Genomic DNA, 186,559 nt, shown 5'->3' with positions numbered 1-186,559 from the left:
AACCTGATGCCGATCACCGACAGTTGCCGCCACGGCGAACATGATGCCCGACCTGGCCATCTATCGGGCGAGAACCGAGAACTCGATTGGGAGACATGACCTAGGCAGGGTCCGGCGTCGGCGGGTAGGTGATCGTGGTGCCCGTGACGTGGGCGAAGCTGGTCATGGTGTGTTCCGGGGCGCGGGTGGGGGACATGATGTCGCGCACCTGTACGTCGCGGACCAGCAGCGCGTCGCCGACGAGGGAACGGTGGCAGCGCCACGGGACGGCTTCGGCGCACATGATCGCGGTGCGCCGCGCACCGGCCAGGTCGACGAGTTCGTCCATGCCCGCCGCGAATTCCGGGGTCTGCATGTAGTTGGCGTAGGAACGAAAGGAGGCATTGCGCCAACCGGCGTTCAGGTCACCGGCTTCGGTGTGGCGTAATCCGCCGAGTGCGGCGAGATATACGTAGTGGATGCCGGCCGCCGCCAAGGTTTCGGGGAGGGTTTCGCGACCGAACTGCGGATTGTGCCGGGATCGGGGGACGGTGCGGATGTCCACCAGTTGGGTCACGCCGTAATCGTGGAGCAGACCGACGAATTCGTCGGCGGTCCGCGTGGAGTGGCCGATGGTGTAGACAGTCAGCACGCCATGATCATAGGCGCATTGTTCACCGCTTCCGGTGTGGCTGTGCGGCGACCGATTTTGCTTGTGTGAGTATGTCTTCGATCATGGCCGGGGTGAGTCGTCCGGTGTAGGTGTTGTGCGGGCTCACGTGATAGCAGCCCAGTACTGTCACGGTGCGTCCGTCGGGGTGTGTGAGTATCACGTGGGCGCCGTGGGCGAAGCGGGGGCGTGGCCGTGGCACCGTCCAACCGCCTTCGGCGAGCACGCTGAACAGGGCCTGCCAGCCGAATGCGCCGAGGACCACGATCGCTTTCAGTGTGCCGGCGAGCAGTTCCATCTCCCGGCTGAGGAACGGCGCGCAGCGGTGCCGTTCTTCCTGGGTGGGTTTGTTCGCCGGTGGTGCGCAGTGCACCGGTGAGGTGAGCCGGGTGTTGACCAGTTCGATGCCGTCGTCGCGGCTCACCGGGTGCGTACCGGTCGAGAGGCCGACCGCGTGCAGGGCGGCGAAGAGTACGTTGCCGCTCGGATCGCCGGTGAACATGCGACCGGTGCGGTTTCCGCCGTTGGCGGCCGGTGCCAGGCCTACGACAAGGATCTGGGCGTCGTCGGGTCCGAAGCCGGGGACGGGCCGGCCCCAATACACTTCGTGCCGGAACGAGGCCCGCTTCACGAGGGCGACTTCTTCGCGCCACGCCACCAGGCGTGGGCAGGCCCGGCAGGTGGAGACGAGGAGATCCAGTTCGGGGACGGTGTGCGCGTTTCCCGCCGCCGCGGGCGCGTTTTCCGGGCCGTCGGGGTTGATCTCGGACGGTGAGGACGCCGGATCACTGGCCATCGGACCATTCTAGGTCGCGTCCCGGGCGGTGAAACTTCGCAACGCGAACCACCTGCGCGGTACCAGCGGTACCACGTACTGTGGGCAGATGATGCCCACCGAGATCGTGACCGCCGACGGAGTCGTGCGCGGTCGTGCGGGCCGTCGCGTACTCAGCTGGCGCGCTCTGCCCTACGCCGCCCCACCCACCGGAGAACTCAGGTTGCGGGCACCGCAACCGGTACACCCGTGGACGGGGGTGCGTGCGGCGACCGACTTCGGTTTCGCCGCCGTCCAGCACCCCAGCGGGTCGCGCATCGGGCCGCGCACCTGGCAACCCACCGACGAGGACTGCCTCACCCTCAACGTGACCGCCCCCGCGACACCGGCCCGGCAGCCGCGGCCGGTGCTGGTGTTCATCCACGGCGGCGGGTACCTCATCGGCACCTCGAGCATGTACTCCGGTGCGAGCCTGGCCGTACGCGGTGAGGTGGTCGTGGTGTCGGTGAACTACCGGCTCGGCGGGCTGGGCTATGTCGACTTCAGCGAGTTCGGCACCGCCGACAGACCGTTCGAGTCGAACCTGGGGTTGCGCGATCAGGTCGCGGCACTGGCCTGGGTGCGGCGCAATATCGCCGCCTTCGGCGGCGACCCGGACAACGTGACGATCTTCGGGGAATCGGCGGGCGCGCACGCGGTGGTCAGCCTGCTGGCCACACCCGCCGCGCACGGCCTGTTCCACCGCGCCATCGCCCAGAGCGCCCCCGCGGACTGGACCGCGACGTCCGAGCAGGCGCGCCGGTTCGCCCGTAGCTGCCTGGAGCGTCTCGGCGCCGACCCCGACGAAGCCGTGAACGCGCTGAGTACCGTGTCCGCGCGCGAGCTGTGCCGGGCGAGCGATCGCGCGCTGGGCCGGGCGCTGCGGGAGGAACCCGGCAGCTTCGCCTACGCGCCGGTCGCCGACGGCGATTTCCTGCCCGAGGCCCCGCTCGACGCGATCGTGGCGGGCCGGGCGGCACCGGTGCCGTTGATCATCGGCACCAACCGTGACGAGGCCACCCTGTTCCAGCGCTTCGCGAAGTCGGTGCCGCACACCGCCGCCCAACTCGCCACCACCTTCCAACGGTGCGAACCGGGCGCGTTGGAGCGGGTCACGCAGTGCTACCCGGGCTATCCGAGCGCCAAGACCGCGGTCCGCATCGGCGGTGACTTCATGTTCCTGCGTCCCACCCTGGCCGTGCTCGAGGGGCACAGCCGGTACGCGCCCACCTATTCCTACCGCTACGACTTCGCCCCGCGCGCGGTGCGGTTGGCCGGTTTCGGTGCCACCCACGCGCTCGAGCTGCTCCCGGTGTTCGGCTGGGTCGACAGCCCGCTGGGCCGGATGATGACGGCCGCGGGCGGGCGGCGCGCGTTCCTGGCCGTGCAGGACACGATGCAGGAGAACTGGCTCAGCTTCGCCCGCACCGGCACACCGCTGCCGAAATGGACGCCCTACACCCCGCAGCGGCGCGCCACCTACGCCATCGACCATCCCGCACGTCTGCTGATCGACCCCGAACCCGCGAAACGTGAAGCCTGGCACGGGGTTCGGGTTTCTGTGGCCGACGGGGCGGATCGGGGTCGCGACGCATGAAGCCGGACTCTGGGCGGCTCGCGCAGCGCATCAAGACCCTCTACGCCGAGGACCCGCAGATACGGGCGGCCCGGCCCGCCGAGGATGTCCACGCCGCGGTCACCACTGCCGGGCTGGGTTTGGCCCGCATCATCGAGACCGCGATGACCGGCTACGCCGAGCGACCAGCCCTCGGGATGCGGCGCACCGAACTCGTCGAGGACCCGTCGACCGGTCGCGCCACCCGCCGGCTGCTGCCCGAATTCGAGCTGCTCACCTACCGTGAGGTGTGGCAACGGGCCCGCGCGGTGGCCGCCGCCTGGCACGCCGAGGGCATCCGGGCGGGCGACTTCGTGGCGATGCTCGGGTTCACCGGCGCCGACTACACGGTGCTCGACCTGGCCGCCGTCCACCTCGGGGCGGTGGCGGTGCCACTGCAGTCCGGTGCCGGGCAGGCACAGCTGCGTTCGATCCTCGACGAAACCGCACCCCGGGTGCTCGCGGTCGACACCGCGCACCTGAGCCTGGCCGTCGAGGCCGTCCTCGCGGGCCCGGCACCGCAGTCGCTGCTGGTGTTCGACCATTTCGGCGACGACGACGAGCACCGCACCGCGCTCGGTGCTGCCGGGCAACGTCTGACCGGTTCGCCGATCCGATTACGCACCCTCGCCGACACCCTCGTTCGCGGCCGCACCGCCGCGCCCGCACCGCAGGCCGTGCCCGCCGACGGCGAAGACGCGCTCGCTCTGCTGATCTACACCTCGGGCAGCACCGGCACACCCAAGGGCGCGATGTACACCCAACGCCTGGTCGCGGTGGGTTGGCAGCCCGCGCGGGCGCAGACGGTGATCAACGTGAACTTTCTGCCGATGAGCCACATCGCGGCCAGACTCACCCTCAACGCCACCCTCGCGCGCGGCGGCACCGCGTACTTCGCCGCCGCACCGGATCTGTCGACCCTGTTCGAGGATTTCGCGTTGGTGCGGCCCACCGAGATCTTCCTCGTGCCCCGGGTGTGCGAGATGTTGCAGCAGCACTTCCGCCGGGAGCTGGACCGCCGCCGCGACACCGGAACCGACCCGGCTGCTCTGGCCGAGAACGTCGAAACCGCGCTGCGCGAAGAACTCCTGGGCGGACGGTTGATGACGGTGCTGTGCGGCAGCGCACCGATCGCCCCGGACCTGCGCGCGTTCGTCGAATCGGTGCTGCAACTGCGCCTGCACGATGGTTACGGTTCCACCGAGACCGGCGGCGGCGTCATCTTCGACACCCGGGTGATGCGTCCACCGGTGCTGGACTACAAACTCCTCGATGTACCCGAACTCGGCTATTTCGGCACCGACAAACCGTATCCGCGCGGTGAGTTGCTGCTCAAGACCACCACCATGATCGCCGGTTACTACCGGCGTCCGGCGGCCACCGCCGAAGTGTTCGACGCCGACGGTTTCTGCCGCACCGGCGATGTGGTCGCCGAGCTCGCACCCGACCGGCTGGTCTATGTCGACCGGCGCAACAACGTGATCAAACTGTCCCAGGGCGAATTCGTGACGGTGTCGCGGCTGGAAGCGGTGTTCGCCGCGGCGGAACTGGTGCATCAGGTGTACGTGTACGGCAGCGGCGAGCGGGCGTATCTGCTCGCGGTCGTGGTCCCGGCACCCGGCGCGCCCACCGACGGTCTGCGTGCGGCACTGCAGGATTCACTGCACCGCGTCGCCCGCGCCGCCGACCTCGAGCCGTATGAGATCCCGCGTGACTTCCTGATCGAACCCGAACCGTTCACCGTCGGCAACGGGTTGCTGTCCGGGGTGGGCAAACTGTTGCGGCCCAAACTGAAACAACGCTACGGCGAGCAGCTCGAGAAGCTCTACGACGCACTGGACCGCCGCCAACAGGACGAACTGCACCGGCTGCGCCTGGACGCACCGAAACTGCCGGTGTACGACACGGTCGCCCGGGCGGTGCGCGCGGTCCTCGGCTGTGCCACCGAAGACCTGCGGCCCGACGCGCGATTCGGCGAGCTGGGCGGTGACTCGCTGGCCGCACTGTCGTACTCGACGCTGCTGGGTGAACTCTTCGACGTCGAGGTGCCCGTGGGCGTGCTGCTCGGGCCCGACAGCGACCTGACCCACATCAGCGACTACATCCGGCGTGCCCGCGAAACCGGCGCCCACACCGTCGATGTCGCCGCGGTGCACGGTGTCGACGCCACCGAGATCCGGGCCGCCGACTTGTCCCTCGACAAGTTCCTCGACCCCGCGAGCATCACCGCGGCGGCCGATCTTCCGGCCGCGGCCACCCCGGCGCGTACGGTGCTGATCACCGGGGCGAACGGCTACCTGGGCCGGTTCCTGCTGCTCACCTGGTTGCAGCGCCTGGCCCCGGTTGGTGGCACCGTGATCTGTGTGGTCCGGGGCTCCGATGCCGCCGCGGCGCGGGCCCGCCTGGACGCGGCATTCGGCACCGCCGACGCCGCGCTGACCGAGCGCTACCGCGCCCTGGCCGAAGGCTGCCTGGAAGTGCTGCCCGGCGACATCGGCGAACCGGACCTGGGCTTGGCACCACAGCAATGGCAACGACTGGCCGGTGCGGTCGACCTGATCGTGCACTCGGCGGCACTGGTCAACCATGTGCTGCCCTACACGCAGCTGTTCGGGCCGAATGTGGTGGGCACCGCGCAGATCATCCGATTGGCCTCGACCACCACCCGCAAACCCGTGAACTATCTGTCGACGGTCGCCGTCGCCGCCCAGGGCGACTGTTTCGCCGAGGACGGTGACGTGCGGGAGATGAGCCCGGTGCGGCGCATCGACGGCACCTACGCCAACGGGTACGGCAACAGCAAATGGGCCGGGGAGGTGCTGCTGCGTGCGGCCTCGCAGCGGTTCGGGCTGCCGGTCGCGGTGTTCCGTTCCGACATGATCCTGGCCCACAGCGAGTTCTCCGGTCAGCTCAATGTGCCCGACGTGTTCACCCGTTTGCTGCTGAGCGTGCTCGTCACCGGCCTGGCACCGAAGTCGTTCTACCGCACCGACGCCCACGGGCACCGCCGCCGCGCACACTACGACGGCCTGCCCGCCGACTTCGTCGCCACCGCCGTCACCACACTCGGTGCCGCGGCCACCACCGGTTACCGCACCTACGACGTGGTCAATCCGCATGACGACGGCATCAGCCTCGATGTGTTCATCGACTGGCTCGTCGAGGCGGGCCACCACATCGACCGCATCGACGACTACGACGACTGGTTCGACCGTTTCGCCACCGCCCTGCGCGCCCTGCCCGAACCACAACGCAAGCACACCCTGCTGCCGTTGCTGCACGCCTACCGCCACCCCGGCCGTCCGCTGCCGGGATCGGCTCTGCCGGCCGACGGGTTCCGGGCGGCGGTGCGCGCGGCCCGCATCGGCCCCGCCGCCGACATCCCGCACCTGAACCGGGAGCTGATCGCGAAGTACGTTGGTGATCTGACCCGTCTGGGCCTCCTGGCGCCACCAGGGCCGGACTGAATCGTCTACGCGAAGGAGAACAACTGGTGTCGGACTTCATGGCTGCGCTCGGTGCCCGCGTGTTGCGCACTCGTGCCCTGGCGCGTGCCCCGATCCGGCTCTACCGGGCCGGGCTGGGTTTCGTGTTCGGCAGCCGGCTGCTGATGCTCGAGCACATCGGGCGGCGCAGCGGTGCACACCGGTTCGTCGTGCTGGAAGTCGTCGACCGCCCCACGCCCGACGAGTATGTGATCGTGTCCGGCTTCGGCCGCACGTCCCAGTGGTACCGCAACATCGTCGCCGACGCCCACGTGTGGGTCTCCTGTGGTTTCCGGCGCCGCACTCCCGCTCTCGCGACGCCGATGAGCGACGACGAATCGGCGCGTGCCCTGGATCGCTACATCGAGCGGCACCCGCGCGCGTGGAAGAAGCTGCGCGCCACCATCGAACACGCGACCGGCGCGCCGGTCGACACGCTGCCGATGGTGCGATTGCGGGCGGCTTAGCGTCGGGCGGCTCGGGCGAAGGTGGGGTCGGGGGCGAACGAGGTCAGGCCGACATCGCGGTAGCGGGTGACCAGACGTTGGTAGGCGCGGCGGTTGCGGGCCATCGGGGAGTCGGTCAGCGCTGCGGGCAGCCGGTCGAAGGCCACCCGCAAAACCTTCGTGAGAGCCCGGAACTCGGTGTCGTGGCGGCGAGTCCAGGTGTAGGGCATGCGATCGCGCACATCGGGGTGCATGATGCCGCAGCCGAGGACCATCACCACATGGCTGAGTGCGGGCGCGGCCAACCACCACAGTGGTGTCGCGACAGCGGGCAGGAAGTCCGGGCGTGGTGCGTGCCGGACCGAGGTGGTGGCCGCGGCCAGCGCCGGGGTCGACCGGAGGTCGTCGGCGGCCGTGCGGGTGTAGTGGGCGACCAGCTCGGTGTAGTCCTCGATCGGCTGTGACCGGCCCGGCAGGTGCAGGCCCTGTGTCTTGGTGCGGTAGTGATCCCAGATCGCCTGGTTCTGTGCGGCGCAGGGTTCGGTACGGGTGAGCGCCAGGTAGGCGCCGCGCTGGACGAAGAACGCCGAGTAGAGAATCCAGTTCCATGCGGTGGGCTCGAGCGCGGAATACCGTTGCCCGTCGGGTGCGACACCTTTGACGTCGCGGTGCAGCCGCATCAGGCGCTGGGCCTCGGCGGCCCGGTCGGCGTCCTCGCCGTGGTAGATCAGTTGATCCGCGGCCGCGGTGCGCACCGCGCGCGCCCATGGTTGATACCGCGACCGCCCGGTGGCCTCCAGTGCCGCCGACACCGCGGGCAGCATCGGCTGGTCGAACAGACCGACGGCGAACAAACCGAACAGCACCGATCCGCCCACCCGCTCGAAACGCTCGACGGTCGCCGACAGCGGGGTGTTCTCGCTGGTGGGCGGCTGATGCGACACGGGACACGTCATCGTGAACTCCTTTGTTCCGGCGCCCGGCGGTGTGGACCCACCCCGGCGCCAATCTGGTGTCGCATGACACCAGAACATCGTGTGGTGTCAGCGTGCACCACAATGCAGGGATGGTCAAGAGCACGCCCGAACCCGCCGACGCTGCGACCACGGCCCGCGCCTACGGGGGAGTGGCAGCCGAAGATCGCCGCTCCCGCCGCCGCGCCGCCCTGTTCGACGCCACCCTGGACCTGCTGGCCGCCGACGGCGCCGCCGCCGTCACCAAACGAGCGGTCTGTGCCAGGGCCCGCCTCAACGACCGCTACTTCTACGAACAGTTCAGCGACCGCGACGCCCTGCTCACCGCCCTGGCCGAGGAACTCACCGCCGAGGGCATCGCCACCGTCGTCACCGCCACCCACGCCGCCGCCCCCGACCTGCACAGCCAGGTACACGCGGCCGCCGACGCCGCACTGGGTTTCTTGCTCGCCGACCCCCGCCGCCACGCCCTGCTGCTACACGCCCACAGCACCGCCGCGCTGCAGACCGCCCGCCTGGCCACCCAGCACGCCATCGCCCGTGCCATGGCCACGGTGAGCCGCGATCTGCTGCCGAGCTCCCCGCCCGACCCCCTCGACACCGACATGGTCGCCTACACCGTGGTCAGCGGCACCCTCGAACTCGTCGCCGCCTGGTTGCGCGGCGAATTCACCACCACCCGAGCGCATCTCACCGACCTGATCGCCCGCCAACTGCTCCAGACCACCCGCGCCTCGAACCAACGGACCTGAGGGTCGCCACCGTCAGGGGCGCGACCCGGGTTCACCGGCGATGACCTCACGGTGGCTGCTCGCCGACCTGCCCGGTGTCCTACCGTGCGGATCGGCGACCCAGCGATGCCACGAACCGGCGAGAACCAGGTCGGCCAGTCGCTGATAACCGCCCGCACCCGGATGCGCGCCGTCCCCGTCAGACGCCTCGCGAACCCAGACCGTGTCACCGGCCAGTTCCGCAGTGACATCCACGAAAGGAACACCCTGCGCGCGGCACAACACCGACATCTCCTCCGCCAGCCGGAGCGCACGGCGCAGATGGACCGCACCGGCGCCGACCACCGGCGGCGGACCGACCACCAACGGCGCGACCCCACGCTCCCGGCTCTCCCCGAGCACAGTCGCCAGATTGTCCAGGCACCGCGCATGCGACACCCGAGGCGCCCCGTCCTCCTCGATCGCGTCGTTGGCACCGAAGGACACCACCAGCCGGTTGTCGGCCCCCGGCAGCATCCGCGGCTCGACCTCGGACCAACAGCGCCGCAGCACATCATCGGAAGTATCGCGCCGCACCCCGAGATTGAAGGCGGTGATCGCGGGCCCGGTAGCGGCCAGTACCCGCCCGACCCACCCCCGATACTGCGGATCCCCGACACCCTGCACGAACGAGTCGCCGATGAAACAGATACGCAGAGCTGTGGTCACCGGGCCACTGTAAACGCGCGGTTCCGAGGTCGATCGACCCCGACGGAGTTCAGGGGGTTTCGCCGCGTTCACGCCCGGTGACGATGCGTTGTGCCGCCAGGACGGTCGCCGCGCGTTGGGCTCGGATGTGTTCGGGGCCGAAGTGTTCGGCGGTGTGGCGGGCGTGGATGGCGGTGGTGCGGGCCAGGTCGGTGAGCATGCGCAGCAGCAGGGGGGCGGGGATGTCCGGGGTGAGCAGGCCGGCGCGTTGACCGCGGCGCAGTTCGGCGACCTTGGTGGCGATGGTGTCGCGCAGTACCTCGGCGATGTCGGTGTCGGACAGTTCCAGGTCGGCCCAGGCCTGCAGGCGCGCGTTGTCGGGGTGGGTGACGAAGTGGTCGAACAGGCGGCCTACGTAGCCGGGCAGGTCCTCGGCGGACAGGCCGGTCTCGGCGGCGATCTCGCGCGCCCAGCGCTCGGTGACCGCGGCATACAGTTCGGTTTTGCCGGGGAAGTAGGCGTAGAGGCGGTCCTTGCTGGCGTGGGCGGCGGCGGCGATCCGGTTGATCCGGGCCCCGGCGACCCCGAATTCGGCGAACTCCGCCTTCGCCGCGGCCAGGATGCGCTCCCTGGTCGCCTCACCTGCCGCTCGCATGAACCGGATCGTACCCCTTGCCGAACCAACTGGTTCGGAACTATGGTCGATTGCCGGACCACCTGGTTCGGGGATCGGTGAGACGAGGACACGATGGCGGACAAGCCACGCTGGCAACAACTGCGCGAACAGCCCGAAGGTGTCCGCACCGCCGACCTGGACGACCTGTGGGCTCGGCTGCGCCCCGCCCGCGCCGACGAGATCCTCGGCGCCTGGCGCGGTGAGGCGTTCCAGACCGGCCACCCGCTGTGTCACGCGCTGCCGGCCAACCGCTGGTACGGCAAGAACTTCCGCGCCGTCGACCACGCCGAACCGCTGATCTGCCGAAGCGAGGACGGCGCCCTGTTCTCGAATGTGGAACTCGGCCAGGGCGAAGCAACGCTGTGGAACATCGAGTTCCGTGGCGAGGTCACCGCGACGATGGTCTACGACGGCCGCGCGGTACTCGACCACTTCAAATGGCTCGACGACACCACCCTGATGGGCATCATGAACGGGCGCGCCGAACTGGTCCTCGCCGAGGGCGAGCACTTCTACTTCCTGCTCGAACGGGTCGGCTGATGCGCACCACAGCGCCATGGCGTGTCCGGTGCACCGGTAAGGTGACCGGACCGGTGCCCACATGGTGAACGTGCCGTCCCACGAGAACCAGGAAGCCGCATGACTCTGCTCCACAGCGACGACCTCGCCACGCCCCGGCCCGACACGACGGTCGAAACCGCCCGCGCCCAACGCCGCCAGGTGGTGCTCAACGCCGCGCGGGAGGTGTTCGTCGCCTACGGCTACCACGGTGCCAGCATGGAGGACATCGGTGTGCGCGCAGGCATGAGCAAACCCGTGCTGTACACGCACTATTCGAGCAAACTCGACCTCTATCTGGCCGTGCTTCAGGTCTATCTGGACCGGATGGTGGACGGGGTGCGCAACGCGCTGGCCGGCACCAAGGGCGAACAGAAGGTGCGCCGCGCGGTGGGGGCCTATTTCGACTTCGTCGACGAGGACGCGGGTGGGCACACCCTGGTCTTCGAGTCGCCGGTGCCGAGCGAACCGTGTGTGCGGTGGCGGGTGCGTGACGCGATGAGTACCTGCGCGGCGCTGGTCAGCACCGAACTGCGCGCGGCGGGCATGGACGATGTGCGCGCCTACACGTGCGCTTACGGCCTGGTCGGGGCCAGCCATCTGTCGGCACGCCAGTGGCTCGACGCGGGCCGCCCGATCCCGAAGAACGACGCGGTCGAGATCACCGTCGGGCTGTGCTGGAACGGGCTGTCCGCGACCGACGTCGCCGGCCGGGACTGACGATTCAGCGGGCCGGGGTGGTGCGCGGCAGCGGGCTGCCGTCGAGCAGTTCCTCGCTGGGCAACTGACCCACCAGCACCGCCAGCGCCCGCTTCCAGCGCCGCACCACGGCCTCGCGTTCGCCGAGGGTGCCGGTGAGCATCGCCGTCATCGACAACCCGGTGAGCAGGTCGATGGTGAATTCGACGAGCAACTGTGCGCGCGGGTCCGAGGCGTAGGGTTCGCCGAGCACTTCGACATAGAGCCCACGCATTTCGGTGAACACTCGCCGTTCCTCGTGTACGAGCCGTTCGCGCAGGTCGGCGTCGGTGCGGGCGGCCACCCACAGGTCCAGGGCGGTGAAGAAGGCCGGGCTGTTGAGATCGCGCCAGGCCAGGTCGACCACCGATTGCAGCCGGTCGCGACCGGGTGGCAGCAACTCGGCCGCGTGCCGGAACTGCTCGAGGCGCAGGTCGACGACCGCGGTGGTGGCGGCGATGAGCAGTTCGGCACGGGTGGGGAAGTGGTGCTGCACGGTGCCGCGGGCCAGTCCGGCGCGTTCCTGGACGGCACTGACCGTGGTGGCGGCATAGCCGCGTTCGAGCAGACACTCCGCGGTGCAGGCCAGGATCCGGGCCCTGGTCGAGGCCCGGCGTTCGGCTTGGGTGCGACGGGGTTGCGCGTTCACTCGTGAAATCGTACGCCGTGCCGAATACTGGCGCCCAGCTGTGACGTGCGTCGCTACCTGGGGCGTCGCGACCGCCTATTGACGTCGACGGGAGCAGCTGGTGCAATCAACAAACCGTACGCTGTAACTGTTACTGCACGAAGGGCTGCGATGACGCGGATTTCCCACAGTCGCCGGGGCACCGGCCCGCCGATCGTGCTGGTGCACGGTCTGGGCAGCCGCCATCAGCTCTTCGCCCCGGTCCAGGACCGGCTCGCCGCCGAACACGAGGTGATCGCACTGGACCTGCCCGGCTTCGGCGACTCACCGATGGATCCCGATGTCACACCCGGCCCGCGCGGATACGCCGACTGGCTCACCCGGTGGCTGGCCGACAACGACATCACCCGACCACACGTCGTTGGCAGTTCGATGGGCGGCGGTATCGCCCTGGAACTGGGCCGCGCGGGCGTGGCGGGCGCGGTCACCGCGTTCTCGCCGGTCGGCTTCTACGGCACCACCGGCCGCCGCTGGGTGCAGGGTTTGCTCACCGGCCTACGGGCGGCGACCCGCGGCGCGGGCCCCGTCCTGGACCGGGCGGTCGAACATCGGGCCGGGCGCGCGGTACTGCTGTCGGCCATGTTCGGCAGACCCGGCCGGGTCACCCCGCAGGCGGCACGCCTGGACATGGCCGGTCTCGCCGGTGCCCCCGCGTTCGCCGCGGCCCGCGACGACTTCGACAACTACGTCCTGGCTCCCGGCCACGACCCGGGCGCGCTCACGCGGATCCCGGTGACGATCGCCTGGGGCACCCGCGACATCGCTCTCGTGCACCGCACCCAGAGTGCCCGTGCCCGCGAGGTCTTCCCGTTCGCCCACCATGTCGACCTGCCCGGTTGCGGGCACCTGCCGTTCAGCGACGACCCGGATCTGTGCACGCGCACGATCCTCGACCACGAGGCGACCACATGACACCGTCCATCGCCGTCATCGGCAGCGGCTTCGGCGGCCTGGCCGCCGTGATCGAACTGAAGAAACAGGGCTTCGACGACATCGTCGTGTTCGAAAAGGCCGACGAGGTCGGCGGGGTGTGGCGGGAGAACACCTACCCCGGCGCCGCCTGTGACGTGCCCTCGCCGTTCTACTCGTACTCCTTCGAACCGAATCCGCGCTGGCCGCACCGGTTCTCGCGGCAGCCGGCGATCCTGGACTACATCAAGCACGTCGCCGCCAAATACGATGTGCGCCGCCACATCCGCTTCGGCACCGAAGTACGCGGCGCCGAGTTCGACGAGGCCGAGGGCAAGTGGACGGTGACCCTGGGCTCCGGCGACACAGTGGTCGTCGACGTGCTGGTCTCCGCGGTCGGGCAGCTGTCACGTCCGGCCCTGCCCGCCATCGCCGGCCGGGACACCTTCGCCGGCACCAGTTTCCACTCCGCGCAGTGGGACCACGAGGTGGACCTGACCGGCAAGCGGGTGGCGGTGATCGGCACCGGGGCCAGCGCGATCCAGTTCGTGCCCGAGATCCAGCCGGCCGTCGCGAAGCTGACGGTGTTCCAGCGCACCGCCCCCTACATCATCAGCCGCCCCGACCGGCAGTTCTCCCGCCGCCATCACCGGCTGTTCGAACAGGTGCCCGCGACGGAGCTGGCCGAACGCGGCACCTGGTACGGCGTGGTCGAAGGTCTCAGCTTCGCCTGGGTCTACGCCGCCCCGCTCGCCGCGGCGATCCGGGCCTGGTCGAAGTGGCACATGCGCAGGCAGGCGAAATCCGCGCCCGGCCTGTTCGAAAAGATCTGGCCCGCCTACCCCATCGGCTGCAAACGGATCCTGTTCTCCGACAACTACATTCCCGCGCTGACCCAGCCGAATGTGGAGCTGCGCACCGAGGCGATCGCCGAGATCACTCCCGCCGGAGTGCGCACCGTCGACGGTGTCGAGCACGACGTCGACGTGATCATCTGGGGGACCGGGTTCCGCACCACCGAGTTCCTGGCGCCCATGCAGATCACCGGAACCGGTGGGCTGGCGCTGGCCGAACAGTGGCGCGACGGTGCCCACGCCTACTACGGGATGACCGTGCCGCGGTTCCCGAATCTGTTCCTGATGTACGGGCCCAACACCAATACCGGTGGCGGGTCGATCATCTACTTCCTCGAGGCGCAGGCGAAGTACCTCGGCCGCTACGTGGCCCATCTCGCCACGACCGGCCGACCGCTGGCCGTGCGCCCCGAGGTGGAGAAATCCTATGACGCCCGGATCCAGGAACTGCTGGGCGGGAGTGTGTGGAGCCGGTGTTCGTCCTGGTACCGCCAGGCCGACGGCCGGATCACCACCAACTGGCCGCTGCTGGGCCGCCAGTACCGGAAACAGGCGCGGTTCGATCCCGCCGACTACGAGGTGATGACTCGATGAGCAGCTACGACTACGACGTGATCGTCGTCGGTTCCGGGTTCGGCGGCAGCGTGGCCGCCCTGCGCTTGACCGAAAAGGGGTATCGCGTCGGGGTTCTGGAATCCGGGCGACGCTGGAACGCCGAGGACTACCCGAAAACGAACTGGAACGTCCGCAACGCCATCTGGGCGCCGCGCCTGGGGCTCACCGGACCACAACGCATCAGCGTGCTGGGCAAATGCCTGGTGTTCAGTGGTTCCGGTGTGGGCGGCGGTTCGCTGATCTACGGCAACACCCTCTACGAACCGCTGCCCGAGTTCTACCGTGACCGCGCCTGGGCTCACATCACCGACTGGAAAACCGAACTCGCCCCCTATTACGACCAGGCCAAACGCATGCTCGGGGTGGTGGAGAACCCGCGGGTCGGACCCAAGGACGAAGTGCTGCTGCAGGTCGCGCGGGATCTGGGCGTAGCCGAGACCTTTCACCGCACCCATGTGGGTGTGTTCTTCAACGAGGGCCGCGAAGGAGTCGAGGTCGCCGACCCGTACTTCGGTGGCGCCGGACCGCGCCGCGCCGGCTGTATCCACTGCTCGGAATGCTTCACCGGCTGCAAACACAACGCCAAGAACACCACCACCCTGAACTACCTGCACCTGGCCGAGAGCAAAGGCGCCCAGGTGCATCCGTTGACGACGGTCACCTCGGTGGCACCCGACGGCCACGGCGGCTACCGGGTCGAGACCGTCCGATCCAACGGTGTGCTGCGCAAGGACCGGCGCACCTTCACCGCCGGACAGGTGGTGTTCGCCGCGGCCGCACTGGGCACCCAGAAACTGCTGCACACCCTGCGCGCGGACGGCACCCTGCCCGGACTGTCGGCCCGGGTCGGGGAGCTCACGCGCAGCAATTCCGAGGCGATCATCGGCGTCACCAGCAAGTCGCGGCGCGACTTCGCCCAGGGTGTGGCCATCACGTCCTCCATCCACCCCGAACCGCACACCCATGTCGAGGTGTGCACCTACGGCAAGGGCCAGAACGCGTTGTTCGTGCAGACCGTGCCGATGGTCGACGGCGGCGCGTTCCGGTTCCTGCGGCTGCTGCTGACGATCCTGCTGCACCCGATCCAGTTCCTGCGCTCGCAGAACGCACGCGGCGCCTCGGAGCGCTCGGTGATCCTGCTCGTCATGCAATCACTGGACAACTCGCTCACCTCGTACCTGAAACGACGCAGACTCGTCACCAAGCAGGGCAGCGGGCAACCCAATCCCGAGTGGATTCCACTGGCCCACGACATCGCCCGCAAGTACGCCGCCGAATCCGACGCGATCACCGGCAATATCGCCACCGACATCTTCAACATCCCCGCCACCGCGCACTACATCGGTGGCTGCACCATCGGCGACTCCGACGACACCGGCGTGATCGACCCGTATCAGCGCGTCTACGGTCACCCCGGTCTGCACATCGCCGACGGCAGCGCGATCACCGCCAACCTCGGGGTGAATCCGTCGCTCACCATCACCGCCCAAGCCGAGCGGGCGATGGCATTGTGGCCCAACAAGGGCGAACCCGACCCGCGCCCCGAACTCGGTGCCCCCTACCAGCGCATCAGCCCGGTGGCCCCCGCCGACCCGGCGGTACCCGCGGGCGCACCGGGTGCCCTGCGCCTACCCGCCTGACCCGAGAGAGGACACCGTGACCGACGCAGCAACTCGACTGGCCGCCCTGGAACCCGCCTGTGACCGCCAGGCCGCGCTGGCCCTGTTCGACACCCTCGACCCCGTGCACCCCGACGAGCTGACCGGGCGCTGGCACGGGCGTGAGCTCGCCACCGGGCATCGGCTCGACGGGTTGCTCGAGGCGTCGGGGTGGTACGGCAAACAGTTCGACGGCATCGACAGCGTGCACCCACTGCTGTTCGCCACTGCGGACGGCGACATCTTCGCCGTCGACCCGAAACGGGTGCCGCTGGCAGTCGCGGACAAGGTGCCCGCCGGGCTGGTACGGCGCGGACGTGACCTGCTCGGCGTGCTGCGCCCCGCGCTGAGAACCCGCAGGTACCGCGCGCGGCTGCGCGAAGTGCGCCACCGCGCCGTGGTGACCACGGCCATGGTCTACGACCATCTGCCGATCATCGACGTGTTCCGCCGCATCGACGACACCACCGTGCTGGGCCTGATGGACTTCCGGGACCTGCCCGAACCGTACTTCTTCATCCTGACCCGCGACTGAACTCAGCGGAGCCGACCGGTGTCGGCGCACCCGGCATCAGCCGGACCGAGATATCCGCCGAACCGATCGTGCCCGGCCTGCCGATGGCGGACCGGGCACGATCTTTCGTGGCAGCCGAGTCAGGAACGCGGTTCGATGCGCGCCCATGCCCGGTGTTCGCCCAGATCGGTGACCACCTGTCGCACGACCTCACCGGCCGCTGCCACGGTGACACCGGGTGCACCGGGATCGACGCCGTTGCGTTGCAACAGCGCGGTGGCGGGATCAACAGCGCCGATGGCCTTGCCGTGGCGCCACATCTCGCTGAGCAGCATGTCCACGCGGGGGTCGGTGGGTGCGGCGAGCGCTACGACGGCGTCGAATTCGATCGAGCGCATGGTGGTGAAGCTGCGCGCCACCGGCACCCCGGCGACGACGCCACCGTGCGGGGCCACCAGCATGGGGCGCACCTTGGCCTCCTCGAGTGTGGAGCACACCTGCTGCACCGTGTCGGCGGCGGTGCTGTCGTCCACGAGCACCGCGACGGTGCGGCCGTCGACGGGGAAGGCGCCCCGTTTCTGCGACAACGCCGGGCTCGGCGCCAACTCGACCGGGGTCGCCGTCGGAGCGGGCACGTCCAGTCCGAGCTGACCGGCCACATACCCGGCCAGTTGGTCGTCGACGTTCACCAGCATCTGCAGCGCGCGCTGCTGCACGACCTCCGACATGCACTTGCCGAGTTCGAAGGAGAACGCGTCACCGAGGCGGCGCTGTTCACCGTGGGACAGGCTGCGATAGAACATGCGCGGCTGTGAGAAATGGTCGGCGAACGACACCTGCGCCGCGCCTTGGGCCGAGGTGCGCAATTTCGCGGTGGGCACCGGAATCGGGGTCGGGGACTCCACATAGGCATCGTCGGCGATACCGGCCGCGTACGGGCAGCCGCCGCCCAGCGAATTCGGTTTGTACGGTGCTACACCGGTGTGTACCGCGGTCTGGTGCATACCGTCGCGGAACATGTCGTTGACGTCGGTGTGGGGCCGGTTGATCGGCAACTGCGCGAAATTCGGGCCGCCCAGGCGGCTGATCTGGGTATCGAGGTAGGAGAACAACCTGCCCTGCAGCAACGGGTCGTCGGTGACCTCGATACCGGGCACCAGGTGACTCGGGCAGAACGCCACCTGTTCGGTTTCGGCGAAGAAGTTCTCCGGATTCGCGGTGAGCCGCAGCGTGCCGATCACCTGCACCGGCACCAATTCCTCGGGAACGATCTTCGTCGGATCGAGCAGATCGATGTCTTCGAAAGTGTGGTCGGGGGTGTCGGGGAAAACCTGCACACCCAGATCCCATTCCGGGGGAAACCCGGCAGCGATGGCGTCGGCGAGGTCACGGCGGTGGAAGTCGGGATCGAAACCAGCGGTGAGCTGCGTTTCCTCCCACAGCATCGAATGCACGCCCAGCCGTGGCTTCCAATGGAACTTCACCAGCGTCGTGGAACCGTCCTCGGCGACCAACCGGAAGGTGTGGATGCCGAAACCCTCCATCATCCGCAGCGACCGCGGCAACGCCCGGTCCGACATGTTCCAGAACGTATGGGCGGTGGCCTCGGTGTGCAGGCTGACGAAATCCCAGAACGTGTCGTGCGCGGACTGCGCCTGCGGGATCTCACGATCCGGTTCCGGTTTGGCCGCGTGGATCACATCGGGGAACTTGATCGCTTCCTGGATGAAGAACACCGGAATGTTGTTACCGACCAGGTCGTAAACGCCTTCGTCGGTGTAGAACTTCACCGCGAAGCCGCGGGTGTCGCGCACGGTGTCGGCCGAACCGCGCGAACCCAGCACCGTGGAGAACCGGACGAACACCGGTGTGGTGGCGTCGGCGGCGAGGAACTTCGCGCGCGTGAGCGACGCGGCGGCACCGTTGGCGACGAACACTCCGTGCGCCGCCGAACCACGGGCGTGGACGGCGCGTTCCGGGATCCGCTCGTGGTCGAAGTGGGTGATCTTCTCGCGCAGGTGGATGTCCTGGAGCAGCACCGGACCCCGCGGGCCGGCCTTGAGCTGGTGATCGGTGTCAGCGGTTTTCAGACCCTGCGCGGTGGTCAGCGCACCGCCCTGTTGGGCCCGCAGGTTCGCCTCGCCGGGGACGGGGGCGCCGGTGGGACCGCGCAGCGCGGGACCTTCCTGATCGGGGGCAGGTCCGGCCGGAGTGCACTGGTCGCCGTCCTCGTCCGGTGGGACCGGCGGGCGCGTGAACTCCGGGGGAATGTTCTGCTCGGTCATATGCGCGCAACCCTTCCTGTCCTGGATCGAAATCCTGCCGTCGGGGGAGAACCCTCTGCTGGGACTACCGCATCGAGACGACTACAAACAGCGATCGGCACCCGAAACAGGGGTAGTTTCAGAGTAGGGCATCTCTACCGGAAGGACGGTCGGTCATGAATGCCACCAGCCCGCTCCATCAACACAAATTTCCCGACAACGAACGCACCACCCGCTCTCATGTCGGTGAGTCGATCGAAGACGCCCGCAACTGGCCCGGTCTGTTTCTCGTCGGCCTCGGTATCGTGCTGCTGGCACTCACCTTGACCGCGGCCGGTTACGGATTCGCCGGATGGGCAGTGATCACCGGTGTGCTGTGCGGTGTCTGCATGATCGCGGGGATTCTGATCGTGCTCGCCGAACACCGGCGGATCAAGGTCGGTGAAGGTCTGCACCTGACCGACCCCTGCGGGCACTGAGCCCCGCTGTTTGCCGCCCACACTTCGAGGTAGTCCCGTCGCAGAACCTTTCCCGGCGAGGAGGACTTCGATCATGGGATTTCCCGAACAGCAACAGCAGGTCCCCGGAATCCAGGCGCAGATGACCCCGGTGCCCGATTGCGGTGAGAACAGTTACCGCGGATCGGGCAAAATGACCGGTAAAGCGACGGTGATCACCGGTGCCGACAGCGGAATCGGGCGCGCGGTCGCCATCGCATTCGCCCGTGAGGGTGCCGATGTGCTCATTTCCTATCTCGACGAACACGAAGACGCCCAGCAGGTCGCCGATCTGGTGACCGAAGCCGGTCGCCGGCCGGTGCTGATGCCCGGCGACCTTTCCGACCCCGCGCATTGTCGTGCGGTGATCGCGCGGGCGGTGGAGGAATTCGGCACCGTCGACGTGCTGGTGAGCAATGCGGCGTTCCAGATGACCCACACCGACATCGAAGAGATCAGCGACGAGGAATTCGCCCATACCTTCGCGCTCAATGTCGGCGCCTACTTCCATCTGGTCAAGGCGGCGCTGCCGCACATGCGTCCCGGGTCCTCCATCATCGGCAGTTCCTCGGTGAATTCGGATATGCCCTCGCCGACGCTGGCACCCTATGCCGCCAGCAAGGCCGCGATCGCGAACTTGTCGGCCAGCCTCGCCCAGTTGCTGGGGGAGAAGGGCATCCGGGTCAACAGCGTGGCGCCCGGCCCGATCTGGACCCCGCTCATCCCGTCGACCATGCCGGTGGAGAAGGTCACCAAGTTCGGTGACGACACCCCGCTGGGCCGTGCCGGTCAGCCGGCTGAGCTCGCGTCGGCCTACGTGCTGCTCGCCGCCGACGACGGCAGCTACATCTCCGGTGCCCGCATCGCCGTCACCGGCGGCAGACCCATCCTCTGACCCGCCTGTCCGGCCTGCCGGGGCTCACCGATAGGCCGGATAGGGCTGTGCCCGCAACACCCGGGCCAGGTGCGCGGCGTTGCGAGCCATGGCCTGGGTGGTCTTGTGCACCGCGTCCGGAGTGTCGGACAGATCCTTGTAGTCGGTGCCGTGCATCGCCTCGCCGTTCCAATAGGTGCAGCCCTGGGCGGGGATGGTGAACCCGATGTCGTCGAGCGCCTGGAAGGTGTCGGCGACGATCTTGTGCGCCCCGTCCTCGTTGCCGACCACCGCGGCGATGCCCACCTTGCCGAGCATGGCCGGCCGACCCGCCTCATCGGTCTCGGACAGTTCGGCGTCGAGCCGTTCCAGCACCCGCTGCGCCACCGAGGACAGATGGCCCAGCCAGGTGGGGGTGGCCAGCAGCACCACATCGGCCTCGACCACGCGGCGCCGGATCTGCGGCCACTGGTCACCGTCGCCTTCATCGGTGCTGACACCGGGACGCACGTCGAAATCGGCGACCCGCACCGCCGAGCCCTCGACGCCGTGGCCGGCCAGCTCCGCGAGGACCTGATCGGCGATCAGCTGGCTGCTCGACTCGGCCGGTGACGGCTTCAATGTGCAGACCAGCGCGACAACGCGCAACTTCTCCTCGGCCATGAACGTTCCCTTCTCCTGCAGCGGTGGGGTTTGTCGCGGGAGTAGCCGATCGTTCGCAGTTCAATCGGTGCAACAGGTTTAGGCTGGGTGCGCGGATCGATTCCCACGGCCACAGGATGGTGAGCAGATGGACGAGCGGCGCGACATCGACTGCGGACACATCACCGTGCGACATTCGCATCTGTTTCCCGGAGTGAAACTGCACGCCGACGCCCATGCCGACCAATACGAGGTGCACTTCTCCGACGGCGCGCACACCGAGGCGGCGATCCTGCCCGACGACGGTCCCGGCGTCCTGGACGTGGTGGGTTACCACACAACAGCGGGAACGGTGCTGCCCGGACGTATCTGGACCATCCGCTCGATCGAGGAAACCGACTCCGGACTGCAGATCACCCTCGGCCCGGCCGTGCCCTGAGCCGCGTACGGAATGCCCGGCGGGTGTGTAGCCCATCGACGACGGGGTACCTGCCCGGCGACTCCGTTTCCGATACGCGAGGAGGCTGTGATGACCGGTTCGATGTCGACCAGCCCGCCGGTTCCCGACCCGTCGGACCCGATCCCCCCGGTACCCGACCCGGCACCGCCGCCCGACCCCGGCAGGCCACCGCCGTCGCCGGCACCGGGACGGCCGATCCCGGGTCCCGGCCCGAATCCGGGCGACCCACCTACACCGGGTCCCGGCCAACCGCCACCGGGTCCGGGCGAGCCCGATCCTTTCCCGCCGATCCCGACACCGGGCAGGCCCCTGCCCGACCCCGGTGCGGCCGACCCGGACCCGCCACGGTGCTGATGGCCGCCGCGCCGTGTCCTGGGCGGTATCGGCGCACTGATTCCTCGCGCGAACACCGCACAAGAGATACTTCCGGTATGAAGCACAGTCATGAACTCGCGAGGGGTACAGCGCATTCACTGGCCCGCGTGCTCGGCGAGGACACGGCACACCATGCCGGCGGATTCCGTTTCTGGTTCGCCGATCAGCGCTGGGAATGGTCCGACGAGGTAGCGCGCATCCACGGGTACGCCCCGGGCACGGTGGCCCCGGACACCGCACTGTTGCTCTCGCACAAACACCCCGACGACCGCGACCACGTCGCCACCATGATCGAACGCTCGGTGCGCAGCGGTGAACCGTTCTGCAGCACCCACCGCATCATCGACACCGCGGGGGAAGTGCACGTGGTGATCGTGGTCGGCGATCAGATGCTCGACGAGCAGGGCGCCGTCACCGGGACCACCGGCTACTACATCGATGTCACCGAAACACTGGAGCGGCGGCGCAAGGAGACCATCGACGACGAACTGCCCAGCCTCTACGCCGCGCGCGCGGCGATCGAGCAGGCCAAGGGTGCGGTGATGCTGGTGTACGGGATCACCGCTGAGCAGGCGTTCGACGTGCTGATCTGGCGCTCGCAGGACACCAATACGAAATTGCGCGACCTGGCCGCGCAACTGGTCACCGAACTGCGTTCGCTGACCGATGTACCAGGCACTTTACGCACCCGATTCGATCATCTACTGCTGACCGTGCACGAACGGGTCGAACCGGAGGGGTCCGGGTCCGCAAGTGGCGCAGCCGCTGTCGGGTAACCTGCGACCATCGAAAGGCAGTAACAGGGAGGCGGTATGCGCGCAGAAGACCGCGAGACCGCGCCCCGGTCGACGACAGTCGGGTTCCAGGTTCCAGCGGAACTCGAGCAATTGACGATGGTGCACGCACTCGCCGAGACCGTACTTCTCGTGGGCGGTTTCGCCCTCGACGAAGTCACCGATCTGCTGTTGGCCCTCGACGAGGTCGTCACCGCGCTGGTCTTGGCGGCAGTTCCGGACGCGCTCATCGATTGTTCGTTCACCGGCGGCGGCGGCGCGCTCGGCGCCCGTGTGAGCACAGTGGCAGCCAGTGAGTCCGCGATCGACGAGGACGCTTTCGGTTGGCACGTGGTGGCCACGCTCACCGACGCGTTGCGGGTGGAGGTTGCCGAGCAGGACTCGGCCCGCGGCGGTTATCCGACTACAGTGGAGTTCGGTTGGATCCGTCGTTCGCACTAGCCCGGTGGATCACGAGGACCGAGCTGGACGCGACGCGGCAGGCATAGATCGCGATCCCACCGGGTACACCTTGTGCAGCCGAGCCATCTGGAAACGGAGGCATATGTGATGACCGTGGAAGCAACAACAGCACTACACACAACCGGTCGGCGTTCCCACTCGCGCGGCGACAGTTACGACAACATCGAGCCCTGGTTCGAGAAGCTGCAAGCCCTCGCCGCGGACGACCCGCAGCGTGAGCCGCTGCGTGAAGAAGTGATCCGGCTGTGCCTGCCGCTGGCCGACCACATCGCCCGCAAGTTCTCCGGACGTGGCGAGCTGTTCGACGACCTGGAACAGACGGCCCGGGTCGGACTCGTGCTCGCGGTGGACCGCTATGACGTGAGCCGGGGCTCCTCGTTCCTGTCGTTCGCGATTCCGACGATCATGGGTGAGGTCCGCAGGCATTTCCGCGACCACACCTGGGCGGTGCGGGTGCCACGCCGGCTCAAGGAGATCCAGCTCAGGATCGGGCCGGCCACCGAAGAACTGTCGCAGCGGCTGGGCCGGGTGCCCAACGCGGCCGAACTCGCCGAAGAACTCGACGTCGACCTGGTCGAGGTCACCCGCGCACTGGTCGCGGGCAACGGCTATCAGACCAATTCGATCGACGGCGTCACCCAGGACGACCGTGACAACTCCTCGCAGCCGATCGCCGAGACCCTCGGCGCCGACGAACCCTGCTACCAGCTCACCGAGGACGCGATGGCGGTGCGCCCGCTGATCGCCGCGCTGCCCGACGAGGAGCGCCAGGTGCTGATCCTGCGGTTCTTCGAGGCCAAGACCCAGAACCAGATCGCCGAACAGCTCGGGGTCTCCCAGATGCAGGTCTCGCGGATTCTGTCGCGGACATTGCACGCGTTGCGCGAGCAGGCACTCACGGAGCAAACTTCGCGCTCGTGACAGCGCCGGGCATTCGTGCCAGAATTGTCTGAGGTTGAGACTTCCAGCCGGCCCCGGTTTTCTGCGCTGCACCCGGATCGTCGGTTGTGTGTCGGCTCGATCACCGGAATCCCTGTCGCTCAGGAGGTTCTATGTCTGTCGTCACGGATCGGCGACGTGCGAGCAGGCTTCGCTGGTACCGCGGATCCGCGGCATCGGCCCAAGCGCTGGCTCGTGTCGACTCCGGCAGGCACGGCTGCTGGGTGCTGCGAGCCGGAACCGAGCTGGATGCGGCACGTCAACCACAATTCTGTTCCCTGCTGGACCGATCGGTCCGCTCCGGTGCGCGAGTGGTGGTCCTCGACCTGCGCGGCACCGACTTCCTGAGTATCCGGCTGGCCGCCCTGCTCGGCCCCGCCAAGGCCCATGCGTGGCAGCACGGGGTCGAGTTGCGGCTGCTGGTCGGCAGCCCCGAAGTGGAGCGCGCGCTCGAACTGGCCGGCGTGCGCCCGTTGTTCCGGCATTTCAGTTGCGTGGACGAGGCGTCACTGACCGACACCGACCAGTGAGTGCACCCCAGGTTTGATCGGCTTCGGCGCGGGTAGGCGCAGGGGGACCCACCCGTAGCGGACGACATTCCGGGAGGAGGCACGTGGTGGCTTCGAGCGAGCGAATCGTCGCTGATTCAGCCCACGCGACCTCGATTCATCTGCGGATCGATGCCGACCTCGGCCAGCTCGTCATGCTACGCGCGGTCGCCGAAACAGCCGCCCTGCTCGCCGATTTCACCCTCGAAGAGGTGGCCGACATCCGCGTCGCCGTCGACGAGGCCGCGACCTCGCTGATCCTGGCCGCCGTGCCCGGCTCCCGGTTGTACTGCGATGTGAGCGCCGACGGATTCCGGATGCGGATCCGGGTCCAGGCCCTGTGTGTGGAACCCGATCCGATCGACGAGTCCGATTTCGGCTGGAACGTACTGCACTCGATCACCGATCACCTCGACACCGACCGCGACCTCGACACCCCCGAACTCGACGGTCACCCGGTCGGGATCACCTTCACCCGGCTACGGCGCCTACCGGCCGATCACTGAGGTCGAGCGGCCGCAACAGCGAGGTGCGCCCCGCCCCCCAGCTGTCGAGTACGTGCGCACCGAACCGGTCCTCGAGCAGATCGGTGGCCTGGATACCGAAAACGATGCCGGCGGCCGCCTCCGGTTCATCGGCCAGCATCTCGGCGAGCACGTCGCGGCGCATCACCTGTTCGTGCACCGCGTCAGCCTCGACGTGCTCAGTGTAGAAGCGCGCGCAGGCGGGATGGGGGAGCAGCTCGCGCGCCAGCTCGGCCAGTCGCCGCGACGCCGGGGACGAAGTGATCTCGTTGGCCGCGAAATGGCCCATCGTGGCCGCGCGCAACCCGCGGTGCAGGCCGAACAGCGACATCATGTCGACCAGTGCCAGCATCGGCGCCGGCACCACATCGAGGTAGTGCAGGTAACCGGGTTCCAGGCCCGCGCCCGCGAGCAGATCCGCGTACAACTGCGCGTGCACCCGATCGCCGTGACCGCCGCCGAACTCGTCGAACTCGACCGCGACCAGCGCCGCCTTGGCCTGCCCGCGCAGCCGGGGAATCACCCAGGCATAGGGGTCGGCCTCGATGTGGTGATAGATCGACCGGTGCACGAAGTACTCGCGCAACAACTGCGGGTCACCCTGCTCGGCGAGGTAACCGGCGACACCGCCACCGTCGGCGGCCGGTTCCAGTAGCCGGTCGAGTTCGGCGTCGACGTCGTCGCCGCCGGGCACGTCGGCGCGCAACGCCGCGAGCAGGCCCTGTTCGAGATCGCGGCGCAGGCGCAGCAGTCCCGGATCCCACTCCCAGTCGTCGTCGACACCGGCGAAACCCTGGTAGTGCAGTTCGTAGCAGGTGTGCAACGCGAGCAGCGAGTCTTCGCCGTAGGGGTCGGTGCCGGTGACCGCGGGGACCGCCGAACCCGGTGGGCGCGTCAATAATTCGTTGACCGCGGCGGACAGTTCGCCCCGCGGGGCCGGCAGTGATCGGTGTGGGGTGGTGCTTGGCATCAGTCGCTGCTCCCGGTATCGCGTCGGCGTCGGCGACGGTGGCTGGTATCGCACAGTGGGTAGGTGGAGGAACGTTTACACAGGCACAACGCCACCTGGAAACGGTCACAGTGCAGCACCCGCCCGTCGGCGGTCACGACGTCGACGGGTCCCTCGATCATGGCCGGGCCGTCGGTGAACACGACCCGCCTGCGTTCAGGCGGGTTCACCGACAGCGGGGCAGCTGGTTCGCTCGACACGGATCACCACCAGTTCTTCGTCTCGTTGTTCCGGCGCGATGAGCCCACGCGCAGCCAGCCGACGTGCCCGTGCCCGCAGCACCGGCCCGAACGGCACGGTGCCCGAAGCCACCACCCGCGCCGCCGCACCCCCTTCGCGCAACTGGGTCAGGCTGCGGTCGGGATCGCTGATCGCCGAGTGCACGATCAACCCCACACCGTTGTCGGTGAGCAGACCGGGCAGGCTCGCGCACAGCCGGTCGAGCACGCTGCGCCCGGTCGGCCCCGCGTCCCAGGCCCGGGCGGCACCGCGTCCGGTCTCGCGGGCCGCGGGCACATACGGCGGGTTGGCCAGCACCACGTCGAAGCGCGGCAGCTCGGCGGCGGTACTGAAGTCGCCGTGCAGCAACTCCACCGCCACCCCACGCAACCGGCAGTTCAGCCAGGTCGACAGCAGCGCGCGCCGCGACACGTCGACCGCGGTCACACTGCGCGCCCCCGCCCGGGCCGCGGCCAAGGTGACCACCCCGGTGCCCGCGCACACTTCCAGCACCCGCCCACCGCGCAACGCGGGCAGCTGCCGCAGCGCTTCGGCCAGCATCCACGTGTCGGCCTGTGGGCGGTACACCCCCGGCGCCCGCAGCACCATCACCGCTGGCGCGCCTTCACCCGGCGGTGCTGGACCACGACGAGGCCGATCCCGGCGAGCAGGCACACCGCGCAGGCCACGCCGGCGACGATCGCCCAGCCCTCGAAGCCGTAGCCGGCCGCGGTGAGGGTCAGCGCGAGCAGCACCAGTCCGACAGCGGCCAGGACCAGTCCCGGCCAGTTCCGGGCATCCTCGATCGACTCGCCCGCATGCGGTCGGATGGTGCGTGATTCGTCGGGAAATCCGTGGTCCGGCTGGTTCATCGAGCACATCCTTTCGGTGGGACAGCACAGTCCTACGGGCCGCAATGCCCCGTATCCGGCGAAACAATCAGCACCCGGTGGCCGGCCCCTGACACGAGGTGCTCTCGGCCCGGCGCTCGAGCAGAACGGTGTCACCGAATACGCCCCCGCGCAACGCGATGCGTTCGCGCACCCCCACCGTGCGGAACCCCGCGCTGTGATGGACGGCGATGCTGGCGCGGTTGTCCGGGAAGACCGAGGTCTGCAGGGTGCGCAGGCCCGCCGCGTCGGCGGCGAGCACCTGCGCGTGCAGCAGCGACTTGCCGACGCCGCGCTCGCGGGCGTCGCGGGCGACCAGAACCGAGCTGTCGGCCCCGCCCGGATAGGTGGCCGGGGCCAACGCGGCCCAGCCCACCACCTGAGCGTCGATCTCGGCGACCCAGCGGTGCGCGGGTAACCACCGGGCCTCGAGGTGTTCGCGGGTGGGCATCTCGGTGACGAACGGTTCCTCGCCGATGCCCTCGCCGTAGATGCGGAGCACCGCTTCCCAGTCGGATTCGGTCATCGCCCGCACCCGCACGTCAGCGGGCAGATCGGTGGGGCAGCAGGGGCGCGGGGCCAACACGCCCATCACCGCGTCGGCGGCGTGTGGCAGCCCCGTGCAGCAGGTGGGGTCGACCACGACCACGGTGGACGTGCCCGATTTGCGGGTGGCGACGAAGCCGACGTCGGCGAGTTTGCGGATGTGGTGCGAGACAGTGGGTTGCGAGATGCTCAGCGCTTCGGTGAGTTCGCGCACGGTGATCCCGCTGGGCCGGGTCGCCACCAGGTGCAGCAAACGCACCCGGGTGGGGTCGGCCAGGCAGGCGAACCACTCGGCGTAGACGGTGGCGTCCTCGACCGAGAGCGCATCCGCGCCGTGCTCACCGACGACGGGCATATCCAGGGACGTCATACCTCCATAGTATCGACGCGGATCAATGGATGTGGTCATCTCCGCTCACTGTTCCCGGCAGGCAGCGTCTGAGGATCTGCCGGATCTCCTGTTCGCCGGGAGGTGTCGTGGTGGCCATCCCGCGCAGGGTGATGCCTTGGGCGGTGTCGGTGAGCAAGGTCGCGGTGTCGGCGTCGGTGAAGTGGGCGTACATGGCGCGGGTCGCCTCGGTGAAACGGTCCGCGATCGGGCGCAGCGCGGGACGGCGGATCGCGGCGACATACAACTCGAGTTGCACACTGGTGATCGTGCGCTGCGGACCGAAGCAGTCCACGAGCGCGGCCGCGGTCCGATCGATGAGCGTCTCGATCGTCATGTCCGGGCCGGTGTGTGCGATATCCGCCATGGCGATGGCGTAGTCGGCGACACAGGTCTCGAGGGCGGCGGCCAGGAGGTCTTCCTTGTCCTTGAAGTGGTAGGTCGTGCCGGCGATCGGGACGTCCGCGGCTTCGGCGACCGCGCGATGAGTCAGCCCTTCCACACCGCGTTCACCGATCACATCGATCGCTGCCCGCGCGATGCGCTCGCGCCGGTTCGGATCGAATCGGCGCCGCCGTACGGGTTTGGCCGGATCGGTGGTCTCAGCGGACATTTGTGCCTCCCATGACGTTGTTCGCGCTCGTTACGACACTTCAGGGTACATATGTACCTAGTGCGACCCGTGCCACAGAGCTGCCACACCCGCGGATTCTTAAGGTACAAATGTACTTATCAAACCGCAAACGCGGAACATTCGATCTGAAGGAGAAGCCCATGCCGTTCGCACCCTGTCTCGGAGTCAAGGACACCGCCGTCAGTAAAGCGTTCTACGAGAAGCTCGGATTCATCGTCGACAGTCGCACCGCCACCGAGTCCGATGACATCCACATGGTCCTGTTCGACGGCGCGTTCTGCGGCATGCTCTACCGCCACAGCCAGCTCGAGAGCTGGCTACCTTCCTTGAAGGACAAGCCCGTCGGCTTCACCGGCATGTTCTATCTCGAGGTCGAGAACTTCCAGCACATGCTCGATACCGTCGCGGCGGTCACCGACATCGTGCGCGAGCCCTCGGCTGATCACACCGGCACCCGCGAGTTCTACTTCGCCGACCCCGACGGCTATCTCATCGGGATCAACGACGCCGCCTCGCGCCGCGACAGCGAACTGGTCGGCGGATTCGCCACCGAGTCCTGATGGATCGGCCCCTCGACCGGGCACCTCCCCGACCGTCCACAGTGGGGGAGCGGTCCGCCTCTCGGGGCTACCGAATCTGACTTCTGTCCACTAAAGTCTGCATCGCCAGGAACAAGTGGAAGGTGGCAACGATGACGGCGGCAGCAGCGGTCAAAAAGCAGGTGCTCGAACTCGGCGGGGCATTCATGTTCTCGCGCGAGGCGAAGCAATTCGGGGTCGATGTCGGGGTCCCCGGTTTCCACGGGCCGTACACGCGTGGGCGCGGCGGAGTGCTCGGGGAAGTGGACGCCGACGTCGTCACCGCCGCATTCGGGTTCTTCGCACCCGAATGCATCCGTGCCGCATGGACATCGGTGCAGTTACCCGCCGCCGAAGCGGCCACCGGCTATCTGGCCGCCTGCCACGGGTTCGGGCAGCGCACACTCGCCGACTTCGACCAGGCGGACCGGCTCAGCGAACTACTGCACCAGGTGGTCGCGGCAGCACCGTCGACCGCGGTGCCCTTGTTCGCCGGCTGGCGTGCGATGCCACTGCCCAGCGACAGCCGCGCGGCGGTGCTCCAACTCACCCATGTGCTGCGTGAACTGCGCGGCGGCCTGCACCTGCTCGCGGTGCTCACCCAGGGCCTGACCCCGCTGCAGGCCATCCTCATCGCCGGCTCACCCATCGCCGACGGCCCCACTCACGCCCGTCGGCTCGGCTGGAGCGAACCCTTCGAGGAGATCACCGACGACATGCGTAAACGTTGGACAGCGGCCGAGGAACTCACCGACGAGCTCATGGCGCCACACTTCGACGTCCTCGACGACACCGAGGCCGAGGAACTGGCCACCCTGATGGCCACCGCCCACCGAATCGCCTTGAGGCAGTAACTCGTGACAGCGGACCGCAGCCCGGTGGCCGCGGTCCGCGGTCCGCGCTCGGAACCCGTCGACGACCCAGGTACCGTTGGGCGGTGAACCCAGCAGATGCGCGATCCCTCACCGACGGTGATCTCGAGACCCGCGAGGAAAATCTCCGCCTGCTGCTCGGCCGTGCCGCCGACGGCGACGCCGACGCCGCGCAAGCACTGCGCACCCTCGTGCGCGACTACCCCGCCTACCACCGCTCGCTCTACAGCCGCGCACTCAATCACGTGGCGGTCTTCGGCGACGACACCCTGCGCGAACCGCTGCTCAGCGCACTGGCCGACACCCGATACAACTGCCAGGCGTGGGCCGCGATGGGTTGCGCGGCACTGGGCGTGCGCGAAGCGGTCCCCGGCCTGGTCGCGATGCTCGACCACCCCCAGCAGATGGCCCGCGAACAAGCGGTGATCGCCCTGGGCGCACTCGGCGACGAATCAGCTGTCGCACCGCTCATCCCCCTCCTGGGTGACCCGATCACCGGCATGCGCGAACGCGCGGCCGAAGCCCTCGCCATCATCGGCGGCGACGCGGCCCTGGCCGCACTCTGGGACGAATTCGAGCACCGCCGCTACTACCGCATCGGTTACATCGCCAGCGCCCTGTCCCAATTCGCCCCCGACATTCTCCCGAGACTGATCGAAGCCGCCACCAGCGCCGACCCCGACCAGCGCTACTGGGCCGCGGTCGCACTCGGCTCCACCGGCGACGACCGTGCCGTGCCCACCCTGGAACGACTGATGGCTCAGGACCGCGGGTCCACCGTTTTCGACGGCATGGTGAGCGTGGCCGCGAAGAAGGGCCTGCGCACCCTGCGCCGAATCCAAGCCGCCATCGCCGCCCGCTCCGAACCCAGCGACTCGTAGCCGACTCGAACCAGCAAGTCGTACGCGATGCCTGACCGGCGGCATTCACCCAGCTCGCCTGGTGGCCGGGTCACCTCCGCGTCCCTTGTCCGGATTGATGTAGAGCCGAACGCCGTTGTACACCACAGTGTTCGGCACCTCGTCGTCGTTGTCCGGATCACCGGAATCCGAAGGATCCGGCAGTTCCGCGATCTGCTCGACGACGATCTGTGCGCGCGCCGCGCCGGGATCGAACATCTCCTGAAACGGCCCGACGAACGACCCACCCAAGCCGCGGTGCTTCGCCCGCACAGCCGCCCACCCGAACAAGCCCAGCGGGCCGATGATAGCGATCAGCACCAGCAAGTCCCCGCCCATGCCCGCGAGCGTACCGATGAGATCCTTCGCCGCGCTCGCATCCGGTGCCGCTCACCACGGCGGGCTAGGGTCTGACCGTATGGCAGTGCTCTCCCGGCCCCTCGCAAGCCTGGCGACGGTTCTCGGTGTGGCCGTCGTGATTCCGATGATCGCGACCCTGGTCTTCGCGGCAGCCGACCACCCCGAATGCGCGATCAACGCCGCCGAGGTCGGCCCGTGTGGATACTGGCCCCGCGTGGCGGAATACGGCCCGCTGATCATGCTGGTGGGGACACCCTTCACCGCCGGGTTGGCGTCCGCGGTGTGGCTCACGGTCATCGCCGTTCTCGGTATCGTCGCGGCACTACGCCCGCCCCGGCCACAAAACCGATAGCAGGGGCCGTAGACCCCGCATTAGCATCGCGCGATGACGAAACAACACCGCCGACGCGTTCTTACGGTCGGTGAGCGGCAATACCTCTGGAAGACCTATCACCAGCACGCAGACGGATGCGAAGAAGTCCTGCGACTGCGGGAAACCGGGTCGGTGGCAGGGTTGACCCTGGCATTTCGCCCCGACAGCGAACGCCACGTCCCGGACGGCGGGATGTCCGCTGCCGGAGACATCTGGATCGGTGACCGTGTACTGAACCTGAACGAGCCCGGTGTGGTCCGCGCGTTTGTCGACGCGGCCGTCGAGGCGGGATGGATGGCCCAGACGCGCACCGCCGGCCGCCGCAACGGCTGGGACCTCTTCGATGATGCCTACGCCAGGATCGCCAACGGCTGATCTGCGCGTAGTGATGGCCGCCAGAGGCCGGTGTGGTCGAGTTCGGCCAGGCGGCGCTCGCCGACCTCGCCGAGGCACTCACTCGCAGACCCTATTGTTCGCTCAAGCGCGCGATCTCGTCCTCGAGTTCCTGGTTGCGTCGACGCAGCTGCTCGATCTCCTCGATCAGGGGTGCGCGGGCCAGTCGAAGCGATTCGGCCATTCGTTCGCTGCTGTATTTGACCGGGATGTTCTTGATGCAGTTGCGGTCCAGGGCTTCGACACGGATACGGAACGCCCGGTCACAGCGAGTGCGGACAAGCCCCTGCTCGGTAGTGAGCATGCGTTCGATGAACTCGGGGTCGTCGTCGCGTTCGATTACTTCGGCACGACCGAACACCTTGACCCGAGTGCGGGTGGGGTAGTCGATGAAGAACAGCGCGACCCGGTTGTCGTGATCGAGGTTGCCCAAGGTGACGAACTGCTGGTTGCCGGAGTAGTCGCCCAACGTGATCGTCGAGGAATCGAGGACATGGACGAATCCCGGCGGGCCACCGCGATGCTGGATGTATGGCCAACCAGCGGGCGTGACTGTCGAGATGAACAGCGAGTCCGTGGCCCGAATCAGCGCAACCGTCGGCCCGTCCAGTTCCTGCGGCTCGCCCGTGTGGTCACCAACGGACATCTGGTCCCCGTACCAGTTGATGCTGCCGGTGGCGCGTTGGCGTTGCGCGCTTGCCTCGGAGAACGCGATGGCCCCGTAGCGGGTGGGGGTGTTCATCCCTTGATTTCACCAGCCCGGCCGATGACGTGCTGCGCCGTCCCCAAGATTCGGCAGCCGCGTAGCCGGCCGGGACTGCCACCGGCTCGCGTTCGCGTGCAGGTGAAGACGGTTCGCCACCCCTTCATGGGTCGACAAGAGCGTGAAGGAACAGGTCCCGTCGTGCGGGTGGACAGACCGCTGAGCCCACCGCACAGTTTTCACCCTATTGCGTAGCAGTTAAGTAGCGTTAGTTGCAACGAAACGTTAACGGAATAAGCTCGCGGTCACGGGGAGCTACCGGCCACCCTGACCACCGATAATGTTCACTTATCGGCGGTCAGGATGGCGGCCTGCAAATTTCCGCCCGAAACCGGCGACACGGCTTTCGTTTGGTTCAATTCGTGACGAACAAACGAAACCAACGCTACGATTCTCCTGTGTCGAGCGTCTGCAACTACCCTGGCTGTTCCCGTCCGATCACTCGAGGCGGTGGCCCCGGTCGCCCCTCCGAATACTGTGATCACCCCGACCACACGCGATGGCGCGCATGGCGGGAGCGGCAACGGCAGCAGCAGGAGGTCGAGGGTGGCGGCGAAAATGTCACTGTGACGGCTCAGGGGCCGGTGACAGCGGCTCGACTGCGAGCCGACGAGTTGCTCGGGCAGTTCCAAGGACTGGCCGAACAGTTGGGGGCGACGCTGAATGCGGCGGTCACGGAGCTGTCCACCCTCGGTGATCCCTCAGTGGCTGAAGCGCAGGTCCAGGCGGTGCAGGCGGAGGCGGCACGCCGGATCGCCGACGCCGACGTGCGGGCGGTGGCCGCCGAACAGGCGCGGCGCGACGCCGAAGAAGCCAGGGCGCTCGCGGAATCGGCGGCCGAAGACGCGGCGGCAGTCGCTGAGGAAGCCGAGCAGTTGATCGCGGCCGCGCACAGTACGCGCGACGACGCACTGGCCGAGGTGGAACGGTCGACCAAACAGGCCGCCGACGAGGTGTTCGCCGCGCGCAGTGCCGCCGAGACGGAAGTGCGCGCAGCCAGGCGCGAGGCCACCGCAGAAATCGAACGGATCCGGCAGGAAGCCGCCGAAGAAGTGGCGCGCGCCGAACAACGCGCCGACACCGAAATCACTCACGTGCGCCGCGATGCCGAGGCACGAGTGAACGCGGCCCACGCCGAACGCGACCTGGCGGTGCAGCGGGCCGCCGACGCCGACCGCGCGACCGAACGCGCCGAACTGGCCGCCGCCGAACGCGTCGAGGCGGCGAACGAAGCACGGGCGGAATGGCGGCGAGCACGCGCCGAACTGGAAACCACCCGCACCGAACTCGACCACACCCGAAGCGAACTCACCGAGCTGCGCCGCACCACCACGGCCGAGACCGAGGCCAGGCGTACCGAGGCGGCCGCGGCATTGGACCAGTTCAGAGCCGAAACCGCGGAACGCCTCGCCACGCTCGACGACGCGCGACAGCAAACTCTGGCCCGCGCCGAACGCGCCGAACGGCAACTCGACGAACTGCTCGCCGGCACCCGTTCCGTGGAGATGAACGGGGTATCCGCAGCGGCGAGCAACGCACTCGACTAGCGTCAGCGCATATGACCGAGCAGCCCGGCCCCCTGGAAACCACCCGCGAGTTCGCGGCCGTCGATCTCGCCGACATGCTGAACGACGAACCGACCTACACCGGACCGTCGTCGCGAACCCGACTGGTCGCCATCCTCGTGGTGGCCGCCATGATCCTCAGCGTCGGCGCCACCGCGATCGTGCTGCTACTGGGCTGACCCCCGACGATCTCGACATAGAACTCGCCGCCGTCCGCGCTGTCGTCGAGTCCGTCGAGCACGCCCAGGCCAACGAACTGGTCACCGAATTCACCGCGCTCTTCCGCGCCGATGCGATCTGGAACACCGGCGATGGCCGCCGCCTCTTCGGCCGCCCGGCCATCGCCGAGTTCGCGTGCTGGTCGCCGACGGCCGCCGGGTGCTGCTCGGCGCCGCCGACACCTTCCGCGCCGCCGCCGACCAGCTCCAGACCTGGGGGAACGAGTCGGCGCCGACACCGTGCGCGGCAAGTAAGCCGCCGATTCGGCCGCGGTCGCCTTCGACGCCGTCGCCGCCGGTATCGATCGGGGTGTCACCGCCCAGATATTGCCCGGTGCCCCGTCAGCGAGACGATGGCCCGACCACTTCGACACAAGCCCTAGGCCGGGCGGTCGAACGGAGTGTCGGGTTCGCCCGAATGTCGCAGTGCGACAATCTTTCCCGGCACCCAGTAGATCCGCCCGAACTCGAACTCCTGGTACACACCATCGGCATGGGCGGTCTCGTCGGATGCCGGCCAACCGAGTTCACCGTTCTCGAAGCCGGATTCCGCCCAGCGTGCACCGATCGCCCCGTGCACGTGGAAGGCGGGGCCACCGGCTCGCCGGTAGATGGTGCCGCCCTGGAAAGCCTGTGCCAGCCCCGGGCCGGTGCCACGCGGATCGGGCAGTTCGGTGTGCTCGGCGATCGGGTAACCCAATCTGCCTGCCTCCCAGCCCAGTTCCGCGAACTTGGTCATGATGGGGGCCGGGATGGCATGGGCGTCGGTGGCCGGATGCCAGTAGACGTAGCCGTGTTCGAATTCGGCGAAGCGGCCGAGCCCGTCGGGGGTGGAGATCTCGCCATCGGTGCGCCGCACCCCGAGCCAGGGTGTGGCCGCGGCGCGCGCGTCGATGGCGTTGGGTCGGGGTCCGGCGAATTCGCCGACATGGGCGGCGAACACGTCCCAGGGGAAGTTCGGGCCCACGTCGGTGTGGGTGCCGATCCCCAACGCCTTGGTCACGTACTGGTGGTCGGTGATGCCGTCGGCCACGTGGTATTCGGGACCGATCACCTGGGTCGAATAGCTGTGCCGGTGGGCGCTGCGCACGGCCAGGTAGGCCGCGATCCGCAGGTCGCCGTCGATGGCCAGCCACTGCGCGCGCGACCACGCCGCCCGGCTGCCCGCGAAGCACAGGTTCACTGTGAACGGGTTCGCCGAGAGCACCGACCAGGACGCGAGCTCTTCGGGCACCACCCGCACCACCACGCCGTCGCGCAGCGTGTAGTGGTAGGACACGCCGTTGGACGGGTTGTTGAGGTAGGCGGCCAGGGTCTCGGCGGTGCCGTTGCCCTCCTGGGTGTGGAGCAGGAAGTTACGGATGCGGGCGCCGTTGCGTGGTGAGTGCGAGGGTCCGAGCCGGTCGATCTCGGTGAACGGGGGCATCGACACCGAACGGTCGAGGCTCCACTGTCCGAAGTCGGGGGCGAGAATGTCGTTGACGTCGACGCGGGTGCCGTCGATGAGGGGGCCGGGGTCGCTCGGGGTGTCGATCACCCGCTGGTACAGCACGGCCCGTGGTTCGCGTTCGGTGCCCGACCAGGCCCGGGTCTGCCACGCCCAGCTGAACTCACCACGGCTGCCGACCACGCCGTCCTCGATGGCCCACGCGCACACCCGCGAATGCCCGTAGATCCCGGTCCAGGCCACGTCGAGTACCGAGTTGACGCCGCGGAAGAACTCCACGGCGGTGCTGTTCCACTGGGCGAGGGTGATGTCCTCGTCGACGGCGAAGAAGATCGGTGCCTGCCGGGGTGCGCCCAGACTCAGGTGGGTGGCCAGTGCCTGTTCGCCCATGCGCCGCCCGCCGTCGAATCCGGTGGTCCAGTCCGACGGTGTGGCATCGCCCGGTTTGCCGTATTGCCAGATGGACACGATGTCCAGGCGGGCGGCGGCCAGAGCGCGCGCGTAATCGGCGGTGATCGGTTTGGCGCCGAAGTTCGCGCCGGGCCTGCTCGGTGAGACGTAGGCGAGGACGGCGGAATGCCCGGCCGCGGCGATCGCTGCCGGATCGATGAGCCGAGCCGCGAAATCGACAGCTGTGGACATGATGAAACCCCCTGCATGACTGCGTATCCGATGATATTTCCGAAACTGGTGGAACTACCGAGATGATTCACGCTGGTGCCGACAGACCGGCATGGGTGACCGAGGATCTCACCCTGCAATGATTCTAATCGAATGACTCACTGCGGCATCGGCATTCACCGATGACCGGGGAGTACCCAGCTGGGTCCACAGTAGACGCGTAGTTTCCCGCACCGGCCGTGAACCCCGGCCCGCTAGCCTTTCGCCAAGGTGGCGCAGCTGATCTGGGTGACTTCCACGCCCCGGTTCTTCGTCGCGCTGGGTGTGGCCGTCGCCGCGGTGTTGTTCGTGTGCGAATGCAGTGCCGCGATCGGCGCGTTCGCGGCGCAGGCGGTGAACGGCGTCGCGGAAGCGGCTGTGTACCGATGCCACCGGGACTGCGGACCCCACCGTTCCGGCAGTACCCTGCGATATGGCTGTCATCCATCACACGTCCTTGACACCGAGCAAGCTCGAGCTCGTCGAAGCGTGGTTGCCGAGCCGGCAGTGGTACCGGGGTAGTGCACCGCGCCTGAGCAGGGCCGGTGGATTCCGGCTCGATGACGCCGACGGTGCGGTGGGTATCGAATTCATGCTCCTGATCGACGACTCCGCACTCGGCCCGGTGCTGTATCACGTGCCGCTGACCTACCGCGACGCCCCGCTGCCCGGCGCCGACTCGGCGTTGCTCGGCACGGCCGAGCACGGCGTCCTCGGCCAACGCTGGGTCTACGACGGCACCCGGGATCCGGTCGCCGTCGCCGCGGTGGCCGACCTGCTGGCGGGAAAGGTCGCGGCGCAATCCCAGAGCCACAGCGACACCGATGACTCGACCGTGGTGGTGAACCACACCGACCTGCAATTCTCGAACACCGCACCGGGCGCGACCGTGGACGGCGACACCTGCACCGATCACACCGAGCTTTCGCCAGCGGTGATCCTGCGATTTCACCGGCTCCCGGTGGGCCCGCTGCCGGACGTGCGGGGTTCGGTCGCCGCGCCGTATGTGATCAACGGGCTGGAACGGTCGATTGTCGAGCTGGTCAGCGTGGTGTCGCGATAGCGCGCCGGGAAATTGCCTGTGAGAGAACGGGCGCGCATGGCAGGGTTCGGGCATGACTTCGGCGAAGAGCGTGCGGGTGCGGGCGGCCACTGAGGCGGACCGGGCGGCGATCGTGTTGTTGCGGGAGACCGGGTTCGGGATGCGCTACGGGCCGGTGGAGCTCGAAGAACAGGGGCGGTTGTTTCCGGTTGAACGGTCGTTGGTCGCGGTCGACGGCGATCAGGTGGTCGGCCACACCGTCGACATCACCATGAACGTGACCGTGCCGGGCCTGCAGACGGTGCGGGCGTGCGGAGTCGAAGGGGTGGCGGTCGCACCGACGCATCGGCGACGGGGGATTCTGCGGGCACTGTTCACCACTCAACACGCCCGGGCGGCAGCGGAGGGGCTGCCGTTGGCGATCCTCACCGCCAGCGAAGCCACGATCTACGGCCGGTTCGGTTACGAGACGACCATCCACGACACCGTGGTGCGCATCGATCGCCGGCGCGCCGAATTCCGGGCCACCACACCGGACCCGGGTGGCGTCACGATCAGCACCATGGAGGCCGCGAAATCCCACCTCCGGCAGGTCTATGCGCGGTGGCAGCAGCGCACGCCCGGCGCCCAGGAGCGCCCCGACGCGAAATGGGCACTGTTGTTCGCCGACCCCGACCGCAACCGTGACGGTGCCACATCGCTGTACGTCCTGCTCCACGCCGACGGGTACGCCCTGTATCGACGCCGCTACCTCGACGGTCGGCCCACGGTGGTGCTGTGGGAAATGCGCGCGATCACCACCGAGGCACACGCCGCACTGTGGCGGGTGCTGCTCGGCATGGATCTGGTCGACACCGTCGAAGCCACGCTGGCCGAAGATGATCCGCTGCCGTACCTGCTCACCGATCCGCGCGCGGTCACACTGACCCGGCGCGGGGACGCCTTGTGGGCGCGGGTGATGGACGTACCCGCCGCGCTGACCGCCCGCTCCTACCGGCACGACCTGGATGCGGTGGTGGCCGTGCACGACCCGTTCCGTGACGCCGGGGGCACCTTCGCGCTGCGCGTGCGCGACGGCATCGCCGCCTGCGCACCCACGTCGCGCACCCCCGACCTCACCTGCGACATCAACGTGCTGGGCGGACTGTATTTCGGTGCGCACCGGGCGCGTGACTACGCTCGCGCGCACCGCATCAGTGTCACGGGCCCGATGGTGCTCGATGACTTCGACGCCGCGTTCGCCACCGAACGCGCCCCCGAACTCGGCTGGTTCTTCTAGAACACCGAACCCGCGCACCGAGCGGGTAATCTCGGTAGCTGTGGATTCGCACGAGGTCGATCCTTCGGTTCGGGTGCGTGGTGCCCGCGTCCACAACCTGCGTGATGTGGACGCGGACATGCCGCGAAATGCCCTGGTCGCCTTCACCGGTGTGTCGGGTTCGGGCAAGTCGTCGCTGGCCTTCGGCACCCTCTACGCGGAGTCCCAGCGCCGCTACCTGGAGTCGGTGGCGCCGTATGCCCGCCGATTGCTGCACCAGATCGAAGCTCCCGATGTCGACGACGTCACGGGGCTGCCGCCGACAGTGGCGCTGGCCCAGCGTCGCTCCGCACCGTCGTCACGTTCCACGGTCGGCACGGTCACCGCCATCTCGAACACCCTGCGACTGCTGATGTCGCGCGAAGGTGATTATCCGGCCGGGCCCGCCAGAACCGGTCCTGGACACTATCCGGAAGGCACCAACCGGCTCTACTCGGACGCGTTCTCACCCAACACCGTCGAAGGCGCGTGCCCACGCTGCCACGGGCAGGGCGTCGTCCACGAAGCCACCGAGGCGTCGATGGTCCCCGACCCGTCGCTGAGCATCCGTGAAGGTGCGATCGCGTCGTGGCCGGGGGCGTGGCAGGGCAAGAACCTGCGCGATGTGCTGGCCGCGCTCGGCTACGACATCGACACACCGTGGCGCGAACTGTCACCGGCGGCGCGCGAATGGATTCTGTTCACCGACGAGAAACCGGTGGTGACCGTCGAACCCGAACGCGAAGCGCACCGCATCCATCGCCCCTACCAGGGCACCTACACCGGCGCCCAACGGTTGTTGCTGCGATCGCACGCCGAGTCCAAGAGCGAGGCGACCCGGGCCCGCGCCGCCGGGTACCTGCACACCGCCACCTGCCCGCGCTGCGCCGGACGCAAGCTCAAACCCGAATCGCTGGCGGTGACCTTCGCCGGACACAACATCACCGAACTCGCCGAACTCCCACTCGAAGAACTCGCCGAGGTACTGCGTCCCTACACCGTGGGCACCGGTGCGGCGGCGGTGCTCACCCAGGACCTCACCTCACGCATCGCGGTGCTGATCGAACTCGGCCTCGGCTATCTGAGTGTGGACCGGGAAAGCCCCACGCTGTCCGGCGGTGAACTGCAACGGCTGCGCCTGGCCGGGCAGCTGCGCTCCGGATTGTTCGGGGTGGTCTACATTCTCGACGAACCGTCGGCCGGTCTGCATCCCGCCGACACCGCCGCGCTGACCACGGTGCTCGGCCGGCTCAAACGGTCGGGCAACAGTGTGTTCCTCGTCGAACACGACCTCGACGTGGTGCGCCACGCGGATTGGCTGATCGATATCGGACCCGGCGCGGGGGTGCACGGCGGCCGGGTGCTCTACAGCGGCGAGGTGGAAGGTCTGCGCGCGGTGCCCGATTCGGTGACGCGCCCGTACCTGTTCGACGAGATCGAGCGCCCGTCACGGGCGGCCCGCACACCCCGCGGGTGCCTGGAGTTGCGGTCGGTGACCAGCCACAATCTGCGCGATCTCGACGTCGATATCGCGCTGGGGGTGTTCACCGCCATCACCGGGGTGTCCGGGTCGGGCAAATCGACACTGCTGCACGCGGTGTCGAGGGCCGCCGATGCCGATCCGAAGGTCGTGCGGGTCGTCGAGGTCGATCAGGCGCCGATCGGCCGGACACCGCGCTCGAACCTGGCCACCTACACCGGACTGTTCGACACTGTCCGCAAACTGTTCGCCGCCACCTCCGCGGCCCGGGCCCGTGGTTACGGCGTGGGCCGGTTCTCGTTCAACGTCGCCGAAGGACGGTGCCCGACCTGTCAGGGCGAGGGCTACATCACCGTCGAACTGCTGTTCCTGCCCAGCACCTACAGTCCGTGCCCGGACTGCCACGGTGCCCGGTACAACCCCGAAACCCTGGAGATCACCTACCGTGACACCACGATTGCCGAGGTACTGGACATGACCGTCGACGACGCGGGGGAGTTCCTCGCCGATGTCCGGGTCGTCGCGCGGGCGCTGCACACCCTCGCCGACGTCGGGCTCGGCTATCTCCGGCTCGGGCAACCGGCCACCGAGTTGTCCGGCGGTGAGGCGCAGCGGGTGAAGCTGGCCACCGAACTGCAACGCGCCCGCCGCGCCGACACCCTCTACCTGCTCGACGAGCCGACCACCGGCTTACACCCCGCCGACGTCGATGTGCTGCTGAGGCAGCTCAATTCGCTCGTCGACGCCGGTGCCGGGGTGGTGGTCGTCGAACACGACATGACCGTCGTCGCCCAGGCCGACCGGGTGATCGACATGGGTCCCGGGGGTGGGGCGCGCGGTGGGCGCATCGTCGTGCAGGGAACTCCGGAGCATGTTGCGGCCGACCCGGTCAGCCGGACCGCGCCGTACCTGCGCGAGCGGGTGTCATGACAGGCTCCGGCGCCGCACAGCAAGCCCCCGACATCCGGCACCGGGCCCGCCAGGCGATGCGGATCGCCGGCGGGTGTTCGCTGGTTCTCGCGGCGGCGACCCTGCTGTGGCCCGGCCGCACCGCATCGAGCCTGGCCATGATCTTCGGTGCCGCCCTGCTGCTCAGCGCGCTCGCGCAGGCGTTCCTGGCGTTGTGGGCGCACATCGCGATGGTGTTGCGTTTGCTGGCGCTGGCGACCGCGGTGCTCACGTTCGTGCTCGCGCTGCTGGCGTTCAACGGCGGCCACGTCGAACTGCTGGCGCTGTGGCTGGGTATCGGCTGGGCCATTCGCGGGATCGTGCAGGCGCTGACCGCGGCCTGGGACGACGGCATCGTCGCGGGATGGCCACACGAGGTGTGCGGGGTGGGGACATGCGCGATCGGGCTCACGGTGATCGCGATCAAGTTCGAGACCGTCACCGGTCTGGCGACGGTCGCCGGTGGTGGTCTGATCGTGATCGGCGCGCTGGAACTGCTCGCCGGAGGAATGCTGCGCCCGGCGTGGAGTACCGCAACGGCCGCGGCCGGGACCACGGTGGTTTCGGCGCACGCCACCGCCGAGTAGCCCCGAGCCAGAGCAGGTCGAACGCGAATTACCTACCCGCACTGGCGGTTTCGTGCGTTTGTGCGAACAATCGGACAACACGGCATTGCGGGCAGCGGAGCGGGCGTTGAATTCTGCGCGCCCGGCCCGTCACCGGTGGGGTAACTGTGCTGTGCGCCGGTAGCGTGGCCCGCGGCGTGCGCACGGGAGTTCCGGTCGGCGCGCCGCGTCCCCCAGCCCGAAGTGAGCCCAGGAGAACAGTGGTGTCGCGCGTAACCCCCGGCGTAGTTGCCGATGCCGTCGAGCGTGAAGAGCTGGCCATGCGGCGCATGACCGAAAGCTTGGTCGAAGATCTCGCCGAGGCGGTCCCCGTCGAACAGGTCACCTCGGCGGTGGGCGCCGCGCACAACCGCTTCGCGGGCAAACCGATCCGGGAGTTCGTGCCGATCCTGGTCGAGCGGATCGTACGCAGCGAACTGGCCGACCCGGACCCGACCGTGCGCGTTCCCGCGCCGAGCGCGCGAGTGAACGCGGTGGTCGCCGCCGACGCTGGCGAACCGGTCCAGCGGCGCGTGAGCAGGCGCGGGCTGGTGCCGTTGTCGGTGGGTGCGGCCGCGGTGGTGGCCGGAGTCGTCGCCGGGGTCGTGCTGCTGCCGGGTAATGCCGAGAGCCCGGCTGCCGCACCGGCGGTGACCGTGGTGCGTGGTGTCGTCGGGTCGGAGAAGATGTCGTACTTCACCGACGAGCGGGTGGTGCGGGTGCTGGCCGACCACGGCATCCGCGTCGACGTGGCACCGGCCGGGTCGCGCCAGATCGCCACCACCGTGGACCTGGACGGCTACGACTTCGCGTTCCCGTCCAGTCGACCGGCCGCCGAACGCATTCAACGCCAGCGCGAGGTCACCACCCGGTACACCCCGTTCTCCTCACCGATCGCGATCGCCACCTACCGGCCCATCGCCGAGTTGCTCACCGCCGCAGGCGTGCTCACGCCCGGCCCGGTCGCGACCTTCGACATGGACCGGTACCTGGACCTGGCCGCCCGTGGCGTGCAATGGGACGATCTGCCCGGCAACACCACCTACCCGGTGGCCAAGAACATCCTGGTCTCCACCACCGACCCACGCACCTCCAACTCCGCCGCGATGTATCTCTCGATCGCCGCCTACGTCGCCAACGACCACACCATCGTGCGCGGCGAGACCGCCGAACAGCACGTGCTGCCCGCGCTGACCAAACTGTTCCTCGCCCAGGGGTACACCGACAACAGCAGCGAAGGCCCCTTCAACCAGTACCTCACCAACGGGATGGGTCCCACACCGCTGGTGTGCATCTACGAAGCGCAGTTCGTCGAAGCCGCGGCAGCCGGGCGGATCACACCCGACATGGTGCTGGCGTACCCGACGCCGACCGTGCTGTCGAGCCACACCCTGGTCCCGTTGAGCGACACCGGTGACCGTGTCGGCCGGCTGCTCACCGAGAACTCCGAACTGCGCAGGCTCGCCGCCGAGCACGGGTTCCGCACCGGTGACAACACCCAGTTCAGCGCGGTCGCCGCCGAAAGTGCGGTGCCGGTGCCCACCGACCTCATCGATGTGGTCGACGTCCCCGCCTACGACACCCTGGAGAATCTGCTCAACGGTGTCGCACAGTCGTACAACTGAAGTCGAAGCCGCGCACCGATGAATTCTCCGGACGGACATCGTCTCTATGAGTGCTACCTGTAGCCGAGATCCGGGAGAGTTCCATGACCGCCAGCTCCGCCGTCACCACCGGCACCCTCGTTGTGCCCGATGCCCGCCTGTATTACGCGGTCCGCGGTGCGGGACCGCTCGTCGTCGTGGTCGGCGCGCCGATGAACGCCGCGGCGTTCGCGCCGCTGGCCGACCAATTGGCCACCACCAACACCGTGCTCACCACCGATCCGCGCGGGCATTTCGCCAGCCCACTGGACGATCCGGCGCAGGATTCCACGGTGCCGGCCCGCGCCGACGACCTGGCCCGCCTGATCACCCACCTCGATGCCGGGCCGGCTGTGGTGCTTGGTTCCAGTGGTGGCGCAGTGTCGGCGCTCGCACTGGCCCAGGCCGAACCCGATCTGGTCACCACCGTCGTCGCGCACGAACCGCCACTGCGCGAGCTGCTGCCCGACGCCGATGCCCAGCGCGCGGTCACCGAGGACATCATCGCCACCTACGCGACCGGTGACGTGGTCGGCGCCTGGGCGAAATTCTTCGCCCAGGCCGCCATCAGCATTCCCGAACCGGTGCTCGAGCAGATGTGCGGCGGCGAACGCGACCCTCAGCAAGTCGCAAGCGAGCGCTACTGGTTCGCCCACGAACTGCGCCACACCACCGCCTGGGTTCCCGACCCGGTGCGGCTGCGCTCGATCCCGACCCGCGTCATCGTCGGCATCGGCGCCGCGTCCACCGGTCAGTTGTGCGACCACACTTCGCGCGAACTGGCCGCGGCGCTGGGCGTCGATCCCGTGATCTTTCCCGGCGACCACACCGGATTCGTCGACGAACCCGCCGCTTTCGCCGCCTGCTTGCGCGAGGTCCTCGATACTCCATGATCTGAGGGTTGTGAGCCCGGACCTATTTCGCCTTGATCAAGCGCGGCGCTTCAGGCCAAGCTGGCACGCGGCGACTCGCCGGTCCCGGCTATACGGCGCAGGGCATCGGCGTCGGCGAGGGTGATGGTTCCGTGGCCGGCGCTGATGAGCTCGTCGCGTTCGAACTCCTTCAGAATCTTGTTCAGCGAGGGCCGCTGCACACCGAGCATGGCCGCGAGCGTGCGCTGGGGCAGCTGGACACACCCGCGGACGGCTTCGTCGAGCAGCAGTCGGGCCAGCTGAGTGGAGAGTGGCTGGCCGACAATGCGGACCAGTCGTGACTGGGTGGCCGAAACCCGTTCGATCACATTGGCGAGCCAGCGGCGCGCGAGGGTGGGGTGGCCGCCGAGTACCGCGTCGAAGTCGGCCGAGGACAGGAACAGGCATTCGGCGTCGCAGAGGGTGCGAGCGGTGTAGCTCGGCGCGAGGTCGAGCAGCAGCGCGATGTCACCGTCGGTGTCGCCGGGCCGCAGAATGTCCACGACCGCGGGCTCGGGCCCTGAACCCGCCGTCAGTTCGAGTTGTCCGTCGCGGACTGTCCACACTCCTTGCGCGGGCTCGCCCGCGGCGAACACCACCGAACCGGCGGGCAGGGTGGTGAGCTGGATCCGGTCGGCGATGGTGTCGAGGTCCTCGGGGCGCAGCGGGGCGGCGTCACCTCTACCGGCACAGCGCGCCGCCCAGGCCGCATGCCGTAGTTCGTCATCGCCGAACGACTCCTCGCCGAGCGCGTGGACCAGGCGAGAGAACTCCCGGTGGCTGTGCATCATCGCTGCCTCCTGGTGGTGCGAGCGTGTCATCCCCGGTGACGATTATCCTCGCTACGGCGACCGAAGGCGATGGTCGAAACGAACAGTCGTGCGTCAGACCACGGCGAGCCGGTCCACCAGCAGTTCCACCCGCTGCGCGGCATCCGCCGGTGGCAGTCGTCCCGCTCGGGTCAGAGTCGCCAGACCGTGCAGGGCCGCCCAGAACACCTCGGTGAACAGTTCCGGGTGGACCCCGTCTCCGGCGACCGCGGTGAGGGTCTCCAGGAGTGCGGCGAAAGCGTCCTTGAGCGGTGCGGGGGTGTGCTCGTCGGCGAAGGCCAAGCCGCCGTCGAGCTGGAACATGGCGTCGTAGACCGCGGGGTTGTGTGCGGCGAAGTCGAGGTAGGCGAGGGCGAGGGCGGTGACCCGCTCACGCGGACTGTTCGCACCGGCGGCCGCGGCCCGCGCCGCCACGGCCATCTCGGCGGCGCCTTCCAGGGCGACGGCACCGATGATCTCGCGCTTGCCGCGGAAGTGGCTGTAGAGGACGGGCTGGCTGTACTCGATGCGCTCGGCGAGCCGGCGGGTGGTGACCGCGTCCCAGCCCTGCTGCTCGGCGAGTTCGCGGGCCGTCGCCACGATGAGGCGTTCGCGGCCCGCCCGTTCACGCTCCTTGCGTTCCTGTACCGACATACCCAGAGCCTAGCAGTGCTAGACAGTCGAGCAATAGCAATGTTAGCGTCGGCACAACGGCTAGCGTTACTAGGTTTTATGGAAGGTCGTCATGCTCAACGCACTCGAGGTGTTCACCACCGTGGTCGTCGGATTGATGGTGGGGGTGGAGTTCTCCGTCGCCTTCGTCGTCAACCCGATCCTCAACGCCCTCCCCGACGACAGCAGTCAGCGCGGCCGAAGCCACGGCGGCCGGATGCTCGGCGCCGTCATGCCGGTCTGGTACATCGGCTCACTCGTCCTCGTCGCGGTCTGGGCCGTCGCCGGGTGGCACCACGACGGCACCGGTCTCGTCGTCATCGCCGGTGCGCTGCTGATCCTCAGCGTGGCCATGTCACTGCTGCTGCTCGTCCCGATCAACAACCGGGCCAAGGCATGGACCTCGCAGAACCGGCCCGCCGACTGGAAGGAGCAGATGAACCGCTGGGACCGCTTCCACTACGTCCGCGTCGCCGTTATCGTCGCCGCCTTCACCCTGCTGGTCGCCGCTCTCGCCTGAGTACAAGGACGACGCCGTTCTCGCCCGAAGGCGAGTGCGCCTGCGGCGTCGCCCACTTCAGCGGATGAACTCGGCGGCGCGTTCGGCGAGATCGAGGATCGGCTGAGGGAACACACCCAGGAGCACGGTGGCGCCGGTGGTGAAGGCGATGACCAGAGTGGTGGCGAAGGGGGCGGTGGTGACGGGAGCCTCGACCGGGGGGTCGGTGAAGAACATCAGCACGATCACCCGCAGGTAGAAGAACGCGGCGATCGCGCTGCAGACCACACCGACGACGACCAGCGAGGTGTAGCCGGCCCCGGCCGCGGCCGCGAAAACAGCGAACTTGCTGACGAAGCCGCCGGTCAGCGGGATACCGGCGAAGGAGAGCAGCAGCAGCGCGAACACCGACGCCAGCCACGGTGAGCGCCGGCCCAGCCCCGCCCACTGCGACAGCGCGGTCGCCTCGTCACCGGAACTGTCGCGTACCAGGGTGACCACCGCGAACGCGCCGACCGTGCCGAGACCGTAGGCCAGCAGGTAGAACAGCACCGCGGCGATCCCGGCGGAGTCGGTGGCGGTCAGGCCGACCAGCACGAAGCCCGCGTGAGCGATCGAGGAGTAGGCCAGCATCCGCTTCACATCGGTCTGGGTGATCGCCAGGATCGCACCGACCACCATCGTGGCCACCGCTACCGCCGCCAGCACCGGGCGCCAATCATCGCTGAGCGCACCGGTTCCCACCATCAGCACCCGCATGGTGGCACCGACGGCCGCGATCTTGGTGGCCGCGGCCATGAACGCGGTGATGGGGGTGGGCGCGCCCTGATACACATCGGGCACCCACGCCTGGAACGGCACCGCACCGATCTTGAACAGCAGACCCACGGCGAGCAAACCGATACCGAGCAGCGCCAGCGTCGCGTTCTCGGGCTGCTCGGCCAGTGCCGCACCGATCCCGGGCAGTGACACCGTGCCGGTCTGTCCGTAGAGCAGGGCGACACCGTAGAGGAAGAACGCGGAGGAGAACGCGCCGAGCAGGAAATACTTGAGCGAGGCTTCCTGGGACAACAGCCGCCTGCGCCGCGCCAGCCCACACAGCAGATACAGCGGCAGCGACAGCACTTCCAGGGCGACGAACATGGTGAGCAGGTCGTTCGAGGCGGGAAACAGCAGCAGACCGCCGACAGCGAGCAGGGTCAGCGGGAACACCTCGGTGGTCGAGACACCCGCGCGCACCGCGGCGAGTTCGTCGGCGCTACCCGGCACCGCCGAAGCCTGCGGGGTGAACGCGTCGACACCCCGGTCCAGCACGGCGGCTGCCCGGCTCCACGTCCCCGGTCCGCTGCGCACGCGTGGCACGGCACCGCGTTCGGCGATCAGCAGCAGCCCGAGCAGCGCGACCACCAGAATGCTGCCCTGCAGGAACAGCGTCACCCCGTCGACGGCCACCGCCCCGGCCACCGCGGTGGCCTCGGTACCGGCGAGCAGCACGACGGCGACCAGCGCGGCCAGCACACCACCGATGCCGAGCACCAGGTGTGTCGGGTAGCGGAAGGTCCGGGGCAGGAATGCTTCGACCAGCACCCCGATCACACCGACGCCGAACACGATCAGCATCGGCGCGAGCAGGTGGTATTCGATACTCGGTGCGGTCACGGGGGCCGCGAGCTCATTGATGGTCACGGAGTCCGTCCTCATTTGTGGCCGCCTGCGGGCGGGATGACCGCACCGGCTTCTGGGGCGGGGACCGTCGGCGCCGGATCGTGTTTACCGATCGTCGACAACGTCTGTCCCACCGCGGGATTCACCAGGTCCAGGATCGGTTTCGGATACAAACCGAGCACCAGCAGCGCCACGAGCAGTGGCACCACCACCGCGAGTTCACGGGGCACCAGGTCGCGCAGGTGTTCGTTGTCCTGGCGCAGCGGTCCGGTCATCAACCGCTGATACAGCCACAGCACATAGATCGCGGCCAGTACCAGCGCACCGGTGGCGAACACCGCGGCGACCTTGTACTTGCTGAACGTGCCGATCAACACCAGGAATTCGCTGATGAACGGCGCCAGCCCGGGCAGGGACAAGGTGGCCAGCCCGGCGATGAGGAAGGTGCCCGCCAGTACCGGGGCCACCTTCTGCACGCCGCCGAAGTCGGCGATCAACCGGCTGCCGCGCCGCGTCACCAGGAACCCGGCGATGAGGAACAGTGCGGCCGTGGACAACCCGTGGTTCACCATGTACAGGGCCGCACCGGACTGGGCTTGGCTGGTCATGACGAAGATGCCGAGGACGATGAACCCGAAATGTGAGATCGAGGTGTAGGCGATCAGGCGCATCACGTCGGTCTGCCCGATCGCGAGCAGCGCGCCGTAGAGGATGCCGATCACCGCCAAGGTGATCACCAACGGCGCGAACGTCTCCGAGGCCAGCGGGAACAGCAGCAGGCAGTAGCGCAGCATGCCGAAGGTGCCCACCTTGTCGACCACCGCCATCATCAGCACCGCGCTCGACGGGGTGGCCGAGACCGCCGCGTCGGGCAACCAGGTGTGCAGCGGCCACAGCGGCGCCTTCACCGCGAAGGCGAACATGAACCCGAGGAACAGGGCGTTGAGCAGGGCAGTGCTGCCACCGAGCTCACCGTTGTTCGCCGCCGCGACGACGATGCGCAGATCGAAGGTACCCGCCGACCCCTGCCCGAGCCCGGCCTGCGCGGTGAGCACGTAGAGCCCGATCACCGCGGCCAGCATGATCAACCCGCCGAACAGGTTGTACAGCAGGAACTTCACCGCGGCCCGGGTGCGCTGCGCGCGTACCGCGGGGTCGGTGGTGCGGGCGCCGAAACCACCGATGAGGAAGTACATCGGGATCAGCATCGCTTCGAAGAACACATAGAACAGCAGGATGTCGAGGGACAGGAACGAGATCAGCACCATCGACTCGACCAGCAGCATCAGCGCCATGTAGAGGTGGCTCGTCCGGCGGCCCGCACCGGTGTCGTCGTTCCAGCCGGCCAGGATCAGCAGCGGCACGAGCACCGCGGTGAGCAGCACGAGCGCGGTGGCGATGCCGTCCAACCCCAGCGTGTAGCCGACGCCGAACGCCGGGATCCATTCGTGGGACTCGACGAACTGGTACTGCTCACCGCCGGGCTGGAACCGCACGGTGAGCACCACCGCGAGGACGAGCACCGCGATCGAGACCGCGAACGCGAGCGCGCGGGCCAGGGTGCGCGCAGCGGCGGGTACCACGAGGACCGCGGCGGCCCCGATCGCGGGGGCGAGCCAAAGCGTCGTCAACCAGGGAAACGAGTTCACCAGAACCTCACCGCCAGCAGGGCAGCGGCCACCAGAGCCGCGCCGGTGAACATGGACAGGGCATAGGAGCGAACGAAACCGGTCTGTACGCGCCGGGTCCGGGCGGAGAGCCCGCCGAGCGCGGCGGCGGTGCCGTTGACGATGCCGTCGACCCCGCGTGCGTCGAGGAACACCAGCGTTCTGGTCAGGTGCCTGCCCGGTCGTTCGAACACGGCCTCGTTGACCGCGTCGCCGTAGAGGTCCTTGCGGGCGGCACCGGTGAGCACGCTCACCTTCTCCGGCGCGGTCTCGGGGACCGGGCTTTCGGCGTACTTGCGGTAGGCCACGGCCACACCGATCGCGACCACCGTCAACGCGAGCCCGGTGACCACCGCCGGGGGCACCACGGGTTCGCCGTGATGGGAACCGACAACGGGTTCGAGCCAGTTCACCAGCGACGCGCCCCAGACGAAAAGCCCACCGGCGAACACGGACCCGAAGGCGAGCAAAATCATCGGCCCGGTCATCACCGCCGCGGACTCGTGGGGGTGAGTGTCGGGCTTCCAGCGGCGTTCGCCGAAGAAGGTCATCAGCATCACCCTGGTCATGTAGAAGGCGGTGAGCCCGGCACCGGCGAGGGTGACCGCCCCGAGCAGCATTCCGGTGGTTCCGCCCTGGTCGAAGGCGGCTTCGATGATCTTGTCCTTGGAGAAGAAGCCCGACAGCGGTGGCACCCCGATGATGGCCAGGTAGCCCAGCCCGAAGGTGATGAACGTGATCGGCATCAGGGTGCGCAGTCCGCCGTAGCGGCGCATGTCGGTTTCGTCGTTCATCGCGTGCATCACCGAGCCGGCCCCGAGAAACAGCCCGGCTTTGAAGAAGCCGTGGGTTAGCAGGTGCATGATGGCGAAGGCGTATCCGGCCGGGCCCAGGCCGACGGCCAGGATCATGTACCCGATCTGGCTCATCGTGGACGCGGCCAGCGCCTTCTTGATGTCGTCCTTGGCGCAACCGATGATCGCGCCGAACAACAGCGTCACCGCGCCGACGACCAGCACCGCGGTGCGGGCGTTCGGCGCCAGGTCGAAGATGGGGTTGGCGCGGGCGATCAGGTAAACACCGGCGGTGACCATGGTCGCGGCGTGGATGAGTGCCGAGACCGGAGTGGGACCTTCCATGGCGTCGCCGAGCCAGGACTGCAACGGCACCTGCGCGGACTTGCCGCATGCGGCCAGCAACAACAGCAATCCGATGGCGGTGAGCGTGCCCTCGCTCGCCCCGGGTGTCGCGGCGAACACGGTGCGGAAGTCGAAGGAACCGAACGTCGAGAACATCACCATCATGGCGATGGCCAGGCCCATGTCGCCGACCCGGTTCACCACGAACGCCTTCTTGGCTGCCGTCGCGGCCGACGGCTTGGCGTACCAGAAACCGATCAGCAGGTAGGACGCCAGGCCGACGCCTTCCCAACCGAGATAGAGCACCAGGAAGTTGTCGGCCAGGACCAGCACCAGCATGGCCGCCAGGAACAGGTTGAGGTAGCCGAAGAAGCGGCGCCTGCCCGGGTCGTGGCCCATGTAGCCGATCGAATAGATGTGGATGAGCGTGCCGACACCGGTGATGAGCAGGGCGAAGCAGATCGAGAGCTGGTCGAGTTGGAGCCCGAGACCCACCTGGAGTTCGGCGACGGGCACCCAGGTGAACAGTTCGGTGTGTACGGCGCGGGCGGCGTCGCTGCGTCCGAGCATGGCGATGAACGCGACGACGGCCACGGCGAAGGAGGCCAGTGCGGCACCGGTGCCCAGATAGTGGCCCCAGCGGTCGGCACGGCGCCCGAGCAGCAACAGCACCAGTGCACCGAGCAGCGGGAAGGCGGGCAGCAGCCACAACGTTGCGGTACCCATGTCAGAACTTCAGCAGGTTGGCGGAGTCGACCGAGGTCGACCGGCGGGCACGGAAGATCGTCATGATGATCGCCAAGCCGACGACGACCTCGGCGGCGGCGACCACCATGGTGAAGAAGGCGATCACCTGCCCGTCGAGGTTGCTGTGCAGCCGGGCGAAGGTGACGAACGCGAGGTTCACCGCGTTGAGCATCAGCTCCACGCACATGAACACCACGATGGCGTTGCGGCGCAACAGCACTCCGGCCGCCCCGATGGTGAACAGCAGCGCAGACAGGAACAGGTAGTTCTGGGGGTTCACCGCTTGCCTTCCTCGTCGGCCGTCGAATCGTCCTCGCGCACCGTCGCGACCGAGAGCGCGGCGGCTTCGGTGTGGGCGCGGGTGCGGCGGTGGCGCAGGATGGTGCTCACCGACTGTTCGGCGAAGGAACCGTCGGGCAGCTGGGCCGGGCTGTCGACAGCGTTGTGCCTGGCGTAGACCCCGGGGGTCGGTTGGGGTGTGGCGCGTTCGCCCGGGGTACGGAACCGGTCGCGCGACATCTCGCGCTGCCCGCGCCGGGGCGTGAAGTGCTCGCGGTGGGCCAGCACCATGGCGCCGATGGTGGCGGTGATCAGCAGGGCGCCGGTCAGTTCGAAAGCCCACACGTAGCGCAGGAAGATCAGCTCGGCGAGTTCTGGAATCACATCGCGACCGCCGAAACCGAGCCCGGGGTAGCTGGTGGTGTTGTCGCGCAGCGCCGAGCCGATGCCGCCGATGAGCAGGAACCCGAAGCCGACACCGACGATCGCGGCGGCGATGCGCTGCCCGCGCAGGTTTTCGCGCAGGGATTCGGCCGAGTCGACACCGACGAGCATCAGCACGAACAGGAACAGCATCATCACCGCGCCGGTGTAGACCACGATCTGCACGACGCCGAGGAACAGCGCGCCCTCGGCGATGTAGAACACGGCCAGCGAGATCATGGTGGCGGCCAGGCACAGTGCCGAGTGCACGGCCTTGGCGGCGGTGACCATGCCGAGAGCGCCGAGGACCGCGATCGGTGCCAGTACCCAGAACAGCACGGCTTCACCGGTGGCGGTCGGGGCGATCTCGGCGGCCATCAGGTGTGCGCTCATCGCAGCACCTCCTCTTCCGACGGTGCCGCACCGACCCGGCCCAGGTAGTAGTCGGCCTCGTCGGTACCGGGGGCCATCGCGTGTGGCGGGGGCGCCATCCCCGGTTCCAGCGGCGCGAGCAACCGGTCCTTCTCGTAGATGAGGTCGGCGCGGTTGCCGTCGGTGAGCTCGTAGTCGTTGGTCATCGTCAGCGCCCGGGTGGGGCACGCCTCGATGCACAGGCCACAACCGATGCAGCGCAGGTAGTTGATCTGGTAGACGCGCCCGTACCGTTCGCCGGGGGAGTAACGCTCGTCTTCGGTGTTGTCGGCGCCTTCGACGAAGATGGCGTCGGCGGGGCAGGCCCAGGCGCACAGTTCGCAACCGATGCACTTCTCCAGCCCGTCGTCGTACCGGTTGAGCTGGTGGCGGCCGTGGTAGCGCGGCGCGGTCGGCACCTTCTGCTCGGGGTAGGACTCGGTGTTGGGTTTCTTGAACATGGTGGCGCCGGTGACCGCGAATCCGGCGAGGGGTTCGAACAACCCGATGCGCGGCTCGGCACCCGCGGGCCGCGGTGGCATCGGCGGCGTCGGGAAGCCGAGGAACACCGCCGACGTGGCGGGATCATCGGGTAGTGGGGCCAACCCCTTCGCCCGGCCGGCGCGCAGGAACGTCGCGATCAACGCGGCGGTGATCACGATGCCGACGCCGACCAGGATCGGGGTCGCACCGGTGATGTTCTCGACCTCGAGCACCCGGGCACCGGCCACGATCATCACCCACACCAGCGAGGTCGGGATGAGCAGCTTCCAGCCGAGGTTCATGAACTGGTCGTAGCGCAGGCGCGGCAGGGTGCCGCGCAACCAGACGAACACGAACAGGAACGTCCACACCTTGAGGGTGAACCACAGCAGCGGCCACCACCCGGAGTTGGCGCCCTCCCACAGGCTGATCGGGAACGGTGCCCGCCAGCCGCCGAGGAACAGGGTGGTCGCCAGCGCGGACACCGTGGCCATGTTGACGTACTCGGCGAGCATGAACATCGCGAACTTCAGCGAGGAGTACTCGGTGTGGAAACCACCGACGAGTTCGCCTTCGGCTTCGGGCAGATCGAACGGCGCCCGGTTGGTTTCGCCGACCATCGCCACGCAGTAGATGAGGAACGAGGGCAACAGCAGGAACACATACCAGGTGCCCTCCTGCGCGGTGATGATCCCGGAGGTCGCCATCGTGCCCGACAGCAGGAACACCGTGGCGAAGGTCAGTGCCATCGCGATCTCGTAGGAGATCACCTGCGCGGTGGAGCGCAGCCCACCGAGCAGCGGGTAGGTGGAGTTCGACGACCAGCCGGCGAGCACGATGCCGTACACGCCGATGGAGGTGATCGCCAGGATGTAGAGCACCGCCACGGGCATGTCGGTGAGCTGCAACGGAGTCCGGGTACCGAAGATCGATACTTCCGGTCCGAACGGGATCACCGCGAACGCCATGAACGCCGGGATCACCGAGATGATCGGGGCGAGCACGTAGATCGGTTTGTCGACCAGGGCCGGGATGATGTCTTCCTTGAGCGCCATCTTCACGCCGTCGGCGATCGACTGGAGCATGCCTTTGGGTCCGACCCGGTTGGGGCCCAGCCGCATCTGCATGCGGGCAACGACCTTGCGTTCGGCGTACACCGCGATCAGCGGCACCAGCATCAGGTAGACGAACACACCCAGGGCCTTGACGAGCACCAGCCACAGCGGATCGGTGCCGAAGACCGGTCCGGCTTCGGCTGCGAGGGGCAGCACACGATCACTCATGACGGTGTTCCTTCATCCTGTCGTCGGCGCGGCGCAGGCGCACCACGGCGCCGGGCGTCACCCCGAGGGTGGCGGCGACCGTCGAGCCGGGTGAGTGCAGCGGCAGCCACACGACCCGGTCGGGCAGGTCGGTGATCATCAGCGGCAACCCGATCTCGCCGCTGTCGGTGTAGACGATGATGTGATCGGCGTCGTCGGCTTCGATCTCGGCGGCGGTCGCGGCCGACAGGCGCGCCACCGGTGGGCGGGCCACCCCGGCCAGATTCGGTTCTCCGTCCTGCAGGCGGCCCGCGTCGAGCAGCATGCGCCAACCGGCCAAAACGGCGGTGCCCGGTCCGGGCCGGGGGTACGGCCGCGCGGGGGTGTGGGGTGCGGCGACGGGTTCACCGGTCCAGGGGCCGAGGGCGTCGAGTTCGGTACGGGCGGCGGCGGCATCGGGCAGGTCGATCGCGACGCCCATCTCGGCGGCGAGCGCGTGCAGCACCCGCAGATCCGACAGGGGCGCGGCGACGCGGCGGGTGGTGTCGAGCGGGGCGCCGGCGAACGGGCGTGGCCTGCCTTCCCAGGTTCGGAAGGTGCCCGACTTCTCCACGACCGTCGCGACGGGGAAGACCACGTCGGCGCGTTCGGTGACGGCGCTGTGGCGCTGTTCGAGGCTCACGACGAATCGCGCGGCGTCGATACCGGCCAGGGCGCCGGCGGGGTCGGGCAGGTCGGCCGGGTCGACTCCGCCGATGATGAGCGCGCCCAGCTGCGCGGCGCTCGCCAGGATCGCGGTGGTGTCGCGTCCTGGGGCGGCCGGCAGTTCCGCGGACTGCCAGCGATGGCGAACCTGTTGGCGTGCGACCGGGTCGGTCACCGGTCGGCCGCCGGGCAGCAGGTCCGGCAGCGCACCGGCTTCGAGCGCGCCGCGTTCACCGGCCCGCCGCGGCACCCAGGCGATCGCGGCACCGGTGTCCGCAGCCAACCGGACCACCGCCGAGAGCGCGCCGGGGCTGCCCGCCAGGCGTTCACCGGCCATGATGACCGCGCCGGGGCTGCGCAGCATCGTCATCAGTTCGGTGGCGTCGGGCGAGGTTTCGGCACGAACGGCGTCGAGCACGTCGGCTTCACCGCCGGGCGGGGTCTGGATGAGGGCACCGGCGAGACGTTCGAGCCCGCGGGAGGCGAACGGCGCCAGCGACACCACCCGCAAGGTCCGGGCGCGGGCGGCCTTGCGCAGCCGCAGGTACACGATGGGGGATTCTTCTTCCGGTTCGAATCCCACCAGCAGCACGGCCGGTGCCGCACTCAGCGCGGTGTAGTCGACCCCTACGCCACGGCCCGCGATGCGCGCGGCGAGGAACTGTTGTTCTTCGGCGGAGTGCACCCGGCTGCGGAAGTCGATGTCGTTGGTGGCCAGCACCATGCGGGCGAACTTGCTGTAGGCATAGGCCTCTTCCTCGGTGATGCGACCACCCACGAGCACACCCGCATTGCCGACTCCGGCGCTGAGCCCGGTCGCGGCGGCCGCCAGTGCCTGCGGCCAGGACGCGGGTGCGAGGACACCGTCCCAGCCGCGGACCAGCGGGATGGTCAGGCGGTCACGTTCGGTGGCGTAGGCGAAGGCCCAGCGGCCTTTGTCGCAGTTCCATTCTTCGTTGACCTGCGGGTCGTCGCCGGCCAAACGGCGCAACACTTTCCCGCGGCGATGATCGGTGCGTTGCGCGCAACCCGAGGCACAGTGCTCGCACACGCTCGGGGTGGACACCAGGTCGAACGGGCGGGCCCGGAACCGGTAGGAGGTGCCGGTGAGCGCGCCCACCGGGCAGATCTGCACGGTGTTACCGGAGAAGTACGAATCCAGCGGTTCGGCCTGCGCGATGCCGACCTGTTGCAGCGCACCACGATCCATCAGCTCGATGAACGGGTCACCGGCGATCTGCTGGGAGAACCGGGTGCAGCGCGCGCACAACACGCACCGCTCCCGGTCCAGCAGCACTGCCGTGGACAGCGGGATCGGCTTGGGGTAGGTGCGTTTCTCGCCCTCGAACCGGGACTCGGCGCTGCCGGTGGACATCGCCTGGTTCTGTAGCGGGCACTCGCCGCCCTTGTCGCAGACCGGGCAGTCGAGCGGGTGGTTGATGAGCAGTAGTTCCATCACTCCGCGCTGCGCCTTCTCCGCGACCGGGGAGCTGAGCTGGGTGCGCACGATCATTCCGTCGGTGACCGGAATGGTGCAGGAGGCGACCGGCTTGCGCTGGCCCTCCACCTCGACGATGCACTGCCTGCACGCACCGACCGGCTCGAGCAGGGGATGATCGCAGAAGCGGGGGATCTGCACACCGATGAGTTCGGCGGCACGGATCACCAGGGTGCCCGCGGGGACCTCGACGGTGGTGTCGTCGATGGTGACGCTCACCAGGTCGGTGGGCGCGGCGTCGTTCTTCTTCGCGGGCGCTGCGCCGGGTTCGCCCGCCGGTGCGGCGCCCTTGACCGGTCGGCTACGCGATGCGGGATTCATGCGTTCCCTTTCCCTGGGGCCCACACCGTGGCGCGAGCCGGATCGAACGGGCAACCGCCCCGGCGCTGATGCTCGAGGTACTCCTCGCGGAAGTACTTCAGCGAGGAGAAGATCGGGCTGGCCGCGCCGTCACCGAGTGCGCAGAAGGACTTGCCGTTGATGTTGTCGGCGATGTCGGCGAGCTTGTCGAGGTCGGCGTCGGTGCCCTGGCCTGCTTCGAGCCGGTCCAGCAGTTGCACCAGCCAGTAGGTGCCCTCGCGGCACGGTGTGCACTTGCCGCACGATTCGTGGGCGTAGAACTCGGTCCAGCGCAGCACCGCGCGCACCACGCAGGTGGTGTCGTCGAAGATCTGCAGCGCCTTGGTGCCCAACATGGACCCGGCCGCGGCGACACCTTCGTAGTCGAGGGCCACATCGAGGTGTTCGGCGGTGAACAGCGGTGTCGAGGAGCCACCCGGGGTCCAGAATTTCAGGGTGTGGCCGGCGCGCACGCCACCGGCGTGGCCGAGCAGTTCGCGCAGCGTGATCCCCAGCGGCGCCTCGTACTGACCGGGCCGGGCGACATGGCCCGAGAGCGAGTACAGGGTGAATCCGGGCGATTTCTCGCTGCCCATCGACCGGAACCAGTCGGTGCCGTTGCGCAGGATCTCCGGTACCGAGGCGATGGACTCCACATTGTTGACCACCGTCGGGCTGGCGTAGAGGCCGGCCACCGCGGGGAACGGGGGACGCAAGCGGGGTTGGCCGCGCCGGCCTTCGAGGGAGTCGAGCAGCGCGGTCTCCTCGCCGCAGATGTAGGCGCCGGCCCCGGCGTGCACGATCAGTTCCAGGTCGAACCCGGAGCCGAGGATGTTCTTGCCGAGGTAGCCCGCGGCATAGGCTTCGGCGACCGCGGCCTGTAGCCGGCGCAGCACCGGCACCACCTCACCGCGTACGTAGATGAACGCGGTCGCCGCCCGGATCGCGTAGGCCGCGATCACCACGCCTTCGATGAGGGTGTGCGGGGTGGCCAGCATCAGCGGGATGTCTTTGCAGGTGCCGGGTTCGGACTCGTCGGCGTTCACCACGAGGTAGTGCGGTTTGGTGGTGCCGTCCGGACCTGGCCCTTGCGGGATGAACGACCACTTCATGCCGGTGGGGAACCCGGCGCCGCCGCGGCCGCGCAGGCCCGCGTCCTTGACGGTCTGGATCACCTCGTCGGGGGCGGCACGCAGGGCGGCACGCAGACCGTCGTAACCGCCGGTGGCCCGGTAGGTGCCGAGGGTCCAGGACTGTGGTCGGTCCCAGTGCCTGCTCAGGACGGGGGTGAGTGCGGTCATCGCGGACCCTCCGCCGAACCGTCGGCTGTCGCGGCGTCCTCGGCGGCGCGCAGACCCGCCAGGGTGGGTGCGCCGGGCATGCCGTCGAGCACACCGGGACGTTCGTCGGGGAAACCGGCCAGGATGCGTGCGGTCTCCCGGAAGGTGCACAGGGGTGCGCCGCGTGTCGGGCGTACCGGCTCACCGGCGCGCAGGGCGTCGGTGACCGCGCGGGCCGACTCGGGAGTCTGGTTGTCGAAGAACTCCCAGTTCACCATCATCACCGGGGCGTAGTCGCAGGCGGCGTTGCACTCGATGTGTTCGAGGGTGATGGCGCCGTCGGGGGTCGTCTCGCCGTGCCGCACGCCCAGATGTTGTTGCAGCGTCTCGAAGATCGCGTCGCCACCGAGGACCGCGCACAGGGTGTTGGTGCACACGCCCACGTGGTAGTCGCCGGTCGGGGTGCGCCGGTACATCGAGTAGAAGGTGGCCACCGCGGTCACCTCGGCTCCGGTGAGGCCCAGGTGGTCGGCGCAGAAGTCGATGCCGGTGCCGGTGACGTACCCGTCCTCGGACTGCACCAGGTGCAGCAGCGGCAGCAGCGCCGAACGCGGGTGCGGGTAGCGGGCGATGATCTCTTTGGCGTCGAGTTCGAGCCGCTGGCGCACGTGCGGCGGGTACGGTTCGGGCCGCCTGGTGAGATTGAGCAGAATCGCTGGGCCCGCGGGTTGTTGGCTGGTCATCGGTCCACGCCTCCGGTGAGTTGGTCGGTGCGCGATGGCAAGTCGGTTCTCATCGGTCCACTCCGCCGGTGAGTTGGTCGGTGCGCGCGGGCAAGCCGGCTGTCATCGGTCGACTCCCCCCATCACGGGGTCGATGCTGGCGACCGAGGCGATGACGTCGGCGAGCATGCCGCCCTCGCACATCGCGGCCACCGCCTGCAAATTGGTGAACGAGGGGTCGCGGTAGTGCACCCGGAACGGGCGCGTACTGCCGTCGCTGACCATGTGCACGCCCAGTTCCCCGCGCGGGGACTCCACCGCCGTATACACCTGCCCGGCGGGCACTCTGATGCCTTCGGTGACGATCTTGAAGTGGTGGATCAGCGATTCCATCGAGGTACCCATGATCTTGCCGATGTGCTGCGGGGAGTTGCCCAGTCCGTCGGGGCCCACCTGCAGGTCGGCGGGCCAGGCGATCTTCTTGTCGTCGATCATCACCGGCCCGGGCCGCAACCGGTCCAGGCACTGTTCGACGATCTTGAGCGATTCCCGCATCTCGGCGACCCGGATCAGGTAGCGGCCGAAACAGTCGCAGCCCGTGGTGGTCGGGACGTCGAATTCGTAGTTCTCGTATCCGCAGTACGGCGCGGACTTGCGCAGGTCGTGCGGCAGACCGGTGGCCCGCAGCACCGGTCCGGTGATGCCCAGCGCCATGCACCCGGTCAGGTCGAGGTAGCCGATGTCCTGGGTGCGCTTCTTCCAGATCGGGTTGGCGCTGAGCAGGTGTTCCATGTCGCGCAGCCGCCCCGGCAGCACCTCGAGCAGTTCACGGACCTTGGTGATGCCGTCGTCGGGCAGGTCTTGGGCGAGGCCGCCGGGACGGATGTAGGCGTGGTTCATCCGCAGGCCGGTGATGGATTCGAAGACGTCGAGGATGAGTTCGCGTTCGCGGAAGCCGAACAGCATCGGGGTGAGCGCGCCCAATTCCATGCCACCGGTGGCCAGTGCCACCAGGTGCGAGGAGATGCGGTTGAGCTCCATCAGCAGTACCCGCACCACGGTGGCGCGTTCGGGGATCTGCTCGGTGATGTCGAGCAGCTTCTCCACGCCCAGGCAGTAGGCGGCTTCGTTGAAGAACGGCGACAGGTAGTCCATCCGGGTCACGAAGGTGACGCCCTGGATCCAGGGGCGGAATTCCAGGTTCTTCTCGATGCCGGTGTGCAGGTAGCCGATGCCGCAGCGGGCTTCGGTGACGGTCTCGCCCTCGATCTCGAGGATCAGGCGCAGCACTCCGTGGGTGGAGGGGTGCTGGGGACCCATGTTGACGACGATGCGCTCTTCGGCCGCACCCTCGACGGCCTCGGCGACCTGGTCCCAGTCCTGGCCGGCGACGGTGACGACCGGCGGTTCGTCGCGGCGGAAATCGGTATCGGTCATCAGCTGTAACTCCTGCGCTCGTCGGGCGGCGGTATCCGCGCGCCCTTGTACTCCACCGGGATCCCGCCGAGCGGGTAGTCCTTGCGCTGCGGGTGGCCCCGCCAGTCGTCGGGCATCAGGATGCGGGTGAGCGAGGGGTGCCCGTCGAAGACGATGCCGAAGAAGTCGTAGGTTTCGCGTTCGTGCCAGTCGTTGGTCGGATATACCGAGAACAGCGAGGGCAGGTGGGGGTCGGCGTCGGGTACCGACACCTCCACCCGCACCCGGCGGTTGTGGGTGATCGAGAGCAGGTGATAGACCGCGTGCAGCTCACGGCCCGCTTCGTCGGGGTAGTGCACGCCGCTGACGCCCAGGCACAACTCGAAACGCAGCGCGTTGTCGTCGCGCAGGGCGGAGGCGACCTCGAGCAGGTGTTCGCGGCGCACGTGCAGGGTCAGTTCGTCGCGGAAGACGACGACCTTCTCGATGACGGTGTCGAAGGCGATCACCCGCTGGGTGAGTGCGGCGCGCAGTGAACCGACGAACGCGTCGAACCAGCTGCCGTAGGGCGGTGGGGTGCCGCCGGGCAGCGCGACCGGTTCGACCAGTCCGCCGTAGCCGGAGGTGTCACCGGTGCCCTGGGCCCCGAACATGCCGCGGCGGGTGCCGATCACCTCGTCCTCGGCCGGCTCCGGCTCGGGGGGCGGCGGCGTGGCCGCGGTTTCCTCCGGGCCGTCGGGTCCGCCGGAGTTGTTGTTGTCCTCGGTGTTGTCGGGTGAGTCGAAGGTCATCGCAGCAGACCCTCCATCCGGATGGTGGGTGTGCTGGCGAGCGCGGCCTGTTCGGCGGCGCGCACGGCCTCTTCCCGGTTGACGCCCATCGGCATCTCGGCGATCTTGGCGTGCAGGGCGAGGATCGCGTTGAGCAGCATCTCCGGGCGCGGTGGGCAGCCGGGCAGATAGATGTCGACGGGGACCACGTGGTCGACGCCCTGTACGACCGCGTAGTTGTTGAACATTCCGCCCGAGGACGCGCAGACCCCCATGGCCAGCACCCATTTCGGTTCGGTCATCTGGTCGTAGACCTGGCGCAGCACCGGTGCCATCTTCTGGCTCACCCGGCCCGCGACGATCATCAGATCGGCTTGACGGGGGGAGGCGCGGAAGGCCTCCATCCCGAAGCGGGCGATGTCGAATCGTCCGGCGCCGGTGGCCATCATCTCGATCGCGCAGCACGCCAGCCCGAACGTGGCCGGCCACAGCGAGCCCTTGCGCAGGTAGCCGGCGAAGTCTTCGACGGTGCTCAGCAGGAACCCGCTGGGCAGTTTCTCTTCCAGACCCATTATTTCCCACTCATTCCCAGCTGAGGCCGCCGCGACGCCATTCGTAGGCGTAGGCGACCGACACATTGACGATGAACAGCGCCATCGCGGCGAACCCGAACAGCCCGAGCGCATCGAAATGCACGGCCCACGGGTAGAGGAACACGATCTCGATGTCGAAGATGATGAACAGCATCGCGGTGAGGTAGTACTTCACCGGGAAGCGTTGTCCGCCCGCGTTTCCGGGGCCGCCCGCGATGGCGTGCGGGGTGGGCTCGATGCCGCATTCGTAGGGTTCGAGCTTGGCCCGGTTGTATCGCTTGGGGCCGACCAGCGCCGCCATGATGACGGAGAACACCGCGAACGCCGCGGCGATGGCGCCGAGTACGAGTGCGGGTACCTCGATGTTCACGACTGCACTTCCCCTCCCTCGCTGGAGCCGACCGAGCCGTGTGGGCCCGGCCGCGGACGGCAGCTTTGCGCGAGACGGGGCCGACAACGTTGTCCGCCGAACCGGGGCTCGCGCAAGGCTGTGCAGCGATGGCGGAGCGTTATACAGGAGCCCGCGCTCGTGTGAGCTAGAGCACAGACTACCGCCGTTTCGGTGGTGCGCCGCGCGTTTCCGAGCTCAGGTTTGATCGATTTCAGTACAGGGATTCATGAGTGAAACGGGGGTAATCCGTCGTGTGCCCACGACCGATAACCACTGGGGTTACCAGTGGTTCCGGAAACAGGGAGGTGCCGTCGACTATCCGACGGATCGGGACACTGCGCGTCAGCGCGCGTGCAGGACCCCCGCGACCGCGCGGGTGAGCTGCATGGGGTCGATCGGGTGCGAAACAGAAGCCTCGGCCCGCGACCAGTTCGCCAGCCAGGCGTCATCGGGGCGGCCGGTGAGCACCACCACGGGCGGGCACTGCTCGATCTCGTCCTTGAGCTGCTTGGCGATCCCGAGCCCACCCGCCGGCGCGGACTCACCGTCGAGAATCGCCAGATCGATCCCACCGGCATCCATCTGCTCGATCACCACCGGCGCGGTGGCCACCTCGAGGTACTCGAGTTCCGGCAGATCCGCCCGTGGCTTACGCCCCAGTGCGAGGATCACCTGTTGACGGGTATCGGCATCGTTGCTGTAGACCAGCACACGCAGCGGGGTGGAACCATTCGATTCGGCCACTCCCGGATCCTACGTCGGCAGCGCGGAACTCCGTGGCGGCTTCGCCGGATCCGCCGCGGAGCCGGAGGATCGTGCGCGACACAGGGACTCAGGGTCCGGTGGCGGCATGGAAGGCGTCGTCGGGGCCGGTTTCGGTGGGGTCGATGAGGTGGGCCAGGAACAGCCGGGTGGTGAGGGTGGGGGTGGGGGTCGTGACGGCGTGCCAGGCGCGGTCGAGCGGGGTGCCGGGGACGTCGAGGGTGTGCAGGGCGCCGGTGCGCAGGTGCTCGCCGACGGCGTCGGAGTGGATCAGGGTGATGCCGAGCCCTTCGCGGGCGGCGGCGATGACGGCGCCGTGCGAGCCCAGAGTGAGGGTGGGCGGGTCGATCTGGAGGCGGTCGATCAGGGCGAGGGTGGCTTCGCGAGTGCCCGACCCGCTACCGCGCAGCAGCCAGGTGGTGTGGCGGGGATCCGGTGCGTCGGTGCCCACCACGACCAGGGTGCTGGGCCGGCGGGCCTGGATGACCAGATTCGCGTCGTGGGGCGGGCGTCCGGCGATCACGAGATCGGTTTCGTGGTGCTGTAACTCGGCGAACAGCACGTCGCGGGGCTGGATGGACAGGCTCAGTTCCACCCCGGGGTAGCGGCGGCGGAACGAGGCCAGCGGGCGCAGCACCACCGATTCGCCCGCGGTGGCGACCACCCCGATGCGCAACCGACCGGCGTCGGCTTGGCGCACGGCGGCGTGGGCTTCCTTCATCAGGCCCAGGATGCCGCGGCAGTACTCGGCATAGACCCGGCCCGCTTCGGTGAGGGCGATCCCGCGCCCCGAGCGCGCGATCAGTTTGGCGCCCAACTGCTTTTCGACATGGGTGACCGCGGCGGAGACGGCGGCTTCGGTGACGTGCAGTTCCGCGGCCGCGCGGCGGATCGAACCCAGGCGGGCGACGGCGAGAAATGTTTCCATGCGCCCCGCACTGACCCTGCCCATACCCGACGGTAGCAAACTCAACGTTTCGGTTGAGCGTTGTCGGAAACTTACTGATTGTTTCCGTCGGTCGCACCCCTCATCCTGGAATTCGCAACGGGCCCACCCGATTCCATGCAGGAGGAACCATGACGGATGAAACCGAACGGGATCGTTGGGATCCGGGTGTTCAGTCCTACGCTTCCATGGGTTATTACGCCCCGGACTATGTACCCGCCGATACCGACGTGCTGGCGGTGTTCCGGGTGACCCCGCAGCCCGGGGTGGACCCGATCGAAGCGGCCGCCGCGGTTGCCGGCGAATCGTCCACTGCCACTTGGACTGTCGTTTGGACCGATCGGCTCACCGCGCACTCGAAGTATCAGGCCAAGTGTTACCGGGTCGAGGAGGTGCCCGGCCGGGCCGGCGAGTACTTCGCCTATATCGCCTACGATCTGGATCTTTTCGAAGAAGGGTCGATCACCAACCTGACTTCCTCGATCATCGGTAATGTCTTCGGTTTCAAACCGTTGCTGGCACTGCGGCTCGAGGACATGCGTATTCCGGTGGCCTATGTCAAGACCTTCCAGGGTCCGCCGCACGGCACGGTGATGGAACGCGAATATCTCAACAAATACGGCAGGCCACTGCTGGGTGCCACGGTGAAACCGAAACTCGGTTTGTCGGCGCGCAATTACGGACGGGTGGTCTATGAGGCCTGCAAGGGCGGGCTGGACTTCACCAAGGACGACGAGAACATCAACTCCCAGCCGTTCATGCGCTGGCGCGACCGCTACCTGTTCGCGATGGAGGGGGTGAACCGGGCGATGGCCGAGACCGGCGAGATCAAGGGTCATTACCTCAACGTCACCGCCGCCGACATGGAGGACATGTACGAGCGGGCCGAGTTCGCCAAGGAAATCGGCAGCGTGGTGATCATGATGGACCTGACCGTCGGCTACAGCGCGATGCAGTCGATGTCGAAGTGGGCGCGGCGCAACGGTGTGCTGCTGCACCTGCACCGTGCGGGGCATTCGACGTTCACCCGGCAGAAGACGCACGGCGTGAGTTTCCGGGTGCTGGCCAAGTGGTGCCGGTTGATCGGGGTCGATCATCTGCACGCGGGGACCGTGGTGGGCAAATTGGAAGGCGATCCGGCGACCACCCGCGGTTTCTACGACACCTTGCGGGAGAACAGCATTCCGGCCAACCCGGGCAACGGCATCTTCTTCGATCAGGAGTGGGCGAGTCTGCCGGGGGTGATGCCGGTGGCTTCCGGCGGTATCCATGCCGGTCAGATGCATCAGTTGCTGGACCTGTTCAACGACGATGTGATCCTGCAGTTCGGTGGCGGCACGATCGGGCACCCGCTCGGGATCGCCGCGGGCGCCGAAGCCAACCGGGTGGCTCTGGAAGCGATGGTCAAGGCGCGCAACGAGGGCCGAGACCTGCTGAAGGAAGGCCCGGATGTGCTGCGCACGGCGGCCTCGACGTGCCGTTCCCTCGAGGTCGCGCTGGCGACCTGGGGTGATGTCACCTTCGATTACACCTCCACCGACGCACCCGACGCGGTGCCGACTCCGAGCCTGTAAGGGAGCCGATCATGTATCTGCGACACGGGACGTTCTCGTATCTGCCCGAACTCACCGACGACGAGATCGCCGCCCAGGTGCGGTACGCGTTGCTGAACAACTGGCCGGTGTCGATCGAGTACACCGACGATCCGCACCCGCGCAACACCTATTGGGAGATGTGGGGGTTGCCGCTGTTCGATCTGGACGAACCCGACGGGGTGCTGGCCGAGATCAACGCCTGCCGGGCGACGTTCCCGCGCCATTACGTGCGGGTCAACGCCTATGACGCCACCTACACCAAGCAGACCACCGCGCTGAGTTTCCTGGTGCAGCGCCCCGCCGAGGAGCCCGGTTTCGAACTGGTGCGCGCGGAGGCGGCCGATCGCCGTCAGGTCTACAGCGTGCGCTCCTATGCCACCGATCGTCCGCAGGGCCACCGGTATGGGGGCTGACGGGTCCGCCAACGGATTCCGGTTGCCGCGGCCGGGCGTCACCGACGTCCGGCCGTCGCCCCCGCCGGGCACCGCGGCCGAGGAACTGTTGAGCGAGGATGCGCTGCTGGATCTGTCGCTGGATCTGGCCGGCCACGATGTGGCCGACACGTTGGCGGCCCTGGACGGCGAGCTGATCGGGTTGGCGAAGGTGAAACAGCGGGTGCGCGAGATCGCGGCGCTGCTGCTGATCGATCGGGCCCGGCGGCGTTTCGGGTTGGAGGCGTCGCGCCCGACGATGCACATGAGTTTCACCGGTGGCCCCGGCACCGGGAAGACGACGGTCGCGCTGCGGATGGCGCAGATGCTGCACGCCCTGGGCTACATCCGTAAACCCAAGGTGCACACGGTGACCCGCGACGATCTGGTCGGGCAGTTCATCGGGCACACCGCGCCCAAGACCAAGGAGGCCATTGCCAAGGCCGCCGGCGGGGTGCTGTTCATCGACGAGGCCTATTACCTGTTCCGGCCGGAGAACGAACGCGATTACGGCCAGGAGGTGATCGAGATCCTGTTGCAGGAGATGGAGAACGAGCGGGCCAGTCTGGTGGTGATCTTCGCCGGTTACCCGGATCGGATGGACCGGTTCTTCTCGGCCAATCCGGGGTTGTCCTCGCGGGTGGCCCATCATCTGGAGTTCAGCGACTACACCCACGCCGAACTGCTCGGGATCGCGGAGTTGATGGTGGCCGAGCAGAACTTCCGCTTCGACGCCGCCGCGCACGCCGCGTTCGCGCAGTACCTGACGGTGCGGATGCGGCGCCCGCGGTTCTCCAACGCGCGCAGTGTGCGCAATGCGATCGATCGTTGCCGGTTGCGGCAGGCCGCACGGTTGGTGGCGGCCGCACGGCCCTTGTCCAGGGACGACCTGATCACCCTGTGCGATCGAGACGTGTTCGGCAGCAGCGTGTTCGCCGAACCGGAACCGGAGGTGCTCGCGTCGCCATGCCGAACGGATTGAAAACTCTCACCCGCTACACGATCGAGCAGGAACACCGTCATCCCGGTTCGTCGGGGGAGTTCTCCTCGCTGGTCAATGTGGTGGCCACCGCCACCAAGATCATCGCCAATCAGGTGACCCGCGGCGCGATCATCGGTACCGGTGGCGAGGAGGAGCCGCTGTCGGTGAGCAGACGCCTGGACGCGCTCACCGACGACATCATGGTGGCCCAGACCCAGTGGACCGGGCATCTGTCGGGTCTGCTGTCCGAGCGGCGCGCCACCGCGCCACCGGTGCCCGCCACACAGCGGCGCGGCAAGTATCTGCTGGCCTACGATGCCCTGGACGGGTCGAGCAATATCGACGTGAACCTGCCGGTCGGCTCGATATTCAGCATCCTGCGCACCCCGCAACCGGTGTTCGAGGGCACCGCTGCCCCGGCCGACGCGGACTTCCTGCAACCCGGCGTGGAGCAGGTGGGTGCCGGGTTCACCCTGTACGGGCCGGCCACGATGCTGGTACTCACCACCGGCAGCGGGGTCGACGGGTTCACTCTCGATCGGGAGATCGGGGCGTTCGTGCTGACCCACCCGGATATGCGCATCCCCGTCGACACCTCCGGTTTCGCGATCAACGCCGCCAACGAGCGGTTCTGGGAGCGGCCGGTGCGCCGGTATGTGCAGGAATGCCTGGAAGGGGTGGACGGTCCACGGGGTCGTGATTTCAACATGCGCTGGGTGGCGTCGCTGGTCGCCGACACCTTCCACATCCTGACCAGGGGCGGGCTGTACCTGTACCCGCGTGACACCCGCAATCCGGCTCGGCCCGGGCGGGTGTCGCTGCTCTACGGGGCCAACCCGATCGCGTTCATCGTCGAGCAGGCCGGTGGGGCGGCGACCACCGGCCACGATCGGGTGATGCTGGTGCCCCCGGCTCAGGTGCATCAGCGGGTGCCGTTCATCTTCGGTTCCCGCAACGAGGTGCTGCGCATCGAGCGCTATCACAGCGAACCGGACGCGGGCCCGAGTTTCGACAGTTCGCTGTTCGGCTCGCGGTCGCTGTTCCGCCCGGCCAAGCACGATCAGCGCACCTAGGAGTCGGCTATGTCGATCAAACATCCCGTTGTCGCGATCACCGGGTCCTCCGGTGCCGGGACGACCAGTGTCACCCGGACTTTCCAGGAGATCTTCCGGCGCGAGGAGATCAGCGCGGTGGTCGTGGAGGGCGATTCGTTCCACCGCTACGACCGTGCGGAGATGAAGCTGGCGATGGCCGAGGCCGAGCAGCACAGCAACACCCCGTTCTCCCATTTCGGGGAGGACGCGAATCTGCTGCCCGAACTCGAGGCGCTGTTTCGCGAGTACGGCGAATCCGGTGTCGGGCAGGTGCGCAAGTACCTGCACGACGACGAGGAGGCCAAACCCCACGGGCAGCCCGCGGGGACCTTCACCCCGTGGGAGGAACTGGCTCCCGGCACCGACCTGCTGTTCTACGAGGGTCTGCACGGCGCCGCGGTGACCGACACCGTCGACATCGCCCGGCACACCGATCTGCTGGTGGGCGTGGTGCCGATCATCAACCTGGAGTGGATCCAGAAGGTGTACCGCGACAAGAACCATCGCGGCTATTCCAGTGAGGCGGTGATCGACACGATCCTGCGCCGCATGCCCGACTACGTGAAGTACATCTGTCCGCAGTTCTCGCGCACCTACGTGAACTTTCAGCGGGTGCCGACGGTGGACACCTCCAATCCGTTCGTCGCGCGCAGCATTCCGACCGCTGACGAGAGTTTCGTGGTGATCCGGTTCGCGGACCCGAAGGTGATCGACTTCCCGTACCTGCTGTCGATGCTGCACGACTCGTTCATGTCGCGGACCAACTGCATCGTGGTGCCGGGCGGGAAGATGGAACTGGCGATGCAGTTGATCTTCACCCCGCTGATCTTGCGGTTGATGGACAAACGGCCCAAACGGTACCTGTGATCAGTCGGGCAGCAGCGGCACCGACAAGCCCTCACCGGTCTTCAGCAGCGCCGCACGGGTGACCGCGGTCGAGCCGAAGCGGCGGCGCAGATCGTCGAGGGTGGCGTCGAGGGTGTTCTCGGCGCGCGGCTCGAGCGGCAGCGTCAGTTGCCTGGGGCCGGCGTCGTCGAGGTTGGTCAGCGACAGTCCGATCAGGGTGAGGCCGCGTTCGGTGACGAGTGGCTGGGCGGTGTCGAGCAGTAGCCGGGCCGCGTGACGGATCGAGGCGGTGGCGTCGGTGGCCTCGAGCAGGGTGTGCGAGCGGGTGGCGCGGGAGAAGTCGTCGAACCGCAGGCGCAACACCACTGTTCGGCACGACCGGTCGGCGGCGCGCAGGCGGCGCCCGAGCCGGTCGGTGAGACCGTCGAGGTAGGCGGCGATCTCCTCGGGTGCCCGCCCGCGTCGGCCGAGGGCGCGCTGGGCGCCGATCGAGCGGCGGCGTCTGCCGGTTTCCACGCGTCGTGGGTCGCGGGCCCAGGCCAGGGCGAACAGGTGGCGGGCGGCGGCCGGCCCGAGGATGGCACGCAGATGGGGTTCGCCGAGTTCGGCGAGCTGACCGATGCGGGTGATGCCGTTGGCGTGCAGGGCGGCGGCGGTGACCTTGCCGACGCCCCACAACCGTTGCACCGGAAGCGGGTGCAGGAAGTCGAGTTCGCGGCCGGGTTCGACCAGGCGCAACCCGTCGGGTTTGGCGTCCGCCGATGCCACCTTGGCCAGGAACTTGGTTCCCGCGATGCCGACCGAGATGGGCAGCCCGACCTTCGTGGCGATCTCGGCGCGCAACCGGTGGGCGATCTCGACGGGTTCGCCGCTGATCCGCCGCAACCCACCCACGTCCAGGAACGCTTCGTCGATGGAGATGCCCTCCACCAGCGGGGTGGTGTCGTGAAACACCGCGAACACCGCCTCGCTCGCCGCCGCGTAGGCCGACATCCGCGGTGGCACGACCACCGCGTGCGGGCACAACCGCAGCGCCTGACCCACGTTCATCGGCGTGCGCACACCGAACGCTTTGGCCTCGTAACTGGCCGCCAGCACCACCCCGCCACCCACCAGCACCGGTTTGCCCCGCAACCACCGCTGATCGCGTTGTTCGACCGAGGCGTAGAACGAGTCGAGGTCGGCGTGCAGGATCGTCGCCTCGGCGCGGGACTGGATGCGCGGGCGGCGCACGGCGGCGGAATCGGACACGAACATATGTTCGCATCGATGTCCGACGAGAACGGTTACGTCGTGAGCTGGGTACGCAGGGTTTCGGCGAACTCGCGGGCCGCGGTGAGGTCGGTGGCGTCGGGGTGGCCCTTGCGGATGCCACCGACGAGGCGAAGCGGCAGCCAGGTGTCATAACCGCGGCAGCCGAAGCCGCCGACCACCTCGAAGCCCTTGTCTTCGAGGTCGCGGGTCAGGGTGCTGACATAGCGGCGAAACGGTGGCTCGGCGAATCCGCTGGTGCGGAACACGAATGCCCTGCCCCGCTGTCGTGGCGGCAGCGAGGCGATGAATCGGCGCAGTTCCGGGTGGAAATCCATGGTGAAGATGCCCGAACCGAAGCCGACGAGATCACAGTCGGCGAGCTCGGCCGCATCGATGGCGCCGGGGGCGACGACCCGGCCCCCGAGCACTTCGCTCATGGCCTCGGCGACCCGCTGGGTGTTGCCGTGCGACACCGACTCGCACACGAGGATGACCTTCATGGGATAGCCCTTTCGTTCCACTGCGTTGCTGGACACTCTTGGAGACACCGCTCAGTGGACCAGCGTGACACGCAGGTGCGGTGTCCTCCGTCACGGCGTGCGATCGACGGCAACCACGCGCCCAGCCGTACTTGTCGGAGGGATCTGATCTGATGAGCTCGTCCAACGGGTCGATGACAGGGGGCGGCGAGCATGCTGAGTGTCGGGTGGGAGCAGGTTTTCGCATGGCGGTTGGGTCGCCAGTTCGTCACCGAGCCGACCGAGAGGCCCGCCGAGGACGTCGCCGCACGACTGGGCGGGGTGCAGGCGCAGGTGGCCTCGGCGGCGGAAACAGCGGTCGCGGTGCGCAGTGCCCCACCGCGCCCGAACGCGGTCGCCGAAGCGCTGGCCGCGGGCACGCTGGTGAAGACGTGGGCGATGCGCGGCACCCTGCACGCGATGGCGCCCGAGCAGGCCGCGGCGGCGCTGTCGCTGATCGGGTCGGCTCGCACCTGGGAGAAACCGTCGTGGCAGAAGACGTTCGGTGCGACCCCCGAGCAGGTGGCGGCCCTGGTGGAGGTGGTCTCCGGTGTGCTCGCCGATCGGGTGCTGACCCGCGAGGAGCTCGTCGACGCGGTGCTCGCCGAACCCGGTTTCGCCCATCTGGGTGAGCAGTTGCGGTCCGGGTGGGGTGCGGTGCTCAAACCGCTGGCCTGGCAGGGCGCGCTGTGTCATGGGCCCGCGCGTGGTACCAAGGTCACTTTCACCGCCCCAGCGAATCTGGTGCCCGGCTGGGCCGGGGTACCCGAGCCGGAAGCGGCGGCGTCCACGTTGATCCGCGCCTATCTCGGGGCCTACGGCCCGGCGACACCGGAAGCCTTCGACGCCTGGCTCAGTCGCAACAGCCTGCGCAAGACCGTTGTCCGTGGGTGGTTCGCGGCGATGGGCGACGAGCTGACCGAAGTGCAGGTGCAGGGCCGGACGGGGTGGCTGCTCACCGAATTCGTCGACGATCTCACCGCGGCCGGTCCCGATGGCGCGATCCATCTGCTCGGTCCGTTCGACCAGTACGTTCTCGGACCGGGTACCGCCGATACGACGCTGCTACCGGCCGCGCATCGAGCGAAGGTGAGCAGGACGGCGGGGTGGATCTCACCGCTGGTACTGGTCGAGGGCCGTATCGCGGGGACCTGGGAGCTCGACGGCGAGCAGGTGGTGGTGTCGCTGTTCGAGGGGCGATTACCGAAGCGGGAGTTGAGCGCGGCGGTCGACCGGTTGGCGACTGCGATCGGGGCGGATGGGCTCACGGTGGGCCTCGGCTGACGGGAGACTGTTTCCCGGAACGCCCACCATCGAACCAAGCGCTTGCTACGGTGGCTGGATGATCCCCACGCTCGTCTGGGGCACCGGAAATGTCGGCCGCGCCGCAATTCGTTGTGTGGCCGCCCATCCGGCGCTGGAACTGTGCGCGGTCCTGGTGCACGATCCCGCCAAGGTCGGCCGCGACGCCGGCACGCTCGCCGGACTCGACACCGACCTCGGTGTGACCGCCACCGATGACATCGACGCGGCCCTGGCCGCCGGACCGCGCGCGGTGGTGTACGCGGCATCAGGTGACATCCGCCCCGACGACGCGCTCGCCGATATCGTGCGGGCGATCCGGGCCGGGGCCGTGGTCGTCACGCCCGCGCTGTACGCGCTCTATGATCCGCGCAATGCTGCGGCCGAGGTGCGCGACCCGGTGCTGGCGGCGATCGCCGACGGTGGCGGTTCGCTGTTCGTGTCCGGAGTCGACCCCGGCTGGGGCAACGATGTGCTGCCGCTGCTGATCAGCGGACTCGGCGGCACCGTCGACGTGGTGCGCTGCCAGGAGATCTTCGACTACTCCGCCTACGACCAACCCGACTCGGTGCGCTACCTGGTGGGCATGGGCCAGCCGATGGATTATTCGCCGCCGATGCTGGCGCCGTCGGTGCCGACGATGGTGTGGGGCGGCCAGATCCGGTTGATGGCCAGGGCCCTCGGCGTCGAACTCGACGAGATCCGCGAAACCCTGGACCGGCGGGCACTGGAGGCCACGGTGCACACCGAACGGATGGGGGAGTTCGTCGCGGGCGGTCAGGGTGCGGTGCGGTTCGAGGTCCAGGGCATCGTCGAGGGCGAAGCGCGCATCGTCATCGAGCATGTCACCCGCATCCATCCGAGCTGCGCAACCGATTGGCCGATGCCACCCGACGGTGACGGCGCGCACCGGGTGATCATCGAGGGCGACCCGCGCATCGAGATCACCGTCGCCGCGACCGACGTGCACGGTAACCGGGCCGCGGGCGGAAACGCCACCGCGGTGGGCAGATTGGTCAACGCGATCGACTGGTTGGCCGAGGCCGAACCCGGACTCTACGACGCGCTCGATGTGCCGCTGCGAGCCGCGGTCGGCAAACTCGGAAAGGTGCACCCATGATCATCGATGTCCCCGCGGGCAAGGACCCCATCGGCTATGTGTGGGGCGAGATGGTGCCCGGTATCGGAGTCGCGGCCGCCGCGTTCTCGCTGTCGGTGTACGAACACTCCACCCTCGGTCTGCGCGAGTTCGAAGCGGCCCGGCTGAGGATCGCCCAGATCAACGGGTGCCTGTTCTGTCAGGACTGGCGCACCGAACGCGACGGTGCGAAGGTCGAGCCCGAATTCGCCGACGCCGTCACCCACTGGCGTGACACCGAGCTGTTCGACACGCGAACCAGGCTCGCCGCCGAGTACGCCGAACGCTACGCCTTGGACCACCACGGCCTCGACGACGAGTTCTGGAACCGGATGCTGGCCGGCTACACCCAGGCCGAGGTGGTCGAACTCAGCATGAGCATCGGCTCCTGGCTGGCTTTCGGCCGCCTGAATCGCGTCCTGGGCCTGGACACGGCCTGCGTGCTGCCCGGCCATTGACCGCGCACGCGGACCCGGGCACCGTAGACCGCGCTAGGCTGCGGGCCGTGGACTCTCCGATTCGGCAGCTGATCGACACGGTGGCGTGGGTACTGATCGACAACGGACGCATCCTGTGCGCGCGGCCACGCGGCAAGGATGTCTTCTACATTCCGGGCGGTAAGCGCGAAGGCGCCGAAACCGATCTGCAGACGCTGGTGCGTGAAGTGGCCGAGGAACTCAGCGTGCGGCTCGACCCGGACACGGCGGTGCACGTGGGCACCTATGAGGCGGGCATCCCCACCGACGAACACACGGTGGTGCGCATGGCCTGCTACACCGCCGATTACACGGGTGTGCTCACCGCGAGCAGCGAAATCGAAGCACTGGCCTGGTTCGATCTGGGCGACCGGGAGCTGGTGCCGCCGGTGGACCAGTTGCTGTTCGACGAGCTCGCCGCGACCGGATCACTGCGGTGACCGAGCGGGCACTGCGATCGGCGGCGTTCGAACTGGCGGCCCTGCCACTGGCGTTCACACGGGTCCGTACCCGGTTGCGGACCGCGCGCCGGTTGCTGCGGGTACCCGTCGGCGCACAGAACGTTTCGCTCACGCGGTGCCTGCTACACGCGATGATCTCCGCCGGTGTCGGCCTGCTGGGCTGGTTCCTGGCGATGCTGGCCGTACTGGTGCTGGTACGCGGCCTGGCCTACCCGCTGGTGGCTGCCGACGGGTACGCCGATTCGTGGGGCGGCCCGACTCTGGCCGGTGCGTGGCTGGTGCACGCGGTGCTCGGTGTGCTCATCGCCCCGGCGCTGCTCGCGGTGATCGCCGTACTGGGCCGGTTGCAGTTGCGGCTGACCCGGTCGGTGCTGGGCCGGGCCCGGTCCTGGTGGCCGGTGCCCTGTGCGGTGGTGCTGGCGGCGGTGGGTGTCGTGTTCTTCGTGGCGTGGGTGCATCAGATCTGATCGGCTCCTCATCGCAGCACCGCGGCGATGGCGGCGAGGGCGTGTTCGTCGGTCATCCGCCAGTGCGTCGCGGCGACGGGATGGTTGTGCACCGGTCCGGTCACCGCACCGGCCCACGAGGACGCGCCGGTGGCACCGGTCGGGTCGTCGTGGGTGGCGGTGAAGTAGGTGACGGTGCCGTCGAAGGGCCGGGGGCGGTATTCGGCGTCGAGAGTGGCCGAGGTGATCACCGCATCGATGATCCGGTCGATTCGGGTGTCGTCCAACGTGATTCCGGGGGCGGTGTGCGCGGCCAGTGTGCGGGCGAGTTGCGGCCCGTCGAGGGGCGACTCGCCGGCCTGGTCGGTGGCGAATCCGCCGAGCAGGTCTGCGGCGGTGACCGTGCCTGCCGCCGCGGGGGAGGCGACGGTGAGGGTGCTGTCGAGCATGCCGAGCAGCGCGACCTGTTCGCCGTCTTCCTGTAGTTGCACCGCCATGGCGTGCGCGATCACCCCGCCCAGCGACCAGCCGAGCAGGTGGTACGGGCCCTCGGGTTGGACCGCGCGAATGTGCTCGAGGTAGAGCGAAGCCCATGCCTCGATCGAATCCGGTAGCGGTGCGGACGAACTCAGTGCCGGGGACTGCAAGCCGTAGAGGGGGCGGTCGAGGTGGGCGGCCAGACCGCTGAACGACCAGGCGATACCGCTGATGGGGTGGATACAGAACAGGGGTTCACCGGTGCCGGTGGTACGCAGCGGCAAGACGATGTCGAAGGCGCTGTCGGCCGAGTCGGAGCCCGCCGCGCCCAGTGCCGCGACGATCCCCGACGGTGTGGGGCTGGTGAAGATCCAGGTGACCGGGACTGTCGCGGCGACCGCGTCGCTGAGCCGGGTGGCCAAGCGGGTGGCGAGCAGCGAGGTGCCGCCGAGCTCGAAGAAGTGGTCGTCCATCCCGATCCGGTCCCGGTGCAGGACCTCGGCGAAGATGTCGCAGACCGCCCGCTCGCCGGCGGTGACCGGCGCCCGGAAGGTGCCGGCGGTGACCTCCGGTGCCGGGAGTGCGGTCCGGTCGAGCTTGCCGTGCGGGGTCAGCGGAAGCTGGTCGAGGACCATGATCGAGGTGGGCACCAGATGCGAGGGCAACTGCTGGACCGCCCACGCCCGCAGGGCACCCACCGTGATCCGATGACCCGGCGCGGCGACCGCATACGACACCAGCACGGTGGCACCGGCTTGGTTCTCCCGGCCGAGGGTGACCGCGGAACCGACATCGGGGTGGTCGGTCAGGACCGCGTCGATCTCCTGTGTTTCGATGCGGAAGCCGCGGATCTTCAGCTGGAAGTCGGTGCGGCCGCGGTACTCGAGTTCGCCGTCGACGGTCCAGGCAGCGAGATCGCCGGTGCGGTACAGGCGCGAACCCGGGGTGAAGGGGTCGGCCACGAAACGTTCGGCGGTGAGATCCGGGCGCGCGAGATAACCGGTCGCCAATTGTGTTCCCGCCAGGTACAACTCACCCGGCACACCCGCCGGAACCGGGCGCAGGCGAGCGTCGAGGACATAGACCCGACTGTTGTGGACGGGCTTGCCGATCGGGATCGTGGCGGTGTCGCCGGAATCCACGCGGTGGCTGGTGATCGAGACAGCCGCCTCGGTCGGGCCGTACAGGTTGTAGAGCTCGGTGTCCGGTGCGACCGTCTCGAAGCGGCGAGCCAACGTGACCGGCAGGGTCTCACCGATGGCGAGCACGCGTCGGAGCGTACGCGGCAGTCGCTCGGTGAGCAGGGCCTCGAGCATCGAGGGCACCGCGTGCAGTGTGGTGACCTCCTCCCGGCGCAGCAACTCGGCCAGATGAGCCGGGTCGCGGTGACCGTCCGGGGCGGCCAGCACCAGGCGCGCACCGCAGACGGCGGGCGTCCAGAACTCCCACACCGACAGATCGAAGGTGGCCGCGGTCTTCACCAGCACGGCGTCGGTGGTATCGAGACCGAATGCGCTGCTCTTCCAACGTAACTGGTTGACGATCGCGGCGTGCGACACCGCCACACCCTTCGGGCGCCCCGTCGAGCCCGACGTGAAGATCACGTAGGCGGTGTCGGCCGGGCGCAGCGGCGCGAGACGGTCGGCGTCGGTGACCGGGGCGTGACTGTAGGCGGTGAGGTCGAGTCGGTCGACCCGGATGACGGGAATCGCGCAGGCGCCGCTCCCGGCCTCGGCGGGCACCGCGTCGCCCGCGGTGAGGAGGAGCAGCGGTGCGGCGGTGTCGAGAATGTGGCGGGTGCGGGCGGTGGGCTGGTCGGGGTCGATCGGCACGTACGCACCACCTGCCGCGGTGACCGCGTACATCGCGATCACCAACTCGACCGAGCGGCGCATGGCCAGCACCACCCTGGTCTCGGGTCCGACGCCGGCCCCGATGAGGTGGCGGGCGAGCCGGTTCACCCGCGCGTCCACCTCGGCGAAGGTCCAGCGCTCACCGTCGGCGACGAGCGCTACCGCCTCCGGTACCCGGCGCACGGTGGCGTCTCGCAGGGTGGCGAGGGTGCCCCCGGGGTCGCGCCCACCCGAACCCGAGCAGGCCGCGGTGTTCGCAGAACCTTGCGTGCCTGAGTGATTCCAGGTCTCGAGGATGCGCACCCGTTCGTCCGGGGCGATCAGGTCGATGGTGTGCAGCGGGGCGCCAGGGTCGGTGAGGACCGTGGTGAGCAGGCGGATGAGCCGGTCGAGGAACCCTTGCACGGTGGCCGGGTCGAACAGGTCGGTGGCGTAGGTGCAGTAACCGCTGATGCCCGCGGGGGCACCGTCGGTGGTGTAGCGGTCGGCCACGATCAGGTGCAGGTCGAATTGGGACAGTGCGCGGTCCAGCTCGATCGAGGTGACGCTGACACCGGGCAGGTCCATGCGCATTTCGGTGAGGTTCTGGAACGACAGCCCGACCTGGAACAGCGGGTGGCGGGCGGTGGAGCGGGCCGGGTTGAGCACTTCCACCAGACGTTCGAACGGGATATCGGCGTGCGCGAACGCCTGTAGGTCGGTGTCGCGCTGGCGGGTGAGCAGCTCGGTGAAGCTCGCGTCGTGGTCGACCCGGGTGCGAAAGACCAGCGTGTTGACGAACATGCCGATCAGCTCGTCGAGGACCGCGTCGCCGCGACCGGCCACCGGCGTGCCGATGGCGATGTCGGTGGTCCCGGACAGCCCCGCCAGGACCACGGCCAGTGCGGTGTGCACCGTCATGAACAGCGTCGCACCGTGGGCGCGTGCGAGTTCGGCGAGCGCGACGTGGGCGGCGGTGTCGAGGACGAACGGCACCCGGCCGCCGCAGTAGGACTGGATCGCCGGGCGCGGGCGGTCACGGGGCAGGTCGAGCTGGTCGGGCAGCTCGGCCAGTTCCCGCTGCCAGTAGGCGATCTGGGTGGAGGCCGGCGAGGTGGGGTCGGTTTCGTCGCCGAGCAGGTTTTGCTGCCAGATCGCGTAGTCGGCGTACTGCACAGGTAGTGGCGCCCAGGTGGGGGCTCGGCCGCGGGTGCGGGCGCTGTAGGCGGTGACGAGGTCGCGGGTGAGGGGGCCGCCGGAGAAGCCGTCGCCGGCGATGTGGTGCACCGCCATACCGAGTACGTAGTCCCCGGGGCCGAGTGTGAACAGTGTGGCGCGCAACGGCACCTCGGCAGTGACGTCGAAGGCGCTCGAAACAAGTTGTGCGACTGCGGTTTCCACCTCATCGGGGTGCGCAGCGTTGCCGTCCCCGCCACCGGCGGGTGCCACCGGGGCGCCGACGACTTCGATCCGACCGTCCTGGTCTTCGCGTCCGGGGACGGTGGCGAGCGTCAACCGGGGCACGTCCGGGTGCTCCGGTGGCAGCACAACCTGTGCCGGCGCCCCGTCGACGACCGGATACACCGTGCGCAGGATCTCGTGGCGGGCGATCAGATCGGCGAACGCGGCCCGCACGGCCGTGGGGTCGAGCGCACCGGTCAGCCGCAGCACGACCGGGATGTTGTAGGCGGCGGTGGCGGTGTCGAACCGGTTGAGGAACCACATGCGCTGCTGGGCCGGTGAGAGCGGGACACGGTCGGGTCGTGGCTGGGCCCGCAGGGCGGGACGACCGGAGGCGCGCGTCAACCCGAGGACCGCACGCGCACAGTCGGCGACCGTGGGTGCGGCGAACAGCACCCGCACCGGCACCCGCAGATCGACGGCGGTGCTCAACCGGGCGGTCACGCGGGTGGCGAGCAACGAGTTCCCGCCCAGGTCGAAGAAGTTGTCCTCGGCACCGACCCGTTCGGCGCCGAGGACCTCGGCGAAGATGTCGGCGACCGTTTCCTCCAGCCCGGCCGCGGGCCTGCGGTAGGGGCGGGACACGAATTGCGGTGCGGGCAGCGCTTTCCGGTCGAGCTTGCCCGTGGCCGACAACGGCACCCGGTCCAGCACGACCACCGAGGCGGGCACCATGTGTGCGGGCAACATCGCCGCCGACCAGCGGGTGAGCGCACCGGGGTCGATGTCGCGGCCGGTCACATACGACACCAGCACGGTCTCCCCGCCCGGCTTCTCGGCACCCATGGTGAGCGCGAAACCCACCTGGGGGTGCCGCATCAGCACGGCGTCGATCTCCCCGGGTTCGATCCGGAAACCGCGGATCTTGATCTGGAAGTCGCTGCGACCCACATATTCGAGAGCGGGCGTGTCCGAACGCGCCCACCGGACCAGGTCGCCGGTGCGGTACATGCGTTCACCGGGCGCGCCCCACGGGCAGGCGACGAAACGGCCGGCGGTGGTGGCACCGCGTCCCTGGTACCCGCGTGCCAGCGCCGGACCGGCCAGATACAGCTCACCGGTGGCCCCCACCGGAACCGGGTGCAGCCGGACGTCGAGGACCACGGCCCGCACTCCGGGCACCGGGCGGCCGATGGTGACGTGGTCGCCCGCCTCGAGGGGCGCGTAGGTGGCACCGATCGTCGCTTCGGTGGGGCCGTACCCGTTGAGGAACCGGCGACCGGGCGCCCAGGCGTCGAGCAGCTCCGGTGTGGTGGCCTCACCGCCGGCGGAAACGCAGCGCAGCTCCGGCAGGTCGGCGGGGTCCAGGGTGCTCAGCAAGGCGGGGGTGATGATCGTGTGCGTCACCCGCTCGGCGCGCAGGAATTCAGCCAGCTCGGTGCCGCCGACGGTGTCGGGCGCCGCGACGACCAGGGTCGCACCGCAGAAGAAGGCGGTACCGATCTCCTCGATCGACTGGTCGAAGCTGGGCGAACACACGTGCAGCATGCGGTGGTCGTGGCGCAACCCCAACAGGGCGGCGGAGTGGACGAGCAACGCGGCGAGCCCGGTGTGGGTGACCGAAACACCTTTGGGTGTGCCGGTGGAGCCCGAGGTGTAGATGGTGTAGGCGGTGTTGTCGCGGCGCAGCGGGGCACGCCGGTGCCGGTCTCGCACCGGTGTCGCCGCGCACCCGGCGACACGGGCACGCACAGCGGGGTCGTCGAGCGCCAACCAGCGCACGGACCCGGGAAGATTCCTGGTGTGATCGGTGATGCCGACCTGTGCACCGGAGTCGGCCAGCATGTGCCGAACCCGGTCTTCGGGGTAGTTCGGGTCCACCGGCAGATACACCCCACCCGCCTTGGCCACCGCCCACAGGGACAGCACCGATTCGTAGGACCGGGCCACCGCCGAGGCGACCACGGTCTCCGGCCCGACACCCTCGGCGATCAGCACGCGCGCCAACCGTGAGGAGTCGGCGTCGAGCGTGCCGTAGGTGTAGGTCTTCCCGTTGTCGCGCACAGCGATTCGGTGTTGCCCGAACCCGGTGCCCCGCACCAGGAGCTGGGCGAGGGTGACCGTCGAGGGGTGCGGTTGCTCGAGGCCGATGCGGGTGAGTCGGGTGTACTCACCCGGTTCCCACCACGGCAGGTCACCCACGGCGGTGTGCGGGTGCCGGGCGATCGCGGAGAGCAGCTGGACCAGGCGCCGGCCGAACTCGACGGCCGACCGGTCATCGAGCAGTGCTGCGGCCCCGGACATCTCGATCGACATGCCCGCCCCGGATTCGGTCACCACCAGGGCGAGTTCGCCGCCGGATCCCGTCGAACCATCACTGCCGAACCCGGTCTTGCCGCTGTCGGGTAGCGGTGCCGGTGCACCGGTCATCCCGTCGTGTGACCGGATTTCGAGACAGACCTGTCCCAGGGAGCGGGCCTCGACCCCGAGGAGAGCGGCGAGTTCGGTGACCGGGATTCCGGCGTGTGCCCGGGCCCGGGTTTCGCTGTGGTGTGCTCGGCGTAGCAGGTCGGGCAGCGGTTCGGCGAGATCGATGCCGGTGCGCAGCACCAGGTCCGCGTCGACGGACCGGATCACGATGTCGGCAGTGGCGGTGAGTCGCGCGAGCAGGATCGAAACAGCGGCCCGCAGCAGGCTCGACCAGCTGACGCCGGTCGATTCGGCGAGTCGGCGCAGGTCGCCGTGCACTGGCGCCGGGACCGAGAAGTGCAGGGGTTCGAACAGGTGCGTTTCACCGTGATGCGGGCCGGTCCCGGCACCGGGCAGCGGCGCCCCCTGGACGCCGATACCGCCCGGCTGTTCGGCGATGCCGGTGGACACGGTATCGATGTGGCCGTTGACAGTTCTGACGCGCCCGAGCGCGACCTCGGAGACCAGCGGGAGACGACCCGGCAGGTCGGCGAGCGCGTGCCGCCAGAAACGTGAGCGCGTGATCGGATCAGTGGGGGCGCAGCCGAGGGTGTCGACGATGCGTGACGCGGGCGCGCACGGGTCCAGTACCTCGGCCAGGGCGGTGCGCAGCCGGTCGGTCACCGCCTGAGCCACCGCATCCGACACCAGGTCACACCGGTACTTCACCTGCACCTGGGTACGGGCACCGAGGAAGACCAGCACGGTGAGCGGGTAGTGGGTGTGGTCGGCGCCCTGTAGGTCGTCGATACGCAGATTCTCGAGCGCCCCACCGGCCTGCTGCAGGCCGTCGACGTCGACGGGGTAGGACTCGAAAGCCAGCATGGTGTCGAACAATTCGCCCCGGTCGGCGACTCGTTGAATCGCGCCGAGACCGAGGTGGTGGTGGTCGAGCAACGCAGCCTGTTCGGTCTGCACCGCACGCACCAGGTCGGTGGCGGTGCCGGCGACGCGCACGCGCACGGGTACGGCGTCGACGAACAAGCCGATCATGTCGCCGACACCGTCGAGCTGTGGGGGCCGCCCCGACACGGTGGCACCGAACACGATGTCGGCGCGCCCGGTGGTGGCGGCCACGACCAGCCCCCACGCCGCCTGGAACACGGTGTTCGCGGTGACTTCGGCGGCGGTGGCGAACGCGGTCAGCGCGGCGGTGTCCTCGGCGTCGAGGGTGAACTCGCACAGCCCGAAACCGGTGCCGGTGGCCGGTGGCCAGGTCAGCTCGGGGGCGAGCAGCGTCGGGGAGATCCCGCCCAGCAGCTGCGACCAGGCCTGTTCGGCGGCGGCACGGTCCTGGCGGGTGAGCCAGGCAAGGTAGTCGCGGTAGGGGCGCACCGCGGGCAAGTGGGTGGTGTCACCGTAGGTGGCGTAGAGAACGAGCAGTTCCTTCATCAACAACGGCATGGACCAGCCGTCGAGAAGGATGTGATGCCCGGTGAGCACCAGCCGGTTCTGCCCGGAACCGGTGCTGTAGACGGTGAAGCGCAGCAGCGGAGCCACGGCCGGATCGAACCCGGCCCGCTGATCGGCGGCGAGCAGCCCGGGCAGCGCCGCCTCGGTGGTGGGCACCACCCGCAGCGGTGCTTCGACGGCGTCGGCCACGAGCTGCACCGGTGTGCCGTCGGCGGCGGTCACGAAGGCCGAACGCAGGTTGGCGTGGCGTGCCAGGACGGTGGCCGCGGCGCCCCGCAACCGTTCGGTGTCGAGTTCCCCGGTCAACGCGACCATGAGCTGGATGACATAGGCGTGGACCGATTCGTCGAGCATGTCGCCCAGCGCCAGCAGCGAATGTTGCAGCGGCGACAGGGGCAGCACGTCCGAGAGCCCGGGGTGGGTGCGGCGCCAACAGTCCAGGTCGGACTGGCTGACCCGTACCAGCGCCACATCCGACGGGGTGAGCCCGCCCGCGTCCGGGCACCGGATGTGTTCGGCGAGTGCCGTGAGCCGACCGGTCCAGTCCTGGGCCAGTTCCCGCACCGCCGCCTCGTCCAGGATGCCGGTGGCGTAGCGGAAGTCCGCCTGCAGTCGCGGACCCGAATCGGTGGTGACGGCGATCGTGTTGATGTCGAGCACGGCGTTGGCCGGCAGGTTCGGGTCGTAGTCGATCTCGATGTCACCGAGCTCGGCGGTGGGCAGCCAGGCGGTGTCACCGGTGGGTTCGGCGCCGGTCGTCGCCCGGCCCAGGTAGTTGAAGCCGATCTGGCCGATGCTGCCGGACAGGTCCTCGCGGGCCGCCGGGTTCAGCTGCCGCAGCAGACCGAAACCGATGCCGTGGTCGGGTACCGCCAGCAGCTGTTCCTTGATGGTGCGCATCGTCGTCGCGAGCGCTTCGTCGTCGCCGCCGGTGATCCCGGTCAGGTCCAGGACCACGGGGTAGACGGTGGTGAACCAGCCGACGGTGCGCGTCAGGTCGGCGCCGGGCACGGCGTCTTCCTGGCGGCCGTGGCCTTCCAGGCGCAACCGCAGCGTGGCCGTGTCGACACCGCGCCGGGCCCGCCAGTCGCGCACGGCCAGCGCGAGCGCGGCGAGCAGTACGTGATCCGCGCCTGCCCGGTACCGGGCAGGCAGGGTGGTGAGCAGCGTGTCGGTGATGTCGGCGGGCAGGCGCACCGTGATCGACCGCATCGTCGATTCGGTGTCGAGGGTGCAATCGAGCGCGCGGTCACCGAGCAGCGGGTCGGGGGCGGCGAGGGTTCGCTGCCAGTAGGCGAGTTCGGCGGTGCGGTCGGTGCCGGCCAGCCCGTGGGCCCAGCGCCGCAACGACGTGCCGACCGCAGGCAGGGTGATCTGCCGGCCCGAGCTGTGCTGCGCCCACGCCAGGACCAGGTCGGGCAGCAGGATCCGCCAGGACACCCCGTCGATGGCGTAGTGGTGTGCGGCGACGGCGAGCACGTCACGGGCACCGTGCCTGCGCACCCAGGTGAACGCGATCATGCGCGCGTTCACCGGATCCAGGACCGACAGCGCCGAATTCATGGCGTCTGCGCCGATCCGCGACGGGACACTCTGCGCGGCAACGGCTTCCCCGCCACCCGGGGGATCGTGGAGTTCCGAGAGCAGCAAGTCCACGTCGACGGCGTCTGGCGCCAGCACCTCGAACCGCCACCGCTCACCGTCGCGGCGCAGACGTGACCGCAGCACGTCGTGGGTGCGCAGCACCGCGGCCAAGGTGGCCACCAGGCCCGCTCGATCGATGCCCTCGGGCAAGGCCAGGACCATCGTCTGGGCGAAACGGTCGCTCACACCGTGGGCCAGCGCCTCGGCCAGCACCGGGGTCAGCTCGACCTCGCCGACCCCGCCACCGGGCAGCTCCGCCAGAACCGGCGCCGACTGATCGTCGAGGACGGCGACCCCGGCCAGTCGCGCGACGGTGCGCTGCTCGAAAACATCACGGGTCGTGAAGACGATGCCCATGGCCCGCGCGAGCGACACCAACTGGATCGAGGCGATGCTGTCGCCGCCGATCGCGAAGAACGAGTCGTGCACCCCGACCGACGCCACACCCAGCACGCGGGCGAACAACTGCGCCAATCGGGTTTCCAGCGCACCCAGCGGTTCCCTGGTCGGCTCAGCGGCGACGACGGGTTCCGGCAGTGCGGTGCGGTCGAGCTTGCCGTTGGACGTCAACGGCAGCGCGTCGAGGACCACGATCGCCGAGGGCACCGCGTGCGACGGCAACCGCACCGCGGCGAACTCGGTCAGCGCGACCGGATCGGGAGTGCGCCCCGGTACCGCGACCACATACGACACCAGCACCGTCGACCCCGACGGCGCCTTCCGGCCGATCGTCACCGCACCGCCGACCTCGTCGTGACCGGCGAGAACGGCATCGACTTCACCCGGTTCGATCCGGAACCCACGCACCTTCAGCTGGGTGTCGACGCGGCCCCGATAGTCCAGGTCCCCGCCGGGTCGCCGGCGCACGAGGTCACCGGTGCGGTAGAGGCGAGCGCCCGGCGCGCCCCACGGGTCGGCGACGAACCGGGTCGCGGTCGTCACCGGCTGATTGCGGTAACCCCTGGCCAGTGCGGGCCCGGCCAGGTAGAGCTCACCGGTGACACCCGCCGGGACCGGCCGCAACCGGGCATCCAGGATCATCGCGTGCGTCCCCCACACCGGTACACCGATCGACACCGCTCGCCCGGCGGCGAGTTCGGCGTAGCAGGAGATGATGGTGGTCTCGGTGGGGCCGTAACCGTTGAGATAACGCCGGCCCGGCTGCCATTTCGCCAACAACTCCGGAGTGGTCACGTCACCACCGACCGACAGCACTTCCAGGTGGTCCAGGCCCGCCGGATCCAGGGTGCCGAGGACGGCGGGGGTGATGATCGCGTGCGTCACGGCCTCCACGGCCAGCAGGTCGGCGAGTTCGACGCCGCCGACGATGTCACGCTCGACGATGACCAGGGTGGCGCCGGTGGACAACGCGCACAGCCACTCGAGCACCGAAGGGTCGAACCACGGTGCGCAGATGTGCAGGAACCGGTGGTGCGGCTGGAGGCGGTAACGCTGCACCGCCTCCCCGGTCAATGCGCCCAGGCCGGAATGCGTCACTGTGACGCCCTTGGGTAGGCCGGTGGAGCCGGAGGTGTAGATGATGTAGGCGGGATGGTCCGCGCGTAGGGCAGTGCTGCGGTCCGCGTCGGTGAGCGGGGTGGGGGACTGCGCGGCGCAGGCACGTTCGAAACCGGGATCGTCGAGGGCCAGCCAGGTCAGCTCGCCGGGCAGGTCGTCACGGTGTGTGGCGGCGGTGAGCCCCAGTGTCGCACCGGAATCGGTGATCAGGTGCTGAAGGCGCCGGGTGGGGTTGGCCGGGTCCATCGGCACGTACACCCCGCCCGCTGCCGCTACCGCCAGTGCGGCGACGACCATGTCGAACGACCGCGCGAACGCCACCGCGACAGGAACTTCGGGTCCGACACCACGCGCGACCAGCTCACGCGCCAAACGGGAGGTCCGTTCGGTCAGCTCCCCGTAGCTGATGGAACGACCTCGGTAACGCACCGCGATCCGGTCGGCTCCCAGCGCGGCTCCGTGCGAGACCAGCTCGGGGAGCAGGGCGGCGCGAGTCACCGGAGCGCTCACCCTGGCGGTCAGTGCGGCCTGCTCCGCTGGGGCGAGGATGACGAGGTCGCCGACCGGGGTGGCCGGATGTCCGACCATCGCCGTCAGCAGGCGAACGAGGCGCTCAGCGAAGGTTGCCACCGTGTGCCGGTCGAACAGGGCACCGGCGAAACAGAACTCGGCGGTGATGTCACCCACCGGGTGCTCGGTGGCAGCGGCAGCATCACCCGAACGCTCTCGGGATTCGGAAGCACTGCCGAGTGCTCGGCCGTCGACCGACAGCGCAGGCACCGCCAAGACGAGATCGCACTCGGTCGTGTCAGCCGCAACCGCCTCGGCGGCGAGCATGATTCGGGCGAAGGTTTCTCGTGCGCTCGTCCGCGATTGTTCGACATCGTGGCTGGCGAAGGAGTCAGCCGGAACGCACAGTGCACTGAACTCAGCGGGGGACAGGCCCTTACGGGCGAACGCCTGACGAGCGGTCTCGGTCGCGACGGCCAGCAGCTCCTCGGCCGGGGTGGCGGCGGAGACCGGCAACCGGAGCACCAGCTGGGCGCGCCGAGACTGCGGGCAGGGGGTCGTGATCGCGATGTCTTCGGTACCCGACAACCGGGCGAGCAACGTCGCGAACGCTGTGTGCACGACGCTGAAGACCGTGGCGTCGTGACTGCGGGCGACACTCCGCATCCGCTGAAACAGGTCGGCGGGGATCGTGAAACCTACGCGCTCGTCTGCCATGACGGGATGCGCGGGGCGGGGGCGGTCGGCGGGCAGGTCCAACCGTGGGGGAAGTTCCGCGAGCACAGCCCGCCAGAACGTGGAGCGGGCGATCGAATCATCGGCCGAATTCTCGAGAACCTGGGCGGGGGTGTGATCCGGGGTGCGCACGAAAGCATCGAGAACAGTCCGCAATCGCTGAGCCAGCGCCTGCGCGATGCCCGCATCGATCACCTCGGTCCGGTACTGCACACCGACCCGGATACCCGCACCCACCTCGACGCCGACCGCCACCGGGTAATGGGTCGCATTGGCCGCCTGGATGTCGACGATCTCGAGGCCGTCGATCGACCCGTGCGCGCGCCGCATCCCCTCGGTGTCGACGGGATAGGACTCGTAGGCCATGAGCGTGTCGAACAGTTCTCCCGACCCGATGGCGCGCTGGATCTCGTTCAGCCCCAGATGATGGCCATCGAGCAGCGCGATCTGTTCGGACTGCAACCGCACCAGCAGCTTCCGCAACGACTCGGACTCGTCGTAGCGGACCCGTACCGGGATGGTGTTGGCGAACAGGCCGACCATGCCGTCGACACCGTCCAACTGCGGTGGCCGCCCCGACACCACCGCACCGAACACCACATCACCGCGCCCGACCGCGCTCGCCAGCACCAGCCCCCACGCCGCCTGGAACAGCGTGTTCACCGTGACATCGTGGGCCGCCGCGGACCCTGCGAGTACCTCGGCCTCGGCCACCGACAGTTCGACACTGCAGCTCGCGTGGCCCGCCACCTGCTCGAGCGGGACCGTCACCGCCGAGGTGAGCAGGGTCGGTTCGGGCCCGGACAGCGCCGCACACCACGTTTGCAGCGCCGCGGACCGGTCCTGGCCGGCGAGCCAGGCCAGGTAATCGCGGTAGGGCCGCACCCGTGGCAACCCGGCACCGGCGCCGTCGGCGGCATAACAGACGAGTAGTTCCCGCATCAGCAACGGCATCGACCAGCCGTCCACGAGCAGATGGTGCGCGGTCAACACCAGATGCAGTCCGCCCGCGGCCCGGCGGTACACGGTGAAACGCAGTAGCGGCGCGCTCGCCAGGTCGAACCCGATGCCCGCCTCGGCGGCCAAGAACTCCGCGGCATCCCCGTCATCGGTATCGACGATCCGCCACGGCACCGCCACTCTCTCGGCGACGAACCCCACCGGTGTGCCCGCCGCCGTGGCACCGAATGCCGTACGCAGGATCGCGTGCCGGTCGAGGACCGCCTGCGCGGCCCGCCGCAACCGGTCGGTGTCCACCGCGCCGGTCAGCTCGACCGCCAACTGGACCAGATACGGGTCGGCGGGCGAAACCTGAGCGAGGAACAACAACCCCAGCTGCAACGGCGCCAACGGCACCACATCACTGAGACCGGGCCGCTCGCGATGCCAGGCGTCGAGTTCGGTCTGGGTGACACGCACCAGCCCGACATCGGCGGGGGACAGGCCACCGGCCGCGGGATCGTCCAGATGTTGCGCGAGGACCGTCAACGCCGTGGTCCAGCAGTCGGCGAGGTCACGCACCGACGCCTCATCGATGACCTCGGCAGCGAAGGAGAACGACGCCTTCAACCGCAAGCCGTCCTCGGTTTCGGTGGCCAGGGCGTTGATGTCGACCACCGCGGCAGCGGGCAGCGCCGGATCCTGCCTCGCCTGCGGCTCACCCCAGTCCGCAGTGGGCAACCAGCTGTGATCGGCTGTCGAGTCGGCCACCCCGCCGGCGGAAATCCGCCCCAGATAGTTGAAACCGACCTGCCCCAGCGAACCCTCGAGCAGCGACGCCGACTCCGGGTCCAGATGCCGCAGCATGCCGAAACCGATGCCCTTGTCCGGCACCGCCAGCAACTGCTCCTTGACCGCCTTGACCACCGCGGCCGTGCCGGCCCCACCTCGCCACGCGGCCTCGGCATCGATCCCGTCCAGCTCGAGGACAACGGGATACACACTGGTGAACCAGCCCACCGTGCGAGTCAGATCAGCGCCTTCGACCGCTGACTGCTCACGACCGTGACCCTCCAGACGCACCCGGGTCGCCGAGGCGTGCACCCCGCGCCGCGCCCGCCACGCGCGCACCGCCAACGCCAGCGCCGCGAGCAGACCGTCTTCGGCGCCGGCCCGGTACTTCGCGGGCAGCTCGGTCAGCACGGCCCGCGTGACATCGGCCGCCACCTCCACGCTGACACTGCGCACCGTCGCGGCGGTGTCGACGGTGTGGTCGAGCGGTCGAACACCCAGCAGTGGATCGGGCACCGTCAACCGCTGCTGCCAGTAGGCCAATTCGGCTCGGCGCCCGCTCGCCGAGTCGGCCAGACCGTGCGCCCACCGCCGGAACGAAGTCCCGACCGCGGGCAGCGCGATCGGCTGCCCCGCGCTGTACTGCGCCCAGGCAAGCACCAAGTCCGACAACAGGATCCGCCAGGAAACACCGTCGATCACCGCGTGGTTGGCCGCCACCACCAACCCGTCGGGGCCGTCCGGGCGTACCAGCCACCCGAAGGCGATCATCCGGGACGCCTGCGGATCCAACGCGGCGAGCACCGACTCCATCGCCACCTCGGCGACGTCGGCGAGCTTCTCGGCATCACAACCGGCAGGCACATCAACACGGGTGACCAACTCGTTCACCGGAATCGCACCGGGCGGCAAAGCTTGCAGCTGCCACTGCCCGTCGACCCGTCGCAATCCCGAACGCAGCATGTCGTGGTGATCGAGCACCGCGGTGAGGGTGGCCACCAGCCCCGCCCGGTCGATACCCTCGGGCAACCCCAGCACCATCTGCTGGGTGAACCGGTCGAACACCCGCCCACCGGCCAGCCAAGCCGCCAGCACCGGCGTCAACGGCATCGCGCCCACACCACCACCGGGCAGTTCGCTCAGTGGCGCGGCGGCCTCCGCGCCGAGCACCGCCACCCGCGCCAGCCCCGCCACCGTCCGATGCTCGAACACCTCCTGCGGAGTGAACGAGATCCCGGCGCCACGCGCCCGCGACACCAACTGGATCGACAGAATGCTGTCACCACCGGCAGCGAAGAACGAATCCTCGGCACCGACCCGCTCCACCCCGAGGATCTGGGCGAACAACTCCGCGATCCGGGTCTCCACCGGCCCTTCCGGAACGCGGGAACCGACCGTGCCGAACACCGGCGCGGGCAGCGCATTGCGGTCGAGTTTCCCGTTGGGCGTCAGCGGGATCTCATCGAGGGTCATCACGACCGTGGGCACCATGTGCCCGGGCAGGGACGTGGCGACGAAACGAGTCAGCTCCTCGACATCGACCGAAACGCCTTGGCAAGCCAGCACATACGACACCAGCACCGTCGCACCGGAGTCAGCTTTCGTGCCCACTGTGACCGCGTACTCGACCGCCGGGTGAGCGGTGAGCGCGGCATCGATCTCGCCGAGTTCCACCCGGAAACCACGGATCTTCACCTGGAAATCGGAACGACCCAGATACTCGAAATCGCCGTCGACCGTGCGCCGCACCAGGTCACCGGTCCGATACATCCGGGTCCCCGCACCACCGGCGAACGGTGCGGCGACGAACCGCTCAGCGGTCAGCCCCGGCCTGCCCCGGTAACTCTGGGCCAGCGCGGGCCCCGACAGATACAGCTCACCGGCCACCCCGGCCGGAACCGGACGCAACCGTGAGTCCAGCACCATCGCCCCGACGCCCGCGAACGCGGAACCGATGGTCACCGGCCCGCCCGGCACCAGCTCGGCGCTGCCGGTGGCGAGCACGGTCGCCTCCGTCGGACCGTAACCGTTGAAGAAGGACCGGCCCGCCGCCCAGCGATCGACCAGCGTCGGACCGAACGCGTCACCGGCCACGACGACCACCCGCAACTCCTCGAGCCCGTGCGGGTCCACCGACTCCAACGCCGCCGGGGTGATCAGCATGTGCGTCACCCGCTCGCGCCGCAGCAGGGCCGCCAACTCGGGGCCACCGAACACCGACGGGGGCGAAACAACCAGCGTGGCCCCGGCATTGAACGTCAGCAGCAGTTCGAGGACCGAGACGTCGAAGTTCGGCGAACACACGTGCAGCACCCGGTCACCCGCCGCCACCGCGTAGCGTTCGCGCGTCGCGGTGACCAGCGCACCGAGACCGGTGTGGGTGACCACGACGCCCTTCGGCCGGCCCGTGGAACCCGAGGTGTAGATGACATAGGCGGGGTGCTGATCGGTCAGCGGGCGGATGCGGTCGAGGTAGGAGAGCGGGTGGGCGGGCTGTGCGGCGATCCGGGCACGGTGGTGCGCGCTGTCGAGGTCGAACCATTCGACCGATTCACCCAGCACGGGCCGGTGCACCGAACAGGTGAGGCCGAGGGCGGCACCGGAATCGGTGAGCAGGTAGGCGATGCGGTCCGCGGGCAGCGCCGGATCGACCGGAACCCACGCGGCGCCGGTCTTGGTCACCGCCCACACCGCCGCCACCGACTCGATCGACCGGGTGAAGCCGAGCGCTACCACATCTCCCGGGCCGATCCCACGTCCCAACAGTTCCCTGGCCAGCTGCGAGGAGTACTCGTCGAGTTGGGTGTAGGTCAGTTCACGCCGGTCACCGTCGACGGGGGAGTAGGACACGGCGACGGTGTCCGCGGCCGTATCGACCGCGGCGGTCAGTAGCTGCGCGAAGAACGGCGCGCTGGGTTTGCGATGACCGCGACCTCGCGACGCACGACGAACTTCACTCATCCGGTGTACTACATCCTTCTCATATCCACGTGCTGCCCGCGACGCTCCCGCGACCCCGTGAATCCGGTCGGATTCCGGACCGACGGATCAGGCGACGGACCATGACATCACAGCTCAGCGTGCCCCGACCACACGTCCGGTCTGTTTTGCGGCGTCAAGCACGACTCGCATCCGGAATTTGTGCGGATGGCACAATGTCACCGACGGTTTTTGGGCAACAGATGGAGCAAGCTCGTGGCGGCGTACGGATCTCTGGTGTGGGTCGGCCAGGCGATCGCTCCGATCACCGGCACCCTCACCGAAGACCTCATCCGGGTCACCGAACAGATGATCCCGGTACACGACATCGCCGCCGACCTCACCGAGATGCGCGCCGCCAGCATCGCCGAGAACATCGCCACCGTGCAGTACGTACTGGCCAACAACATCGACCCGGCCACCGTCAGCCCACCGCCCGGCGCCGCGGCCTACGCGCAACGCCTGGCCCGGCGCGGCGTGCCACTGACGGTGCTGCTGCGCGCCTACGGACTGGGCCAGTACCGACTGCTCGACGCGGCGATCGGCCTGATCCTGGCCACCCCGGGCCCCGAGCAAGGCGTCCGGATCGCCGAACTGCTCAAATTCGCCAGCAGCTACCTCGACCGTCTCAATTCCTCCATGGGACGGATCTACGAGGCCGAACGCGACCGCTGGCTCAGCAGCCGCCAGGCTGCCCGGCAGCAGTGGATCACGCGGCTGCTCGACAATGCCGACGTCGACGTGGCCGCCGCCGAAGAGGTGCTGGGCTACCGCCTCGACCGCACACACCTCGCCGCGGAGGTGTGGACCGCGCCGACCACCACCGGCGCCGACGCGGTCCGCGCACTCGAACAGACCCGGCAGCTGCTGTGCACCGTGATGCGAACCGGCGGAACCGAACTCGTGGCCGCCACCGGCGACCGCGCCCTGCGAATCTGGTTCCCCACCCGCACCGACCCACCGGACAGCCTCGCCACCCAGCTCGACACCGCCGGCCTGCCGGTGCGAGTGGCCCTCGGACCGGCAGGGGAAGGGCTGCCCGGTTTCCGCCGCTCAGCCCGTTGCGCAGCCCGCACCAAAACCCTGGCCCTGTCCGCCGGGCCCTGCGCACCCACCGTCGTCGACTACACCGCGGTCGCCCCCTTCGCCCTGCTGACCGACGACCCGGACGAACTCGCCGCCCTCGTGCACCGAGCCCTTGGCGCACTGGCCGGCGACGGAACCAAAAAGCAACTCCTGCGCCACACCCTGGACGTGTTCCTCGCCGAGGGCGCCAGCTACTCGCGCACCGCCCGCGTCCTCGACATTCACCGCAACACGGTTCAATACCGCATTCAGCAGGTCACCGGTCGTTACGGAATCGACTTGGACACAAACACTTTCGAACTCCGCTTCGCCCTGGGCGTGTGCCGCTGGTACCGGCACGTCCTAACCCGGACAATGTGAGTCCAGCCGGTTTGTGCGTACCGCACAGTTACACACAGTCGCCTCGCCGATCATTTCGCGGGCTTCGCCGGGCAGTCACGAAGGGAGCGATCACCCCGCCGAGCTGGGTCCTTTGCGGTGACTGGCGTGGAAGCGCGCCTTCTTCTGCCGATTCCCGCACGTGTTCATGTCACACCATCTGCGCGTGCGGCTTCGGCTCGTGTCGAAGAAGGCGGCCCGGCAGCTCGGCGATGCGCACAAGGCCAATCTGCCGTCTCGTTCTCCCGCGACGATGCTGATCGCGTCGGCCGCGATCACGCCCAGGGCGTCTTCTACACACGTCGGCGAGCTGAGTCGCCATTGCCGAGTGCTCTCAGGCGTCAGGACGGCCGCGGCGCGGCCCCGCATGCTGCAGTCATTGACGACTCGCACGGCAGACGTAGGGGGAGTGCCCCCGAGTGCGGCCGCGGTCGCGACGGCGTGAATCGCTTCCCTCAGCTCCTGGGCCCGCTCGAGCTGGCCGGCGGTACAGGAGTCCACGGCCAGGCCGTTCACCGCCAGCCAATCCACGAGCCGCCGCGGGGTGGGGATGCGCTCCACAGGTTCGCCCTGCCGCTCGGTCAGCGTTGCCGTGAAGCTGGTCGCCAGCACACTACCGAGGCGAAAGTCAGGAAACTCAGCACGCATGGAACCACCATAGCCGGTTGCCGCAACCGCGAGAGGCATGCTAGAACCGTCATAGCCGGTTCTCGTCGGGTTGTAGCCGGCTTCCGCGATGGCCAGGAGGTCTCATGTCCCGTCCAACCAGCGATGTTCAAGCATTCGTTGCCCACGCGCCCGACGCCGACCTCGACGAGCTACGCGCACGGTTGGCCGCCGCCCGGTTACCGGAAGCCGAAACGGTCCAACGCGCCGCACCCGACCCTCGCCGATGGGACCAGGGGGTGCCGCTGGCCGACCTCGTCGAGGTCGTGCACTACTGGCGCACCGAGTACAACTGGCGGTCGTTCGAGGAGCGCCTCAACCGGATCGGCCAGTTCCGCACAACCATCGACGATCTGGGAATCCACTTCCTGCACCGCCGATCCGCGCGCGCCGACGCCACCCCGCTGATCCTGACGCACGGCTGGCCGGGCAGCATCGCCGAGTTCATCGACGTGGTGGACGAACTCGCTGATCCCGACGACGCGGACGCACCGGCATTCCACGTCGTGGTTCCGTCGCTGCCGGGGTTCGGTTACAGCGACAAGCCGGCCACCACCGGATGGGGGACCGAGAAGATCGCGGCCGCCTGGGTGGAACTGATGGGAAGGCTCGGCTACGACGAGTTCGTGGCCCAGGGCGGCGACTGGGGCGGCAATATCACCACGGTCCTCGGTGGCAGGTTCCCGGCGCATGTCCTCGGTATCCACACCACCTTCGCCGAGGCACCGCCCGGATTGACAACGGACGGATTGACGGCGACCGAACGCCGGTGGACCGAGGAAACCCACGACTTCTGGCACCACCGCGCGGCATACGCGAAGCAACAGGCGACCCGGCCCCAGACGATCGGCTACGCACTCGTCGATTCACCGGTCGGACTCCTCGCCTGGATCCTCGACAAGTTCGCCGAGTGGTCCGACACCGAAGACAGCCCGTTCGAGACGATCTCCATCGACCGGATACTGGACAACGTCACCCTGTACTGGCTGACGAGGACCGGCGCGTCGGCGGCCCGCATCTACTACGAAAGCCACAACTCACTCGACCCGCAACTCCGTGTCGAGGTGCCCGCGGCGATCACGATGTATCCGCGCGACATCGAGAAGTACCCGCGCCCGTGGTCACAGGAGCGATACCGGCAGATCGTCCGATGGACCTCACCAGAATCCGGGGGACACTTCCCGTCGCTCGAGGTCCCCGAGTACTTCGTGAAGGACGTACAGGAGGGTCTCGCGGCAGTGCTGGCCACTGACCGGCCTACCCGTGCCTGACACAAACCGAGCCGAAAGAAATCTGCCGGGGGCGGGTGATACGAGATCGCTGGTGCACCCCGCATATTCGGCCGGATCAGCCGGAGCCGGCAGGCGTAGAATTGACAGCCCGAGGCGACAGGAGTCGACCATGTCCATACGCGCTGCCAGGCCGGTGATAGCCCGGACTGCCGTGATGGCTGTGGCCATCGGTGCCGCCACGGTCTTCGGCGGGGCCGGTCAAGCATTCGCCGACGTCGAACCCGGCACCTACACGTCCACGACGTGGTCCGCCGGCATCGTGCTCCTGCAACGCGACGCGCGCGTCGAGGGCGGGGAACTGGTCTTGATCGGGCGTTACCCAATACATTCGACGCCCGATGGTGGCTACGTGGACATATTTCCCGGCCACCGAGTCGTGTTGATCAGCGACGGGCAGGGTGGGTACAACGGTCCGGCATTTCTGGGTGGAGTGGTGGTCGGCTCCATCACGCTGACGCCACGCTGACCGATCCATCGCCGATCCTCATGTGATGCGGGGTAGGGGTTTCGCGCATCAATTGCCTGATGGTGCACGCACACAGCGGTTACTTGACATAATGTGCATTATCGGCGCGCGAGCCGGGGAGGTCGGGAGTGACCTCTGGGCTTGCTGGTGTGCTTGCGCAATTCTGAAAACGTAGCGGGTGCTCTGATGCCAGCAGCGAGAGTACGGCGGGCAATCATTCCGCGAGAAGTTGACAGCGCGTATGCCCTCTGCCGTCGCTTTGGGCGATACCGCGAGGCCCCCATCAAAGCGTCACTGTGACGAAATAATGGGTTGCGGCTTGTGCTGTTCCCACCGGCAGGTGATCTCCCGGTGGGTGGTCACTCCCCCATAACGCGTGCGCGAGAACTCCTAGCGTACTCAGCACAGCGGATGGAGTGGGAATGAGCACACACAAGGTGACGCCCGTCGATGCGGGAGAAGTCGACCATATCGACTACGAAACCGACGTTCTGATTGTCGGCTACGGGTGTGCGGGTGCGGCCGCGGCGCTCGAGGCGACGGCGGCCGGGGCCGAGGTGATCGTCTTGGAGAAGCTGGGCGGTGGCGGCGGGTCCTCCGCACTATCGGGCGGAGAGATGTACCTTGGCGGCGGCACCGAGGTACAGCGGGCATGCGGTTTCGAGGACACCCCGGGTGACATGGAAGCGTTCCTGCTGGCCGCGCTCGGACCGAATGCCGATCAGGAGAAGATCGGCCTCTACAGCCGGCACAGCGCCCGACACTACCAGTGGCTCGTCGACCACGGCGTCCCGTTCAAGCCCTCACTGTGGGACTCCCCCACCTGGGTTCCGCCCACCGATGACGGTCTCATGTGGATGGGCGAAAAGGCTTGGCCCTTCGCTGATCTCGCACAGCCGTCGCCACGGGGACACCGGGTCACCTCCGACGGTTTCGGTGGGAAAGTGCTGATGCAGAAGCTGTTCGAGGCTGTGAACGCTACCCCGGTCGCGGTGCACACCGACACCAACGCAGTCCGGCTCGTCACCGAAGCCGGCCGCGTGGTGGGTGTTGTCGCCAAGCAGTACGGACGCCATTACACCTACCGCGCTCGTAGTGGTGTCGTCCTGACCACGGGCGGGTTCGCCGACAATGCCGCGATGGTGGCTCAGCACGCACCGCAACTGGTCGGGCTCGGCGTGAACAGTGACGGTGGTGACGACGGGCGCGGCATCGTGATGGCGCAGGCCGCGGGTGCCGCGGTCCGGCACATGTCCGCCGCGCAGGTCGGCATATCGCTGATCCCAGGGATGATGGTGCGCGGGATGATCGTCGACGCCGCCGGCAGGCGCTTCATCAACGAAGACGTCTACCCCGGGCTCGTCGGCCAGGCAGCCTTGTTCAAGCACGGGCTGAAGGTGTGGGTGATCCTGGACGAACAAGCCTACGAGGAAGTGCCCGAGAACGAACGGTGGGGCGTGCAACCACATTTTGTGGCCGAGACCCTCGACGACCTCGAACAGCAGATCGGCATGCCACCAGGCGCGCTGCAGACGACGGTCAACGAATACAACCGCCACGCGGCGGATGGGCAGGATCCCTACTTTCACAAGTCGGCGCAGTGGTTGCGTCCGTTGCGCTCCCCCTTCGCGGCGATCGATGTCCAGCGTGGCATCGTCCCACCCGAGTACGGCGAAGCAGGCCGCGGCGGAGCGGAGGTCTTCACCATCGGCGGACTGCACACCACCATCGACGGCCACGTGCTCGACTTGGACGGCGAACCGATCCCGGGCCTGTTCGCCGCGGGCAGAGCCAGTTCCGGCCTGCACTCGTGGGGCTATATCAGCGGCACATCCCTCGGTGACGGCACCTTCTTCGGCCGCCGCGCCGGCGTCGCCGCCGCCCAGTCCACTTCGTCCTGAAGGGGTCCCGCCATGGCGGTCATCGACCCCGTCAACACGTGGGCGCCGCGCAGATCGGTATTTCCGTTGACGATCCAGTCGCGGATCAGCGGACCGGCCGGCGCTGGCGGCGGGTTCGCCGCGCACGGCAGGTAGCGCATGCTGTGCTCGCGGGGCGTGCGATCTCAGGTCAATAGCCGGGTCAGGCCGCCGGCCAGGTAGATCACCTGGTCGTCGAAGAATTGGTCCAGGTCGTCGGCACTGGGAACCGCGCCGCGGCGGTGGTTCCATTCGTCTGCTCTGCTCAGTGCCTGGAGGAAGACCATGAGCGCGGTCGCCCAGCGTTGTTCGAGCCGGTTCGGGTCGGTGTCGGGAAAGGTGCGCCGGACCTGGTGCAGCAGGATCGCGCGCAGATCCTGTTCGGCGGCGTCGAGTGCGGGATGGTTCTGTGCCGACATCTGGGCGACGATGTTGACCCAGCGCAGGCCGCGAGTGCGATGGCGGGACAACAGTTCCCGGTAGGGGCTGGTGACTGCGTCTACGAGCTCGTCGACGGTGGGCGCGTGCTCACGGTCCGCCAGCGTGCCCACGTTGGCGCGGATACGGTCGCGCACACCGGCTCCGAGGTCGAGCAGCACCGCGGCGAGCAGGTGGTCTTTCGTGCCGAAGTGGTAGTTGACCGAGGCGGGTCCGAGTCCGGCGGCGGCGTTGATCGCGCGGACCGAGACCGCGTCGACACCGTGGGTCGCGAAGAGTCGTTCGGCGGTCTTCAGCAAACGGGTGCGGGTGGCATTCCCTTGACGGTTGACCGCAGGGATGGTGGGGTTCGCGTCGGTGTCTGTCACAGCGGCTGCCACCGGCAGTGGGCGCGGATGCTCAGGCCGGATTCGTCGAACCAGCCGTTGGCCATGGCGTAGTCGAGCATGGCGGTGAAACGCTGTCGCCATGTCAGGTCGGAGCCGAAGTGGTCGCCGAGTTCGTCCTCGAGGCGCTGCGTGCTCAGCCATACCCGGGTGCCGTCGAACCGGCCCCAGCCATCGAGGACCTCGGGTAGCCGCACTGCCTGCGGCGTCGCGCGGACGAGCACCGACAGCGAGTCGAAGTCTGTGGACTCGGCCAGCGTGACCGGTGGCTTCCGCCGCGGATCGATGTCGAGAAACATGGTCTGGACTCCTCACGAATCGGCGCCGGTGGACCGCCGGAAGATTGGATCACCTGATCCGATCATCGACACCTGATCCTGTCGATGTCAACGCTGGGAGCCACAATCTCCACGGCGAATGAGTCGATCTCCCACTGAACGGGAGGACAACTTCTGGATCAGTTGATCCAAGTCGAAGCTGAGGGCAGCGCTGTGAGCCCGCTCACCGCACCGTTTCGATGAGGAGACGCATTATGTGGAGCCCCAGTTCAATCAGGTTCGGCGCCTTCCTGGCCCCGTATCACCCGCTCGATGCCGACCCGGCGCTGCAGCTACGTCGCGATATCGACCTGATGGAACACCTCGATCATCTCGGCTTCGACGAGGCATGGATGGGCGAGCACCATTCCACCGGTGCCGAGATCGTGCCCGCGCCGGACCTGTTCATCGCCGCTGCGGCCGAACGCACCCAGCGCATCCGTTTCGGTACCGGAGTGGTGTCGCTGCCCTACCATCACCCGTTGGTCACCGTTGACCGCATCACCCAACTCGATCTGCAGACGCGCGGCCGGGTCATCTTCGGCACGGGGCCGGGCAAGATCCCCCTCGACGCACACATGATGGGCATCGAGCCGTCCGATCAGCGCCGTCGCCAAGGCGAAGCGCTAGAGGCGGTCCTGCGGCTGCTTCGCGGCGATGTCGTCGACATGCAGACCGACTGGTTCACCTTGCGCGACGCACGGGCCCAGCTGCCCACCTATGACCCCGCGGGCATCGAGGTGGCCGCCGCCTCCACGATCTCACCGAACGGGTCGGTGCTGGCGGGCACGCACGGACTGTCGCTGCTGTCGCTGGCGGCGGGTTCACCGACCGGTTTCGCCGCGCTGGACCGCAATTGGGGTGTCTACGAGAAGGTCTGTGCCGAGCACGGCCGGCTCGCCGATCGGGCGAGCTGGCGATTGGTGACCCCGATGTTCCTGGCCGAGACGCGCGCCGAGGCCGAGCGTGCGGTCTCGCGGCGGATCGGGTCCATGGCGGCCTATGTCAACCGCCAGACCGGGCAGCGGCCGGACTGGGCGGCGACCCCCCTGGGCATCATCGAGCAGTGGCGCAACGACACGCTCGGCGAGTTCGGGCAGGCGGTCATCGGCACACCGGAGGAAGCCATCGTGCAGATCCAGCGGTTGATCGACAAGACCGGCGGTTTCGGCACCTTGCTGATCCTGCACGTGGACATGGCGGATTGGGAGGACACCAAACGCAGCTATGAACTGTTCGCCGCCGAGGTGGTGCCGCATTTCAAGAATCGCAATGCCGGCCGCCGGGCCAGCCTCCAGTTCGCCGAGGAGCACCGCGAGTTGCTGATCGGGCAGCTGGTCACCGCGATCACCAAGGCCAACACCGACTACTACGGCACCGATGCCGTGACGGGAGCATGACCATGCGCGCTGTGCGATTCTTCGATGGGGAATTCACCGTCGGCGATGTTGCGGAATTGCCCGCGACCGGGCCCGGCCAGGTTCGCATCGCGGTGGCCGCGTGTGGCATCTGCGGCAGCGACCTGTCGGTGTCCAAGGATGCCTGCCGGTTCGTCGAAGTCGCCCAGGCGGGTGGTTACCCGCTTGCCTCGTTCGACACCGGACGACCGGTGGTGCTCGGGCACGAGTACGCCGGGGTGGTCACCGAACTGGGCGCGGGCGTCACCGATTTCGCGGTGGGTGATCGGGTGGCGGGTGTCGGCCTGGCCACCGAGGCCGGCACCGGTGTCCCCACGATCATCGGCTACTCCAACACCTATCACGGGGCGTTCGGCGAGGCGATTGTCGTCGATGCCTTCTGGGTGCGCAAAGTTCCTCACGACCTGCGGCTCGATCATGCCACCCTCGCCGAGCCGCTGCATGTGGGTGAGATGCATGTCCAGCAGTCGGGGCTCACCAACGCGGACTCGGCGCTGGTGATCGGTTGTGGCACTATCGGTTTGGGTGCCATCATCGCGGCGAAGGCGCGCGGCGCGAAGACGGTGATCGCTTCGGAGCCCTCGCCCCGGCGCCGGGAACTGGCCGTGCTGATGGGTGCGGACATCGTCGTCGATCCCACCGTGCGTAACCCGATCGAGGTGTGGAATGCCCTGGTCGCCGACGGGAACTCGGTCGTGGGCGCGTCGACGAACGGAATCCTCATCGCCTACGAGTGCAGTGGGCGCGCCGGGCTCTTGAACGAGCTCACTCATCAGTTGCCGTTCAATTCACGCATCCAGGTGCTTGCCGCCGGCTTCGTGGCCGAGACCATCACGCCGGTCGTGCCCCAATTCCGGCGCATCGCGGTCAATTTCGGTCACGGGCCCTACCAGGACGCTTACGACATCACGCTGCGGCGTTTGGCGGATGGGTCGATCGACGCGGAAGCGATCATCACCGGGCGCGTCGACCTCGACGGTGTCGCTGACGCTTTCATGACCCTGCGCGCCCCTCAGGAACACGTGAAGATCATCGTCCGCCCTGGTCTCGCGGCGGACTGATTCCCGGGGGCGACGCCGCAGGCGCGGCCGGTCCCGTCCGTCGCAGGGCATCAACGACCGCGACGGCCTGGTCGAGCAAGTCGATTGGGCAACCCCAGTAGTCGTAGATGCCGCCGCGGGTGCGATTGCTGCCGCAGACCACGAAGACCCCGGTACCCAGCTCCGTTTTGAGGTGGGTGGCCAGCCAGCCGACGAAACCGCTGTTGTCCAGGTTCTCGGCGAAATGGAAGGAGAAGATTCCGAAGCGTTCGACGCCCTCGCGCTCCGGGTCGAGTGGGGCAAGGCGACTCCAGCTTTCCTGGTCCCTGACGACGGCGAGCGTCTCGCTGGTGAGCGCGGGCGGCTGATCGGCGGGAAACTCGTCGAAACTCCAGACGCCGTCGTGTACGACGAGATCAGCCTCGGCGATCACCCGGCGTAGCCGCTGTTCTGTCTGTTGCGCAGTCTCCATACTCACACCGACCATCAGCGAGCTCCTCGATCCGTGAATCGTGCTCCGACTCGGGAATGCGTACTCCCGGGTCGGAGCGTGGCCCCCTCCCGGGGCAACCACCGTCGCAACGCCCAAGCGGCCGCGGCTATTCCGGACTCAAATACTGATCAGTTGACCAGAAGTGGGCTCGCGCGGAGCGAGCGCCGACTACGTTTCCGATCATGCTCCAGATCTCTCCGTCGACAGGCGCTCGCGCCGGCCGCAGGACCGTTCTCGGTGTCGCGGCGTTCGTGCTCGCGTCGCTGGCTGTATCCGCACCGGTAGCCGCTGATCCGGCGACCGACAAAGTCGTCGTCATCGGCATCGACGGAACCTTGTGGTCGGAGGTGCTGGCCGCCGACGCTCCCGCGTTGCGCCGTCTGGCGGCCGAGGGCACACTCAGCCGCACCTCCATCGCGCCACATACCACCATGTCGTGTCCGTCTTGGGCCACCGCGCTGACCGGGGTCTGGGACAGCAAACACGGAATCACCGACAACGGCTCCAGCTGCAACCCGGCGGTGTTCGACACCTACCCGACCGTGTTCACCCAGATCGAACGAGCTGCCCCGCAGCTGCGGACGGCATCGATCGGCACCTGGAACACCATCGGCATGATCGCAGGCGGCGGCAGTCCGAGCGCCGACCGAGTGGTCTCGACACAGCTGGACCCGAGCGGAGCCGGCGTGTGTGAAAGCGCCGCGGACACCACCGCCGCGACCCTGGTGGCCGAGGCGATCGAGGAGGACGGCCCGGATCTGGTGTTCACCCACCTCGATCAGGTCGACATCGCGGGTCACACCCTGCGCGGCACCTGGCCGCAGGCCTACCGCGATGCCATCACCCGAGTCGATGAACTCGTCGACGACATCACCTCGGCAGTCGATGCCAGGGCAGCCGCTCACCCCGGCGAACGGTGGACCGTTCTGGTGACCACCGATCACGGGCATCGACCGGACGGCGGTCATGGTGGCAGCAGCGACTACGAGAACGCCAGTTTCGTCATCGCCCGTGGACCCGGCTTCGCGCCCGGTCGTGAGTACAACGGCTACGCGCTGGCCGACATCACTCCGACCGTGCTGGACCTACTCGACCTTCCGGTCGCGCCGAACCTCGACGGGCTCAGCATGCGCGCCGGCGGCTCCGGCGATCCGGACGCGATCCCGGCGCGCACGCCGGTGGTCGACTCCCCGATCACCGGCTCCTCGTCGGGTTCGGCCGCGGCGGCGGCGGTGAACAACCCGCTGTGCGCCCTGGTGAGCGGTTCGGCGGGCACCGGCTCCGGCCGTTAGCGAATTCGCGACCCGGAGCACCGCTTCCACCATATTTCTAGAACACGTTATAGTCGCCGGGCGGTCATAATCCCCGCTCGGAAGGTGGTAGTGGTGCGGACTTGGGACGATGAAGCCGATGTCGTGGTGGTCGGGTACGGCGGTGCGGGGGTTTGCGCGGCATTGGCCGCTCGCGAAGGTGGTGCCGAGGTCCTCGCACTCGACCGGTACCTGGGTGGCGGGGCGACGGCGTTGTCCGGCGGCATCGTGTACGCGGGCGGCGGTACCTGGGTGCAGCGCGAAGCCGGGATCGATGACGATGCCGAGAACATGCTCGCCTATCTGGGAGCCGAGGTCGGCGACGCGGTGAGCGCGGCCACGCTGCGGCAGTTCTGCGAGCAGTCCCCCGCGCTGATCGACTGGCTGACCGAACACGGCGTGCCGTTCCAAGCGTCGGTGTGCCCGTACAAGACCTCCTACCCCACCGACGACTACTACCTGTACTTCTCGGGCAGTGAGAACTCCGGCGGCTTCCGGGATCTCGCGAAGCCGCGCCAGCGCGGCCACCGCGCCCACGGTCGCGGTGTGTCGGGCAAGGCGCTGTTCGGTCCGCTGGCGCGGTCGGCGGCTGCGCGTGGCGTGCGGGTCCGTACCGGGACCACGGCGACGCGGCTCGTGTTCGAGGGCGACCGGGTGGTCGGCATCGAGGCGCGCACCCTCGACGGTGCTCCGGCGGCGGTGCGTCGCCGCTTCGCCGCACTCGCGCGCATCTCGTCGAAACCGGGTGTGTACCACCAGGGTCTGCGCCGGGCGGTGCAGGCTCTGCTCGACCGGATCGAACGCAGGTACGCGGTGGCGGTGCGTATCCGGGCGCGCTCGGGCGTGGTGCTCACGACCGGTGGGTTCATCGCCAACGAGACGATGGTGGCCCGTCATGCCCCGGACTACCCGTGGTCGCAGGGTCTGCCGTTGGGAACCGCCGGTGACGACGGCAGCGGGATCAGCATGGCGTTGGACGCCGGTGCGGTCGCCGCCAAGATGGACGCGTTGTCGACGTGGCGTTTCATCGCACCACCCAGCGCGTTCTTCGGTGCGATCGCGGTGGATTCGCGGGGCCGGCGCATGATCGACGAATCCCGCTACGGCGCCGCGCTCGGGGCCGCCATCGCCACGGCTCCCGGTCATCGGGCGTGGCTGCTCGTGGACGCGGAGCTGGCCGCCGAAGCGCGCGGTCAGATCGGTGGGCAGTCGGTGTGGTTCCAGCGCATGCAGACCGAGCGGTTGCTGCGGATGGGGAGTTTCTCGGGCCGCACCGTCGAGGAGGTCGCTGCCCGCGCCGGCATCGACGCGGTGGGTCTGCGCGAGACCGTCGACGCGCACAACCGGGCCATCGAGCACGGCAGCCCTGATCCACTGGGCAAGCCGGACGAGATCCGTCGCCCGATCCGCACCGGGCCGTTCGCGCTGCTCGACATCTCGTTCACGGCGCGGCTCACCTACCCGATGCCGATGCTGACCCTGGGTGGTCTGCTCGTCGATGAGGAGACCGGGGCTGTGCGCGCCGAGGCGGGCGGGGTGATTCCGGGGCTCTACGCTGCCGGGCGCGCGGCGGTCGGGATCTGCTCGAACGGCTACGTGAGCGGTCTGTCGCTGGCCGACTGCGTCTTCGCCGGGCGACGTGCGGGCAGCAACGTGCTCGAGCATCTTCAGCGGAGCTGACCGGCGGCACTCCCCCGCCGCGTCCGCGACCCGGGTGAGATCCGGTCGCCCGACCCTGTCAGGAATTCCGTCGCTGTCTCGTTCAGGGTGCAAGCGAACCAGACAGGAGCGAATCATGAAGCATCGCATTGTTGTGCTCGGCGCCGGATACGCTGGAGCCTTCTCCGCGGGCTACCTTGCCCGCCGGCTCCATTCCGATGATTTCGAGATCACGGTGGTCAACGCAGAGAGCGATTTCGTCGAGCGGTTGCGGTTGCATCAGGTAGCGGCGGGGCGGGACCTCCCCCACCGGCCGTTGGCGGAGGTGTTCGCGGGCACCGGCGTCCGGTTGCGGGTGGCTCGGGTGACAGGTGTCGATGTGGAACAGCGCAGTGTCACGGTGGTCGACGGCAACGGGGCCGACCGGCTCGAGTACGACACTCTGCTCTACACCCTCGGTAGCACCGTCGCCGAGAACGGTGTTCCTGGTGTTGGTGAGCACGCCTTCCATGTGGCGGCACGACCGGCGGCGCTGCGGTTGCGTGCGCACCTGGCGGCACTGAATGCCGGTGACCGGGTACTGGTGGTGGGTGGCAACCTGACGGCGATCGAGGCCGCCACCGAGTTCGCCGAGGCCCGGCCCGACTTGCGGGTCGATCTGGTGACCAGTGGCGAACTGGGTGGTTGGCTGGGTGTCAAGGCTCGCCGCCATCTGCTGCGGGCCTTCGACCGGTTCGAGATCACCGTCCACGAGCACACGCGCATCACCGCAGTCGAGCCGGCGGCCGCGATCGCCGCGGACGGAACGGTTTTCGATGCCGACGCGACGGTGTGGGCAGCCGGGTTCGCCGTGCACCCGGTGGCGGCCGCGAGCGGTCTGGCGGTGGAACCGAACGGTCAGATCACGGTCGACTCGCAGATGCGGTCGGTGTCGCATCCGGATGTGTACGTGGCCGGTGACGCCGCGTTCGTGATCGGCGCGAACGGGCTGCCGTTGCCGATGTCGTGCGCGTCGGCCGGGCCGACCAGTAAGCAGGCGATCGCCGCGATCATCGGGGACCGGACCGGGCGCGAGATCAAGACGACTTCGTTGACCTATCTCGGCAACCACATCAGCCTGGGCCGCAAAGACGGCATCTTCCAGCTCGTCGACGGTGCGGCGCAGGCGAAGCCGGGCGCGTTGCGTGGTCGGGCGGCGGCGTGGGTGAAGTCGGCGATCATCGGTGTCGCCGCGTGGAGCGTGAGCCATCCGACGGTCGGGCAGGCCGGTCACAACTACCGGGCCGGCGTTGCCCGGGAGCGCGCGTCCGACGTGGCCGCCGGATAGAGTTTGCGCGCATGGACACTGCCACGGTGGCGCGTTTCGAGGCCGGCCGGCATCGGCTGACCTCGCTGGCTTACCGGTTGCTCGGTTCGGCGGCTGATGCCGAGGACACGGTGCAGGACGCGTTCTTGCGGTGGCAGGCTGCCGATCGGGACTATGTCGAGGTGCCCGAGGCGTGGCTGACGAAGGTCGTCACGAATCTGGCGCTGGACCGGTTGCGTTCGGCGCAGTTGCGCCGCGAGCGCGCGGTGGGTGCCTGGCTGCCCGAACCGCTGCTCGACGGCGATCCGATGCTGGGGCCGGCCGAAACCGTCGAGCAGCGTGAATCGGTGACCTTGGCGGTGCTGACGCTCATGGAGCGGCTGTCTCCGGTCGAGCGGGCCGTGTATGTGCTGCGTGAGGCCTTTGCCTACCCGCACACCGAAGTCGCCGAGATCCTCGACATCACCGAATCCGCGAGTCAGCAGCATTTGCACCGCGCCCGGCGTCGAATCGGCGCGGCGGGCCACCATGCCGGCACAGATCAGGCGGCGGCGCGACGGATCGTGGCGGCGTTCGTCGAGGCCGCGGCCTCGGGCCGGACCGAACGTCTGGTCGCTTTGCTGACCGATGACGCGACGGGGCTCTCGGACGGCGCCGGGCTCGCGGCGACGCTCATCCGGTACTCGACTCCGGAGCGGATCGCGAGCGCGATGCGCGCCGGTTTCACCCCGACTCCGGCCAAGCGCCGCCTCGCCGGTGGTTCGCCATCGATCTATGCGGGGGTGATCAACGGTTGCCCGGCGATGTTGGTCACGCTCGGCGACCGGGTCCGCGGTGTGGTGGTGCTGGAGATCCGGGACGACAAGATCTGCGGTGTGCGTGGCATCGCGTCGCCGGACCGGCTCGGTCGTCTCGGCGAGTGGTGGCGGCGGCAGGGGCACGGCGCTCCGCTGCGCGAATGGTGGTAGCCCCTCGCATGTGGTGATCCGGGTCACATGATGTCACGTTCTTCTTCGTCGCGGTGTCTTGTGCTCGAGCCCCACAGAGAGAAGGACACCATGGACAACACCATTGATGTGGTCGTGATCGGCGGCGGGTACGCCGGGGTGATGGCGGCCAATCGTGTGACACAGCATGCCGGTGTGCGGGTGACGGTGGTCAATCCGCGGTCGGTTTTCGTTCCGCGCCTGCGTCTGCACCAGTTGGTGGGCGGCACCCACGACGCGGTGGTCGACTACCCCGATGTCCTCGCCGACGGTGTGCGGTTGGTCGTCGATCACGCGACGCGGATCGATGCCGACGAGCGCCGGGTGATGCTGGCCGAGGGCACCAGCATCGGCTATGACTATCTGGTCTATGCGGTGGGTAGCGGCAGCGATGGGCCACGGGTGCCGGGCGCGGCCGAATTCGCTTATCCGATCGCGACTCTCGAGGCGGCGCAGCGGTTGCGGTCGGTGCTGTTCGATACGCCGATGTCGGCGGCGGTGACCGTCGTCGGGGGTGGGCCGACCGGCATCGAGACGGCCGCGGAGCTGGCCGAACAGGGTCGTACTGTGCGGTTGGTCTGCGGGGGTGCGCTCGGCCCGTACCTGCACCCGCACGCTCGGCGCACCGCCCGCAAGTATCTGGCGCGGGCGGGGGTCGAGGTGCTCGAAGATGTCGGGGTGGAGGCGGTGTCGCGCGAGGCCGTGCGACTGAGTGACGGGCGCTCGGTGGCGAGTCGGGTCACCGTGTGGGCGGCGGGTTTCGGTGTGCCCGGTTTGGCCGCCGAGAGCGGGTTGCGCACCGATTCGGTGGGCCGTCTGCTCAGTGACGAAACGTTGACCTGTGTCGATGACGAACGCATTGTGGCGGCGGGTGATTCGTCGGCTCCGTCGGATCTACCGTTCCGGATGAGCGCTTACGCGGCGAGTTGCCTGGGCGCCCATGCCGCCGACACGGTGCTGCACCGGATCGCGGGGACCTCGCCGGCGCCGATCGACCTGTCGTTCCCGGCGATGTGCATCAGTTTCGGCCGGCAAGCGGGGATCTTCCAGCTCGGTCACAAGGACGATACGGCGATGCGGGTCTATTTCCGTGGCCTCGTGGGCCGGAAACTCAAGGAGTTCTCCTGCGCGGCCAGTGTGAAGCACCTGGTCACCGAGGCGCGTAAGCCCGGTTCGCATTCCTGGCCCCGCGACGGCAAGCACCGCCCGCAGCTGCTGCGGGCCCAGCGCGGTGAGGTGCCGCAGCGGACTCGGTGAACGCGAGGTGGGTCGCAGCCCTCCCCCACCTGTGGCAGGGGAGGGCTGCGGGTCAGGTGTAGAGCTCGTCGATGTCGGTGGCGTACTTGTCCGTGACCGCGGCGCGGCGCAGGGACATCTTCGGGGTCAGTTCACCGGTGGCTTCGGTCCAGTCGGCTGCCAGGATGCGGGTCTTCTTGACGGCTTCGGCGTGCGAGACCAGTTTGTTGGTGTCGGCGACCGCGGCGTCGATCTCGGCGATGAGGTCGGGGTTGTCGATGAGTTTTTCGATGGGGGTGTCGGCGGGCAGGTCGTGTTGCGCGGTCCAGGCCGGCAGGGCTTCGCGGTCGAGGGTGATGAGGGCGGCGACGAAGGGGCGGGAATCGCCCACGACCATGGCTTGGCCGATCAGCGGGTGTGCGCGCAGCGAGTCCTCGAGGAGGCCGGGGGCGACGTTCTTGCCGCCCGCGGTGACGAGGATTTCCTTCTTGCGCCCGGTGATGGTGAGGTAGCCGTCGCTGTCGATGGCGCCGAGGTCGCCGGTGCGGAACCAGCCGTCGGTGTGCGCGTCCGCGGTGGCTTCGGGGTTGTGCCAGTATTCGCTGAAGACGACGGGGCCGCGCAACAGCAGTTCGCCGTCGTCGGCGATCTTGATCGCGTGGCCTTCGATGGGGCGCCCGACGGTGCCGACCCGGGTGTGGGCGGGGGTGTTCACGGTGATGGCCGCGGTGGTCTCGGTGAGTCCGTAGCCCTCGTAGACGGGGATGCCCGCGCCGCGGAAGAAGTGGCCCAGGCGCGCGCCCAGCGGTCCCCCGCCGGATACCGCGGCCGCGCACTGTCCGCCGAGCGCTCCGCGCAACTGCCGGTACACCAGCTTGTCGAACACGGCGTGTTCGAGTTTGCGCAGCAGTCCGGGTCCGCCGGTGTCGAGTGCTTCGCTCCAGGCGATGGCGGTGTCGGTGGCGCGGTCGAAGATTCGTCCTTTGCCCGCGGCGTGTGCTTTCTGCTTCGCGCCGTTGAAGACCTTTTCGAATACGCGTGGCACCGCGAGGATGAAGTCGGGTGAGAAGCTGCCGAATCGGTCGAGGAGGGTGGACCAGTCGGAGCTGAAGGCGACGACCACTTTGGCGTCGAGGGCGGCGAGGGTGACCGCGCGCGCGAAGACGTGCGCGAGCGGCAGGAACATCAGTGTCTTGTTGCCTTCGGTGACGAAATCGCCGAGGGCGATGCGGTCGGATTTCGATTCCGCGTAGAGGTTGGCGTGGGTGAGCAGTACGCCTTTGGGGCGGCCGGTGGTGCCGGAGGTGTAGATCAGGGTGGCCGGTGTGTGCGCGCCGACTTGGCCGCGGCGGGTGTGGACGACGTGGTCGTCGAGGTCGGCGCCGCGGGAGGTGAGTTCGGCGATGGCGCCCTGGTCGATCTGGAGTGTTTCGCGCAGTTCGGGCAGGGCGTCGGTGCCGATTTCGTCGATGACGCGGCGGTGTTTGCCGGCTTCGACGACGAGCAGCCGGGTCGCGGAGTCCTGCAGGATCCATTTCGCCTGTTCGGCGGCGGAGCTGTCGTAGATGGCGACGGTGCAGCCGCCCGCGGCCCAGATGGCGTGGTCGAGGACCACCCATTCGTAGCGGGTGGCGGACATGATGGCGACGCGGTCGCCGGGTTCGATGCCCGAGGCGATGAGGCCCTTGGCGACGGCGGTGACGGTTTTCGCGAATTCGGCGGCGGTGACCTCGACCGTTCCCCCGGTGTCGGTGTCGACGTTGTACAGCACCGTGTCCGGGGTGTGCTCGGCATGGCGGAACACGCTGTCGGAGTTGTTGGCGTGTTCTGGAACGGTGTAGGAAGCCGGGGTTTCGAACTGGCGCATCAGTGCCCTTCCACGTGGGTGTGTGTCCGCTACTGCGCGGGTGCGGGTTCTTGTCTGGGGCGAGGCAGGCCGCGCAGATCATAGGTGTGGGTGGCGACGGCGCCGAGGATCAGGCCGATCGCCAGGCCGAGCAGTGTCATCCACAGTCCTTGGCGCATCCCGGCTTCGAGGTGGCCGTCGAAGAACAGGATGGCGCGCACGGCCAGGTAGATCTGGTGCATGGGCTCGAAGGTGGCCAGGTCGGCGATCCAGCGGGGGGTCGCCTCCAGCGGGATGGTGCCCGAGGACGACGGGATGCCGAGGACGACGAACACTATGAGGTTGATCATCAGGCCGGCGGTGCCGAAGGCGGCCATCACCGACAGTCCCGTGATGGCGATGGCGGCGATGGCCAGGGTGCCGTAGAGGAACAGTAGCAGCGGTCGTTCGATCGACATGTCGAGCGCGGCGCCGACAGCGAGGAACACCGCTGATGCCAGGGGTGCGCTGATGGTGGCGATGGCCCATTTGATGAGCAGGGTGCGCCGGCGGCTGATCCGGGCGGGCACGATCTTCTTGTGCCACGGCCCGTACTCGGCGGGCACGAATCCGAGGGATCCGTCGACGAGGGAGTTGATCATCATCGCGCCGCTGAAGCCGACGATCAGCAGGACGAGGGTGTAGAAGAACGCGGCCAGGCCTTGGCCGGTGCCTTCGGGCAGCGGGTGGTAGGCGGTGACGACGACGTCGATGGGTTCGGCGAGTTGTAGCCGGGCGGCGCCGGTGAGCGGTGTGGTGCCGGCGGCGTCGCGGACCTGCTGGGTGAGTTGGGTGCCGACGGTGGTGTTGACCTGCGTCATCGCCTGATCGGCGATGGTCTGCATGATCTGGGCGGCGAGGGTGCCCGCGCGCGGGTTGGTGAGCACGGTGATGATCGGTTGTTCGATCTCGCCGGGCACGATGGCGGCGGCGCCGAGGATGGCGACGCGTTTGGTGAAGTCGCCGGGGATGACGATGGCGCCGTAGACCTCGCCGTTCTGCAGCTGCTGCTGGGCCTGGTTGAGGCCGAGCGAGCGCAGGTCGATCTTGTCGGCGGGGATGTTGTCGTGCAGGGCGGTGGTGATCTGGTCGCCGAGGTTGGCCGGTGTGCCGTCGAGGGTGTCGCCGACGTCCTGGTTGACCACCGCGATGGGGAAGTCGTGCAGGTGTTTCTCGGGGTCGGCGGTGTAGCCGAGGTACATGATTCCCAGGAGCGCGGCCAGCACGGTGACCAGCGTGATCGGTGCGAACCATTCGCGGATCGGCATGCTGCGCGTGGGCGCGGTGTTGTCAGTCATGGCCATGTCAATGTAGTCACCGACTACAAAGTAGTCAACGTAAACATTAAGTGGACGTCGGATATCCTGCTGACACCATGTCCCTGCACTCGCGCTACCACCACGGTGACCTCCGCGCCGCCCTGCTCCAGCACGCCGAGGTGGCGTTGCGCACGGTCGGCGCCGACGGCCTGTCGCTGCGTCAACTCGCCCGCGACACCGGCGTCAGCCACGCCGCCCCGAGCAGACACTTCCGTGACAAGCAGGCACTACTCGACGCACTGGCGGTCACCGGGCTACAGCGACTCGGCGCCTGCTTCGAACAGGCAGGCACCGACGGCCCGATCACCACCCGCCTGCGGACCCTGGCCCGCACCTACCTGCGTTTCGCCGTCGACAACCCCGAACTGCTGCCGCTGATGTTCGCGCGCAGGCACAACTCCACCGACACCGAGATCCAGGCGGCCGCCGAACGCGCCTTCGCCGTCCCCATCGCGCTGATCGCCGAAGGCCAGGCCGCCGGCGAAATCGTGCCCGGCGACCCGAAACGCATCGGTGTCACCGCCCTGGCCGCCCTCCAGGGCCTGGCGACCTTCGTCGGCTCCGGCTACACCGCCGACTACGACTCCGCCCAACTACTCGACGATCTCGTCGCCCACCTCACCCTGGGCCTGCTCCCCCGCCACTGACGTGGCCTCCCCTTGCGGAGAGGAGGCCACGTACCGGGTCAGGCTCCGACGTAGTCGGCCAGATGTCGGCCGGTGAGGGTGGAGCGGTCCGCGACGAGCTCGGCCGGGGTGCCTTCGAAGACGATCCGGCCGCCGTCGTGGCCGGCGCCGGGGCCGAGGTCGACGATCCAGTCGGCGTGGGCCATCACGGCCTGGTGGTGCTCGACGACGATCACCGACTTGCCCGAGTCGACGAGGCGGTCGAGCAGGCCGAGCAGTTGTTCGACGTCGGCCAGGTGCAGGCCGGTGGTCGGTTCGTCGAGAATATAGACCCCGCCCTTGTCGGACATGTGGGTGGCGAGCTTGAGGCGTTGACGTTCGCCACCGGACAGCGTGGTCAACGGTTGACCGATGGTGAGGTAGCCGAGGCCGACATCGGTGAGGTGGGTGAGGATCTTGTGCGCGGCGGGGGTACGGGCCGGCCCGTCACCGAAGAACTCGCGGGCCTCGTCGACCGACATCGACAGCACTTCGCTGATGTTCTTGCTCGCGAAGGTGTACTCGAGCACCTCGGCCATGAACCGTTTGCCCTCACACACCTCACACATCGTGGACACGCCGGCCATCATCGCCAGATCGGTGTACACCACGCCCGCACCGTTGCAGTTCGGGCACGCCCCGGCCGAGTTCGCGCTGAACATCGCGGGTTTGGCGCCGGTGGCCTTGGCGAAAGCTTTGCGGATGTGGTCGAGCAGGCCGGTGTAGGTGGCGGGGTTGCTGCGGCGCGAGCCCTTGATGGGAGCCTGGTCGATCGAGATGACGCCCTCGTCGACCGGGATGGACCCGTGCACCAGCGAGCTCTTACCCGACCCGGCCACACCGGTGATCGCGACCAGCACCCCGAGCGGGATATCGACGTCGACGCCGCGCAGGTTGTTGGCCGTGGCACCACGGATTTCCAACGCGCGCTCGGACTTTCGGACCGTGTCCTTGACGGCGGCGCGGTCGTCGAAGTGGCGACCGGTGACGGTGTCGCTGGCGCGCAGCCCCTCGACGGTGCCCTCGAAGCAGATGGTGCCGCCCTTGGTGCCCGCGGCGGGCCCGAGGTCGACGATGTGGTCGGCGATCACGATCGTCTCGGGTTTGTGTTCGACGACGAGCACGGTGTTGCCCTTGTCGCGCAGGCGCAGCAGCAGGTCGTTCATGCGCTGGATGTCGTGTGGGTGCAGCCCGGCGGTGGGTTCGTCGAAGACGTAGGTGACGTCGGTGAGCGAGGACCCGAGGTGGCGGATCATCTTCACCCGCTGGGCCTCACCACCGGAGAGCGAGCCCGAGGGCCGCGACAGCGACAGATAGCCCAGGCCGATCTCGACGAACGAGTCGAGGGTGTCGCGCAGCGATTCCAGCAGCGGCGCCACCGAGGCGTCGTCGAGGCTCTTGACCCATTCGGCGAGATCGGTGATCTGCATGGCACACGCGTCGGCGATGCTGATGCCGTCGATCTTCGACGAGCGCGCTTCGGCACTGAGGCGGGTGCCGCCGCAGTCCGGGCACTGCCCGAAGGTGACGGCGCGTTCGACGAAGGCCCGCACGTGCGGTTGCAGGGATTCGACGTCCTTGGACAGCATGGACTTGCGGATCTTCGGGATCAGGCCCTCATAGGTGAGGTTGATGCCCTCGACCTTGATCTTGGTGGGTTCCTTGTAGAGCAGGTCGGCGAGCTGCTTCTTGGTGTAGTCCCTGATCGGTTTGCTGGTGTCGAACAGCCCGCTGCCCTTGAAGATCCGGCCCATCCAGCCGTCCATGGTGTAACCGGGGATGGTGAACGGGCCCTCGTCGAGTGACTTGTTCTCGTCGTAGAGCTGGGTGAGGTCGATGTCGTTGACGGTGCCCTTGCCCTCACAGGTGGGGCACATGCCGCCGGTGACGTTGAAACTGCGCCGTTCCTTGACGGTGACACCGTTCTTCTCCACCGCGACCGCGCCGGAACCGCTGATCGAGGCCACGTTGAACGAGAACGCCTGCGACGACCCGATGTACGGGTCGCCGAGACGGCTGAACAGGATGCGCAGCATGGCGTTGGTGTCGGTGACGGTGCCGACGGTGGAGCGCGGGTCGGCACCGAGGCGGGACTGGTCGACCAGGATGGCGGTGGTGATCCCGTCGAGAAGATCCACGTCCGGGCGTGCCTGGGTAGGCATGAAGCCCTGCACGAACGCACTGTAGGTCTCGTTGATCAGGCGTTGCGATTCGGCGGCGATGGTGCCGAAGACCAGCGAGCTCTTGCCCGAGCCCGACACACCGGTGAACACGGTGAGCCTGCGCTTGGGGATTTCGACGCTCACGTCGCGCAGGTTGTTCACCCGCGCCCCGGTGACCCGGATCAGGTCGTGACTGTCGGCAGGGGCCAGCGGTGCGGTCTTGCTCATGGATCTCCTCGAGGGTTCGGCGTCACTCGAATCTAGCGGTGGGGTACGACGTGTTACCGCTGCTGGACGCGAACCATGTTGCCCGCGGGATCACGGAAGGCGCAGTCGCGCACACCGTAGGGCTGATCGGTGGGTTCCTGCACCACTTCGATGTCGCCTGCCTGCAGTTTCGCGAACAGGCCGTCGAGGTCGTCGGTGGCGAGGTTGACACCGGCGTAGGTGCCCTTGGCCATCATCTCGGTGATGACGCGGCGCTCCTCGTCGGTGATACCGGGGTCGACGGCGGGCGGGGTGAGCACGATGGCGGTGTCGGGCTGGCCGGGTGGTCCGACGACGATCCAGCGCAGACCTTCGTAGCCGACATCGCTGCGGACCTCGAAACCGAGTGCGTCGCGGTAGAAGGCGAGGGCGGCCTCGGGGTCGTCCTGGGGCAGGTAGCTCTGGTGAATGGTGATGTTCATGCGTTCACGCTATGTGTCCGCGGTGGTGGGTGCTTCTCGATTCCTGATCGGTCTGGTCACCTTCTTGACCACGCACGACGGGATACCGTCGGCCGTGCCGGCCTGTTGGCGGCGGTACACGCTGGGTGCCACGCCGACGAGTTCGGTGAAGCGGGTGCTGAAGGTCCCCAGCGAGGAGGCGCCGACGGCGAAACACACCTCGGTGACGCTCAGGTCGCCGCGGCGCAGCAGCGCCATGGCGCGTTCGATGCGGCGAGTCATCAGGTAGGAGTAGGGCGATTCGCCGTAGGCGAGGCGGAACTGGCGGCTCAGGTGTCCGGCGGACATGTGCACGCCGCGCGCGAGCGCCTCGACGTCGAGGGGCCGGTCGAATTCGCGGTCGATGCGGTCGCGCACACGGCGCAGCAGGGTCAGGTCGCGCAGGTGCTGGGGTCGCGCGGGTGAACCGGTCACGGGTCCGATCGTCGCACGTCGGGGACGGTTCGCCTACCGGCGGGGCCGGTCAGTGCGGGCGCAGGACGACGAGGCCGGGGACGGTGCGGGTGTAGTCGAGCAGTGGGGTGTCCACGACCCGGTAGGCGTCGAGGGAGGAGGCGTTGCGCAGGACCGGGCCCGCGGTGGTGTGCACGAGGATGCCGACGTGGGTGACGTCCAGGCCGGCCGCGGGGGTGTAGGCGCCGACGAAGTCTCCGGTGCGTAGACCCGCCACCACCGCGCCGTCGACGGCCGCCGACGGGATGTGGGTGATCGCCCGGTCGACGACGGGCAGGCCGGGCAGGTAGGTGGTGCCGTCGGCCTTGGCGTTGAGGTGTTTGGTGGTGGTGCGCGCGGCCGCACTCAGGGTGGCGGTGACATCGGTGGCCGCGACACGTTCGGTGCGGGCCCAGTCGGTGAAGAAGTGTTTGCGGTGGGTGAACTCGACGCGGCGGTCGGTGTAGCGGGTGGCGACGAGTTCGGTGACGAATTCCTCGCGGTCGGTGGAGCGGGAGGCGGCCTCGATGTAGTCGAGGAAGGTGAAGCAGTCCACCCGGCGCAGGTCCACGACGAGTTGTTCGGGTTGGGTGGCCGAACCGATGAGCATGTTCGCCCCGTAGGGTGTGCCGAGCAGACGGGCGGACAGGCGATTGATCAACTCGCCCCGGTGCAGCCCACCCGAGGCGGCGCGCACGGCGAGCAGTTCATCGATCGTGCGTGCGCTGGTGTCGTCGAGGGCCGGGGCGGCGTGCGCGGGTGTGGCCACGATCAGCACCGCGGCGAGCGCGAGCACGATCCGGTTGATGATGCGCACAACGCCTCCAGCCGGGCACGGTCGATCGGTACGAGCGTGCTCCACCGTAGCCGAGAGCGGGTGCTCACCGGCCGGGGACGATCACCGCCCGCCCGTTGATCTTGCCCGCGGGCAGCCGTTCGTAGGCCAGTGTGCTTCCTCGAGCCCGAATTCTTCGACGTGGACCGAGTTCTTCGGCACGCAGGCAGTAGTTCTCGGCGTCGGTGGTGCACATGCGGCAGGTACCGCGCCCCCACGGTCCGTAGACGGCCGTCATGGTGCCCGGTTCGATGTCGTGCACACCGGCGCCGAAGGCGCGGCAGGGCGCCGATGGGCACGTCAACGATGTGCGCGCGGGGATTGCAAGCGATTCGCGATCGTTGCGATGGCGCGCGATCGGCCGTGGATCCCGTACCGTTGGCGCAGGTAGGTCGGTTACACGGCAGATTCGCCGCTTGTTTGCCGTGCAGGTTGTCCGAGCGTCGCCCGCGGGTCGGGCGGAAGGGAAGCCGAGATGCGTGCGCTGACTGTTGTTCCTGACCGGGTCGGGTCGCTGCGGGTCCAGGAGGTACCGGACCCGGTGGCCGGGGCTGACGAGTTGCTCGTCGACGGTGTGGCGTTGGGGATCTGCGGCACCGACCGGGAGATCGCCGCCGGCGAGTACGGGTGGGCGCCGCCGGGGCAGGACCATCTGGTGCTCGGGCACGAATCGCTGGGCCGGGTGCGTACCGCCCCGCCCGGAAGTGGTTTCGCCCCTGGTGATCTCGTGGTGGGGATCGTGCGCCGGCCCGATCCGGTGCCGTGCGGTGCGTGTGCGCGTGGGGAGTTCGACATGTGCCGCAACGGCCGGTACGTGGAACGCGGCATCAAACAGATCGACGGGTACGGGTCCAGTGTGTGGGTGGTGCCGGTGGACTACGCGGTGAAGCTGGATCCGGCGCTGGCCCGGGTGGGGGTGTTGATGGAGCCGACGACGGTGGTGGCCAAGGCGTGGGATCAGATCGAGCGGATCAACAACCGGGCGTGGTTCGCGCCGCGTACGGTGCTGGTCACCGGCGCCGGGCCGATCGGGTTGCTCGCCGCGCTGCTCGGGGTCCAGCGTGGACTGGACGTGCATGTTCTCGACCGGACTTCGGAAGGACCCAAACCGACGTTGGTGGCCGACCTGGGCGCCACCTTCCACACCGGTTCGGCGCTGGAGGTGGCCGAGCGCATCGACGTCGACATCGTGATCGAGGCGACGGGTGCGCCCGCGGTGGCGTTGCAACTGATGTCGTTGAGCAACCCGGGGGTGCTGGTGTGCCTGACCGGGGTGTCGTCGCCCGGTGACGATTCCGGGGTGGATGTGGGTGCGCTGAACCGCAACCTGGTACTCGACAACGCCCTGGTGTTCGGGTCGGTCAACGCCAACCGCCACCACTACCAGTTGGCCGCGCAGGCGCTGGCCGAGGCCGACCCCGCGTGGTTGGAGCGGTTGATCACCCGGCGGTTGCCGCTGGAGCGGGCGCCGGAAGCGTTCGCAGCCGGTGATCACGCCGACATCAAGGTCGTGATCGACCTCGAGGCGAACTAGCTGGTGCAGCCGTCCGGGCCGCAGGTTTCCCCGTCGGCGTCGAGGGCCACCAGCGGTGTGGGCCGGTCGTTCCAGGCGGTGGTCAGGGCCTGGGTGAACACCTCGGCGGGCTGGGCGCCCGACACGGCGTACTTGTTGTCGAAGACGAAGAACGGCACTCCGGTGGCGCCGAGTTGAGCGGCTTCGCGTTCGTCGGCGCGCACGGCGTCGGCGTAGGCGTGCTGGTCGGCCAGGACCGCGCGCACCGCGGTCTCGTCGAGTCCGGCGCGCACGGCGAGGGCTACCAGTCGTTCGGTGTCGCCGAAGACCGGTTCGGTGTCGGCGAAGTTGCCCGCGTAGAGCGCGTCGAGCAGGGCGTCCTGGGCGCCGTGTTCGAGGGCGTAGTGCAGCAGGCGGTGCATGTCGAAGCTGTTGCCGTAGTCGCGGCCGGTGCTCTGGTAGGGCAGACCCAACTGTGCGGCCTGGGCGCCGATGGCGCGTTCGTTGGCCGCGGCCTCGGCGACGCTGATGCCGTATTTGGCGGCGATGCGCGGGATCACCGGGCCGGTCTCGTCGGCGGGCAGACTCGGGTCGAGTTCGAAGGAGCGGTGCACCACTTCGACGTCGTCGCGGTGATCGAACTCGGCCAGCGCCTGTTCGAAACGGGCTTTGCCGAGGTAGCAGAACGGGCAGTTGATGTCGGTCCAGATCTCTACTCTGGTGCTCACGCGGGCCTCCCGGCGGTGCTCAGGCTCTTCGGCGCCGGTCCGCGACAGAGTGGACGGGCGTTCGACTCGTGGGGTGACAACGCGGGCAACGATGCCGCTATTCCTCCGGGTGGGGGCGCCACGGGGCGAGCACGAGGGACACGATGGCGTTCGAGCAGCAGCGACGGGGGTGGGTGCAGGTGCCCGAAGGATTGACGGTGCCACGCGCGCTGGGCGGGCTGTGGGCGGTGCGCCACGTCCAGAGCGCGGCCAACCTCTGGTATTCCGATCCCGCGACCGAGCAGCTGCCGATGCGCGGCACCGACGCCGCGGTGGATCTCACCGCGCACGGGCGCGCGCAGGCCCAACTTCTCGGTGGCTGGCTGGCCGGGCTCGCCGCGGCCCAACGCCCCGTGCTGGTGGTGTGCTCGCCCTATCTGCGGGCGCGGCTCACCTGGGCGTTGATGGCCGAGGCCGCCGCTGGACGCAACCGGCAGCTGCCACCGATCCGCACCCTGGTCGACGAGCGGCTACGGGACCGGGAGATGGGCATGTTCGAACTGCACCCGTACAAGGCGATCCGGCGGCGCGCCCCCGAGGAGGCGGCGCGCCGCGAGCGGGTAGGCAACTGGGTGTATCGCCCGCCGGGCGGGGAGTCGCTGGCCGATGTCGCGTTGCGGGTGCGCGGTTTCCTCGATGAGCTCGATGTCGTCGCCGCCGGCGAACAAGTGCTGGTGGTCGCCCACGACGCGGTGGTGGTGTCGCTGCGCTACGTGCTGGACGGACTCGGTGCGCCCGTGCCGGACTCGCTGGAACCGGTGCCCAACGCGTCGGTGTCGCAGTGGCGGCGCGAGGGCCCGCGGCTGCGGTTGCGGGTGTGGGGTTCGGTCGATCATCTGAGCGGGGGTGAGCGGGCCGGTTGAGCGCCGCGCGTGTCGGCCGATCCGGTGGTGGGGCGCCGTTAGATTGGCTGCATGTCGCAGCCGGACACGGATCGAGAGCGCGCCGAACAGCAACGCATCGCCGCGGCGCTCACGTTCCTGACCGAGTTGGGCACCTCCGGGCTGGAATCCGGTTATGCCACCGAGGCGGTCACGGTCATGCTCACTTCGTGCGCGCAGGTGTGGGGGCTGACGCGGAGCTCGGCGACGGTGGTCGGCCGGGTGCTGATCGTGCAGTGCGACGACGTCCACGAGCACCCGGTGTCGCGGGTGGCGCAGGTTTCGACACTGGACGCGTTCGACTGTGACCGGATGCGCCGGATCAAGGATGTGGTGCGTGCGACGGTGTCCGAACGGCTCGACCCCGAAACCGCCTGCGAGCGGCTGCGCCGCGCCGACGCCGGGCCGCCACCGTTTCCGTGGTGGTCGGTGCAGGCCGGTGGGATGCTGCTGGCGTTGTGCATCTGCCTGCAGATCGGTGGCACACCGACGGCCGCGGCGCTGGCCGCGGTGGTGCAGTTGGTGGTGAATCTGTGTGGGCGGGGTTTCGGGGCGTGGCGGGTGCCGAAGTTGTTCGCGGTGGCGGTGCAGGCCGCACTGGCCGGTTTTCTCGGTGGCGGGTTGCATCTGGCGGGTTGGTTGACGGTGGCGCAGGCGGCGACGGTGATCGCGACGGCGTGGGTGCTCATCGCGCCACTGCCCCAACTGATCTCCACGGCCATCGATCTGGTGAGCGCCGACAGCCTGACCGCGCTGGCTCGGGCGCTGGGTGCGGCGTTGATCATCGGCGGGATCGTGCTCGGCGGGTTGCTGATGTTGTCGCTGACGTGGCGCTTCGATCTGGGAGTCGCCTCGGACGGCAAGTTGCCGGTGGTGCCGGTGTGGATGGGGATCGTGTTCGCGGTGCTCGGGGCGGTAGGCAACGCGCTGTTCAATGTCGGTGGTCCGAGGCTGCTGGGGACGGCGGCGGTGGCCGGGTTGGTGACGGCATCGGTGAACCAGGCTCTGATCCACTGGGGGAATGTGCCTTCCGCGTGGGCGGGGCCGATGGCGGCGGTGGTGCTGGGGTTCCTCGCCGCCGCCTCGGCCGACCGGTTGCGGTTGCCGATGTCGGCGATCGCGTTGGTCGGTATCACCGGTGCCCTGTTGCCCGGCCTGATCGTGTGCCAGGGGTTGATCCTGTCGGTGTATCAGGTGTCGGGGATCGGGTATTTCGTGCAGGCGGGTGCGGTGAGTGTGGCGCTGGGTGTCGGGACGAGTCTGGGGGTGTATCTGTGGTCGCTGACGATGCGGCGCAGCTGGGCCGCGGCCACCGATTAGCGCCGGGAGCGCGTGGTGGGTCAGCGGCGGTGGGAGTAGATCAGGCGCGCGTATTCGGCCAGCAGCAGCTGCAGGTCGGTGGGTTCGCCGGTGGCGGCGAGTTGCTGGTAGCCGATGAGCATCGCCATCCCGAATTCGGTGACGACGCCGGCGGTGGCTTCGTCGCCGACCACGTCGTAGATCACGCGGTGCACGGTGCGCCTGCGTGATTCGTCGACCCGTTTCACCGCGACATGCACTGATTCGTCGTTGGCGGCCCAGGCGCGCAGTGCGGCTTCGGCGCCGTGTTCGAGCCCGCCTGCCAGTGCCGACATGGCGCGTACGTCGGCGTCGGGGTCGCCGTGGCCGACGTCGAGGGCGCGTAACTCGATCATCTGCCGGTTCTCCCAGTGTTCGAGCAGGGTGTCGACGAAACCCTGCCAGGAGCCGAAGTGGTGGTAGAACGAGCCGCTGGTGACGCCGAGGCGACGGCACAACACACCGATGTTGAGACCTCTGAAGCCGAACTCGGCGAGCACCGCCACAGCGGTGTCGAAGTACTGCTCCTTGGTGACCACTCGGGACATCGCGATGCCGTTCTGTTCGTGCGGGCAGGGCTGAAGAATGCGAACAGTACCCCATCGTATCGAGGCCCCGTGTGAGCGTAACGAAGTCTATGCTGTGGCTTGTCGCGTTCGACACACTCCGAATTATCAAGTGCGGGAAGAACATCGACGCCCACCACCGGCGCAACTGCATCCGAATGGAATAACGGAGCAAGTGCTCTGTAAAGTATTGTTCATGCCCAGACCGCGCACCCACGATCCGCAGACCGTGCTCGACGCCGCCGAAAGCCTCGCCGCGCGTTCAGGTCCCGCCGCGGTCACCGTGCGCGCCGTCGCCGCCGCCACCGGCGTCTCCAACGGAGCCCTCTACCACACCTTCGGTTCGCGCCGGGAAGTGCTGGCCCACACCTGGTTACGTGCCGCGCACCGCTTCCTGGAACGGCAGGGCGCCGCCGTGGAACGCGCCGTCACCGCCACCGACCACACCGCCCGCGTCGAAGCCGCCCTCGACGCCGCCGAGACACCGGCGCACCTGGCCGAACACCACCCCGACTCGGCCCGGCTGATGCTGCTGGTGAACCGCGCCGACCTGCTCGCCCACGACCTGCCCGCCGAACTGGCCCAGCAGATCACCGACACCGAGAAGGCCCTGCTCACCACCCTGGCCCGCCTGTCGCGCGCCCTGTGGGGTCGCGCGGACCGGCGCGGTGTCGCCACCGCGACCACCTGCCTGGTCGACCTGCCCACCGCGCTGCTGCTGCGCCGCGACCGCCTCACCGATCCCCTGGCTCGCGCCCACCTGCGTGCCGCCGTCCGTGCCGTACTCGAACTCGGCCCCACCGAAAAGGAAACCTGATGCCCACTCTGCGCCACCACGACTCGATCGCCGTCCTCGATCTGGGCGAGGGCGAGAACCGCTTCTCCCCCGACTTCCTCACCGAGGTGCACACCCACCTCGACACCGTCGTCGCCGACCGGGCGCCGGCGCTGGTGACCACGGCGTCGGGCAAGTTCTACTCCAACGGCCTCGACCTGGACTGGCTCTCGGCCCACCCCGACCGGGCCACCGACTACGTCGAGTCGGTGCACACCCTGTTCGCCCGGGTACTCACCCTGCCGATGCCGACGGTCGCCGCGATCGGCGGGCATGCCTTCGGGGCCGGCGCGATGGTGGCCATGGCCCACGACTACCGGGTGATGCGCGCCGACCGCGGCTACTTCTGTTTCCCCGAAGCCGACATCAACATTCCCTTCACCAATGGCATGGCCGCGCTCATCCAGGCCAAGGTGAGCCCGAAGACCGCGATCGCCGCCATGACCACCGGCCGGCGTTTCGGCGGCACCGAGGCCGCCGCAGTGGAACTGGTCGACGCCACCGCCGACGCCGACCGGGTCCTCGACACCGCGGTGTCGATGGTGGCGCCGTGGGGCGGCAAGGCGCAGACCACGATGACCGCGATCAAGTCGGTGATGTTCGCCCAGGTACTCGAGGCGTTGCGCGGCAAGAACTGATCACGGCAGCCGGGGCCCCTTGCCGATGTACACATCACCACGGTCGTCGGTGGCCCACCCGCCGCCGGTGTAGTCGCCGAGCACGAAGCAGGCGTCGCAGAACTGGACGCCGAACACCGAAAGGAAGATGCTGCGGTACTGGCTGATCGCGCGCATCTTCACCGACTTGTAGGCGGCCTGGGCGGCGGGCTGGGCTTCGAGGAAGGCGTAGCGGCGGAAGTCGGCGACCGGTTCGCTGGAGAACCGGACCAGGCCGAGCCGGTTGAGGTTGCCCAGGTAGTGGTGGTCGCGTTCGGGCATGGCGCAGCCGGCCATGTTGGCGATCATGTTGATGCCGTCGGCGAGTCGTTGCGAGCCGATCCCGAACGGTGCCTTGGTGCGGATGTCGATGGCCGGTTGCGGCCCGGCCACCGCGAGGAAACGCAGGATGCGGGCCTCGTCGGGGGTCAGGTCGTGCAAGATCGGCACGAAGGAGGGGTGCACCTCGCGCGGTTGCTGTGCCGAATCCCAGCCTTCGGTGATCATGGCGTCGCCGAGGGTCTTCAGCTCCTCGGCGTCGATGTCGTCGTCGAAGGCACGGAAACCACCGGTGGTGGTGGGGTTCAGTCCCAGTGCGCCCAGCGCGGCCCTGCGCACCGCCTCCACCCGTTCGTCGATGATCGCCGACATCGGTTCGCCCGCGCGGATGTCGTCGACGAGTTCGGTGGCGGTGTGTACCGCGCCTTTGGTGACCGCACCGGCGATGTGGCGCAGTGACAGCCCGGCGATTCTGGCCAGGCCGAGCAGGTCGGTCGGGATGCCGCGTGCGGGTTCGTCGTCGGACATGCTCACGCTCCGAAGATCAGCAGGTGCAGGCCGCCGACGCAGGCGCCGAGGATGCCGCCGTGCAGATACAGCAGCCAGGCGTCCTGTTCGATGGCGGTGTAGAGCATTTCGACGAACTCGTCGGGTGGGAGTTCACGTAGTTTCTCGGTGGCGAGTTCATCGACGCTGGCCGCGGTCGACTGGGAGAACTCGACGTCTTCGACGAGCCACGGCTTCATCTCGGTGGCCAGGTTCGCGCCCGCGGTGGCCTGGATGGCGTCGAAGTGGCGGGGCCCGACCGCGAGCCGGGTCACCGACCGCAGCGGTCCGAGGATCCGGTCGATCTCGACCTTGAGGAAGTGCGCGATCACCGCGCGGGTCTTGTCGCCGCTGGGTCCTTCGAGCAGTTGTTCGGTGACCACGTCGAGGGTGACGATCTGGTAGCCGATGGCGTGGCCCAGATCGGCGGCGGCCTGATGCTGGCGTTTGGCGAATTTCGCCACCCCCCACGGGTATTTGTAGCGCGGTTGCGGGGTGGCCGGTTCGAATACCACTTTGATGGCGATGATGTTGACCAGCACACCCACCACCGCCCCACCGAGCACCACCACCAGCCAGGGCGGAAACAGGTGCACCAGGGTGTGCACGGGGCCGGGCAGCTCGATCATCGCGGGGGTGTCGCCGTGCGGGCTGCTGTAGTGCAGCAGCGACAACCACAGCGCCACGATCACCCCGAACGGGAAACCCAGTACCCCGCTGCGGGTCATGAACCGCAGTTCCGGTGCCCCGAGTCCGTAGATCACGTCTTTGAGCAGTTCGGGGCGGCGGCGCAGATAGCCCACCACCATCAGCTTCACATCCAGGAGCTGGTCGATATTGGCGCCGATGAAATCGAAGGCACGGTCGGTGATCGCGGGCAGTTCCGCTTCGACGCGCGCGTAGATGACCTCTCGCGCGCGTGGGGGCATGTCCGCCCACAGTTGCGGGTGTTCGGTGGTCATGATCGTGTCGACCATCGCGCGCACATTGGGCAGTGCCACATGCGCTACCTGCGCCGAGATCCGCCGCGGGTCCATCTGGTCGAAGAAGTCCTTGGCGGTACCGATTTTCGCGACGGCGTTGTCGACCATGAGACTGGCCATCTTCTCCGCGCGGGCGGGAATGAACCCCTGGAAACCGAGCACGCCGCCGGGGGCGAAGGTCGGCAGGATCTGCACTTTGCGCGGCAGCAGCGGGAAGATCGTTTTCAGTCCGGGCACGTAGAACCCGGTGAAACGTACGGGCGCGAACAGCATGATCACGCCGGTCCAGTTGGTGATCAGGCCCGCCACCGCGCTGAAAATCGGAATGCTGATCATGTCGACCCAGAACTTGCTGAGTCCGGTCATCTCTTCCCAGTTCAGCAGGCCGAAGAACCCCGCTGCCTCGATCTCAGCATTCATCCGGCGTCCACTCCGTCGTGTTCCGAACATCGCGCGTCCGGCAATCATAGGTGACAGATCAGGAGCTTCCGGGCAGCTCGGACGGGCTCACAGACGGGAAGTGTTCACCAGCAACAGGTTGGTCTCGATGTCGTGGGTGACTTTGTTGGCCACCGAGCCGAGCAATCGCGCCGGCCCGCTCATCCCCCGGTTGCCGATCACCATCAGGTCGTACTTCCAGGCCGCGTTGCACAGTGCTTCGGCGGCCGGCACCCCGGTGAGCACGTCGTGGCCGAAAAGTTCCGGTTCGGCCACGTCGACCGCGCCTTCGACGGCGATCAGCGTGTCGGCACCCTCGTCGTCGGTCTTGGCCGCGGTCACCAGGAACGGGCGGGCGCCGAGGGTGCGGGCCACCTCGTAGCCGCGGCGTACCGCCAGGATCGACCCGGGCGAGCCGTCGGTGGCCAAACCGACGGTGGTCCAGCGTTTCGGGACCTTGTGGGTGAACAGGACGTCGGTGGGACTGTGGTGGGAGATGTGGTTGGCGGTCGACCCGGTCAGCCGTGACTTGGACCGGCCCAGCCCGCGGGCACCGACCACCAGCAGGGTCGCGGGTTCGCCTTCGACCGCTTCGAGCAGCACGGTGCCGGCCGCGCCGGGCAGATCCAGGCGCGAGACCTGCTCGACGCCCGCCTCGACGAGCTCCGCGACGGCCTGCTCACCGATTCGCACGGCTTCCTCGGGTCCGATCGTGGATTTGCGCGCCGATTCCTTCCAAGCGGTCAGCGTGGTGACCGGGATGTCGAAGCGGGTGGCCACGGCACCGGCGACAGCTACCGCGAGCTGTCCGGTGTCGGTGCCGTCGGTGCCCACCACGATGCGCTGGTAGCAGCCCATTGGACGCTCTCCGATCGGACGACGGCGGATCAGCTGCGGTCCGCCACAGTATAAGCGCCGCACACTCCCGGCAATCTGGTCGCCGGGCGGTGCCGGGGGTCAGACGGTGATGCCCAGCAGCGCGTCGACGGCGGTGCGGACCAGGGTGGGGGCCGCGGTGTCGGTGCCTCCGTAGGCGAGGGCGTGTTCGGCCCAGTTGTCGACGGCGTCGAGGGCTTTCGGGGTGTCGAGGTCGTCGGCGAGGTGCTGACGCAACCGGGCCACGGTGTCGGTGGCCGCGGGGCCCGACGGCAGGGCGACGGCTTCACGCCAGCGGGCCAGGCGGGTCAGGGCGGCGGCGAGGACCTCGTCGTTCCACATGCGGTCCTGGCGGTAGTGCCCGGCCAGCAGACCGGCCCGGATCGCGGCCGGGTCGACGCCGGAGCGGCGCAGCTTCGACACCAGCACCAGATTGCCCTTGGACTTCGACATCTTCTCACCGTCGAGGCCGATCAGCCCGGCGTGCACATAGTGGCGGGCGAAGCGGCGGGTGCCGGTGATCGCTTCGGCGTGGGCGACGGAGTACTCGTGGTGCGGGTAGATCAGGTCCGAGCCACCGCCTTGGACGTCGAATTCGGTGCCGAGGCGGTTGAGGGCGATCGCGGCGCACTCGATGTGCCAGCCGGGGCGTCCGGCGCCGAACGGTGCGGGCCAGGACGGTTCGCCCGGGCGTTCGGCGCGCCAGAGCAGGGCGTCGATGGTGTCGCGCTTGCCGGGGCGGTCGGGGTCGCCGCCGCGTTCGGCGAACAGGGTGTCCATGGTGGCGCGGTCGTAGCCCGATTCGTAGCCGAATTGTTCGGTGGCGTCGGTGCGGAAGTAGATGTCGGGGTACTGCGCGTCGTCGACGGTGTAGGCGGCGCCCGCGGCCAGCAGCTTCTGTACCAGTTCCACCACTTCGTCGACCGATTCGATGGCGCCGATGTAGTCGCGTGGTGCCAGTACGCCCAGTGCGCTCATGTCCTCGCGGAACAGTGCGATCTCGGAGCTGCCGAGCTCGCGCCAGTCGACGCCGTCGCGGGCGGCGCGTTCGAAGAGCGGGTCGTCGACGTCGGTGACGTTCTGCACGTAGTGCACGTCGTGGCCCGCGTCGCGCCACAGCCGGTTGACCAGGTCGAAGGTCAGGTAGGTGGCGGCGTGACCGAGGTGGGTGGCGTCGTAGGGGGTGATGCCGCAGACGTACATCTTCGCGGTCGCGCCGGGGGTGACCGGGCGGACCTGTCGATCGGCGGTGTCGTACAACCGCAACGGCGGCCCGGTTCCGGGGACGGTCGGCAGGGCGATATCGGACCAGGACTGCATGATTCGAGGGTAGAGCCCCGGCTGTGGCGTCGGGCCCGCGGGCCGGTGGGCGCTGCGGGCGCCGACCAGATGCAGCGCCCCCGAATTACCCATTATTACCTATTGATACCTATACATACATTCGTTTACAGTAGTTTCATGACAGAAGGTCTCTATTACTCGGTGGAACAGGTGGCCGAATTGCTCGGACTGCATGTCCGCACCGTGCGCAGTTATGTGCGTGACGGAAAACTCCCCGCCGCCCGCATCGGCAAGCAGTACCGGATCACCCATGACGACCTCGAAGCGTTCACCGGGCTGCCGATCACCACACCCCGCACCACCGTCGTGCGCCATTCCGAGGCATCCTGCATCGTCGAGATCGAGGAGGTCGACCGCCACACCGTCGACCGGATCACCACCCTGCTCACCGCGACCGCCGCCACCCGCGGTCCGGGCGAACAGCGGCTGCGCGTGGAAACCAGCTACGACCCGGACCGGCACCGCCTCAAGGTGATCGTGCTCGGCGGCCTCGCCGACACCGCCCGCCTGCTCGACTACTTGGACGGAGTTCTCACCTCATGACCGGCATCTACAAGTCCGCCCGAGGCAGGCAGCTCATCCGCGACCGCTACCGCACCCATCTCGACGCCTGGCCGGTGCCGCGCGAAGAACGCCGGATCCCCACCGGGGCAGGCGAAACCTTCGTCGTGGTCTGCGGGCCGGTGGACGCACCACCACTGGTGCTGCTGCACGGGTCGGGCGCCAACGCCGGCACCTGGCGCGGCGACATCACCGACTGGTCGACCAGATTCCGGGTGTATGCCGTCGATCTGGTCGGCGAACCCGGATTCAGCGCACCCACCCGGCTGCCGCTGGACACCGATGCGTGCGCGAACTGGCTCGACGAAGTGCTCGACGGTCTCGGTCTCACCGAGGTGGCGATGGTCGGAATGTCGCTGGGCGGGTGGACCGCGCTGGACTATGTGCTGCGCCGCCCCGGCCGGGTCACCGCGCTGACCTTGTTGTGCCCCGGCGGTCTCGGCAAACACCGGTACGGATGGTTGGTCAAGGGCATCGCGCTGCGCCTGCTCGGCCGCCACAGTGTGCGTGACACCGCACGCATCGGCCTGGGTATCGACGGCCCCGAGGCCGACCCGATCCTCGACGACGTGACCCTGATCTTCGAACACTTCTCGCCCCGATCGGGTGCGCTGCCCATCTTCTCCGACGAACAGCTGGCGCAGGTCCGCATTCCGGTGCTGGTGATCGTCGGCGACCGCGACGTGCTGTTCGATTCCGCGGGCACCGTCCGGCGCGCCCGGGCCGGCTTCGCGAACGGCGAGGTGCGCCTGCTCCCCGGCGTCGGTCACGGCGTGCTGGATCAGACCGGCACCATCGGCGAGTTCGTGCTCGCCCACACCGGATGACCGCCGCTCCCCGACGCGCGGCGGTCGGCGGATCAGCTCACTGCTCGTAGCACTGCACGTTCAGGTTGTCGACGTTGTCGCCGAACCGGGGCAGCGCGTAGTAGGAGGCACCGACCTGGTCGGCGGCCTGCACGGTGACCTCGGGCAACGGTGCGCCGGTGTGGCGGTCGGTGGCTGTGCACACGAAGGTCTTCTCCTCCCACCACCCGGCGGGAAAGGCCTGTGCGGGTGCGGCGACGGCGGCGGTGAGCAGCAGGGCGGCGGCGGAGCCGGTGACGATCGAACGGGTCGACATGATATTCCTCTGATCTTGCGGGGTGCAGCGAAATTGCTTGCCGCACACTAGCACCGGGTCCGAACAGGCGACAGAGGTGTAGTCGGCCCTCAGAACGCGGGCCAGGGAATGGGTCGCGCCGAATTCGGCAACGGCATCACCGGGCGTTCGAGCAACGCTTTGGTGCGTTCGGTCAGGGCGGTGATCTCGGCGTCGGTGATGTGTTCGGCCAGCGCGTCACCCACCGGGCCGGTCAGGTTCGCGGCGAAGGTGGTGATGTCGGTGATCAGCGACTCGTGCACCGGGGCGCCCGCCCACCCCCACAGCACGGTGCGCAATTTCGGTTCGCTGTGCAGGCAGATGCCGTGGTCCACGCCGTACACCTGGCCGTCGACACCTTCCAGTGCGTGCCCGCCTTTGCGGTCGGCGTTGTTGAGCAGCAGGTCCAGCACCGCCATGCGCTGCAGCCGTGGGTCGTCGGCGTGCACCAGCGAGATCTCGTTGCCCGCGTCGTCGAGGGCGCGCAGCACTTCGCAGAACCCCTCGGGCACGGTGCCCGGTGCGCACAGGTCCACCAGGTCGAGGCGCTGGCGGGTGTCGGTGCGGTTGTCGACCGAATCCACCCACCGCTGCACCATGCCCGGACCGAACGGCCCGTCGCGCAACACCGTCTCCGGGATCACCCCCCAGCCCAGCTGTTCGGAGATCAGATACGAGGCCACCTCGCGCCCGGCGAGGGTGCCGTCGGGGAAGTCCCACAGCGGTCGCTCCCCGCGCACCGGCTTGTACACCACCCGCAGCGGCGCACCATCGGGTGCGGGTGCGGCGATCTCGCACACCAGCGTCAGGTTGCTGGCGACGCCGACCCGTCCGATGATGTCGAGCTCACCGTCGGTGATGTCGGGCAATTGGTCACTCCTCTTCGAGCTCGGCGGCACCGAAGATCTCGCCCCGCTTGTACCCGTTGGTACGCACGCACATGTGCCCGCGCGCCGAGAGCGGTTCCCCGCACAGCGGGCACGGCGGGCGGCCCGCGGCGATCACCCGGGTGGAGCGCAACGCGAACTCGCGGGCCTGGATCGGGGTGAGGAACACGCGGACGGCGTCGGGGCCCTCGTCGGTGTCGTCGAGCACCACCGATTCGTCGACCTCGGTCTCGGTGATCGCGAGCAGCTCCACGACCACGGCGTTGGCGTCGGCGTCCCAGCCCAGGCCCATCGTGCCGACCCGGAACTCGGTGTCGATGGGCGTCACCAGCGGCGCCACGTCCTGGACGTCCTCACCCTGGGGTGGCACCTCGGCCCCGAAGCGGCGCGCCACTTCTTCGAGCAGCAACCCCATCCGGTCGGCGAGCACCTTCACCTGCTGCTTCTCCAGCAGCACGCTGACCACGCGCGGTTCCTGCACGGCCTGCAGGTAGAACGAACGATCGCCCGGTTCGCCGACGGTCCCGGCGACGAAACGATCGGGGGTGCGAAAGACATGGATTGCGCGTGACACATGCACCTCCTGATACGTGACCCTCAACGACACTCGCGAACCTCTCCTTCGTCAAGGAGAATCGCGGTGCCCCGCATTCCCATTATCCGCACTCGCGGTACCGGGCACCTCACCTCCGGGGGCCGGTTGCGGCGGTGTGCCCGCGGCGAGGGCGGACAGATCGGCGCCGGTGTCGTTGAACTTCCACACCGAGGGCCCGTGCGGGCTGTAACGGACAACGCTGATGGAGGCCGGTTCCACCGCGATCCGCTGAAAACTGTCCAGGTGCAGGCCGAGCGCGTCGGCGAGGATCGATTTGATGATGTCGCCGTGCGCGCACGCCACCCACAGCACGTCCCGGCCCGCCTTGTCGGCGAGGCGGCGTTCGGTGTCGCGGATCGCGGCGACCGCGCGCTGCTGTACCTGCGCGAGTCCTTCCCCGCCGGGGAACACCGCACCGGAGGCGTGGCCCTGCACGACCTTCCACAGCGGTTCGGACAGCAGTTCGGCGATCGGGCGCCCGGTCCACTCCCCGTAGTCGACCTCGATGAGCCGTTCGTCGTGCTGGGGTTCGAGGCCGAGTTTGTCGGCGAGCCCGGCGACGGTGCGCTGGCAGCGCAGCAGCGGCGAGCAGGCGATGTGTTCGATCGGCAGGGTCGCGAGACGATCGGCGACCGCGGCAGCCTGTTCGGTGCCGCGCTCGGTGAGTTCCACCCCGGGAGTGTGGCCCGCCAGTGTGCGTGCGGTGTTGGACGTCGACACTCCGTGCCGGAGCAGGATCACCGTCATGGGACCAGCCTAACCATCGAGATGCCGGGTGCTCAGGTGGCGGAGACGACGCCCGCGGCGAGCAGGCCCATCACGGTGAGGCCGAGGATGATCCGGTATCCGACGAACCAGTACAGCGAGTGGTTGCTGACGAACTTCAGCAGCCAGGCCACCGAGGCGTATCCGACGACGAAGGCCAGCACGGTCGCGACCAGCAGCTGCGGCCCGCTGGCGTTGAGGCCCTCACCGGCGGGTTCGAAGGCGTCGGGCAGGCTGAACAGCCCGGATGCGGTCACCGCGGGGATCGCGAGCAGGAACGAGAACCGGTAGGCGGCTTCGCGGTCGAGCCCGAGGAACAGACCGACCGTGGAGGTGGCGCCGGACCGGGAGACACCGGGGATCAGTGCCAGACACTGGCCCAGGCCCATCAGGATACCGTCCTTGGTGGTGAGCTGATCGAAGGAGCGGGTCTTGCGGCCGTAGTGCTCACCGGCGGCGATCACCAGCGCGAACGCGACCAGCATGAACGACACCAGCCACAGGTTGCGCGCTCCGGTGCGGATCTCGTCCTTGAACAGCAACCCGAGCACACCGATCGGGATGGTGGCGATGATCACGTACCAGCCGATGCGGTAGTCCAGTTCGCGCTGGGCGTCGCGTTCGTGGGCGTCGCGGGCGCTGCGGTCCATCACCGGCAGTTTGGTGGTGACCCGGTCGCCGACGGCCACGGCCTGCTGGGACCGTTCGCGCCACCGCAGGTGCAGGGTGGTGAACCAGGCGATGATGATGCGCCGGATGTCCTTGGCGAAGTACACCAGTACCGCGAGTTCGGTGCCGAGCTGGGTGACGGCGGTGAACGAGGCGCCCGCGTCGTCGCCGAAGAACACACCCGAGACGATGCGCAGGTGCCCGGAGGAGGAGATCGGCAGGAACTCGGTGAGTCCCTGCACCAGTCCGAGTACCAATGCCTGCATCCAGGTCATCGACTCGCCCACCACGTTCCTCCTGCTTGCTCACGCCCGAAAGATCGCGTCCTCCTGGGCTTTTGCTCGATGCGCGGCCGGTGACGGCCCGCGACCACGCAGCGACACTACCCGGCGCCGCCGGTGACCGCGTCGGTCCCACCTCCGGACCGATTCGGTGCGGTGTTCGCGCGGGTCGTCGCGGCGGTGCACACGCGGGTGCGCATTAGGCTGGTCGGCGTGACGAAAGCGCGGGCGCGGTGATGGAACAGCGAACGGTGGGACGCAGCGGACTTCGGGTGTCGCGAATCGGGTTGGCGACCCACACCTGGGGCACCCATACCGATGCCGACGAGGCCGCGGTGCAGCTGACGGCGTTCACCGAGGCCGGGGGGACGCTGATCGACCTGTCCCCGGTCTACGGTGACGGCGCCGCCCAGCAGATCCTGGCCGGTCTGCTCGGCGATCTGGTGGCCCGCGACGAGGTGGTGCTCAGCGGCAGCGCCGGCGTGGTCATGCACGCGCCCGGCGCCGGGGTCGGTGATTCGGTGCCCGCACCCGCCGCGGTCGGCCCGGTGGTCGATTCGTCGCGGCGCACCCTGCTGCGCCAACTCGACCGGACCTTGCTCGACCTGAACATCGACCATCTCGACATCTGGAGCATCGCCGCCTGGGATCCCTACACGCCCCTCGACGAGGTGGCCGCGACGCTGGACACCGCGGTGCGGTCCGGTCGCACCAGGTATGCGGGGGTGCGCGGGTTCGCGGCGTGGCAGTTGGCGAGTCTGGCCGCGATCGGCCCGATCACCGCCGCCCAGAGCCCGTATTCGTTGTTGGCGCGCGGCACCGAGAACGAGGTGATTCCGGCCGCACGGCATCACGGGGTCGGGATCATCGCCTCCGCGCCGCTGGCCGGCGGGATTCTCACCGGCAAGTACCGCAACGGGGTGCCCGCCGATTCGCGGGGCGCCGACGAGGCCACGGCCGCCGAGATCCGGCGCCGCCTCGACGACGACCGCGCCACCCGGGTGGTGGATGCGCTGGTCACCGCGGCGGACGGGCTCGGGACCTCGCCGTTGGCGGTGGCGCTGGCCTGGATCCGGGATCGGCCCGGGATCGCGAGCATGATCGTCGGTGCCCGTGACATCGGTCAGCTCACCGGTGTGCTGGCCGCGGAGACCCTCGAATTGCCGCGCGCGATCGCGGCGGCTCTCGATGATGTGAGCGCCCGTTCCGAATGATGGCTAGCCTTACCTGCATGAAACTGCGTGGCGTGCTGACGGCGATGCTCGCGGCGACGGTGCTCACCGGCGCCGTCGCCTGCACCGGAAGCAAACCTGCATCGACTGCAACTTCGGCGGGGCCGGTGACCGCCGAGATCGCCGAGCTGGACCCGGTCCCGATCGGCCCCGCGCCCACCCCACGACTACCCGCCACCGCCCGCTCCTTCGACGGCACCGAGGTACAGGTCACCGACACCTCACGCATCATCGCCGTCGACCGGTACGGCACCCTCGCCCAAACCGTGTGGGCGCTGGGCCTGGGCGAGAACCTGGTGGGCCGCAGCACCTCGGCGTCGTTCCCGGCCGTGGCACACGTACCCAACGTCGCCGGCGGCAACGGCAGCCTCAGCGTGGAAGCGGTACTTGCCCTGCGCCCGTCGGTGTTCCTCACCGACACGACCAGCGCCGCCCCCGCCGTGCGCGAACAGTTACGCGCGGCCGGGGTGACCGTCGTCTACTTCGACCCGGACCGCAGCATGGACGGGGTGGTACCGCAGATCGAGGCCGTCGCCACCGCCCTCGGCGTCCCCGAGGCCGGTGCGCGGCTCGGCACCCGCACCAGCGCCGAGATCGCCGCCGCGATCGCCGAGGTCCCCGTCCACGACTCGCCACCCAAGATCGCGTTCCTGTACCTGCGCAGCACCGCGATCACCATGATGGCCGGCCCCGGTTCGGGCGCGGACTCGCTGATCACCGCGATCGGCGGCACCGACGCCGGCACCGCCGCCGGGATGGACGAACCGTTCACCGCGATCACCAGCGAAGCCATGATCGCCGCGGCCCCCGACGTGCTGCTGGTGATGTCGGACGGACTGGAATCGGTCGGCGGAGTCGACGGGCTCGTGCAGATACCCGGCATCGCCCAGACCCCCGCCGGACGTCAGCACCGTGTCGTCGACATGTCCGACGCGGTCGTCCTCAGCTTCGGCCCCAACACCGGCCGCGTCGTCTCGGCCCTGTCCACGGCCGTCTACGGAACACCCGAATGACCGAACCCGCCACCCGCGCATCGCACCGGACGGTCCCGGCATGAGCGGTGCACCCGACCTGACCAAGCACACCGGCCGCCCACACATCGACGACGCGACCCCCGACCCCCTGCCGCGCCCCGAACACCGCGGCACCCGCGTCACCATCGTGTTCGCGGTGTCGCTGGCGGCCCTGCTGGCGCTGGCCGTGGTCTCGGCGGTCCTCGGGCAGGTGCCGACCACCGCCGCCGAAGTACTGGGCAGCATCGCCCACCACCTCGGCCTCGACCTCGGGCCGATGCCTGCGCACCCGGCCGGTGAGGTGACGCTGTGGGAGGTGCGGTTCCCGCGGGTCGTGCTGGCCGTCCTCGTCGGTGCGGCGCTGGCCACCGCAGGCGCGTTGCTCCAAGGCGTGTTCGCCAATCCACTGGCCGAACCCGGCGTGATCGGGGTCTCGGCGGGCGCCGCGGTGGGGGCGGGCACCGTGATCGTCGTCGGTGGCGCGTTCGTCGCGGCCTGGTCGGTGGCCGCGGCCGCGTTCGTCGCCGGGCTCATCACCACCGCCCTGGTCTATGTGCTGTCACGTTCGGGCGGGCGCACCGAGGTGGTGACGTTGATCCTCACCGGTGTGGCGATCAACGCCTTCGCCGGTGGGCTGATCGCGTTGCTGCTGTTCGTCGCCACCCCCGCCGCGCGCGATCAGATCGTGTTCTGGCAACTGGGCAGCCTCAACGGCGCGGTCTGGTCGTCGGTGGGCATCGTCGCCGTCCTGGCCGGGGCCGGCATTCTCGCCGCGGTGCTCATCGCACCGCGGCTGGATCTGCTCGCCCTCGGTGATTCCGCGGCCCGGCACCTCGGGGTGGACGTGGAGCGGTTGCGCAGGCAGGTGATCGTGGTGGTGGCCGTACTGACCGCGGCCGGGGTCGCGTTCAGCGGCATCATCTTGTTCGTGGGGCTGATCGTGCCGCACGTGGTCCGCATGGCGGTGGGGCCCGGTCACCGGGTGCTGGTCCCGCTCAGCGCGATCGTCGGCGCCGTGGTGCTGCTCGGGGCCGACGTGGTCGCCCGCACCCTGGTCGACAACGCCGACCTGCCGCTGGGCATGCTGACCTCGCTCATCGGCGGCCCGTTCTTCTTCTGGTTGCTGCGCCGCACCCGCGCCCGGGCAGGAGGCTGGGGATGACCCCGACCGCCGCCACCGGGCGCCGGCTGCCGATGTCGTGGCGGTCGCTGTTCGCTCGCACCCCCGACGTGCCCGCACGACCCGCACCGGGCGCGGTGACCCTGCGCGCCACCGGGCTCACCGTGTACCGCGGCACCCGCACCGTGCTCACCGACATCGATTTCGAGGTCGCGGCCGGTGAGATCGTGGCCTTGGTCGGCCCCAACGGGGCGGGCAAGTCGAGTCTGCTGGCCGCGCTCGCCGGCGAACTGGCCCCCACCGCCGGCACCGTGCAGCTCGAAGGCCACGCCCTGTCGCACTGGACTCACGCCGACATGGCCCGCCGCCGCGCCGTACTCCCCCAGTCCCACAGTGTCGGTTTCCCGTTCACCGCCCGCGAAGTGGTCGCGATGGGTCGCGCCCCCTGGCTGCACACCCCGGCGGCCGACCGCGACGACGAACTCATCGACGCGGCCCTGGCCGCCACCGACGTCACCCACCTGGCCGATCGGGTGTTCCCGTCGCTGTCGGGTGGTGAACGCGCCCGCGTCGCGTTGGCGCGGGTGCTGGCCCAGGACACCGCCACCGTGCTGCTCGACGAACCGACCGCCGCCCTCGATATCGGCCACCAGGAGGCTGTGCTGCGGTTGGCCGCGTCCCGGGCGGCCACGGGCTCGGCGGTGGTGGTGGTCGTGCACGATCTCGGGGTGGCCGCCGCCTACGCCGACCGCGTCACCGTCCTCGACGACGGCCGGGTCGCGGCCGACGGTCCACCCCGTGAGGTCCTCACCCGCGCGTTGCTGACCCGGATCTACCGCCACCCCGTCGACGTCTTCGACCACCCCACCACCGGCGCCCAGCTCGTCCTGCCCGAACGCACCGTGACCTGAGACCGGCGGCTCACCGCCAGATGATCTTCAGCAACGCCGGGGTGAGGACCATGCGGATGATCGTGGCATCGATGATCAACGCCACGATCATCCCGTAGGCGATGTATTTCATCAGCACCAGATCCGAGAACCCGAACGCGCCGGTCACCACGATCAGGATCGCCGCGGCCGAGGTGATCACCCCACCGGTGTGGGCCACCCCGTACCGGATCGATTCGGCGGCATCGGCGCCACCGGCGCGTTTCTCGGCGATGCGCGAGAGCAGGAACACCTCGTAGTCGGTGGACAACCCGAAGATCACCGTCACGATCAACGCCACCACCGCGAACATCAACGGTCCCGGCGTGAACTGGAACAGCTCGGACCCGTGGCCTTCCACGAAGATCCAGGTGAGCACCCCCAACGTGGACACCAGGCTCAGCGCGCTCATCGCGACCGCTTTCACCGCCAGGATCGTCGACCGGAACGCCACCACCATCAATGCCAGCGCCGCCGCGATCAGGATCGCCAACAGCAGCGGCAAGCCGTCGATGAGCCCGTTGATGCTGTCGCGTTCCAGGGCGGGGATCCCGGCGACCATCACCTCCACCCCCGGTGGTGCCGGCAATTCGCGCAGGGCATCGATCACCCGATCGGCGTCGCGTTTGTCCTCGAGCCCCGCCGAGAGCACGTTCATACCGTTCTTCGTCGGCACCGACGGCTCGAACCGCCCGGTCAAACCCGGAACCTGATTTGCTTCGAACCGGATGTCACCCAACTGCTGCGGTGAAGCCCCCACCACCACCAGTTTCAGCGGTTCGGTGCGGAAACCGGGAAACAGCCGGTCGAAGTCCTCCTGCGCCACCCGTGCCGGGTTGTCGGCGGCCAGATACTTCTCACTGATGCCACCGAACTCGATGTGACGCAACGGAATGCTCAACGCCAGCAGACCGAGCACGATCGGGATCACCACCGCCCACGGCCGCCGCATCGCCCATTTCGCCAGCCGGGAGAAGAACCCGGCATCGATCTGAGCTTCTGTTTTGCTCCGGGAGAACCGTTTCCACCCCAACCAGTCGATGCGGTGCCCGGCGATGCTCAACGCGGCCGGTAGTGCGGTCACCGACAGCAGCGCCGCCAGCATCACCGCCGAGATGCCACCGTAGGGCACCGAACGCAGCACGCCGTTCGGGAAGATGAACAGCGCCCCGAGACTGAGCGCGATGATGCCGGCGGAGAACTGGACAGTGCGCCCGGCGGTGGCGACAGTGCGTGCGGTCGCCTCTTCCACGCTGCGCCCCGCGGACAGTTCCTCCCGGAACCTGGTCACCGTGAACAACCCGTAGTCGATGGCCAGACCCAAGCTCACCAACGTCATCACCGCACTGGCGAACACGTTGACCTCGATGTGTTCGGTGAGCAACCGCAGTATCCCGGAGGTACCCAGGATGGTGAGCCCACCGATCAGCACCGGCAGCAACGCACCGATCACCCCACCGAACACGAAGTACAGCAGGATCGCCACGATCGGCAACGCGATGATCTCCGCCCGCCGGATATCGTTCTGCATGCCGATGTTGATGCCCTCGACCACCGGTTGCAACCCGGCCAGCTGCACCGTCGTCCCGCCGGGTCCGGCACCGGGCACACCCGCGTTCAGCTGCGGTTTCAACGCCAGATAGTTGTTGACGGTGGCGGTGCCGCCGCCACCGGCGAGCCCGATACTGGCGAAGGCGTGCCGTTTGCTCGGGTCCGAGGCGTTCGCCGAGAACGGGCTGTCCCAGTAGCTGTCGATCTTGTGGATGCGTGCACTGTTGGCGGCCCGCAGGTCAGCGAGCGCGGCGACCACGGGTCCGCGCACCCCGGGATCGTCGACGGTGGAGCCGGCGGGTGCGGTGTAGATGACGATCAGGTCGCCGTCGGTGTCGCGGCCGAAGGTGTCGTCGGCCAGTTTCGAGGCCGCCACCGACTGGCTGTCCTCGTCGAACCAACCCTCCTGGGTGTAGCGGTCGCCCAGATCCCGGCCGAACCACCCCGAGATCAGCACAGCCAGCACGAACAGTCCGAGCACGAGGAAACGGTGGCGGTGCACGAACCTGCCCCACCGCATCGAACGGGATTCACGCATGGTCAGCCGCAGGCTGCGGTGTGATAGTCGGCCGAACGCAAGATGCCGCACAGGTCGGTGCGCGAGATCTTCCATTTACCGTCGATCAGCACGAAATGCACGATGGTGGTGCGGATATTGGTGCCCGAACCGTCCTTGTCCAGGCGCATGGTGGCCGTCAGCGTGCCGTCCCGGTTGTCGAAGACCGGGTCGACCACCCCGTAGACCGCGTGCGGGTTGTCGCGCAGCGCCTTGTACATGTCGGGGATCGCGTCGGAGAACGCGGCGCCGTCCTCGATCAGTTCGGTGCGTTCCACATCGGGCAGGTTCGGGTCGAGCGCGCGCTTGATCTGCGCGTCGAGTTCTTCGGCAGTCGGCGGCGGCACACTGGCTTTGCTGGAGGACACCGCGACCGAGGACGCGAGGGAAGCATTGGCCGAGGAGCGTGCGGCATCCACCGAGGCCTCGTCGCTCCCACCGCAGGCGGTGAGGGCGAACAGGGCCGTGAAACAGGCGGTGGCCGCGACGGCCCTGGCGGAAAATGTGGAAGACATCACCATCTACATACCATCAATCACGGCGCTGATCCGGCCCAGGATGGTGCGCACGGCGGTGGTGTCCCGATCCGCGGTGCCGGCCACGGGGTTCGCGGCGGGGATCAGGTCACGCACGAACGCGGTGACGCTGCGTGCGTCGCCGAGGTCGATATCGGTGACCTGCGCGCGGGCCTGGGCCACCACGTCATCGGCGCCGGGCACCACTTCGCCCAGGTCGGCGCGATATATCTGCAGGGTGAGGGTGGCGCGGCGGGTGCGGAAGGCGAAGGGCCGTCCGTCGTCGGTGGTGCCGAAACCGTGGGCGAAGGGGCCGAGGGAAAGGTCATCGATGCCGAAACCCGCCGATCTCCGGTCGGTCATCGTGGTGATCTCCTACCGCTGCGTGGCATTCGAATTGTCGACACGTCAACAGTAACGCGCGTCACCACCGGTTCCGACGCGCCCACCCGGTCGGAGCTACCGGTGAGTCATCATGGTCAGATGGTGATCAGCGGTCATCTCGTGCGGATTGAAGGAGTTCGGTGCATGCGCCCTCGCGGCTCGGTCGCCACAGCGTTTCTCGGCGCGGCGGCTCTGGTGGTGCTCACCGGTTGCGCCGGTGACGACGGCGGCCCCGATGTACCCACCAGAGAACCGGTCACCGCGGCGGTCTCGCCCGCCACCGCCGACACCCCAGCAGGTCGGGTACTGCCGGCCACCGCCACCGCGGCCTTGCTCGCCGAACCGACGACCGGTCACCTGGCCGCCCTCGACACCACAGGCACCACCCTGTCGCTGATCGACCCCGACACCACCGAACCCGCGCGCACACTGACGCTGCCCGCCGCCGGGGCCGCGCTGGCGCAGGGCGCACCGGGCGAAGTACTCGTCGCCGCCCCCGACCGGGTGCTGCGGGTCCAGGTGGCCACCGGCACGGTCACCGAGATCCCCGTCGACGGCGATGTGCGCAGCGTGCAAGCCCGCGCCGACGGCACCCTCGTGGTCGGCACCGCCGAGGGCACCGTGCGCGAACTCGCCGCCGACGGCACGGTCACCCGCACCGTCACCGGCCTCGTCTCGGCCGACGAAATCGCCCTGACCGGCGAGAACATCACCGTCCTCGATCGCAAACAGACCGCGGTCGTCGAGGTCGGCGACGACGCGCTCGGGTTGATGCTGCGCGCGGGCGACGGCGCCGCCGACGCGGTGACCGACCCGCACGGGCGCATCATCGTCACCGACACCGCCGGCGGTGAACTCCTCGTCTACTCGGCCGGACCACTCGTGCTGCGTCAGCGTTTCCCGGTACCATCATCGCCCTACGCGCTCGCCTACGATCCGCGTTCGGACACCGTGTGGGTCAGCTGCACGCAGAGCAACGAGGTCATCGGCTACGACCTGGCGACCGGTATCGGTGTCGAGGTGGGACGGTTCCCGACCGTGCGCCAGCCCGACGCGGTCGCTGTCGACGAACGCACCGGCGACCTGTTCGTGGCCTCGGCCGTCGGCGACGGCCTGCAGCGGATCGGGGCCGACGAGCGGAAGAGAGGGCAGTGATGTCGGGAAAGACTCGCACCGCACGCTCGGGCACCCCGCCGAGCTGGGAAACCAGCGACGACGACTACGAATACGTGCCGCTGCGGCTGCCACCCGAGGTCACCCGGGTCACCGCCTCGATGCGGTTGGCCATTCAGGCCGAATTCGGTGGCTGGGAACTGTCGCGGGTGCGCGCCTACACCGACGGCAGTCGCCGGGTGTTGTTGCGCCGCCGCAAGAATGCCGTCCTGCCTGTGCCCGAACCCGGATTGTGAGACCAACCATGTACGCCCTCCTATTACGCCTGATGTTCCTGATCCCGCCGGAGCGGGTGCACCACCTGGTCTTCGCCGCGCTGCGTTTCGCCACCTGGTTCCCGCCCACCCGCCTGCTCGCGCGCAAGCTCACCGCCGTCGAGGACCCGATCCTGGCCACCACCGCCTTCGGTGTCGATTTCCCCGCCCCGCTGGGTCTGGCCGCCGGTTTCGACAAGAACGCCGACGGCGCCGACACCTGGGGTGCGCTCGGGTTCGGTTTCGCCGAGATCGGCACCGTCACCGCCCACGCCCAGCCCGGCAACCCGGCCCCGCGCCTGTTCCGGCTGCCCGCCGACCGCGCCCTGGTCAACCGGATGGGATTCAACAACCACGGGGCCGCCGCGGCCGCCGCCCGCCTGCACGGCGCGCACCCCACCGTGCCGATCGGTGCCAACATCGGCAAGACCAAGGTGGTCGAACCCGAAGCCGCCGCCGCTGATTACGCGACCAGCGCCCGACTGCTCGGCCCGCTGGCCGAATTCGTGGTGGTCAACGTGTCCTCCCCCAACACCCCCGGCCTGCGCGACCTGCAGGCTGTGGAGTCGCTGCGCCCGATCCTGCAGGCCGTGCTCGACAGCGTGACGGTTCCGGTGCTCGTCAAGATCGCCCCCGACCTGTCCGACGACGACATCGACGCTGTCGCCGACCTGGCCGTGGAACTGGGCCTGGCCGGCATCGTGGCCACCAACACCACCATCCGCCGCGACGGCCTGCACACCCCCGCCGCCGAAGTGGAGGCGCTGGGCGCGGGCGGGCTGTCCGGTGCCCCGGTGGCCGAACGCGCCCTGCAGGTGCTGCGCCGCCTCTACGCCCGCGTCGGCGACCAGGTGGTGCTGATCTCGGTCGGCGGCATCGAAACCCCCGAGCAGGCCTGGCAGCGCATCCTCGCCGGCGCCACCCTGCTGCAGGGCTACACCGGTTTCATCTACGGCGGCCCGTTCTGGACCACCCGCATCCACCGTGGCATCGCCGCCCACCTGCGCGCGGGCGGCTACACCTGCCTGGCCGAGGCCGTCGGCGCCGAACACCGCGCCCACTCCGCCTGAGCACCGCACAGCACGCCTGATCCCCGCCACCAGCCACGATGGCGCACCGGCAGGCATTTCCGCGGTCCACCGTAACCCCCGCCACAATCCGCTATGTCCGGTTACCATGAGTGAGCCGCGCCACTGACGACGCCCGCGTCTCGAGACAATGAGACGTCTGCGCTCGCATCGGCTCGGCATCCAGCTCGGCCTATGGGAACAGGGATATGACAGACATCGGTTTCGCGCACGCTTCCGGCGTCACGGTGCACACCGTGCCGGCCGCCTTCCAGCAGACCGCCGCGTTGCGGCCCGACCAGGTCGCCTTGCGCACCGTCGGCGGCACCCAGGAGATCACCTGGTCCGAATACGCGACCAGGGTGCGTGCGCTGGCGGCGGGATTGGCGAAACTCGGCGTCGGCCACGGTGACGCGGTCGGCATCATGCTCACCAACCGCCCCGAGTTCAACCTGATCGACACCGCCGCCCTGCACTTGGGTGCCACCCCGTTCTCGGTGTACAACACCAGCTCCGCCGAGCAGATCGCCCACGTGTTCGCCAACGCCGGCAACAAGGTCGTCATCACCGAACAGGCCTTCCTCGGCGTCCTCGCCGAAGCCGGTGCCGAGGTGGAACACACCGTCCTCGTCGACGGCATCGCCGAGAACACCATCGGCCTGGACCGGCTCGAAACCGACCCGCTGCCCGACTTCGACTTCGACGCCGCCTGGCAAGCAGTGCAACCCGGCGACCTGGCCACCCTGATCTACACCTCCGGCACCACCGGCCCACCCAAGGGCGTCGAACTCACCCACAGCAATGTGATCGCCCAGGTCACCGGCCTCGTCTCGGGCCCGCTGCCGGTCGGATTCGACGACCGCGCCGTGTCGTACCTGCCGGCCGCCCACGTCGCCGACCGCATCTCCGCACACGCGATGAGCCTGCTCACCGGCATCCAGATCACCACCGTCACCGACCCACGCGAGATCGCCGCCGCCCTGCCCGACGCCCGCCCGACGGTGTTCTTCGGGGTACCACGGGTGTGGCAGAAGATCAAGACCGGCATCGAGAACAAGCTCGCGGTGGAGCCGAGCCCGGTGAAGAAGGCCCTGGCCAACTGGTCGATCGGAGTGGGCGTCACCCAGGCCAAAGCCACCCTCGCCGGTTCCGGTGGTTCGCTGCTGCTCGGTGTGCAGCACAAGGTCGCCGACGCCCTGGTGTTGTCGAAGCTGCGCGAAGCCCTCGGCTTCGGTGACCTGAAGGTCGCCGCGTCCGGCGCCGCACCGGTACCACCGGAAACCCTCGAGTACTTCCTCGGACTCGGCTTCGCGGTGAGCGAGGTGTGGGGCATGTCCGAAACCGCGGGTGTCGGTACGTTCACCGAGCTCGACAAACCGCGCCCCGGTTCGGTGGGTCGCGTCATGGACGGTGTCGAGCTGCGTCTCGACGCCGACGGTGAGGTCCTCATCCGCGGCCCGATCATCACCCCCGGCTACCGCAACATGCCCGACAAGACCGCCGAGGCCATCGATGACGCGGGCTGGCTGCACACCGGTGACATCGGCACCCTCGACGCCGACGGCTACCTGCGCATCGTGGACCGCAAGAAGGAACTGCTCATCAGCGAGGCGGGCAAGAACATCGCCCCCTCCAATATCGAGAACGCCATGAAGGCGGCCTCGTCGCTGATCGGCCAGGCCGTCGCGATCGGCGACGCCCGCCCCTACATCACCGCACTGATCATGCTCGACCCCGACGTGGCCGCCCTGCGCGCCAAGGAATTCGGGGCCACCGACGCCACCCACGCCGAACTGGCCCGCCGCCCCGAGATCGTCGAAGAGGTCAAAGCCGCGGTGCTGGCCGGCAACCGCAAACTCTCACGGGTGGAGCAGATCAAGCGATTCGTCATCGTGGAAACCCTGTGGGAGCCCGGTGGTGACGAGCTGACCCCGAAGATGTCGCTCAAGCGCACCCCCATCGCCGGCAAGTACGCCGAGCAGATCGAACAGCTCTACGCCGCCACCCCACCGGAGCATGTCGTCAACGTGAAGTAGATACGGAAACGACAGTGGCCCCGCGGTTCTCCGGCGGGGCCACTGTCGTGTGCGGTTCAGTTCTGTTCGTAGGTGCCGATCAGCGTGGCCCGGCCCAACGTGTGGGTGAACAGGTTGAAGCCCAGGAACGCCGGCGACGCGTCGGGGCCGACTTCGAGTGCGGGCACGTCGACGGCGTGCACCACGACGAAATACCGGTGCGGTCCATGCCCTTTCGGTGGCCCCGCACCGACGAATCCGGGGAATCCCGCGTCATTGCGCAGCGTCACCGCCCCGGCGGGCAGGGTGCCGCCCTCGCTGCCCGCGCCGGTGTCGAGGGAGGTGACCGAGGCGGGGAGGTTTGCCACGGCCCAGTGCCAGAACCCCGAGGCCGTCGGGGCGTCCGGATCGAACACCGTCACCGCGAAACTCTGGGTCCCCGCCGGGAATCCCGACCAGCTCAGTTGCGGTGAGATGTCCTTGCCGCCCGCGCCGAACACCCCCGACACCTGGTCCATGGCCAGCGGCTGACCGTCGGTGATGTCGGTGGAGGTGACGGTGAACGACGGCACCTGCGGCAACGCGTCATAGGGATTGTGGGTCATCGGGCTCTCTCCGATCGATGGTCGGTTCAGCTGTGCAGAAGGAAGTGTTCCAGCACGCGGGTGCCGAATTCCAGTGACTGCACCGGCACCCGCTCGTCCACCCCGTGGAACAGGGCGGTGAAGTCCAGCTCCGGCGGCAACTGCAACGGCGCGAAACCGAAACAGCGGATTCCCAAGCGGGCGAACGCTTTCGCATCGGTGCCGCCGGAGAGCATGTAGGGCACGGTGCGCCCGTGCGGGTCGTTGGCCAGCACCGCGGCGTTCATGGCGTCGACGAGGTGACCGTCGAAGGTGGTTTCGTAGCAGTCGAGTTTGGTGATCCACTCGCGCTCCACATCCGGGCCGATCAGCTCGTCGACCTCGCGTTCGAACGCGGCCTGACGCCCCGGCACCACCCGGCAGTCCACCACGGCCTCAGCGGTCTGCGGGATCACGTTGGCTTTGTAACCGGCCTGCAGCATCGTCGGGTTGGCGGTGTCACGCAGGGTGGCGCCGATGATGCGGGAAATGGTGCCCAGTTTGGCGAGCTGGCCTTCGATATCGTCGCTGTGCGGGTCGAACGCCAAACCGGTCTCCTCGGTGACCGCGGCCAGGAACTCGGCCACCGAATCCGACAGCACCACCGGGAAGGTGTGCTTACCCAGTCGGGCGACCGCGTCGGCGAGGATGGTGACGGCGTTGTCCTCGTGCAGGAACGACCCGTGCCCGGCGCGTGCCTTGGCGCGCAACCGCATCCACCCCAGGCCCTTCTCCGCGGTCTCCACCAGGTAGAGCCTGCGTTCGGTACCGTCCGGGCGCGGCACGGTCAGTGAGAATCCGCCCACCTCACCGACGGCCTCGGTGACGCCGTCGAACAGCTCGGGCCGGTTGTCGGCCAGCCACTGCGAACCCCACCGGCCACCGTTCTCCTCATCGGCGAGGAACGCGAACACCAGATCCCGCGGCGGCACCGTCCCCTCGGCCTTGAACTGCCGGGCCAGCGCCAACGTCATGCCGACCATGTCCTTCATGTCGACCGCGCCGCGCCCCCACACATACCCGTCCTGCACGGCCCCGGAGAACGGGTGCACACTCCAGTCGGCGGCCTCGGCGGGCACCACATCGAGGTGCCCGTGAATCATCAACGCCCCCCGGCTCGAATCGGCGCCCTCGAGCCGGGCGAACACATTCCCGCGCCCCGGCGCCCCCGACTCCACGTACTCGGTCTCGTACCCGACTTCCTGCAGCTGCGCCGCCACCCACTCCGCGCACGCCCGCTCACCCTTGGTGGTCGCGAGCTCACCGGTATTGGAGGTGTCGAACCGGATCAGCGCACTGACCAGCCCCACCACCTCGTCCTCAGCACGAGACCGTCGCCCGGAACCAGCACTCTCACCAGATGCCACCACGCCCCCCTTCCTACCACCACCGCCCCACCTCCCCTACCGGGCACCACAGAACGACCCTCGGATCGAGACCGTCCTTCGAGAACGGCGGATCGAGGCCACCGATTTCCGTGCACCGCCTCGACCCGGCCATCATCGTGCGCATGACCGACCAGCCGCTACGGATACCGCTGACCGAGCTACGCAGGTCCATCGATCTGCTCATGGACCATCTCGAAGCCACCGCTGACGGCGGAACCATTCAGGTCCACCGGGACTACTTCTGGTCCATTTCACAGGAAGAGATGTACGACCTCACACAGACTCCGGTTGATCTGACACTGGGCCAGCTCTCTTGGTCATGGGCGCATCTCATGGATCTGCGGGCCGATCCGGATCGAGCGATCGGTTACCACCTGGTGTGGCTCTCGGAAGTGCTACGGGCAGTCGGCCAGCAGATGCCCTGATGCCGTGGCCGACTCGCCTCACGTCAGCAGTGCACCGCCGCAGCAGCGGAATGTCGATGCCCGCAGAGGAGCGCCCGCTCGACCCGCACTGTGAGGCGCACCCGGGCGGGCCGATGTTTCGACGGCACCGATGACTTTCGGGCGAGTGCTTCGTCGTTATGTCCGGGTACACCGACAGATGGGAGTCCGGGGATGGCTGGACCGTTGCGATATGACATGACCACGGTGCGGGCGAACGGGGTGGATATCGGCATCGAGAGCTTCGGGCGCGTAAGCGACCCGCTGGTCCTGCTCGCGGGCGGCACGACCATGTTGTCGTGGCCGGATGCGCTCTGCGAGCGGGTCGCGGCGGGCGGGCGGCGTGTGGTCCGCTACGACCTGCGCGACTCCGGCGCGTCGGTGACACTCGACCCGGAGAACCCGCGATATGACCTGCGTGATCTCGCCGCCGACGCGGCGGCGCTGGTCGGGGCGCTCGGCGCCGGGACCGCCCATCTCGGTGGGGTCGGCGTCGGTGGGATGGTCGCTCAGGTCGCCGCCCTGGACCACCCGGCGGTCTTCACCGCGCTGACTTTGGTGAGTACCCGCCCGGTCGCGCCGGGCCCGGTCGACGCGGACCTCCCGGACCACGACTCCGCCGTCCTGGGCGCGGTGTTCTCCCGCCCGCTTCCGGACTGGACCGACCGCGCAGCCGTCGCGGCGTTCGCCACCGAGAGCGCCGCGATGATGGGCGACGACCCCGAGCAAGCCCGCGAGACGGCCGCCAGAATCTGGGACCGGACCCCGTCGAACGATCCCGCTGTACACCAGGCCAACCAGCTCGCCATGGTGTTCTCCCGGCTCGACTGCGCCCCACGATGGCGAGAACGACTCGGCGAACTCACCCTGCCGACCCTCGTGATCCACGGTCGCGCCGACCCGTTCTTCCCGGTCGGCAACGGCGAAGCCCTCGCCGCCGAGATCCCCACAGCCCGACTACTGATCCTCGACGACATGGGCACGGCCCTGCGGCCCACCGCGTCCGACCGGATCGCCGCTGCCGTGCTGGCGCTCTGACCGCATCGAACGAGCGGTCGAGCAGAGTCCGAGTCCCACGCGAATCTCCTGCAGGAGTATGGATCTACTTTCAGCGCCCGGATCGAATGCTCGCAGTTCGATCGGCGTAGGCCGTCGGCCGTCCAGCGGAAGGCGCGTGGCTGGGCGTCGCGAACAGACCGCGGTCACTGGGGCTGCTACTGGTAATCGTGCGATGCTGCGCCGTGAAGTCGGGGATCGCCATGCCGCGTGATTGGCTGAGCTGGTGAGTGCGCGGATTGTTCGGGTAGGGATCGGTGTGGTGGCCGCTGCGGTGACGTCGGCCGGAATCGTCGGGGTGGCGTTGCATTTCGGTCCGTGGGCGGTGGAACCGTTGGTGTTGGCGGCGTCGGGGGCGCCGTATCTGATGTGTGGTGCGGTGTTCGGGGTGTTGGGGTTCGCTGTGGTGCGGCAGTGGATGGGTGTCGGTGTCGCGTTAGTCGTGGCGGCGGTGGGGACGGCGACTCAGGCTCCGTTGTATTTCGCCGATGGCGGCGGTGGTGGTGGGCCCGAGATCACGGTGATGCAGGCCAATCTGCTCTTCGACGGGGCCGATCCGGAGGTGCTCGTCGGGCAGGTGCGCGATCGTGACGTGGCGGTGCTGACAGTCAACGAACTCACCCGGGCCGCGGTGGACGCACTGTCCCGGGCCGGACTCGAGACCCTGCTTCCGCACCGCTATGTGGCTCCCGGGCAGACCGCCAGCGGCACCGGGATCTGGAGCCGGTTCCCTTTGTCCGACACCGTGGAGTACGACGGTTATGTGCTCAACCAGATCTCTGCGACGGCGGCCGTTCCCGACGTCGGTCCGGTCGCGATCTACGCTTTCCACCCGGTGCCGCCGGTCTATGACACCGGGGTCTGGGCCGACGAGCTGTCGGGTCTGCACGAGGTTCTGCGGCAGGCACCCGCCGGCCGTCCCGCGATCGTCGGCGGTGATTTCAACGCCACCTACGACCACGCCCGATTCCGTGCGCTGGTGTCCGGCCGGTTCGACGATGCCGCCGCGCAGGCCGGTGCCGGTCATCTGGTCACCTATCCGACCGACAAGCTGTTCCCGCCGCTGGTCGGCATCGACCACTTCCTGCTCGCGGACGCGCACGCCACCGGCGTGGAAACAGTCGACCTGCCCGGTGCCGACCATCGAGCACTGGTGGCGCGGATCGTTCTGGGCCGTCCGTAGTCGGGATGTCTCAGGACTCGACCCGCGCCGACAACGTATCGACCCGCGCCTGCATCGCCCGCCCCGCCGCGTGCAACGGCTCGGCCGACCGCAACGTCCGCCCGAGCACGAAGGCGCCTTCCAGCGCGCACAGCAAGGCCACGATCAGTTCGCGGCTGTCGGCTTCGGGTACTCCGCGCGACACGAAATACGCTGTGCCCCTGTCGATCCAGTCGCGCACCACGTCGGCGGCGACTTCGCGTAGCCGCGGTTCGCTCTCGGCGATCTCGCCGGCGACCGTGGCGACCGGGCACATGTTCATCCATCCCGATTCGGCGAGGGTGCGTGCTGCGTCGTCGAAAGCCGCCGGCACGGCCACCCGCAGCTCGTCGTGCGGGCCCATCAGCAGTGGCAGCAGCTCGATGTAGGCGGCACCGGTGCCGCGTAGCGCCTCCGCCGCGATCTGGACCTTTCCGTGCGGGAAGTGGTGATAGAGCGAACCCATGGTGACCTGGGCGGCGGTGGTGATCTGTTTGACCGTCACGGCGTTGTAGCCGTGCACGCGCATCAGTTCGGCGACGGCGGTGACCAAACGGTCGCGGGTGGCCATTGACTTCGGTTCGCTCACCCCACCAGACTAGAGCACACGCACTAGAGCAAACGCTCTAGTGGATTGGAGGGCGACATGCCGACCATCGATCTCCCGGCCGGGCAGGTCCACTACCGCGACCAGGGTCAAGGCCCACCGGTGGTACTGCTGCACGGCGTGCTGATGAACCACACGGTATGGAATCCGGTGATCGACCTGCTACCCACCGGATTCCGCTACATCCGGCCCGACCTGCCCTTCGGCGCCCACCCCGCGCCGCTGCGCCCCGGCACCGACCTGAGTCTGCGCGGTCTCAACCAGCTCATCGCCGACTTCCTCACCGCGCTCGACCTGCGCGAGGTCACGCTGGTGCACTCCGACTGGGGTGGCGGCCTGTTCCTCACCGCCTACGGACTCGACGAGCGGGTCGGGCGCCTGATCGTCTTCCCGAGCGAAGCGTTCGACAATTTCCCACCCGGCCTGCCCGGCAAAACCGCCACGCTGGCCTCCTACCTGCCCGGCGGAGTGGCCATGGCGTTGCGTCAGATGCGCATCGGATGGTTGCGCCGCAGCCCGTTGATATTCGGTTGGATGGCCAGAACCGACATTCCCGACGACCTCGTGCGGGCGTGGACCGAGCCGGGCATGCGCGACCCGAGGCTACGTGCCGACCTGCTCGCCTACACCCGCTCCGGCTTCACCGAAGACGAACTCGTCGCCGATACCGAAGCCCTGCGGCACTTCCCCGGGGAAACGCTCGTGCTCTGGTCCTCGGCGGACAAGGTGATGCCCCGCGACCACGGCCGCCGTCTCGCCGACCTGATCCCCCGCGCGCGCCTGGTCGAGATCGACGACGCCTACGTACTGTCCATGCTCGACCAGCCCACCGCCGTAGCCGCGGCCGTCACCGAATTCCTCACCACCACGACAGCTCACCGCGCGAATCACTGACCCTCAGCTCTGGCACGGCGGCCACGACCGACGTGGCTCGAGCCCCCGAGCACCACGCGGCGCGCGCCGAAGCCCACCCGTACCCGCCATTTTCACCCGGAAACACCAACGCCGACCCACCGTGTGACTACAGTTCTGCGGGACACGGCGAGGATCTCATGCTGCGGTAGACATCCACGGCGCCAAGGCATCTCGATGTCTACGTAGAACAGCAAGGGGATCCCCATGTCCGAGGACCGGTTGACGTTGACCGAGCGCTGCGTGCTGCTCGTGCTGATGGCCGAAGCACGCGAACTCACCAACGCCGAGCTCTCCGCGATCGCCGGGCTCGAACTCACCGGCAAGTACCGCCGCCACCTCAACGAACTCGGCCTGGTCGACAGCACGCTGGTGGGTCGCGCGTTCGTGCACGAGCTGACCGACCGCGGAGCCGTGTGGTGCGCGAAGGAGTTCGCCGGCCGGCGCCCCGCCCGCTCGGGTCCGGCCGGCGGCGCCCTCTACACCGTGCTGGCCGGACTACACCGCTACCTCGGCGAATCCGGCAACGCCCTGGCCGACATCTTCCGTCCCGACATCGCCGCCCAGGTCGAAACCGCTTACGCCGAACTCACCCGCGGCAGTGGTGCGCCGGTCCGGTTGGCGGTACTGCGCGCACATCTCGACGGTGTGCCCCACGGCGCGTTCGACCGGGCGCTGGGACTGCTGGCCCGCCGCGACGGCGTCCACGTCCGCTCCGAAGCCGACCAGAAAACCCTCACCGACACCGATCTGGCGGCCGCGGTGGTGCTGGGCGGCACCGCGCGACATCTGCTCACCATCGAGGTCCCCCGGTGAACGAGGAGCACCGGCACGCGCTCGCCTCCATCCAGTTCAGCAGCGCACTCGGACCCGACGAGATCTGGAGCCCACTGAGCCACCACGTCGACGGTCTGCATCCGCGCGCGGTACAGGAGATCACCCGTTCGGTGCACACGGCCGTGACCCGGCCGCGCAGCACCCCCACCGGGCTGGTGCTCAGCGGTGAACGCGGTGTCGGCAAAACACACATGCTGGGGTGGTTGCGCCGGCACGTGCAGGATGTGGGCGGCGCGTTCTTCATGCCGAAACTGATCGACGGCAAGTCTTTCTGGGCGGGCGCGGTGCACGGCATCGTCAGCCAGTTACTCGGCGCCGACGGCGGCCAGCTCGGCCGGATGCTGGGTTCGCTGGCCATTCTCAGCGGATGCGGCGACGAACTACGGATGCGGTTGCGTGGCACCTTGCGTGTCACCCGCGCCGATCTCGACGAATTCCTTTCCCGTGTCGACGATCTCGACCCGCAGGTGACCCAGCAGTGCCAGGACACCCTGCGCGCGCTGGTGCTGTATCAGGCCAAGGGGCAGTTGCGCGAGATCGGGCACAGTTTCCTGGTCCTCGCCGACGGCATCGACGCCCAGGAGCAGGCGGACTGGGGCTTTCGGGAACGGCACTGTGTGCCGCAGCTGATCTTTCAGCACCTGTCCCGGTTGTTCGCACTCACCGGCCCCGTGGTCCTGGCCATCGACCAGATCGACAGTGTGATCGCCCAATCCGATCAGATCGACGAGGACTCGCTGGCCAACCGGCTCGCCGACGGATTGATGCTGATGCGGGAGGAGACGGTGCGCACCATCATCGTGGCCGCGTGCATCCCCAAGTCCTGGGAACTGCTCGCCCACCGTGCGGTGAACTCCGCGGCCGACCGGTTCACCGTGCTGGAACTGTCGACCGCGCTACCCGGTGCCGATGTGGCCGCCGCGATCGTCGAGGGCCACCTCGCCGGCCTCTACGGTGAGATCGGTTTCGTCCCGCCCCACCCCACCTGGCCGGTGCTGCCGAGCGCCTTCGCCGACCCCGAGGTCGGCGACTTCACCCCGCGCCGCCTGCTCCAGCGCGTCGAAGACCATGTCCGGCACTGCCTGGCCGCCGACGAACTCACCGAACTCGCCCACTTCCGGCCGGCGAACACCGAACGCGTCCCGGTCGCCACACCCGCGCACGGTGAGATGACCGCGCTCGACGACGAATTCACGCGCCTGCGCGCCGCCGCCGACGTACGCACCCCGTTCGACACCGCCCACGAGGACGAGCACATGTTCGCGTTGCTCAACGCCGCGCTGCAGGTGTACGTCCTGGAACGCCGCGCCGACGGCCTCGATCTGCGCGTCGACCCGGGCACGATCGTGCGGCCCGGCCTGCACGCCCGGTTGCGCCACACCCTCGACGAAGCCAGCGAAGCCGAAGAGCACTGGTGTTTCCGCGCGATCAGCCACCCGCATCCCCGTGCGGTGCTCACCCGGCTGCGTTCGGCGTGCCTGGAAGCGGGACTACAGGAACGGGCGCCGCAACGACATCTGATCGTGTTGCGCAACACCGAGTTCTCCGGTGGACCGGTGACCCGGGCGACCCTGGCCGAGTTCCACGCGTCGCACGGGTCGGTGGCCTCGATCGACGAAGACGACATCCGCACCTTCTCCGCGCTGGCCACGATGTTCGCCGCGGCGACTCCGGGGTTCCTCAGCTGGCTGGCCGTGCGGCGACCGGCGAGCGGTTCCCGGTTGCTCACCGAGGTGCTGTCGCTCCCGGCTGCCCGCCGGCAACCATCGATCGACCCGGTGTCATACCCGGCCGACACACACCCGCCGACCGAACCCGTCGAAGTACCCGCACGCCCGGATGCGCTCGACCCTGACACGGGCTCGGCCACGCACCCACCGATCGTGAGCCCGCCCGAGGATCCGAATCCCGCGGCCGCGGTCACGTTGGGCCGCGATGTCGACAGCGGCGCGCCCTTCACCGTCCCGCTGGTACTGCTGCGCAAACACACCGCCCTGTTCGCGGGCAGCGGCTCGGGCAAGACCGTGCTGTTGCGCAGGCTCGTCGAGGAAGCCGCCATCCACGGTGTCTCCTCGATCCTCGTCGACAGCAACAACGACCTGGCCCGTCTCGGCGACCCGTGGCCGTCCCCACCCATGGGCTGGCACCCCGGCGACGCGGCCCGCGCCGCGGAATACCTCGCCAACACCGATGTGGTGATCTGGACACCCCGGCGCGAAGCCGGCCGCCCCCTGGCTCTGAATCCGCTGCCCGACTTCGGTGGTGTGCTCGACGACCCGGACGAATTCCGCACCTCCATCGATGCCTCGGTGGCGGGACTGGTGCCACGGGCCGGGCTCACCGCCCGCCGGATCGGCACCGGCAAGGCCGTGCTCACCGAGGCACTCACCGATTTCGCGCGTGGCGGCGGCAGCGACCTCGCCGCGTTCATCGCCCTGCTCGACGACCTGCCCGAGGGCATCAGCACCATCCGCGACGCGCATCGGCTGGCGGAGGGGATGGCCGAAGAACTCAAGGCGGCCATGATCAACGACCCTGTCTTCGGCGGTGCGGGGCAGCGACTGGACCCGGGCACGCTGCTCACCCCGGCTGCGGGTAAACGCGCCCGGGTCTCGGTGATCAGCTGCATCGGGTTGCCCACCGACGAGCAACGCCAGACCTTCGTCAACCAGTTGCAGTTGGCGCTGTTCGCCTGGATCAAACGTCATCCGGCGGGTGACCGGCCGTTGGGCGGGTTGCTGGTGCTCGACGAGGCGCAGACGTTCGTCCCGTCGCGCGGCAGCACCGCCGCCACCGAGAGCACCTTGAAACTGGCTACCCAGGCACGCAAATACGGCCTCGGGATGGTGTACGCCACTCAGGCGCCCAAGGCGTTGCACAACCTGGTCACCGGGAACGCGGCCACCCAGTTCTTCGGCCTGCTCAACGCTCCGGTGCAGATCCAGGCCGCTGCCGAACTGGCCAGGGCCAAGGGCGGCAGCGTCGACGACATCGCCCGCCTGCCCGCCGGACGTTTCTACGGGGCCACCGAAGGCGCGGGGTTCGGCAAACTCACTGTTCCGATGTGCCTGAGCCACCACCCGCCCAGCGCGCTCACCGAAGAAGAGGTGCTGGTGCGGGCACGCCCGGACCGGCCCTGATCAGCGGGCGACACCCAGTGTCAACGCGCCCATGGTTTTCGGGGCGCCGGACTGATAGAACCGGTCCAGTTCCACGATCTCGAACCCGGCGGCGGTGATCAGCGCGGTGATGTCACGGTCGAGGTGGCAACCGCCCGCGATCCGCTGCTGGATCGGATCGAGCCGGTGCTGCCAGGTGCGCACCGACGCGTCGGGGGCGAGCCCGTGCTCCACGAAGTGCAGGGTGGCGCCCGGTTTCAGGACACGGCGGATCTCGCCGAGCGCGGCACCGACGTCGCCGATGGTGCACAGGGTGAACGTGGACAGCGCCGAGTCGAAGGTGTCGTCGGGGAACGGCAGCGATTGACCGTCCAGACCCGCACGTTCGATCGGAACCGAGCTCGCCGCGACACGTTTTGCCGCGATCCGCCAGGCCGTGTCCGCGGGTTCGACTCCGCTGACCCGGGTCACCGTGCCGGGATAGAAGGCGATATTGGTGCCGGACCCGAAACCGATCTCGAGCACCGAGCCGTGCAGTCCCGCACAGGTTCGTTCCCGGAGCGGGGTGTTGTGCGCGGAACCGCACACCGCGTCGGTCAGGTGCGGCAGGATCCGGTCGGTATAGAAGCCCATCGCTCCATCATGCTCCGGATCAGCTCAGGCGCCGGTCGAAAACCTGGGTATCGGCACCGGAACCCGGGTCGACGGTGACGACCCGCAGCCGGACCGCGTCCGGCGTGAGGTCCATGACCATGAATCCCAATTCGTGCCGGGTTTCGTACAGCGAGCGATGCCCACCGCCGGGACCCGTGTGCAGGCCCGAGGTCTTGCCCGCCGCTCCGGACACGATCTGGCGGGTTCCTTTCGTCGCCGGTGTCGGATCGAGCACCTGCAGAGTGTGATCGTGGCCCGACAGCAGGAACGAAACCTTGCCGAGCACATGGTCTTCGAAGAAACGTTTGGCGTGCACGCCGTTGAGCGGTTCGATCGGCAGCCCCTCGTAGGCACCGGCGTCGCCGTGCGGGCCGTTGCTCAGGTACGGGTGGTGGGTGCAGGCGATCTTCCACTTCGCCGGTGACTCGGCGAGCGCACGATCGAGCCAGGCGCGTTGTTCGTTCATGTACGGACCGTGCACGGCCCAGTACGGGTCGAGCAGCGGCGGAATGTAGGCGGCCAGTGGGTTGATGTCGAGCACGAAGAACTCGACCACCGGGTTCTCTTCGGGTACGCGCAGCGAGTAATAGCGGCTAGGCATCCACCAGCGGGCCGACTTCGCGTGATAGGCGACCTCGTGGTTGCCGCGTGCCAGCCAGCCGCCGTCGCCGGGGAAGATCGAACTGGTGTCGTGGTTGCCCAGCGCCATCGCCCACGGGAAGTCCAGCCCGTGATTGGGGTCTTCGAATTTCGTGGCGAACTGGACGTCCTCGGCGTGCGCGGGTCCCGACTCGTAGATGTTGTCACCCAGCCCCACGGCCAGCGAAAACGGTTCCCGCCCATGGAATTTCCTGGCCGCGTCGGCCACCGCCCACTGTGTGCGGGTGCCGGTGCCCGCGTCGCCGGTGACCAGTACCCGTACCGCGCGCCCGGGTGCGGGAGCGAACTTCGTCACCTCGGCGGGCACTGCCGCGGCAGGCGTGAGCCCGACCAACGTCATGCCCGCGAAGACACCGGCCGCACCGGCGAGGACTTCCCGGCGGCCGATCCCGATCGGCCCCGCGCTGGACTGCTCGTGCATGTTCACCTTCTGAGTCGAGACAAGTTGGACGACTGACCTGATCGAAGCACACTCGGACCGACTCCGCACCGCCACACGCGAAGCGCACCCACTTTCCCCGATCAGCGCCCACGATTGCGCCCCGACACACCGGGCATCTCACAACCATGGAACTCGACGTAGTACTGGCCGTCGTCGGCTGTCTCGGAGTGGTCGTGGCCGCCATCTCGGCGGCAATGCGCAGACTGCCGCTGTCGGAACCCCTGCTCGGACTCACCGCCGGAGTACTGCTCGGACCCGAGCTACTCGGCGTGCTGGCGCTGGAACCACTCACCGCCGAAGCCTCGACACTGCACGAAGCCGCCCGCATGCTGCTCGCGATCTCGGTCATGGCCGTGGCACTGCGCTACCCGATCAGCGAGATACGTGGGCAATGGCGGGCTGTCACCCTGCTGCTCGTGGTGGCCATGCCGGTCATGGCGGCCGTCACCGCCGGGCTCACCTGGTTGCTGCTGCCGGTCACCGCCGCCACCGCCGCACTGATCGGCGCCGCCCTGTGCCCCACCGACCCGGTACTGGCATCGAGCGTGGTCACCGGCAAGGACGCCGAACGCGACCTGCCCGCACGCGACCGCCAACTGCTGTCCCTCGAATCCGGCGCCAACGACGGCCTGGCACTACCCCTGGTACTGGCCGCGGTCGCCGTCGCCGGCGGGCTCACAGCCACGCAAGCAGCCCTCGAATCGGTGTGGCAGGTCCTCGGGGCGATCCTGATCGGGGCCCTCGGCGGCGCCGGTGGCGGTTACGCGCTGCGCTACGGCCGCCGACACGGCGCCACCGAATCCGCACCGGCATTGTTCTTCACCATCGTGCTCGCCCTGGGCATCCTCGGGCTCGCCGGACTCGCCCACACCGACGGCATCCTCGCCGTCTTCGCCGGCGGCCTGGCCTTCAACCTCACCGGCACCGGCACCGACCGCACCACGGAGGTGTCCATCGACGAAGCGGTCAACCGGTTCGCGGTACTGCCCCTGTTCGTCCTGCTCGGAGCCGCACTACCGTGGCAACACTGGGCCGACCTCGGCTGGGCCGGACCGGCCCTGGCCCTCGCGGTGCTCGCCGGACGCCGCCTACCGATCCTCGTCCTGCTGCGCCGGCCCCTGCGCCTGGCACTGCCCGACGCACTGTATCTGGGCTGGTTCGGCCCGGTCGGGGTGTCGGCACTGTTCTATCTGACCCTCGAAGCCGACCGGATGGACCTGAGCGACACCGTGCTCGCCGCCGGTTCACTCGTGCTCGCCGTGAGCACCGTCGCCTTCGGACTGACCGGAGTCGCCGGACGCGTCCTCTACCGCCGCGCGACAACCGGGCCGGCGAAAACCGCCACCGGGTAGCCGAACCGGCATGTGTGCGGCAACCGAAGTCGGGTATCAGCCAACAACGCTCCAGGACCGACAAGGATCAAGGAGGAATACGCGATGAACACGATCGCCGCCATGGTGAAATCCCACCCCGCCAACGCCGCCGACCCCAACCAGGAACAACTGATCGCCTGCATCGAAGCGTGCTGGGAATGCGCGCAGACCTGCACAGTCTGCGCCGACGCCTGTCTGAGCGAAGAATCCCTCGAAGCCATGCGCGACTGCATCCGCACCGACCTGAACTGCGCCGACATCTGCACCACCACCGCCGCCGTGCTCTCGCGCCGCGGTGGCGAAGACCAGGCCACCACCCGGGCCCTGCTCGAGGCGTGCGCCCTGATCTGCGAACGGTGTGGCCAGGAATGCGACCGCCACGCCGCCCGCCACGAACACTGCCGCATCTGCGCCGACGCCTGCCATCGCTGCGCCCGAGCCTGCCGCGACCTGCTCGCCGCGAGCAACCCTTGAGCCCGGCGCGGCTCAGATCATGGCGCCACCATGATCTGAGCCGCGTGCGCCTTCAACTCCGCATTGGCCCAACGCAACTGACGCAACGTCTGCGGATGGCAGTGCTTCGCCGTGCCCAGCAGTTCCCGATCAGCCAGCGCCTGCGCGGTCTGCGCCAGAATCTCCCAGTCCAGCGAAACCCCGGCCGCGGTGCGGTGGATCGCGCGCAGATCACGCAACAACAACAGGGCCGGCGTGTGGTAACCACCGAGCAGTTCACTGCCCTTCTGCCGCAACGCCGCCACGATCGTGTCGTCGTCAGCCGGCTCCGGGTCCAGATCCAAGTCGTAGTCGTGACCCACCCGGGCCAGCTCCCGAACATGCTGCTGAGACCAACGGGCGAGGTCCCGGCCCAGGTGGAAGATCTCGTGATCCACCTTGTGCCGGTCCGACGCGTGCAGCAACTGCGCGGCCAGCTTGTTCTCCCCCCGGTGCAGTTCCCGAATCACCAGACCCACCTTGCTCACGACGCGCCTCCCATCCGCTCAACGGCAGTACCCGCCGCACCGCCCGACGTCTCCGGCACACCGGCGCGCACGGGACGCGAACCGGTCGTGGTGGGGGCGGCAGCGGGTGTGCCGTCACCGGCCGCGACCCGCTCCACCCGTGCGGCGCCGGCCTTGAACAACGGCTGTTTGGACGCCGGATCCCAATCGGTGATGGTGAGCTCGTTGGCGGCACGGCTCGGCCCGTCCCCGGGCTCGTGACCGCCCGGAGTGTCCCAATAGCCGTAGTGGAACGGCAAGAACACCACACCCGGCCGGATACCACTGACCCGCAACCGCGCCCGGACCACCCCGCGCGCGGTAGCGACTTCGAGCAGATCACCCTCACCGAAACCGTGCCGGCGCGCATCGGCATCCGACATCTCCACCCACACCTGCGGTGCCGCATCCTGCAACTGCGGTGCCCGCCCGGTCTTGGTTCGGGTGTGGAAGTGGTACAGCGTGCGCCCCGTGATCAGGTGATACGGGAAATCCGACGAGATCGGCTCGTGCGGTGGCAGGTACTCGGCAGCCTTGATGATCGCCTTGCCCAACGGATTCATCGCCCGGTACTCGGTGGGCTCCAGTGGTGCACCGGTCACCAGATCGCGCCCGTAGCTCTCGCACTCGTCCGCAGCGCTGAAGAAGTCACCGTCGGTGTAAAGACGTTCAGCCCCATCGGGATGTTCGGTGTTACAAGGCCATTGGATCCCACTGCCCCCACGCAATTTTTCATAGGACAACCCCGTGTAGTCACACGGACGCCCCCGCGTGCACCGCTTCCACGCCTCGAACGCCTCCTCCGGGGTGCGCCATTTCACCAGCGGCGCACCGTCCTTGTCGGTCAGACCCAGCCGCTGCGCGAAGTCGATGAAAATGTCGAGATCCGAGCGCGCCTGCCCCGGCGGGTCCACCGCCTGCTCCGACAGGTGCACCGTCCGATCGACATTGGTGAAGGTGCCGGTCTTCTCACCCCAGGCCGCCACGGGCAACACCACATCGGCCAGCTGCGCGGTCTCGGACAGGAACAGATCCTGCACCACCAGAAAGAGCCGATCCTGGGTGAGGATGTCGCGCACCCGCGCCAGCTCCGGCAGCGACACCGCCGGATTCGTACCGCTCACATGCAGAAACCGCAACGAACCGTCCTCGGCGTAGCGCATCATCTGCATCAGATGCGTGGGCGCGGTGTAATGCGGGATCCGCATCGGATCCACGTTCCACACCCGCGCCAAGTCCGCGATGTGCTCGTCATTGGCCCAGTTCCGGAACGCGGGCAGATCGCCGTCGGCCCCGCACTCACGGGTGTTCTGCGCCGTCGGCTGACCGTTCATCTGCAAGATCCCGCACCCCGGCCTGCCCAACATGCCGCGCACGAGGTGCACATTGTTCACCTGCACAGCAGCCGCGGTGGCCTGATGGGACTGATAGAAGCCCTGCAGAACCGTCGACAGCAACCGTTGGGCCCCGCCCAGCAGGCGAGCGGCGGCTCTCAAATCCTCCACCGGCACATCGCACACCCTCGCCACCCGCTCTGCCGAATAGTCCGCGAGCGCAGTGCGCAGTTCGTCGAAACCGACGGTGTGGGCGTCTATGTAGTCCTGGTCGATCCAGCCGTTGCCGATGATCTCGTGCAGCAGACCGTTCATCAACATCACGTTCGTGCCCGGACGCGGCGCCAGGTGCACGGTCGCGGCCCGTGCGACCGGAGTGCTGCGCGGATCCACGCACACGATCGCCGGCGGGTTCGGCCCCGCCAACCGGTCGAGCACCCGCGCCCACAACACCGTCTGGGTCTCGGCCATGTTGTGGCCGAATAGGGCGATCACATCGGCGTGATCGACGTCGGTGTAGGAACCGGGCTGCCCGTCGCAGGCGAAGGACTGCTTCAACGCCGCCGCCGCGGTCGCCGTGCACAACCGGGTGTTGCCGTCCATGTGATTGGTGCCGATACCGCCGTGCCCGATCAAGCCGAGCGTGTAGTACTCCTCCAGGAACAACTGCCCACTGGTGTAGAAACCGAGCGAGCTGGGCCCGCGCTCGTCCAGCAACTCCCGCGCGCGACCCACCACGGCCTCCATCGCGGTGTCCCAGTCCGTCTCGACGAGCCGCCCCTCGCGCCGGATCAGCGGCACGGTCAACCGATCCGCCGAGTTGTTGGCCTGCCACCCGAACAGGTCCTTGGGCCCCAGCCGCCCGTGATTCACCCGGTCGACCGCGCGGCCCCGCACTCCGACGATCCGTCCGTCCCGAACCGCCAGATCCAACCCGTCACCGTTGGAATGCAGCACCGAGGCCGACTGCACCCACGTATCGACCTCCTCTTCGACCACCCCCGATTCGAGGTAGGTGTCCACCCGAACAGGCCACGTCTGCCCACTGCCGTAAGGAGTCCGCGAACCCCACGGCTCGGCAATTCGATCCATATCGGTCACACTCGCGCCATGCCCGTCCCCGCCGAGTTGAAACTCCGCCGGTCACGGCGTCTGCTGGGTGGGGCACGCGTCGACCGGTACAGCCAGGTCCAATGTCCCCGCGTTCTCGAACGTGAACCGCATGTCCACGTTGCGGCCAGGCTGCACCCATTCCTCGAGCTGCCGCACCCGCACGGCGATCGGCTCCGACGCATCGGGCTGCTCGATCGGCTGCCCGGCGGCCAAACCGCCCCCGGCCGCAACCACCAGCTTCTCGGGCTCGCCGGGCAGCTGCACCGACGCCGCCGCATCGGTCTCGATCTTCGTGAGCCGGTCCGCGACGTCACCACGGTTGGTCGCGGTGAACGACAGTTCGGCCGGACCGTCGTGCTGCACCACGCACGTCCCCGCCTCCACGTCGGGAACCAGATAGGCGTTCTGCACGGTGATCGCCCCGACCACGCCCTCGCTGCCGCGGGCGTGCGACGAGTTCTCCCCTGCCTCGTCCGCACACCCGGCCGCCGCGACCGCGATCGACAACGCCGTCACCATCAACATCCGTCGACTGGAAACCATGCCCAGCGAGTAGCCGGATTCGCCGATCTCAATCCGCGCGGGAGGCACGGAAAAGCCGTGGAACCGGGCATCATGATCTATAACGAACAAAACGTGTCGGTCGTCACTACGAGGGCTGTCATGTTGGCAACCGCCGTGATCAAAACGTTAGGGTTCAGGCATGGTACGTACCGGAGCAGCAACCACAGACCCGGACGAACCGAATGTTCCTCTCCCCCAGCAGCATCCGGCACGTCTCGAACTCGTCGGCGATTCGCCCGACCCCACCGCCACCCCGGCCGAACCGGTCGACGACCACTTCCCACGCCTCGGCGACACCAGCTTTCTCACCGGCGCGGCACGGCACCGGCTCGCCGCGTTCATCCACACCAAGCTCGCCGAACTGGAAGAACTGCCGTGAATGCCGGCCCGATGACTAGGCTCACGAGCCGAAGGACATCGGCAACGGACTGATCCACCCGAGGAGTGGCGACGTGAGCGGCAGCGACACGGCAGTCGTACTTCCCGAACAGGTACGCACCGAACTGCGCCGAGGCGTACGCAGCGTCCTGATCGACACCGCCGCGCTACGCCTGGTCCGCGAACGCTTCGACGACGCCCAAGCCGGTGCGCTGCGCCGCTACCTGGAAGCATCCCAGTCGGCGAACACGCTGCGCGCCTACCGCACCGACTGGATCGCCTGGGCCGCCTGGTGCGCGACCGAACACCGGCAGGCCCTGCCCGCCGACCCGCTCGACGTCGCGGTCTACCTCGCCGCGGCCGCCGACGCCCGACGTGACAACGGCACCTGGGCGTTCAGCCCCGCCACCCTGGACCGCAAGTCCGCGGCCATCGCCGCCGTCCACGCCGCCAACGGACTGGCCTCGCCCACCCGTTCCGACGTCGTCAGGCTCACCCTGCGCGGCATCCGCCGCACCCGCCGCTCCACCCCCACCCGCAAACGGCCGGTCCTGCTGCACACCCTCGATCAGCTCCTCGCGCAACTCCCCGCACCCGGCTGGCCCGCCGAACCCGCCCGCCGCCGCGACGCCCTGGCACTGCTGGTCGGCTTCGCCGGCGCGCTGCGCCGCAGCGAACTCGCCGCCCTGCGGATCAGCGACGTGCATGCCCGCACCGACCACACCACCGGCGAACCACTGCTCGTCGTGCACCTGCCCACCACCAAAACCGACCCCACCGGTGTGGCCGAGCAACGCATCGCACTGCCCCGCGGCAAACACCCACACACCTGCCCGGTGTGCGCGTTCGCCGACTGGGTCCGGCTACTCGAGGTCCATGCCGAGGCAGGCGACCAGGGCGCCCGAGAGTTGGCACACGCGAACCTCGCCGATGACACCGCCATCCACCGCTGCCACGGCTTCACAGGCACCCCACTGAGCGCCGACCCGCTGCGCCCCCTGTTCCCCACGATCAACCGGCACGGCTCCATCGGCGCCACGGCCCTGTCCGGGCGCGCGGTCGCCGAACTCGTCAAGCGCTACGCCGCCCGCGCGGGCCTGGACCCCACCCTGTTCTCCGGGCATTCCCTGCGCGCCGGCTTCGCCACCCAGGCCGCTCTCGGCGGCGCCAGCGACCGCGAGATCATGCGGCAGGGCCGCTGGGCGAACCCACGCACCGTGCACGGCTACATTCGCACCGCCAACCCCCTCGAAGACAACGCCGTCACCAAACTCGGCCTCTGACACGCGCGTTCGCGCTGCGGGCGCGATCGCCTACGTGCGATACCAGTCTTGACCTATACATACGGTCGTATGTATTCTTTTCTCCATGGATGCCGCCCCATCCGGCCGGACGAGCGATCAGAGGACGACCATGGACAGTCACCGCATGTTCGAGCTGGCACAGGACCTGGCCGTGGCGAAGAGCAGGCAGGACCTGCCCGCAGCGCTGCGACTGCTGCACCCGGACATCCTGCTGGAAAGCCCGGCATTCGGGACGACAGCCCGGGGGCTGTCGGAGAACGAACGCGCGCTGGCACGGTTCTTCGCGTCCTTTCCGGACTATCAGATCGAGCTGGCCGGGCACGCGGACAACGATGAAACGCTCGTGTGCTGGGGTACCGCACGAATGACCCTGACCGGCAACAGATTCGGAGTCACCCCCAACGGCAGGCGGGCGGAGGTTCCGGTGTTCATCACGTTCACCTTCGCTGACGACCTGATCGCCGGTGAACGATTCTTTTTCGACCTGTCGGTCCTGTGCGCGCAGTCGGGGGTGTCCACCGACGCGGTGCGACACACCCTGTTCGGCACCACCGAGCTGGAAGGAGCCCGGAAATGACCATCGAAACGCGCATCAGGCCTGTCGAGACAACCCGGACCGCGCCACTGTTCGACATCGTGGTGGACCTGAACCGCCCGGTGCGCTTCGGCGACGACGGCCCGCTGGGCCGCCGCGTACTCTACGGTGCGGCCGGAGGATCGTTCCAGGGCCCACGGCTGCGGGGTGAAGTGGTCGCGGGTGGTGGCGACTGGGCGCTGCACCGACCCGACGGCACGATGCTGCTCGATGTCCGGCTGACCCTGCGCACCGACGATGGCGAGTCGCTACTCATGACCTATCAGGGCCGCTGGGTGATCCCGCCGGACGTGCGCACCGAGATGGCCGACCCGGCCACCCGGCACCGAATCGACCCGGCGCGGTACTACTTCCGCACGAACCCGCTGTTCGAAACCGGGTCCACCCGCTACGCCTGGCTCAACGACATCGTCACGGTCGGCACGGGATACCTGGTCGACGGCGGTGTCGCGTACCACGTCGAGCACGTGTTGTGACGGACGCACCGAGCAGCGATCGGCGTCGGCAGCGGGGGGCGCGGTCACGGCAGATCATCACCCGGCATGCGGTCGATGTCGCCTCGCTGGACGGCCTCGGCTGCCTCAGCTTCGGACGCCTCGCCGATGACCTCGACATCAGCAAAGCGGGAATCCAGACGTTGTTCCGCACCAAGCAGAACCTGCAGCTGTGCACTGTCGAAACCGCCCGCGAGGTCTTCGTCGACGCGGTCATCCGCCCAGCGCAGGAAGCGCCGGAGGGCGCGCCCCGACTGCGCGCCCTCCTCGAACAGTGGATTGCTTATGTCGCGCAACCGCTGTTCCCCGGCGGGTGCTTCTGGAACGCCAATCTCGCGGAGTTCGACAGTCACCCCGGGCCGATCCGCGACGTACTCGTGCAGCAGCGTCACGACTGGCTCGCCATCCTGGCACGCCAGCTCGAACACGCCGTCGCGGGCCGACCGCTTCCGGAAACCGACATCGACCTGGCCGTCTTCCAGCTCGACGCCGCCCTCAACGCCACCAACACCGCCCTACGGCTCGGCGAATCCGATGGCGTCGAGAAACTGCGACGTGTGCTCGACGGCCTCCTACCACCGAACCCCACGTCCGCGAACGTACTGTGAATCCCGAATCGAATCACCAAGTGCTCCAACGCCTTCGCCGCCCGATGTGCGGGCTCCCGAAGGCGACCCCTCAGAAGCAGACAATGGTGATCCGACGTGTGAGACTCAGTTCGGCCTCACACGCGGATCGGACGTCGACAGGCACAGGTGAAATGAGTGACTCCGGAGTTGTCGTGCATGCGCAACAGCGTCGCAGCCCGCACCGGTCCACCACTTGAACAAACCTGCTACGAATCACGACCGGGCTCGTCCACCAACCGCAGATGTCCGAAGTCCGACGGTGCCGCGCCGAACATGCTGTGGCAGACCCGGTTCAGGTGCGCGCTGTCGGCGAATCCGGCACCGTGGGCGGCCTCGGTGAGAGTCCGTCCCGCGGCGACCAGCCGGACCGCTCGCTGCATCCGTAGCCAGCGCACGTACGCCCGGAAGGGAAGTCCCACTTCAGCGGAGAACAAGTGCGCCAGCCGGCTCTCGGACAGCTGAACCCGCCGGGCGACCTCGCCGAGTCGCACCGGGCCCTCGGCCAGAAGCTCGGGCAGTTCCGCCCGGGCTCGGCGCAACGCCGGGTGCCAGGTGGTGCGGACCGGCTCCACCGCACCGGCGGCAACAGCCGCCGTCCGGATCGGGTCTGCGGCGAACCGGGCACCGTGACGCACCCAGACATCGACCGTGTCCGCAGGTTCAGGACACAGGACCGTCGCCACAGCCGCTTCGGGGGCCACGTGGATCAGCGTCGACGCGCCAGCACCCTGGACCACTCGATGGCTCGTGTTCGGCGGGATCACGACGGCCCGGCAGCTCGATGTGGCGCCGTGGGCGTCGCCGATACGGAACGTGGATTCACTCGTCAATACCTGCACCGTGTGGTGCGCGTGCAACGCCGTGGCTCCGACCTCGCCCGTCATCATCATCAAACCGGGCCGCAGCAGCATGGTGCCGGCCCATCCGTTCGCACCGGTCATCTATTCGGCGTCACCGGTCGCTGATCCGATCCAGCCGGAAGATGCGGAACTCGCGACCGCCCGAGAGCTGGAACTCCATCTCGTAGCCCGGCCAGAACTCCACGACCTGGTCCCACACCCGCTTACGCTCCACGCCGGTGACCTCGCTGACTGACACCGGAAACGCGGCACTCCCGTCGTAGCGCACCGAGGCGGTGCGCGCGGCACGCAGATTGGCCGACCAAGCCGGGTGCTTCGGCTTACCCCAGTTCGAACCGACGAGATAGAACCCGTCACCGTCGGGAACGCACAGCAGCGAGGTGGTGCGGGGCAACCCGGTCTTGCGACCGACCACCGTCACCTCGATCGATGGCAGCCCGGCCAGATCCAGTACGCCCCATCTCCCACCACTGAGCCTGCGCACCCATCGCTCGGCGGGCAACACGACGCCGGCTCCGTGCATCGCCCAGGGCTGTGCGGCGATCATGCGCGCGACATTCGGCAAGGGATTCCATACCATCCTCGAATCCTGGCTCGAGGACACCGAATCGGCCGACTCACGAGGTGCTCCTGAGAGGCAACTCACTCGGCTGGCCGCCCCTGGCCTTCCTTGTAGCTGGGTTGATTTGGTTGGCACATGTTGGTTGGTGCCCACTGGTGGTACCTAAGGAGAAAGACATAGTTAGATGCGCATATCTACGTATGGTGATGTTATTTTTGCCAGATTGCCCGCCTTGGTCGGCTCATCCGACCGGCCTGATTTCCCCCGCTGCCCAGATCGGTGCCGCACACTGGATCAACGCCCCTCCGCCACTACCCCGCAGGAGCCCCATGCCCTCCCCCACCGGCCGACGGATCCTCGCGACGATCGCCCTGGCCGTGGCAGCGACCCTCGCAGCCGGCCACTCCCCCGCTCTCGGCCGGCCGCCCGCGCAGCTCGCACCGTTGGCACCCGACTTCCTCTGGGGCGTAGCCGCTTCGGGATTTCAGGCCGAAGGCGATGCGCCGGACAGCAATTGGCGCCGTTACGCCGAGTCGGATCCGGCGAAAGATCCCTATCTGAACTCCGTGGACTTCCGGCAGTACTACCGCTCCGACATCGCACTGGCCGCCGACCTCGGTGTGCGCGTGTACCGCATCGGCATCGAATGGGCTCGCCTGCAACCGCAGCCAGGAGTATGGGACGAGGCCGCCTTCGCCTTCTACACCGACGTGATCGAGACGATCACCGATGCCGGGATGCGCCCGATGCTCACACTCGATCACTGGGTCTACCCCGGCTGGGCAGCCGACCGCGGTGGCTGGCGCGACCCGGGCAGCGTCGGGAACTGGCTGACCAACGCCCGCCGCGTCGTCGACCGCTTCGCCGCCGCCGACCCGCTGTGGGTGACATTCAACGAACCCACGGTGTACCTGCTCAACGAGCTGCGCAACGGCGGCATCGGTCCAGGTGATGTGTTCACCATGGGGGAACGGATCGCCCAGGCGCACAACAGCATCTACGACTACATCCACACCGTGCACCCCGGCGCCCTGGTGACGAGCAATCTCGCCTACATCCCCGCCGTCGACGACGCGATCAGCGGTCCACTGCTCGAGCTGATCTCGGCCCGCCTGGACTACATCGGCATCGACTACTACTACGGCCTGTCCCCCAGCCAGCTGCCGACACTCGATATCGACGAGCTCTGGACGATGCCGTTGCAGTCCGAGGGCATCTACTACGCGCTCGATCACTACGCGCGGAAGTTTCCCGGTCGCCCGCTCTACATCGTGGAGAACGGCATGCCGACCGAGAACGGTCTGCCCCGCGCCGACGGTTACACCCGCGCCGACTCCCTGCGTGACACCGTCTACTGGCTGCAACGCGCCGTCGCCGACGGCATCCCCCTGCTCGGCTACAACTACTGGAGCCTCACCGACAACTACGAATGGGGTTCCTACACACCACGTTTCGGTCTCTACACGGTGGACGTGCTGACCGATCCCACGCTCACCCGCCGACCCACCGACGCCGTGGCGGCCTACCGGGCGATCACCGCGGCGGGCGGAGTACCCACCGACTATCGACCGACGCGCGCGCCGGTTCCGTGTTCGCTCGTCGACGCACTGCGCAGTTGCACCGATCCGGTATCCGTCCCGCAGTAGCGGTGGGCGGCGGCGACGGTTGCTTTACACTCGGGCGGGTGTCGAGCGCAACGTCACGACCCGCCAGCGCCGTGAGCGGCAGACAAGCTCGGTGGCAGCCGCACAACGACAGCCGCCGGGAGCGGATCGTGCTGTCGGGGATCGAGCTGATCGAGCAGGCGCCCGCCGGCGTGGAAGTACCGATCGTGCAGATCGCCGAGCACGCGGGCCTGGCGAAGTCGGTGGTGTACCGGCAGTTCGCCGGCCGGGACGAACTGGACCGGCGGATCCGGCGCGAGATCGCCGACCGCTTCGTCACCGAGATCGAGGACGCGCTCGACATCGGTGACGGTTCGATCCATGAAATCCTCGTGCGCACCGTCGGCGCGGTGGTCACCTGGGTGCAGGTGCATCCGCGTCTGCACGACTTCCTGCGCACCGGCCCTTCGGAGGCCGGTACCGACGTCGACGCGATGAGCGCGCTGATCGCCACGATCGCCGCGTCGACCAGAGCACTGGTGACCGGTTTGGCCGGCGTCGTCGGTGTGGCCGACGACGGCTCGGCCGACGCGATGACCTTCGCGATCGTCTCGATGACCGAGGCCACCGTCACCCGCTGGGCCAACGATCCGGACCCGGTGCTCACCAGGGATCAGCTGATCGAAGAGGTCTCCTCCTACGCCTGGCACGTGGTCGACGGCGTCGCCCGCCGCCACGGTCTCACCCTGGATCCCGAGCAGCCGCTCACCACCGTCATCACCCAGCTGGCGACCGGCTGAGCCCACCGGTCGCCGACTGGGATCGATTCACGCGCTGCGGCGGGCGCTGCGTTCGGGTTCGCTGCGATAGCGCGAGACCGGACCGTCCACGCCGAGCGCCTTCCACATCCGCTTGGCGGCCGGGTTCATCAATTCGAGGTCCTCGGCCAGTTTGCGCATGTCACCGAAGTAGCCCGACAGGATCTTCTGCGAGTGTTCCGACTTCCAGAACGCCTGCTGGATCACCTCGCGCGGGATACCGAACTCGGTGGCGAACGAGCGCGGCGGCGCCATGATCTCCCCGGCCAGCCAGCGCATCGCGATGGGGAAGGCCACCGAACACACACCGCGGTTGAACTTGCCCATCTGCCCGATGTGGGCGGCGAGGAAGTCACCGGCGAAGGAGATGTGGCGCGCTTCCTCGGCGATGTGGATCTGCATGGTCCGCAGCACCAGCGGCGGCATGTGCGCGCCTTCGCGGATCACGGCCTTCTGGTAGTGGTCGATCGGTTCCTCGCCGCCGAGGATGCCGATGAACAGGATCGCGTGCGCGTAGCCGCCGGCCACGCCGATCAGCGGGGACAGGGCCCGGAACAGCGGTCGCATGCCCGGCACGTCGACGCCGATGCGGTTCACCAGTTCCTGGAACATCTGGATGTGGTTGCACTCTTCGGTCATCTCGTGCAAGCAGTACCGGAACTCGGGCGAGCCGTTGGGCAGCTTCATGATGTATTGCATCATCCCGCGGATGAGCACGCTCTCGAAGGCGGCGCCGACCTTGATCACATTGGCGGTACGCCACTTGCCGATCGCGATCTGCTTGTCGAGTGGCTGGTTCTGGTACCACTGTGTGGCGCCCAGCGGGTCGACGTCCGGGGAAAGGACCCAGCGCGGGTCGTTCGGGTCCAGAGCGAGCTCGGGGGCATCCCAATCGATGTCGAGGTAGGGATCGAAATTCCGGTCGACAGATCCCTGGGACAGGGTTGCCAACGCCTCTCGATACTCCTCGGTGATGAGTGCGCCACGGCTCGATTCGGTCAGCGTCATCGGTGCCTCCTCGGTTCGCTTCGGTGCGCGCCACTGTTGCAGTCGTCACACCGTTGACCCAGAATAACTGAGACTCACAGTCTCAAACAACCCCGGGCGCAGGTGTGTCACTCCTCCGGCAACAGCGACCCATCATCCTCCAAAACCTCGTCAGGCCGTCCCTGGGCCGTGGCAGGCTGGATCCGCTCGAACCAAGCATCCGTTGCGCTCCTCGACCGCGGTGCACTCGTCGGCATCAGATGGGTGTACGTCCGCAACGTCACCGCCGCGTCCTCATGCCCCAAATAGTCCGCCAACTCCCGCACCGACACACCGCCAGCTAACTGCTGGCTTGCATACAGGTGCCGCAACGCATGCAACCCGTCCAACTGCCGACGGCGATCCAACCCCGCCTCCGCGAACGCCTTGTCCCACGGCCCCTGCAGGAACCGAGTCACGTACCACGGCTCACCCTCCTCATCGGTGATCAGCAACTCCACCGTGACCCGCTCACCATCCAACACCTGCCACGGCAGCGTCACCGCCACCGGCGGAAACTGCTCCATATGCTCGTCGATCGCCCGCAGCTCAGATTTCGACAACGGCACCTGCCGGGTCTTGTTGGCCTTCGGCAGCGAGAACACCACACCACCGACGACACGCTTGGTTTGACGACCAACATTGATCACCATGTCGCGGCGATCGATGTCCGCCGGGGACAACCCCAACATCTCCCCGGCCCGCTGGCCGGACCCCACCCCTATCGGCACGACGATCTTGCACCGGTCTGCGAGCCCACCCCACACCGCATCGACCCGGTCACGGGACCACGGGATGTAGAGCCGCTTGGGCACACGGGGCACCTGAGCCTCTTTGGCTTTGCAGGGGTTGTCCAAGATCAATCGCTCCGACACTGCCAGAGCGAAAATGCCGTTCAACGCCTGGAATGACTGCAGCTTGTAGATCGGGCTGAGAGGGCGCCCCTTGTGCGCCCCGTCGCGTTTCCCGCCGTATCGGCGTTCGTTGAGCCACTGGGTCCAGTCACGCAACATGGAGGGTGCCGCCGCAGCTTCGATCGTCTTGCCTGCAAAGAAGGGCCGGATGTTGTTGTCGAGGTGGGCGTTCTTGGTGTCCCGAGACGCCGGGTCCGGTGAGGTGGTCTTCACCCACTCGGCGGCAACGTCGTCAAATGGGCGCCGGCCCGCTTTCGGGTCGATGTATTTGCGGTCGAGGATGGAGTTGTCGATGAAGGTTTGGAACTCTTGAGCTTCGCGCTTCTTTCCGTCCGGGAACGACTTTGAGGTTTCCTTCTGCCCTGGTGGCGTCCAGACGACCTTGTACCGCATGCCCTTGCCGAAGCCGGGCTTCTTGAATCGGATCTTCTTCTTCGGGTTGTTGGGGTCGGGTTCCTCGCCCCACCACTGGTCCTTGATGTGGCTCATTTCAGGCGGCCTCTTCTTCCCGCTCGTCGAGCCAGAGCTCGACGGTCTTGGGTCGCCATCGCAGCGACTTGCCGACCTTGATGGCGCGCGGCCCTAGGCCGGACTTGCGCCACTCGTAGATGGTGTCCTTCGGCACGTCGAGGTAGGTGGCGAGCTCGTCGATCCGCCATAGGCATTCGACCGGAAGGGTCGACACGGTAGCGGTGGGTTTCGTAGGTGTTGGTGTGGTGTTCCTGGGCATTGGCACCCCTTACGTCGGCACTAGTGGATTACAATGCAGATTACACTGTGCATTGCATTTCACAAGGTCGGCGTGGAAGAATCCCAGAGGAGGCCACGCCGGGTTTCGCCATGCCTGTTCGCGACGGATGCCGCCGTCGTACACTCCCTGAATCAACCCGAGCCAGGGGGCACGCCATGACCTTTCCGCAGCAGCAGCCGCCCGGCATGCCGCCGCCCGCGGTGACAACCCAGTCACCCGGCAAACCAGCGCCGCTGATCCCCCACTGGCTCACCGTGTGCCTGGCGGGCGGCTTGCTGTTCGCCTACATGTCCGCCAACAACTTCACGTCCGGTGAGGCGGTCGGGTTAGCCATCGTGCTCGGGTTCGGAGCCTTGGTCGTACTGATGATTCGTGCACTGGTGAGGATCGGCGATAAACGACCGGACCCGGTGGTCGTGAACACGTTCGCAGCGCATCCACCGGCGGGTTGGTACGTCGACCCTCAGGGGGTGACGCGCTGGTTCGATGGGGAGAAGTGGTGCGAGCAGGTGCAGCCGCCGATTGGGCAGTGAGACACCACAGCAGCCCCCAACCTCGGAAGGTTGGGGGCTGCTTTGTGTCTGCGCCGGTTAGGTGACTGTCAGGAATGTGCCTGATGCGGTCAGGGTGCCGGGGCTGGTGCTGCCGGACATCTGCAATGCGATTGCGGTGATGCCCGAGAGGTTGACGCCGGTGACGGTCACTGTGACCGTGCCGGTCGGGGCTGACGTAACCGCCGCCCCAGGTGATCCGATCACGTTGCCGAGTTGGTCGACGACCCGCAGTTGGTGGGATTGGCCGAAACCGTTGTTGGTGTAGGCGGCTTGGCCACTGATCGTGGCGTCCGACTTCGACCCCTGCATGACCAGTCGATGCGACGCATCCACCGAGCTACCGGGGTAGGTGCCGGTGTTGGGAACCCAGCTCTGGATGGTGACCCACCCAGATGAGTTCGTCCACGACACGTTGCCGCTTTTCGTCATCCCGGACGGGAAGAACGACACCGCTGCAGCACCGAGAGCGCCGGCACCGGTGAACGGTGCGGTTGAGGATGCGACGACTGGTGCTGTGGTGGCCCCTTCTGCGGTGAAGATGGCTGCGGTGGACCCGTAGGTTGCGGTCGACAGGTTTGTGGTTGCCGTGAACTGTGCGTCCGCGACGGGGGCCGTGTTCGCTGCGAGTTGACCTTCCGCGGTGAACGGTGAGACCGCGGCACTGGTGGGGATCAGCATCTCCCCGACCGCGGTGAAGTCAGCGCCGGGTGCCGGTGACTGTGTGCCGGCGAGGAGTGTGTCGGCGGTGAATTGGGCGTAGGTGACGGGTGCTGCGGCAGCGGTGAGTGCGCCGTTGGTGTCCGCGTCGGCGGTGAGCCTGTCGGTGGGGATGACGAGCGTGCCTTCGGCGGTGAACGGGGCTGCCGGTGCTGGCGTTTGGGTTCCGGTGAGTGTCCCGGTGGTGGTGAATGCTGCTGTGGTGGTGGGGGTTGTGGTGGCGGCCAGGATGCCTTCGGCGGTGGATGCGGCGATCGGTGGCGGGATGTAGAAGCGGCCGGGGAGGCGGGCGCGGGTGCCGGTGGGTAGTCCCGCCTGTGTGGTGCCGCCGTCTGGCAGGGCCGCTTCCCATCGTGTTCTGGTGGGGAGCGGGACAGCCATGGTCAGCTCACAGAGAAGCTGGGCGTGACTTTGATGGTGCCCGCGCTACCGAGGGTGATGGAGGGGGCCAGCGCGCATTTGTCGTAGAAGGTGCCGTCGGTGGCGGCGGACCACAGCCCGGCGTAGGAGAAGCTTCCGGAGGGGGCGTTGAAGGTGAGTTCGGCCATCGACAGTGAGCCGCCGCTACCGGATGTCCAGGTGCCTTGGACGCGGGCGTAGGAGCCGCCGGAGGCTTCGGCGGTGCCGGTGCTGCCGGGGTCGCCGGTGTGCAGTGAGACCCAGACGGTGGAGGCTCCGGAGAGGGTTTTGTAGGAGTCGGCCAACACTTGGCGTGTGGCGGCTACAGCAATTGCCATTTTGTATCAGTCCTGTCGGGCCACTTGGCCGCGGTACCAGCAGTAGTCTTTTCCGTCGGCGAAATGCACGTAGATTCGGAAGTGTGCTGGGATGGTGATGGTGTCGGACATTTCGGAATGGATCAGCCATTCCACCCATGCGGTGGTGACTGTGGCGGTCCAGGTGGCGAGGATGGTTCCTGCGGGGTCGTAGATGACGAGCGTGCAGGTGGTGCCGACTGGGATGAAGTTCCCTTCGGGCACGACGATTTGGTGTACGAAGTCTTGCCCGTTGACGAGCAGCAGGGTTTCGGTGATGGGTTCGTTGCCGAGCATTCGGCCCTCCAATAAAGGGTTAGGTTCCGATGCCGGAATAGATTCGGACGTCGTCGAATGTGAGGGAGTTGGATCCGTCGTAGCGGACGCGGACTCCGGCGTAGGCGTTGGTCCGGGGGACGACGTCGTGGACGTTGCCTGCGTAGATGGCTGGGGTGCCGTTGATTTCGAGCCAGGAGATTTCGTCGTAGACGGTGAATGCGAGGGTGTCGCCGTCGGCGATGGTTACTCCGATGTCTTGGAAGTCGAAGAAGGATGGTGTGCCGTTGACGGAGGAGGTCATGCGGCCGAGGTAGACGCTGTTGTTGCGGATGTTCGCGACGAGGGCTTGGGTGCCCGTTTCGTTGCAGAACAGCATCAGCGACCCGTCGATGGTGGAGGGGTTGCGGACGACGGCTTGGATTCGGGCGCGCCCGTTGAGGTTTCCGACGTTGCGGATGAGGCCGACGCTGTTGACGTTGGTTCCGGTGTGGGTGTACCGGTTGGAGACGATTCCGGCGTCGGTCCCGAGTTGTGTCCACCCGCCGCCGACAGCCCCGTCGGCACGGTTGAAGTCGTCGTAGAAGACGGAACTCCACACAGACAGTGGCGGGATGGTCGATGGCCGGTCGTAGTGGTTGACCCATCGCACGTAGCAGTGGCAGTAGGAACGATTGACCAGCCTTACGCACCTGCGGAGGTCGTTGAACTTGTAGTCGGCGGTGGGCATTTTTGAGCCGACGTAGTGCCCGTTGACCCAGATTCTCAGCCATTCGTCGTTCTCGCACCACACACGCAACGTGAGGGTTTTTCCGTTGAATGCACCAACTGGCGACGACCATGTTTGGAGGTTGTGAAACGGGGAGAACATGCTGGCGAACTGGGCGAAAGCGATATTGTCGGCGCCACCGAATTCGTGTTTGAATCCGACAGCCGCCGCGTTCTGAAACTTGTCGCTAGAGATTTTCACCCAAGAGTCAGTGAATACCACGAAAAAGTGCTGATTGTCGATGCCTTCGACCGGGTACCACACTTCGCACTCGAAGCCCCAGTTCTTCGTGAACGGTTGCCAACCATAGGATGGGCCGCGCCCATCATCGTTGACCACCTGTTCGGTGACCACCAACTCTCCAACCGAGTTGATATATGACTCACCGCCACCCAAGTGTCTCCATGGCGGCTGGAGTGGGTTCTCGGCGGGCCTTTGGAACTCATCTCTCCATCCCGCCCACGCCAAGGGCAGGTTGCGGCGGATTAGGAAGCTCATTCGTCCTCGAACGCCCCCGAAATCGTGCCCCCATGGTCAGCGAGGAACGCACGAATCCCCGCCAACGCCAACCGGTTCCCACGCAACCCAAGCCGATCATCCGCAGCGAGGAACTCGCGCAACTCGTCAGGAGCAGTGTTGAACCGGGCGATCGCAGCATCAAACACGACGATCGCGCGCGCAGCCGGAGTCATATCGAACAACCCGACCATCGAATCCACCCCGAACGCCCGCGCCCACAACGCTTCCCGATACGGTTGAATACGCGGCGCCGACTCGATCGTGCCGGTCGCACCGATACAATGAAAGATCAGCACGAATGCCTCCTAAGGCGTCGGGGTAAAGACCCCGGCAACAGCGATCTGCAAAACCTGGGGTGCGACAGACCCGGTGATCGTCGGGACCGTGTAAAAGAACCGCTCCTTGTCCAAAACAGGAACCTCGAGGAGCGGGATGTTGTAACGGGTCACGTTCGGGCCAACCGTGGCCGTCGTGTACGTGACGAAAGCGGTACCCGTGGCGTTCCACTTCTTGCACTCCACCTGCATCCCGTTGGGTTGAGTGAGGAGCGCAATATGCACATCGGTGAGGAACGCATCCTGACCATCCGGAACGTTAAGGACGGGCCCCAGCAGTAGTTCGTTGTCACCGAGCACCACCGCGGCGCTAGCCACAACACACTCGATGATCCAAAACGACGAGTTGATGTACGCCTTGTCAGCAATGTCAACAGCGTTAGCAGCCGCATTGGCTGCCGCCTGAGACGCAGTGACCGCCTCGTCAGCGCTACCCTCCACCACAGCAATCGCGTCATACGCCCCATTGATGCGGGACTTGACCTCAATGCCATGAGTGTTCTGGGCGCCGCCGTACGAAACCTTGGCGCCCGCCTTGAGCGAGGTTTCAACATCCTCCGACGTCATCGCCTGAAAAGCGTTGAAATCGCCAGGTTCGACTGAGCCATTCGGAATCGGTTCATTGGGGGCAGTCACCGAGGATCACCCCCTTCACATGTATTCAGATGTCTTGAGAGATCTCGGGCGGGATCGGGGGCGGCGGCGGGGAAGGCACGTACTGGGCGATGAATGCGCGTAGATCGCGGACGTGATCGACAAGGATGTCGATACGACGTACGTCGAGGTAGTGCTGCTTGACATCGGCCTCGTGCTGGGATTCCAGCTTCGCGATCCGGTCACGAAGGCTCGCCTGCTCGTCACGCAGCGGTGCGAGGACCGCGGTGAAGTCGGCGCGCTGCGATTCCAGCGAGCGTGATCGTGGGATCAGGAACCCCACGACCAAGCTCAGGTCGCCCGTCACCGCCGGGATGATGACGGACCACACCGGCTACCCCAGGGATGGGGTCTTGGCGGCGGCAACACCGAGACCAAGAGCAGTCACGACAACCGCCACGATGGCGCTCGCCTGGGAACCGGTGAACACCCCGTAGGTGATCAGAACCGGCTGGGTGACGGCGAGGACGCCGTACAGCCAGGTGCGCCAGGTAGCGGTCGAATTCGCGCCAGCAACGGTGAACCCGAGGACCGCGGCGACCGCTGAGCCCCACAAGGCGGCGTTGGCGTCGGTCAGGACGCCCAGAGTGACCAGGAGGACCTGTACGGGCGCGAGGACCGCGTACAGGCGGCCACGAACCTCAGCGGAGAGGTCGCGGAGAGAGTCAAAAGACATGAAGGAACTCCTAAGAGAGAATTACGCTGCGGGCTTGCCAGTCGATGCGGCAACCAGTGCGTTCACGGCGGTGGTGAGGTCGTCGAGTTTGCGGTTGGTGTCAGCGATCGCGTCGACCATCGTTTTGCCGCCGAGCTGGGGCCACCCGTTGAAAGGCTTAGGGCCACCGAGCTGTTCACGGATCTCGTTGACATGCTGGTCAATGAAGCGGACCGCAGTGCCGAGAGTGACGGTGTTACCGCGGTAGTTGACGAACGTTTCTTCCAGTGCCACGTCGGCACCTCCTGAAGCTGTGGAGTTGGTGATGAGGGCCTGGACGTCGCGGCGGAAGGCGACCATGTCGATCGGGAAGGGGTCGATCTTCCCTTCGCTGCTGTACTCCTTGTGGCCCACACAGTCATTCGCGCCACGACCGGCCTTGCGGAGGATCGCCGCGGAGCCACGCTTGTAGGCGTCCAACTGCACGGCAGGCCATTCCTGGCCGCGCCCGTCATTAACGGCCTCGATGCCGATCACGTGATAGTTGGCGTTGTTCGTCGGCCAACCAGGCCAGGAGCCGCGGCCCGCATGCCAGCAGACACCGGCGGCGATCACCCGGAACGTGCCGTCACGCTCGAGGACCAACTGCGCCAGCGGGCCAGGCAGATCAGAACGCCCATCTTGGACCACCCGCCAGTCGTTGACGCCGCCGCCGGCAGTGTGGTGACACAGCACGCCGCGGATGTCGAGGAAGTCGCCGTGACCCCGGTTCTTCCAGCCGTCGTGTTCGATAACTTTCAAGCCTTCGGCGCGCAGTACATCGGCGAGCCAGAGCGGATCAGCCATTACGGACCGACCTCCTTGTAGCGATTGAGAATCGGTTCATTGGAAACGGTTGCGGTGCTCACACGCCCACCCCCGGGTAGCGGTCGATGATCGTCTTCCGTGGCCGCTTGGACAGGTAGCGTTCGATCGCCAACACCCGATCGCGCTCTTCAGCGTCGACAGCCTCCAGGTACTCCAGAACCTCATCGACGTTGTGCAGACTGGGGTTCCAGCCTGGGTCGCGCACGGGGACGTTGCTCACGTACGCGCCGTCGGACGATGGCCGCCCATACTTCGGGGAACCCTTCGCGTTGCCTTCGACCCCGGCGACGATGCGGTCATCGGCTGGCACAGTGGATTCCGGGTCGAAACCCATCGCCTCCGCCAACTGGCGTTTCGCGTCCTGCGGGAGACTGGAGACGAACTCTTTCAAGTCGAACTGTGAACGGTCAGGGGCGTCGACCGGCTCCCACACACCCGGCGACACCAACCAATGCGGGTCAGTCTGCCTGGGTCGCTGGTACTTGATCTTCCGCTCCGACGGGATCGTAGAACCCGGTGGGCGCGCACCACAATCCCACTGCCGGCGAGAGACCTCACGGAGGTACTCGATCGGAAAGGGAAGGGGGGCGCCCTTCATTCCGGGCAACCCAGAGTACATCCACAGGAATGCTTCTTCGGGGCAGTTGGGGTTGCACGCCTCGAAAGTGGGGAATTCCCCAGCCTTCAACCACGGCAAGGTGTCGACCTCTTGGGGTTCTTCGACGGGCGCCGACTTGTTCGACATTCGATGGGCTCCTGGACTATTTGCCGTGGACGGCGAGCTGCTGTACAAGCGAACCGAGGTCCGCGATCATCGACAGGGCTCGTTGGCCGCGGTCCTTGTTCTTTTCCTTCTCACCAATAACGGGAGCCCATTCAGGGGGTGATTCCCGGTCCCATGCGAGAGTGAGTTCGCGGACCCGGTCGACGTAGATGGTGTGGTCGTCGACGTAAAGGGTGGATGCGAAGTCTCCGAGGACTTGTGCGCCGATGCGGTCACCGATGAAGAAGTGACCTTTCCCGTTGTCTCCGATGAACCAGGGTGCGCCGTCGCGGATGTTGATTTCGTGGGAGAACCAGGACCGGGTTTCGTGGAGCGCTTTCCGCAAATGCAGGAGCGCTTCCAGGGTGTACGCACGGTCCGATCCGGAGGCTAGAACTTCGAATGGTCGAGCCCATCCAGAATTGGCGATCCGGCCTGGGCTTGCTATTCGCATCCAGGCGGCGATGGTGTCCCAGTAGAAAACCTGGGCGATGGCGTCAACCGCACCACCAATGGGGGGCACGACGATCGCGGCGGCCAGGAGATCGCCTGCGGTCTGAATGGCCGCCGAAATCAATTCGTTAACAAAAGGAAACGAATGGCCACCGGCCACAACCTGAACGGCAGTCGACGGGGTGAAGATGAACTTCGACGACTCAATGCCCGTCTCTTCACCCTCAAGATAAATGACATACGGGCACGTCTTATCCGTCAAACGAAGCCCAGGAACCTTATAGGAGCCGGGGATCGCAGGGTCGACGATGTCTTCGACGATCGGGTCGATGAAATCCTCAACGAACTTCGCTGCGGTCCGTTTCAAACCGAGGAACGGGTCACCGCCGTTGGACGTGTCGGTGTAGTAACCGGACTTGTCGACGATGTCGACGACGAGGGCCCCGTTGCGGAGGGTTTGACCGTCGATGGGCTGTTCGTCGTCGGCGGCGATGAACCGTCGAACCTGAATGGAAAGCTCAGCGTCTTCGAGGATGTCTTTGGCCATGTCGACCCACCGTTTGAAACGTGAGTTCGGCACAGACCAGAGTGTTCCGGCGAACATGTCTTCGGTGAACGAGGTCGGTTTGACGACTACCGACCAGTTGCCCATTCCGGGTGCGCTGGAGTTTTGGTCCATCGGGTCATCCGGTAGGCCCCACCAGTTGTCCTGCTCGCGCATGACGTTCAGGAACAGTGCTGTTTTGAGCGCCCAAATACTGGGTCCTGCCAGGAAGAACACTCGGGGGAACTGCACGAAATCGGGCAGGAACGGGTTACACCATGCGAGGTAGTACTCCAGGATGCTGAGATCATGTAGCCATCGGACGACCAATACCCGGGTGCCGTCTTCTCGTTTTTCAACGGTGTGGTCGTGGATACGTCCGGACCATCGGGCACCGTCTTTGTCGACGGTGATGTAGACGTTGCGTTTCTCGCCACGGTTGATGCGTGCCGAGACTTGCCAGATCCATTTTGCAAGCGGGTCATCTAGCGGAATTTCCGTCAACCCGGGGCCGACTTCGTTATCCAACCAGGTGAAACTGGCCGAATACTCGCTATCGAGGGTTCCTTGCAGTAGGAAGTCGCCGTTCCAAATCCGCATCAAAGGCGGCTCAAGGCGTGCCCGCCTGTCCGCTTCTTCTGCCGCGTTAGTGGCTTCCCAGATGGCTTCGCACTGCTCTTTTAGACTGAGAGTTGAGAGATCTGTCACAGGCAATCAACTCCAATACTTCTACCTGCATGGATGAAACGCTCACGGATCACGATTTGGTAAACTCGGTACGTGAAGAAAATGGGACTTCCAGACAATCGCAACGACGAGGATTGGTTTCCTGTCCCAGGATGGGACGGTGTCTACTCGATATCTCGCAGTGGGCGCATTCGATCCGAAGAACGCGCTGTGATGCGCCGCGACGGTACGCGTCAAACGGTGCGGCGAAAAGAACTGCGACCGACTAGAAATAGCAATGGCTACCCCTGTGTTGAGCTATGCCTTCCAGGGGTTCGGTCGGTCCGTATGATTCACGTGCTTTTGCTGGAGACATTCGTTGGGCCGCGACCGCCAGGTTTGCAGGGCTGCCACAATGACGACGACCCTGAGAACTACTCGCTGGAAAACCTGCGCTGGGATACGAGATCCGAAAATAGTCTCGACAGGGGTCGCAATGGAATAGACCACAACTCGAACAAGACACACTGCCCTCAGGGGCACCCGTACGACGACCTGAACACCCTCGTATACACGAGACCGTCTGGCAAAACAGATCGTCGGTGCCGTTCATGCAGGCGCGAACACGCAATAAAACGGAAGCATTCGAGAGCACAAACCAGGGCGGCTTAGCGACTTTCCCAGCAATGACCCCATCGACGTTGGCAATAAACATCGACACGAGCACCACCAACAGGGGCGCCCTCAACCTTCACCGGAAGATTCGTTTCCGGTGTTTTCGGTGGAATCCGGTGAAGGAACGAAATGCCGTTCATGCGGCCCGCAAGGTTCGTGCCGGCGAAGTCCCGGACCTGTAGCTTCTCGCGGTACAGGGTGATGCGGGCACCGCCCTCGATGTCGGTCAGTTCGGGGAGAGTGATCTTCCGGTTGGGCCATTGCCCGCCGGGGATTCGGTGGTGTTTCTTCCCTGTCCATGTGTAGTCCGGGAGTGTCCAGATCCCTCGGGTGACGACCCATTGCAGCCACATCGGTTGGTCGGTCGGGTTCGAAATGGTGACGAACCCTTCCGAGGTGCCTTCGGAGCCGGTTTCGAAGTAGTCGTACGGGGTGTTCTCGTATTTGTCTTCGAACCAAAAGGGTTGGTCGGCGACAACCGCCATCGGCTGAACCGATGACCGGGTGAGCCGCGGGTCGTGTTTTGATTCGAATTCGACCGTGTCGTTCTTCGCCAACCACAGGCTGCGAGTCCCAGACGTCGGGGTAGTGACCGACATTTTCGTCAGAGTGGAGTTCGGATCCCACCGGTCGGCTTCGTAGTCCCAGGCTGCGTTCCACCGGCTTTGGAGGTCTTGCCATTCTTCGGGGGTTTCACCATGAATATTGACAGCGAACGTGATGTCTCGCTGTTGGTATCGTTTGCCCTCATACGTCGCACCTTTTTGATAGACGCTCGACTTCCGTAGCGTAACGACCGGTGCGTCGAAAATACCCTTAATGTTTGGTGCCAAGAAGAGTTTTTCCGACGCACCTGCGCCGTTGATCAGGAAGTGCGAGCCGTCGACCCCGAGGATTTCGATTCGGGCGGACTCACGCATCAATGGGTTAGCCCCTTGCTGTTGCCGTGTGCTGAAGCGCACGCATATCGCGAATGACCTCGGCCTTGCGGTACGCCTCATCGATGTTCGGCGTTGTCAAATTGATCGTGGTGGAGTTGTCGATGGTGGTCACCGACCCGGATTCCCCACCCCTCTGCATGACCGTGTCCGCTGCACCGGTCGCCGGGATCGACGCCGTCTGGTACCCGGACTGGGCCAGCGTTTGGGATGCCTGCGCTGACGCTGACCGTGCCTGCTGCCACGACGCCAGGGACGACCCGTAATCGGTGACCTCGGACGGGATCAGGTTGCGCGGATCCGGAAGGCCGAGCGGGTCGAGGGTGGACGAAACCAAGCCCTCGAACCCACTGGACAAGGCGGACGAGAACCGGTTCTGCGCGTTCGCGCCGACCTGCTCGAACGTCTCCACCCCAGCGGCGGACGGGTCCGTACTCGCAGGTGGCTGGTAGGTGGTGCCGCCGTTGAGGGGTTGCGGGATCGTTTGCGCCCGCGGATTTTCACCGACACCGGCCCGTTGGGCTGCCATGTTGTCGATGAACTGCCGGAACATCAACCACTGCGGGTTGGTGAGGACCGCTTCGGGCAGGCCCGAGGTGTTCCACCCGAAGGTTTTGTCCTCGAAGATGCCGCCCTGGTCGTAGCCGTGGCCCTGACCCCATGTGGTGGTGAGGTCGGTTCCGTAGGTCGCCCGGTAGTAGCGCAGTGCGGCGACCATGTTCGCCAGTGGGTCCGTGCGGTCGTCCGGGAGGGACGGGTCACGGTGGGCGGCGAACGTTCCAGGGATGATCTGCAAGAGACCTTGGGCTTCGTTGCCACCACTGTTGACGTCCTGCACTTGCTGCAGGATGTTCGGGTCGCCGCCGGACTCGGACTGGATTTGCGCCAGCATGGCGTTGACCTGCGCCGGGTCGTCAGCGTTGAAACCTTCGCGGCGCATCGCCTGGATAGCGAGGTCGCGCCACTGCTCCACACCGTCGGTCGGGGTGTAGTTCGCTCCCCCGCCCCCGGATGACCCGGAGCTGAGGACCTTGTTGGCGAGCGCGGAAACCATTTTTTGGGCGAACGCGCGCGGGATCTTGCCTGCCTCGCCGAGCCCTTCCATCTCCGGAACCGAGTTCGCGGCGTTGCGGAGGGGGTTGAGGAGCAGGTTGTTCGCGAGCGCGTTCCGACCGGAGCTCACTGCCCCCGTGATCGCGCTGCCGATACGGGAGAAGATCGAAGCCTTCTCCTCATCGGACAGGTTCCCGAGGAAGTCGTTTGCGCCCCAGTGGACGTGGTCGGTGTGGCCGGCGTTCGTCGCAGCCCCGAAGTCGTGCGGGGTGCCTTCGTCGAGGTTTTGCCACCCGTTGAGCGGCCAGTGGATCAGCTCCGCTGACTGCGGGTAGGTGTTGTAGATCCAGCGGGCGATGTCCTGCATGGGGCCACCGAGGTCGATGGCCTTGCCCTGCATGTGCAGGTCGTAACCGGACCCCACATCATTGAACCGCTTACCCGAGGTCAGGACCGCATCAGGGATCGCGGTCCGCACCAAGTCCCACAGTTGGGCTTGGATCGGGTCCAGCGGGTCACTGGTGGAAACCTTGCCGCCGTCGGCCATCTGGCCGGGACCATCAACCGGCGGCCGCGACTGCAGACCGCCGCCTTGGAGGACCGAGCCACGCATTTTGTACATGGCGTCATGCCCGCCGGCCGCGTCGACTTCTGCTGCGGTCCACACGTGTTCACCGTTGGACAGCCGGTACAGTCCGGCTTTGTCGTCCTTCGGGCCACCGGGGCCCTTCACCGGGCCACCGGGACCACCCATCCACCTGCCGCCGACGTGCCCGCCCGGTTCAGGGCGGGTGGGGCGGCCGGCGAAGAAGTCGCCGGTACTGACCTGGTCGATCGGATCCCATGTCGGCAACCCCAGCTTCGATGCGACCTTGTTCCACAGTCCGCCGAAGGTGTTGAGGATGTCGATGACCGCGTTGATCGGGCCGGACAGTTTGCCGGGCAGGGAGTCCCAGGAGGTGCCGATGCCGATGACGAGCCCCGAGAAGAAGTTCGGCAGGCTGGAGAAGTTGCTGGTCAGCGACCCGAGTACGTCACCGCCGACAAGGTTTTCGACGACCGCTTTGATCTTGGCCCCGAGGTTGTTCCAGGAGGAACCGGACTGCTTGTCGACATTGTCGGAGTCGAGCGAAACCTGCTTCTGCCCGGTCGACAATTCAGGCAGCGCACCGCCGGCACCGGTCAGGCCGTCGATGAGTCCAGACAGTTTGGTGCCGAAGTTGATCCATGAGTTGGACGAGGACGTCGAGTTCGTTTCTGCGGACTGAGCGACGCCTTCGAAGTTCTTCGCCAGCCCGGTGAGCTTGGTTTCGGCCTTGCCGTCGTCTTCGGACAGCCATTGCCACAGCCCGCCGAGACCGGTGCCGCTGCGCAGAATGGGCGAATCGAGGATTCGGTCACCGGCGCTGCCTTCTTTGACACCGGGGAAGAAGCCGCCCGTATGGTCGAGTTTGTTGCCGTCCTTGTCGACTCGGTCGCCGTCGTAGTTGTAGTACTCGTCGCCCATCCAGAAGTTCTTCTTGGTCCTGGATGGATCGATTTCGGTTGGGAGGCGTGGCCGTTTTTCGTTGAAGCCATCGAGTCCGGCGCCGTCGCTGCCTTGCGGGTCAATGATTGGTGGGGTCGCGGGGGTTTCGTCGAACCCGTTCAGGCCGCCACCGTCTGGGCCGGTGCGGTCCTCTGGTGCCTGCTCCGGTGGTTTGCTGCCGGTCGGTTCGGGTTCGGGGAGGAGACCGAGGCCGTCCATGAGCTGGTAGGCCATACGGATCGCGTCAACGATGCCTTGGACGGTGGCCTTCACATCGGCGAAGAAGTCCTTGACAGCTTGCTGACCTTCTTCGCTGCCCAGGAACTCGTTCCATTTGATCAGCGTCGCTTCCATGCTGTCGAGCCAGGATTCACCGGTCTCGTCAGCACCGCGGAACAGTTTGTTGATGACGCCGCCGAGCTTTTCGACGATGGACCAGATTTGCTTGAAGGTGTCGAGTGACTCGCGGAGGAAGCCCTTGAATTTCTCTTGCCCTGCATCGGATTCAGCCCATGCACGGAAGTCCCTCATGGCGTTCGCGAAGCCTTCAGCACCGGAGGGCATGAAGTCGGATCCGACGCCTGCGAGGGACAGCATTGCCTGGATCAGGTCGTTGATGCCGTCGAGTAGCGGGCCGATCGACAGCCGGGTGTTCTCAAAAATTCGGGCGAATTTGGAGCGTGAGCTTTCAGTTTCCAGGTCAGCGAACGCCCGACGGACACCGTTGTTCAGCGCCTCAGCGATTCCGCCGAGGCCGGTCTTCAGGTCGGGGATCCATTTGCGGGCGAGGTTGCTGATGGAGTCGCCCATTTTGTCGAGCAGTTTGTCCTGCACGAACTTCCGCAGGTCGCCGAGAGCTGGTTTCAGTTCCAGCATCTTCTGCACGAAGTCGCGGGCAGCTGGTGACAGGTTGGCCATCTTCTTGGCGAGTTCGTCGGCAGCGTCGCTGCCTTCGTTCATCGCCTTGACGACCGCTTCCTGTGCCTCAGCCAACTGGTTTTTGGCGTCAGCGAGGGACTGGTGGGCGTCTTTGAGGGACTCCTGGGCGTCGATCTCGCCTTGGGCGGCGTCGGCGACACGTTCCTTCGCGGAAACAACCTGGTCAGAGCCTTCGACGCCTTTGGTATTGGCGTCGTTGACCTGTTCCTGCAGCTCCCGCGATTCGCGCAGGGTGTCTTGCTGGTCGGCGAGCGCTTGGTTGTAGTTGTGGATGGCGCGGCGTCGGTCGGTGGCGGATGCGTCGGAGTCCCGGAAGGTCTCGTGCATCGCTTCCCAGGCTTCGGCGACCGCGATCGCGGCGCCTTCCTCGTTCAGCGATGTCCGGCCCAGTGCCCGGTTGAGGTCTTCGATTTCGTCGGTGGCGTCTTCGCGGGCCTTGGTCAGAGCCTTTTGCGCCGCGGTGGACGCCTTCTGTGCGGATTGCACACCGCGTTCAGCCGAGATGACACCACGTTCAGCGGAGGCCACACCACGAGCAGCGGACGCTGCTTGCTTCTGCGCGGAGGCCACAGCTTTCGCCTGTGCTTCAGCTTGCTTAGCTGCGCCTTCGCGGGCTTTCTCAGCTGCTTTGAAGGCGTCACCGATACCGCGGGTGCCGACCACGATCGTCGCGATGACGGCAGCGAATCCGGCGAACGCTGCAGGCAGGAGCGCGACCACGCCGGCGGCTTGCGTGAGTTGGCCGAGCAGCGGAACCAGTGACACCGCGGCCAAGGCGATGAGCCCGACCTTGGCGACACCGAGCAGGTTCGAGAAGCTGAACAGGCGTTTGATGGCCATGTCGGAGGCGGCGTTGAACGCGCTCAACCCGGCGCCGGCGGCGCTGAAGATCGATCCCTGTCGGCGGCGTGCGCTGTCGACTCGGTCGTGGGCGTCGCGTTCCTGCCCCATGAGGGAGGTGAGGCGGCCGGTGGCGTCGGCTTGGTCGCGTCGGGCGCGGGTGAGGCGTTGTTCGGACGCGATGCGTTGCGACACTGATGCGTTCGAGTTGGCGAGTACTTCGTTGTGGCGTTGTTGGGCGAGGGTGAGTCGGTCGAGGGTGTCGCCTTGGGCGCGCCTGGCGTCCTGCAGGCGGGCTTCGATGTTGGCGACTTCGGCTTCGGCGCGGGCCACTGATCGTCGGTCGAGTTCGACTTGGATGCGGATGGCGCGGACGGTGCTGGTGAAGATGTTTCCGCGTAGGCGGCGGGTGGTGCGGCTCATGCTGTCGGCGTTGATCGCGGAGACGTCGTTGCCGACGGATGAGGCGAGGGACCGCAGGGCCATGAGTTGCGCGACCGCTGCGGACGTGTCGACGTTGACGTTCATCGACAGCGGTGTTGCGGCGACCGCGGTGCGGAAGTTCTCGAGCTGGGTGACCGCTTCGGTGAAGTCCAGCTTCACCCGCAATTGTGCTTCGGGGAGGCTCGACTTCAGTCCGCGGATTTTCTGCCGTAAACCCGCTTCGGACAGCTTCAAAGTGACTGTGGCATCCAGCCCGGCCGCGGCAGCGTTGACCTTGCCGCGGAGACTGGTGCGGAACCCATTCGCCAGATCAGGCGAGAACAGAATCTTCGTACCGGCCTGGCCAGCTTCGGTTTTCGCTGCCGCCTGCAGTTGAGTGCGGAACCGGGGGGCCAGCTTGAAACCGAACTCAATGTTCGCGCCGGCCTTTTCGGCGGCTTCCTTCGCCTTCGTCTTGACGTCGGTGTTGAAGCCTTTCGCCAAGACCGGTTTCAAAGTCACATTGAGCGACACATCGATCGGCTTGACAAGCGCTTTGGCCGATGCGCGGAAGTTGTTGGCGAGAGCGGGCCGGAGGAAAATCCGAGCGCTACCGGCATTGTAGGAGCCCCAGGTGGCCATGCGGCACCGCCTCTATTTACATGTTGATGCCCATTTGTTTCAGGGCGTCGATAACGCTGATTTGGTCGAGCTTTTCCCTGAACCGGGCCTCCGCAGGTTGCGGTCGGGGTTCGGCTGGCATGGGCGG

The 186,559-nt window shown here is 67.9% G+C and carries 175 protein-coding genes and 1 pseudogene (1 of these 176 running past the window's edge); 87 read left to right on the top strand and 89 right to left on the bottom strand.

Annotation, left to right across the window (positions count from 1 at the left end):
- Nucleotides 1-100: 100 nt before the first annotated feature.
- The gene (locus ACFO5K_RS05505; RefSeq protein ID WP_378556668.1) at nt 101-631 is read right to left on the bottom strand and encodes a DUF488 domain-containing protein; all 531 of its coding nucleotides are present in this window, start codon (nt 629-631) and stop codon (nt 101-103) included.
- Between the two features lie 22 nt (nt 632-653).
- Nucleotides 654-1,445, bottom strand: a complete 792-nt coding sequence (locus ACFO5K_RS05500) for a uracil-DNA glycosylase (RefSeq protein WP_378556665.1) — start codon at nt 1,443-1,445, stop codon at nt 654-656.
- A gap of 88 nt (nt 1,446-1,533) precedes the next feature.
- On the opposite strand from ACFO5K_RS05500, the gene ACFO5K_RS05495 reads away from it, so the two are divergent.
- Genes ACFO5K_RS05495 through ACFO5K_RS05485 form a run of 3 tightly spaced genes read left to right on the top strand, consistent with a single transcriptional unit; the run spans nt 1,534 to nt 7,030 of the window.
- A complete protein-coding gene (locus ACFO5K_RS05495; protein ID WP_378556662.1) occupies nt 1,534-3,060 on the top strand; it encodes a carboxylesterase/lipase family protein in 1,527 nt (508 codons plus the stop codon).
- Nucleotides 3,057-6,545 (top strand): carboxylic acid reductase, encoded by a 3,489-nt coding sequence (gene car / locus ACFO5K_RS05490; RefSeq protein ID WP_378556659.1) that lies wholly within the window; start codon nt 3,057-3,059, stop codon nt 6,543-6,545. Before ACFO5K_RS05495 ends, car begins: the two co-directional genes overlap by 4 nt.
- Before the next feature lie 38 nt (nt 6,546-6,583).
- The gene (locus ACFO5K_RS05485; RefSeq protein ID WP_378556689.1) at nt 6,584-7,030 is read left to right on the top strand and encodes a nitroreductase family deazaflavin-dependent oxidoreductase; all 447 of its coding nucleotides are present in this window, start codon (nt 6,584-6,586) and stop codon (nt 7,028-7,030) included.
- Here ACFO5K_RS05485 and ACFO5K_RS05480 read toward each other — a convergent pair.
- Nucleotides 7,027-7,965: an oxygenase MpaB family protein gene (locus tag ACFO5K_RS05480; RefSeq protein ID WP_378556656.1), complete on the bottom strand. Its 939-nt coding sequence runs from the start codon at nt 7,963-7,965 to the stop codon at nt 7,027-7,029. The genes ACFO5K_RS05485 and ACFO5K_RS05480 overlap by 4 nt on opposite strands.
- Nucleotides 7,966-8,075: 110 nt before the next feature.
- Here ACFO5K_RS05480 and ACFO5K_RS05475 point away from each other — a divergent pair, with 110 nt between their 5' ends.
- Complete coding sequence (locus tag ACFO5K_RS05475; RefSeq protein WP_378556632.1) at nt 8,076-8,735, top strand: TetR/AcrR family transcriptional regulator; 660 nt, start codon at nt 8,076-8,078, stop codon at nt 8,733-8,735.
- Nucleotides 8,736-8,747: 12 nt separating this feature from the next.
- Here the strand turns inward: ACFO5K_RS05475 and ACFO5K_RS05470 are convergent, their stop codons facing one another.
- Together ACFO5K_RS05470 and ACFO5K_RS05465 are read right to left on the bottom strand one after the other, a co-directional pair.
- Nucleotides 8,748-9,422, bottom strand: a complete 675-nt coding sequence (locus ACFO5K_RS05470; protein ID WP_378556624.1) for a GDSL-type esterase/lipase family protein — start codon at nt 9,420-9,422, stop codon at nt 8,748-8,750.
- 49 nt (nt 9,423-9,471) lie between these two features.
- On the bottom strand, nt 9,472-10,056 hold the full coding sequence (locus tag ACFO5K_RS05465; protein WP_378556621.1) for a TetR family transcriptional regulator: 585 nt from the start codon (nt 10,054-10,056) through the stop codon (nt 9,472-9,474).
- 93 nt (nt 10,057-10,149) lie between these two features.
- Here ACFO5K_RS05465 and ACFO5K_RS05460 point away from each other — a divergent pair, with 93 nt between their 5' ends.
- The gene (locus ACFO5K_RS05460; protein WP_378556618.1) at nt 10,150-10,617 is read left to right on the top strand and encodes a DUF4334 domain-containing protein; all 468 of its coding nucleotides are present in this window, start codon (nt 10,150-10,152) and stop codon (nt 10,615-10,617) included.
- 99 nt (nt 10,618-10,716) lie between these two features.
- Nucleotides 10,717-11,355: a TetR/AcrR family transcriptional regulator gene (locus ACFO5K_RS05455; RefSeq protein ID WP_378556615.1), complete on the top strand. Its 639-nt coding sequence runs from the start codon at nt 10,717-10,719 to the stop codon at nt 11,353-11,355.
- 4 nt (nt 11,356-11,359) lie between these two features.
- Here ACFO5K_RS05455 and ACFO5K_RS05450 read toward each other — a convergent pair whose 3' ends face one another.
- Nucleotides 11,360-12,022: a TetR/AcrR family transcriptional regulator gene (locus tag ACFO5K_RS05450; protein ID WP_378556612.1), complete on the bottom strand. Its 663-nt coding sequence runs from the start codon at nt 12,020-12,022 to the stop codon at nt 11,360-11,362.
- A gap of 150 nt (nt 12,023-12,172) precedes the next feature.
- On the opposite strand from ACFO5K_RS05450, the gene ACFO5K_RS05445 reads away from it, so the two are divergent.
- From ACFO5K_RS05445 to ACFO5K_RS05430, 4 genes are read left to right on the top strand one after another with little or no spacing between them, the layout of a single operon-like run.
- Nucleotides 12,173-12,973 (top strand): alpha/beta fold hydrolase, encoded by an 801-nt coding sequence (locus ACFO5K_RS05445; protein WP_378556609.1) that lies wholly within the window; start codon nt 12,173-12,175, stop codon nt 12,971-12,973.
- On the top strand, nt 12,970-14,418 hold the full coding sequence (locus tag ACFO5K_RS05440; protein ID WP_378556606.1) for a flavin-containing monooxygenase: 1,449 nt from the start codon (nt 12,970-12,972) through the stop codon (nt 14,416-14,418). The genes ACFO5K_RS05445 and ACFO5K_RS05440 overlap by 4 nt, the downstream gene beginning before the upstream one ends.
- The gene (locus ACFO5K_RS05435; RefSeq protein ID WP_378556603.1) at nt 14,415-16,079 is read left to right on the top strand and encodes a GMC oxidoreductase; all 1,665 of its coding nucleotides are present in this window, start codon (nt 14,415-14,417) and stop codon (nt 16,077-16,079) included. The genes ACFO5K_RS05440 and ACFO5K_RS05435 overlap by 4 nt, the downstream gene beginning before the upstream one ends.
- A gap of 16 nt (nt 16,080-16,095) precedes the next feature.
- A complete protein-coding gene (locus tag ACFO5K_RS05430) occupies nt 16,096-16,632 on the top strand; it encodes a DUF4334 domain-containing protein (protein ID WP_378556601.1) in 537 nt (178 codons plus the stop codon).
- A 119-nt stretch (nt 16,633-16,751) separates the two neighbouring features.
- Here the strand turns inward: ACFO5K_RS05430 and ACFO5K_RS05425 are convergent, their stop codons facing one another.
- The gene (locus ACFO5K_RS05425) at nt 16,752-18,896 is read right to left on the bottom strand and encodes a catalase (protein ID WP_378556598.1); all 2,145 of its coding nucleotides are present in this window, start codon (nt 18,894-18,896) and stop codon (nt 16,752-16,754) included.
- A 155-nt stretch (nt 18,897-19,051) separates the two neighbouring features.
- On the opposite strand from ACFO5K_RS05425, the gene ACFO5K_RS05420 reads away from it, so the two are divergent.
- The gene (locus ACFO5K_RS05420) at nt 19,052-19,354 is read left to right on the top strand and encodes a hypothetical protein (protein WP_378556595.1); all 303 of its coding nucleotides are present in this window, start codon (nt 19,052-19,054) and stop codon (nt 19,352-19,354) included.
- A gap of 73 nt (nt 19,355-19,427) precedes the next feature.
- On the top strand, nt 19,428-20,267 hold the full coding sequence (locus ACFO5K_RS05415; RefSeq protein WP_378556593.1) for an SDR family oxidoreductase: 840 nt from the start codon (nt 19,428-19,430) through the stop codon (nt 20,265-20,267).
- A 24-nt stretch (nt 20,268-20,291) separates the two neighbouring features.
- Here the strand turns inward: ACFO5K_RS05415 and ACFO5K_RS05410 are convergent, their stop codons facing one another.
- The gene (locus tag ACFO5K_RS05410; protein ID WP_378556590.1) at nt 20,292-20,909 is read right to left on the bottom strand and encodes a flavodoxin family protein; all 618 of its coding nucleotides are present in this window, start codon (nt 20,907-20,909) and stop codon (nt 20,292-20,294) included.
- A 127-nt stretch (nt 20,910-21,036) separates the two neighbouring features.
- On the opposite strand from ACFO5K_RS05410, the gene ACFO5K_RS05405 reads away from it, so the two are divergent.
- The 6 genes from ACFO5K_RS05405 (at nt 21,037) to ACFO5K_RS05380 (ending at nt 24,972) form a co-directional block, all read left to right on the top strand.
- Nucleotides 21,037-21,327: a hypothetical protein gene (locus tag ACFO5K_RS05405; RefSeq protein ID WP_378556587.1), complete on the top strand. Its 291-nt coding sequence runs from the start codon at nt 21,037-21,039 to the stop codon at nt 21,325-21,327.
- A 452-nt stretch (nt 21,328-21,779) separates the two neighbouring features.
- The gene (locus ACFO5K_RS05400; protein WP_378556584.1) at nt 21,780-22,499 is read left to right on the top strand and encodes a PAS and ANTAR domain-containing protein; all 720 of its coding nucleotides are present in this window, start codon (nt 21,780-21,782) and stop codon (nt 22,497-22,499) included.
- A 36-nt stretch (nt 22,500-22,535) separates the two neighbouring features.
- Nucleotides 22,536-22,958, top strand: a complete 423-nt coding sequence (locus ACFO5K_RS05395) for an anti-sigma factor (RefSeq protein WP_378556581.1) — start codon at nt 22,536-22,538, stop codon at nt 22,956-22,958.
- A gap of 108 nt (nt 22,959-23,066) precedes the next feature.
- The gene (locus tag ACFO5K_RS05390) at nt 23,067-23,900 is read left to right on the top strand and encodes an RNA polymerase sigma factor SigF (protein WP_378556578.1); all 834 of its coding nucleotides are present in this window, start codon (nt 23,067-23,069) and stop codon (nt 23,898-23,900) included.
- A gap of 131 nt (nt 23,901-24,031) precedes the next feature.
- Complete coding sequence (locus ACFO5K_RS05385; protein WP_378556575.1) at nt 24,032-24,448, top strand: STAS domain-containing protein; 417 nt, start codon at nt 24,032-24,034, stop codon at nt 24,446-24,448.
- Nucleotides 24,449-24,534: 86 nt separating this feature from the next.
- Nucleotides 24,535-24,972 carry an ATP-binding protein gene (locus tag ACFO5K_RS05380; protein ID WP_378556572.1) on the top strand — a complete coding sequence of 146 codons (438 nt, stop codon included), beginning with the start codon at nt 24,535-24,537 and terminating at the stop codon, nt 24,970-24,972.
- Here the strand turns inward: ACFO5K_RS05380 and ACFO5K_RS05375 are convergent.
- The 6 genes from ACFO5K_RS05375 to ACFO5K_RS05350 all read right to left on the bottom strand — a co-directional run bounded on the left by ACFO5K_RS05375 (nt 24,938) and on the right by ACFO5K_RS05350 (nt 28,655).
- Nucleotides 24,938-25,960, bottom strand: coding sequence for an iron-containing redox enzyme family protein (locus tag ACFO5K_RS05375; RefSeq protein WP_378556569.1), 1,023 nt, complete (start codon nt 25,958-25,960; stop codon nt 24,938-24,940). The two genes, ACFO5K_RS05380 and ACFO5K_RS05375, sit on opposite strands and share 35 nt — an antisense overlap.
- Nucleotides 25,960-26,169, bottom strand: coding sequence for a CDGSH iron-sulfur domain-containing protein (locus ACFO5K_RS05370; protein WP_378556566.1), 210 nt, complete (start codon nt 26,167-26,169; stop codon nt 25,960-25,962). The genes ACFO5K_RS05375 and ACFO5K_RS05370 overlap by 1 nt, the downstream gene beginning before the upstream one ends.
- Complete coding sequence (locus tag ACFO5K_RS05365) at nt 26,156-26,827, bottom strand: HemK2/MTQ2 family protein methyltransferase (RefSeq protein ID WP_378556686.1); 672 nt, start codon at nt 26,825-26,827, stop codon at nt 26,156-26,158. The genes ACFO5K_RS05370 and ACFO5K_RS05365 overlap by 14 nt, the downstream gene beginning before the upstream one ends.
- The gene (locus ACFO5K_RS05360; RefSeq protein WP_378556563.1) at nt 26,827-27,090 is read right to left on the bottom strand and encodes a hypothetical protein; all 264 of its coding nucleotides are present in this window, start codon (nt 27,088-27,090) and stop codon (nt 26,827-26,829) included. Before ACFO5K_RS05360 ends, ACFO5K_RS05365 begins: the two co-directional genes overlap by 1 nt.
- A 67-nt stretch (nt 27,091-27,157) precedes the next feature.
- On the bottom strand, nt 27,158-28,024 hold the full coding sequence (locus ACFO5K_RS05355; RefSeq protein ID WP_378556560.1) for a metalloregulator ArsR/SmtB family transcription factor: 867 nt from the start codon (nt 28,022-28,024) through the stop codon (nt 27,158-27,160).
- A 22-nt stretch (nt 28,025-28,046) separates the two neighbouring features.
- Nucleotides 28,047-28,655, bottom strand: a complete 609-nt coding sequence (locus tag ACFO5K_RS05350; protein ID WP_378556557.1) for a TetR/AcrR family transcriptional regulator — start codon at nt 28,653-28,655, stop codon at nt 28,047-28,049.
- Between the two features lie 161 nt (nt 28,656-28,816).
- Here ACFO5K_RS05350 and ACFO5K_RS05345 point away from each other — a divergent pair, with 161 nt between their 5' ends.
- The 3 genes from ACFO5K_RS05345 (at nt 28,817) to ACFO5K_RS05335 (ending at nt 31,007) form a co-directional block, all read left to right on the top strand.
- Nucleotides 28,817-29,236 carry a VOC family protein gene (locus ACFO5K_RS05345; RefSeq protein ID WP_378556554.1) on the top strand — a complete coding sequence of 140 codons (420 nt, stop codon included), beginning with the start codon at nt 28,817-28,819 and terminating at the stop codon, nt 29,234-29,236.
- Between the two features lie 131 nt (nt 29,237-29,367).
- Nucleotides 29,368-30,108 (top strand): SCO6745 family protein, encoded by a 741-nt coding sequence (locus ACFO5K_RS05340; protein ID WP_378556551.1) that lies wholly within the window; start codon nt 29,368-29,370, stop codon nt 30,106-30,108.
- 83 nt (nt 30,109-30,191) lie between these two features.
- Nucleotides 30,192-31,007, top strand: a complete 816-nt coding sequence (locus ACFO5K_RS05335) for a HEAT repeat domain-containing protein (RefSeq protein ID WP_378556548.1) — start codon at nt 30,192-30,194, stop codon at nt 31,005-31,007.
- Between the two features lie 45 nt (nt 31,008-31,052).
- On the opposite strand, the gene ACFO5K_RS05330 is transcribed toward ACFO5K_RS05335, so the two are convergent.
- Nucleotides 31,053-31,364, bottom strand: coding sequence for a hypothetical protein (locus ACFO5K_RS05330; protein WP_378556545.1), 312 nt, complete (start codon nt 31,362-31,364; stop codon nt 31,053-31,055).
- 79 nt (nt 31,365-31,443) lie between these two features.
- On the opposite strand from ACFO5K_RS05330, the gene ACFO5K_RS05325 reads away from it, so the two are divergent.
- Both ACFO5K_RS05325 and ACFO5K_RS05320 read left to right on the top strand, forming a co-directional pair.
- On the top strand, nt 31,444-31,737 hold the full coding sequence (locus tag ACFO5K_RS05325; RefSeq protein ID WP_378556542.1) for a hypothetical protein: 294 nt from the start codon (nt 31,444-31,446) through the stop codon (nt 31,735-31,737).
- A gap of 33 nt (nt 31,738-31,770) precedes the next feature.
- A complete protein-coding gene (locus tag ACFO5K_RS05320; protein WP_378556539.1) occupies nt 31,771-32,133 on the top strand; it encodes a hypothetical protein in 363 nt (120 codons plus the stop codon).
- Between the two features lie 91 nt (nt 32,134-32,224).
- Here ACFO5K_RS05320 and ACFO5K_RS05315 read toward each other — a convergent pair whose 3' ends face one another.
- Nucleotides 32,225-32,893, bottom strand: coding sequence for a pyridoxamine 5'-phosphate oxidase family protein (locus tag ACFO5K_RS05315; protein ID WP_378556536.1), 669 nt, complete (start codon nt 32,891-32,893; stop codon nt 32,225-32,227).
- Nucleotides 32,894-33,480: 587 nt separating this feature from the next.
- On the opposite strand from ACFO5K_RS05315, the gene ACFO5K_RS05310 reads away from it, so the two are divergent.
- From ACFO5K_RS05310 to ACFO5K_RS05300, 3 genes and pseudogenes are all read left to right on the top strand, one after another.
- Nucleotides 33,481-34,461: a hypothetical protein gene (locus ACFO5K_RS05310; RefSeq protein WP_378556534.1), complete on the top strand. Its 981-nt coding sequence runs from the start codon at nt 33,481-33,483 to the stop codon at nt 34,459-34,461.
- Between the two features lie 11 nt (nt 34,462-34,472).
- Nucleotides 34,473-34,658 (top strand): hypothetical protein, encoded by a 186-nt coding sequence (locus tag ACFO5K_RS05305; RefSeq protein ID WP_378556532.1) that lies wholly within the window; start codon nt 34,473-34,475, stop codon nt 34,656-34,658.
- Between the two features lie 172 nt (nt 34,659-34,830).
- Nucleotides 34,831-35,036, top strand: a pseudogene (locus ACFO5K_RS05300) (signal recognition particle-docking protein FtsY); the annotation flags it as partial.
- A gap of 40 nt (nt 35,037-35,076) precedes the next feature.
- On the opposite strand, the gene ACFO5K_RS05295 reads toward ACFO5K_RS05300, so the two are convergent.
- Complete coding sequence (locus ACFO5K_RS05295; protein WP_378556529.1) at nt 35,077-36,786, bottom strand: glycoside hydrolase domain-containing protein; 1,710 nt, start codon at nt 36,784-36,786, stop codon at nt 35,077-35,079.
- Between the two features lie 451 nt (nt 36,787-37,237).
- Here ACFO5K_RS05295 and ACFO5K_RS05290 point away from each other — a divergent pair, with 451 nt between their 5' ends.
- From ACFO5K_RS05290 to ACFO5K_RS05265, 6 genes are all read left to right on the top strand, one after another.
- Entirely contained in the window at nt 37,238-37,867 is a 630-nt protein-coding gene (locus tag ACFO5K_RS05290; RefSeq protein ID WP_378556527.1) for a maltokinase N-terminal cap-like domain-containing protein, read from the top strand.
- 52 nt (nt 37,868-37,919) lie between these two features.
- Entirely contained in the window at nt 37,920-39,125 is a 1,206-nt protein-coding gene (locus ACFO5K_RS05285; RefSeq protein WP_378556524.1) for a GNAT family N-acetyltransferase, read from the top strand.
- A 118-nt stretch (nt 39,126-39,243) separates the two neighbouring features.
- Entirely contained in the window at nt 39,244-41,553 is a 2,310-nt protein-coding gene (locus tag ACFO5K_RS05280; RefSeq protein ID WP_378556683.1) for an ATP-binding cassette domain-containing protein, read from the top strand.
- Nucleotides 41,550-42,158, top strand: a complete 609-nt coding sequence (locus ACFO5K_RS05275; protein ID WP_378556522.1) for a DUF308 domain-containing protein — start codon at nt 41,550-41,552, stop codon at nt 42,156-42,158. The genes ACFO5K_RS05280 and ACFO5K_RS05275 overlap by 4 nt, the downstream gene beginning before the upstream one ends.
- Nucleotides 42,159-42,400: 242 nt before the next feature.
- Nucleotides 42,401-43,801, top strand: coding sequence for a three-helix bundle dimerization domain-containing protein (locus ACFO5K_RS05270; protein ID WP_378556519.1), 1,401 nt, complete (start codon nt 42,401-42,403; stop codon nt 43,799-43,801).
- A gap of 83 nt (nt 43,802-43,884) precedes the next feature.
- Nucleotides 43,885-44,712, top strand: coding sequence for an alpha/beta fold hydrolase (locus ACFO5K_RS05265; RefSeq protein ID WP_378556516.1), 828 nt, complete (start codon nt 43,885-43,887; stop codon nt 44,710-44,712).
- A 50-nt stretch (nt 44,713-44,762) separates the two neighbouring features.
- Here the strand turns inward: ACFO5K_RS05265 and ACFO5K_RS05260 are convergent, their stop codons facing one another.
- On the bottom strand, nt 44,763-45,521 hold the full coding sequence (locus ACFO5K_RS05260; protein ID WP_378556513.1) for a Crp/Fnr family transcriptional regulator: 759 nt from the start codon (nt 45,519-45,521) through the stop codon (nt 44,763-44,765).
- Nucleotides 45,522-45,614: 93 nt separating this feature from the next.
- A complete protein-coding gene (locus ACFO5K_RS05255; RefSeq protein WP_378556510.1) occupies nt 45,615-46,193 on the bottom strand; it encodes a TetR/AcrR family transcriptional regulator in 579 nt (192 codons plus the stop codon).
- Between the two features lie 91 nt (nt 46,194-46,284).
- On the opposite strand from ACFO5K_RS05255, the gene ACFO5K_RS05250 reads away from it, so the two are divergent.
- Nucleotides 46,285-46,731, top strand: a complete 447-nt coding sequence (locus ACFO5K_RS05250; RefSeq protein ID WP_378556507.1) for an anthrone oxygenase family protein — start codon at nt 46,285-46,287, stop codon at nt 46,729-46,731.
- 57 nt (nt 46,732-46,788) lie between these two features.
- Here ACFO5K_RS05250 and nuoN read toward each other — a convergent pair whose 3' ends face one another.
- The 15 genes from nuoN to ACFO5K_RS05175 all read right to left on the bottom strand — a co-directional run bounded on the left by nuoN (nt 46,789) and on the right by ACFO5K_RS05175 (nt 64,214).
- Nucleotides 46,789-48,411 carry an NADH-quinone oxidoreductase subunit NuoN gene (gene nuoN / locus ACFO5K_RS05245; RefSeq protein ID WP_378556504.1) on the bottom strand — a complete coding sequence of 541 codons (1,623 nt, stop codon included), beginning with the start codon at nt 48,409-48,411 and terminating at the stop codon, nt 46,789-46,791.
- Entirely contained in the window at nt 48,408-50,024 is a 1,617-nt protein-coding gene (locus ACFO5K_RS05240; RefSeq protein WP_378556501.1) for an NADH-quinone oxidoreductase subunit M, read from the bottom strand. Before ACFO5K_RS05240 ends, nuoN begins: the two co-directional genes overlap by 4 nt.
- On the bottom strand, nt 50,021-51,907 hold the full coding sequence (nuoL, locus tag ACFO5K_RS05235; RefSeq protein ID WP_378556498.1) for an NADH-quinone oxidoreductase subunit L: 1,887 nt from the start codon (nt 51,905-51,907) through the stop codon (nt 50,021-50,023). The genes ACFO5K_RS05240 and nuoL overlap by 4 nt, the downstream gene beginning before the upstream one ends.
- A gap of 1 nt (nt 51,908) precedes the next feature.
- On the bottom strand, nt 51,909-52,208 hold the full coding sequence (gene nuoK / locus ACFO5K_RS05230; protein WP_378556495.1) for an NADH-quinone oxidoreductase subunit NuoK: 300 nt from the start codon (nt 52,206-52,208) through the stop codon (nt 51,909-51,911).
- Nucleotides 52,205-53,023: an NADH-quinone oxidoreductase subunit J gene (locus ACFO5K_RS05225; protein WP_378556492.1), complete on the bottom strand. Its 819-nt coding sequence runs from the start codon at nt 53,021-53,023 to the stop codon at nt 52,205-52,207. Before ACFO5K_RS05225 ends, nuoK begins: the two co-directional genes overlap by 4 nt.
- The gene (gene nuoH / locus ACFO5K_RS05220) at nt 53,020-54,807 is read right to left on the bottom strand and encodes an NADH-quinone oxidoreductase subunit NuoH (RefSeq protein ID WP_378556489.1); all 1,788 of its coding nucleotides are present in this window, start codon (nt 54,805-54,807) and stop codon (nt 53,020-53,022) included. Before nuoH ends, ACFO5K_RS05225 begins: the two co-directional genes overlap by 4 nt.
- Nucleotides 54,800-57,310, bottom strand: coding sequence for an NADH-quinone oxidoreductase subunit G (locus tag ACFO5K_RS05215; protein WP_378556486.1), 2,511 nt, complete (start codon nt 57,308-57,310; stop codon nt 54,800-54,802). The genes nuoH and ACFO5K_RS05215 overlap by 8 nt, the downstream gene beginning before the upstream one ends.
- Nucleotides 57,307-58,629 carry an NADH-quinone oxidoreductase subunit NuoF gene (nuoF, locus tag ACFO5K_RS05210; RefSeq protein ID WP_378556483.1) on the bottom strand — a complete coding sequence of 441 codons (1,323 nt, stop codon included), beginning with the start codon at nt 58,627-58,629 and terminating at the stop codon, nt 57,307-57,309. Before nuoF ends, ACFO5K_RS05215 begins: the two co-directional genes overlap by 4 nt.
- On the bottom strand, nt 58,626-59,351 hold the full coding sequence (nuoE, locus tag ACFO5K_RS05205) for an NADH-quinone oxidoreductase subunit NuoE (RefSeq protein WP_378556480.1): 726 nt from the start codon (nt 59,349-59,351) through the stop codon (nt 58,626-58,628). The genes nuoF and nuoE overlap by 4 nt, the downstream gene beginning before the upstream one ends.
- A 102-nt stretch (nt 59,352-59,453) precedes the next feature.
- Nucleotides 59,454-60,767, bottom strand: coding sequence for an NADH-quinone oxidoreductase subunit D (locus ACFO5K_RS05200; RefSeq protein ID WP_378556477.1), 1,314 nt, complete (start codon nt 60,765-60,767; stop codon nt 59,454-59,456).
- Nucleotides 60,767-61,537 carry an NADH-quinone oxidoreductase subunit C gene (locus tag ACFO5K_RS05195; RefSeq protein WP_378556474.1) on the bottom strand — a complete coding sequence of 257 codons (771 nt, stop codon included), beginning with the start codon at nt 61,535-61,537 and terminating at the stop codon, nt 60,767-60,769. The genes ACFO5K_RS05200 and ACFO5K_RS05195 overlap by 1 nt, the downstream gene beginning before the upstream one ends.
- Nucleotides 61,534-62,088: a NuoB/complex I 20 kDa subunit family protein gene (locus ACFO5K_RS05190; protein ID WP_378556471.1), complete on the bottom strand. Its 555-nt coding sequence runs from the start codon at nt 62,086-62,088 to the stop codon at nt 61,534-61,536. Before ACFO5K_RS05190 ends, ACFO5K_RS05195 begins: the two co-directional genes overlap by 4 nt.
- Nucleotides 62,089-62,098: 10 nt before the next feature.
- Nucleotides 62,099-62,479, bottom strand: a complete 381-nt coding sequence (locus tag ACFO5K_RS05185) for an NADH-quinone oxidoreductase subunit A (protein WP_378556468.1) — start codon at nt 62,477-62,479, stop codon at nt 62,099-62,101.
- Nucleotides 62,480-62,842: 363 nt separating this feature from the next.
- Nucleotides 62,843-63,244: an Rv3143 family two-component system response regulator gene (locus tag ACFO5K_RS05180; RefSeq protein ID WP_378556465.1), complete on the bottom strand. Its 402-nt coding sequence runs from the start codon at nt 63,242-63,244 to the stop codon at nt 62,843-62,845.
- An 88-nt stretch (nt 63,245-63,332) separates the two neighbouring features.
- The gene (locus ACFO5K_RS05175) at nt 63,333-64,214 is read right to left on the bottom strand and encodes a LysR family transcriptional regulator (RefSeq protein WP_378556462.1); all 882 of its coding nucleotides are present in this window, start codon (nt 64,212-64,214) and stop codon (nt 63,333-63,335) included.
- 125 nt (nt 64,215-64,339) lie between these two features.
- On the opposite strand from ACFO5K_RS05175, the gene ACFO5K_RS05170 reads away from it, so the two are divergent.
- The 5 genes from ACFO5K_RS05170 to ACFO5K_RS05150 are packed head-to-tail and all read left to right on the top strand — an operon-like array spanning nt 64,340 to nt 69,177.
- Nucleotides 64,340-65,782, top strand: a complete 1,443-nt coding sequence (locus tag ACFO5K_RS05170) for a form I ribulose bisphosphate carboxylase large subunit (RefSeq protein ID WP_378556459.1) — start codon at nt 64,340-64,342, stop codon at nt 65,780-65,782.
- Nucleotides 65,783-65,793: 11 nt separating this feature from the next.
- Nucleotides 65,794-66,216, top strand: coding sequence for a ribulose bisphosphate carboxylase small subunit (locus tag ACFO5K_RS05165; RefSeq protein WP_378556457.1), 423 nt, complete (start codon nt 65,794-65,796; stop codon nt 66,214-66,216).
- Nucleotides 66,176-67,216, top strand: coding sequence for an AAA family ATPase (locus tag ACFO5K_RS05160; RefSeq protein WP_378556454.1), 1,041 nt, complete (start codon nt 66,176-66,178; stop codon nt 67,214-67,216). The genes ACFO5K_RS05165 and ACFO5K_RS05160 overlap by 41 nt, the downstream gene beginning before the upstream one ends.
- Nucleotides 67,201-68,289 carry a class 1 fructose-bisphosphatase gene (locus ACFO5K_RS05155; protein ID WP_378556451.1) on the top strand — a complete coding sequence of 363 codons (1,089 nt, stop codon included), beginning with the start codon at nt 67,201-67,203 and terminating at the stop codon, nt 68,287-68,289. Before ACFO5K_RS05160 ends, ACFO5K_RS05155 begins: the two co-directional genes overlap by 16 nt.
- A gap of 9 nt (nt 68,290-68,298) precedes the next feature.
- A complete protein-coding gene (locus ACFO5K_RS05150; RefSeq protein WP_378556448.1) occupies nt 68,299-69,177 on the top strand; it encodes a phosphoribulokinase in 879 nt (292 codons plus the stop codon).
- Here ACFO5K_RS05150 and dinB read toward each other — a convergent pair whose 3' ends face one another.
- Nucleotides 69,178-70,413, bottom strand: coding sequence for a DNA polymerase IV (dinB, locus tag ACFO5K_RS05145; RefSeq protein WP_378556445.1), 1,236 nt, complete (start codon nt 70,411-70,413; stop codon nt 69,178-69,180). It lies immediately after the preceding gene.
- Nucleotides 70,414-70,442: 29 nt separating this feature from the next.
- Nucleotides 70,443-70,910: a flavodoxin family protein gene (locus ACFO5K_RS05140; protein ID WP_378556442.1), complete on the bottom strand. Its 468-nt coding sequence runs from the start codon at nt 70,908-70,910 to the stop codon at nt 70,443-70,445.
- Nucleotides 70,911-71,102: 192 nt separating this feature from the next.
- Between ACFO5K_RS05140 and ACFO5K_RS05135 the strand changes: the two genes are divergently transcribed.
- Genes ACFO5K_RS05135 through ACFO5K_RS05115 form a run of 5 tightly spaced genes read left to right on the top strand, consistent with a single transcriptional unit; the run spans nt 71,103 to nt 74,772 of the window.
- Complete coding sequence (locus tag ACFO5K_RS05135) at nt 71,103-72,212, top strand: winged helix DNA-binding domain-containing protein (protein WP_378556440.1); 1,110 nt, start codon at nt 71,103-71,105, stop codon at nt 72,210-72,212.
- A gap of 58 nt (nt 72,213-72,270) precedes the next feature.
- Nucleotides 72,271-73,350, top strand: coding sequence for an NAD(P)H-dependent amine dehydrogenase family protein (locus ACFO5K_RS05130; RefSeq protein ID WP_378556437.1), 1,080 nt, complete (start codon nt 72,271-72,273; stop codon nt 73,348-73,350).
- Nucleotides 73,347-73,826 (top strand): carboxymuconolactone decarboxylase family protein, encoded by a 480-nt coding sequence (locus ACFO5K_RS05125; RefSeq protein WP_378556434.1) that lies wholly within the window; start codon nt 73,347-73,349, stop codon nt 73,824-73,826. Before ACFO5K_RS05130 ends, ACFO5K_RS05125 begins: the two co-directional genes overlap by 4 nt.
- Before the next feature lie 47 nt (nt 73,827-73,873).
- A complete protein-coding gene (locus tag ACFO5K_RS05120; protein ID WP_378556431.1) occupies nt 73,874-74,284 on the top strand; it encodes an NUDIX hydrolase in 411 nt (136 codons plus the stop codon).
- Nucleotides 74,281-74,772 carry a hypothetical protein gene (locus tag ACFO5K_RS05115; RefSeq protein WP_378556428.1) on the top strand — a complete coding sequence of 164 codons (492 nt, stop codon included), beginning with the start codon at nt 74,281-74,283 and terminating at the stop codon, nt 74,770-74,772. Before ACFO5K_RS05120 ends, ACFO5K_RS05115 begins: the two co-directional genes overlap by 4 nt.
- An 8-nt stretch (nt 74,773-74,780) precedes the next feature.
- Here ACFO5K_RS05115 and ACFO5K_RS05110 read toward each other — a convergent pair whose 3' ends face one another.
- On the bottom strand, nt 74,781-91,442 hold the full coding sequence (locus tag ACFO5K_RS05110; protein WP_378556425.1) for an amino acid adenylation domain-containing protein: 16,662 nt from the start codon (nt 91,440-91,442) through the stop codon (nt 74,781-74,783).
- Nucleotides 91,443-91,676: 234 nt separating this feature from the next.
- Between ACFO5K_RS05110 and ACFO5K_RS05105 the strand changes: the two genes are divergently transcribed.
- The gene (locus ACFO5K_RS05105) at nt 91,677-92,906 is read left to right on the top strand and encodes a PucR family transcriptional regulator (RefSeq protein WP_378556422.1); all 1,230 of its coding nucleotides are present in this window, start codon (nt 91,677-91,679) and stop codon (nt 92,904-92,906) included.
- A 90-nt stretch (nt 92,907-92,996) separates the two neighbouring features.
- Here the strand turns inward: ACFO5K_RS05105 and ACFO5K_RS05100 are convergent, their stop codons facing one another.
- Nucleotides 92,997-93,572: a CGNR zinc finger domain-containing protein gene (locus ACFO5K_RS05100; RefSeq protein ID WP_378556412.1), complete on the bottom strand. Its 576-nt coding sequence runs from the start codon at nt 93,570-93,572 to the stop codon at nt 92,997-92,999.
- Between the two features lie 104 nt (nt 93,573-93,676).
- Between ACFO5K_RS05100 and ACFO5K_RS05095 the strand changes: the two genes are divergently transcribed.
- From ACFO5K_RS05095 to ACFO5K_RS05085, 3 genes are all read left to right on the top strand, one after another.
- Complete coding sequence (locus tag ACFO5K_RS05095; protein ID WP_378556409.1) at nt 93,677-94,861, top strand: epoxide hydrolase family protein; 1,185 nt, start codon at nt 93,677-93,679, stop codon at nt 94,859-94,861.
- A gap of 130 nt (nt 94,862-94,991) precedes the next feature.
- Nucleotides 94,992-95,348 (top strand): hypothetical protein, encoded by a 357-nt coding sequence (locus ACFO5K_RS05090; RefSeq protein ID WP_378556406.1) that lies wholly within the window; start codon nt 94,992-94,994, stop codon nt 95,346-95,348.
- A gap of 422 nt (nt 95,349-95,770) precedes the next feature.
- Nucleotides 95,771-97,249 carry an FAD-dependent oxidoreductase gene (locus ACFO5K_RS05085; RefSeq protein ID WP_378556403.1) on the top strand — a complete coding sequence of 493 codons (1,479 nt, stop codon included), beginning with the start codon at nt 95,771-95,773 and terminating at the stop codon, nt 97,247-97,249.
- 164 nt (nt 97,250-97,413) lie between these two features.
- Here ACFO5K_RS05085 and ACFO5K_RS05080 read toward each other — a convergent pair whose 3' ends face one another.
- Together ACFO5K_RS05080 and ACFO5K_RS05075 are read right to left on the bottom strand one after the other, a co-directional pair.
- Nucleotides 97,414-98,073 carry a TetR/AcrR family transcriptional regulator gene (locus tag ACFO5K_RS05080; protein ID WP_378556400.1) on the bottom strand — a complete coding sequence of 220 codons (660 nt, stop codon included), beginning with the start codon at nt 98,071-98,073 and terminating at the stop codon, nt 97,414-97,416.
- Nucleotides 98,070-98,390, bottom strand: a complete 321-nt coding sequence (locus ACFO5K_RS05075; RefSeq protein ID WP_378556397.1) for a hypothetical protein — start codon at nt 98,388-98,390, stop codon at nt 98,070-98,072. The genes ACFO5K_RS05080 and ACFO5K_RS05075 overlap by 4 nt, the downstream gene beginning before the upstream one ends.
- 233 nt (nt 98,391-98,623) lie before the next feature.
- Here ACFO5K_RS05075 and ACFO5K_RS05070 point away from each other — a divergent pair, with 233 nt between their 5' ends.
- Complete coding sequence (locus ACFO5K_RS05070) at nt 98,624-99,808, top strand: LLM class flavin-dependent oxidoreductase (RefSeq protein WP_378556394.1); 1,185 nt, start codon at nt 98,624-98,626, stop codon at nt 99,806-99,808.
- A gap of 2 nt (nt 99,809-99,810) precedes the next feature.
- Complete coding sequence (locus tag ACFO5K_RS05065; RefSeq protein ID WP_378556391.1) at nt 99,811-100,887, top strand: alcohol dehydrogenase catalytic domain-containing protein; 1,077 nt, start codon at nt 99,811-99,813, stop codon at nt 100,885-100,887.
- On the opposite strand, the gene ACFO5K_RS05060 is transcribed toward ACFO5K_RS05065, so the two are convergent.
- A complete protein-coding gene (locus tag ACFO5K_RS05060; protein WP_378556388.1) occupies nt 100,856-101,353 on the bottom strand; it encodes a DUF6196 family protein in 498 nt (165 codons plus the stop codon). The two genes, ACFO5K_RS05065 and ACFO5K_RS05060, sit on opposite strands and share 32 nt — an antisense overlap.
- Nucleotides 101,354-101,541: 188 nt before the next feature.
- On the opposite strand from ACFO5K_RS05060, the gene ACFO5K_RS05055 reads away from it, so the two are divergent.
- The 5 genes from ACFO5K_RS05055 (at nt 101,542) to ACFO5K_RS05035 (ending at nt 107,877) form a co-directional block, all read left to right on the top strand.
- Nucleotides 101,542-102,651, top strand: a complete 1,110-nt coding sequence (locus ACFO5K_RS05055; protein WP_378556385.1) for an alkaline phosphatase family protein — start codon at nt 101,542-101,544, stop codon at nt 102,649-102,651.
- A gap of 90 nt (nt 102,652-102,741) precedes the next feature.
- On the top strand, nt 102,742-104,349 hold the full coding sequence (locus ACFO5K_RS05050) for an FAD-binding protein (protein WP_449289678.1): 1,608 nt from the start codon (nt 102,742-102,744) through the stop codon (nt 104,347-104,349).
- 115 nt (nt 104,350-104,464) lie between these two features.
- Nucleotides 104,465-105,655: an NAD(P)/FAD-dependent oxidoreductase gene (locus ACFO5K_RS05045; protein WP_378556379.1), complete on the top strand. Its 1,191-nt coding sequence runs from the start codon at nt 104,465-104,467 to the stop codon at nt 105,653-105,655.
- An 11-nt stretch (nt 105,656-105,666) separates the two neighbouring features.
- Nucleotides 105,667-106,602, top strand: a complete 936-nt coding sequence (locus ACFO5K_RS05040; protein ID WP_378556376.1) for a sigma-70 family RNA polymerase sigma factor — start codon at nt 105,667-105,669, stop codon at nt 106,600-106,602.
- 90 nt (nt 106,603-106,692) lie between these two features.
- Nucleotides 106,693-107,877, top strand: coding sequence for an NAD(P)/FAD-dependent oxidoreductase (locus tag ACFO5K_RS05035; RefSeq protein ID WP_378556373.1), 1,185 nt, complete (start codon nt 106,693-106,695; stop codon nt 107,875-107,877).
- A 52-nt stretch (nt 107,878-107,929) separates the two neighbouring features.
- Here the strand turns inward: ACFO5K_RS05035 and ACFO5K_RS05030 are convergent, their stop codons facing one another.
- Both ACFO5K_RS05030 and ACFO5K_RS05025 read right to left on the bottom strand, forming a co-directional pair.
- Nucleotides 107,930-109,723, bottom strand: a complete 1,794-nt coding sequence (locus ACFO5K_RS05030) for an AMP-dependent synthetase/ligase (protein ID WP_378556370.1) — start codon at nt 109,721-109,723, stop codon at nt 107,930-107,932.
- Nucleotides 109,724-109,752: 29 nt separating this feature from the next.
- A complete protein-coding gene (locus ACFO5K_RS05025; protein ID WP_378556367.1) occupies nt 109,753-111,039 on the bottom strand; it encodes a YhgE/Pip domain-containing protein in 1,287 nt (428 codons plus the stop codon).
- A 77-nt stretch (nt 111,040-111,116) separates the two neighbouring features.
- Here ACFO5K_RS05025 and ACFO5K_RS05020 point away from each other — a divergent pair, with 77 nt between their 5' ends.
- Nucleotides 111,117-111,707: a TetR/AcrR family transcriptional regulator gene (locus ACFO5K_RS05020; RefSeq protein ID WP_378556364.1), complete on the top strand. Its 591-nt coding sequence runs from the start codon at nt 111,117-111,119 to the stop codon at nt 111,705-111,707.
- A gap of 38 nt (nt 111,708-111,745) precedes the next feature.
- On the opposite strand, the gene ACFO5K_RS05015 is transcribed toward ACFO5K_RS05020, so the two are convergent.
- From ACFO5K_RS05015 to ACFO5K_RS04995, 5 genes are all read right to left on the bottom strand, one after another.
- Entirely contained in the window at nt 111,746-114,115 is a 2,370-nt protein-coding gene (locus tag ACFO5K_RS05015; protein ID WP_378556361.1) for an ATP-binding cassette domain-containing protein, read from the bottom strand.
- A 53-nt stretch (nt 114,116-114,168) separates the two neighbouring features.
- Complete coding sequence (locus ACFO5K_RS05010; RefSeq protein WP_378556358.1) at nt 114,169-114,576, bottom strand: VOC family protein; 408 nt, start codon at nt 114,574-114,576, stop codon at nt 114,169-114,171.
- A 9-nt stretch (nt 114,577-114,585) separates the two neighbouring features.
- Nucleotides 114,586-115,029 (bottom strand): helix-turn-helix transcriptional regulator, encoded by a 444-nt coding sequence (locus ACFO5K_RS05005; RefSeq protein WP_378556355.1) that lies wholly within the window; start codon nt 115,027-115,029, stop codon nt 114,586-114,588.
- A 49-nt stretch (nt 115,030-115,078) separates the two neighbouring features.
- On the bottom strand, nt 115,079-115,864 hold the full coding sequence (locus ACFO5K_RS05000; RefSeq protein ID WP_378556352.1) for an N-acetylmuramoyl-L-alanine amidase-like domain-containing protein: 786 nt from the start codon (nt 115,862-115,864) through the stop codon (nt 115,079-115,081).
- Between the two features lie 64 nt (nt 115,865-115,928).
- On the bottom strand, nt 115,929-116,144 hold the full coding sequence (locus ACFO5K_RS04995) for a hypothetical protein (RefSeq protein WP_378556349.1): 216 nt from the start codon (nt 116,142-116,144) through the stop codon (nt 115,929-115,931).
- A gap of 213 nt (nt 116,145-116,357) precedes the next feature.
- On the opposite strand from ACFO5K_RS04995, the gene ACFO5K_RS04990 reads away from it, so the two are divergent.
- On the top strand, nt 116,358-117,416 hold the full coding sequence (locus tag ACFO5K_RS04990) for a glucose 1-dehydrogenase (protein WP_378556346.1): 1,059 nt from the start codon (nt 116,358-116,360) through the stop codon (nt 117,414-117,416).
- Here the strand turns inward: ACFO5K_RS04990 and ACFO5K_RS04985 are convergent.
- The gene (locus ACFO5K_RS04985; RefSeq protein ID WP_378556343.1) at nt 117,413-118,123 is read right to left on the bottom strand and encodes a DsbA family oxidoreductase; all 711 of its coding nucleotides are present in this window, start codon (nt 118,121-118,123) and stop codon (nt 117,413-117,415) included. The two genes, ACFO5K_RS04990 and ACFO5K_RS04985, sit on opposite strands and share 4 nt — an antisense overlap.
- A 143-nt stretch (nt 118,124-118,266) precedes the next feature.
- On the opposite strand from ACFO5K_RS04985, the gene ACFO5K_RS04980 reads away from it, so the two are divergent.
- Entirely contained in the window at nt 118,267-119,025 is a 759-nt protein-coding gene (locus ACFO5K_RS04980; RefSeq protein ID WP_378556340.1) for a histidine phosphatase family protein, read from the top strand.
- A 51-nt stretch (nt 119,026-119,076) separates the two neighbouring features.
- Entirely contained in the window at nt 119,077-120,363 is a 1,287-nt protein-coding gene (locus ACFO5K_RS04975) for a threonine/serine exporter family protein (protein ID WP_378556337.1), read from the top strand.
- Between the two features lie 20 nt (nt 120,364-120,383).
- On the opposite strand, the gene ACFO5K_RS04970 is transcribed toward ACFO5K_RS04975, so the two are convergent.
- A complete protein-coding gene (locus ACFO5K_RS04970; protein WP_378556334.1) occupies nt 120,384-120,929 on the bottom strand; it encodes a TetR/AcrR family transcriptional regulator in 546 nt (181 codons plus the stop codon).
- A 214-nt stretch (nt 120,930-121,143) separates the two neighbouring features.
- On the opposite strand from ACFO5K_RS04970, the gene ACFO5K_RS04965 reads away from it, so the two are divergent.
- A complete protein-coding gene (locus ACFO5K_RS04965) occupies nt 121,144-121,764 on the top strand; it encodes a TetR family transcriptional regulator (RefSeq protein WP_378556331.1) in 621 nt (206 codons plus the stop codon).
- Nucleotides 121,764-122,420, top strand: coding sequence for an enoyl-CoA hydratase-related protein (locus ACFO5K_RS04960; RefSeq protein WP_378556328.1), 657 nt, complete (start codon nt 121,764-121,766; stop codon nt 122,418-122,420). Before ACFO5K_RS04965 ends, ACFO5K_RS04960 begins: the two co-directional genes overlap by 1 nt.
- Here ACFO5K_RS04960 and ACFO5K_RS04955 read toward each other — a convergent pair whose 3' ends face one another.
- From ACFO5K_RS04955 to mshC, 4 genes are all read right to left on the bottom strand, one after another.
- Nucleotides 122,421-123,245, bottom strand: a complete 825-nt coding sequence (locus ACFO5K_RS04955; RefSeq protein WP_378556325.1) for an Abi-alpha family protein — start codon at nt 123,243-123,245, stop codon at nt 122,421-122,423.
- A 2-nt stretch (nt 123,246-123,247) separates the two neighbouring features.
- The gene (locus tag ACFO5K_RS04950; protein WP_378556322.1) at nt 123,248-124,666 is read right to left on the bottom strand and encodes a hypothetical protein; all 1,419 of its coding nucleotides are present in this window, start codon (nt 124,664-124,666) and stop codon (nt 123,248-123,250) included.
- An 87-nt stretch (nt 124,667-124,753) separates the two neighbouring features.
- Entirely contained in the window at nt 124,754-125,542 is a 789-nt protein-coding gene (locus ACFO5K_RS04945; RefSeq protein WP_378556319.1) for a universal stress protein, read from the bottom strand.
- 99 nt (nt 125,543-125,641) lie between these two features.
- The gene (gene mshC, locus ACFO5K_RS04940; RefSeq protein WP_378556316.1) at nt 125,642-126,880 is read right to left on the bottom strand and encodes a cysteine--1-D-myo-inosityl 2-amino-2-deoxy-alpha-D-glucopyranoside ligase; all 1,239 of its coding nucleotides are present in this window, start codon (nt 126,878-126,880) and stop codon (nt 125,642-125,644) included.
- Nucleotides 126,881-127,018: 138 nt separating this feature from the next.
- On the opposite strand from mshC, the gene ACFO5K_RS04935 reads away from it, so the two are divergent.
- Entirely contained in the window at nt 127,019-127,444 is a 426-nt protein-coding gene (locus ACFO5K_RS04935) for a helix-turn-helix domain-containing protein (protein WP_378556313.1), read from the top strand.
- The gene (locus ACFO5K_RS04930; RefSeq protein WP_378556310.1) at nt 127,441-128,289 is read left to right on the top strand and encodes an alpha/beta fold hydrolase; all 849 of its coding nucleotides are present in this window, start codon (nt 127,441-127,443) and stop codon (nt 128,287-128,289) included. Before ACFO5K_RS04935 ends, ACFO5K_RS04930 begins: the two co-directional genes overlap by 4 nt.
- Before the next feature lie 37 nt (nt 128,290-128,326).
- Here the strand turns inward: ACFO5K_RS04930 and ACFO5K_RS04925 are convergent, their stop codons facing one another.
- The 5 genes from ACFO5K_RS04925 to ACFO5K_RS04905 all read right to left on the bottom strand — a co-directional run bounded on the left by ACFO5K_RS04925 (nt 128,327) and on the right by ACFO5K_RS04905 (nt 131,805).
- The gene (locus ACFO5K_RS04925) at nt 128,327-128,584 is read right to left on the bottom strand and encodes a hypothetical protein (RefSeq protein ID WP_378556307.1); all 258 of its coding nucleotides are present in this window, start codon (nt 128,582-128,584) and stop codon (nt 128,327-128,329) included.
- An 89-nt stretch (nt 128,585-128,673) separates the two neighbouring features.
- Nucleotides 128,674-129,471 (bottom strand): SCO1664 family protein, encoded by a 798-nt coding sequence (locus ACFO5K_RS04920; RefSeq protein ID WP_378556304.1) that lies wholly within the window; start codon nt 129,469-129,471, stop codon nt 128,674-128,676.
- A 4-nt stretch (nt 129,472-129,475) separates the two neighbouring features.
- Nucleotides 129,476-130,063, bottom strand: a complete 588-nt coding sequence (locus ACFO5K_RS04915) for a DUF3090 domain-containing protein (protein WP_378556301.1) — start codon at nt 130,061-130,063, stop codon at nt 129,476-129,478.
- A 51-nt stretch (nt 130,064-130,114) separates the two neighbouring features.
- Complete coding sequence (locus tag ACFO5K_RS04910) at nt 130,115-130,831, bottom strand: histidine phosphatase family protein (RefSeq protein ID WP_378556298.1); 717 nt, start codon at nt 130,829-130,831, stop codon at nt 130,115-130,117.
- Nucleotides 130,832-130,863: 32 nt separating this feature from the next.
- Nucleotides 130,864-131,805, bottom strand: a complete 942-nt coding sequence (locus ACFO5K_RS04905) for an undecaprenyl-diphosphate phosphatase (RefSeq protein ID WP_378556295.1) — start codon at nt 131,803-131,805, stop codon at nt 130,864-130,866.
- A gap of 230 nt (nt 131,806-132,035) precedes the next feature.
- On the opposite strand from ACFO5K_RS04905, the gene ACFO5K_RS04900 reads away from it, so the two are divergent.
- Genes ACFO5K_RS04900 through ACFO5K_RS04885 form a run of 4 tightly spaced genes read left to right on the top strand, consistent with a single transcriptional unit; the run spans nt 132,036 to nt 136,075 of the window.
- Nucleotides 132,036-133,013, top strand: coding sequence for an aldo/keto reductase (locus ACFO5K_RS04900; protein WP_378556292.1), 978 nt, complete (start codon nt 132,036-132,038; stop codon nt 133,011-133,013).
- Nucleotides 133,014-133,030: 17 nt separating this feature from the next.
- Nucleotides 133,031-134,044 (top strand): heme/hemin ABC transporter substrate-binding protein, encoded by a 1,014-nt coding sequence (locus ACFO5K_RS04895; protein WP_378556289.1) that lies wholly within the window; start codon nt 133,031-133,033, stop codon nt 134,042-134,044.
- A gap of 40 nt (nt 134,045-134,084) precedes the next feature.
- Complete coding sequence (locus ACFO5K_RS04890; protein WP_378556286.1) at nt 134,085-135,206, top strand: FecCD family ABC transporter permease; 1,122 nt, start codon at nt 134,085-134,087, stop codon at nt 135,204-135,206.
- On the top strand, nt 135,203-136,075 hold the full coding sequence (locus ACFO5K_RS04885; protein WP_378556283.1) for a heme ABC transporter ATP-binding protein: 873 nt from the start codon (nt 135,203-135,205) through the stop codon (nt 136,073-136,075). The genes ACFO5K_RS04890 and ACFO5K_RS04885 overlap by 4 nt, the downstream gene beginning before the upstream one ends.
- Before the next feature lie 10 nt (nt 136,076-136,085).
- On the opposite strand, the gene ACFO5K_RS04880 is transcribed toward ACFO5K_RS04885, so the two are convergent.
- Genes ACFO5K_RS04880 through ACFO5K_RS04870 form a run of 3 tightly spaced genes read right to left on the bottom strand, consistent with a single transcriptional unit; the run spans nt 136,086 to nt 139,078 of the window.
- Entirely contained in the window at nt 136,086-138,182 is a 2,097-nt protein-coding gene (locus ACFO5K_RS04880) for an MMPL family transporter (protein WP_378556280.1), read from the bottom strand.
- 2 nt (nt 138,183-138,184) lie between these two features.
- Nucleotides 138,185-138,715 (bottom strand): hypothetical protein, encoded by a 531-nt coding sequence (locus ACFO5K_RS04875; protein WP_378556277.1) that lies wholly within the window; start codon nt 138,713-138,715, stop codon nt 138,185-138,187.
- Between the two features lie 6 nt (nt 138,716-138,721).
- A complete protein-coding gene (locus ACFO5K_RS04870; RefSeq protein WP_378556274.1) occupies nt 138,722-139,078 on the bottom strand; it encodes a hypothetical protein in 357 nt (118 codons plus the stop codon).
- Between the two features lie 165 nt (nt 139,079-139,243).
- Here ACFO5K_RS04870 and ACFO5K_RS04865 point away from each other — a divergent pair, with 165 nt between their 5' ends.
- The 4 genes from ACFO5K_RS04865 (at nt 139,244) to ACFO5K_RS04850 (ending at nt 143,629) form a co-directional block, all read left to right on the top strand.
- Complete coding sequence (locus tag ACFO5K_RS04865) at nt 139,244-140,254, top strand: YncE family protein (RefSeq protein WP_378556271.1); 1,011 nt, start codon at nt 139,244-139,246, stop codon at nt 140,252-140,254.
- On the top strand, nt 140,254-140,508 hold the full coding sequence (locus ACFO5K_RS04860; RefSeq protein ID WP_378556268.1) for a DUF5703 family protein: 255 nt from the start codon (nt 140,254-140,256) through the stop codon (nt 140,506-140,508). Before ACFO5K_RS04865 ends, ACFO5K_RS04860 begins: the two co-directional genes overlap by 1 nt.
- Before the next feature lie 8 nt (nt 140,509-140,516).
- Entirely contained in the window at nt 140,517-141,596 is a 1,080-nt protein-coding gene (locus ACFO5K_RS04855) for a quinone-dependent dihydroorotate dehydrogenase (RefSeq protein WP_378556265.1), read from the top strand.
- Between the two features lie 206 nt (nt 141,597-141,802).
- Nucleotides 141,803-143,629 (top strand): AMP-dependent synthetase/ligase, encoded by a 1,827-nt coding sequence (locus ACFO5K_RS04850; protein WP_378556262.1) that lies wholly within the window; start codon nt 141,803-141,805, stop codon nt 143,627-143,629.
- Nucleotides 143,630-143,685: 56 nt separating this feature from the next.
- On the opposite strand, the gene ACFO5K_RS04845 is transcribed toward ACFO5K_RS04850, so the two are convergent.
- Entirely contained in the window at nt 143,686-144,213 is a 528-nt protein-coding gene (locus ACFO5K_RS04845) for a YbhB/YbcL family Raf kinase inhibitor-like protein (protein WP_378556259.1), read from the bottom strand.
- Between the two features lie 26 nt (nt 144,214-144,239).
- Nucleotides 144,240-145,601, bottom strand: a complete 1,362-nt coding sequence (locus ACFO5K_RS04840) for a M20/M25/M40 family metallo-hydrolase (RefSeq protein ID WP_378556256.1) — start codon at nt 145,599-145,601, stop codon at nt 144,240-144,242.
- A gap of 140 nt (nt 145,602-145,741) precedes the next feature.
- Here ACFO5K_RS04840 and ACFO5K_RS04835 point away from each other — a divergent pair, with 140 nt between their 5' ends.
- The 3 genes from ACFO5K_RS04835 (at nt 145,742) to ACFO5K_RS04825 (ending at nt 148,301) form a co-directional block, all read left to right on the top strand.
- Nucleotides 145,742-146,044, top strand: a complete 303-nt coding sequence (locus tag ACFO5K_RS04835) for a hypothetical protein (RefSeq protein ID WP_378556253.1) — start codon at nt 145,742-145,744, stop codon at nt 146,042-146,044.
- A gap of 216 nt (nt 146,045-146,260) precedes the next feature.
- On the top strand, nt 146,261-147,100 hold the full coding sequence (locus ACFO5K_RS04830) for an alpha/beta fold hydrolase (protein ID WP_378556680.1): 840 nt from the start codon (nt 146,261-146,263) through the stop codon (nt 147,098-147,100).
- A gap of 244 nt (nt 147,101-147,344) precedes the next feature.
- Complete coding sequence (locus ACFO5K_RS04825) at nt 147,345-148,301, top strand: endonuclease/exonuclease/phosphatase family protein (protein WP_378556250.1); 957 nt, start codon at nt 147,345-147,347, stop codon at nt 148,299-148,301.
- A 10-nt stretch (nt 148,302-148,311) separates the two neighbouring features.
- On the opposite strand, the gene ACFO5K_RS04820 is transcribed toward ACFO5K_RS04825, so the two are convergent.
- A complete protein-coding gene (locus ACFO5K_RS04820) occupies nt 148,312-148,908 on the bottom strand; it encodes a TetR/AcrR family transcriptional regulator (protein ID WP_378556247.1) in 597 nt (198 codons plus the stop codon).
- A gap of 57 nt (nt 148,909-148,965) precedes the next feature.
- On the opposite strand from ACFO5K_RS04820, the gene ACFO5K_RS04815 reads away from it, so the two are divergent.
- The 3 genes from ACFO5K_RS04815 to ACFO5K_RS04805 all read left to right on the top strand — a co-directional run bounded on the left by ACFO5K_RS04815 (nt 148,966) and on the right by ACFO5K_RS04805 (nt 153,815).
- Nucleotides 148,966-149,820, top strand: a complete 855-nt coding sequence (locus ACFO5K_RS04815) for an alpha/beta fold hydrolase (RefSeq protein ID WP_378556244.1) — start codon at nt 148,966-148,968, stop codon at nt 149,818-149,820.
- Nucleotides 149,821-150,045: 225 nt separating this feature from the next.
- Nucleotides 150,046-150,654 carry a hypothetical protein gene (locus ACFO5K_RS04810; protein ID WP_378556241.1) on the top strand — a complete coding sequence of 203 codons (609 nt, stop codon included), beginning with the start codon at nt 150,046-150,048 and terminating at the stop codon, nt 150,652-150,654.
- A complete protein-coding gene (locus tag ACFO5K_RS04805) occupies nt 150,651-153,815 on the top strand; it encodes an ATP-binding protein (RefSeq protein WP_378556238.1) in 3,165 nt (1,054 codons plus the stop codon). The genes ACFO5K_RS04810 and ACFO5K_RS04805 overlap by 4 nt, the downstream gene beginning before the upstream one ends.
- On the opposite strand, the gene ACFO5K_RS04800 is transcribed toward ACFO5K_RS04805, so the two are convergent.
- On the bottom strand, nt 153,816-154,427 hold the full coding sequence (locus ACFO5K_RS04800) for a class I SAM-dependent methyltransferase (protein ID WP_378556232.1): 612 nt from the start codon (nt 154,425-154,427) through the stop codon (nt 153,816-153,818).
- A gap of 19 nt (nt 154,428-154,446) precedes the next feature.
- Nucleotides 154,447-155,529 (bottom strand): metallophosphoesterase, encoded by a 1,083-nt coding sequence (locus ACFO5K_RS04795; protein WP_378556224.1) that lies wholly within the window; start codon nt 155,527-155,529, stop codon nt 154,447-154,449.
- A 146-nt stretch (nt 155,530-155,675) separates the two neighbouring features.
- Here ACFO5K_RS04795 and ACFO5K_RS04790 point away from each other — a divergent pair, with 146 nt between their 5' ends.
- The gene (locus tag ACFO5K_RS04790) at nt 155,676-156,902 is read left to right on the top strand and encodes a cation:proton antiporter domain-containing protein (protein ID WP_378556221.1); all 1,227 of its coding nucleotides are present in this window, start codon (nt 155,676-155,678) and stop codon (nt 156,900-156,902) included.
- An 84-nt stretch (nt 156,903-156,986) separates the two neighbouring features.
- The gene (locus tag ACFO5K_RS04785) at nt 156,987-157,397 is read left to right on the top strand and encodes a four-helix bundle copper-binding protein (RefSeq protein WP_378556218.1); all 411 of its coding nucleotides are present in this window, start codon (nt 156,987-156,989) and stop codon (nt 157,395-157,397) included.
- 17 nt (nt 157,398-157,414) lie between these two features.
- Here ACFO5K_RS04785 and ACFO5K_RS04780 read toward each other — a convergent pair whose 3' ends face one another.
- The 3 genes from ACFO5K_RS04780 to ACFO5K_RS04770 are packed head-to-tail and all read right to left on the bottom strand — an operon-like array spanning nt 157,415 to nt 160,911.
- A complete protein-coding gene (locus ACFO5K_RS04780; RefSeq protein ID WP_378556215.1) occupies nt 157,415-157,903 on the bottom strand; it encodes a hypothetical protein in 489 nt (162 codons plus the stop codon).
- Nucleotides 157,900-160,347 (bottom strand): molybdopterin oxidoreductase family protein, encoded by a 2,448-nt coding sequence (locus ACFO5K_RS04775; RefSeq protein ID WP_378556212.1) that lies wholly within the window; start codon nt 160,345-160,347, stop codon nt 157,900-157,902. Before ACFO5K_RS04775 ends, ACFO5K_RS04780 begins: the two co-directional genes overlap by 4 nt.
- 51 nt (nt 160,348-160,398) lie before the next feature.
- Nucleotides 160,399-160,911 carry a hypothetical protein gene (locus ACFO5K_RS04770; protein WP_378556209.1) on the bottom strand — a complete coding sequence of 171 codons (513 nt, stop codon included), beginning with the start codon at nt 160,909-160,911 and terminating at the stop codon, nt 160,399-160,401.
- A 160-nt stretch (nt 160,912-161,071) separates the two neighbouring features.
- On the opposite strand from ACFO5K_RS04770, the gene ACFO5K_RS04765 reads away from it, so the two are divergent.
- The 5 genes from ACFO5K_RS04765 to ACFO5K_RS04745 all read left to right on the top strand — a co-directional run bounded on the left by ACFO5K_RS04765 (nt 161,072) and on the right by ACFO5K_RS04745 (nt 164,311).
- A complete protein-coding gene (locus ACFO5K_RS04765) occupies nt 161,072-161,311 on the top strand; it encodes a hypothetical protein (protein ID WP_378556206.1) in 240 nt (79 codons plus the stop codon).
- A gap of 73 nt (nt 161,312-161,384) precedes the next feature.
- The gene (locus ACFO5K_RS04760; protein ID WP_378556203.1) at nt 161,385-162,593 is read left to right on the top strand and encodes a site-specific integrase; all 1,209 of its coding nucleotides are present in this window, start codon (nt 161,385-161,387) and stop codon (nt 162,591-162,593) included.
- Nucleotides 162,594-162,738: 145 nt separating this feature from the next.
- A complete protein-coding gene (locus tag ACFO5K_RS04755; RefSeq protein WP_378556200.1) occupies nt 162,739-163,191 on the top strand; it encodes an ester cyclase in 453 nt (150 codons plus the stop codon).
- Nucleotides 163,188-163,685, top strand: coding sequence for a DUF3237 domain-containing protein (locus ACFO5K_RS04750; RefSeq protein WP_378556198.1), 498 nt, complete (start codon nt 163,188-163,190; stop codon nt 163,683-163,685). Before ACFO5K_RS04755 ends, ACFO5K_RS04750 begins: the two co-directional genes overlap by 4 nt.
- The gene (locus tag ACFO5K_RS04745; RefSeq protein WP_378556195.1) at nt 163,682-164,311 is read left to right on the top strand and encodes a TetR family transcriptional regulator C-terminal domain-containing protein; all 630 of its coding nucleotides are present in this window, start codon (nt 163,682-163,684) and stop codon (nt 164,309-164,311) included. Before ACFO5K_RS04750 ends, ACFO5K_RS04745 begins: the two co-directional genes overlap by 4 nt.
- Before the next feature lie 227 nt (nt 164,312-164,538).
- Here ACFO5K_RS04745 and ACFO5K_RS04740 read toward each other — a convergent pair whose 3' ends face one another.
- Both ACFO5K_RS04740 and ACFO5K_RS04735 read right to left on the bottom strand, forming a co-directional pair.
- Nucleotides 164,539-165,273: a helix-turn-helix transcriptional regulator gene (locus tag ACFO5K_RS04740; RefSeq protein ID WP_378556192.1), complete on the bottom strand. Its 735-nt coding sequence runs from the start codon at nt 165,271-165,273 to the stop codon at nt 164,539-164,541.
- 10 nt (nt 165,274-165,283) lie between these two features.
- Nucleotides 165,284-165,772, bottom strand: a complete 489-nt coding sequence (locus ACFO5K_RS04735; RefSeq protein WP_378556189.1) for a nitroreductase family deazaflavin-dependent oxidoreductase — start codon at nt 165,770-165,772, stop codon at nt 165,284-165,286.
- 311 nt (nt 165,773-166,083) lie between these two features.
- Here ACFO5K_RS04735 and ACFO5K_RS04730 point away from each other — a divergent pair, with 311 nt between their 5' ends.
- Both ACFO5K_RS04730 and ACFO5K_RS04725 read left to right on the top strand, forming a co-directional pair.
- Nucleotides 166,084-167,400 (top strand): family 1 glycosylhydrolase, encoded by a 1,317-nt coding sequence (locus ACFO5K_RS04730; protein WP_378556186.1) that lies wholly within the window; start codon nt 166,084-166,086, stop codon nt 167,398-167,400.
- Nucleotides 167,401-167,438: 38 nt separating this feature from the next.
- Nucleotides 167,439-168,158 carry a TetR/AcrR family transcriptional regulator gene (locus tag ACFO5K_RS04725; RefSeq protein ID WP_378556183.1) on the top strand — a complete coding sequence of 240 codons (720 nt, stop codon included), beginning with the start codon at nt 167,439-167,441 and terminating at the stop codon, nt 168,156-168,158.
- Nucleotides 168,159-168,185: 27 nt separating this feature from the next.
- Here ACFO5K_RS04725 and ACFO5K_RS04720 read toward each other — a convergent pair whose 3' ends face one another.
- The 3 genes from ACFO5K_RS04720 to ACFO5K_RS04710 form a co-directional block, all read right to left on the bottom strand.
- Nucleotides 168,186-169,184, bottom strand: a complete 999-nt coding sequence (locus ACFO5K_RS04720) for an AurF N-oxygenase family protein (RefSeq protein ID WP_378556180.1) — start codon at nt 169,182-169,184, stop codon at nt 168,186-168,188.
- A 107-nt stretch (nt 169,185-169,291) separates the two neighbouring features.
- Entirely contained in the window at nt 169,292-170,605 is a 1,314-nt protein-coding gene (locus ACFO5K_RS04715) for a tyrosine-type recombinase/integrase (protein WP_378556177.1), read from the bottom strand.
- A 1-nt stretch (nt 170,606) separates the two neighbouring features.
- Nucleotides 170,607-170,801 carry a helix-turn-helix transcriptional regulator gene (locus ACFO5K_RS04710; protein WP_378556174.1) on the bottom strand — a complete coding sequence of 65 codons (195 nt, stop codon included), beginning with the start codon at nt 170,799-170,801 and terminating at the stop codon, nt 170,607-170,609.
- 221 nt (nt 170,802-171,022) lie between these two features.
- On the opposite strand from ACFO5K_RS04710, the gene ACFO5K_RS04705 reads away from it, so the two are divergent.
- The gene (locus ACFO5K_RS04705; RefSeq protein WP_378556171.1) at nt 171,023-171,400 is read left to right on the top strand and encodes a DUF2510 domain-containing protein; all 378 of its coding nucleotides are present in this window, start codon (nt 171,023-171,025) and stop codon (nt 171,398-171,400) included.
- 57 nt (nt 171,401-171,457) lie between these two features.
- Here ACFO5K_RS04705 and ACFO5K_RS04700 read toward each other — a convergent pair whose 3' ends face one another.
- From ACFO5K_RS04700 to ACFO5K_RS04650, 11 genes are all read right to left on the bottom strand, one after another.
- Nucleotides 171,458-172,519 (bottom strand): hypothetical protein, encoded by a 1,062-nt coding sequence (locus ACFO5K_RS04700; RefSeq protein ID WP_378556168.1) that lies wholly within the window; start codon nt 172,517-172,519, stop codon nt 171,458-171,460.
- A 2-nt stretch (nt 172,520-172,521) separates the two neighbouring features.
- A complete protein-coding gene (locus tag ACFO5K_RS04695) occupies nt 172,522-172,875 on the bottom strand; it encodes a phage tail fiber protein (RefSeq protein ID WP_378556165.1) in 354 nt (117 codons plus the stop codon).
- 6 nt (nt 172,876-172,881) lie between these two features.
- Nucleotides 172,882-173,190 (bottom strand): LtfC-like domain-containing protein, encoded by a 309-nt coding sequence (locus tag ACFO5K_RS04690; RefSeq protein ID WP_378556162.1) that lies wholly within the window; start codon nt 173,188-173,190, stop codon nt 172,882-172,884.
- 19 nt (nt 173,191-173,209) lie between these two features.
- Nucleotides 173,210-174,292 (bottom strand): hypothetical protein, encoded by a 1,083-nt coding sequence (locus ACFO5K_RS04685; protein ID WP_378556159.1) that lies wholly within the window; start codon nt 174,290-174,292, stop codon nt 173,210-173,212.
- A gap of 140 nt (nt 174,293-174,432) precedes the next feature.
- Nucleotides 174,433-174,753, bottom strand: a complete 321-nt coding sequence (locus ACFO5K_RS04680; RefSeq protein WP_378556156.1) for a hypothetical protein — start codon at nt 174,751-174,753, stop codon at nt 174,433-174,435.
- A gap of 9 nt (nt 174,754-174,762) precedes the next feature.
- Nucleotides 174,763-175,428, bottom strand: a complete 666-nt coding sequence (locus tag ACFO5K_RS04675; RefSeq protein ID WP_378556153.1) for a hypothetical protein — start codon at nt 175,426-175,428, stop codon at nt 174,763-174,765.
- A 25-nt stretch (nt 175,429-175,453) separates the two neighbouring features.
- Nucleotides 175,454-175,753: a hypothetical protein gene (locus ACFO5K_RS04670; protein WP_378556150.1), complete on the bottom strand. Its 300-nt coding sequence runs from the start codon at nt 175,751-175,753 to the stop codon at nt 175,454-175,456.
- Nucleotides 175,754-175,780: 27 nt separating this feature from the next.
- Nucleotides 175,781-176,122, bottom strand: a complete 342-nt coding sequence (locus ACFO5K_RS04665; RefSeq protein ID WP_378556147.1) for a phage holin — start codon at nt 176,120-176,122, stop codon at nt 175,781-175,783.
- 21 nt (nt 176,123-176,143) lie between these two features.
- Nucleotides 176,144-176,947 (bottom strand): peptidoglycan recognition protein family protein, encoded by an 804-nt coding sequence (locus ACFO5K_RS04660; protein WP_378556144.1) that lies wholly within the window; start codon nt 176,945-176,947, stop codon nt 176,144-176,146.
- 58 nt (nt 176,948-177,005) lie between these two features.
- Nucleotides 177,006-177,713 (bottom strand): phage gene 29 protein family protein, encoded by a 708-nt coding sequence (locus ACFO5K_RS04655; protein ID WP_378556141.1) that lies wholly within the window; start codon nt 177,711-177,713, stop codon nt 177,006-177,008.
- Nucleotides 177,714-177,729: 16 nt separating this feature from the next.
- Nucleotides 177,730-179,436, bottom strand: a complete 1,707-nt coding sequence (locus ACFO5K_RS04650; protein ID WP_378556138.1) for a Gp37-like protein — start codon at nt 179,434-179,436, stop codon at nt 177,730-177,732.
- An 81-nt stretch (nt 179,437-179,517) separates the two neighbouring features.
- Here ACFO5K_RS04650 and ACFO5K_RS04645 point away from each other — a divergent pair, with 81 nt between their 5' ends.
- Nucleotides 179,518-180,066: an NUMOD4 domain-containing protein gene (locus tag ACFO5K_RS04645; RefSeq protein ID WP_378556677.1), complete on the top strand. Its 549-nt coding sequence runs from the start codon at nt 179,518-179,520 to the stop codon at nt 180,064-180,066.
- Here ACFO5K_RS04645 and ACFO5K_RS04640 read toward each other — a convergent pair.
- The 3 genes in view from ACFO5K_RS04640 to ACFO5K_RS04630 are tightly spaced (at most 16 nt apart) and all read right to left on the bottom strand, a layout consistent with a single transcriptional unit that may run on beyond the window.
- Complete coding sequence (locus ACFO5K_RS04640; RefSeq protein ID WP_378556135.1) at nt 180,063-180,989, bottom strand: hypothetical protein; 927 nt, start codon at nt 180,987-180,989, stop codon at nt 180,063-180,065. The two genes, ACFO5K_RS04645 and ACFO5K_RS04640, sit on opposite strands and share 4 nt — an antisense overlap.
- A gap of 7 nt (nt 180,990-180,996) precedes the next feature.
- On the bottom strand, nt 180,997-186,432 hold the full coding sequence (locus ACFO5K_RS04635; protein ID WP_378556132.1) for a transglycosylase SLT domain-containing protein: 5,436 nt from the start codon (nt 186,430-186,432) through the stop codon (nt 180,997-180,999).
- A gap of 16 nt (nt 186,433-186,448) precedes the next feature.
- On the bottom strand, nt 186,449-186,559 hold the end of the coding sequence (locus ACFO5K_RS04630; protein WP_378556129.1) for a hypothetical protein. 198 nt of this gene lie beyond the right edge of the window; the window shows 111 of its 309 coding nt (coding positions 199-309); its start codon lies beyond the right edge, outside the window; its stop codon occupies nt 186,449-186,451.

This window comes from Nocardia halotolerans, from assembly GCF_042650145.1.
GTDB classification, from domain to species: domain Bacteria; phylum Actinomycetota; class Actinomycetes; order Mycobacteriales; family Mycobacteriaceae; genus Nocardia; species Nocardia halotolerans.
This window is presented reverse-complemented; position numbering and strand designations above follow the sequence as displayed.

What these genes read in the sequence shown, in the direction of transcription:
- ACFO5K_RS05500 (WP_378556665.1), bottom strand. Translation starts at nt 1,445, where the DNA reads ATGGCCAGTGATCCGGCGTCCTCACCGTCCGAGATCAACCCCGACGGC.
- ACFO5K_RS05495 (WP_378556662.1), top strand. Translation starts at nt 1,534, where the DNA reads ATGATGCCCACCGAGATCGTGACCGCCGACGGAGTCGTGCGCGGTCGT.
- car (WP_378556659.1), top strand. Translation starts at nt 3,057, where the DNA reads ATGAAGCCGGACTCTGGGCGGCTCGCGCAGCGCATCAAGACCCTCTAC.
- ACFO5K_RS05485 (WP_378556689.1), top strand. Translation starts at nt 6,584, where the DNA reads ATGGCTGCGCTCGGTGCCCGCGTGTTGCGCACTCGTGCCCTGGCGCGT.
- ACFO5K_RS05480 (WP_378556656.1), bottom strand. Translation starts at nt 7,965, where the DNA reads ATGACGTGTCCCGTGTCGCATCAGCCGCCCACCAGCGAGAACACCCCG.
- ACFO5K_RS05475 (WP_378556632.1), top strand. Translation starts at nt 8,076, where the DNA reads ATGGTCAAGAGCACGCCCGAACCCGCCGACGCTGCGACCACGGCCCGC.
- ACFO5K_RS05465 (WP_378556621.1), bottom strand. Translation starts at nt 10,056, where the DNA reads ATGCGAGCGGCAGGTGAGGCGACCAGGGAGCGCATCCTGGCCGCGGCG.
- ACFO5K_RS05460 (WP_378556618.1), top strand. Translation starts at nt 10,150, where the DNA reads ATGGCGGACAAGCCACGCTGGCAACAACTGCGCGAACAGCCCGAAGGT.
- ACFO5K_RS05455 (WP_378556615.1), top strand. Translation starts at nt 10,717, where the DNA reads ATGACTCTGCTCCACAGCGACGACCTCGCCACGCCCCGGCCCGACACG.
- ACFO5K_RS05445 (WP_378556609.1), top strand. Translation starts at nt 12,173, where the DNA reads ATGACGCGGATTTCCCACAGTCGCCGGGGCACCGGCCCGCCGATCGTG.
- ACFO5K_RS05440 (WP_378556606.1), top strand. Translation starts at nt 12,970, where the DNA reads ATGACACCGTCCATCGCCGTCATCGGCAGCGGCTTCGGCGGCCTGGCC.
- ACFO5K_RS05435 (WP_378556603.1), top strand. Translation starts at nt 14,415, where the DNA reads ATGAGCAGCTACGACTACGACGTGATCGTCGTCGGTTCCGGGTTCGGC.
- ACFO5K_RS05425 (WP_378556598.1), bottom strand. Translation starts at nt 18,896, where the DNA reads ATGACCGAGCAGAACATTCCCCCGGAGTTCACGCGCCCGCCGGTCCCA.
- ACFO5K_RS05420 (WP_378556595.1), top strand. Translation starts at nt 19,052, where the DNA reads ATGAATGCCACCAGCCCGCTCCATCAACACAAATTTCCCGACAACGAA.
- ACFO5K_RS05415 (WP_378556593.1), top strand. Translation starts at nt 19,428, where the DNA reads ATGGGATTTCCCGAACAGCAACAGCAGGTCCCCGGAATCCAGGCGCAG.
- ACFO5K_RS05410 (WP_378556590.1), bottom strand. Translation starts at nt 20,909, where the DNA reads ATGGCCGAGGAGAAGTTGCGCGTTGTCGCGCTGGTCTGCACATTGAAG.
- ACFO5K_RS05405 (WP_378556587.1), top strand. Translation starts at nt 21,037, where the DNA reads ATGGACGAGCGGCGCGACATCGACTGCGGACACATCACCGTGCGACAT.
- ACFO5K_RS05400 (WP_378556584.1), top strand. Translation starts at nt 21,780, where the DNA reads ATGAAGCACAGTCATGAACTCGCGAGGGGTACAGCGCATTCACTGGCC.
- ACFO5K_RS05395 (WP_378556581.1), top strand. Translation starts at nt 22,536, where the DNA reads ATGCGCGCAGAAGACCGCGAGACCGCGCCCCGGTCGACGACAGTCGGG.
- ACFO5K_RS05390 (WP_378556578.1), top strand. Translation starts at nt 23,067, where the DNA reads ATGACCGTGGAAGCAACAACAGCACTACACACAACCGGTCGGCGTTCC.
- ACFO5K_RS05385 (WP_378556575.1), top strand. Translation starts at nt 24,032, where the DNA reads ATGTCTGTCGTCACGGATCGGCGACGTGCGAGCAGGCTTCGCTGGTAC.
- ACFO5K_RS05375 (WP_378556569.1), bottom strand. Translation starts at nt 25,960, where the DNA reads ATGCCAAGCACCACCCCACACCGATCACTGCCGGCCCCGCGGGGCGAA.
- ACFO5K_RS05365 (WP_378556686.1), bottom strand. Translation starts at nt 26,827, where the DNA reads ATGGTGCTGCGGGCGCCGGGGGTGTACCGCCCACAGGCCGACACGTGG.
- ACFO5K_RS05360 (WP_378556563.1), bottom strand. Translation starts at nt 27,090, where the DNA reads ATGAACCAGCCGGACCACGGATTTCCCGACGAATCACGCACCATCCGA.
- ACFO5K_RS05355 (WP_378556560.1), bottom strand. Translation starts at nt 28,024, where the DNA reads ATGACGTCCCTGGATATGCCCGTCGTCGGTGAGCACGGCGCGGATGCG.
- ACFO5K_RS05350 (WP_378556557.1), bottom strand. Translation starts at nt 28,655, where the DNA reads ATGTCCGCTGAGACCACCGATCCGGCCAAACCCGTACGGCGGCGCCGA.
- ACFO5K_RS05345 (WP_378556554.1), top strand. Translation starts at nt 28,817, where the DNA reads ATGCCGTTCGCACCCTGTCTCGGAGTCAAGGACACCGCCGTCAGTAAA.
- ACFO5K_RS05340 (WP_378556551.1), top strand. Translation starts at nt 29,368, where the DNA reads ATGACGGCGGCAGCAGCGGTCAAAAAGCAGGTGCTCGAACTCGGCGGG.
- ACFO5K_RS05330 (WP_378556545.1), bottom strand. Translation starts at nt 31,364, where the DNA reads ATGGGCGGGGACTTGCTGGTGCTGATCGCTATCATCGGCCCGCTGGGC.
- ACFO5K_RS05325 (WP_378556542.1), top strand. Translation starts at nt 31,444, where the DNA reads ATGGCAGTGCTCTCCCGGCCCCTCGCAAGCCTGGCGACGGTTCTCGGT.
- ACFO5K_RS05320 (WP_378556539.1), top strand. Translation starts at nt 31,771, where the DNA reads ATGACGAAACAACACCGCCGACGCGTTCTTACGGTCGGTGAGCGGCAA.
- ACFO5K_RS05315 (WP_378556536.1), bottom strand. Translation starts at nt 32,893, where the DNA reads ATGAACACCCCCACCCGCTACGGGGCCATCGCGTTCTCCGAGGCAAGC.
- ACFO5K_RS05305 (WP_378556532.1), top strand. Translation starts at nt 34,473, where the DNA reads ATGACCGAGCAGCCCGGCCCCCTGGAAACCACCCGCGAGTTCGCGGCC.
- ACFO5K_RS05295 (WP_378556529.1), bottom strand. Translation starts at nt 36,786, where the DNA reads ATGTCCACAGCTGTCGATTTCGCGGCTCGGCTCATCGATCCGGCAGCG.
- ACFO5K_RS05290 (WP_378556527.1), top strand. Translation starts at nt 37,238, where the DNA reads ATGGCTGTCATCCATCACACGTCCTTGACACCGAGCAAGCTCGAGCTC.
- ACFO5K_RS05285 (WP_378556524.1), top strand. Translation starts at nt 37,920, where the DNA reads ATGACTTCGGCGAAGAGCGTGCGGGTGCGGGCGGCCACTGAGGCGGAC.
- ACFO5K_RS05280 (WP_378556683.1), top strand. Translation starts at nt 39,244, where the DNA reads ATGCCGCGAAATGCCCTGGTCGCCTTCACCGGTGTGTCGGGTTCGGGC.
- ACFO5K_RS05275 (WP_378556522.1), top strand. Translation starts at nt 41,550, where the DNA reads ATGACAGGCTCCGGCGCCGCACAGCAAGCCCCCGACATCCGGCACCGG.
- ACFO5K_RS05265 (WP_378556516.1), top strand. Translation starts at nt 43,885, where the DNA reads ATGACCGCCAGCTCCGCCGTCACCACCGGCACCCTCGTTGTGCCCGAT.
- ACFO5K_RS05260 (WP_378556513.1), bottom strand. Translation starts at nt 45,521, where the DNA reads ATGATGCACAGCCACCGGGAGTTCTCTCGCCTGGTCCACGCGCTCGGC.
- ACFO5K_RS05255 (WP_378556510.1), bottom strand. Translation starts at nt 46,193, where the DNA reads ATGTCGGTACAGGAACGCAAGGAGCGTGAACGGGCGGGCCGCGAACGC.
- ACFO5K_RS05250 (WP_378556507.1), top strand. Translation starts at nt 46,285, where the DNA reads ATGCTCAACGCACTCGAGGTGTTCACCACCGTGGTCGTCGGATTGATG.
- nuoN (WP_378556504.1), bottom strand. Translation starts at nt 48,411, where the DNA reads ATGAGGACGGACTCCGTGACCATCAATGAGCTCGCGGCCCCCGTGACC.
- nuoL (WP_378556498.1), bottom strand. Translation starts at nt 51,907, where the DNA reads ATGGGTACCGCAACGTTGTGGCTGCTGCCCGCCTTCCCGCTGCTCGGT.
- ACFO5K_RS05225 (WP_378556492.1), bottom strand. Translation starts at nt 53,023, where the DNA reads ATGAGCGCACACCTGATGGCCGCCGAGATCGCCCCGACCGCCACCGGT.
- nuoH (WP_378556489.1), bottom strand. Translation starts at nt 54,807, where the DNA reads ATGAGTGATCGTGTGCTGCCCCTCGCAGCCGAAGCCGGACCGGTCTTC.
- ACFO5K_RS05215 (WP_378556486.1), bottom strand. Translation starts at nt 57,310, where the DNA reads ATGAATCCCGCATCGCGTAGCCGACCGGTCAAGGGCGCCGCACCGGCG.
- nuoF (WP_378556483.1), bottom strand. Translation starts at nt 58,629, where the DNA reads ATGACCGCACTCACCCCCGTCCTGAGCAGGCACTGGGACCGACCACAG.
- nuoE (WP_378556480.1), bottom strand. Translation starts at nt 59,351, where the DNA reads ATGACCAGCCAACAACCCGCGGGCCCAGCGATTCTGCTCAATCTCACC.
- ACFO5K_RS05200 (WP_378556477.1), bottom strand. Translation starts at nt 60,767, where the DNA reads ATGACCGATACCGATTTCCGCCGCGACGAACCGCCGGTCGTCACCGTC.
- ACFO5K_RS05195 (WP_378556474.1), bottom strand. Translation starts at nt 61,537, where the DNA reads ATGACCTTCGACTCACCCGACAACACCGAGGACAACAACAACTCCGGC.
- ACFO5K_RS05190 (WP_378556471.1), bottom strand. Translation starts at nt 62,088, where the DNA reads ATGGGTCTGGAAGAGAAACTGCCCAGCGGGTTCCTGCTGAGCACCGTC.
- ACFO5K_RS05175 (WP_378556462.1), bottom strand. Translation starts at nt 64,214, where the DNA reads ATGGGCAGGGTCAGTGCGGGGCGCATGGAAACATTTCTCGCCGTCGCC.
- ACFO5K_RS05170 (WP_378556459.1), top strand. Translation starts at nt 64,340, where the DNA reads ATGACGGATGAAACCGAACGGGATCGTTGGGATCCGGGTGTTCAGTCC.
- ACFO5K_RS05165 (WP_378556457.1), top strand. Translation starts at nt 65,794, where the DNA reads ATGTATCTGCGACACGGGACGTTCTCGTATCTGCCCGAACTCACCGAC.
- ACFO5K_RS05160 (WP_378556454.1), top strand. Translation starts at nt 66,176, where the DNA reads ATGCCACCGATCGTCCGCAGGGCCACCGGTATGGGGGCTGACGGGTCC.
- ACFO5K_RS05155 (WP_378556451.1), top strand. Translation starts at nt 67,201, where the DNA reads ATGCCGAACGGATTGAAAACTCTCACCCGCTACACGATCGAGCAGGAA.
- ACFO5K_RS05150 (WP_378556448.1), top strand. Translation starts at nt 68,299, where the DNA reads ATGTCGATCAAACATCCCGTTGTCGCGATCACCGGGTCCTCCGGTGCC.
- dinB (WP_378556445.1), bottom strand. Translation starts at nt 70,413, where the DNA reads ATGTTCGTGTCCGATTCCGCCGCCGTGCGCCGCCCGCGCATCCAGTCC.
- ACFO5K_RS05140 (WP_378556442.1), bottom strand. Translation starts at nt 70,910, where the DNA reads ATGAAGGTCATCCTCGTGTGCGAGTCGGTGTCGCACGGCAACACCCAG.
- ACFO5K_RS05135 (WP_378556440.1), top strand. Translation starts at nt 71,103, where the DNA reads ATGCTGAGTGTCGGGTGGGAGCAGGTTTTCGCATGGCGGTTGGGTCGC.
- ACFO5K_RS05130 (WP_378556437.1), top strand. Translation starts at nt 72,271, where the DNA reads ATGATCCCCACGCTCGTCTGGGGCACCGGAAATGTCGGCCGCGCCGCA.
- ACFO5K_RS05125 (WP_378556434.1), top strand. Translation starts at nt 73,347, where the DNA reads ATGATCATCGATGTCCCCGCGGGCAAGGACCCCATCGGCTATGTGTGG.
- ACFO5K_RS05110 (WP_378556425.1), bottom strand. Translation starts at nt 91,442, where the DNA reads ATGAGTGAAGTTCGTCGTGCGTCGCGAGGTCGCGGTCATCGCAAACCC.
- ACFO5K_RS05100 (WP_378556412.1), bottom strand. Translation starts at nt 93,572, where the DNA reads ATGCGTGCTGAGTTTCCTGACTTTCGCCTCGGTAGTGTGCTGGCGACC.
- ACFO5K_RS05095 (WP_378556409.1), top strand. Translation starts at nt 93,677, where the DNA reads ATGTCCCGTCCAACCAGCGATGTTCAAGCATTCGTTGCCCACGCGCCC.
- ACFO5K_RS05090 (WP_378556406.1), top strand. Translation starts at nt 94,992, where the DNA reads ATGTCCATACGCGCTGCCAGGCCGGTGATAGCCCGGACTGCCGTGATG.
- ACFO5K_RS05085 (WP_378556403.1), top strand. Translation starts at nt 95,771, where the DNA reads ATGAGCACACACAAGGTGACGCCCGTCGATGCGGGAGAAGTCGACCAT.
- ACFO5K_RS05075 (WP_378556397.1), bottom strand. Translation starts at nt 98,390, where the DNA reads ATGTTTCTCGACATCGATCCGCGGCGGAAGCCACCGGTCACGCTGGCC.
- ACFO5K_RS05070 (WP_378556394.1), top strand. Translation starts at nt 98,624, where the DNA reads ATGTGGAGCCCCAGTTCAATCAGGTTCGGCGCCTTCCTGGCCCCGTAT.
- ACFO5K_RS05065 (WP_378556391.1), top strand. Translation starts at nt 99,811, where the DNA reads ATGCGCGCTGTGCGATTCTTCGATGGGGAATTCACCGTCGGCGATGTT.
- ACFO5K_RS05060 (WP_378556388.1), bottom strand. Translation starts at nt 101,353, where the DNA reads ATGGTCGGTGTGAGTATGGAGACTGCGCAACAGACAGAACAGCGGCTA.
- ACFO5K_RS05055 (WP_378556385.1), top strand. Translation starts at nt 101,542, where the DNA reads ATGCTCCAGATCTCTCCGTCGACAGGCGCTCGCGCCGGCCGCAGGACC.
- ACFO5K_RS05045 (WP_378556379.1), top strand. Translation starts at nt 104,465, where the DNA reads ATGAAGCATCGCATTGTTGTGCTCGGCGCCGGATACGCTGGAGCCTTC.
- ACFO5K_RS05040 (WP_378556376.1), top strand. Translation starts at nt 105,667, where the DNA reads ATGGACACTGCCACGGTGGCGCGTTTCGAGGCCGGCCGGCATCGGCTG.
- ACFO5K_RS05035 (WP_378556373.1), top strand. Translation starts at nt 106,693, where the DNA reads ATGGACAACACCATTGATGTGGTCGTGATCGGCGGCGGGTACGCCGGG.
- ACFO5K_RS05030 (WP_378556370.1), bottom strand. Translation starts at nt 109,723, where the DNA reads ATGCGCCAGTTCGAAACCCCGGCTTCCTACACCGTTCCAGAACACGCC.
- ACFO5K_RS05025 (WP_378556367.1), bottom strand. Translation starts at nt 111,039, where the DNA reads ATGACTGACAACACCGCGCCCACGCGCAGCATGCCGATCCGCGAATGG.
- ACFO5K_RS05020 (WP_378556364.1), top strand. Translation starts at nt 111,117, where the DNA reads ATGTCCCTGCACTCGCGCTACCACCACGGTGACCTCCGCGCCGCCCTG.
- ACFO5K_RS05015 (WP_378556361.1), bottom strand. Translation starts at nt 114,115, where the DNA reads ATGAGCAAGACCGCACCGCTGGCCCCTGCCGACAGTCACGACCTGATC.
- ACFO5K_RS05010 (WP_378556358.1), bottom strand. Translation starts at nt 114,576, where the DNA reads ATGAACATCACCATTCACCAGAGCTACCTGCCCCAGGACGACCCCGAG.
- ACFO5K_RS04990 (WP_378556346.1), top strand. Translation starts at nt 116,358, where the DNA reads ATGCGTGCGCTGACTGTTGTTCCTGACCGGGTCGGGTCGCTGCGGGTC.
- ACFO5K_RS04980 (WP_378556340.1), top strand. Translation starts at nt 118,267, where the DNA reads ATGGCGTTCGAGCAGCAGCGACGGGGGTGGGTGCAGGTGCCCGAAGGA.
- ACFO5K_RS04975 (WP_378556337.1), top strand. Translation starts at nt 119,077, where the DNA reads ATGTCGCAGCCGGACACGGATCGAGAGCGCGCCGAACAGCAACGCATC.
- ACFO5K_RS04970 (WP_378556334.1), bottom strand. Translation starts at nt 120,929, where the DNA reads ATGTCCCGAGTGGTCACCAAGGAGCAGTACTTCGACACCGCTGTGGCG.
- ACFO5K_RS04965 (WP_378556331.1), top strand. Translation starts at nt 121,144, where the DNA reads ATGCCCAGACCGCGCACCCACGATCCGCAGACCGTGCTCGACGCCGCC.
- ACFO5K_RS04960 (WP_378556328.1), top strand. Translation starts at nt 121,764, where the DNA reads ATGCCCACTCTGCGCCACCACGACTCGATCGCCGTCCTCGATCTGGGC.
- ACFO5K_RS04955 (WP_378556325.1), bottom strand. Translation starts at nt 123,245, where the DNA reads ATGTCCGACGACGAACCCGCACGCGGCATCCCGACCGACCTGCTCGGC.
- ACFO5K_RS04950 (WP_378556322.1), bottom strand. Translation starts at nt 124,666, where the DNA reads ATGAATGCTGAGATCGAGGCAGCGGGGTTCTTCGGCCTGCTGAACTGG.
- ACFO5K_RS04945 (WP_378556319.1), bottom strand. Translation starts at nt 125,542, where the DNA reads ATGGGCTGCTACCAGCGCATCGTGGTGGGCACCGACGGCACCGACACC.
- mshC (WP_378556316.1), bottom strand. Translation starts at nt 126,880, where the DNA reads ATGCAGTCCTGGTCCGATATCGCCCTGCCGACCGTCCCCGGAACCGGG.
- ACFO5K_RS04935 (WP_378556313.1), top strand. Translation starts at nt 127,019, where the DNA reads ATGACAGAAGGTCTCTATTACTCGGTGGAACAGGTGGCCGAATTGCTC.
- ACFO5K_RS04930 (WP_378556310.1), top strand. Translation starts at nt 127,441, where the DNA reads ATGACCGGCATCTACAAGTCCGCCCGAGGCAGGCAGCTCATCCGCGAC.
- ACFO5K_RS04925 (WP_378556307.1), bottom strand. Translation starts at nt 128,584, where the DNA reads ATGTCGACCCGTTCGATCGTCACCGGCTCCGCCGCCGCCCTGCTGCTC.
- ACFO5K_RS04910 (WP_378556298.1), bottom strand. Translation starts at nt 130,831, where the DNA reads ATGACGGTGATCCTGCTCCGGCACGGAGTGTCGACGTCCAACACCGCA.
- ACFO5K_RS04900 (WP_378556292.1), top strand. Translation starts at nt 132,036, where the DNA reads ATGGAACAGCGAACGGTGGGACGCAGCGGACTTCGGGTGTCGCGAATC.
- ACFO5K_RS04895 (WP_378556289.1), top strand. Translation starts at nt 133,031, where the DNA reads ATGAAACTGCGTGGCGTGCTGACGGCGATGCTCGCGGCGACGGTGCTC.
- ACFO5K_RS04890 (WP_378556286.1), top strand. Translation starts at nt 134,085, where the DNA reads ATGAGCGGTGCACCCGACCTGACCAAGCACACCGGCCGCCCACACATC.
- ACFO5K_RS04885 (WP_378556283.1), top strand. Translation starts at nt 135,203, where the DNA reads ATGACCCCGACCGCCGCCACCGGGCGCCGGCTGCCGATGTCGTGGCGG.
- ACFO5K_RS04880 (WP_378556280.1), bottom strand. Translation starts at nt 138,182, where the DNA reads ATGCGTGAATCCCGTTCGATGCGGTGGGGCAGGTTCGTGCACCGCCAC.
- ACFO5K_RS04875 (WP_378556277.1), bottom strand. Translation starts at nt 138,715, where the DNA reads ATGTCTTCCACATTTTCCGCCAGGGCCGTCGCGGCCACCGCCTGTTTC.
- ACFO5K_RS04870 (WP_378556274.1), bottom strand. Translation starts at nt 139,078, where the DNA reads ATGACCGACCGGAGATCGGCGGGTTTCGGCATCGATGACCTTTCCCTC.
- ACFO5K_RS04865 (WP_378556271.1), top strand. Translation starts at nt 139,244, where the DNA reads ATGCGCCCTCGCGGCTCGGTCGCCACAGCGTTTCTCGGCGCGGCGGCT.
- ACFO5K_RS04860 (WP_378556268.1), top strand. Translation starts at nt 140,254, where the DNA reads ATGTCGGGAAAGACTCGCACCGCACGCTCGGGCACCCCGCCGAGCTGG.
- ACFO5K_RS04855 (WP_378556265.1), top strand. Translation starts at nt 140,517, where the DNA reads ATGTACGCCCTCCTATTACGCCTGATGTTCCTGATCCCGCCGGAGCGG.
- ACFO5K_RS04850 (WP_378556262.1), top strand. Translation starts at nt 141,803, where the DNA reads ATGACAGACATCGGTTTCGCGCACGCTTCCGGCGTCACGGTGCACACC.
- ACFO5K_RS04845 (WP_378556259.1), bottom strand. Translation starts at nt 144,213, where the DNA reads ATGACCCACAATCCCTATGACGCGTTGCCGCAGGTGCCGTCGTTCACC.
- ACFO5K_RS04835 (WP_378556253.1), top strand. Translation starts at nt 145,742, where the DNA reads ATGACCGACCAGCCGCTACGGATACCGCTGACCGAGCTACGCAGGTCC.
- ACFO5K_RS04830 (WP_378556680.1), top strand. Translation starts at nt 146,261, where the DNA reads ATGACCACGGTGCGGGCGAACGGGGTGGATATCGGCATCGAGAGCTTC.
- ACFO5K_RS04815 (WP_378556244.1), top strand. Translation starts at nt 148,966, where the DNA reads ATGCCGACCATCGATCTCCCGGCCGGGCAGGTCCACTACCGCGACCAG.
- ACFO5K_RS04810 (WP_378556241.1), top strand. Translation starts at nt 150,046, where the DNA reads ATGTCCGAGGACCGGTTGACGTTGACCGAGCGCTGCGTGCTGCTCGTG.
- ACFO5K_RS04800 (WP_378556232.1), bottom strand. Translation starts at nt 154,427, where the DNA reads ATGGGCTTCTATACCGACCGGATCCTGCCGCACCTGACCGACGCGGTG.
- ACFO5K_RS04795 (WP_378556224.1), bottom strand. Translation starts at nt 155,529, where the DNA reads ATGCACGAGCAGTCCAGCGCGGGGCCGATCGGGATCGGCCGCCGGGAA.
- ACFO5K_RS04790 (WP_378556221.1), top strand. Translation starts at nt 155,676, where the DNA reads ATGGAACTCGACGTAGTACTGGCCGTCGTCGGCTGTCTCGGAGTGGTC.
- ACFO5K_RS04785 (WP_378556218.1), top strand. Translation starts at nt 156,987, where the DNA reads ATGAACACGATCGCCGCCATGGTGAAATCCCACCCCGCCAACGCCGCC.
- ACFO5K_RS04775 (WP_378556212.1), bottom strand. Translation starts at nt 160,347, where the DNA reads ATGGATCGAATTGCCGAGCCGTGGGGTTCGCGGACTCCTTACGGCAGT.
- ACFO5K_RS04770 (WP_378556209.1), bottom strand. Translation starts at nt 160,911, where the DNA reads ATGGTTTCCAGTCGACGGATGTTGATGGTGACGGCGTTGTCGATCGCG.
- ACFO5K_RS04765 (WP_378556206.1), top strand. Translation starts at nt 161,072, where the DNA reads ATGGTACGTACCGGAGCAGCAACCACAGACCCGGACGAACCGAATGTT.
- ACFO5K_RS04755 (WP_378556200.1), top strand. Translation starts at nt 162,739, where the DNA reads ATGTTCGAGCTGGCACAGGACCTGGCCGTGGCGAAGAGCAGGCAGGAC.
- ACFO5K_RS04750 (WP_378556198.1), top strand. Translation starts at nt 163,188, where the DNA reads ATGACCATCGAAACGCGCATCAGGCCTGTCGAGACAACCCGGACCGCG.
- ACFO5K_RS04740 (WP_378556192.1), bottom strand. Translation starts at nt 165,273, where the DNA reads ATGACCGGTGCGAACGGATGGGCCGGCACCATGCTGCTGCGGCCCGGT.
- ACFO5K_RS04735 (WP_378556189.1), bottom strand. Translation starts at nt 165,772, where the DNA reads ATGGTATGGAATCCCTTGCCGAATGTCGCGCGCATGATCGCCGCACAG.
- ACFO5K_RS04730 (WP_378556186.1), top strand. Translation starts at nt 166,084, where the DNA reads ATGCCCTCCCCCACCGGCCGACGGATCCTCGCGACGATCGCCCTGGCC.
- ACFO5K_RS04720 (WP_378556180.1), bottom strand. Translation starts at nt 169,184, where the DNA reads ATGACGCTGACCGAATCGAGCCGTGGCGCACTCATCACCGAGGAGTAT.
- ACFO5K_RS04715 (WP_378556177.1), bottom strand. Translation starts at nt 170,605, where the DNA reads ATGAGCCACATCAAGGACCAGTGGTGGGGCGAGGAACCCGACCCCAAC.
- ACFO5K_RS04705 (WP_378556171.1), top strand. Translation starts at nt 171,023, where the DNA reads ATGACCTTTCCGCAGCAGCAGCCGCCCGGCATGCCGCCGCCCGCGGTG.
- ACFO5K_RS04700 (WP_378556168.1), bottom strand. Translation starts at nt 172,519, where the DNA reads ATGGCTGTCCCGCTCCCCACCAGAACACGATGGGAAGCGGCCCTGCCA.
- ACFO5K_RS04695 (WP_378556165.1), bottom strand. Translation starts at nt 172,875, where the DNA reads ATGGCAATTGCTGTAGCCGCCACACGCCAAGTGTTGGCCGACTCCTAC.
- ACFO5K_RS04690 (WP_378556162.1), bottom strand. Translation starts at nt 173,190, where the DNA reads ATGCTCGGCAACGAACCCATCACCGAAACCCTGCTGCTCGTCAACGGG.
- ACFO5K_RS04665 (WP_378556147.1), bottom strand. Translation starts at nt 176,122, where the DNA reads ATGTCTTTTGACTCTCTCCGCGACCTCTCCGCTGAGGTTCGTGGCCGC.
- ACFO5K_RS04660 (WP_378556144.1), bottom strand. Translation starts at nt 176,947, where the DNA reads ATGGCTGATCCGCTCTGGCTCGCCGATGTACTGCGCGCCGAAGGCTTG.
- ACFO5K_RS04655 (WP_378556141.1), bottom strand. Translation starts at nt 177,713, where the DNA reads ATGTCGAACAAGTCGGCGCCCGTCGAAGAACCCCAAGAGGTCGACACC.
- ACFO5K_RS04645 (WP_378556677.1), top strand. Translation starts at nt 179,518, where the DNA reads ATGGGACTTCCAGACAATCGCAACGACGAGGATTGGTTTCCTGTCCCA.
- ACFO5K_RS04640 (WP_378556135.1), bottom strand. Translation starts at nt 180,989, where the DNA reads ATGCGTGAGTCCGCCCGAATCGAAATCCTCGGGGTCGACGGCTCGCAC.
- ACFO5K_RS04635 (WP_378556132.1), bottom strand. Translation starts at nt 186,432, where the DNA reads ATGGCCACCTGGGGCTCCTACAATGCCGGTAGCGCTCGGATTTTCCTC.